The organism is Sporofaciens sp. St.21A7, assembly GCF_059728535.1.
This window is the reverse complement of sequence record NZ_BAAGFN010000001.1, coordinates 402,716-633,401: the sequence shown is the minus strand read 5'-3', so window position 1 is coordinate 633,401 and position 230,686 is coordinate 402,716. Positions and strand designations below refer to the sequence as shown.

At 44.1% G+C, this 230,686-nt stretch carries 201 protein-coding genes, 4 tRNA genes, 3 rRNA genes and 5 pseudogenes (1 of these 213 only partly in view); 32 read left to right on the top strand and 181 right to left on the bottom strand.

The genetic code is table 11. The annotated features are described in order from the left end of the window. The 3 genes in view from whiA to murB are tightly spaced (at most 21 nt apart) and all read right to left on the bottom strand, a layout consistent with a single transcriptional unit that may run on beyond the window. Nucleotides 1-762 carry the 5' portion of a DNA-binding protein WhiA gene (gene whiA / locus AC6I3O_RS03000; protein WP_497853410.1) on the bottom strand. It extends 117 nt beyond the left edge of the window, so the window shows 762 of its 879 coding nt (coding positions 1-762); it begins with the start codon at nt 760-762; its stop codon lies off the left edge, out of view. Nucleotides 763-783: 21 nt separating this feature from the next. Beyond that, entirely contained in the window at nt 784-1,665 is an 882-nt protein-coding gene (rapZ, locus tag AC6I3O_RS02995; protein WP_497849654.1) for an RNase adapter RapZ, read from the bottom strand. A gap of 2 nt (nt 1,666-1,667) precedes the next feature. After that, on the bottom strand, nt 1,668-2,579 hold the full coding sequence (gene murB / locus AC6I3O_RS02990; protein ID WP_497849653.1) for a UDP-N-acetylmuramate dehydrogenase: 912 nt from the start codon (nt 2,577-2,579) through the stop codon (nt 1,668-1,670). Nucleotides 2,580-2,745: 166 nt separating this feature from the next. Between murB and AC6I3O_RS02985 the strand changes: the two genes are divergently transcribed. Next, nucleotides 2,746-4,035, top strand: coding sequence for an HlyC/CorC family transporter (locus tag AC6I3O_RS02985; RefSeq protein WP_497849652.1), 1,290 nt, complete (start codon nt 2,746-2,748; stop codon nt 4,033-4,035). Nucleotides 4,036-4,185: 150 nt separating this feature from the next. Here AC6I3O_RS02985 and AC6I3O_RS02980 read toward each other — a convergent pair whose 3' ends face one another. Then, complete coding sequence (locus tag AC6I3O_RS02980) at nt 4,186-5,601, bottom strand: substrate-binding domain-containing protein (RefSeq protein WP_497849651.1); 1,416 nt, start codon at nt 5,599-5,601, stop codon at nt 4,186-4,188. A 200-nt stretch (nt 5,602-5,801) separates the two neighbouring features. Between AC6I3O_RS02980 and AC6I3O_RS02975 the strand changes: the two genes are divergently transcribed. From AC6I3O_RS02975 to dnaB, 3 genes are read left to right on the top strand one after another with little or no spacing between them, the layout of a single operon-like run. Further along, entirely contained in the window at nt 5,802-7,868 is a 2,067-nt protein-coding gene (locus AC6I3O_RS02975) for a DHH family phosphoesterase (protein ID WP_497849650.1), read from the top strand. A 1-nt stretch (nt 7,869) separates the two neighbouring features. Continuing rightward, nucleotides 7,870-8,316 carry a 50S ribosomal protein L9 gene (gene rplI, locus AC6I3O_RS02970; RefSeq protein WP_497849649.1) on the top strand — a complete coding sequence of 149 codons (447 nt, stop codon included), beginning with the start codon at nt 7,870-7,872 and terminating at the stop codon, nt 8,314-8,316. 11 nt (nt 8,317-8,327) lie between these two features. After that, nucleotides 8,328-9,677 (top strand): replicative DNA helicase, encoded by a 1,350-nt coding sequence (gene dnaB, locus AC6I3O_RS02965; protein WP_497849648.1) that lies wholly within the window; start codon nt 8,328-8,330, stop codon nt 9,675-9,677. Here the strand turns inward: dnaB and AC6I3O_RS02960 are convergent. From AC6I3O_RS02960 to AC6I3O_RS02920, 9 genes are all read right to left on the bottom strand, one after another. Next, nucleotides 9,651-10,010: a hypothetical protein gene (locus AC6I3O_RS02960; protein ID WP_497849647.1), complete on the bottom strand. Its 360-nt coding sequence runs from the start codon at nt 10,008-10,010 to the stop codon at nt 9,651-9,653. The two genes, dnaB and AC6I3O_RS02960, sit on opposite strands and share 27 nt — an antisense overlap. A 237-nt stretch (nt 10,011-10,247) precedes the next feature. Next, nucleotides 10,248-10,418: a 4Fe-4S ferredoxin gene (gene fdxA, locus AC6I3O_RS02955; protein ID WP_022319077.1), complete on the bottom strand. Its 171-nt coding sequence runs from the start codon at nt 10,416-10,418 to the stop codon at nt 10,248-10,250. Nucleotides 10,419-10,591: 173 nt separating this feature from the next. Continuing rightward, entirely contained in the window at nt 10,592-11,284 is a 693-nt protein-coding gene (gene rplA, locus AC6I3O_RS02950) for a 50S ribosomal protein L1 (RefSeq protein ID WP_497849646.1), read from the bottom strand. Between the two features lie 68 nt (nt 11,285-11,352). Continuing rightward, entirely contained in the window at nt 11,353-11,781 is a 429-nt protein-coding gene (gene rplK, locus AC6I3O_RS02945; protein ID WP_159750070.1) for a 50S ribosomal protein L11, read from the bottom strand. A 56-nt stretch (nt 11,782-11,837) separates the two neighbouring features. Continuing rightward, nucleotides 11,838-12,353, bottom strand: a complete 516-nt coding sequence (gene nusG, locus AC6I3O_RS02940) for a transcription termination/antitermination protein NusG (protein WP_497849645.1) — start codon at nt 12,351-12,353, stop codon at nt 11,838-11,840. 32 nt (nt 12,354-12,385) lie between these two features. Next, entirely contained in the window at nt 12,386-12,577 is a 192-nt protein-coding gene (secE, locus tag AC6I3O_RS02935) for a preprotein translocase subunit SecE (RefSeq protein WP_497849644.1), read from the bottom strand. Between the two features lie 22 nt (nt 12,578-12,599). Next, entirely contained in the window at nt 12,600-12,749 is a 150-nt protein-coding gene (rpmG, locus tag AC6I3O_RS02930) for a 50S ribosomal protein L33 (protein WP_008976735.1), read from the bottom strand. A gap of 159 nt (nt 12,750-12,908) precedes the next feature. Then, a complete protein-coding gene (locus tag AC6I3O_RS02925; RefSeq protein ID WP_497849643.1) occupies nt 12,909-13,172 on the bottom strand; it encodes a Txe/YoeB family addiction module toxin in 264 nt (87 codons plus the stop codon). After that, nucleotides 13,165-13,431, bottom strand: a complete 267-nt coding sequence (locus tag AC6I3O_RS02920) for a type II toxin-antitoxin system Phd/YefM family antitoxin (RefSeq protein ID WP_497849642.1) — start codon at nt 13,429-13,431, stop codon at nt 13,165-13,167. Before AC6I3O_RS02920 ends, AC6I3O_RS02925 begins: the two co-directional genes overlap by 8 nt. 303 nt (nt 13,432-13,734) lie before the next feature. Between AC6I3O_RS02920 and cysK the strand changes: the two genes are divergently transcribed. After that, nucleotides 13,735-14,661, top strand: coding sequence for a cysteine synthase A (gene cysK / locus AC6I3O_RS02915; RefSeq protein WP_497849641.1), 927 nt, complete (start codon nt 13,735-13,737; stop codon nt 14,659-14,661). Nucleotides 14,662-14,768: 107 nt separating this feature from the next. On the opposite strand, the gene AC6I3O_RS02910 is transcribed toward cysK, so the two are convergent. The 15 genes from AC6I3O_RS02910 to AC6I3O_RS02840 form a co-directional block, all read right to left on the bottom strand. Next, nucleotides 14,769-15,428, bottom strand: a complete 660-nt coding sequence (locus tag AC6I3O_RS02910; protein WP_497849640.1) for an SdpI family protein — start codon at nt 15,426-15,428, stop codon at nt 14,769-14,771. A 34-nt stretch (nt 15,429-15,462) separates the two neighbouring features. Continuing rightward, nucleotides 15,463-16,746: an aspartate aminotransferase type Ic gene (locus AC6I3O_RS02905; RefSeq protein ID WP_497853409.1), complete on the bottom strand. Its 1,284-nt coding sequence runs from the start codon at nt 16,744-16,746 to the stop codon at nt 15,463-15,465. Nucleotides 16,747-16,983: 237 nt separating this feature from the next. Next, complete coding sequence (locus AC6I3O_RS02900; RefSeq protein ID WP_497849639.1) at nt 16,984-18,135, bottom strand: endonuclease/exonuclease/phosphatase family protein; 1,152 nt, start codon at nt 18,133-18,135, stop codon at nt 16,984-16,986. A 52-nt stretch (nt 18,136-18,187) separates the two neighbouring features. Next, a complete protein-coding gene (locus AC6I3O_RS02895) occupies nt 18,188-19,207 on the bottom strand; it encodes a helix-turn-helix transcriptional regulator (RefSeq protein ID WP_497849638.1) in 1,020 nt (339 codons plus the stop codon). A 52-nt stretch (nt 19,208-19,259) separates the two neighbouring features. Next, nucleotides 19,260-19,652, bottom strand: a complete 393-nt coding sequence (locus tag AC6I3O_RS02890; protein ID WP_497849637.1) for an SMI1/KNR4 family protein — start codon at nt 19,650-19,652, stop codon at nt 19,260-19,262. A 15-nt stretch (nt 19,653-19,667) separates the two neighbouring features. Beyond that, entirely contained in the window at nt 19,668-20,192 is a 525-nt protein-coding gene (locus AC6I3O_RS02885) for an HNH endonuclease (RefSeq protein ID WP_497849636.1), read from the bottom strand. Continuing rightward, nucleotides 20,192-23,386 carry an ATP-binding protein gene (locus tag AC6I3O_RS02880; RefSeq protein ID WP_497849635.1) on the bottom strand — a complete coding sequence of 1,065 codons (3,195 nt, stop codon included), beginning with the start codon at nt 23,384-23,386 and terminating at the stop codon, nt 20,192-20,194. The genes AC6I3O_RS02885 and AC6I3O_RS02880 overlap by 1 nt, the downstream gene beginning before the upstream one ends. Further along, nucleotides 23,387-23,638, bottom strand: coding sequence for a hypothetical protein (locus AC6I3O_RS02875; RefSeq protein ID WP_497849634.1), 252 nt, complete (start codon nt 23,636-23,638; stop codon nt 23,387-23,389). Between the two features lie 35 nt (nt 23,639-23,673). Further along, entirely contained in the window at nt 23,674-24,132 is a 459-nt protein-coding gene (locus AC6I3O_RS02870) for a hypothetical protein (RefSeq protein ID WP_497849633.1), read from the bottom strand. A 10-nt stretch (nt 24,133-24,142) separates the two neighbouring features. Further along, nucleotides 24,143-26,446 (bottom strand): dynamin family protein, encoded by a 2,304-nt coding sequence (locus tag AC6I3O_RS02865; RefSeq protein ID WP_497849632.1) that lies wholly within the window; start codon nt 26,444-26,446, stop codon nt 24,143-24,145. 15 nt (nt 26,447-26,461) lie between these two features. Further along, nucleotides 26,462-27,439, bottom strand: a complete 978-nt coding sequence (locus AC6I3O_RS02860; RefSeq protein ID WP_497849631.1) for a dynamin family protein — start codon at nt 27,437-27,439, stop codon at nt 26,462-26,464. A gap of 25 nt (nt 27,440-27,464) precedes the next feature. Then, nucleotides 27,465-28,184 carry a helix-turn-helix transcriptional regulator gene (locus AC6I3O_RS02855; protein WP_497849630.1) on the bottom strand — a complete coding sequence of 240 codons (720 nt, stop codon included), beginning with the start codon at nt 28,182-28,184 and terminating at the stop codon, nt 27,465-27,467. A gap of 65 nt (nt 28,185-28,249) precedes the next feature. Then, complete coding sequence (locus tag AC6I3O_RS02850) at nt 28,250-28,456, bottom strand: CTP synthase (RefSeq protein ID WP_497849629.1); 207 nt, start codon at nt 28,454-28,456, stop codon at nt 28,250-28,252. 164 nt (nt 28,457-28,620) lie between these two features. Further along, the gene (locus AC6I3O_RS02845) at nt 28,621-28,782 is read right to left on the bottom strand and encodes a hypothetical protein (RefSeq protein WP_497849628.1); all 162 of its coding nucleotides are present in this window, start codon (nt 28,780-28,782) and stop codon (nt 28,621-28,623) included. Between the two features lie 131 nt (nt 28,783-28,913). Beyond that, nucleotides 28,914-29,693, bottom strand: coding sequence for an HD domain-containing protein (locus AC6I3O_RS02840; protein ID WP_497849627.1), 780 nt, complete (start codon nt 29,691-29,693; stop codon nt 28,914-28,916). Nucleotides 29,694-29,859: 166 nt separating this feature from the next. Between AC6I3O_RS02840 and AC6I3O_RS02835 the strand changes: the two genes are divergently transcribed. Further along, nucleotides 29,860-30,099, top strand: a complete 240-nt coding sequence (locus tag AC6I3O_RS02835) for a hypothetical protein (RefSeq protein WP_497853408.1) — start codon at nt 29,860-29,862, stop codon at nt 30,097-30,099. A 69-nt stretch (nt 30,100-30,168) separates the two neighbouring features. On the opposite strand, the gene AC6I3O_RS02830 is transcribed toward AC6I3O_RS02835, so the two are convergent. The 35 genes and pseudogenes from AC6I3O_RS02830 to AC6I3O_RS02660 form a co-directional block, all read right to left on the bottom strand. Next, complete coding sequence (locus tag AC6I3O_RS02830) at nt 30,169-30,813, bottom strand: endonuclease III domain-containing protein (protein ID WP_497849626.1); 645 nt, start codon at nt 30,811-30,813, stop codon at nt 30,169-30,171. Nucleotides 30,814-31,183: 370 nt separating this feature from the next. Then, nucleotides 31,184-31,627 (bottom strand): annotated as a pseudogene (locus AC6I3O_RS02825) (ATP-binding protein); the annotation flags it as partial. A gap of 15 nt (nt 31,628-31,642) precedes the next feature. After that, nucleotides 31,643-32,305 carry a ribulose-phosphate 3-epimerase gene (locus tag AC6I3O_RS02820; protein WP_497849625.1) on the bottom strand — a complete coding sequence of 221 codons (663 nt, stop codon included), beginning with the start codon at nt 32,303-32,305 and terminating at the stop codon, nt 31,643-31,645. A 24-nt stretch (nt 32,306-32,329) separates the two neighbouring features. Further along, nucleotides 32,330-33,472: a DUF4422 domain-containing protein gene (locus tag AC6I3O_RS02815; RefSeq protein WP_497849624.1), complete on the bottom strand. Its 1,143-nt coding sequence runs from the start codon at nt 33,470-33,472 to the stop codon at nt 32,330-32,332. Then, nucleotides 33,447-34,568 carry a glycosyltransferase gene (locus AC6I3O_RS02810; RefSeq protein WP_497849623.1) on the bottom strand — a complete coding sequence of 374 codons (1,122 nt, stop codon included), beginning with the start codon at nt 34,566-34,568 and terminating at the stop codon, nt 33,447-33,449. Before AC6I3O_RS02810 ends, AC6I3O_RS02815 begins: the two co-directional genes overlap by 26 nt. A 31-nt stretch (nt 34,569-34,599) precedes the next feature. Next, the gene (locus AC6I3O_RS02805; RefSeq protein WP_497849622.1) at nt 34,600-36,573 is read right to left on the bottom strand and encodes a hypothetical protein; all 1,974 of its coding nucleotides are present in this window, start codon (nt 36,571-36,573) and stop codon (nt 34,600-34,602) included. An 80-nt stretch (nt 36,574-36,653) separates the two neighbouring features. Beyond that, nucleotides 36,654-38,576, bottom strand: coding sequence for a rhamnan synthesis F family protein (locus AC6I3O_RS02800; protein WP_497849621.1), 1,923 nt, complete (start codon nt 38,574-38,576; stop codon nt 36,654-36,656). Between the two features lie 12 nt (nt 38,577-38,588). Beyond that, the gene (locus tag AC6I3O_RS02795) at nt 38,589-39,758 is read right to left on the bottom strand and encodes a glycosyltransferase family 2 protein (protein ID WP_497849620.1); all 1,170 of its coding nucleotides are present in this window, start codon (nt 39,756-39,758) and stop codon (nt 38,589-38,591) included. 14 nt (nt 39,759-39,772) lie between these two features. Beyond that, the gene (locus AC6I3O_RS02790; RefSeq protein ID WP_497849619.1) at nt 39,773-40,951 is read right to left on the bottom strand and encodes a glycosyltransferase family 2 protein; all 1,179 of its coding nucleotides are present in this window, start codon (nt 40,949-40,951) and stop codon (nt 39,773-39,775) included. A gap of 11 nt (nt 40,952-40,962) precedes the next feature. Next, nucleotides 40,963-42,135: a glycosyltransferase family 2 protein gene (locus AC6I3O_RS02785; protein WP_497849618.1), complete on the bottom strand. Its 1,173-nt coding sequence runs from the start codon at nt 42,133-42,135 to the stop codon at nt 40,963-40,965. A 22-nt stretch (nt 42,136-42,157) separates the two neighbouring features. Beyond that, nucleotides 42,158-43,657 carry a BCCT family transporter gene (locus tag AC6I3O_RS02780; protein WP_497849617.1) on the bottom strand — a complete coding sequence of 500 codons (1,500 nt, stop codon included), beginning with the start codon at nt 43,655-43,657 and terminating at the stop codon, nt 42,158-42,160. Beyond that, on the bottom strand, nt 43,641-44,348 hold the full coding sequence (locus AC6I3O_RS02775) for an NTP transferase domain-containing protein (protein WP_497849616.1): 708 nt from the start codon (nt 44,346-44,348) through the stop codon (nt 43,641-43,643). Before AC6I3O_RS02775 ends, AC6I3O_RS02780 begins: the two co-directional genes overlap by 17 nt. After that, nucleotides 44,345-45,256, bottom strand: coding sequence for a phosphotransferase (locus AC6I3O_RS02770; RefSeq protein ID WP_497849615.1), 912 nt, complete (start codon nt 45,254-45,256; stop codon nt 44,345-44,347). Before AC6I3O_RS02770 ends, AC6I3O_RS02775 begins: the two co-directional genes overlap by 4 nt. 14 nt (nt 45,257-45,270) lie before the next feature. Further along, the gene (locus AC6I3O_RS02765) at nt 45,271-46,884 is read right to left on the bottom strand and encodes a hypothetical protein (RefSeq protein WP_497849614.1); all 1,614 of its coding nucleotides are present in this window, start codon (nt 46,882-46,884) and stop codon (nt 45,271-45,273) included. Nucleotides 46,885-47,078: 194 nt separating this feature from the next. Further along, the gene (locus AC6I3O_RS02760; protein WP_497849613.1) at nt 47,079-48,191 is read right to left on the bottom strand and encodes a glycosyltransferase; all 1,113 of its coding nucleotides are present in this window, start codon (nt 48,189-48,191) and stop codon (nt 47,079-47,081) included. Nucleotides 48,192-48,196: 5 nt separating this feature from the next. Next, the gene (locus tag AC6I3O_RS02755) at nt 48,197-50,110 is read right to left on the bottom strand and encodes a hypothetical protein (protein WP_497849612.1); all 1,914 of its coding nucleotides are present in this window, start codon (nt 50,108-50,110) and stop codon (nt 48,197-48,199) included. Between the two features lie 5 nt (nt 50,111-50,115). Continuing rightward, nucleotides 50,116-51,021: an FkbM family methyltransferase gene (locus tag AC6I3O_RS02750; protein ID WP_497849611.1), complete on the bottom strand. Its 906-nt coding sequence runs from the start codon at nt 51,019-51,021 to the stop codon at nt 50,116-50,118. Further along, nucleotides 51,011-51,940: a radical SAM protein gene (locus AC6I3O_RS02745; RefSeq protein ID WP_497849610.1), complete on the bottom strand. Its 930-nt coding sequence runs from the start codon at nt 51,938-51,940 to the stop codon at nt 51,011-51,013. The genes AC6I3O_RS02750 and AC6I3O_RS02745 overlap by 11 nt, the downstream gene beginning before the upstream one ends. Nucleotides 51,941-52,169: 229 nt before the next feature. After that, nucleotides 52,170-53,303 carry a hypothetical protein gene (locus AC6I3O_RS02740; protein ID WP_497849609.1) on the bottom strand — a complete coding sequence of 378 codons (1,134 nt, stop codon included), beginning with the start codon at nt 53,301-53,303 and terminating at the stop codon, nt 52,170-52,172. 14 nt (nt 53,304-53,317) lie between these two features. Further along, nucleotides 53,318-54,532: an acyl-CoA reductase gene (locus AC6I3O_RS02735; protein ID WP_497849608.1), complete on the bottom strand. Its 1,215-nt coding sequence runs from the start codon at nt 54,530-54,532 to the stop codon at nt 53,318-53,320. Then, on the bottom strand, nt 54,516-55,589 hold the full coding sequence (locus AC6I3O_RS02730) for a LuxE/PaaK family acyltransferase (protein ID WP_497849607.1): 1,074 nt from the start codon (nt 55,587-55,589) through the stop codon (nt 54,516-54,518). The genes AC6I3O_RS02735 and AC6I3O_RS02730 overlap by 17 nt, the downstream gene beginning before the upstream one ends. Before the next feature lie 33 nt (nt 55,590-55,622). Beyond that, the gene (locus AC6I3O_RS02725) at nt 55,623-57,035 is read right to left on the bottom strand and encodes an AMP-binding protein (RefSeq protein WP_497849606.1); all 1,413 of its coding nucleotides are present in this window, start codon (nt 57,033-57,035) and stop codon (nt 55,623-55,625) included. Next, nucleotides 57,022-58,119, bottom strand: coding sequence for an FkbM family methyltransferase (locus AC6I3O_RS02720; RefSeq protein WP_497849605.1), 1,098 nt, complete (start codon nt 58,117-58,119; stop codon nt 57,022-57,024). Before AC6I3O_RS02720 ends, AC6I3O_RS02725 begins: the two co-directional genes overlap by 14 nt. Before the next feature lie 46 nt (nt 58,120-58,165). Further along, nucleotides 58,166-58,405 carry an acyl carrier protein gene (locus AC6I3O_RS02715; protein ID WP_497849604.1) on the bottom strand — a complete coding sequence of 80 codons (240 nt, stop codon included), beginning with the start codon at nt 58,403-58,405 and terminating at the stop codon, nt 58,166-58,168. Nucleotides 58,406-58,438: 33 nt separating this feature from the next. Continuing rightward, entirely contained in the window at nt 58,439-59,395 is a 957-nt protein-coding gene (locus AC6I3O_RS02710) for a transketolase family protein (protein WP_497849603.1), read from the bottom strand. Continuing rightward, entirely contained in the window at nt 59,385-60,176 is a 792-nt protein-coding gene (locus tag AC6I3O_RS02705; protein ID WP_497849602.1) for a transketolase, read from the bottom strand. Before AC6I3O_RS02705 ends, AC6I3O_RS02710 begins: the two co-directional genes overlap by 11 nt. Next, the gene (locus AC6I3O_RS02700) at nt 60,176-60,922 is read right to left on the bottom strand and encodes an SDR family NAD(P)-dependent oxidoreductase (RefSeq protein WP_497849601.1); all 747 of its coding nucleotides are present in this window, start codon (nt 60,920-60,922) and stop codon (nt 60,176-60,178) included. The genes AC6I3O_RS02705 and AC6I3O_RS02700 overlap by 1 nt, the downstream gene beginning before the upstream one ends. After that, complete coding sequence (locus AC6I3O_RS02695; RefSeq protein WP_497849600.1) at nt 60,919-61,662, bottom strand: SDR family NAD(P)-dependent oxidoreductase; 744 nt, start codon at nt 61,660-61,662, stop codon at nt 60,919-60,921. Before AC6I3O_RS02695 ends, AC6I3O_RS02700 begins: the two co-directional genes overlap by 4 nt. 14 nt (nt 61,663-61,676) lie before the next feature. Next, on the bottom strand, nt 61,677-62,324 hold the full coding sequence (locus tag AC6I3O_RS02690) for an acetyltransferase (protein ID WP_497849599.1): 648 nt from the start codon (nt 62,322-62,324) through the stop codon (nt 61,677-61,679). A 16-nt stretch (nt 62,325-62,340) separates the two neighbouring features. Continuing rightward, nucleotides 62,341-63,456 carry an FkbM family methyltransferase gene (locus AC6I3O_RS02685; RefSeq protein WP_497849598.1) on the bottom strand — a complete coding sequence of 372 codons (1,116 nt, stop codon included), beginning with the start codon at nt 63,454-63,456 and terminating at the stop codon, nt 62,341-62,343. 28 nt (nt 63,457-63,484) lie between these two features. After that, nucleotides 63,485-64,594 (bottom strand): DegT/DnrJ/EryC1/StrS family aminotransferase, encoded by a 1,110-nt coding sequence (locus AC6I3O_RS02680; RefSeq protein ID WP_497849597.1) that lies wholly within the window; start codon nt 64,592-64,594, stop codon nt 63,485-63,487. A 106-nt stretch (nt 64,595-64,700) separates the two neighbouring features. Further along, a complete protein-coding gene (locus AC6I3O_RS02675; protein ID WP_497849596.1) occupies nt 64,701-65,741 on the bottom strand; it encodes a hypothetical protein in 1,041 nt (346 codons plus the stop codon). Between the two features lie 58 nt (nt 65,742-65,799). Continuing rightward, nucleotides 65,800-66,315, bottom strand: a complete 516-nt coding sequence (locus AC6I3O_RS02670) for a hypothetical protein (RefSeq protein WP_497849595.1) — start codon at nt 66,313-66,315, stop codon at nt 65,800-65,802. 681 nt (nt 66,316-66,996) lie between these two features. Continuing rightward, on the bottom strand, nt 66,997-68,310 hold the full coding sequence (locus AC6I3O_RS02665; protein ID WP_497849594.1) for a zinc ribbon domain-containing protein: 1,314 nt from the start codon (nt 68,308-68,310) through the stop codon (nt 66,997-66,999). Between the two features lie 512 nt (nt 68,311-68,822). Continuing rightward, nucleotides 68,823-70,610: a methyl-accepting chemotaxis protein gene (locus AC6I3O_RS02660; RefSeq protein WP_497849593.1), complete on the bottom strand. Its 1,788-nt coding sequence runs from the start codon at nt 70,608-70,610 to the stop codon at nt 68,823-68,825. Between the two features lie 775 nt (nt 70,611-71,385). Between AC6I3O_RS02660 and AC6I3O_RS02655 the strand changes: the two genes are divergently transcribed. After that, complete coding sequence (locus AC6I3O_RS02655; protein WP_305085201.1) at nt 71,386-71,646, top strand: hypothetical protein; 261 nt, start codon at nt 71,386-71,388, stop codon at nt 71,644-71,646. Then, complete coding sequence (locus tag AC6I3O_RS02650; protein WP_304523303.1) at nt 71,633-73,351, top strand: IS66 family transposase; 1,719 nt, start codon at nt 71,633-71,635, stop codon at nt 73,349-73,351. Before AC6I3O_RS02655 ends, AC6I3O_RS02650 begins: the two co-directional genes overlap by 14 nt. A 311-nt stretch (nt 73,352-73,662) precedes the next feature. On the opposite strand, the gene AC6I3O_RS02645 is transcribed toward AC6I3O_RS02650, so the two are convergent. The 24 genes from AC6I3O_RS02645 to AC6I3O_RS02530 all read right to left on the bottom strand — a co-directional run bounded on the left by AC6I3O_RS02645 (nt 73,663) and on the right by AC6I3O_RS02530 (nt 100,299). Then, nucleotides 73,663-74,445: a hypothetical protein gene (locus tag AC6I3O_RS02645; RefSeq protein ID WP_497849592.1), complete on the bottom strand. Its 783-nt coding sequence runs from the start codon at nt 74,443-74,445 to the stop codon at nt 73,663-73,665. A 48-nt stretch (nt 74,446-74,493) separates the two neighbouring features. Then, nucleotides 74,494-75,600, bottom strand: a complete 1,107-nt coding sequence (locus AC6I3O_RS02640) for an AAA family ATPase (protein ID WP_497849591.1) — start codon at nt 75,598-75,600, stop codon at nt 74,494-74,496. Beyond that, nucleotides 75,593-76,732 (bottom strand): DUF262 domain-containing protein, encoded by a 1,140-nt coding sequence (locus AC6I3O_RS02635; RefSeq protein WP_497849590.1) that lies wholly within the window; start codon nt 76,730-76,732, stop codon nt 75,593-75,595. The genes AC6I3O_RS02640 and AC6I3O_RS02635 overlap by 8 nt, the downstream gene beginning before the upstream one ends. A gap of 203 nt (nt 76,733-76,935) precedes the next feature. Continuing rightward, nucleotides 76,936-77,007, bottom strand: a tRNA-Asn gene (locus tag AC6I3O_RS02630). A gap of 130 nt (nt 77,008-77,137) precedes the next feature. Beyond that, nucleotides 77,138-80,023, bottom strand: a 23S ribosomal RNA gene (locus AC6I3O_RS02625). A gap of 566 nt (nt 80,024-80,589) precedes the next feature. Next, nucleotides 80,590-80,707: ribosomal RNA gene (gene rrf / locus AC6I3O_RS02620) — 5S ribosomal RNA — on the bottom strand. A gap of 114 nt (nt 80,708-80,821) precedes the next feature. After that, a 16S ribosomal RNA gene (locus AC6I3O_RS02615) occupies nt 80,822-82,352 on the bottom strand. The 16S, 23S and 5S rRNA genes sit together here with 1 tRNA gene alongside, the layout of an rRNA operon. A 513-nt stretch (nt 82,353-82,865) precedes the next feature. After that, a tRNA-Ser gene (locus AC6I3O_RS02610) sits at nt 82,866-82,955 on the bottom strand. A gap of 198 nt (nt 82,956-83,153) precedes the next feature. Continuing rightward, nucleotides 83,154-83,239 (bottom strand) — tRNA-Ser (locus tag AC6I3O_RS02605). A 197-nt stretch (nt 83,240-83,436) separates the two neighbouring features. After that, nucleotides 83,437-83,805 carry a hypothetical protein gene (locus AC6I3O_RS02600; protein WP_497849589.1) on the bottom strand — a complete coding sequence of 123 codons (369 nt, stop codon included), beginning with the start codon at nt 83,803-83,805 and terminating at the stop codon, nt 83,437-83,439. A gap of 12 nt (nt 83,806-83,817) precedes the next feature. Beyond that, on the bottom strand, nt 83,818-84,246 hold the full coding sequence (locus AC6I3O_RS02595; protein WP_497849588.1) for a hypothetical protein: 429 nt from the start codon (nt 84,244-84,246) through the stop codon (nt 83,818-83,820). 11 nt (nt 84,247-84,257) lie between these two features. Beyond that, nucleotides 84,258-84,749, bottom strand: coding sequence for a hypothetical protein (locus AC6I3O_RS02590; protein ID WP_497849587.1), 492 nt, complete (start codon nt 84,747-84,749; stop codon nt 84,258-84,260). A 541-nt stretch (nt 84,750-85,290) separates the two neighbouring features. Continuing rightward, on the bottom strand, nt 85,291-86,286 hold the full coding sequence (locus AC6I3O_RS02585) for an NAD-dependent epimerase/dehydratase family protein (RefSeq protein ID WP_497849586.1): 996 nt from the start codon (nt 86,284-86,286) through the stop codon (nt 85,291-85,293). A 35-nt stretch (nt 86,287-86,321) separates the two neighbouring features. Next, nucleotides 86,322-87,716: a hypothetical protein gene (locus AC6I3O_RS02580; protein ID WP_497849585.1), complete on the bottom strand. Its 1,395-nt coding sequence runs from the start codon at nt 87,714-87,716 to the stop codon at nt 86,322-86,324. A gap of 53 nt (nt 87,717-87,769) precedes the next feature. Beyond that, entirely contained in the window at nt 87,770-89,143 is a 1,374-nt protein-coding gene (locus tag AC6I3O_RS02575) for a hypothetical protein (protein WP_497849584.1), read from the bottom strand. Then, complete coding sequence (locus AC6I3O_RS02570) at nt 89,131-90,282, bottom strand: glycosyltransferase family 32 protein (protein WP_497849583.1); 1,152 nt, start codon at nt 90,280-90,282, stop codon at nt 89,131-89,133. Before AC6I3O_RS02570 ends, AC6I3O_RS02575 begins: the two co-directional genes overlap by 13 nt. Nucleotides 90,283-90,285: 3 nt before the next feature. Next, nucleotides 90,286-91,434 (bottom strand): radical SAM protein, encoded by a 1,149-nt coding sequence (locus AC6I3O_RS02565; protein WP_497849582.1) that lies wholly within the window; start codon nt 91,432-91,434, stop codon nt 90,286-90,288. Continuing rightward, complete coding sequence (locus tag AC6I3O_RS02560) at nt 91,427-92,260, bottom strand: glycosyltransferase family 2 protein (RefSeq protein WP_497849581.1); 834 nt, start codon at nt 92,258-92,260, stop codon at nt 91,427-91,429. Before AC6I3O_RS02560 ends, AC6I3O_RS02565 begins: the two co-directional genes overlap by 8 nt. Next, the gene (locus AC6I3O_RS02555) at nt 92,248-94,842 is read right to left on the bottom strand and encodes a polysaccharide pyruvyl transferase family protein (protein ID WP_497849580.1); all 2,595 of its coding nucleotides are present in this window, start codon (nt 94,840-94,842) and stop codon (nt 92,248-92,250) included. The genes AC6I3O_RS02560 and AC6I3O_RS02555 overlap by 13 nt, the downstream gene beginning before the upstream one ends. Before the next feature lie 17 nt (nt 94,843-94,859). Continuing rightward, nucleotides 94,860-96,032 (bottom strand): hypothetical protein, encoded by a 1,173-nt coding sequence (locus AC6I3O_RS02550; protein WP_497849579.1) that lies wholly within the window; start codon nt 96,030-96,032, stop codon nt 94,860-94,862. Nucleotides 96,033-96,136: 104 nt separating this feature from the next. Continuing rightward, on the bottom strand, nt 96,137-97,210 hold the full coding sequence (locus tag AC6I3O_RS02545; protein ID WP_497849578.1) for a hypothetical protein: 1,074 nt from the start codon (nt 97,208-97,210) through the stop codon (nt 96,137-96,139). Between the two features lie 127 nt (nt 97,211-97,337). Continuing rightward, on the bottom strand, nt 97,338-97,871 hold the full coding sequence (locus tag AC6I3O_RS02540) for a hypothetical protein (RefSeq protein WP_497849577.1): 534 nt from the start codon (nt 97,869-97,871) through the stop codon (nt 97,338-97,340). A 19-nt stretch (nt 97,872-97,890) separates the two neighbouring features. Further along, complete coding sequence (locus AC6I3O_RS02535; protein ID WP_497849576.1) at nt 97,891-98,607, bottom strand: IspD/TarI family cytidylyltransferase; 717 nt, start codon at nt 98,605-98,607, stop codon at nt 97,891-97,893. A gap of 339 nt (nt 98,608-98,946) precedes the next feature. Next, nucleotides 98,947-100,299, bottom strand: a complete 1,353-nt coding sequence (locus AC6I3O_RS02530; RefSeq protein ID WP_497849575.1) for a zinc ribbon domain-containing protein — start codon at nt 100,297-100,299, stop codon at nt 98,947-98,949. A 420-nt stretch (nt 100,300-100,719) separates the two neighbouring features. On the opposite strand from AC6I3O_RS02530, the pseudogene AC6I3O_RS02525 reads away from it, so the two are divergent. Then, a pseudogene (locus AC6I3O_RS02525) lies at nt 100,720-100,949 on the top strand (AAA family ATPase); the annotation flags it as partial. 281 nt (nt 100,950-101,230) lie between these two features. Here the strand turns inward: AC6I3O_RS02525 and AC6I3O_RS02520 are convergent. The 4 genes from AC6I3O_RS02520 to AC6I3O_RS02505 form a co-directional block, all read right to left on the bottom strand. Beyond that, entirely contained in the window at nt 101,231-102,793 is a 1,563-nt protein-coding gene (locus AC6I3O_RS02520) for an O-antigen ligase family protein (protein ID WP_497849574.1), read from the bottom strand. A 182-nt stretch (nt 102,794-102,975) separates the two neighbouring features. Beyond that, nucleotides 102,976-104,031 carry a trigger factor gene (gene tig / locus AC6I3O_RS02515; protein ID WP_497849573.1) on the bottom strand — a complete coding sequence of 352 codons (1,056 nt, stop codon included), beginning with the start codon at nt 104,029-104,031 and terminating at the stop codon, nt 102,976-102,978. 146 nt (nt 104,032-104,177) lie between these two features. Beyond that, a complete protein-coding gene (cls, locus tag AC6I3O_RS02510; protein ID WP_497849572.1) occupies nt 104,178-105,653 on the bottom strand; it encodes a cardiolipin synthase in 1,476 nt (491 codons plus the stop codon). 43 nt (nt 105,654-105,696) lie between these two features. Then, nucleotides 105,697-106,719: a hypothetical protein gene (locus AC6I3O_RS02505; RefSeq protein ID WP_497849571.1), complete on the bottom strand. Its 1,023-nt coding sequence runs from the start codon at nt 106,717-106,719 to the stop codon at nt 105,697-105,699. Between the two features lie 220 nt (nt 106,720-106,939). Here AC6I3O_RS02505 and AC6I3O_RS02500 point away from each other — a divergent pair, with 220 nt between their 5' ends. Continuing rightward, nucleotides 106,940-107,398, top strand: coding sequence for a hypothetical protein (locus AC6I3O_RS02500; protein ID WP_497849570.1), 459 nt, complete (start codon nt 106,940-106,942; stop codon nt 107,396-107,398). A gap of 18 nt (nt 107,399-107,416) precedes the next feature. Here the strand turns inward: AC6I3O_RS02500 and AC6I3O_RS02495 are convergent, their stop codons facing one another. Together AC6I3O_RS02495 and murI are read right to left on the bottom strand one after the other, a co-directional pair. Beyond that, a complete protein-coding gene (locus tag AC6I3O_RS02495; RefSeq protein WP_497849569.1) occupies nt 107,417-107,860 on the bottom strand; it encodes a YwiB family protein in 444 nt (147 codons plus the stop codon). A gap of 8 nt (nt 107,861-107,868) precedes the next feature. Then, the gene (gene murI / locus AC6I3O_RS02490) at nt 107,869-108,690 is read right to left on the bottom strand and encodes a glutamate racemase (protein ID WP_497849568.1); all 822 of its coding nucleotides are present in this window, start codon (nt 108,688-108,690) and stop codon (nt 107,869-107,871) included. Between the two features lie 593 nt (nt 108,691-109,283). Here murI and carB point away from each other — a divergent pair. Then, nucleotides 109,284-112,505, top strand: coding sequence for a carbamoyl-phosphate synthase large subunit (gene carB, locus AC6I3O_RS02485; RefSeq protein WP_497849567.1), 3,222 nt, complete (start codon nt 109,284-109,286; stop codon nt 112,503-112,505). Between the two features lie 107 nt (nt 112,506-112,612). Here the strand turns inward: carB and AC6I3O_RS02480 are convergent, their stop codons facing one another. Further along, complete coding sequence (locus AC6I3O_RS02480; RefSeq protein ID WP_497849566.1) at nt 112,613-113,500, bottom strand: helix-turn-helix domain-containing protein; 888 nt, start codon at nt 113,498-113,500, stop codon at nt 112,613-112,615. Between the two features lie 244 nt (nt 113,501-113,744). Between AC6I3O_RS02480 and AC6I3O_RS02475 the strand changes: the two genes are divergently transcribed. Next, nucleotides 113,745-114,278, top strand: coding sequence for a GNAT family N-acetyltransferase (locus AC6I3O_RS02475; RefSeq protein WP_497849565.1), 534 nt, complete (start codon nt 113,745-113,747; stop codon nt 114,276-114,278). 22 nt (nt 114,279-114,300) lie between these two features. Here the strand turns inward: AC6I3O_RS02475 and AC6I3O_RS02470 are convergent, their stop codons facing one another. After that, nucleotides 114,301-114,981, bottom strand: a complete 681-nt coding sequence (locus AC6I3O_RS02470) for an ATP-binding protein (RefSeq protein ID WP_497849564.1) — start codon at nt 114,979-114,981, stop codon at nt 114,301-114,303. Between the two features lie 347 nt (nt 114,982-115,328). On the opposite strand from AC6I3O_RS02470, the gene AC6I3O_RS02465 reads away from it, so the two are divergent. Continuing rightward, a complete protein-coding gene (locus AC6I3O_RS02465) occupies nt 115,329-117,155 on the top strand; it encodes a transposase (RefSeq protein ID WP_302144327.1) in 1,827 nt (608 codons plus the stop codon). Nucleotides 117,156-117,269: 114 nt separating this feature from the next. On the opposite strand, the gene AC6I3O_RS02460 is transcribed toward AC6I3O_RS02465, so the two are convergent. The 33 genes and pseudogenes from AC6I3O_RS02460 to AC6I3O_RS02300 form a co-directional block, all read right to left on the bottom strand. After that, entirely contained in the window at nt 117,270-118,133 is an 864-nt protein-coding gene (locus AC6I3O_RS02460) for a MetQ/NlpA family ABC transporter substrate-binding protein (RefSeq protein ID WP_497853407.1), read from the bottom strand. A 24-nt stretch (nt 118,134-118,157) separates the two neighbouring features. Further along, nucleotides 118,158-118,817 carry a methionine ABC transporter permease gene (locus AC6I3O_RS02455; protein WP_497849563.1) on the bottom strand — a complete coding sequence of 220 codons (660 nt, stop codon included), beginning with the start codon at nt 118,815-118,817 and terminating at the stop codon, nt 118,158-118,160. After that, nucleotides 118,810-119,841 (bottom strand): methionine ABC transporter ATP-binding protein, encoded by a 1,032-nt coding sequence (locus AC6I3O_RS02450; RefSeq protein ID WP_497849562.1) that lies wholly within the window; start codon nt 119,839-119,841, stop codon nt 118,810-118,812. Before AC6I3O_RS02450 ends, AC6I3O_RS02455 begins: the two co-directional genes overlap by 8 nt. 40 nt (nt 119,842-119,881) lie before the next feature. Then, on the bottom strand, nt 119,882-120,007 hold the full coding sequence (locus AC6I3O_RS02445) for a hypothetical protein (protein WP_497849561.1): 126 nt from the start codon (nt 120,005-120,007) through the stop codon (nt 119,882-119,884). A gap of 324 nt (nt 120,008-120,331) precedes the next feature. Next, nucleotides 120,332-120,976, bottom strand: coding sequence for a hypothetical protein (locus AC6I3O_RS02440; protein ID WP_497849560.1), 645 nt, complete (start codon nt 120,974-120,976; stop codon nt 120,332-120,334). Beyond that, on the bottom strand, nt 120,966-121,733 hold the full coding sequence (locus tag AC6I3O_RS02435; protein WP_497849559.1) for an ImmA/IrrE family metallo-endopeptidase: 768 nt from the start codon (nt 121,731-121,733) through the stop codon (nt 120,966-120,968). Before AC6I3O_RS02435 ends, AC6I3O_RS02440 begins: the two co-directional genes overlap by 11 nt. A 15-nt stretch (nt 121,734-121,748) precedes the next feature. Continuing rightward, entirely contained in the window at nt 121,749-122,129 is a 381-nt protein-coding gene (locus tag AC6I3O_RS02430; RefSeq protein ID WP_497849558.1) for a hypothetical protein, read from the bottom strand. Nucleotides 122,130-122,230: 101 nt separating this feature from the next. Further along, a complete protein-coding gene (locus tag AC6I3O_RS02425) occupies nt 122,231-124,966 on the bottom strand; it encodes an NYN domain-containing protein (RefSeq protein WP_497849557.1) in 2,736 nt (911 codons plus the stop codon). 107 nt (nt 124,967-125,073) lie between these two features. After that, on the bottom strand, nt 125,074-126,615 hold the full coding sequence (locus tag AC6I3O_RS02420) for a BCCT family transporter (protein ID WP_497849556.1): 1,542 nt from the start codon (nt 126,613-126,615) through the stop codon (nt 125,074-125,076). A 4-nt stretch (nt 126,616-126,619) separates the two neighbouring features. Next, nucleotides 126,620-129,118 carry an NTP transferase domain-containing protein gene (locus AC6I3O_RS02415; protein WP_497849555.1) on the bottom strand — a complete coding sequence of 833 codons (2,499 nt, stop codon included), beginning with the start codon at nt 129,116-129,118 and terminating at the stop codon, nt 126,620-126,622. 87 nt (nt 129,119-129,205) lie between these two features. Next, nucleotides 129,206-129,631: pseudogene (locus tag AC6I3O_RS02410) on the bottom strand (polysaccharide biosynthesis C-terminal domain-containing protein); the annotation flags it as partial. Nucleotides 129,632-129,677: 46 nt separating this feature from the next. Next, nucleotides 129,678-130,745 (bottom strand): polysaccharide biosynthesis protein, encoded by a 1,068-nt coding sequence (locus tag AC6I3O_RS02405; RefSeq protein ID WP_497849554.1) that lies wholly within the window; start codon nt 130,743-130,745, stop codon nt 129,678-129,680. A gap of 5 nt (nt 130,746-130,750) precedes the next feature. Next, a complete protein-coding gene (locus AC6I3O_RS02400; protein ID WP_497849553.1) occupies nt 130,751-131,998 on the bottom strand; it encodes a glycosyltransferase in 1,248 nt (415 codons plus the stop codon). Between the two features lie 3 nt (nt 131,999-132,001). After that, complete coding sequence (locus tag AC6I3O_RS02395; protein ID WP_497849552.1) at nt 132,002-133,039, bottom strand: asparagine synthase-related protein; 1,038 nt, start codon at nt 133,037-133,039, stop codon at nt 132,002-132,004. Nucleotides 133,040-133,101: 62 nt separating this feature from the next. Next, a complete protein-coding gene (locus AC6I3O_RS02390; RefSeq protein WP_497853406.1) occupies nt 133,102-133,545 on the bottom strand; it encodes an FAD synthase family protein in 444 nt (147 codons plus the stop codon). Nucleotides 133,546-133,556: 11 nt separating this feature from the next. Further along, complete coding sequence (locus tag AC6I3O_RS02385) at nt 133,557-134,417, bottom strand: LicD family protein (protein WP_497849551.1); 861 nt, start codon at nt 134,415-134,417, stop codon at nt 133,557-133,559. A gap of 1 nt (nt 134,418) precedes the next feature. Beyond that, entirely contained in the window at nt 134,419-135,765 is a 1,347-nt protein-coding gene (locus tag AC6I3O_RS02380; protein WP_497849550.1) for a flippase, read from the bottom strand. Nucleotides 135,766-135,790: 25 nt separating this feature from the next. Continuing rightward, nucleotides 135,791-136,282 carry a glycosyltransferase gene (locus AC6I3O_RS02375; protein ID WP_497849549.1) on the bottom strand — a complete coding sequence of 164 codons (492 nt, stop codon included), beginning with the start codon at nt 136,280-136,282 and terminating at the stop codon, nt 135,791-135,793. Next, on the bottom strand, nt 136,248-137,480 hold the full coding sequence (locus tag AC6I3O_RS02370) for a glycosyltransferase (protein ID WP_497849548.1): 1,233 nt from the start codon (nt 137,478-137,480) through the stop codon (nt 136,248-136,250). Before AC6I3O_RS02370 ends, AC6I3O_RS02375 begins: the two co-directional genes overlap by 35 nt. Next, nucleotides 137,467-138,768 (bottom strand): O-antigen ligase family protein, encoded by a 1,302-nt coding sequence (locus AC6I3O_RS02365; protein ID WP_497849547.1) that lies wholly within the window; start codon nt 138,766-138,768, stop codon nt 137,467-137,469. The genes AC6I3O_RS02370 and AC6I3O_RS02365 overlap by 14 nt, the downstream gene beginning before the upstream one ends. 17 nt (nt 138,769-138,785) lie before the next feature. Then, complete coding sequence (locus AC6I3O_RS02360) at nt 138,786-140,009, bottom strand: glycosyltransferase (protein WP_497849546.1); 1,224 nt, start codon at nt 140,007-140,009, stop codon at nt 138,786-138,788. Further along, complete coding sequence (locus AC6I3O_RS02355; protein ID WP_497849545.1) at nt 140,006-141,100, bottom strand: glycosyltransferase family 2 protein; 1,095 nt, start codon at nt 141,098-141,100, stop codon at nt 140,006-140,008. The genes AC6I3O_RS02360 and AC6I3O_RS02355 overlap by 4 nt, the downstream gene beginning before the upstream one ends. Then, nucleotides 141,090-142,004: a LicD family protein gene (locus AC6I3O_RS02350; RefSeq protein ID WP_497849544.1), complete on the bottom strand. Its 915-nt coding sequence runs from the start codon at nt 142,002-142,004 to the stop codon at nt 141,090-141,092. The genes AC6I3O_RS02355 and AC6I3O_RS02350 overlap by 11 nt, the downstream gene beginning before the upstream one ends. Nucleotides 142,005-142,009: 5 nt before the next feature. Next, nucleotides 142,010-143,293 (bottom strand): glycosyltransferase family 4 protein, encoded by a 1,284-nt coding sequence (locus AC6I3O_RS02345; protein WP_497849543.1) that lies wholly within the window; start codon nt 143,291-143,293, stop codon nt 142,010-142,012. Next, complete coding sequence (locus tag AC6I3O_RS02340; protein ID WP_497849542.1) at nt 143,293-144,063, bottom strand: SDR family NAD(P)-dependent oxidoreductase; 771 nt, start codon at nt 144,061-144,063, stop codon at nt 143,293-143,295. The genes AC6I3O_RS02345 and AC6I3O_RS02340 overlap by 1 nt, the downstream gene beginning before the upstream one ends. Before the next feature lie 50 nt (nt 144,064-144,113). Then, nucleotides 144,114-145,406 (bottom strand): ATP-grasp domain-containing protein, encoded by a 1,293-nt coding sequence (locus AC6I3O_RS02335; RefSeq protein ID WP_497849541.1) that lies wholly within the window; start codon nt 145,404-145,406, stop codon nt 144,114-144,116. Nucleotides 145,407-145,425: 19 nt separating this feature from the next. After that, entirely contained in the window at nt 145,426-146,193 is a 768-nt protein-coding gene (locus AC6I3O_RS02330; protein WP_497849540.1) for an MBL fold metallo-hydrolase, read from the bottom strand. Further along, nucleotides 146,186-147,433 (bottom strand): glycosyltransferase family 2 protein, encoded by a 1,248-nt coding sequence (locus tag AC6I3O_RS02325; protein WP_497849539.1) that lies wholly within the window; start codon nt 147,431-147,433, stop codon nt 146,186-146,188. The genes AC6I3O_RS02330 and AC6I3O_RS02325 overlap by 8 nt, the downstream gene beginning before the upstream one ends. 18 nt (nt 147,434-147,451) lie before the next feature. Beyond that, on the bottom strand, nt 147,452-148,117 hold the full coding sequence (locus AC6I3O_RS02320) for a sugar transferase (RefSeq protein WP_497849538.1): 666 nt from the start codon (nt 148,115-148,117) through the stop codon (nt 147,452-147,454). A gap of 35 nt (nt 148,118-148,152) precedes the next feature. Further along, nucleotides 148,153-149,463: a DegT/DnrJ/EryC1/StrS family aminotransferase gene (locus AC6I3O_RS02315; RefSeq protein WP_497849537.1), complete on the bottom strand. Its 1,311-nt coding sequence runs from the start codon at nt 149,461-149,463 to the stop codon at nt 148,153-148,155. Next, nucleotides 149,444-150,004, bottom strand: a complete 561-nt coding sequence (loaP, locus tag AC6I3O_RS02310; RefSeq protein WP_497849536.1) for an antiterminator LoaP — start codon at nt 150,002-150,004, stop codon at nt 149,444-149,446. The genes AC6I3O_RS02315 and loaP overlap by 20 nt, the downstream gene beginning before the upstream one ends. Nucleotides 150,005-150,150: 146 nt before the next feature. Further along, nucleotides 150,151-150,615, bottom strand: coding sequence for a hypothetical protein (locus AC6I3O_RS02305; RefSeq protein ID WP_497849535.1), 465 nt, complete (start codon nt 150,613-150,615; stop codon nt 150,151-150,153). A gap of 374 nt (nt 150,616-150,989) precedes the next feature. After that, nucleotides 150,990-152,582: an AAA-like domain-containing protein gene (locus AC6I3O_RS02300; protein WP_497849534.1), complete on the bottom strand. Its 1,593-nt coding sequence runs from the start codon at nt 152,580-152,582 to the stop codon at nt 150,990-150,992. A 177-nt stretch (nt 152,583-152,759) separates the two neighbouring features. On the opposite strand from AC6I3O_RS02300, the gene AC6I3O_RS02295 reads away from it, so the two are divergent. Continuing rightward, entirely contained in the window at nt 152,760-154,550 is a 1,791-nt protein-coding gene (locus AC6I3O_RS02295; RefSeq protein ID WP_497849533.1) for a flavin reductase, read from the top strand. Nucleotides 154,551-154,621: 71 nt separating this feature from the next. Here AC6I3O_RS02295 and AC6I3O_RS02290 read toward each other — a convergent pair whose 3' ends face one another. After that, entirely contained in the window at nt 154,622-155,920 is a 1,299-nt protein-coding gene (locus tag AC6I3O_RS02290; RefSeq protein ID WP_497853405.1) for an FAD-dependent oxidoreductase, read from the bottom strand. A 280-nt stretch (nt 155,921-156,200) separates the two neighbouring features. Here AC6I3O_RS02290 and AC6I3O_RS02285 point away from each other — a divergent pair, with 280 nt between their 5' ends. Next, complete coding sequence (locus AC6I3O_RS02285; RefSeq protein WP_497849532.1) at nt 156,201-158,396, top strand: alpha-galactosidase; 2,196 nt, start codon at nt 156,201-156,203, stop codon at nt 158,394-158,396. Between the two features lie 369 nt (nt 158,397-158,765). Here AC6I3O_RS02285 and AC6I3O_RS02280 read toward each other — a convergent pair whose 3' ends face one another. The 15 genes and pseudogenes from AC6I3O_RS02280 to AC6I3O_RS02210 all read right to left on the bottom strand — a co-directional run bounded on the left by AC6I3O_RS02280 (nt 158,766) and on the right by AC6I3O_RS02210 (nt 176,162). After that, nucleotides 158,766-160,103, bottom strand: coding sequence for an ABC transporter permease (locus tag AC6I3O_RS02280; RefSeq protein ID WP_497849531.1), 1,338 nt, complete (start codon nt 160,101-160,103; stop codon nt 158,766-158,768). Continuing rightward, on the bottom strand, nt 160,100-161,470 hold the full coding sequence (locus tag AC6I3O_RS02275; RefSeq protein ID WP_497853404.1) for an ABC transporter permease: 1,371 nt from the start codon (nt 161,468-161,470) through the stop codon (nt 160,100-160,102). The genes AC6I3O_RS02280 and AC6I3O_RS02275 overlap by 4 nt, the downstream gene beginning before the upstream one ends. After that, on the bottom strand, nt 161,454-162,413 hold the full coding sequence (locus AC6I3O_RS02270) for an ABC transporter ATP-binding protein (RefSeq protein WP_497849530.1): 960 nt from the start codon (nt 162,411-162,413) through the stop codon (nt 161,454-161,456). Before AC6I3O_RS02270 ends, AC6I3O_RS02275 begins: the two co-directional genes overlap by 17 nt. A 109-nt stretch (nt 162,414-162,522) precedes the next feature. Continuing rightward, nucleotides 162,523-167,034 carry a coiled-coil domain-containing protein gene (locus AC6I3O_RS02265; RefSeq protein WP_497849529.1) on the bottom strand — a complete coding sequence of 1,504 codons (4,512 nt, stop codon included), beginning with the start codon at nt 167,032-167,034 and terminating at the stop codon, nt 162,523-162,525. After that, a complete protein-coding gene (locus AC6I3O_RS02260; RefSeq protein WP_497849528.1) occupies nt 167,027-167,740 on the bottom strand; it encodes a DUF6063 family protein in 714 nt (237 codons plus the stop codon). The genes AC6I3O_RS02265 and AC6I3O_RS02260 overlap by 8 nt, the downstream gene beginning before the upstream one ends. Nucleotides 167,741-167,746: 6 nt before the next feature. Beyond that, nucleotides 167,747-169,363, bottom strand: a complete 1,617-nt coding sequence (locus tag AC6I3O_RS02255) for a hypothetical protein (protein ID WP_497849527.1) — start codon at nt 169,361-169,363, stop codon at nt 167,747-167,749. Nucleotides 169,364-169,404: 41 nt separating this feature from the next. Further along, nucleotides 169,405-169,737: pseudogene (locus AC6I3O_RS02250) on the bottom strand (AAA family ATPase); the annotation flags it as partial. Nucleotides 169,738-169,805: 68 nt separating this feature from the next. Beyond that, on the bottom strand, nt 169,806-170,537 hold the full coding sequence (locus AC6I3O_RS02245; RefSeq protein WP_497849526.1) for a hypothetical protein: 732 nt from the start codon (nt 170,535-170,537) through the stop codon (nt 169,806-169,808). After that, the gene (locus AC6I3O_RS02240; protein WP_497849525.1) at nt 170,524-170,844 is read right to left on the bottom strand and encodes a hypothetical protein; all 321 of its coding nucleotides are present in this window, start codon (nt 170,842-170,844) and stop codon (nt 170,524-170,526) included. Before AC6I3O_RS02240 ends, AC6I3O_RS02245 begins: the two co-directional genes overlap by 14 nt. 162 nt (nt 170,845-171,006) lie before the next feature. After that, nucleotides 171,007-172,350 (bottom strand): chitobiase/beta-hexosaminidase C-terminal domain-containing protein, encoded by a 1,344-nt coding sequence (locus AC6I3O_RS02235; protein WP_497849524.1) that lies wholly within the window; start codon nt 172,348-172,350, stop codon nt 171,007-171,009. Between the two features lie 24 nt (nt 172,351-172,374). Then, nucleotides 172,375-172,596, bottom strand: coding sequence for a hypothetical protein (locus AC6I3O_RS02230; RefSeq protein WP_497849523.1), 222 nt, complete (start codon nt 172,594-172,596; stop codon nt 172,375-172,377). 81 nt (nt 172,597-172,677) lie between these two features. Next, nucleotides 172,678-174,582 carry a YDG domain-containing protein gene (locus AC6I3O_RS02225; RefSeq protein WP_497849522.1) on the bottom strand — a complete coding sequence of 635 codons (1,905 nt, stop codon included), beginning with the start codon at nt 174,580-174,582 and terminating at the stop codon, nt 172,678-172,680. Next, on the bottom strand, nt 174,575-174,832 hold the full coding sequence (locus AC6I3O_RS02220) for a hypothetical protein (RefSeq protein ID WP_497849521.1): 258 nt from the start codon (nt 174,830-174,832) through the stop codon (nt 174,575-174,577). Before AC6I3O_RS02220 ends, AC6I3O_RS02225 begins: the two co-directional genes overlap by 8 nt. Nucleotides 174,833-174,953: 121 nt before the next feature. Continuing rightward, nucleotides 174,954-175,082: a hypothetical protein gene (locus tag AC6I3O_RS02215; RefSeq protein WP_497849520.1), complete on the bottom strand. Its 129-nt coding sequence runs from the start codon at nt 175,080-175,082 to the stop codon at nt 174,954-174,956. A 648-nt stretch (nt 175,083-175,730) separates the two neighbouring features. Then, on the bottom strand, nt 175,731-176,162 hold the full coding sequence (locus AC6I3O_RS02210) for a hypothetical protein (RefSeq protein ID WP_497849519.1): 432 nt from the start codon (nt 176,160-176,162) through the stop codon (nt 175,731-175,733). 311 nt (nt 176,163-176,473) lie between these two features. Between AC6I3O_RS02210 and AC6I3O_RS02205 the strand changes: the two genes are divergently transcribed. After that, nucleotides 176,474-176,836 carry a helix-turn-helix domain-containing protein gene (locus tag AC6I3O_RS02205; protein ID WP_497849518.1) on the top strand — a complete coding sequence of 121 codons (363 nt, stop codon included), beginning with the start codon at nt 176,474-176,476 and terminating at the stop codon, nt 176,834-176,836. 219 nt (nt 176,837-177,055) lie between these two features. Then, a complete protein-coding gene (locus AC6I3O_RS02200) occupies nt 177,056-181,351 on the top strand; it encodes a chitobiase/beta-hexosaminidase C-terminal domain-containing protein (RefSeq protein WP_497849517.1) in 4,296 nt (1,431 codons plus the stop codon). Between the two features lie 69 nt (nt 181,352-181,420). Here the strand turns inward: AC6I3O_RS02200 and AC6I3O_RS02195 are convergent, their stop codons facing one another. From AC6I3O_RS02195 to pepT, 7 genes are all read right to left on the bottom strand, one after another. Then, nucleotides 181,421-182,338, bottom strand: coding sequence for a DUF6179 domain-containing protein (locus AC6I3O_RS02195; protein WP_497849516.1), 918 nt, complete (start codon nt 182,336-182,338; stop codon nt 181,421-181,423). 34 nt (nt 182,339-182,372) lie between these two features. Then, the gene (locus tag AC6I3O_RS02190; protein WP_497849515.1) at nt 182,373-182,903 is read right to left on the bottom strand and encodes a DUF6323 family protein; all 531 of its coding nucleotides are present in this window, start codon (nt 182,901-182,903) and stop codon (nt 182,373-182,375) included. A gap of 417 nt (nt 182,904-183,320) precedes the next feature. Then, nucleotides 183,321-183,947 (bottom strand): hypothetical protein, encoded by a 627-nt coding sequence (locus AC6I3O_RS02185; RefSeq protein ID WP_497849514.1) that lies wholly within the window; start codon nt 183,945-183,947, stop codon nt 183,321-183,323. 677 nt (nt 183,948-184,624) lie between these two features. Beyond that, a tRNA-Glu gene (locus AC6I3O_RS02180) sits at nt 184,625-184,696 on the bottom strand. Between the two features lie 250 nt (nt 184,697-184,946). Beyond that, nucleotides 184,947-186,323, bottom strand: a complete 1,377-nt coding sequence (pepV, locus tag AC6I3O_RS02175; protein ID WP_497849513.1) for a dipeptidase PepV — start codon at nt 186,321-186,323, stop codon at nt 184,947-184,949. A gap of 16 nt (nt 186,324-186,339) precedes the next feature. Beyond that, nucleotides 186,340-187,848 carry a YfcC family protein gene (locus AC6I3O_RS02170; protein WP_497849512.1) on the bottom strand — a complete coding sequence of 503 codons (1,509 nt, stop codon included), beginning with the start codon at nt 187,846-187,848 and terminating at the stop codon, nt 186,340-186,342. A gap of 14 nt (nt 187,849-187,862) precedes the next feature. Beyond that, nucleotides 187,863-189,083 carry a peptidase T gene (gene pepT, locus AC6I3O_RS02165; protein WP_497849511.1) on the bottom strand — a complete coding sequence of 407 codons (1,221 nt, stop codon included), beginning with the start codon at nt 189,081-189,083 and terminating at the stop codon, nt 187,863-187,865. A 219-nt stretch (nt 189,084-189,302) separates the two neighbouring features. Here pepT and AC6I3O_RS02160 point away from each other — a divergent pair, with 219 nt between their 5' ends. Next, complete coding sequence (locus AC6I3O_RS02160) at nt 189,303-190,004, top strand: helix-turn-helix domain-containing protein (protein WP_497849510.1); 702 nt, start codon at nt 189,303-189,305, stop codon at nt 190,002-190,004. 196 nt (nt 190,005-190,200) lie between these two features. Here AC6I3O_RS02160 and AC6I3O_RS02155 read toward each other — a convergent pair whose 3' ends face one another. From AC6I3O_RS02155 to AC6I3O_RS02120, 8 genes are all read right to left on the bottom strand, one after another. Next, nucleotides 190,201-192,216 carry a thioredoxin domain-containing protein gene (locus AC6I3O_RS02155; RefSeq protein WP_497849509.1) on the bottom strand — a complete coding sequence of 672 codons (2,016 nt, stop codon included), beginning with the start codon at nt 192,214-192,216 and terminating at the stop codon, nt 190,201-190,203. Between the two features lie 83 nt (nt 192,217-192,299). Next, nucleotides 192,300-193,253, bottom strand: coding sequence for a HipA domain-containing protein (locus AC6I3O_RS02150; RefSeq protein ID WP_497849508.1), 954 nt, complete (start codon nt 193,251-193,253; stop codon nt 192,300-192,302). A gap of 193 nt (nt 193,254-193,446) precedes the next feature. Next, nucleotides 193,447-194,208 carry an ABC transporter permease gene (locus tag AC6I3O_RS02145; RefSeq protein WP_497849507.1) on the bottom strand — a complete coding sequence of 254 codons (762 nt, stop codon included), beginning with the start codon at nt 194,206-194,208 and terminating at the stop codon, nt 193,447-193,449. Further along, nucleotides 194,205-195,101: an ABC transporter ATP-binding protein gene (locus tag AC6I3O_RS02140; protein ID WP_497849506.1), complete on the bottom strand. Its 897-nt coding sequence runs from the start codon at nt 195,099-195,101 to the stop codon at nt 194,205-194,207. Before AC6I3O_RS02140 ends, AC6I3O_RS02145 begins: the two co-directional genes overlap by 4 nt. Nucleotide 195,102: 1 nt before the next feature. Beyond that, nucleotides 195,103-195,306, bottom strand: coding sequence for a PLDc N-terminal domain-containing protein (locus tag AC6I3O_RS02135; RefSeq protein ID WP_497849505.1), 204 nt, complete (start codon nt 195,304-195,306; stop codon nt 195,103-195,105). Nucleotides 195,307-195,323: 17 nt separating this feature from the next. After that, nucleotides 195,324-196,439: a helix-turn-helix transcriptional regulator gene (locus AC6I3O_RS02130; protein WP_497849504.1), complete on the bottom strand. Its 1,116-nt coding sequence runs from the start codon at nt 196,437-196,439 to the stop codon at nt 195,324-195,326. 140 nt (nt 196,440-196,579) lie between these two features. Next, on the bottom strand, nt 196,580-197,404 hold the full coding sequence (locus AC6I3O_RS02125) for an AAA family ATPase (RefSeq protein ID WP_497849503.1): 825 nt from the start codon (nt 197,402-197,404) through the stop codon (nt 196,580-196,582). Nucleotides 197,405-197,499: 95 nt separating this feature from the next. Beyond that, the gene (locus AC6I3O_RS02120; RefSeq protein WP_497849502.1) at nt 197,500-197,715 is read right to left on the bottom strand and encodes a hypothetical protein; all 216 of its coding nucleotides are present in this window, start codon (nt 197,713-197,715) and stop codon (nt 197,500-197,502) included. 184 nt (nt 197,716-197,899) lie between these two features. Between AC6I3O_RS02120 and AC6I3O_RS02115 the strand changes: the two genes are divergently transcribed. Both AC6I3O_RS02115 and AC6I3O_RS02110 read left to right on the top strand, forming a co-directional pair. Continuing rightward, nucleotides 197,900-198,349, top strand: coding sequence for a hypothetical protein (locus tag AC6I3O_RS02115; RefSeq protein WP_497849501.1), 450 nt, complete (start codon nt 197,900-197,902; stop codon nt 198,347-198,349). A gap of 78 nt (nt 198,350-198,427) precedes the next feature. Continuing rightward, nucleotides 198,428-198,913 carry a GNAT family N-acetyltransferase gene (locus tag AC6I3O_RS02110; protein ID WP_497849500.1) on the top strand — a complete coding sequence of 162 codons (486 nt, stop codon included), beginning with the start codon at nt 198,428-198,430 and terminating at the stop codon, nt 198,911-198,913. A gap of 36 nt (nt 198,914-198,949) precedes the next feature. Here AC6I3O_RS02110 and AC6I3O_RS02105 read toward each other — a convergent pair whose 3' ends face one another. Continuing rightward, nucleotides 198,950-201,358: a DEAD/DEAH box helicase family protein gene (locus AC6I3O_RS02105; protein ID WP_497853403.1), complete on the bottom strand. Its 2,409-nt coding sequence runs from the start codon at nt 201,356-201,358 to the stop codon at nt 198,950-198,952. 101 nt (nt 201,359-201,459) lie between these two features. Continuing rightward, on the bottom strand, nt 201,460-201,714 hold the full coding sequence (locus AC6I3O_RS02100; protein WP_497849499.1) for a hypothetical protein: 255 nt from the start codon (nt 201,712-201,714) through the stop codon (nt 201,460-201,462). 260 nt (nt 201,715-201,974) lie between these two features. Here AC6I3O_RS02100 and AC6I3O_RS02095 point away from each other — a divergent pair, with 260 nt between their 5' ends. From AC6I3O_RS02095 to AC6I3O_RS02080, 4 genes are all read left to right on the top strand, one after another. After that, nucleotides 201,975-202,199: a hypothetical protein gene (locus AC6I3O_RS02095; protein WP_497849498.1), complete on the top strand. Its 225-nt coding sequence runs from the start codon at nt 201,975-201,977 to the stop codon at nt 202,197-202,199. Continuing rightward, nucleotides 202,200-202,748, top strand: a complete 549-nt coding sequence (locus AC6I3O_RS02090) for a transposase (protein ID WP_497849497.1) — start codon at nt 202,200-202,202, stop codon at nt 202,746-202,748. It abuts the gene before it with no gap. Next, complete coding sequence (locus AC6I3O_RS02085; RefSeq protein WP_497849496.1) at nt 202,745-202,939, top strand: hypothetical protein; 195 nt, start codon at nt 202,745-202,747, stop codon at nt 202,937-202,939. The genes AC6I3O_RS02090 and AC6I3O_RS02085 overlap by 4 nt, the downstream gene beginning before the upstream one ends. Before the next feature lie 250 nt (nt 202,940-203,189). Then, on the top strand, nt 203,190-204,299 hold the full coding sequence (locus AC6I3O_RS02080) for a nucleoside hydrolase (protein ID WP_497849495.1): 1,110 nt from the start codon (nt 203,190-203,192) through the stop codon (nt 204,297-204,299). 605 nt (nt 204,300-204,904) lie between these two features. On the opposite strand, the gene AC6I3O_RS02075 is transcribed toward AC6I3O_RS02080, so the two are convergent. Next, nucleotides 204,905-205,138, bottom strand: a complete 234-nt coding sequence (locus AC6I3O_RS02075; protein ID WP_159750014.1) for a helix-turn-helix domain-containing protein — start codon at nt 205,136-205,138, stop codon at nt 204,905-204,907. A 51-nt stretch (nt 205,139-205,189) separates the two neighbouring features. Beyond that, nucleotides 205,190-206,371: pseudogene (locus tag AC6I3O_RS02070) on the bottom strand (IS630 family transposase). A gap of 167 nt (nt 206,372-206,538) precedes the next feature. On the opposite strand from AC6I3O_RS02070, the gene AC6I3O_RS02065 reads away from it, so the two are divergent. Then, nucleotides 206,539-207,918, top strand: a complete 1,380-nt coding sequence (locus AC6I3O_RS02065; protein WP_135977058.1) for an IS4 family transposase — start codon at nt 206,539-206,541, stop codon at nt 207,916-207,918. Nucleotides 207,919-208,124: 206 nt separating this feature from the next. Here the strand turns inward: AC6I3O_RS02065 and tnpC are convergent, their stop codons facing one another. Next, the gene (tnpC, locus tag AC6I3O_RS02060) at nt 208,125-209,660 is read right to left on the bottom strand and encodes an IS66 family transposase (protein ID WP_497849494.1); all 1,536 of its coding nucleotides are present in this window, start codon (nt 209,658-209,660) and stop codon (nt 208,125-208,127) included. A 314-nt stretch (nt 209,661-209,974) separates the two neighbouring features. Between tnpC and AC6I3O_RS02055 the strand changes: the two genes are divergently transcribed. From AC6I3O_RS02055 to AC6I3O_RS02045, 3 genes are all read left to right on the top strand, one after another. After that, nucleotides 209,975-210,841: a tyrosine-type recombinase/integrase gene (locus AC6I3O_RS02055; RefSeq protein WP_497849493.1), complete on the top strand. Its 867-nt coding sequence runs from the start codon at nt 209,975-209,977 to the stop codon at nt 210,839-210,841. Further along, nucleotides 210,834-211,988: an IS91 family transposase gene (locus AC6I3O_RS02050; protein WP_497849492.1), complete on the top strand. Its 1,155-nt coding sequence runs from the start codon at nt 210,834-210,836 to the stop codon at nt 211,986-211,988. Before AC6I3O_RS02055 ends, AC6I3O_RS02050 begins: the two co-directional genes overlap by 8 nt. 405 nt (nt 211,989-212,393) lie before the next feature. After that, entirely contained in the window at nt 212,394-212,576 is a 183-nt protein-coding gene (locus tag AC6I3O_RS02045) for a hypothetical protein (protein ID WP_497849491.1), read from the top strand. A 76-nt stretch (nt 212,577-212,652) separates the two neighbouring features. On the opposite strand, the gene AC6I3O_RS02040 is transcribed toward AC6I3O_RS02045, so the two are convergent. After that, on the bottom strand, nt 212,653-213,108 hold the full coding sequence (locus tag AC6I3O_RS02040) for a hypothetical protein (protein WP_497849490.1): 456 nt from the start codon (nt 213,106-213,108) through the stop codon (nt 212,653-212,655). A gap of 244 nt (nt 213,109-213,352) precedes the next feature. Here AC6I3O_RS02040 and AC6I3O_RS02035 point away from each other — a divergent pair, with 244 nt between their 5' ends. The 4 genes from AC6I3O_RS02035 to AC6I3O_RS02020 all read left to right on the top strand — a co-directional run bounded on the left by AC6I3O_RS02035 (nt 213,353) and on the right by AC6I3O_RS02020 (nt 216,439). Next, nucleotides 213,353-213,946, top strand: a complete 594-nt coding sequence (locus AC6I3O_RS02035) for a DUF6431 domain-containing protein (protein ID WP_368444840.1) — start codon at nt 213,353-213,355, stop codon at nt 213,944-213,946. A 90-nt stretch (nt 213,947-214,036) separates the two neighbouring features. After that, nucleotides 214,037-215,305, top strand: coding sequence for a DDE-type integrase/transposase/recombinase (locus tag AC6I3O_RS02030; protein ID WP_039909679.1), 1,269 nt, complete (start codon nt 214,037-214,039; stop codon nt 215,303-215,305). Further along, entirely contained in the window at nt 215,305-216,111 is an 807-nt protein-coding gene (locus AC6I3O_RS02025) for an ExeA family protein (protein WP_004604850.1), read from the top strand. Before AC6I3O_RS02030 ends, AC6I3O_RS02025 begins: the two co-directional genes overlap by 1 nt. Before the next feature lie 13 nt (nt 216,112-216,124). Beyond that, nucleotides 216,125-216,439: a DUF6618 family protein gene (locus tag AC6I3O_RS02020; protein WP_004604849.1), complete on the top strand. Its 315-nt coding sequence runs from the start codon at nt 216,125-216,127 to the stop codon at nt 216,437-216,439. 106 nt (nt 216,440-216,545) lie between these two features. Here the strand turns inward: AC6I3O_RS02020 and AC6I3O_RS02015 are convergent, their stop codons facing one another. The 16 genes from AC6I3O_RS02015 to AC6I3O_RS01940 form a co-directional block, all read right to left on the bottom strand. Beyond that, nucleotides 216,546-216,848 carry a hypothetical protein gene (locus tag AC6I3O_RS02015; protein ID WP_497849489.1) on the bottom strand — a complete coding sequence of 101 codons (303 nt, stop codon included), beginning with the start codon at nt 216,846-216,848 and terminating at the stop codon, nt 216,546-216,548. 14 nt (nt 216,849-216,862) lie between these two features. Beyond that, complete coding sequence (locus tag AC6I3O_RS02010; protein ID WP_497849488.1) at nt 216,863-217,357, bottom strand: hypothetical protein; 495 nt, start codon at nt 217,355-217,357, stop codon at nt 216,863-216,865. An 89-nt stretch (nt 217,358-217,446) separates the two neighbouring features. Next, complete coding sequence (locus AC6I3O_RS02005; RefSeq protein WP_120410075.1) at nt 217,447-218,346, bottom strand: hypothetical protein; 900 nt, start codon at nt 218,344-218,346, stop codon at nt 217,447-217,449. Nucleotides 218,347-218,496: 150 nt separating this feature from the next. Then, nucleotides 218,497-219,309 (bottom strand): YodL domain-containing protein, encoded by an 813-nt coding sequence (locus AC6I3O_RS02000; RefSeq protein WP_497849487.1) that lies wholly within the window; start codon nt 219,307-219,309, stop codon nt 218,497-218,499. Between the two features lie 394 nt (nt 219,310-219,703). After that, the gene (locus AC6I3O_RS01995; RefSeq protein ID WP_125128212.1) at nt 219,704-219,976 is read right to left on the bottom strand and encodes a hypothetical protein; all 273 of its coding nucleotides are present in this window, start codon (nt 219,974-219,976) and stop codon (nt 219,704-219,706) included. A gap of 110 nt (nt 219,977-220,086) precedes the next feature. Further along, nucleotides 220,087-220,731 carry an ATP-binding protein gene (locus AC6I3O_RS01990; RefSeq protein WP_497853402.1) on the bottom strand — a complete coding sequence of 215 codons (645 nt, stop codon included), beginning with the start codon at nt 220,729-220,731 and terminating at the stop codon, nt 220,087-220,089. A gap of 119 nt (nt 220,732-220,850) precedes the next feature. Then, entirely contained in the window at nt 220,851-222,413 is a 1,563-nt protein-coding gene (istA, locus tag AC6I3O_RS01985; RefSeq protein ID WP_497849486.1) for an IS21 family transposase, read from the bottom strand. 377 nt (nt 222,414-222,790) lie between these two features. Next, on the bottom strand, nt 222,791-224,416 hold the full coding sequence (locus tag AC6I3O_RS01980; RefSeq protein WP_497849485.1) for a recombinase family protein: 1,626 nt from the start codon (nt 224,414-224,416) through the stop codon (nt 222,791-222,793). 96 nt (nt 224,417-224,512) lie between these two features. Further along, nucleotides 224,513-224,692: a hypothetical protein gene (locus tag AC6I3O_RS01975; RefSeq protein WP_497849484.1), complete on the bottom strand. Its 180-nt coding sequence runs from the start codon at nt 224,690-224,692 to the stop codon at nt 224,513-224,515. A 12-nt stretch (nt 224,693-224,704) separates the two neighbouring features. Next, nucleotides 224,705-225,541 carry an ATP-binding protein gene (locus AC6I3O_RS01970; RefSeq protein ID WP_162211717.1) on the bottom strand — a complete coding sequence of 279 codons (837 nt, stop codon included), beginning with the start codon at nt 225,539-225,541 and terminating at the stop codon, nt 224,705-224,707. Then, complete coding sequence (locus AC6I3O_RS01965) at nt 225,538-226,206, bottom strand: helix-turn-helix domain-containing protein (protein WP_497853401.1); 669 nt, start codon at nt 226,204-226,206, stop codon at nt 225,538-225,540. Before AC6I3O_RS01965 ends, AC6I3O_RS01970 begins: the two co-directional genes overlap by 4 nt. Nucleotides 226,207-226,348: 142 nt before the next feature. Continuing rightward, nucleotides 226,349-226,870 carry a DUF5720 family protein gene (locus tag AC6I3O_RS01960; protein ID WP_162211719.1) on the bottom strand — a complete coding sequence of 174 codons (522 nt, stop codon included), beginning with the start codon at nt 226,868-226,870 and terminating at the stop codon, nt 226,349-226,351. A 21-nt stretch (nt 226,871-226,891) separates the two neighbouring features. Further along, on the bottom strand, nt 226,892-228,508 hold the full coding sequence (locus AC6I3O_RS01955; RefSeq protein ID WP_497849483.1) for a relaxase/mobilization nuclease domain-containing protein: 1,617 nt from the start codon (nt 228,506-228,508) through the stop codon (nt 226,892-226,894). Continuing rightward, nucleotides 228,480-228,878: a plasmid mobilization protein gene (locus tag AC6I3O_RS01950; protein WP_497849482.1), complete on the bottom strand. Its 399-nt coding sequence runs from the start codon at nt 228,876-228,878 to the stop codon at nt 228,480-228,482. The genes AC6I3O_RS01955 and AC6I3O_RS01950 overlap by 29 nt, the downstream gene beginning before the upstream one ends. Nucleotides 228,879-229,335: 457 nt before the next feature. Continuing rightward, nucleotides 229,336-229,740, bottom strand: coding sequence for a hypothetical protein (locus AC6I3O_RS01945; RefSeq protein WP_497849481.1), 405 nt, complete (start codon nt 229,738-229,740; stop codon nt 229,336-229,338). A gap of 36 nt (nt 229,741-229,776) precedes the next feature. Beyond that, on the bottom strand, nt 229,777-230,592 hold the full coding sequence (locus AC6I3O_RS01940; protein ID WP_497849480.1) for a hypothetical protein: 816 nt from the start codon (nt 230,590-230,592) through the stop codon (nt 229,777-229,779). Nucleotides 230,593-230,686: the final 94 nt, after the last annotated feature.

Below are 230,686 nucleotides of genomic sequence, written 5' to 3'. Positions count from 1 at the left end.
CTCAAGGCGTGTAAGGGCGACGTCCTTTAAACCTTCCGGCAACTTGTCAAAACCAACCGTATCGCGTATATACTTAATATCCTCCATCTGCCTGACAGCAGCAGACACAGTCTTATTGATATTCGCTGTCTCACAGTTCACTTTGCGGTTCACACTATTGCGCATCTCCTTCACAATTCTGACATTCTCAAGTTCCAGAAGCGCCACATGAGCCTCCATCACATTCAGTACGTCTACAATCTGCGAACCTTCTTTCAGGTATACCACATAGGTCTTTTTCCTCGCAACGATCTTCGCATCCATATCAAATGAATTCACCATTGTCCTAAGATATTCTGCTTCTCCCCGCGTGTCACAGACGATCTCAAAATGATAGGATTTGCCCGGATCACTCATGGAACCCGCTGTGATAAATGCACCGCGGATGTATGCCCGCTTGCAGCATACAGCCTGTACCATCGCTTTCCTGACTGCCAGTAATTCCTCTCCTTTGGCGTATATATCGTAGCTTGTACTTCCTTTGGTCATATTCCTGCGTATTGCGATACTTATTCCTATATTAAATGTTTTTCTCAATAATGTAAAGCATTTTCTTGCAACTGTAAAATTTTCCGTATGGACATGGACGCAGCATACTCCCTTCCTGTCCTCAGAAAATTCCCCTGACATATGAATCATTGCAGATAATTCCGCTAGATTGCAGTGCCTTGCCTTCGCATACTGCCCTGCCAGTTCTTCCTTTATTCTGCCCGAAAATGACATCTCGCACCCCTTTCGGTTCACTCATTTTGCCTTCGTAATCGCATCTTTCCCAATATCACGGTGTTCAACCCGGATACCGTAATTTTCATTCTTGCTCAACGCCTCAAACAGTTCGTTTGCCAGAGTGACCGAGCGATGCTTCCCGCCAGTGCAGCCGATTGCAATCACAAGCTGCGTCTTCCCTTCCTGGACATAGTTAGGAATCAAAAATTCCATCAGATCTGTCATTTTATCTAAAAACTCTGCCGCTTTCTCATTATTCATGACATATTCCCTGACTTCTCTGTCATTACCGCTCTGGGGACGTAATTCTTCTATATAATATGGATTCGGCAGAAACCGAACATCGAACACAAGATCGGAATCCGGAGGGATTCCATACTTGAACCCAAACGAAAGCACAGAGATATAGAGGTTCTTATATTCTTTATTCTCCACAAATATCTTATTCAGCTCCCGCTTCAATTCTCTGGTGAGCATATGGCTGGTATCGATCAGATAATCTGCCCGTTTTTTTAGAAATTTTATTCTTTCCCTCTCCTTGAGAATTCCTTCGTCCACACGGCCATCGTTGCCCGAAAGCGGATGGAACCGTCTTGTCTCCTTGTATCTTTTAATCAGGACATGGTCGGCAGATTCCAAAAACAAAATCTCATACTTCATTCCTGCATGATCCAGCTCATTCAGTACCTTTGCCATCTCCGCAAGACTCTGCCCGCTTCGGATATCCACGCCAAGCGCCGCCTTATTCAGTTCACTTCCCGGCACCAGAAGCAAGTCAGCCATCTTAGGAATCAGAGGTACAGGCAGGTTATCTACACAGAAATACCCCACATCCTCTAACATTTTCAGTGCAGTGCTCTTGCCTGCCCCCGACATTCCTGTAACAATTACACATCTCATCTTTAGAACTCTCCCAGCCTCTTCACCTCAGGTTCCAGCCTGACGCCAAACTTATCCTCCACGATTTCCGATACCCGAATCATAAGGTCTGACACATCCTTTGCCGTTGCTTCGCCTCTGTTAATCACGAAACCGCAATGCTTCTCGGATACCTGAGCCCCTCCGATGGCAAATCCCCTAAGCCCTGCATCCTGAATAAGCTTTCCTGCAAAATATCCCTCCGGTCTCTTAAATGTACTTCCAGCGCTGGGATATTCCAAAGGCTGCTTGCTGACCCTTTTTTCTTTCAATTCTTCCATCTTCGCCCGGATTTCCTGTCTGTCGCCTTTTTTTAACTGCATACAAGCTTCCAGCACAATGTACCCTTTCCGGGCGACGACGCTGGTACGATAGCCAAACTCCATCTGCTCCTTAGGAATCCTGATTATGTCTCCTTCTGGCGTCAGCGCCGTAATCTCCGTCAACACATCCCGCATCTCGCCGCCATAGGCCCCTGCATTCATAACACAGGCTCCGCCAAGTGTCCCCGGTATCCCAGATGCAAACTCGAACCCGGTAAGTCCCGCTTCCATCGCCCGATTCGCTACAACGGACAGTAATGCGCCCGCCTGGGCCGTCACCGTATCTCCCTCAATTCGGATTTCTCCAAGTTCTTTTCCCACTCGAATGATGACTCCCTGATATCCCTTGTCGGAAACCAGAAGGTTGCTTCCGTTTCCTACAATATAATAAGGGATGTTATGGGTCCTGCACACCCCGACCGTTTCCTTCACCTCGTCAAAAGTCCCCGGCGTCACGAATAACTCCGCCGGTCCTCCGACCCGAAATGTGGTGTGGATGCTCATCGGCTCTTCCCTGCGGATTCTCTCTTTGGGTACAATCTCTGATAATTCATGATATGTGCTCTGTTCCATTCTAATTCTCCATCTGTTTTTCAATTTGATTCATGTACTAGGGTATCATACACTAATTTAACAATAAATTCAATGTACACTTGCAAAATCTATCCAAATGCGTTATATTAGTTCCAAAGGAATTTTATCCTAGTATTTTTATGTAAAAAAGGAGTGAACTAATCAATTGGACTCGAGTGACGCCACACGACTCATTATTCTGTTTATTTTATTATTGTTGTCTGCATTCTTTTCATCTGCGGAGACAGCGCTGACTACCGTTAACAAGATACGGATGCGAACCTTGGCAGAGGAAGGAAGCAAGCGCGCCAGGACAGTTCTTGCAATCACGGACGATTCCGGCAAGATGTTAAGCGCCATACTGATTGGCAATAACATCGTGAACCTGTCGGCAGCATCCCTGACTACCTCCCTTGCTTATAGCTTTGGTGGTTCTATGGTTGCAATCGCAAGCGGTATCTTAACCGTATTAATCCTGTTATTTGGGGAGATTACCCCTAAGACTATGGCTACTCTCCATTCGGAGAAGATGTCATTGCTCTATGCACCGGTTATCAGTATATTTATGAAGGTCATGACACCTGCAATCTTTATCATTAACGGACTTTCCATCGGCGTACTGTTTCTTCTGCGTGTCGATCCGAATGCCAAGAACAATGTCATGACAGAGACAGAGCTTCGTACCATCGTGGACGTAAGCCACGAAGACGGAGTCATTGAATCCGACGAGCGGGAGATGATCAACAATGTATTCGACTTGGGCGACGCCAGGGCAAAGGATGTCATGGTTCCCCGTGTCCATGTAACATTTGCAGATGTCAACAGTACCTACGACGAGCTGATCGAAATCTTCCGGGAAGACAAATTTACAAGGCTGCCGGTATTTCGGGATACGACGGATAATGTGGTTGGTACTATTAATATGAAAGACTTGCTGTTATATGACAATACGAAGGGATTTCATATTCAGGATATTTTGAGAGAGGCCTATTTCACCTATGAATACAAGAATATCTCCGAGCTTTTAGTAGAGATGCGCAAGGCTTCTTTTAATATCGCAATCGTACTTGACGAATACGGAGAGACCGCCGGGCTGATTACTCTGGAGGACATTCTGGAGGAGATTGTCGGAGAGATTCATGACGAGTATGACGAGAATGAAGAAGACTTTATTCAGGAGATAGACGAACGTGAGTATATTGTAGAAGGCTCTACGAATCTGGATGATTTGAACGACCGGCTGGATTTGGATTTGAACTCGGAAGAATACGATTCACTGGGTGGATTTATTATCGAACGGCTTGACCGGCTTCCGGAGGCAGGTGACAGTATCCACACAGAAGATGGGATTCATATGGTCGTTGATAAATTAGACAAGAACAGGATTGAGCTTGTACACTTGTACCTTCCCGAGGCGGCTCCCGACAGCAGCGAGACGCCGACGTTTGATATATAATTTTCGCTGATATCTGATTGCCAGTATTATAAGACGATTCATATTGGCAAATCAGTATTCAGAACATCCACAATACAGAGATGGCATATCACTGAAAAAGCAGGTTTCTATCGAAACCTGCTTTTTTCATCATTCAAAAATTGCTATCGATTAATACAGCAATTTCTGAATCCCTTCCTCTTCCAGGTTCTTCTTCGTAATCCACACATACCCTGTGTCTACCACAGCCTCATTTCCCATAGAAAGAGCCGCTCTTGCAGATGCGATGACCGCAGCATACCCCATCCCAAAAGGATTCTGCAGCACCAGCGCATCTACTTTTCCTTCTTCCAGCGCATCAAGCTCTTCTTGATCCGCATCAAAGCCAATAATAGAAGCCTTTGCATCATTACGCTCCACCGCTTCTACCGCCAGCTTCACGGCGTCTCCATTCGTAGCATATACTCCTTTGACCTCCGGATGCTTCTCAAAGAGATAGTCAATCACTTCTTCTTCCGAAAACATATCTGCCGGGACAGCCTCCCCCCCTGCTGAAACGCTCTCTCCGCCCCCATCCTGCGCCGTCTGGGCATCCTGACTATCAATCCCGGCATCTTTTCCCGCCGTTTCTCCGGACTGGCTTCCACCTGCTCCGTCTGTCCCCGCAGCATCTCCTAACTGACTACCGTTTCCGCCTTCCTCTAAAGGCTGGCTCCCATCTCCGCCCTCCTCTAAAGGCTGGCTTCCGTCTCCGGCTTCTCCGTTAGTCCCCGCGGCATCTCCCGGCTGACCGCCGTTCATCTCTGCCGCAATCCTTTCCTGCATATCGGCCAACTGATCCATATAATAAACTTCCCCAATCCTGACCTCCGGATAATTCGTTTCCAGCTCCTCCCGAAATGCCTGCTCCCGGCTCATTGCCGACTCAGATTTCGAGTCATGTATGAACAGAATCACTTCTCCCTTCTCTTCCACCGACTCCGCCAGCCTCTGCGCCGCTTCCCGAGCCGCCGCCCGGTTATCCGTCGATACCATCGCCATCAAACCCTGATAACCGCTTCCTGAGTCGAACGCTACCACAGGGATATCGCTCTCCGCCGCAAGGTCGAACTGCACTTCACATGCCTTCGTATCCGCAATCGCAATCCCAAGAGCCGCCGGATATCTCGCCAGTTCTTCATCCAGGATATTCACCTGCTCATCTACGTTGTCCGGCGTACTAGGCGCACTGTATGTCACCTTCACCTGCTTCTTCCCCTCATATCCCAGATTCTCATTGATATCCTTAACCGCCTGCTCCGCACCGCGGCGAACTTCATCCCAGTACGGTACGCCTTCCGCCTTGCCTATGATAGAAAGGGAGGTTCCTTCCTCAAGCTCAAGGCCCATTACGTTATCATAAGCGGATGGCTTAATCATATCCAGCTTCTTCTGGTATGCTTTTTCTTTCTTCTCCTTATTCCCTTTATTCGTCTCCGAAACTTCCGGTTTCTCCTCTTTTTCACCGCCGTCTCCTGCCGAACAGCCGCATATACACAGCGCCGCACACAAAGTAACGGCAGCCCATCTTTTCATCTTCTTCATCATAACACTTCTCTCCCGACACTCTGTTATTAGTGTGAAACATTTCCATGAAACACTATACACCAATTTTAATGGAAAATGTTAAAGAATTTCTTAATTTTCCCCTACTTTTCTTAATGCCTTTTCATTTCTATTAAAAAGTGGTATAATGATTCCCATATATTTTATCTTTTAGAGAACATGAGGATGGTGAGGATGGGCTGATGTTAGAAAAGAAAAGTGAAACCGAAAAGCTGAAACTACGCGGACAGTTAAAAATGTATATCCAGTGGCCGTCCATCATGGCGGTGCTGCTGATTGCGATGAACATCTGGGTCTATATCATCGACCGGCGGGCAGGAAGCCTGATAGGAATCTTCGTCGTGATTTACAGTCTGATTGCCCTGGGACTTTATTTCCGAAGCAAGACTGTCCTCTTGAAGGATTTGGTGGAATTTGCGGCACAGTATGGAATTGTCCAGAACACCTTGTTAAAAGAGCTGACCTTGCCCTACGCAATCCTAATGAGCGACGGGAAGACTATCTGGATGAACGACCTGTTCAAGGAGATCTTAGGATGCAAACCCAGACGGGACGTTCCAATCAGCAAGTACATTCCTGAACTGAACCGGAGCATTTTTCCTAAGGAGATTCAGGATACGGTAGAGATGGACGTCTATTTCGGCAACCGGGAGTTCAAGGCAGAGCTGCGGCAGGTTTCCGTGGAAGGATTCAACGACACTGGCCTGCTCCTTCAGATGCCGGCGGAAAAAGAGTATTTTATCGCCGTCCATCTTCAGGATGTAACGGAACTGAACCGCTACATCAAAGAGAACGAAGAACAGCGTCTGGTTGCCGGCTTAATCTATATTGACAACTATGACGAAGTCATCAACAGCGTAGAAGAGGTTCGCCAATCCCTGCTGATGGCGCTGGTAGACCGGAAGATTAACCAGTATATCGCCAAAGTTGACGGTATCGTCAAAAAGATGGAGACGGACAAATATTTTATCGTGCTCAAGAAGCAGTATTTCAAAGAGTTGGAGGCTGACAAGTTCTCATTGCTTGAGGACGTAAAGTCGGTGAATATCGGAAACGGAATTCCGGCAACTTTAAGTATCGGTCTTGGTCTTAGCAACGACGCTTATTCCCAGGGTTATAACTACGCCCGGGTCGCCATCGACCTTGCCCTGGCAAGGGGCGGAGACCAGGCAGTCATCAAAGACAGCCATGGTATTACATACTATGGCGGAAAACGTGAGCAGACTTCTAAGAATACCCGGGTCAAAGCCCGAGTGAAGGCAGAGGCGCTCCGGGAATTCATTACCTTGAAAGACAAGATTTTCGTCATGGGACATAAACTGACGGATGCGGACGCTTTTGGCGCCGCAATCGGAATCTGCCGTGCGGCGGCAGCCATGGAGAAGAAAGCCTACGTCGTAATCAACGAAGTATCGGCTTCGCTCCGTCCACTGTACGAGTGTTTCGTGAAGGATTCCAACTATCCGGAAGGACTGTTCCTCAAGTCCGCCCAGGCAATCGAGATGGCAGACGAGAATTCGATGGTGGTAGTCGTGGATACGAACCGCCCTAAGATGACAGAATGTGAAGAATTATTGAAAAAGACCAAGACTATCGTCGTACTCGACCATCACCGCCAGAGCAGCGACAATATCGAGAACGCCATGCTGTCCTATATTGAACCTTACGCTTCTTCTGCGTGTGAGATGGTAGCTGAGGTTCTGCAATACATTGTGGACGACATCAAGATTCCTAAGATTGAAGCAAGCAGTATGTATGCGGGGATTATGATTGACACCAACAACTTCGTAAACCATACGGGTGTGCGTACCTTCGAGGCTGCGGCATTCCTGCGCAGATGCGGGGCAGACATCACCCATGTCCGTAAGATGTTCCGGGATGACATGGAGTCCTACCGGGCAAAAGCGGAGATTATCAGCAGCGCGGAGGTTTACCACAAGAAGTTTGCCATTGCAAAAGGAACGGCGCTCGAGATTGAAAGCCCGACCATCGTAGGCGCGCAGGCGGCAAATGAGCTGCTGGACATCAGCAACATCAAGGCTTCCTTCGTACTGACAGAGTACAACGGAAGGATTTATGTGAGCGCCAGGTCTATTGACGAGGTGAATGTGCAGATTATCATGGAACGCCTTGGCGGAGGCGGGCATATGAACGCATCCGGCGCACAGTTTGACCACACAGACATGAACGAGGCAATTACTACCCTCAAGAAAGTAATCGACGATATGATAGAAGGAGGAGACATCTAATATGAAAGTAATATTGACAGAAGACGTAAAATCCCTTGGGAAAAAGGGTGAGATTGTAGAGGTAAGCGACGGATACGCCAGGAATTTCATCCTCAAGAAGAAAAAGGGCCTAGAAGCGAACAGCAAGAACTTAAACGACCTGAAACTCAAGAAAGCCAACGATGATAAACTGGCGCAGGAACAGTACGAGGCGGCCATGGAGCTTGGGAAGAAGATTGAAGCCGGAAAAGTGGAGATGTCCATTAAGACCGGCGAAGGCGGCAAGGCCTTCGGCTCTATCGCATCGAAAGAGATTGCCGCAGAAGTGAAGGAGCAGATGGGGCTGGACGTAGACAAGAAGAAGATTCAGCTCAAGGAAGCAATCAAGACCCTGGGAACCCACAATGTGCCGATTAAGCTGCATCCGAAAGTTACCGTAGAGTTGAAAGTAATTGTAAGCGAAGAGTAAGGAGTTCATATATGGAAGAGGCGCTTATTAAGCGGGTAATGCCCCACAGCATCGAGGCAGAGCAGTCTGTCGTCGGCGCTATGCTGATGGACCGGGACGCCATCACCACATCTTCCGAAATCATCAGCGGCAGCGATTTCTACCAGAGCGCCTATGGCGTCGTATTTGACTCCATGGTGGAGCTGTTCAACGAAGGACAGCCGGTAGACCTGATTACATTACAGGAGCGTCTGCGTTCAAAGGACGTTCCTGCTGAGATTTCAAGCCTTGAGTTTGTCCGTGATCTTCTGAACATGGTATCGACCTCGGCAAACGTAAAATATTATGCGCAGATTGTCGCAGACAAATCGGTCATGCGCAAGTTAATCCGCCTGAACGAAGAGATCGCCAACATCTGTTATGCCGGCAATGACTCTCTGGAGGCGGTACTGGAAAAGACGGAGAAATCCGTCTTTGAATTATTACAGAGACGCAACTCCAGTGAATTTGTACCCATAAAGCAGGTGGTTTTAAATGCACTGGAAAGAATCGAGAAAGCGTCCAAGAACAAAGGAACCGTCACAGGTATTCCCACAGGGTTCATAGACCTGGACTACAAGCTCTCCGGGCTGCAGCCCTCAGACCTTGTCCTTATAGCGGCAAGGCCTTCCATGGGGAAGACCGCTTTTGTCCTGAACATTGCCCAGTATATTGCCTTTAAGAAGGACAAAAGTGTTGCCATCTTCAGCCTTGAGATGTCCAAGGAACAGCTTGTAAACCGTCTGTTCTCTCTGGAATCCCAGGTAGACGCCCAGGCGCTTAGGACTGGCAACATGAAGGATTCCGACTGGGAGAAACTGATTGAGGGCGCCGGAATCATCGGCAAATCCCGCCTGATTATCGACGACACGCCGGGAATCTCTATCTCGGAACTACGTTCCAAGTGCAGGAAATATAAGCTGGAGCATGGTCTGGATGTCATCATCATCGACTATCTGCAGCTGATGACCGGAGGCGTGGGAAGAAGCCAGGAATCCAGACAGCAGGAAGTATCTGAGATTTCCCGTTCCTTAAAAGGGCTTGCAAGGGAATTGAACGTACCTGTAGTCACGCTGTCCCAGCTAAGCCGTGCGGTAGAAAGCCGCCCGGACAAGCGTCCCATGCTCTCCGACCTGCGTGAATCCGGGGCGATTGAGCAGGATGCGGACGTCGTCATGTTTATTTACCGGGATGAGTATTATAACAAAGACTCGGAATTCAAGAAACAGGCTGAGATTATCATTGCAAAACAAAGAAACGGTCCTGTAGGGACCGTTAATCTGGCTTGGCTGGGCGAATACACCAAGTTCGCCAACCTAAGCAGGCAGGAAGAATCTTTTTAATTTTTCGATTGGACCAGTCTCCGCCGCGCTCTTCCGATAGGATTGCTGCTGACGGATGAGCTGGTCCAATCTGCGGAAGGACTCTTCTTCCCGCCGTTCTTTGGCATCCAGCATGAATGACATCTCTTTCGTAATCATGGACAGCAGGACTTCGTTGTTATTCTCCAGCATCCGTTTCATATGTAACTGGTCCCGCGTCCTCCTCAAATCCGGAATCAATGCCTTTAACTCAGAGAACGGGACTCCCTGTTCGTATAGTTCTTTGATGCAGCCGAAAAGCCTCGCATCATCCTTGGTCTCCCTCTTCAACTGTTCTAATGCGTTACTGCTCATGGTCTTACCCCCTTATCAAAAACTTGTCCCAATTATCATAACACGGTGCTTCTGCGAAACAAGTAAAACGGTGTCAGGAACGCAAAAAAAGCACGGCATCTCTTTTCACAGAATATGCAGTGCTTTTTTCGTATCTTTTCATTGCCGGTGTATAACGGAACTGAGAGTAACCCGCCGGCGGTTCCTTCACAATCCCGGTACAACGGATAATTGCATAATGGCTAGTTATATTCGATACTAGCCCTGAGAGATTGCTCCTGTAGGACACTGAGCTGCACATGCGCCGCAATCAACACAAGCGTCAGCATCAATCTCATAATGATCTGCCCCCTGAGAAATTGCGCCAACCGGACATTCAGCCTCGCATGCTCCACAGCTTACACATTCATCACTAATTACGTGTGCCATAGTATGTACCCTCCTTTTTTAGTATATAGGCTTGGACATGAATCCAGCCTGTTATTATCATAATACAAAAAAGGAAAATATACAAGAGTAGATTTCCACAAAAACAGCCGCACCCGTGAGAAACTACAGGTGCGGCTTCACATTTCTATATCTGATTCAATCGGCGGAAATGATTAAACCAATTTCATCGGATTAATCTTTACGCCAGGCCCCATTGTGGAAGTAAGCGTCACGCTCCGTAAGAACTGACCCTTTACTGCCGCCGGTCTTGCCTTAACGATTGCGTCAATAAGCGTCTGGAAGTTGTCCGTAATCTGCTCCTCCGTAAAGGATGCTTTTCCTAACGGCACATGGATAATGTTCGTCTTGTCAAGTCTGTACTCAATCTTACCGGCTTTGATATCCTTGATTGCCTTCGTAACGTCCATCGTTACCGTACCAGCCTTGGGGTTCGGCATCAGGCCTTTTGGTCCGAGAATACGTCCAAGACGTCCAACGATACCCATCATATCCGGCGTAGCAACGACTACGTCGAACTCAAACCAGTTTTCATTCTGAATCTTAGGAATCAGTTCGTCTCCTCCAACATAATCTGCTCCGGCTGCCTTCGCCTCCTCAGCCTTGGCGTCCTTCGCAAATACCAGGATACGTACCTTCTTGCCGGTTCCGTGGGGAAGTACGACCGCGCCACGGATCTGCTGGTCAGCGTGACGTCCGTCACATCCGGTTCTGATATGAGCCTCGATTGTCTCATCGAATTTTGCAACTGCAGTCTTCTTAACTAATGATACCGCATCCGCAACGTCGTAGAGTGTTCCTCTGTCAATCGCTTTTGCAGCTTCAACATATTTCTTTCCTCTTTTCATCTAAATAACCTCCTTGTGGTAATGTCGGGATAACCCTCCCACTTACTCGTTTACATTTATCAAATGTCCTACGCCTCTTCTACCTTTACACCCATGCTTCGGCAAGTACCTGCCACCATGCTCATAGCCGCCTCAACGGTCGCCGCGTTCAGATCCGGCATCTTCGTCTCCGCAATCTCTCTCAACTGAGCCTGCGTAATTGTTGCAACCTTCGTCTTGTTCGGAACGCCTGAACCAGACTTAATGTTGCATGCCTTCTTGATTAAAACCGCTGCCGGCGGTGTCTTGGTAATGAAGCTGAAACTTCTGTCACTGTAAACGGTGATAACTACAGGGATGATCAGATCTCCCTGATCTGCCGTCCTTGCGTTGAACTGCTTTGTAAACTCAACGATATTCACACCATGCTGACCAAGAGCCGGGCCAACCGGTGGAGCCGGAGTTGCCTTTCCGGCAGGAATCTGCAACTTAATGTAACCTTCTACTTTTTTTGCCATCTCAATTACCTCCTTGTGGTGATGTCGGGAAATGGATCCCTCCCACTGTTTTTGATTTACAACTTTTTAACTTCTGAGAAACTGATCTCAACCGGTGTCTCGCGGCCGAACAGTTCAACATTGATTGTAAGACTCTGCTTGGGCACGTTCATAGCCTGAATGACTCCTACGGTCTCCGCCCACGCCCCGGCAATTACCCGGACCGTATCGCCCTCCGCAAAATCCACCAGAATATTCTCCTGACGGATTCCCAAGGGAGCCATCTCCGCATCCGTAAGCGGAATCGGCTTAGAGCCTGGACCGACAAAGCCGGTGACGCCTCTGGTGTTCCGCACCACATACCACGTGTCGTCGTTCATAATCATATGAATCAGCACATAACCGGGAAACATCTTCTTCTGCGCCGCCTTCTGGACGCCGTTTTTAAGTTCCACGACGTCCTGCATCGGAACCCGTACCTCAAGGATCTGCTCTTCCAGATGCCTGTTCTCAATCGTCTTATCAATGTTGGCTTTTACTTTGTTCTCATACCCGGAATAGGTATGCACTACGTACCATTTTGCCTCTGACATAAACTCACCTTTCTTGCCTGCAGATTATCAGTCTATCTTACCAATAAATCTACTCCGTACTGGGCGATAAAGTCAACGATTGCAATGATCGCTCCCAATATTACGGATACGGAAACAACTGCTGCCGTCTGTTTTGCTACTGTCATCTTGTCTGGCCAAATGACTTTCTTGAATTCTCTGTTAAGACCCTTGAACCAGCTTTTCTTCTGCGTCTTTTCGCTCATGACAACCACTCCTTTACGGCGACTACTTCGTTTCCTTATGCAATGTGTGTGATTTGCAGAACTTGCAATACTTCTTCGTCTCCATACGCTCCGGATGTGATTTCTTATCCTTCGTCATGTTGTAGTTACGCTGCTTGCATTCTGTACATTCCAATGTGATTCTTGTACGCACAACTTCCACCTCGCTTTACGTTTTTGCATTGACGTGTTACTTGGTAGCTTGCGAGGCTACCCAAATATTTAGGCATAAAAAAAAGACCTACTTCCATTCGCTATGATATTTTATCATAAGCAGAATGGAAATGCAAGTCCTTCTTGGCAATTTTTCAGTCTATTTATCTCCATAATGATACCGACACGCCAAAATATATATGTTATATTTATCTATTCTATAAATCAACCTGTCTTTATCATTGATGCGCCGACTCCAAAATCCGGCTAAGTTTCCACTTAATGGCTCCGGCTTTCCAATTCCATCATTACCATTCCTAACAATGTCATTGATTAACTGATTAATCTTTTTCAAAGTTTTACGGTCTTCTGTCTGCCAATACACATAATCTTCCCAACCAGTATCAGCAAATACCTTATTCATTATCTTCCGCCTCAAACAGTTCATGAATAGCACATTGCCCACTCTCTAACTGTGCTTTCCCTTTCATTAACCAGTCGTAATTTTCTTTATTTCCCATAACATAAATATTTTCCATAAGATTGTTATATGATTCTTCTGATATCATAACCACATTCTTATTATCTTTTCTTGTAACAATCATAGTTTCATAATCGTCTGTTACTTTATCCATATACATTTTCATATTATCACGAAGATTTGTATAATTTACTGCCAACATAGCAATCACCTCCAAATTATAAGTACAGTTTTCCGTACTTATATTGTACCGTACAATTTTCTGTACGTCAATATTTTATTCCACATTATTACAGAATAAACGTAACAGTTCAGCCTGCAGCTGCCAGGAACCCACCTCTTTGCCGTAGGAAAACTTTAAAATAGGCGGATTTTATAACACCTCCGTAATTCTGCGCATATTCTACTGTACACAGCATTTTTTCTCTAGTATAATAAAATTGATGCAGAATATCCACAGGATTGCATAAGATTGCATCAAAAATGAAAGTTGAGGTATATTTATATGATTTATAATAATGTGTTAGAAGCAATGGGACATACACCCATTATCCAGCTAAACCGAATGGCAGGACCGGATTCTGCCCGGATTCTGGTGAAGTTCGAGGGACTGAACGTGGGCGGCTCCGTCAAGACAAGGACGGCAGACAGCATGATCCGCAAGGCGGAAGAAGACGGTATTTTAACAGAGGACTCTATCATCGTAGAACCAACCAGCGGCAATCAGGGAATCGGGCTTGCCCTTGTCGGGGCAGTGAAGGGGTATGAGACGGTCATCATCATGCCGGATTCTGTAAGCCAGGAGAGACGTTTTCTCGTAGAGCATTACGGCGCAAAGGTGGTTCTGGTACACGACGCCGGGAATATTGGGGAATGTATCAATGAATGCGTAAAGACCGCTAACCGTATGGCGGCAGAGAATCCCAGAGTGTTCGTGCCGCAGCAGTTCGAGAATGAGGCAAACCCGGCGGCACATAGAGAGCAGACAGGACAAGAGATTTTAGGGCAGGTGGACGGTCCCATCGACGGGTTCTGCTCCGGGATTGGAACCGGCGGGACAATCACCGGCATCGGTGAGACACTGAAAGCCGCCAACCCGGATATTACCATCTGGGCGATTGAGCCGGAACATGCGGCAATTCTCTCGGGCGAACATGTGGGGACGCATATCCAGATGGGAATCGGCGACGGCGTAATTCCTAAGGTGCTGAACCAGAATATCTATGAGGACATCGTGATTGTTACAGATGAAGAAGCCTTACAGACTGCGAAGGACCTCGCAAGGCTGGAAGGGCTGATGTGCGGGATTTCCAGCGGCACGAACGTAGCCGCCGCCTTGAAGCTTGCGAAAAAGCTTGGGAAAGGGAAGACGGTCGTGACCCTTCTTCCGGATACGGCGGAGAGATATTTTTCAACGCCGTTGTTCGGGTAAAACTCTCCACCCCGGTTACGCCGGATGTTTACGGACGATTTCCAAAATAAATGGAAAAATACCGATATCTCCCATATTGTAGGGTTTTATCGGTATTTTTACTATCATTAATATTTTTTTGCGACCTTATAAGTGTAATAAATATCAATGGGGAGGGAGACAAGCAAGATGCCCATCCACCACAGATAGCAGGCAATCCCTTTTGTAAAACAGCAGACCAATATCGTAAGGATTCCGGCTATGATAAATAAATTCCCGCCAAACCGTTGGCTTTTCTTCCACGTTATCTCGTTTTTCATACTCCAATGAGTTCTCAGCCCGATAACGGAATTCTTTTGAAGTTTCGGCATAATACTTCCAATGACAATCATGAATATACCTAAAAGACTGAAAATAAGTTGAAATATATCAACGGGAACAGAGGACAAATTCTCCACTTTATTAAAATCCGTATATAGGAAATAACCTGTCATGGCATTGAAAATCAAAAGCGAAAAAATACCTGCCGTTATACAGGCTTTTTCATTGTTTTCCCCTGTTTTTTCTCCTGATTTAGAAGAAACTTTTGAACACTCAAGCATAATCAACCCAAATATAATTGTAATGACTGGAAAAATGAGTGTTTCGTATTTACTGCCCCAGCGGGTTACTTGATTATCAAAACCATAATGGGCAGGAATCTGGTCTGGCAAAAACAACAATGAAACCAGGGTTACAGGCGCGGGCAAAAACATTAAAATATAAAAAATAGTTCTCTGCTTCTTCATTATTTGCCCTCCCCTCCCAGAGCGTGTTATAAAATTATGCGTTCAGCAGTTTCTCAATGCTCACCAGCTTCACGCTGAGAACGAATATCTTAGAAGCAATCTCTAATTCCTCCACAGTCGGGAAGGACGGTGCAATACGGATATTGCTGTCTTTCGGGTCCTTACCATACGGATAGGTCGCTCCGGCGTCCGTCATCACAAGCCCAGCCTCTTTCGCCTTTGCCACGATGGCCTTCGCACATCCTTCCATAGAGTCAAAGGAGATAAAATATCCGCCCAACGGCTTCGTCCATGTCCCGATGCCAAGGCCGCCAAGTTCCTTCGTCAAGACTTCGTCTACCTTCTCGAATTTCGGGCGGAGGATTGCCGCATGTTCTCTCATATGCTCGTAGACTCCCAGCATATCCTTGAAATACCGCACATGGCGGAGCTGGTTCAGCTTATCATGCCCGATGGTCTGGTATTTCATATAACGCCTTGCGTCCTCAAGATTGCCCCTTGACGCTGCTAACGCCGCAATTCCGGAGCCTGGGAAGGACACCTTCGACGTAGAAATAAATTTTATCACAATATCCGGATTCCCGACTTTAATGCACTCGTTCAGCAGTTCCAGCACGACTACCCGCTTATCGTCATACAGATGATGGATGGAATACGCATTATCCCAGAAAATGCGGAAGTCTTTCGCCGCAGGCTGAAGCCTTGCGAATCTCCTGACCGTCTCGTCAGAATAGGAAATCCCTGTAGGGTTCGAGTATTTCGGCACACACCAGATTCCCTTGATGGACGCATCCTTTGAAACCAATTCTTCCACCATATCCATATCCGGTCCTGTCTCAAGGAGCGGTACGTTAATCATCTCTATCCCAAAGAATTCTGTGATGGCAAAATGACGGTCATACCCCGGCACAGGGCACAGGAATTTTACCCGGTCGAGCTTAGCCCAGGGCGTACTGCCCATGAAACCGTGGGTCATGGCGCGGGAAACCGTATCGAACATGACGTTCAGACTGGAATTTCCATAGATAATGACACTGCGCTCCGGTACTTCCGATAAATCCGCTAGAAGTTTCCTTGCATCGCTGATTCCATCAAGAACGCCGTAATTCCTACAGTCTACTCCATCAGAACTTACCAGGTCGGACTCACTGGTCAGGACGTCCATCATCCCAATCCCAATATCCAACTGCGCCTTGGACGGCTTACCGCGGGACATGTCCAGATGAAGCCCCTTTTTCTTGATCTCCTCGAACTGCTTTTCAAGATCGCTTTTCAAAGTCTTTAACTTCTCTTTGCTTAACTTGCTGTACGGTGCCATATTCAAAAACTCCCTCCTGTTTTATGGCGGCTTGCGCCGCCGTCTTCCATATCTTTGATTCATTCAAAAATAACTATATGCTATTTTAAGGACTATCAAAAAAAAAGTCAAGATGTTTTTGAATTTTTATTTCTATTTTCTTTCATTTTATATCCATTTTAAGCGATACTTTCCGTTTCTATTTGTCGTAAATGCAATTTTCTTCTTAAACACTTGCATTTTAATGACTTTCCTGCCCTACTCCACCAATTCAAACCTTAACAAAACCGGATTATGGTCGCTGTATCCGAAATCCGTATCAATATTCTCCGCTGCCGCCTTCACATTATCCGACACAAGAAAACCATCCACTACCGTCGTATAATTCACGCCTTTCGTATAAGGGATATCTGCCCCGCGGCAAGTCGGCGTCTCAAGCTCATTCTTGGCACGCACGATAGAGATTCCATCCGCCATCTCCTCCTGCGTAAGGACAGACACCCACGCCGGGAATTTCTGCTTTGCCGGGAACCCTTCCGCCACGTCTTCCCCTAACGCATGGTTAAAATCTCCTCCCACGATTACATAATTCCCCGCCTGATACTCTTCTTCCATTACAGCGTTCAAAAGCTCCAACTGCTGCGCGCGGATCTGCCCGCCCTCGTCATATGCAGACATGTGGCTGTTGATAAGAACCAGCTCTTTTCCTCCTTCTACCGGAAGGCGCATCACCGCAAAACACCGATCCAAATCAGTAAATTTCGTGACAAAGCTATTGTCCACAGGGTAGCTCCTGCGCTTTGCATCACCGATCTGGTAACGGCTGAAATTCAAAAGCCCGGCGTCCACGGCTCCGTGGGGATCAGAAAATGGGTAGAATAAGTATGCAGAATGAAAATTATATGCAAAAACATTTCCGTAATCTGGGAAACGGTTTTTCAGCTTCTCCATCTGGTTGATATGGTAACTCCGGTCTGCGTCTACGTCAACTTCCTGCAGCAGCATAAAATCCGCATGTAACTGCTCAAGCTCTCCCGCTGCGCCTTCCGTATTCGCCTCCACAGACTCTTTGCTTATCGCCTTTCCATATTTTCCCGTTGTCGGGGTTCCGTCATCCATCTCGCCCGTGTCCATGAAGAAACTATAGTCCGGTCCATATGCGCCGAACCCGATATTGTAGGTTACAGCAGTGTATGTCTCTCCTGTCTTCAGCGTCTTCTTCTGTCCATTCTCCACCTCAAGCTCTGCATAATCCTCAATCCTGTAGTAATTTGCCTGCATGTAGACGACATAGCCCACTATGCATAGAATACAGAGCAGCAGCAATCCCGCGGCAATTTTTACTATGACAGGCATGCGAAACCTGCCCTCCCTCTTCTCTTCCTTCCGTCTTACCCAATCCTCTCCCATAATTTCACTCCTACTGCCTTTACTGCAGCCACTCTATATCTATACTCTCTATTCATACCCAAAGGGTATATTTACCAAGCATATCTGTCAGCATCTTCTTCATCTCTTCCCGCATCTCCTTAGGACGCAGCACTTCCACCATACTCCCCTGAGTCAGAAGCCACATCAGCACACCCCGCCCATAGACTTCCGCCTCAACAATCCACCCCTCCCCGTCTTCTGACACAACTTGCGCAGTGGGCAGGCGGTCTAAGACGGACGCAAGGCTGTTTCCGGTATACCGAAACTGCAGCTTGACCAACCGTCCCATATACATAAACTGTATGCGCTTGCGAAACTCCCCTTCTTCAAAGCGGTCCCTGTATCGGATCTTAAATTTTCTGCCGATGCGCCGGTATTCCTGAATTCTGTCAATCCGGAAAACCGCCGGATAGTCGTATTTCTGCACATACTCTCCCTTCTCGTCCTGCTCTACGATATACGCGTTCAAATAGAAATAGTATTCGGAAAAAAGCAGCGCCAACGGCTGAATCGTCCGCACAACCGCCTCTTCTTTCATTGACTGTTTCTGATAAACGATTTCCAGAAGATTACACTGCCCAATCTCGGAGCCAATCTCCCACAGTTTATCCTGAATATAAGACTCATGATGTATCTCAACATAATGAAACTTCTCGTTTGAAATCAAATCGGCAACCAGCTTCATATTCTCCCTCGGAGCACAGCCGTTCACCAACTTATCCAAAATCCTTCCAACCTCTTCCTTTGTAAACGCCCGGCTTTCCAGCAAAATCTTGCTCACAGCAAGAATCTCGCTGTTGGACATCACTGTATCCCCCAGCCCAGTCATAACAAAGCCCCGGAAGGCACGGTTATAGACAATATCCCGGATATCGGAAGAATCCGCCACTCTCTTCTCATCAAGAAATGCCCTGATATCGTTGATGTCGCGCTGGATGGAACGCTCGCCAACCCTGAACCGCCGTGCTTCCTCGTTTTTATGAATCACCTTTCCTTCACAAAATCTCATGTAAATGTCTAAGATTCTCCTGCTTTTATCCCGTCTGCCCACTACTTTTCACTCCTTTGACGCACCCGAGTTCCCGTTCCGGCGTACAACCGATTTAATACAAACTCTCCATAAACATTTTCACATCTTTTTCCGTCGAAAATGTATCTCCTGTTTCATGGTCCCAAAAAACAACTTCGCATTTTCCTAAATCAAGACAGATATAATTCCCGAAGGCATCAATGGCAAAAGGCATCAACTTCCGATCCTCTATCGCCTCCAACGCAGTAAAAACCGTGTCCGTATCCGTTTCTTCCCTATTAAAAGACAGGATCGCCCCCAACACCTTCTCTGACGTTCCCAGCATAAATCGGTATTTCTCCGGCGTAGCTCCGTTCCCTTCCTTCACCAAAGCCCTCAGCTCTTCCGGAATCACAATCCCTCGCTCTCCCTCTATCACAGCAAAAATATCCTTATCCGCCAGGTCAATCTTATAATTCCATTTCATATCCTCACACTCCTCTTACCTGCATCCTGAGCCGCCGCCCCATATACTTCTTCCGCCTGTGTGCCTGCATTTCTCGTGGGTTTCGGCGTTCACCAACTGCATCTTTCCCGGTATCTCACTGTGATGCCATGTCAGCCCCGATATCCTTGGCGCTCCCTCTCGAATCTGCTGCAGCTGCCTTGGCGTGAACTGTTTCGCAAACTCCGGGTCCCGCTCAATACGCTCTTTTAATCTCTCCGTACAATACTTAAACTGTTCCATGTCCGACCCATTCCACAGACTCTTAGGCAGGCTCGTGTCAAATTTACTTTCAAACTGGGGAAACACTCCTTCTACCCTCTCCCCATTTACCCGAAGCACACGTCTCACATACAAAACGTCTGTCTCCGGATACGTCTGTCCCTCCAAGTCCTCCCGAATCGTATGTATATGCCTCGGTTCCCCGATTTCCTTCAAACTGTTCTCAAAAGCCTTTAACTTCTCTCCCACTTCTCTTGAAACCAGATTCTTCAATTCTTTTACTTCGCTAAACGGATTCATCAGACCACCTCCCCTTTCAAATATCGATGCCAAGTTTCAAGATATTCTCCGGGTCTGTCATATCTGACGATCTGTTCTCGTAAAATACATTCTACAATTCTATTTTGCACCATTTCATCGAAATCTGCAACAAAAGAATTTTCCGAATAAATCAGGGCATTCTTCCACTCTTCCATTGAATCCGCATTCTCCGCTTCTTTTTCCGACTCCGGTGTGCATACCATATCATAAACGACTCCGCTGATATCCTCCAAATCCACCCTGCCGTTTACTTTCATCAGCCGGATAACGTCCGTCTTAATCCTGGACGGAAGAGAAGCCGATACCACTTCTTTCATCAACTCCTCCATATTCATGTCAAACCGTTCGCCCGCCACTTTGCCAAACAGCCGGCTTAATACCCTTCGCTTCGAGTCGTCCGAAACCATCGGCCCACATCCCTGATTGCGGTACGTCCCTTCTGTTTTTTCATAGGCAACCTTACACAGCACCGGTTCCAGCCAGTTATTCTGATAGACGGCGGCTGCACCCGTTGGAATCTTCGCCAGTTCCTTTATCTGATCCTCAGATAAATTCGCCGCTTTCCCAACCAAGTTTCTATCCTCGGCATCCGGCAGCCTCATAATAATCTTTGTATTCGTATTCCGGATAACGCTCATATCCAACAGTCCCGGCGCCTGATCCGCAATCACAAACCCCTCTCCGTAGGTTCGGACTTCCGCAATGGCATTCGCCAGCATTTCCACCGATTTTCCCAATAAATTAGACGACTCGCTGCTCTGCTCTGTCGAAGTCTTCTTTAACAGGTTATGGGCTTCTTCCAGAACCGTAATATGGCTCAGCTCTCCATTCATCACGCCAGACGTCATACGGTATTCCAAAAGCCGCATAACCAGAATCCCCATAATCATCGACTTCGTCTCCACAGAACCGACACGGCTGAGGTCAACAATCACATTTTCATCGAAAAGCTTTTCATCGCCTAATTCATCATTGCCAAACAATCTCCCGTAGATTCCGTTTGTAAGAGACTTTATCCTCGTTGCCAGGGAGCCTACGTAATTATCCTTCACCTCCTGGGAAAACGCCGATTCTTCCACCACTCGGTTAAGCTCAAACAATACGTCTGCAAACGTGGGGAAAAGCTCGTCCGAAAACGAATTCTCTGACGTTTCAAGGTTCCAACCGGCGCTTATGTAAGCCCTCTCCACCGAATCTTTCAGCACGGCCGGCATTGCGGCATACATCGGCCAGCACACGTTGAAAATCTCGATCAGCCTGTCTATGTGTTCCAGCACATGAATCCCCTTAGGAAACTGAAAAGGATTCAGCTTTAACATCGGCGCAATATAAGGGTTCGTGCCATACACAGACGCGCAGCCGTTTCCAAACACATGCTTATACTCCCCCTTTGCCGGTTCAATCACGAGAAAATGTACGCCCTGCCGATTCAGCTCCCTGAGCATCTGATACACTGTATTCGATTTCCCGGAACCTGTAGAGCCCGTTACAAAGGTATGCATGGCAAGACTTTTCAGATTCAGAGATACGGACGCCTGCTGCCGCGTCCCCATATGATAGATGTCTCCCAGCTTTATCTGCCTCTTAACTTCTTCAGATACGTTTGTCTCGAACACATTCCTGCCGAATGAAGCCATTTCCAGCACCGGCAGGCCATTGATTGACTTCTTTGGCAGCCCCATATTTACAGCCAATTCATAAGAATTAGAAATAGACGCCGGGCTCAGCACCACATCCTCATTGGCCGGATTATGGAATAATGGATGCGAAAACCTGGAAAGATAAGCCTTCACCCTTCTTCCATTGGCTTCATATGCGCTCCAATTATTAATATACGCCGCCTGCAAAGAAGAATTATCCCCCCGCATCAATGCATTATATCCACTTGACACAATCGCATTGGTTTCCGGGTCAGAGGAAATGACATAGGTCGCGCAGTGAAACGCCCCATAGGATTCACATTTTTTCAGCCTGTCTATCTGCTTGTCTATCGTATCCAAGAGATTTTTCACCGTCTTATTTTCATTGGAAAACTGAAGCGTCTTTCCCTGGGTTGTCCCTTCTGCTTCACTGCTGCTATCATTCTTCTGCACAGATGTGGAAAGATTCCTCGAGAGGGTATTTCCCGATGATTCTGTCGTACTGCCGGTCTGCGTCACGGTCTGATTCGTATTCCTTCCCGACGAACCCACCAGACCGCCTACCACCTGTGACACGGCGCCTCCGGCTGCGGCTGCTCCAACTGCAGCAATGGCAGCAGCACCCCCCGATATCAGCGTTGCCGCAGCCGTTATCCCCGCCCCGGCAATGGCGCCCGCCAAACGCCCTGCATCCCTGTTGCTGCTGGTTCCACGGCTTGTGCTTTCACTCCATCCGCTTGTTTTCGAGTAATTCTGTGTCAGTGACGTACTCTCTCCAAGCGATTCCGTAACGCCGTCCGTATGCGACTTGGTCAGCGTAATCGATTCGGATTCATTAAAGCTGACGGATGTCTTTAAAAATGGCGATAACTGGGTATAGAGAGTCTCATATCCCAGCTTTGTATCCGCAATCTCCTGCGCACCCACCGGGTCTGCCACCACGACTACGCTGTACTCCCGTCCCTGAAGGGAGTCCACCAGATGCTCTATCCCCTGGACAAACTTCTCATAAGAATGTTCCTTTTCATTCCTCACAGAAGCGATTCCTGAAATAGCCGTCATATAGTTATAGACAAATGTGTTGTTCAAAAGCCTTTTCTTAGCCTCGCCTTTTACTGCTGTCATCTCTAACCCAGGAAAGTTGCCCGTCAATACTCCCTTCAAAATTTCGCCTTGTGTTTCGATTGCCTGATTCGCCTGGCTGATATCTTTACTGACCACCCCTAAATAGTATTCTGTGCAGTCTTTACTCCCTACAATCAAGGTAACGACCGTTGCATTGCAGGAGTATGCCGCATTCAGGACCGTTACCAGCTTATCAATCACACTCTCCTTTTTATCCGTAACCATTTTTGTAAATCTAAATATCCTGGTATACTCGGCAATATCCAGTTTCTTTAGTTCTGCCGGCATCTCGGCGACCTGATACTCTCCCAGCTTATACAGATAATCTTTCGTAATCACATCTTTCGCCAAATCCAGGGAAAGCGCAAGCTTATTCATATCCCGGACTTCTGTCAGTTTTGCTTCCATCTACACTCCTCCTTCCGATAATTTTTCCAGTTCCTTTTTTAAGTTCTTGTCATAGGCGTCTCTCCATGCTTTGTAATTCTTCTTTGCCGCCTTACTGCAAATCTTATATTTGTTACATTTCTTTAATTTGCACAGAGCGCCTGTCTCGCTGCATCTGTACCGCTCCCCAAGCAGTCTGTTCCGTTCCCTTTTATATCCGCGATAGCGTTCTGCCTCTTCTCTGCTGCAAGTCTCATTCTGCCTACATTTCACACATCGGTGTATCTTCGTACACCCGAACTCATTCTTTACTTCTTTAGAAGTAAGAGTACCACTAACACGATAATCATCAGCGCCGCCAGACCTGCCAGGAGCAATACGCTGTTCTTCTGACGGCTTTGCCGGTTTGGGCTTGTACCACAATACACCGGCTCTTCTTTCTTAGGCTGCTCTTCCAAGCCGTATAGTTTCTTCCCGATGATTTTTACATCTTCAATCCTTTCATCACAAAAGTTCTTCTTTAACTCAAAAAGCGCTTTCGCGAAGTCACCGTCTTCAAAGGTATCTTTCTGGCTGGAAATCAGAGGCTCCCCAACCAGCCTGTCATCCTTGATACGGATTCCTTTGGATTCTACATATTTCACCATATCGTCAAACTCTCCGCTGGAAAAATCCCGGCTAGTGTAACAGATGCTTCCCAGCGCCTCTCTCAACGCTTTTATATCCTGATTCGCTATCCCATTCTCAATTACGTCATATCGCTGCATACCATACCTCCTAAAATGTCAGTAACGTCTGAATCTCCCGTTCCTTGTTCCCAATCCACTCTGCCATTGCTCTGTTTTCTTTCACCTTCTTCTCAAGGGCTTCCGATTCCCTCGTACTCTGCTCAAGCTCATTCAGCATATCTCCTATTTTACAGTCCAATGTATCGATGTTTTCATAGAATGCCATCTTGTACTCTTCAATCTGCTGCAAAGACTGGCTGAACATACTGCTGATATTTTCCTTAATGCTTGCTGCAAATACGGACATGATATCAACGATGATATTTTTCACATTCACATCCACGCCGTCCTTTACCGATACCGTATAAGAGATCTCCTTAGGTTTCCAGAATTTAAACCTTCCAAAAAATCCGGACCGTTCCGGGTTGTCCTTCCACCGCGTCTCATCCCGGAATCTATCCTGCTCGTTCCTCTTTTTGATATCATTAATATTGGATATCCTAATTTTGTCAAATGAATTAATTTTCTTGAAATCATAGCCTTCTATCTCAATATCATCTAAAATCCTACTGACCATGGCCGAATATTCCTCAAGCATTTCACTGCATTTCCGGAATATCTTAATGTCAATCTCCCTGTTGAGCTTCCCTTCACATTCCCGTTGAAATTTTTCCAGCTTTTCCTGGAACGACGCCACCAGGCTGTCTGCCTCCACCTTGTCAACCTTCGTCTTTCCGTCATATTCCTTCAACATCGTCTGCAATTCCATCTCTACTTCAAATTGCTCATGATCCTCGTTCAGCGTGTCAAGCTTAAAGTTGTTAATCTTTGTCTTATAATCATGATAGACTTTCTTACTCTCGGCATGCTTTTTCTGCGCCGTTCCAATCTGCGCGCGCACCCGTTGAAGCTTATCGCCGTTGCTTGCAATATTGGCCTCAAACTTCGCCCGCATATCCAGCTCATTCAGAATCCCGACGATATCTTTCATCGCGTCCTTGAGTTTCATAGGGTAGGCGTATTTATCAATATACTCGCAGATGGTTTGCTCCACAGCCGGAATACCTGTGTGGATTAACGCCTCCAAATCCCATGTCTCTTCATCTTCATGATACTCCATTGCGTCCTTCTGCAATTTTTCCCGCACGGTCGGCGTCAGCGTCGCATATTTTTCAAAATGCAGCAGCTCGCTTTCCACGAAATCATTAACCTGGGCTAACGTCTGCCGCTCCATCCTTGACAGCTTCTCCCCTTTCCGGTCTTTCCTTATCAGAAGGGCAAGCCTGGCGCTTGTAGGGATTAAGGTCGGTTCCACAATATCAAAGTCTTTCAGGTACTCTCTCACATCATTTAACAGACTGTCAATCGTTTCCCCCTTTTGCTCATCAAGGGCGTCGCATTTATTAATGACGAAGATGAACCTGTCTCTGGACTGTTTGCCGGCTCTTTTCATCTCACTGGAAATATCCTTCAAAAGCTGCTTGTCGTCCTTAATCCCAATCTGTGTGGCATTCATTACGTACAGGACTACTGCATTCGTTCTCTTGATAATCGTCCTGGTCAGCCTCTCGTGGTTTTCATCCCTGGAATTATTCGGTCCCGGCGTATCCCGCAGACATAACCGAATCTTATTGCTGGGTATTGCAGGCACGCTGCCCTCTATATCAATATATGTCACATTCTCATCTGCATTGTATTCGCGCAGTATTTCAGAAGTCACGGCGGCGCGGGGATGAATAACCGTTTGATTATCCGCTGCGTAGCACTCCGCTTCATAGCCTTCCATACTGTCATTATCTAAAATCCTGGCAATCGTCGCCGTACAGGCCTTATTCTCCGAAGGCAGTAATTCCGTATGCAAAAGGGAATTAATCAAAGTAGATTTTCCGCTGCTCATCGTCGCTATCACGCTTACTTCAAAAATTCCGTTTTTCACTTCCTCGTATGCATCGAAAATGTCTTTTCCTTCCTCATTCTCTGTATTGAATTCTGGAATATTCTTTTCTTTGATGTCGCTGAAAATCCGGTCCAGTTCTCGGATAACATCCGAGTCATTCTTCGATTCTTTAAACTTCAAAGAAAATGCCACATTTCCTCTATATAACCCAACCGCGTATTTAAGGTCGTCAAAATCAATCCTCCGCCCTCTGAAAAAAATTTCAACCTCATCATCGTCACAGGCAATGGCAATTTCCTCCAAAAGCCCCTTCCAATTGACGGATTCGCCTAAAAGAATCTGGAGCCTTTCACCTGATTTTGCTCCAATCTTATTGTTTGAACTTAATACCTTATTATTTTTCTTGAATATACATTGTACTAAATAAGGATTATATTCAATCGTAAACTTTGTCATCGTACTTTTCCTCCATTATTTTATCCTGACTGAATTCACTAATTTCCCGCCGCTTAATATCTGTGCCTTCTGTATATTTTCTTCCAGAAGCCGAATTCCAGTATTTTCAATGGCACGCACAATGTCGGCGGCCCGGTATGTCTCCCCCCTCACTTTGATTTCTTCAAACTGGTTCGGCAGTTCCTCTGTAACGGCGTAGGATTTCATATTGTAATCTTTCGGCATATAGAGTTCATAACACCCTAAAAACGACCGGTATTCACTTCTTGTCAACGCTTCTCCATTCAGCGCCTTTTTAAAAATACTCGCCGCCTGCGCGGATACCGGGATTATGACCGGACATTCAATACCGTTGTCTATGAGATAATTTTTTGAATCTATCACCATCTGCTCGAGGGATTCCTTTTCCGTATCAATCAAATCCACTTTATTCATCACGAAAATCACCCTAGACTTCTTGTGTGTCTTCAAATATCGACATAGCCGCATCAACAGAGACTTATCATCGTTAATGCCCATCTGGGTGGCATTCATCACATACAGAATCAACCCTCCGTTTACTTTGTCCAGAACGTCCTCCATAATCTTCCCGTGGGTCAAATCTTGGGAATTATTCGGACCAGGCGTATCGACAATCAGAAGCGCCTTATCCGTATTTAAGACTCCTTTCACCTGCCCCTGTATAAAAATATCTGAAACACGGTCATCGTTATTGGCACGAAAAAGTTCTTCTGCCAGATTCTCTTCTTTCATCGTCGTATTCCCGTCCATATCCGTAATATAAAGCCTGGGCTTTTCACTTAGGTCGTCGTCTAATATGGAATATGTTTTCGCCGTACACGCTTCGTTTTTGCTGGGTAAAATCTGCTGTCCCAGCAGCGCGTTAATCAGGGTGCTTTTCCCACTTGACATGGTTGCTATGACAAGCATCGGAAAAATCTTTTTTGTATCGATTTCGATTCCTTTTGCAAAAAAGTCTTTTGATATTAACATCGTCGAAATTACCCTCCCTCCACCTCTATTCCTGTCCCTCTGCCCCGAACGTCCTATCCGCAGGCATTCGGAAATGTTTCTCTCTCACCAGACATTCCTCAATCCTATCTATCTGGTAAATGACGGGTTCCGTGTTGTCGGTATCCATCACATAGGCCACAAGGTAAAATCGAAATTCTAAAAACATTATCTGCATTGGCCTTAGAACCCATCCCGCCCGTCCCTCGTCTTCCCGTCCGTCATACATGATTTCTATATACTTCTGCCCTTTTACTGCCTGTTCCAAGGTCCAGAGCTGGTCTATCAGTTTCTTGCCATGCTCAGGTTCTATGTAATGCTGCATTCCATTTTGCAGCAGATTTTTCACAACCGATACATTGGCGTCGTCACTGCATAATGCGGCTAAGCTCTGTATGATTGGAAATAACTCCGCTTTTATCAAAGCCCGGCTCTCAAGCAGAATCTTGCAGACGACCAGCGCCGCTTTCTCGCTCAGATATTGGCTTCGTTTCGTTTGCAGAAGGTATCCTCCTGCTTGCTTATCAAATATAATCTCCTGGATGCTCCCTGTTTCCATGCATTGATCCTGCAGAAAGCACTGGATATCCGTGATATCTCGCTGTATTGTTCTCTGCGAGACTCCATATGTTTCGCTCATCGCCGCCTTCTCTACAATCTTTCCCTGCCTGAGCCTGGTATAAATTGCCAGAATCCGCTTCGCCTTATCTTCTGAATAGTTCTCCATCTTTTTTGCCTCCCTGTGTTCTTACTTCTCATTATTATAAAAGAGCACATGGACATATCCTGTCATCACGGGAATATTTTTTTAATAACCTTCGCCAAATCCTCCTGGCTTATATCTCCATATACATTCATGTGTACGCGTGCCCTTCCGTCACTGAGCGAGACATTCATTTCATTGATTAAAATTTCTACATCGTATTCTGTTTTTTTACGGAGTATCGCTGTGACAAGTTTTGAAATAGCATTCCTCGTAAGACCATTAGCAATCCTCATAGATACGTCATCTCCTTTTTGAGTACTATTATAATCATGTACATGGACACATTTTGTCATTCACTACCATTATTTGTCTTATTATTGAGAAATTTCCAGAAAAAGGGCAAAAAAATACGCCCTCCTGGGAAACCCTTGAAAACTGTTTCCCAGGAGGGCGTATTTTAGAATTCGATTCCTCTGCCCATGGCGTCTTTGAGATAGGTTACTACATCTTCCAGCTTGTGGACCATCTCCATCTTCTCTTCCCACTCTTCACCTTCCATATCCTTATTCACCAGACATTGCTGAATATGTTTTACTTCTTTAATTAAATCGCCTGTCATTGTCATTTCCCCCTTTTTGCTAAAATGCTTTAGTCATACCGTGATGCACGCCTCTTCGAGGCTGGCGGGCTTCATCCGACAAAGTACGCCTTCTGATTATAGTATACCACATTTCTCCATCATTTGAATATCTAACTATAAATTCCTCTGCAAAAATCTTCCACGTATCTGCAAAGGGTTTCCTCCACCTCTGCCGCCTGTGCCCTGGTCTGTGGATTGGAGTAGGGAATCCGCCCAAGCAGCCGGGCTACGTAATTATTTTCCCGAATCATCTCCATGGATACTCTGTAATTAATGTCGAAAAAATATGCCATATAAGACAGCCAGTAATCCATCTTCGTCTTTCTGGTGGAGGCGAGTATGGATTCTTTTCTTCGGAACTGTTCCATTACTTCCGGACTGACCGTGGTCTTCCCTACTTCGCTTGCGGATACGCCCAGCATAGTTTCCATCGTGTCTTCTAATTTCACACGGCAGTTATCCAGCTTATCGGCGTCCCGGATGATACGGGCATGCATCCCTTCCCGGTCGTCTCCCACTCCCTCCAGCCGATAATCGCTATGTTTTGCGATTGCCGTGCGAATGATTCCATCCCATCTGTCATCCTCCACAAAATCACGTATCATTCCCTCGTCAAACAAAATCTGCACGCCAAAAGCGGCATGATCCATTGTGTGCGGCTCGAAGCTGTGAAACCGTTTTAACTGTTCAAATCTTCCGATATCGTGCAGTATCCCAATCAGTTCCGCAAGTTCCTGGTCCTCCTGGTCAAGTCCCATCCGCTGTGCAATCCTGCGGCTGCATTCTGCGACGCCATAGGTATGTACAATCTTTAACCGGATCTTATCATCTTCCCTGTCGTAACCGTCCAGGTAATGTTCAAATTCTTTCTTTGCATGTTGTAAATCCATTTTCTTATGTCTCCTATTCTGCAGGAAGTTTTATTTCTACCTTGTAAATACATATATTTGATTTCTTCTTTGACTATATCGGTTTTGCACAGTATAATATTATGAGAAACTTTCATTCTGGTACGCCAGTAAAGTTTTGAAACAATGGAGGTAAACTATCTTGAATATGAATTTTAACCAGATTGCCATGATCCAAAAGCTGAAAGGATGTATGGACCGTTTCCGTATGAACCATCCGAAATTTCCCTTATTCTTAAATGCCGTTTCTCAGGATGCACTAATTGAGGGGGCAGTGGTAGAAATCACCGTTACTACGCCCCAAGGCAAGAATTATTGCTCGAACCTCAAACTGAAACAGGAAGACCTGGAATTCATCGAATGTTTAAAGGTGCTGAGGCAGAGCTGACGCGGTCACTGCTTCGCACCGTGCTTTGCGCAGATATCATTCAGGCTTTACGCCGTGCTTGCACAGATATCATTCAGGCTTTACGCCATGCTTTGCGCAGATATCATTCAGGCAGCAGCGGTCGCAGTATGGTTTCGTCCTTGCCGTGCAGACATCCCGCCCGTGATAGACAAGTCGATGGCAGAAATCGCTTCCTTCTTCGGGTGGGATGATCTTCCACAGTGCCATCTCTACCTTTTTAGGCTCCTTAATCCCGTCTACAAGACCCATGCGGTTTACCAGACGGATGCAGTGGGTGTCCGTCACAATCGCCGGTTCTCCGAATACGTCGCCCATAATCAAGTTCGCACTCTTGCGTCCCACGCCCGGCAGTTTCAGCAGTGCATTGAAATCCTTAGGTATCTTGCCGCCGTATTCTTCTTTCAGCATCTTCATGCATGCGCTGATATCTCTTGCCTTACTCTTTCCAAGTCCGCATGGTCTGACAATTTCCTCTATATCTTCCGGCTCTGCCGCCGCTAATGCGTCTACATCCGGGTATTTTTCATACAGTCCCTCTACCACAACGTTTACCCTTGCGTCTGTACACTGGGCTGCCAGACGGACACTGACCAGTAATTTCCATGCCTGGTCGTAATCCAAGGTACAGCCTGCATCCGGGTATTCCTTCTTTAACCGTTCTATAATCTCCAACGCAAGTTTCTTCTTTGTCATGCTTCCTCCTTGTGTTTCTTAATCTTAGTATTTTTCTTAATCTTGATATTTTCTTATGAGTTCTAAATTCTTGTATTCAATGATTATAGCATCTTCATTGTGACATTCCAACTATTTCATTAATATCATTTTAAGAATCTTTCGATTTGTTTAAGGGAATGAACATATTTTAGACACATTTTTCCTTTATACTAGGAGACAGATAGTTGAAGAACATATCAACTATCTTCCCCCCTCACAAAGTATAGCACCTCGGGATTCATCCCGGGTGCCGCACTTTACTCTCATTCCTTTTAGATAACTATAACTACAACGAGAACCCCACAATTCATTGGATTGTGGGGTTCTTGCTGTCTTTGATGATACTGTTTACTCTGTTTAATAACCGCCCGCATGTTGTCTGGCTGAATCCCAGCATTTTTTCCACATCTTTTCTTGTGAAAGTCCCCCGCTCTTTCGGAAGAATAATCTTAAAGACGTTATCAGACGTTTCAATTTGCGGATCCTTACCGGTTCCGGCATAAGCCTCCATAATCTTCAATATCCCTGTTCCATAGGCCTCTATCAGCTCCAGGCGGTAAAATATATTTGCCAACTTTACATTCCGGCACACGGAAATTCCCATCATGACGTCCTTTAAAGTAACTCCGCTTACAAGTCCTCCGATAGATGTAAACTCAATCCGGTCTGTATAAAAGCTGATGAACGTACTGGCGCGAAAGGAATATTCACGGTGTACAAGTACGTTTAGAAGCGCCTCCCTGACCGCCACCTCTGGATAGTCCCGTTGATCAATCCTCCGCAATTTTTGAAAACATTTAGGTAGTTTTTAAAATATCAACTCCCGAATATTCCGCAAAGTCTCCCCATAAGACTGTTCCTTCCCAAACAGCAGCGTCGTGCCAAGCACAAACCCAGCCACTCCCCTGGGCGCATATTCCAGGATCTTGTCTGCGCTGCACGCCCCGTCCCAGTATATCTCAAAATCCATATCTTCCTTAATCGCCAGAAGCTTCGTAATCTTCTTCCCCACATAAGGCAGATACATCTGCCCGGCATTCCCAGGATTGACGGACATCACAAGTACCTTCTTCACAATGCGAAGCATCTCCATTACCGTCTCCACAGAAGTACCCGGATTAATGGCAATGCCTGGTATCATCCCGGCATTAATAATACTCTGTAATGTGGTAGACGGGTGATACTCCGCCTCCGGGTGGATATAGAGCGTATCCCCTTTCCGTAAATGCTGTAAAAACAGATCAATCCGGTTGTTCGGATGCTCGATCATAAGATGGACGTCTAAGGGTTTCCCGGTAACACCGGCTATATACTTCATGTCATTCAAAGACATGGCAAAATTAGGGACATATCGTCCATCCATGATATCTATATGAAAGGAATCAATTCCACCCTCTTCCAGGCTTTTTACTTCCTTCTCTAAGTTCCCGTAATCGGCACACATCATGGATGCCATTAATTCAAACTGCATATCTGTAACCTCAACTTCCTGTTCTTATGTCAAAAATCTGCACCCTGCATGCATAATATTCAGCCGTTTCTTCTGAGACAAAAAATACAAGGTTGCAAGAGTTTCTCCCACATAGCCTATATAACGGTCCGACCGCTTCCCGCTTTCCGGAATACTGAGTTCTTCCACCCGCTCCAGAATGGGAAACAGCCATCCGCAATATTCTGCCAGGACCTCTTTCCTTGCCAGAATGATATTGTAATTATAAAAGTATTTCTGCTTCAAAATACGGGGGAATTCTCCGGCATATTCCGGTTCTGCCTCCCGAACTGCCCTCTGCACCGCCTCCCAGTCTTCCGTCTTCAGATATCTCTTAGGATGCTCTTCAATATTCGGCTCATAAAGCAAAGGATAGGGCAAGACTACATCCACCTCATTATCTGCAAGTCTCAACACATCATCCTCCGTAAGTTCTAAAATCCTCCTGTAATGCGCCAAACCATAATATTCGGTTTCCAGGCTGTCAGACGGATACAGCAGACGGTTCTTCCAAATCCAATAGAGTGCGGTGAGTTCCGAATAATTTCCATTCTTAGCGGAAATATTTTCTCCATCACAGTCCAGGATATTCGCAACCCGTCTGGAGCTTTGCGAAGCGCCCACCTGGATTGGAGTGATCCATTCAGGCAAATCATACCGTCCGGCCAGCGGCTTGTCTAAATGGAACTTTGCCATGAAGACATGCATATCGGCTCTGTGATAACCGACTGGCAGCGCCCTGAGAGGCATATACTCTTTATCGCATACATAATAACATTTCATTAACTCCGACCATCTCGGAGAAGTGAGGCGGACATGACAGGGAAGGCCATGTTCCTCCAGGCTGGTCTCGATTCCCGGCATCATATTCTCCGGCGTCGCAATTAGAACCTCAATATTCGCCTTTTCTTCCGCAGATAATGCTTTCGCAAATGAATCTAATTCTAACACTGGGATTCCGGATAAATGTTTCCCATTGTTTCCCCTCTCTGTAACCAGGAAACACCGGATGTTCCTGATTGGATACAGGTTATGTATCGCTTCCCAGGCGCCAAGAGCCATGCCTTGGGCGCCGAATATGGCTAAATCCATACACTTTCTGCACTGGCCGCCATTTATCCCCCTACCGCTGCCTCTCTGTGCCTTCATACATTTCCTCCAGTTTCTTTGCCGCAGACTGAATCTCATATCCGGCTCGGATAATCTCTTCATCCCGGCATTCTCTATGATTCTGAATATTACAGTGCAAAAGCTCCTGCACCCATTGTTCTTCTTCCAAAGGAAGAAATGACACCAAATCAGTCAGTTTTACCTCCTCTGTCACGGTATCTGCAACCAGACATTTTAATCCGGCTGCCTGCGCCTCAACCACAGATATGGGAAGCCCTTCAAATCTGGACGGCAGACAGAATACATCCATCACCTGTAGATAATCCTCTGCATTTTTCTGCCACCCAATCAGGCTCACACTCTTTTCGATTCCCAGCGTTTCCGCTAACCGTCTAAGCCGGGGCAGCATCTCCCCCTCGCCCAGGCACAACAGATGCAGCCTGTTGTCCTTTCCGTATGCCGCCGCAAATACTCTGAGCAGAAATTCTTGATTTTTCTGAAACGCATACCTGCCGATATTCCCTACGACAAGTTTATCCTCCAATCCCATCTGCTGCCGCAGCCGGAACCTTTTTTCAGGCTGAAACCGATATCTTTCTATATCTATTGCATTTGGCATAATCCGAATTCTGTAACTGGGAATGTTTGCTCCATAAAGCCACTTTGCCGCCGCTGCTGAACATGCCCATACGTCTGTTGCATATTTCATGGAAAACTGTTGCTTGAATGACTCATGAACCCGAACCCGTTCTTCCCATAGCTTGGGAACACCTTCATCAATTCCCGCACTGTGGGAATGCACAATCACCCTTGGTACTTTTTGCTCCATGGCAATCTCCTCAATCATGAATCCTCTCCAGGAACTTGTATGCAGGTGAAGGATATCAAATCCATTTTCCAAAATCTGCACAATCTCCCGGCGAAATCTTTCCGCTCCCTCTCTCTGGACGCCTTTCAATTCGTATATCCCGAATCCATACTTCTTGTATTCCAACGTCTGCCTAAGCTTTTCTGCCCCCTTGGTCAGAAAAGCAAACTGAAACCGGCTTCTGTCCATATACTGCATATGGCTGAAAACATAGCGATATACTCCATTATTGACATCCGGCGGCGTCATATGTAGCACCTTTATCATAATACCTCCTGAAATAGCTGCCGAAGCTTTCTCACATCAGTGCATCTCTGCCAGTATTCTTATCTTTGCATACGGCATCATCCAAAATCATTTCCTTAATTTGCAAAACTGCAATCCGTGAATAATCTGCGCCCATCAACTGCAGCATTTCATCACAGAAATCTACCGGCGGCATCTGTTCCGGAAGACAGGTCAGTATCTCCGTGAATTGCCTGCAATAATCCTTAATTCCTTCCTGTATGTCTCTCACACAGGCAATCTGTTCTTTTGTCCGTCTCTCTTCTTCATAAATCGGCTGAAATTCCTCCGAAAATTCTATAAAAGAAGGCGTAAATGCGGTTAAGATACATTCCAAAAAATCACACACACCGAAGATATGCCGCTCCGAATCCACAGCATTTTCCTCTTTATAATAACGTTTAACCGCAAGCGCATCTTTTCCGGCTTCACCACTTTTACTCTTCTGAAAATATAATCCTTGAAGCTCTCTGTGAAGCAGCTTCTCTAAATGATATTGGCAGGTTCCTCTTGACATAAAATCAAAAAAGTAAACTCGTTCATACGCTTCCAAATGGAAATCCTCCAGATACTTCTGATAGCGTTTTCTCTGAACCCACTTATCCGGTTCATCCAACTGCAATACTGCCCTCCTGGATATCAGCAGATAATTGCTTTCAGGCAGACCAGACAGCCGAAAAGCTCTCGTCATCATACGATACAACTGTTCCGGCAGCCATCCATCCCTTGCAGAAAACAGTACGGCCGCACGTCTATCACCTTTTACCTGCCCAAGCATCCATACCATAAAAGAGAGTATCAGGGGTGCAAGGAACACATATCCAAAACTTTTGCTCATACTTATCTTTGGTTTTCCGCCAGAATGATACATCGCAAAGGGATCATGAAATACCTCTGACATCAGAAGCCCCAGCATAATCCTGCCTTCAAGTCCTTCCACATGCACAAGTAACTGTGAATAGGAGGATAGCTCCATCATGCGCAGCGGTGAAAGAATCCCAAAATCATCTATCCCATTTTTCCTTGCCATCTCACCGTCCGCAACCGGGTGATCTCCTATATGCAGGTACGTGCATCCAGAAGGCGCATGTCTTTTCATTTCCTGAAACAAACCATTTTGCTTCGTCACCTTATACTCGCAGGACACGAACAGCTTATGATACCGGGTAACGCCAAACTGCCGCAGAATGCCTTCCAATATCTTTTCCGGCAAATACATATCAGTTACCAGATAAATAATCTTCCCCTTTTCCACGCAATACTTCAGACAATCCAGCATCCTCCTGCGCGGCGTCAAAATCTGCCTCTCCATCCAAATTTCCCGCTCTTTTAGCGTTTCACACTCTTCCGATGAAAGACACGGATTATTTTCCCTCATTTTCCGATAAATCTGGTGTATATCCGGCTCCTCCGTCCTCGACAGTTCCTGTTGAGCAAGCTCCCTCTCAATCGAAAATACAAACGGGTATTTATCCTTATATTCACAATCCAGAAGAGCAAATACATCCCTGGGCTCATACACTTTCCTGGTCAGCAAGGTATCAAATATGTCAAAAGAAATCACGTCATGGCGGTCTATCTCCTGCAGTAATTGTTCATAAGATTTCTCAAAATATGGGGAGTCGTATATTTTCTTCTTTCCCTTTTCTGAAATGTCATTTCCCTGAATATCCAGAATGCGTACAGAACATTGTTCGCTCCACTTCTGGAGCCTTTTGTAGATAATCGTATGTACCGCAGGTCTTGCCGCCACAACTACCAGCCTGATTCCTGCCTCTTTCGCCTCTGCTTCTGACAGTACCTTCTTTCCCCACAATGTTTCCCCGGTTCTGGCTGCGTCCATGAGGCCTTCAATCGGGTAATCCGCGCAAGACGTAACCACAGCTTCGGCGAGGAGTCCTGTGCCGTATATTACCATGGGCTCTACAGAATCCGGTATATAATGCTCCCTGAAAATTTTTACAGTTTTTTCCAGTTCCTCGTGCATGTTCTGCTCCTCCCCTTTTACGAAATTGTTCCTCGTACACGTCCTGCTCTCTTCTCTCTACGAAATACAACGACCTGCTTCTATATGCATAAATATTTTTTAATACCTCTTTCGCACAGAAGCTTCTTTACCTGAGTCTGGTTCTTTTTATTCAGACATAGTATGATTCCGCACTCATCCCTTGCTGCAATTTCTTGGGAAACTTCTGACAGATATTTCACCTGTACGCCGTTCCACTCCTCCGGTTTTTCCTCTCCGTCAGAGATAATATGCGCCTCCGTATTCGGAATCAACTCTCCGTATCTTCTCGCCAAAACTCCTGTTCCATAGATAAAAATACGGGAATATTTCCTACAAAACTCCCTGAGCGCCCCCTGGGAAATCTTCTTTTTCATTTCCACGAAATCCGAAAACGCCCCATACTGATTCCTAATCTGTTCTGCTAGCCCATTCAGATAATATTGAAGATTCACTTCATTCATAGCCGCATAATCCGCACTTTGCACGATACCTGAATAATAACCAGCATCCTGCGCTATAAAACTCCAAAGATAGGGTAAATACGTAAAATCCGATTCCTCCATCTCTTTCACACGCTCTAAAATCTTGCCGCGAATCCAGAGAGAGCCTGATACCCCAAACGGCGGCAGCTCCTCTGCAAGCTGGCAGTGAATCCCCAACTTTTCCGCAATACATCGTATTGCTTCAAACTTTCCCATCCAGCCCGTCCCAAGCTCCCCAAAATACTCGGCAAAATTCGGCGTCGGCGGCATCAAGGCTCCAAGTCTTGGTTCTTGTCTGAACCTCTCCAGAATACCGGATATATGCCGGTTGTTTTTCGCCAAATTCTCCCATATATTGTAAAAATAAGACTTGTTGGTACAACTCTCTCTTACTGTTGAAGACATGTCTGTATCATGGATAATACAGATATATTCATATCTACTGATACTGTCAAATTTTGTTCTGCAGGCGAATCCTTGCTTCTGATAATATTCTGCCAGTTCACAGTTATTGGATATCAACTTTATGTCATAGCTTTTCTCAAGTTCCTGTAAATATTCCACGACATATTCAACAGCGCTTTCGTAAGACACAACTGCAAGAATCAGCGTATCCATTCTCTGCTTTTTCTCTGCCGGCGAAATGATATATTGAAGGTGAAGGCTTCGCTGAAGGTCTGCCATATTTAATGTACGGATAATATTTTCCCATATAAAATCTGTATTATAGTTTGTTTCCTTATCAATATAGTCGATTGCCTGCCGTAAGTTTTCCTGAGTCTGCTTGTCCAGGGATTCGTCTGCAATCTGCTGTTTTTTCAAGAATGGAAAGTTGCGTTTTTTTATTAATTCGTATGGAATCCTCCGAAACTGGGCATAGTTAATTTCTAAATTCTCCGAGTCGTTTATCTGTGTATCAGCCAGAACATCGTATGTATATCCCAATCCAGAAAACCACGAAGTAAACTGCATCTCATATTTTCGGACAGTCTCGTTGTATGATGCATAATAAGGCATATCTTCCCAATACTTTCTAAAATGGACACTATGCAGCATCCTTGAACGAAGTACGAAGAAGAATGATTGTATATGTTCCGGGAAATAGTCAAATCCGGCTTTTCTGAATTCGGCGTGCTTCGATAATCCCCAGAAATCAACTGGATTTTCATCCATTTCCTCAAATATACTTTTCATAGGACGAAACGGTCCAAACATGGAATCGTTCACCAGAACCAATTCATCAAAGGCTAACACCTTGTCCCATCCAATCAGATGACACAGAGCATCCTTATAACCGCCTGCGTCAAAACCGGTATTTTCGCGGTAAAATACAGCATCGGCATACGCTTCAAGATTCTCTCTTCCTTCTGCTATGAATGGCGTGTTGCATACTACCACAAGGAATTCCACGCAGGTTCTTAATTCCTTTAACATAAACCCAATGTATTTGTCTGCAATTTTTTGTTTGTCGTATGTAAGATAAATGCATATACGTTTCATATTTTTCTCTCTTCAACTTATCTGCCAGACAATTTTCTTTTTATCTACACCATAGCTTAAAAGCATCTCTTCAACTTCTTTTGCTATGTTTTCCTTTTCGATTGCAATAATTATATAATCATAATTCTGGCAGGCAACTCTTTCAACAGATTCCACCGGTAGTCCAGATAATTGATATCTTGTATAATCCCTGTCTACCCATGCGGCCAAATCAGCGTATTCCCCTGACTGCAGGCACTTCCAATAGGACTTACCCATGGTTCCTGCTCCATATAAAATAACCTTGCTGTTTTTAGGTATTTTTTCATATGGGAAAACATGCGTTATGGTATTCAGATTCATGTCATACACATCTCTCACAACATCCAGCAGGAAGTGTTTCACATACCCATTAATTTGATTCTCCATAACGAATTCAAAACCACATACTTTAAGATTATTCATAAGATTCGTTTTTAATCGGTATAGCTTTTCAAAGGAGCCTAATCCATGTGATATACGCATGGAATTATCACGCTGTCTGTAATGATACCAAGACTGGTTCATAATCCGAATCTTATCGGCACACACTGCAAAAGAATATGTAATCGCGCCATCCTCGCCTAATGTCAATTCCGGGTCTATCGAGCATATGACCTGATTTAACAGTACGGGATTAAATAATTTATTACATACAGATGCGGTGATTCCCTGCCTTTCGTTCACCATATCAGACATTAGCCGGGGAAATATTTTATTTTGGATCTCCTCTTTTATATATATTCCCTCTTCAATATTATCATATAAGACTTCCGTTCTGCTTTCCCATTCCCAAATCATTCCCGAAGTAATCATATCCGCTTTTTCATTCTTATAAGCATCTATCATACATTCATACATATTCGGGTCAATCCAATCGTCACCATCGACGAATGAAATCAAATCTCCCTTCGCCATTTCAACTCCCTGGCGTCTTGCTGCTATCAAACCAGCATTCTTTTTATGGACAATCTGTATTCTCTCGTCTTTATCGGCATAAGTATCACAAATATTACCAGAATCATCTACTGAACCGTCATCGATCAATATAATCTGTAGATTTTGATAAGTCTGATTCATAACACTTTCAATGCACTGGTTTATATATGCTTCAACATTATAAACCGTAACGATTACTGTCAGTAAAATTTGCTCCTTCGTCATCTTAATCATCCTTTTTAAAAGTATTCTCCTGGCTTTTCCCAAAAGATTTTCTGCTCCGTTACTCCCCTTTGAATCAAAGATTTTCTGATATCCATCCCTGTTTTTTCATCCCTTACCGCAATAATAATCACGTCATAAGATACCGTTGAAACACTCTCTGTACTTTTCACTCTTGCATAAGTAAATTCATATTTACGATAATTAGAATCTACCCATGCTGCAATCTGACAATCTTCATACCGGCTTATCTGAGAATAATAATCCTGCCCGACCTCTCCGGCACCAAAAATTACGATACTTTTTCCTATCCATGGTTCCATATCTTTTATGTAAAAATGTGGAAACGGCGCTTTTTTTCTCTCGTCTCTTTGAATCACATATAGCATACGAAGTTTCAAATATCCATATGCGCTTTCCTTCAACTTATCTAAAACGTGGTATTCTTCCAGAGTCTTAATTATTTGATTCCATAGGCCAATTTCCTTCATCATACTGTCGTCATATCTTAAATGTGACAGCGAATTATTGTGTAACACATAATGATATGCCGTCTGCCCGCATAAGGCAATCCGTCTGCATTCTAAGACACATCTGCATAAGCAGAGTAAATCTTCCCCATATTGCTGTTCCTCTGCCAGCTTTCCATAACAATTTTTAATAAAATCTGCCCGAAAAAGTTTCGACCATATACTGGAGGAAAGATTCTGTCCGTTTACTTCATTTATTATATAGTTTTTCAAGAATTCTATCTTGTCTGTCATATCTGGGAGCTCCACAATTTTACTTTCAAAATTGCAGACTTTCTTTTCCATTCCATTCTCTTCTTCCACATAGCCAGAATGTACAAAATCTGCGTCTGCCTGAACGATTGTACGCAGTAATTCCTCAAACATATTTGGTTCAATATAATCGTCTGCATCGACAAAACCGATGTAAGCGCCTTTTGCCATTTTCATTCCAAACTTTCTTGCTGCTACCAACCCCCTGTTCTCTGTGTGATGTACCACCACGCGTCTGTCCTCTACAGAAAATTCTTCACAAATTTCAGCGCTTCTATCTGTAGAGCCGTCATTTACTAATATAATCTGAAGGTTCTGATACCGCTGCGCCAAAACGCTGGAAACACATCTGGATAAATTTTTTTCCCCATTATATACCGGAATGATAATGCTAATCATCTTTGACTCTGACACTCCTGTCTCCCTCACTCTTCTTCCAATTTACAATCTGCGTTAAAAAGAACTGCCTCTATTGAAATGATTTTACAAGAATAACATTTGTTTAACTGCTCTTTTATCTGTGTATACTGCATAAAAGGCGTTACTATTATCGCATCTGTAGGTCCCATTGGTTTTCCTGGTTTTATCGTTTGTAAGCCTTCGATTTTTACATCCCGATTCCTGTCCATAATACAGAGTACTTCTATGGTGCTGCCCTTTAATTCGTGGCAAAGATGTCTGCCGAATATCCCTCCGCCATATACTGCAATCCTTTTTATACCCATTTTAAGAAAAAAGTTTTCAACAGAAATCTTCCTTTCCCGCAGTGTCATCCACAGTTCCAACATCAGTCTATACTTTTTTTCTTGTTCATACATTTCATAAGAAACTTCTCTTTTATCTTTAGAGAACTGCCGGGTCTTCCTTATATCCTCTGCTTCTTTTCCGGTCAGATATCCAAGGTCTTTCATTCTCTCCGCCATTTCGATAACAGAATCATCCATTTCATCCCAATTTCCTGAGGTATTGGAATCTGAGATCTGATGCCAGTACAGAACTTTATCCTGCACCGTCATTCTTCTCCCTTTCCAAAACAACAGCATCCAGAGTAAATAATCATCTGCGCCGTTACTATCCAAGATACGCTCCATCCATTCGGATGGAATCGCCTCCCTTCTTAACAAAACCTGCCCTGGCGCTACAATCTGATTAAACCCCTTCTTATAATTGTTCTCATGGACGGCTTCTCTAAGCTCTGTCATACTCCCATAGATTAGGTTACTATAATTCTTTCCATTACAAATGGCCGCATCATAATCCTTGAGGGCCTTCATCTGCTCTCTCACATATACCGGGCTGATTTCATCATCCTGATCCAGGAAAAGAATATAATCTCCTTTTGAGCATAGGAGCCCCTGAACTCTGGAAAAATGTATTCCATAGTTTTTCTCATTTTCAACAATAATCCAGGAAATATTCTTTTCCTTCTGTTCTTCTAACTCCAAAGTTTCCTCTGGATAATCGTTTACAAAAACTACTTCTACTTCCGTTTTTACTTCATTATTCGCCGTCTTCCAGTTTTCTTCCAGCATATGTATAATCTTAGGGATATAAGAATTCCCTTTGAAAACAGGAACAATCACGCTTACTTTCTTCATTTTGTCGGCTCCTTAACCGCATTTACTTTTTTACATATTCCTTAGTATCTTTAAAAAAACTGGCAATGATGAGCATAATGACCAATCCAACCGGAAAAGCCGCTATCATAGATACTGTCTGTAGATTCTTCATGCTGCTGTCATTAAATAGCAATACTATCGGAAGCAAAATCAGAAGAACCGCCCAAAATAGCTTCATACCATTTCCGGCTTCCTCATCTTCGCCAATTTGTCTATACGAATAGGCAGATGCAACCAATGTAATAGAGTCAAAAGATGTGGCATAAAATGCTATCATTGAGACAACCAGCAAAACTAATACTGCCTGTGGAACAGGAAGCGTATCCACAATCGCCATGATCGTCCGATACAAGTCTCCGGTCGAAGCGTACAATCCCATTGCATCCAACTTTCCTCTCATCTGCAGACCCAAACCGTAATTACCGAGAATTATAAATGACATAAAAGTAGAACCCATACCAAAGACATACGCTCCTAATATCACTTCTTTTATCGTACGTCCCCTGGATATACTTCCCATAAAAAATGGAGCCGCCACGCACCATACCATCCAGTATGCCCAATAGAACACTGTCCACCTCTGCGGAAATCTATCTAGCCGTAGTGCATCTGTCCATGTACTGAACCCAATAAAGATTTGGCACAGATTACCAATTGCACTAAAGCCAGTCTCCAGTATATAGACCGAGCTGTCTCCTAAGATAAATACATACAAAAGAAGCGCAAAAAACACGTACATGCATAATTTTGCCAGCAGCCCGACTCCTTTCATACCGCGCAATACCGACAAAGTATATATAAGGCAGATCAATGTAAGGATGCTTATCGTAAGTATTTTAGAATCCGGAATACCCAAAAGAGAGGTGAGCGCAGACGACAGCAGCGGCGTTGCCAGGCTAAATGTTGTTGCGGTTCCGGCAATCAAGGCGATCACTGCCACGATATCAATAACTTTACCGGCTATGCCGTCCGTATGTTTTCCTAATATGGATCTGCATGCCTCCGAGTATTTCTGTTTTTGTACTCCGCGGATATGGAGCATGAAGCCAAAGCAGGCTGCAAGCACCGCATAGAAACTCCATGGAATTGGTCCCCAGTGAAATAGCGGTATGACAGATGCCCAGTCCTGCACAGTCCCCAACTCTTTTATTCTTGGTTCCCCGGCATATAACAGCCATTCGCAAAAAGAATAAAATAAAATATCAGCCGCAAGCCCTGCCGTAAACATCATAGACCCCCATGTGAAAAAGCTGTATTGGGGTTTTTCTTCCGGTTTTCCAAGTGTAATTCTCCCTCTGTCAGAAAAAGCAATGTAAAGCGAAACCAGAAAGACCCCCACCCCTGCCGCCAGGTAATATAACCCCATCGTATCTTCTAAAAAACTCCGGATAGATTCAAGTACATTGGCAGAGCCGGACGGCTCCACGATAAAACATATGCAGAGCAACAGTATCAAGGCCAACGGTATGATAGTAGTAACCGGATCAATTTTTTTCTTCATAGCTATGGTCCACCGCCAATAATTCATCGAAACTGTCAATTTCCAGGACGTCTCCCTGCTGCATTTTCCATATTCCCAGTTTATACTCTTCAGGGTAACAGAACAGCGGAATATCGTCCCAATAAATCTGGCGGTTCCCCCTCTCTTTAAATTCAATTTCCAGATGCCGGCGCAGTCTCATCCCATCCTCGGCGTTCCATCTTGAAATACTAAATAACTGCCATCCCTTTGACCCACCATTCCGACTGCAGCCAATCACCCTTTCATTTTTAACCGTCAACAGCCATTCATCTGTCCTGGCTTGCGTCCATACCGCATTGTACCCGGAACACACAAATTCCGGAGCAAGGACCTTGGGATTACGAATTATCTGATCTCCATCCAAAATTAATGCATTTTCCAAATACTCCCTTGCCGCATACAGGGACGAGATATTATTGCAGGTTCCATACTCCGGATTCTCAATGCATTTAACGCCGAATTCCTGCTTCAAATATTGAAATTGTTCCTTCAAAAAACCTGTTACGACATAAATCTCATGAATACCATTTTCTTTCAGAGCCCTAAGAATCGTCTCAATCATCTTCTTACCGTTGACTGGAACCAACGGTTTGGGCGTATGAATCGTCACCGGATGCATCCGCGTTCCTGTTCCCGCAGCCAATATAACTGCCCTCTCTACCCAGTTCATTCTCTATCCTCATCCAGTCTTTTAATCTCATTTATTGCCAACAAAGAGAATTCCTTTGCAAACTGGTACTGCCGCAAAGCGTACTTTCCAAACTTAACTCCAAGCAAGCTTTTGTATTCACACCAGTTGCTCCACAACAGTCCACAGATGGCAATGTAGCAGTATATTTTTATCTTTGTGCAATGTCTGCATCCCTCTGTAAAATACACTCTGATAAGCTTGTCCGCCTGGTCCTTGTCATACATTGCATAAACACAGAACATTGCAATATCTACATGGGGGTCCTGCATCCCTGCATATTCCCAGTCAATCAGACGGATATCTTCTTTCCCTTCCCCGCCAGATACAATCAGAAAGTTATCCGGCACAGCATCCATATGTGTAAGAGTCTGCTCCGGATTCTGATTGGCAACAAAAATCCGCAGCGATTGAACCCTCTTTTTCGTCTCTTCATAGTCCGAATACATCGAAGGTCTGCGGTTCCTCAATGACTCATAGAAATCAATCATTCGGAACAAATCAAAGGTATGCTCTGCACGCAAATGCATCTCGTGAAACTGCCGCAGTTTCACCATACATTTACGAACATCCTTCCAGTCATACGGATCGCAGGCGCGCGCGCCTTCCATGTATTCTGTGATTTTATAGCCGCTGTCAGGAGCTATGTATATTACGTTATCACAAATGTCTCTTCCTCTTATAATCTGGTATACAGCGGCTTCTTCCCTTCGGTTAATCAGTTTATCCGTCCCCTCTCCCGGGATACGCATAATATATTTTTTCCCTTTACACTGAAAAAGAAAAGAGTGGTTTGTCATTCCCTTTTTCAGTTCTGACAGCCCCGACACCTCTTCTCGACTTACGCCAAGCGCCTGTGCTGCCAAATCAAGCTCCCTTTCATCTTCCATCCATTCTTCGTCTCCTATGCCGTTTGCATTTGCTCACAAACCGTTATATAATCTCTCACCTGGTCTAACAGCCTTTTTTTGATTACGATATCGTCGATTTCTCTGTCCGTCTCTGCCAGATATAATTCCAAACTACCGTCTGCATAGACTGCAAGCTTATACCCGTCTTTAAAAATGAAGACTTCAAATGCCTCCAGTCCACGTTCATAATTAATCAACTTATACAGATATCGGAAATCTGGATTATATATTTCTGAGCGTAAAATTTTGATAAACTCCTTCTTTTCAGGCAGATATTTTTCCCGCTTCATCAACATATTCACAATATTATTCAGTTCCATGATTGAAATCAGACGCCTGTCTATCCCAGTGGCTATGCCAGGATACCCGACTGCAAGAGGTACTTGAATCAGGTCTTCATGAAACGTATATTTGGTATTTTCTATATCCCTAAGCCCTGTTTCTCTGCCTAAAAGAATATTTCCGTGATCAGCGTACAAGACAATCCCACAGTGCAGTCTTTCTATCAAAGGTACTGCCGTATCATCCAGATATCTTAGCGCATCCTTCTGCTGCATTACATAATCCGCCTGAAGCCTGCCCCCATTTTTTTCCAGAAAATCAAACAAAATGCTTGTTCCCTCCCCCACAATCGTTTCCATTGTGTAAGGATTGGGATAGGCAAAATGACTTTCATATAAAATGTGTACATAAAACAAGCCGTTATGTTCATCCACTGCATCTAACAAAAAATCCCACAATTTTTCGGTTGCAGTCTGTGAATATGGCGTTACATGGATTTCATCATCCACAACATACTCTGTACCATCCGTGTAAAAAAATATCTTCCGTCTCTGCTTTTTTGCTTCCTTAATAAACCTGCACTTATCCCCCAAAATCCAATTCTCCTGAAAATATCCGGTCCTAAGGTCGTCATTTTCGCTATATGCCGGAATCAGGCTTTCATAGGTAGATGTAGAGACAGAATATGCATTGTCAAAATAATACATCTTCTCTCTGATATAGGCCGAAAGATTCTTCATGGTCTGCTCTGTTACATCTTTCCTTCTCAGTCCGTCAATACACAGCATAACTACATTATTTTCATGAATTTTTTCGGTTGCCTCTAACTGCAATTCATAGATTTCTTTCAATCTTACCAGCAGCGTTTCATCCCATTCATCCCCCGATTCCTGGATTAGCTTTTCTGTATATCGGATTGCAGACTGAAAATCTTTGATTTCTATATAACTCTTTATAATCTTCTTTAATACTGTTCGGCGGGATTGACTGTCTTTGAATTCGACCAGTTTCCTCTGATGCTGATTCAACTTCCTATATTTACTGTAAGGATGTTCCCTATCGTAATAATCTCTGTCTAGATGAATTCCTTCCTTATCAAATTCTTCATAAATATCCAGATATTTAATTCCATTGAAATTTGCTTTCAACCTGTCTACGATTTCGTCTTTATATATCCGGCTGGAAATAATCACACCGTCAATCTGTGCATCCAAAATCTTAGACTCTTTAATGATTTCAAATCCGCTGTTTTCCCCACCCGCAATTCCATTGTCGATGATATACCGCACTTTTTTTAATTCAAACATGAAGTCTGACATCAGCATTTTTGTGTGCTTCCCATTGCACCAAATTGCCGGTCTTTCACACTGCTCCACAAATCTGCATATCATTTTTTTCAGTATCAGATTCAACTTGGCGCCATCTATTGCGCAATCTAGGCTACAGTGCTTACACAACGCTTTATATTTCTTTTCCAAAAGCTCTTTCATACCATCCTGCCCCGTCTAATCATTATTTCTCATTTATCCTCTTCATCCATCACGGAATCAAACAGACTTTCAACCTGTTCTATATAATGCATTAATTCAAAACGTTTCAAAGATTCCTGGCATGCACTTCTTATCTCTTCTTTTTTCATTTCCAACAGTTCACACACCGCGATTGCCGCATCTTCATCTGTCTTGATAATCCGCCCACACTGCTGATGATTCGACAGTTCTTCTGCACCTCCCACAGAAGAAGCCACGAACGCTTTTCCAAGGGTAATACTCTCCAACAGGCACATACTGAATCCTTCAGATTTTGAAAGCAGGCACACCACGTCGCATTGTCTGATAATGGGATATGGATTGTGCTGATATCCTAACAGATGGACAAATTCTGTAAGACCATATTCGCCTGCTTTTTGGATTATCCTTGCCTGTTCTTCTCCCTGCCCCAGATAATACAGATGCATACGCACCCCTCTTTTATGTACCAGGTGAAGTACATGGACTAACCGCACCGGAGCTTTCCGCGCTTCCAGCCTTCCTACGAAAACAATCGACGGACCTTTAATTATTATTTCTGTACTTTCCAGAGATTTTTTTCTGATTGCTTCTGTATCAACACCGTTGTATATCTTTACAATTTTATCCGAATGCCCTGGGAACAAATCGCGAATTGACTGCTCCGTATAATCACTGATTGCCACAATTTTCCTAATATTATAAAAAGCCGTATCCTGTCTTCTTCTTTCTCTCTGCATAGCTTCTTCTGCAAGATCATAGACGTCACTGTGTACCCAAGCAATATTCTTCGTTCCCTTCGGAAGCAAAAACGTCGGAATCTGGTAATTAAAAGAGATATACAGGTCATACCCCTTCTCTATGTAAGCGTCAATCAAAACCTCTGGCGTATGGTATAACTGATACGTCTTAGAATGTTTTTCCGGTGTCTCTATGGCCTCGATACATGGCAAAACATGGACACCAGCTCTGACCGGCTCCGTCTTGATCTCTGCATGGTGGAATTCTATAATACTGATATCATATTTATCCGGATTCAGATGGTTTACTATGGTTGTCAGGAGTGCTTCGGCTCCGCCCCCGTATGTGTAGGACCAGATAATAAATAGTAGTTTCTTTTTCAAAAAAGTTATCTCCTTCTATTGACCGCGTCAAATAATTCATTCATATTCATCATTAAAATACCTTTCAAATTCAACTCTTCTAATAAGCATGTATTTTCAAACACCGTCGTATTTATAATAATGTCTACTCTTTCCGGCAGTTCAGACGGAAGAAAAACAGGAATATCCGAATTTTTTTTCTTTGCGTCCTTATCAATTCCATATAATACTTCTATGTTACTGTCATTTAATTCGTATGCCAGCCGCTCTCCCATATAACTCATGCCATATATTGCTGCAGTACAATAACCTTTCTCGGAAAGATATTCATCTATCTTCATTTTTTTCTGCCTAAGCTCAATCCATTTGATTGCTGTCAAATATAGCTGCAAATGCTTATGGGACATTTTTTTTAAGTTCTCACATTCTTTTTCATAATAAATCATATTGTTATATGCAAGTCCCATGTCATATTTGTAATCTATTCTGAAAAGTTCTTTTTTTATCTGCCAGCTAATAGAATTTGCCATAATATAATCACAAATTTTTCGCGCAGCTTCTTCCTGCATTAGCTGGCAATTCACATACTCTTGCTTCTCAATATATCTCTGGGGAGAAAACGAATGTAATTTGTGGTATGTTATGGTATTGCATACCTCTTTCCATTCTCTTTTCCATTCTTCTTTTGTCCATATATCTGCATTTCTTGCTGGGAGATACCTTAATCTATTCCCCTCTAAAATATCTAATGTCTTCTCTGTCAGTTCCTCTACCGACTCAGAGAATCGAATATCATCTGCCCTAATTCCCCTGCCATACATATTTATTCCCAGATATGGGACTCCGGCACACTCTGCATCCTGTTGTCCTGACGCTGTCATTGGGAAAGAAACAATGTAGATATCTGCTCCGGCAATTAGCCTCTCCGCTTCTTTTCTCGGCAATATTCCTAAGGCTCTCGCCTTCCCGTGTGTCTTTTCATTTAATCGAATCCATTTTCCTCTATTTCCATCGGCGCCTATAATGAAAAAACTACATTTTCCACGATATCTACTGATTACCTCCTCCACATAGGAATCGAATTCATATCCTATCACATTTTCATATTTAAAATCATTCCCCATTGATACGATCAGTTGCTCATCTTTTTCCAAGCCATATTTTTCTTCTATGAATAATCGAAGACTATGCTTATCCACTCTGTTTTTTACATCATCTATCTGACCATAACCAGGGAACTGAAAACAGATACTCTCTTTTTCATCAATTCCTCTATAGCGAATCGTTTTATCCACATCAAAGTCTGTAAGATTCAATACGATATCCGAAACAGAAAAACCATAGGAAAATCTAAAATCAGCATGGTTGTAAAAATAGACAGGTCTTTTCCATCGAGGGTTGCTATACGCAATAACCGGTATGATATCTTCCATATGTGTAAAAAGTAGAACTCGATAAAATCCCTCTGATATTTCCAGAAGCTTTAAAGCTCTCTCCATATATGAACCAGACAAATATATGCAAGCTCCTCCTGAATGTTCTACTATTTCTTTTATAAAATCAGGCGCCTCAAGCCCTCCCATATTCGTAAAAATAATAGAATAAATTTTTTCATCATCCCACTTGATCCAGTTATGTACCAGGACTGTATGTCCTCCCACAGGAGAACATGCACTCATAACAATCAATATTTTCTTGTTACTGGCTGCTTTCGTTGGAACAAAATTAATTTTTTTCCCAATCTCTATTAACTGCCGTTCTAGTGTATTACAAGAGTAAACTCCTGTTATATACTCTGAATAAAACTTTCCTATTAAGCTGATAATTTCGAGTTTTTCTTCATCAGACTTTTTTGAGAAAATTAATTGTTCCAGTTCCTTGACACATTCATAATTTTTATCAATTCGTGATTTTACGAACTTTAAAGAAGTCTCTGCCATTTATCCTAATCCATTCTCTTCCATATTGAATTAATGTAATTACAAAATGCAAGCATATATCCCTTATTCTTCATATAATCTAAGAGTTTGTTATCTGGTTTCCCAATTTCCGTACAAATAATCTCCGGTTGGAATACGTCTAAATCTATTGACTTCAACGCCGCCTTATCATAGCCTTCTAAATCTATCGAAAGTACGATTGTTTTATCTTGCATTGCTAATACATCGTTCATTGAAATAGAATCCAATTCTATTTTCTCTTTAACCGTTCCATTATTCAGTCTAATATTCTCTATGTCCATAGAGGAAAGAGCCGGAATATCGGAAATATAAAAAGGTACTTTTCCCTTTTTATCATTTATAACATTATTCAACACTATTTGGTTTTTCCGGATAACTTTTATAAAATTAATACTTTCTGGGTTCGCATCTACCAATAACCCTTTTGCACCGGCTAGATGTAAAAAATATGTATGGTTATTCTCAAAAGGGCTGTCTACACCTACTTCAACGTAACTCGCTGTTTCAGGTGAAATTCCTTTTTCTTTTAGCAAGCTGTATATAACATAATCTTCTCCAGCCTGCCCAAAAGAATATATGGCTCCATAATTATTGAAGTAATCTTTTTTTCGTAATTCGTCTTCCCAAATCAGAATTTTAGTACAATCCACTTTATATTTTTCAACTAAATCCGTAACAATTTCTCTATAATAAATACTGGTTACAATTATGAAATCATATGCTCTTTCTGACAATTCTGAGGGTGAAATATAATTTTCATAGACATCTGTATATTTATCATTACGGTCACAATATCCCACTATATTATAACATTCCTCTACTTTTTCCCCTCTTTTACAAACACTTTCAAAATATCCTCCCAAGCCATATACGATTACATTACATTTCATTATTGTTCACCATCCAATCTTCTCTTTTAACCTCTCCTCTTGAAATACACCACGCAAATTCTTTTTTCTCTGTACAGTATTTGCAAAATTCATTAGGATAGAATAACTTTCTTAAAACCTCCCATCCATCTTCTCTTCCGTCTATTAAGTCAAATGAATTATTAATCACATCATTCCTGGATATATCTAATTTTAAAAAATCTTTATTTTCGTATAATAATCTTGCAACCGGACATGGGTATAAACGTTTATCTCTAAGGAAATAGCATGTCTTACTAATGCAATCAGAAAATACTTTTTCCGCATTTTCCATAGTATCCGTATTCTGCTTTAATGCCGCGAAAAATTCTTCTATTTCTGCCCCGATTTGAATCTTCAAGTGATTATCGTATGCAAAACAAACTATATTTTCTATGAATTCTCTCGTGGGCGGGTACTGTGATATATCTACCACTGCGCCGCATTCTCGTATTGCTTTTATAATATTTTTACTTATTTTGGGCAATATCAATCCATTGGTAACAATTCTTACATCCGAATACGGAAAAGCTCTTCTTGCTTCATATATGAACAAGTCTAAATCTAAATTTAAAAAAGGCTCTCCTCCCATTAGACGAATCGTTTTTACATTCGAGAATTTTTTTGAAAGTCCATTTAAAGAGCTTCTAAATTCAACTATAGAAGGAAATTTTTCATTGGTTACAATATTAGAGAAATGACCGCATCCTTTACATTTCAAATTGCAATAATCCGAAACATGGTATTCTAAATAAGGCAGACAAGGTTTATAGCATCTCATATGTCTGATGTACTTCATGAGACTTCCGTCTTTATTTAATATTGGTAATTCGCCGTCAAATACTTCTTCTGGAATAATATAAGCATTATGATATCCTTTATTAAGTAAAGAAACTGCCATTTCCTGAGCTGTAAATAATTCAGAAGCAACTATTACACACTCATTCCTATCAAAATTTTTAACCCCCCCCCCCTAATTCAACGATAGGAATTCCAAATTTTTGTTTATTCAAATATGCAGGATTATTATCAATAAACTGGAAGACCTCTACTTTGGCATTCTTACACTCTTTTATGTTACGCGCCACATATTCCCCGCGTCTTCCAGCTCCATATATAGCCACTCTCATTTATTTTTTTCTCACTCCGTTCCAAATCTGCATTCCCTTTATAATAGAATTATTTCTATAAATACTATTTTTTTCTTCCTTCGTATCAACCATATTTAGAAAAGAATGCAAATTGATATTGTTTTTCCCCGCCATTTTCACACTGGTTAACGTCTTTTTATTTACATCTATTTTTAGCAGCATATTTCCCAAACACGGATAAAGAATTACTACGCTTCCCATTTTATAGTATCCGTTGAAAATAGAATCAATCCCAACATTTATATGATTCGTTTCCCATTCATCCGGATACAAAAACAGCTTTTCTTTTTCCTTATCAGTAAATACAATTTTTTCCTCAAAGGCCGGAACAAGAAGAACACAATCTTGTTGTAACAACGCGTGCCTATATGGAAACTCTACGCTTCCATTATATTTATAAATAAGCTCTTTACATGCGTTTCGTATATCATAACTCCAAACATTTCCAACCCAAGTCAAAATTATTAATCTGTCTTTATTAAAAACAGCCATATCAACGATCCTTTTTTCATCTTCCGGAAATGGAATCATTTCATATTGAAAATTACTCAAATTGTATTTCATAATAAAGCTTCCTGAAAAACTCGCCAGATATATCTGTTCTTCAATCCTACATCCCTGAACAAACCGATCTTTTATGTGTAATGTTTCATACTGGGAAAATTCTTTCGCCCATCCGTCATCACATGAAAATATTTCTGTTTCAATATCAAAGATACATATCTCATCGCTTATATGCGGAAACATAAAAATTCTTTTTTCATATATAACCGCCACTCTAAATTTAGCTATCTCTTTGATGATAAAATTGGGAAGCTTATAATACATCACTTCTAAATTCTCTGTATTTAATTTCACCAGATAATTTGAAAACCATGGAATAAAAAAGACAAATTTTCCATAAGCTAAAACCTGATTAAAAAGCTTATCTGCCATCAAGTCTACATTTTCAAATGCGCCTATTAATTCTGCCTTACCTGTTTCTATGTTGACTTTATAATAACCGTTCCATTCTAATGCGCTTACCCAAAAATATCCATTAATGTAAGCTGCATCAAGGAAATGCAAAGGTATTCTTCCATTTTTTTCTTCAATATATGTTATAAACGGCATTTCCGTGTTCCTCGCTATATTCCGGACAAAGAAATAGTCCTTGTCATATAATCAACCAAATTATACCCATCCCAGATAAAGTCAAATTCCATTGTCTGTCCGATGCATGTGATTCGGTCAATTCCTTTTACCCCTGAACGTATAATGGGAAGAAGTATGCTAATATCTCCTAAAAAAGAAACGGTTTGCATTTTCTCATTACAAAGGGAAATTAGCTCAAAAACATCTTTTAGATGATACTCGTAAAATAATCCTGAATTTCCACTATATTCTTGTATTTTCAGCTCTAACTTCTTTAATTCCATTCTTGTAATCAGATTATCCTGCATTGGAACCATACGGATATCTTCTATTTTTGTCGCTGCAATACAACTACATACAAATTTATTTACAAATTGAATTGGCTGAAACGAATATTCCCTTTGAACCAGCTCCCACATATTTTTCCAGAAGATTCCTTTTGCCGAACAAACTGTCTCCTCTTTTCCTATCCAGCATACCAGCTTAGGCGACGTACACGCATTCTGATCCGTAAGATATGTATCATTATAAAAATTTAATGCAATTTTATTTTTATCAGTGCTCTCCATATATGTTCCCGCATCAATTATGCAGATAGAATATCTGTCTGCAAAAGTAATTTCTCTTGCGCGCGGCGCCTGTCCTGACTGTCTGATATTCTGTATCGCTGCATCTCCGCCCCAAATCACTCTTACATCGCAAATCGAAGAAAAATAATCATTTACCGCTTTATTTTTTTTATACCGCAGAAGCACAATATAATTTTTCCATTTTTGAAACCTCTCCTCTTTCTCCAACACTTCTTTTATCGCCTGATTAATCATGATAACTTGCGGGAACTCTTTGGACGGTAATCTGACAATATTTGCATTTCCCAACACAAATCCCACTGCAAAAGAATATGCATAATTAACGGCCACATTCGATGGTGCAATATGAAACACAACTCCTTTTCCCATTCGCATCCTGCCATCTGAAAGAAATTCCTGCTTTTTTCTTTCCATGTTTGCCTTTCTTATCCAATATGCAAATGTGATAACATCCGAATAGTCTTTTGCTTTTGTATTAGATAATAATTTTTTTGAAACACCGTTCAAAAAGGCTATCCGCTCCCCTGCAAAAGGTTCATCTGTTGGTAATTCCTGCATTCTTTCAACTACATCCAAATTCCCTATGTCAAACTCTAACATCTCAGGATTTAACCGCATAAGTATCACTGCACCCCCTGATTTCCGCACTTTTCAGACGCCCGACAACAGAAAAATACTTTCCCTTTCTTCCACACGGGCAATCGTCCTCTCCTAAAATGATTCCCTCATCCTCTGTAAGCAACGAATGTCCTGGATAGGACTCGGGGAGCGTGGATACCACCTGAATCATCCCTTTTTCTCCAATCCCACAAACCGAAAAATCTACTGGCTTTCGCGTAATTACATCAGAAAAAATGCTGGTATGGAGATGGCCATATTCGCACTGCATATAAATACAGCCTGTTTGTTCCGCCATGCCGTAATAGTCATGAATATTACGAATTCCACACACTTTGCAAAGACTTTCCCTGAACTCTCTCTGTGAAACCGCTTCATTGGCTAACCGTTTCCATCCGCCCCCATGTATCAGAATTCCATCAGACAAATCCAGCTCTATTCCTTCTTTCTTTAGTCTTAAAAGCTCTTTATAGAAATACTGCCATATCATAAAGGTGAATCCAAACATGAAAATCGGTTCTCCTTTATGCTCATCCAAAAAAAGCTTTATTCCTTCTACATCTAACTTCATATTATCATTCAATGCATATAGCTTCTCTCTGCCCAAAATAGAAAATCCCAATATTCCCGCGCCTCTCGCGCTAAACTTTGCCCGATCCTTTATAACTGACGGGCAATCGATAATCAACATAGGCATACGTTTTTTCCCGGTAAATGACGATACTAACTTCACTAACGTCTTCTGCTGGTATTCCGCTGTCTTTTTGTCAATGTATACTTTTGAAACCTTTTGATTGGATGTTCCGGATGAAGTGATCACCTTCACAATATCTTCTGCAGAAACACTCTGCAAATCCAACTCCTTAAAAAGACGCACAGGAAGAAACGGCAATTCATAATAAGAAGTAATTTTACTCAAATCTATTCCAAATGCATCTACAATCCTTTTATACTCATTGCAAAAATCATAATGCTTCAATGAAAGTTCAATCAGTCGTTTACTTAATGACAAATGCTTTTCTTGTTTTTCAAGAGAATAGGGTTCTCTCTCCAACATATCATCCAAACTCCATCTCATTCCGTATTCCCACTATCCTTCAATATACTGAGTCAGCTCGTTATATAATATCTTTCCTGATTCATTTCTCGGAATTACCGAAATTGTCTTGATTGTGAACGACGCAGGATTCAACCTTGTTTTTTCAGAGAGGAAATGTCTGACCTTTTTTTCCATATCATTCTCTGTAATAAACACATACAAATTATCATCCCGTCCGGAACTTGCACAATCAATTTCACTAAAATTTGCTTTTACCAGCCTGTCTATCTCATCAAGATTAACCCGATTTCCAAATATCTTTAAAAATCGTTTTTTTCTTCCTACAATATAAAAATATCCGTCTTCATCCATCCTGGCCATATCCCCTGTTTCTAACCGCCCATGCCGTTCATCGGTTTTTATAAGCTCCTCGCCGCATTCTGCATACCCTAACGTAACATTGGGTCCTTCATATATGAGTTCTCCCGTAGTGTTTATCTCGTGGATTTCTTTTCCGGCCGTATCTATGAGCGTAAACTTCCCGCCAGGTATAGCGATTCCCATACTCCCATATTTTTCTAACGATTTTTGGTATGGAAGGTAAGACATTCTAGCCGTCGCCTCTGCCTGTCCGTACATAACAAAAAAACGTTTCTTCTTTTCCATTGCGTATTCAGCAAATTTTTTATGGAGTTCCGGCTGTAATTTCCCGCCTGCCTGCGTCATAGTTCTTAGCGAAGGTAATTCCATCTGTAAAAAGTTCAGCTTGTCCAATATTTCATATGTATAAGGAACGCCTCCAAAAGAGGTTGCTCCTGCATCTTTGAAAAATACCCAGAAATCTTTCTGCAGCAATCCTTTTTCTGTAAAAAGAATTGTTGCTCCTACCAGTAAATGACTGTTAATAATCGAAAGTCCATAGGTATAGTTCATTGGAAGCGTTGTAATCGGTCGTTCCGTAGAAGTTAATTCTAAATACTGTGCGATCGATTCTGCATTTGACAAAACGTTTCCATAGCTTTGCCGCACTAATTTGGGGCTGCCAGTCGAACCAGAGGTTGTCAGCAGAAGACATAGTTCGTCATATAAGCTATAGATATTTTTATATCCGGTTTCCAAAAGTGTATATCCATAAGCTTTATATTTTGGAGTATATTTTGCAAATTCCTTCTCCATATCTTCCGGAATCCACAAATAATCCGGCTTATATTTTTCTATTAACTGCCCCCTTAGCTCTCCGTCAAGATTCTTTGCAAGAAGCAGCGGAACGACCCTGTTGTTGATACAATTCACATAAGCAGTCAATGAGCCTATAGAATTTGTGCAAAAAATAAATACGAGACAACGTCTGCCTAATACATAAGCAGTCTTACTGTTTTCCTCCAAAAGCTCCTCATAATGTATTTGATTTCCCTTGTCATCCAATGCAGCCACATGATTAGAAAACTGTTTAAAATCCCACATTTTTATTCCTCGCTTTTAACCTATATTCAGGCACCGCATATAAAACCGCATCAATTGCCAATGGTTTATGAATTCTAAAGAAAAATCTATACTCTTCCGAAAAACTCTTTATCATTCTCTGAATTGAAAACAAGTCGTCTTTCTTATGATAAGCGCTGATAAACAACATCGGATTATACTTCTGAATGGTTTGTTTTGCTCCCAATAGCGCTTCTTTTTCATATCCTTCAATATCCATCTTGATAATCGTCACGGGTGCATCATTTAAAATGTTATCAATACTGTCAACCTGAATTTCTTCTTTCCCATCTTCATCTATTGTTGATATCATAGTACCTGTCGATTTATATTTTAGAATCTTTTGTCCATCTCCCAGCCCTTTACATACGGTATTGATATTTTTAAGGTTTGTTATTCTTATAAACTCTTGCAGCTTCTCCATATTTTTCTTGTCTGGCTCGCAAGCAATGATTCTTTTATACTGGCTTTCTGCTGCAGTCAGGAAATCTCTGATACTGTCGCCGTCAAATGCCCCGGCATCAAACAAAATCTCATCTGGTTCAAACCTCCATATTTTGTTCTTAAAGAAATATTGCGGTGTCACAATATATGGATATAAATGCGAACTCTTTTCTTCTATCTTCGCATTTAAAAAAGCCCTCAAACATTCCTTAGACAGGTCGTCTTCTAACGTTTCATAAACTTCCTGAAAATCCATTCTATGCTCCCTTGCATACATAGCATCTATCTTTTCAATTCCCCAGCAACTATACAATTCCGATAATGCGTACGACCGAATACACTTTTCACCAAAAGTCTTCTTTACCACTTCTTCGCTTAAAATCATAGCCCGCAAAAAAGCTTTCATAAGAATATAAGAATCTGTCTTTTGATTTAATTCCTCTTTGGAAAATATCTTTTCCCCATTATTCTCCAGAGGAATATTAATTACTCTTCCTTCTACATGAATTCCATTACTTTCAAGTAAAGTCTGGGTCAGTCCCGCCAATTCCCCATTTCCCCAAATGAAAACCGGCAAACCTAAATATTTAATCTCATTAATAATTCTCTGATTTTCAGTCATGATATGAATTCTCCACCTTTATTCTTACAATATAAAAATGTGTTTGTTAAAACTCAATATCATAATTATCCGCCAGAATTTCTTTCCCTTTTTCATAGGAGCTTAAATCAATAATATCATCCGTATCCATCATAATATCAAACTCTTCCTCCAAAGCTGCAATTAATCCCATATGTCCTACAGAGTCCCAGGCAGAAATCGACTGATATTCTAACCCCTGTAAATCGTCTCTGCTGATTTCAAAATTGTTTATAAATACATTGTTATATCTATCCAGATTGTTCATCTCATTTTCCTCCTGTTATACATATTTTAACTATTAAAAAATTTTTAAAATTTGTTTTGCTATTTTTTCCGGAGTTAATCCATGCATATTTAACATATAGGAATAATCCCCTGCCTTTTTATACCCTTCAACACCAATTACCTGTATTGGGCATTTTCTCCCCAGCATTGTACAGACTTCTGTAACGGCGCTTCCCAAACCGCCAACCACATTATGTTCTTCCACTGTGACTAATAACTTCATATCCAGACACTTTTGAACCGCCTCCTGATCTATGGGTTTTATTGTCGCCATATCAATTACTTTACAGTCAATCTTCTTCTCTTTTAATATGCTTGCTGTCTCTAAAGCTACCGCAACCATGGACCCTGTCGCAATAATTGCCACATCTTCCCCGTCTGCCAATTCCATCGCTTTTCCAATCTGAAAATCAAAATCTTTCTTGTGAACTGACGGTTGGTTCATAACTCCAGTCAGCCGCAGATATACGGGTCCATTATGCAATACTGCTGCTTCCACACATTTGACAACTTCCAGTCCGTCCGCCGGAGATAAAATAACAATGTCAGGAATTGACCGAATTACTGAAATATCCTCGATTCCATAATGGGTTGTCCCAAAATATTCCATAGCAAAACCTGCGCCCAGGCCAACAAGCTTGATATTACAGTGCATATATCCCATGAAATGGCGTACCATCTCACAGGCCCTCAACACTGCAAAATTTGCAAAGGTTGTTGCAAATGGGATTTTTCCGTAATCAGCCATTCCAGCTGCAACACCCAATAAATTCTGTTCCGCAATTCCCACATTTAAAAAAGAATCTGGATATTTTCCTGCAAACCTGTCCAATCCTGACGTATTACATAAATCTGCCGAAAGAGCAATTATATCTTCATATTTCTCCCGCATCTTTTCCAAGGCAATGCCGAATGTGCCTCTCTGCCCAAGCATTGACCACATCCTTATATCTGAATTCTTAAATTCCATATGTCTTTTCTAACTCCTCCAAAGCCATTTTATACTGCTTTTCCGTCAGATGGTTATGGTGCCATATTTTATTATTTTCCATGAAAGAGATTCCCTTACCCTTAACTGTTTTTGCCAAAATAACCGCAGGTCCCAGACCTTCCGCACGAATATATGCGTTACGAAGTTCTTCTACACTATGTCCGTCGCATTCGATCACTCTCCATCCAAATGCAGACCAGATACTTTTCAAATCCAAATCCAGAATATGTTTCGTATTCCCATCTGACTGCATGTTATTCCAATCAACAACTGCAATCAGATTGGAAAGAGCCTGCTGTTTTGCGAGCATAACAGCTTCCCATATATTCCCCTCATCTAATTCTCCATCCCCTAATACAACGAATACTTTTCCTTTTTCTTTTTTGTGCTTCATACTCCAGGCATAGCCAACTCCATATGAGAGCCCCATTCCAAGGCTTCCGCTTGAATATAAAATTCTATTATCCGGCTGTCTTGACGGCTGCCCCGGGAAATCCCCTCCGTTTTTTTCAAATGTATTAAGCTGTTCTTTCGTAATCTCACCAACAGCATATAGAACGGCATAATATCCTAATCCCCCATGCCCCTTGCTTAATATAAATTTGTCAGTTTCAGAATTAAAATACTCGACAAACAAGACTGTCAATATTTCAGCCAATGATAAAGATGAACCCACATGAGCCCCCTTGTTTCCTGCCTCAAATGTCAAGCGAACGATGTTTTTCTTCACCTCATTGATAATTTTCTCTATATTTGCCACTACATCCCTCCATCTACCCGAATAACCTGGCCGGTTATATATGAGGACAGATCAGAAAGCAAAAAAACTGCTGTATCTGCAATATCTTCTGGTTTTCCAACTCTCTTTAAATCAACATCATTTTTTACAGCTTCAACGATATAGTCTGGCATTGTTGATAACATTTCTGTTTCAGTAATACCTGGCGCTATACAGTTTGCCCGAATTCCCTGGTTTCCTAATTCTGCCGCTACAGATTTCGTCATCGCAATGAGTGCCGCTTTTGAAGCCCCATATGCAGATTTTCCTGAATTACCATCCAGACCCGCCGTAGACGATATATTAACAATACTTCCTTTTTTTGTTCTAATCATTAATTTCACAATATACTGTGTAAACTGGTAAACCGAAAAGAAATTTACTTCCATTTGTTTGCGGACAACGTTCATATCTGACATCTGAAATAACGCATTATATGTAATTCCCGCATTATTCACCAAACCATCTACCGGCAGTTTATAATTTCTTATTTTCTTTATTGCTCCTCGCATAGCTTCATAATCCGTCATCTCAAAACAGACCGGCCATACCTGGATTTTATATTTTTCAGATAATCTTTTGCATTCATCCGTAAAATCATTCGTTTCTATCCGTGCATGAGCCCACACATTCGCACCGTTAGCCGCTAATATTTCTAATAATTTTTTACCGATTCCACGCCGAGTACCTGTCACAATAATATTTTTATTCTCTAACAGTTTTTTCATGAGCCAATTCCCCCATCTATGCGAATAATCTGTCCGGTTATATAATCAGAATAATCTGACGCCAAAAACAAAATCAGATTTGCCACCTCACTTGGCATTCCTATTCTATAGAGTTTGGTATTTTTTATTTTCTTTCCGATTATTGCTTCATTCAGGACATCTGTCATAGGTGATTTGATTACTCCAGGCGCCACTGCATTCACCCGAATTCCGCTTGGCGCCAATTCCTCCGACATTGTTTTTACAGCAGAGATAATCGCTGCCTTCGAGGCTCCATATGCCAGTTGCCCTCGATTTCCGTCCGTTCCGGTTATACTGGATGTAAAAATCAAATTCCCTTTCCCATTTCTTAACATTAACTTCACTATATATTGACTAAACAAAATCTGTGAGAAAAAATTAATCTGAAAAGTTTCTTTTAACTGGTCTTGCGTAACCATCTGAAATACCGCATCTTTTGCAACACCAGCTATATTTACCAAAATATCAACTGGTTTTTTCATACTCTGTATTTCTTTCGCTGCCGCTTTTACAGAATCTATATCTAACATGTCAAAATAAATAGGGATGATTTCTACACCATATTCTTCTTTTATCTTTAGAATACTTTGTTCATATTCTTCTGTTTTTTTTATTGAGCAAGCAAAGATATCACATCCATTTTGGGCAAATACCCTCATTGTTTCATTCCCTATTCCTTGCAGACATCCAGTTATTACCGCTGTTTTTCCCTGAAGCATATCACTCAGCCTTTCTAATTTTTAAATACCTTGCTTTCATTCTTACTCCGCATTGCCCTGGCAGGATTCCCCAATGCGATCACATTTTCCGGAATATCCCTAAGTACAACAGCCCCCATACCGATGACAGAGTTTGCGCCTATCTTTATGTTCTCTTTGATTGGCACACTTTGGGCGACATAGGTTCCTTCTCCAATTTCACTATACCCTCCCACCACTACCATCGAAGATATCTGACAATTTCTATGGATCACGCAATTATGCCCTATTAAAGCATTAAATTCTAAGCACACATTATCTTCAATCACAGCATCCGATGAAACAATCGAACCATTCTTTATAATTAATCCTCTTCCTACCGTTGCCGATGGGCTGATTTCTGCTGACGGATGTATCACATTAGCAAAATCATACCCTGCCTTTTTTACTTTGTTATATAAATTAATTTTATGTTCAGGTTCTCCCAATGCAATAATTACCTCTGCGGCTTCTTTACTGTACTTTTGCACAAAGCATTGGAAAGGCATTCTGCAAACTCCCTTATAGATTCCTGATTTTACAGTATCGTCAATAAAAACGATTTCATTCCATGTCCCTATTACTTCTGCAATCTCTTTGACATTTCTACCAGTCCCGCCGGAGCCATAAATCCCTAATACCACTTTTGATTTCTACCTTTCAATTTCTTTTTACAGGTATCGCATACAACACAGTTTCATAGGCGCTATTAGAATGTTGTCTCAAATAAATATTATATCTGTATTCGCTATTTTCACAGTTCTTAACAAACGTAAATAACTCTATAATATCGTCTTTTTTATGATAACAACATATCGCCAGTTTCGGCATATCACGCTTTATTGTTTCTACAGCACCTTGTAAGGCCTCTAATTCGCTTCCTTCAATATCCATCTTGATAAATGTTATTCGCTCATCGCTCTGTACGACTGTATCAATCGTTGTAACTTCTACTGTATTTTCTCCCTCTTTATTGTCAATATGAGAAGTTTCACCAGAATCTTCAAATATCAGGAATGTATTTTCATTCCACACGCCTTTATTTACAATCTCAATATTCTTATAACTACTCACATTCTTTTTTAATACTTCAATAATCTCTTTTCCAGGCTCAAACGCATATATCTTTTTATAGTTTGAATCCGTAAAATCAAGATATTGTTCGATTGTATCGCCATTGTAAGCCCCACAATCTATTAATATTTCATCTTTTGAGTCCGGACAAAATGTCAACTCATTAAAATAGTGCTTTCCTCCATCTGCAGCTTCTAATAACTGCTTACTACAGCAGCCATTTAACTTTGCTACAATTAATTCAAATAATGTTCTTTTTGACCTTTTATCTGCCAGTCCATCAAAAACAACATTGATAATATCCCAATTATTTTTTACATAATCTAAATTCCATACATAACACGTTATCGGCTCCCAAAGAAAGTAAAATTTAGTTTTAAGTAATCCCTCATTATTTATTAAAAATCTGCTTTTTTCAACATCTCCAAATCCAATTACAACATTGTATTTCTCCAGTGCTACATCATTCATACACAAAACTTTTTTATCTTCAATATAGAAATTTTCTTCCCAATAAGGCTTATCAACCACAAATGCATCTATTTTAATCCCTTGTTTTTTCAAATACTCAAATATCACTTTTGAGTAATCCGAACATCCATAAATCAAAACAGGTTTGTTGTCGTTTTTCAACTCTTCAAAAACAACTTTATCATCTTTTGGGGATGTATGAATTCTTTCTATAATATTTTCTAATTTCATATTCAACTCCTATATGGCTGCTAAAAAATTAATTCCTACTAATTATATCTAATATTTCTTTTTGTTTTTCAAGATCTAATGTCTCATACATTGGTAATACAAGCACTTTTTTTGAAAGTTCTCTTGCTGCCGTTAACTTACTATTTATATATTTATTTTTAAAGCAGATTTGATCGGAAGTAAGCGGAAAAAAATATTTTCTTGCAAAATAGTTATTATCTCTCAACATTTCATATAATTCATCCCTGCTAACATGATATTCTTCATCTACTATAATCGGGAAATATCCGTAGTTCCTTTCAACTTCTATGTTTTGCTCGAGCACTCCAATTCCTCTGACATCCTTCAAAATTTCCCTGTACTTCTTGGCGCGTAACCGTCTTTCTCGAATTACATCATCAATATGTTTCAAATTGCACAATCCCATAATCGCGGCAAATTCATTCATTTTTGCGTTTGCCCCAATTTCTACTACTGTTTCTTCTCCCCGAATCCCAAAATTTTTTAAATTATATAATTTTTCATATAGCTCTTTATCTGTAAATGAAACTGCTCCGCCTTCAATCGTATTAAATACTTTTGTAGCATGAAAACTAAATACGGAAGCATCCCCATAATTTCCTATACCCTTATTCTTATACTTTTCGCCAAAAGCGTGAGCTGCGTCATAAATCACCTTTAAATTATATTTTTCAGCAATACGCTGAATTTCTTCCACATCGCATATGTTTCCATATACATGAACCGGAAGAATTGCAACCGTCCGATTGCTAATCAACTTTTCTATCTTTGTCTCGTCTATGGTTCCATCATTCGGCTTAACATCGCAAAAAACTGGTTTTAGCCCATTTCGGATAATCGCATGTGTTGTAGATATAAATGTAAACGGCGTTGTAATGATCTCCCCGCCTTCTGGAAACTTCATCGCTTGTATGATTAATTCTAATGCCATATGACCATTTACCATTAGCGATAATTCTGGCACATCTAAATACACTTTCAATTTCTCTTCCAATTCTTGATGAAATTTCCCCATATTTGTCAGCCAATGACTTTCCCATAACGGTTTAATCGCTTCTATATACTCCTCATATGATGGCAATGAGGAACGAGTCACAAAAATCGCTTCTTTTCCCATGAAAAAATCCCTTGTCATTTTTCAAAACATATATGAATAGCAATATCGTTGTCGCCATCAAAGACGACAACGATATTTACTAAAACCTATCTTCTTCCGAAACAAACTATGCAATCGTCGCTGTTGCAGTCTTGGTGGTACCGTCTGTCAATATAAGTTTTACAGTTGTTGTTCCTGTTTCACCCTTTAAATAATCCATCCATGCAGTGCCCAGTTGTCCTGTTATATATCCGCCATCCTCGCCAAAATTAGTTGTATCCCAGGTATTCTGCTGAGCGTTGATGTCATATTCAGTACCATTGGGAACAATAATCTTTAAATCAGCATAATTTTGCTCTGCTGTCAGGCCTGTAATACTGATCGCTCCGCTTGCAGATAAAGTAATCTGTGGTCCAGTGATAAACGGATCTTTCACGCTCCAAACTACATTTACAACCGGCGCCGTATCTGTTAAATCAGACCAGTCTCCAGCGGCATTACAAGCGCCTGTCATCTGGAATGTGTATTTCGCAAATCCTGTATAATCATCCGCTTTTGCCTCATCTGTTAATACATTTTCATATTTGCTATCTGTAGCATTCCACTTCACCTCATATGCATCCTCTGCAGCCGCGTCAATCGTAGATGTAAGGGTTGCCCCTCCTTCTGCTGTAATTGCAGTTTCTTTGCTAGCGTCTTTTAATGCAAGATAAAGACTGGTTTTTGTATCATCTGCAAAAGTCTTGTCTCCAGTCATAGTAATGCCATCGATGCTTGCAACCGTTGCCTTTACCTCGACTGTCACATCACTGCTGCTCTTATTTATTACGGTAAGCGCATCGCTTGTGCTGGAATAATCTTTTGCAGCGCCCTCAGCGGTATTCTGGAAAAATAAAGTAGCGTTTTCCTCGAATGTTTTATCTGTATACTTGTCTGACCCTGCCTTCGCAATAAGTCCTTCCGGATCAAGGATATAATTAAATGTCGTATCTCCTGTCTCTGGCACACTTGGAAGCACAACACTAAATACATCTGTGCTCACAGTACCTTCCAATCCACCTGTTCCGGATGTACCGCCGTCTACATCATCCGCCAATGCTACTACAGAGCTGCCCATAACCATTGACACTGCCAATCCAGCCGCTAAAACTTTCTTATAATTCTTCATGTTTTCCTCCTCATTTAAAAAATATTTTTCTCCATATACTCATAGGATTCTATTGTTTCTACTGCCCAATATTAATTGTCAACGTCAGTTTTACCGTACTAATACTCTTATCATTTTCATCAAGCAAATGATATGTAACAAGACAGTCGTACGTCCCTGCCGGCAGATTGCTGTCCAATGTAATATTATCCAAGTAACTTCCGACCGGCAGTATGGGAGACTCAAAAATTGTCTCGTCGGTATCTGTGCGTGTAACATCAAAATAGACAGAATTGGTATTTGCTTCTGCATTTTCTACATAAGCATTCTCCGAAGGCACATCCCCGCTTGAAAAATTCCATGTAGAATTCATTTTCACCTCATAGGAACCCGCTGGGACAGGAGCCTCTAGTTGTTCAAGAACCTCACCTACATTCTCCTTATTGACAACCACATTGCGTCTGGTCGGCTCTTCTTTTTTGTCCAAAAGTAAATAAGCTACAACCCCCAGCAATGCTGCAATCACTAAAATGCAGACTGCAATAATAATTTTTCCTCCTTTCCTACCTCTATTAGTTTCCTTCTGTTCAGACACTTCTAAAAACCCCCCATCAGTATATGTTAATTATTGCAAACCTCAGTCCTATGCATACCTCATCTTGCTGGGCTGAAATATTACAATTTGTCCAATGTTTGACAGCCTGATTATTAGCACATTCTTTTTTATCATCTCAGCCATCACACCAACCAAATTCAAAACTCAAATTTATTATTTAATAAAATACATATACTTTATCACACATCAATCAAACTGCTAAAAAATCTGGATTATCTAAAAAATAAGATATATTGGTCATCCTCACTAAAAGAATGATGCGAATTTCTTCGCTTCGCTCCCTGCTACGTCATGGTTTGTTTTCTGCATACAAGTATTATCGATTTCATCCTGTTCAACATATATCCCATATACCTGCACACTTCTTCATCGCCTATGTTCACAAGGTCCTGGCATATCCAATCCGCAGACTCCAAGGAATCCCCCTTCTACCCGCCTTCTAATGCCGTTTTAATATGTATTGATGCATTACCTCTAACCCAATACACTTCTTTTTATATAGCAGGCTTATCCTGCCTTATCATGAACCCACCTCTTAGTCCTTTGGAACCATCCGGCTCCTTTCGGTAAAACCTCGGCTCATCACCGCTGCTTATCTAAATGGCTGTTCTTATGATCTTGTTTCCTATTCTGACAAATTAGAGCTGCCTCATAATCCGGCTAATATAGCACCCCATCACTCTGCCCTCGCTTCTTTACATTGCGGGCAGTATTGGTCTTTTCTTCTTCCTGATATCCGCAAGCTGAACAAGAGAACACTCCCGCTGTCTTCGTTCCAAGCACACCGCACATACTGCACTCGTTACTAATATTCTTTCCAAGTACTTCCAGAATCTCAATCGACTGTTCTTTACATTTCTGTTCCAAACGCTTCCTTATATATCCTCTCTGCCATTGAGCAATGGAATAGTTAATCTTCTTATTGTGTCCACCGGCCTGCGGCTTTGGTAGTTTCACAACATAGATAACCTTAGGCTTTTCCTCTGCAAGAAAATAATTCAATTCGTGGTTAATATAACTATGAAGTCCTTCTTCTAACCGCCGCTTCTTTGCACAATATTTCTTACGTCCCGGATTATCTCCCTTATTTCTTCTATAACTACTTGCCTGCTCCCTCACCCAATCCGAATATCCGGTCTGATATTTACCTAATTCCGTTCCATATCGATGCCCTTCGTCTGTTGTCAGCATTGTATTGAAACCAACCGCCACCCCCACCTGATTTACATAATCCATATGACGTCGGACTGCAACATTTACCGGAACCTTGAGCTCAATGCGATTCTCCTTGGGATATAATTTCATTCGCAGCTGGCACTGATATTGGTTATTGTCTGTCAGCGGTATAAAAATCCTTTTACGCTTCTCTTTAATGGAAATATAGATTCCACCGTCGGCATAACGGTATGCTCGTTCCGCTATGGAAAATACATCCGCCGTGTCTGTATGAAGCTTTACATGATACTTTCGCACCTGTCTACATAAATATCGATGCATTTTTTCGCTATCCACTTCTCCAGCCAACTCACAGTATTGTCTGTTTACCTTTGCAGCCAACTCAATCGGCTTTTGGTTCAATACTGCCTCAAATGCATTATTTACCTTTAATATGAAGCGAAGATAATGTTTTTCTTCTTCCTTGAAGCTTTCATTCTTATTCACTAGCTTTACAAGCTTCGTTTTTGTCCTTGTCCATTGACTCTTGATATCTGCCAGTGCGTCAAAGACTGCAAGATAGAAGTAAACAGCCGGCAGTCCCAATGTTTCCCGGTATCCGCTTGCGGTCATCTCATTCTGCACGGTATATCCCGGATAAATCTTTGATAGGCTTCCTATCCCGCCAAACCTGTCATACACATAGTTTTTGACCTTCCTGTAATCCTCAGCGATATCCAGAAGTTTATGCATATCTGTATCGCTGACTGATTCTTTATTGTACTGGTGGACTGTCTTGCATATCTTATCTGACGGCATTCCGCTCCCCTTATACGAATGATTCTTGTTTTCTTGGTAATTTGAAGCTATTACGAAATACTATACTTTTTCGTGACAAATTTCCTGGAAATTTTTTTAGACAGATATTACAAAAAATAGGGGTTAAGTTTATTGACGAATTGTCGATAATATATTAGAATGGTTAAGAAATTAGCGGGAAAAAGCCATTACGAAAAAGTATACTTTTTCGTAATGGCTTTTTTGACTTTTAACGCATTATGTATGCTCTCCTATTTGGTGAATCGAGTAGGGAAGAGTCATCTTCTCCTACTCGCCGCGCGGCCTGTACGCCGCCTCAGCGGCATATTTCCTCTGCACGGGTCTGCACATAAACAAAACCTGCAAACACTAATGTTTACAGGTTTTACCAAACTCAAAGCTCTTTCCTGAGGTGTCTCTGGGCAATCTTCATCATAAACAACTGTTTTTCTCGCCTCTGCAGAAGCAGTCTTTTCATCTTCTGAAAAACCAGAACAGATCAACATTTTTCTTTAATACTTTGCGTCGTCTGTGTACTCTCCGAAGGTATCCTTACCTGCACCAGATGTACTGTTACTGTTGCCGTTGTGTTTCACACCAGAATCTCTATAAGTGGATGCGCCTCCAAAGCTGCTGTTATCCAGACGAAACCGACTGACCAGCTCCTTGAGCACATTAGCCTGTCCTGAAAGTTCCTCACTTGCGGCGGCAGACTCTTCAGCGGTAGCAGAGTTCGTCTGCACTACACTGGAAATCTGGTCCACAGCCGAGGAAATTTGAGAGAGAGAATCTGCCTCTTCTTCGGTGGCGCTGGAGATCAGGTTAACAGCCTCCAACACCTTCTGGGAACTTTCCACCACGGTCTGCAACGCCTGACTCGTCTCCTGGGACAGGTCAAGCCCCTCCTTAACCGCTGAAACGGTGTCTTCAATCAGCACAGCAGTACTCTTGGCCGCCTTGGCAGACTTGCTGGCCAAGCTACGGACCTCGTCCGCAACCACGGCAAATCCCTTACCTGCAGCGCCGGCGCGCGCAGCCTCAACAGCGGCATTCAGGGCTAAAATGTTAGTCTGGAACGCAATATCTTCAATGGTGTTGATGACCTTGCTGATCTCATTAGAATGGGACTCAATCTTACCCATGGCATCCATCAGAGCATCCATGTCTCCGGAACAAACGCCAATCTGCTGGTGGGTATGATCATTCTCAGATTTGGCAGTTCTGGCATGTGAAGCGGTGGACTCCACCTGCCCGCTCACATCCTGGATAGTAGCGGCCAGTTCCTGCACGGAGGAAGCCTGCTCCGTAGCTCCCTGCGCCAACGCCTGCGAACCGCTGGATACCTGGTCTCCGCCCGCATTAACCTGATCTGCAGCAATCTCGATCTGACTCAGCGTGTCGCTCATAGACACTTTCAGAATGCGCATAGCTTTCAGAATACCTGCGTAATCGCCAACGTATGCTTCCCGCTGTTTACTGACCACCGTAAAGTTGCCCTGCGCCAGCTCATTCATGCAATAATCGACGTCTCTGACAATATCTCTCACGATTCCAGTTAATTCCCGCATATGTTCCGCCATTTCGCCAAGCTCATCAGCGGAATGATAGGTGATATCCATATCCATCTGACCCTTGGCCATATTTGCGGCCACCTGGCGAATTTCTTCCACCGGTTTACGAATACTATTACTCATTGCCAAGGCCAATATCACACTGACCGCCACCGCAAGACAAATTATCACAATCACAATAATATTGGAAATTCCAGCCATTCTGGCGCCATCTTCTACTTTATTCAAAGCGTTCTTCTGAGCAGTCTCGCCTACACTGACCAAAATATCCCGCGTCTCGTCCATGTACGGCTTGTAACTGCTCTTATAAAGAGCCACCGCTTCATCGTCCTGCTGCTGTTTTGCTAAATCTGTCACCTGGGACAGGCTGGGCTCTGCACTGTTCAAATTCTGCTCTATCTGGGTGAGCTGAGACATATCTCCCTGATATGTCTCTTTCAGTCCATCCAGCAGGGTGTAGAGACTCTGAAACTCGCTTTTAGCAGAGTCGACGGTATCTTCGTTATATTCTACAATACTAGATAGGACATTGCCCCGAACAGAAAAAACTGTACGCCGCATATCCAATGCATTTTCTACCGTTTGAAATTGTTGATCATAGAATTCCTGCAATTTGCTGCTCTCCTCTCGAAGCATGACAATCGAAACAATACCGACAATCAGCAACAGAACCGTAATGAGCAGATAGGATATCAACAATCTGCTCCGAATCTTCATATTTTTTAACATTTGACATTTCTCCTTTTTGTTCCATCGAAATACTTTTTCATCTTTTATCGTTATTCAATAATCATGAGATAGTACTCATCCTCTCTCTGCGCCTGTAACTCATCCACCCTCCTTTCTCATAACGCTCAATAGTTATATGCCTCTCGTAATACTTCTCTCCCCTCCTCTATTGTAACGTCCCTGCCACTTTGAAAACCAAATGGCATTTTTCGACTGTGGTTTGTAAAACAAAAAAGCCTCTATTCCCACAGATTACTGCGAGCATAGAAACCCTGTGCCGTCATATAAAATTGAGTACAAAATACTGGATCTATTTAAGGCAATAGCACAGGAAATTCCATTTATCTAGCCTTCTATCCCCTAATATATATTAATTATATCAAAAAATTATCTCCAAAACAAGTGTAAAACAACAGTTTTACACTTCCAGAATAAACTTAGTTACTTTTCACACCCACGCCAGTAATAGGCTTTTTAGAAAGTGTTGGTAAATGTGCTGAAATTAAAAAAAATTTTATCCACAGTAAATGATACATTTGAGGACAAAATGTTATTAACATTTTGTCCTCAGATATTTCTTGTGGATAACATTTCCTCTTTTCTGTTTTTCGTCTTAAACCCCCCTTCTCACATCTCTTTCTGCGTGGTTTAATATCCATTTGTCTTGAAAAATCAACAATTTATCCCTGGCAAAATGACGAATGCCAGATTTCATTCATTCGCTTTTTTTCCAGGTTTCTGCTATACTTTTTTTATTACAAGTGCGGAGGCAGCAATGAGTAAAGAAACATCACTTATAAAAAAATATGAATTACAGATTTCTAAATTGGAGAATGCTCTTAAAGAAGCAGAAAATGTAATCCGAATCCAGGAAAAATGTATTCGGACTTCGGAAGAGCTTCTTGAACAGAAAGAAGAATATATTTCCATGCTGACATTACAACTGGAAGAGACAATAGAATTAAGCAGAACGATGGCACAGGTATTAGATTCCCGCCCTAATTCATCAAAGGAGATTACAGATGAATCCATTTGAATATACAAGTGCATTACAGTACAAAGTGAAATCACTGGCACAGCAGATCGCCGAATTTAAATCCGGCGAGAGATACCAAAAATTAGAAGAAGAATATAAGAGTATTATTCGGAAACTTGAAAAAAATATCCGGGAATTAAAACAAGAATTAGCACAGGCACGTAAGGAGATCCGGTCTGTCCGTAATCAATGGATGGAAGCAAATGATGATCTTTACCACGAATGCCAAAAAGAACTTGACAGGAAAGACCGTCTCATTGCAAAGCTCAAAAAAGAGAATCTGGAAGTTGTTCGCCAGAGAGATGAAGCATTAGATAAATGCCGTGATATAAGACAGGAATTCTACAGGGTAGGGGCTGAACTGGAGGAAGAAAAAGGCCTGAACCAAAAACTGACTGCGCAGGTCAATATGGATTTTGAGAATTCATCCATCCCCTCTTCCCAGCAGAAACCCGGCAGGAAAAAAATCCCGAACAGCCGGGTAAAAACTGACCGGAAACCGGGCGGACAGCCAGGCCATGCCGGACACCGCAGGAAGCTCCATGCCGTAACAGAGACACATGAAATCCCTGCACCTGCAAAATACCTGGATAAAGAGAATTATTATGAGACGGGAAAAATCATTCGGAAACAGAAAGTGGTCATCCAGATGTCTGTAGCGGTCATGGAATATACGACAAAGGAATACCGTGACAAAAGAACCGGAGCCCGTGTACATGCTCCATTTCCAGAAGGATATATCAATGAAGTGAACTATGACGGGACGGTGAAGGCACTTGCCTTTCTCCTGAGCAATGAATGCAACGTATCCCATGGAAAAATAAGAAAGCTAATCTCAGAATTGACAAAAGGCGAGATCGAACTGTCCGACGGCATGATCAATGGTCTTACCAGGGAATTTTCAGCGAAAACAGCGGAAGAGAAAAAAGAGATTATAAAGAAACTAATGCAGTCTCCGGTCATGAATGCAGATTTTACAAACGCATCTGTAAATGGGCACAGTGCGCAGGTCCTTATACTTGCATCCCCGATTGCAGATGTGGCACTTTATATAGGCAGGGAGAAAAAAGGGCATAAAGGAATAGAAGGAACGCCGCTGGAGAATTATGTTGGGATTGTCTTGCATGACCATGACAAGACATTTTACCATTATGGAACAAAACATCAGGAGTGTACCCAGCATGACTGCCGCTATCTGATCGGCAGCGAGCAGAATGAGCCGCAGCTGGAATGGAACAAGGAGATGCACGGATTGTTCCAGGAGATGCTGCATTACCGAAATGGGTTGGGGGAGAAAGAACTTGATCCGATAATTGTTGAGGGATTCGAGAAAAGGTATGACGAAATCCTGAACAAGGCGGAGAAAGAATATCAGGATGAGCCGCCGACGGAGTATTATAGGGAAGGGTATAATCTATTTCTCCGGTTAAGGGAATATAAAGAAAGCGAATTATTGTTCCTGCATGACAAACGGGTTCCAGCCAATAATTCCCTATGTGAAAGATTGGCAAGAGTCTATAAACGAAAACAGAAGCAGGCAATTACTCTGCGGAGCCAAGAAAGTTTAAACGATATTTGTAATGGCTTAAGCATAGTCTATTTGTTACGCTCACAAAATGTAGATGTATATCAGAAGATATCAGAAATATATGAACGGAAACGCCCGCCCAAAATAAAACAGGAAAAGGTTGTTGCTAAAGCTTAACGCCAAAGCAGCAACCTTTTTTATTATACAGATGGCGTGGGTGTGAAATGTAACTAAACTTATACCTTAATGGACGAAGTCCACTCGCCCGCAGGGCATGAATTACGGGATGACCTGCGGGTTTAAGATATTACATGTAATGAAAGGATTTTATTTTGGAAAGATTGAGATCTTATTTTGTATAAAAAAGTTCCGCAAACACTAATGCTTACGGAACTTTTATTAACTCCCCGAGTTGGGCTCAAACCAACAACCCCACGGTTAACAGCCGTGTGCTCTACCATTGACACGGTCGCACACCGACATTTATTTTATATGCCTCCATATCTTTCATTTATGATTTCTCCTATTCGTTTTGTTTCTCTGATATTTCTTCCCGTAGTTTTAACTACAACACCATATTTTTGATCCGTCCAAGGTAAAACAATCTCAATCAATCCATCATCACGTATCTTTCTAATAAATTTGCGCTCTGAAGGATTAAAAGGCAAAGAATTAATCACACCTATCACATAAGGACATCTGATTAAACGCTTTGAAAACTCTGTCAAAACATCCATCCCATGATCATGTCTTAAAGAAATCCTTTTATCTTCTACCTGTAAATCAGTTTCTATTAGTTCTGGCTCTTCACCTAATTGCAGCTGAGAAATATGTATGTCAACATGTCTTTCCGTGCATATATTTCTAACTGCCTTTATATCATTATCTTTCATCAAATGTATAAAGGCCATATTCCACTTCGTTTCATATATGCTTAAACCAGCAGAATTCAATATATGCGCTAATGCTAATCCTATGCAGGGTTCGTCGTCTAAAAGCCATTCATGACCAAAATACTCATCCTGTATTTGTTCCACAGCCATCGACTCATATGGGGGTCTGAAAAAGGAAAAATAAAAATTCCTAATATTTAATGAATCAGGCATATTTTGAATCATCTGAAATAATTTTAAATTATCCACAGAATCAATTCTACATGTTGTTATATTATATTGACGCAATGAACGGTAAACTTTGATAAGCTCCATTATAGAAACATTATCTATGCTTTCTTTTCCAATTAGCGACAATTCATTAAAAAACAACTCCAATTTTATCTATTCCTCCTCACACTTCCCACATCTCCATAATAGACACGTTTATATTAATTCAGTCATTAGAATTCCCCATTCATCCAACAATCCCAAAGGATAGTCGCTCAAATTTCCTTTACCGTCAATATAAATATTATCTACTTTCGTTTCCTGTTCTTTATTCTTTGAGAAAAAAGAGACTCCTACTTTTCTGTTATTAATTTGGCTCTTTTTTACAGCAACTCTTATCCCATTTATCACATGATCACTGTGTGATTCACAAATAATCTGACATCCATGTTCTGCTGCCAAGGCTATTAAATTGGCTATCATAGTCTGCCCCTTAGGATGGAGATGGGATTCAGGATTCTCAATCAGCAACAGGCTATCTTGATTGGAAATGAGCAATTCCACGATAAGCGGCAACACATAGGGAATCCCAAAGCCGACATTAACAGGTAAAAATGAATCTGAAAACAAGCGATCTCCACTATAGCTAATAGCCAACTTTGCTTTTTCAATAGAAGGTAATAACTCTGCTGATATTCTTATTCCTGGCGATATTTCTGCCATCCATGCTGATACCTGATCAATCAAGCGATTTGTTTTCCCATTCTGTAAGCACATTTCATCAGGCACTCGTAATTTTTCTCCCTCAAGCGCCAGAAAAGGAACCACAAATTCCCCTGCCGTTCCCAATTTTACAGCTCCATTCCTTTTCCAATTCTCAATACTATATTGCTTTCTCGGACCTATATGCTCTGCCCCCAGATAAGAAAACTGTTCAGAAAACAAAGAAACTGCATAACTATCATCTGTTTTTGTCCCAACCCGCAATAGTTGATCACTGTCTGGATCATCCAATCTATATTTGTAACAGCAATCGTACTTTATATTATTACTAAACTGAATATAAAATCTTATATTATCAGAAATTCCACTTTGGCAAAAAACATCTTTACCTGTTCCCAACTGTATCATAGTTCCATTGGTATACAAATAATCTAATCCCAATTTACTGTTTTCCCAGAAGCTCTGTCTAAGAAGTAGTAATGCCTGTATTACGGACGATTTTCCCATCCCATTCATTCCAAAAAATAAATTCAAATTCTCCAATGGTAATGATAATTTCCGTATTGATTTGAAATTCTCAATTTGCATATAATTAATCATTTATTAATACCTCTTGAAAAAGTTTATGTATTGCTTCATATCTTCCCTTAACATTAGTTATGGCAGCTGTTCCCCTTGTAATAATATCTACAAACTTATCATTTCTTAATAATAGTTTATATTTTTCAAGCAACGTATCCCTTTTTCTTAATAATTTTTCGCAATCCTCTATACTTAGTTTAGCCAAATTCACTGCTATTGAATCATAAAGAGGCTTATTGATTCTCCCATATTGTTCATCGGCATTAATTTTCCTAAAAGCCTTATCGCCAAAAATATCTGAAGCATATTTCATTGCCTTTAAAAAATCAATGCGGCATTTCTCAATTGTAGATTCTGACTCAACTTGCAATCTGCTCATTACGCTATTCAAATAATCTTCCAGATTACCCTCATAAGCTTTTATGTCCAGTAAATAAAAGGCTAGAAAGCGATTCACAAATTCACAATCTAACATTCTCGAAGGGTCTATTTTATTTCTAGTTGCTTTTACAAATTCATCAGAATGTGCCAGTTCCTTTAATAAATTGGCCGCTTGTCCTCTATAAACAGAATTTTTAATTTCTGCTGGTTCTAAAGTCAAACCTCCCGTATTGATTCTTGTAAAAATACTTGTTCTTACTTTATCTGGTGTTCCTGGCCGAATAATATAAGCTGTCAATGTCTGTGCTTTTATCCTCCTCTGTATAGCAGGAGGAAGCTCTTCAAACATTTTTCCTTCATATTCTTTCAAATATTCTAAATCTGTCAGCACAAGGCGATTTGGATCTGCTTTATCAATCACCATAAATCTTTTAATAGCATACAGCCTTTGCAGCCCATCTACAACTATTAATTTATCATCTTTTGTACTATCGAAATAGAATGTTGGCAATGGAATCTTAACAATCAACGATTCTATTAACCTGCTCTGTTGCTTAGGATTCCACAAATCGGGATGTCGCTGAAAATCGGGTTCTAGCAAAATATCTTCATATTTTAACTGATCAACTATATTAGAAATTACCATTGTCTGAGAAATAATATCCACATCCTTAGGATTAAACGGCTTTATTACTTCTTCCTCATATGTTTCAGAATATAACTGTTCTTCCTCTATCTCATCTTGTTTTACCTTCTTTGGGGCAGACATCTGCTTCTCCTCTCGCAAATTGTTATTACTAGCTTTATCGTTTCATCCGTTAGTATACCATATCGAAAATAAATCTACAATATTTCATTAAGCTATTGAGGCTTACATTTTCGGTTAACAGTATATTGCCTGCCAAAATTTCTTCTCTTCTATCTTCGGATATGAAAAGCCCGCAAACACTACTGTCTACGGGCCTTTTCAAACTCCCCGAGTTGGGCTCGAACCAACAACCCCACGGTTAACAGCCGTGTGCTCTACCATTGAGCTATCGAGGATTATTCTCTATTCTTTTAATCCAAGAAAACACTAACTATATTATACCCCTTCGTATCTTATATAGCAAGTGTTTTTTCATGTACCCTCAAAACTGCATACAAGAAATTTCATCCTCTTTCCTATCCACCTTTGGTCATGCCCTCGACCGATTAGTTGCGGTCAGCTCCATACATTACTGCACTTCCACCTCCGCCCTATCTACCTTGTCGTCTTCAAGGGGTCTTACTGCTCTACGCAGGGATATCTCATCTTGAGGGGGGCTTCACGCTTAGATGCCTTCAGCGTTTATCCCCTCCCGGCTTGGCTACTCTGCCATGGCCTTGATTAGCCAACAGATCCACCAGCGGCCAGTCCATCCCGGTCCTCTCGTACTAAGGACAGCTCCTCTCAAATATCCTTCGCCCGCGCCGGATAGGGACCGAACTGTCTCACGACGTTCTGAACCCAGCTCGCGTACCGCTTTAATGGGCGAACAGCCCAACCCTTGGGACCTACTTCAGCCCCAGGATGCGATGAGCCGACATCGAGGTGCCAAACCACTCCGTCGATGTGAACTCTTGGGAGTGATAAGCCTGTTATCCCCAGGGTAGCTTTTATCCGTTGAGCGATGGCAATCCCACTTTCTACCACCGGATCACTAAGTCCTACTTTCGTACCTGCCCCACCCGTCGGTGTCGCAGTCAAGCTCCCTTCTGCCTTTGCGCTCTCCGAATGGTTTCCAACCATTCTGAGGGAACCTTTGAGCGCCTCCGATACCCTTTCGGAGGCGACCGCCCCAGTCAAACTCCCCACCTGACATTGTCCCCCAGCCGGGTCACGGCTGTTGGTTAGAAATCCAATACTGCAAGGGTGGTATCCCAACAGCGGCTCCATGGCAACTGGCGTCACCACTTCCTTGCCTCCCGCCTATCCTGTACATGCAATACCGAATCCCAGTATCAAGCTGGAGTAAAGCTCCATGGGGTCTTTCCGTCCTGGCGCGGGTAACCAGCATCTTCACTGGTACTTCAATTTCACCGGGTGCATTGTCGAGACAGTGCCCAAATCATTACGCCTTTCGTGCGGGTCGGAACTTACCCGACAAGGAATTTCGCTACCTTAGGACCGTTATAGTTACGGCCGCCGTTTACTGGGGCTTCAATTCAAGGCTTCGCTTTCGCTAACCTCTCCTCTTAACCTTCCAGCACCGGGCAGGCGTCAGCCCGTATACTTCACCTTTCGGTTTCGCACAGACCTGTGTTTTTGCTAAACAGTTGCTTGGGCCTATTCTCTGCGGCCAGGTCTCCCTGGCACCCCTTCTCCCGAAGTTACGGGGTCATTTTGCCGAGTTCCTTGACAATGCTTCTCCCGTCGGCCTTAGGATTCTCTCCTCATCCACCTGTGTCGGTTTACGGTACGGGCACAACCCAAACAATAGCGGCTTTTCTTGACACATGGCTCACATGCTTCCCTACTCTTACTTCGGTCCGCATCACGTCTTCAGGTTGATATACGGATTTGCCAGTATACCCCCTACCTCGCTTGCACCGGTCTCTTCATTCCCGGCTCATGCTTTCCACGTGTGTCCCCACAGTTCTGTTGGATTGTGGTACAGGAATTTCAACCTGTTATCCATCGACTACGCATCTCTGCCTCGCCTTAGGCCCCGACTTCCCCAGGGCAGATCAGCTTTACCCTGGAATCCTTGGATATTCGGCCGGAAGGATTCCCACCTTCCTCTCGCTACTCATTCCGGCATTCTCTCTTCGATACCGTCCACAGCTCCTTCCGGTACTGCTTCTTCCAGTATCCAATGCTCCTCTACCAATCATTTCTGATTCCTAAGCTTCGGCAGTGTGTTTCAGCCCCGGACATTTTCGGCGCAGGACCTCTCGACTAGTGAGCTATTACGCACTCTTTGAATGTATGGCTGCTTCTAAGCCAACATCCTAGTTGTCTCTGAAATCCCACATCCTTTTCCACTTAACACACATTTTGGGGCCTTAGCTGTAGGTCTGGGCTCTTTCCCTTTTGACTACCCAACTTATCTCGTGCAGTCTGACTCCCATACACCATCTTGGCGGCATTCGGAGTTTGATATTCTTCGGTAAGCTTTGACGCCCCCTAGGAAATTCAGTGCTCTACCTCCGCTAGACTTGTATGAGGCTAGCCCTAAAGCTATTTCGAGGAGAACCAGCTATCTCCGGGTTCGATTGGAATTTCTCCCCTATCCACACCTCATCCCCACCCTTTTCAACGGATGTGGGTTCGGACCTCCATTGCCTTTTACGGCAGCTTCATCCTGGACATGGATAGGTCACCCGGTTTCGGGTCTGCTCCGACTGACTCTGGCCCTGTTAAGACTTGGTTTCCCTTCGGCTCCACCCCTTCGGGGCTTAACCTCGCCAGCCGGCGCAACTCGCCGGACCGTTCTACAAAAAGTACGCGGTTCATCTCATACGGATGTTCCACAGCTTGTAAACATATGGTTTCAGGTTCTGTTTCACTCCCCTCCCGGGGTTCTTTTCACCGTTCCTTCACAGTACTATGCGCTATCGGTCACTAAGGAGTATTTAGCCTTACGGGGTGGTCCCCGCATCTTCCCACAAGGTTCCACGTGTCTCGTGGTACTCTGGATTCCGCCATGTCATCCGTCTTTTCGCTTACGGGGCTTTCACCCTCTCTGGCTGGCTTTCCCAAAACCATTCTGCTAAGACTTCTGAATCAAATTTGCGGTCCGAACCCCGGGATGCACGCATCCCGGTTTGGGCTCTTCCCATTTCGCTCGCCGCTACTTTGGGAATCGATATTTCTTTCTCTTCCTCCGGCTACTTAGATGTTTCAGTTCACCGGGTTCCCTTCCTTAACTTATGGATTGGGTTAAGGATACTTGAGGTTCCCTCAAGTGGGTTTCCCCATTCAGACATCTCCGGATCGTAGGATATTTGCTCCTCCCCGAAGCTTTTCGCAGCTTATCACGTCTTTCATCGGCTCTTAGTGCCAAGGCATCCACCATACGCTCTTTCTAGCATGACCAACTGACTTGCGGAAACGGGATGTCCCGTAAGTCCTCACCGATATAGCGTTATCGGCGTTGGTTTCATAGGTTGTTTTTTTGATTCGTTTTCTCGAATTGGATGTAATCATCATTACATAACCAGATGTTACTCTGCTAATAACAATTACCTCGGATGTCTTGATTAAGATATTTCTCTTATCATATTTCTTGTATGCGGTTTTCAAGGTACATGTTGACTGAATGCTTTCTTGTTTTTATGCTTTATCAGTCATTAGAAACCTGAATACTTAGCGAGAGTCCTCACAAACTTAGTATGAAGGTTGTTCTAAAACAAAGCTTTTGAACTTCCTCTATTCAAATCTCTAATCACTGGTAAAACCAGTTATCAGAACAGCACTGCCCTGCTGATTGGGTTGGCGTTGATAAGTTGTTGCTCATCCTTGCCGGTATCTATTCTTAAAGACTTGGCGTGTTTCTTTCACACCATCGTCGGTCAAGAACGTCCGCTTCACCTTGTTCAGCGAACGACTTAAAAAATCTAAACTCGACCTTCGCTCTGCTCGTTCTCATTAAGATTTTTTAAGTCTGGCGGCCACCTGTTCTTCCACACCGTCTCCAGTGCAGTACCATCGGCCGCTTAGGGCTTAACCATCGTGTTCGGGATGGGTACGGGTGTGTCCCCCAAGCGCATCGCCACCAGACATCGCCATCTAGACTTTTGACAGCCTTGACAACTAAACAATAGACAACAATTCCCTTACTTCTTCTTCCGTTTTAGTTGGATTGCTCCAAACGAAAGAAGTCTTTTTCCTTAGAAAGGAGGTGATCCAGCCGCACCTTCCGATACGGCTACCTTGTTACGACTTCACCCCAGTTATCGGTCCCACCTTCGACGGCTCCTCCCTTTCGGTTAGGTCACCGGCTTCGGGCGTTACTGACTCCCATGGTGTGACGGGCGGTGTGTACAAGACCCGGGAACGTATTCACCGCGACATTCTGATTCGCGATTACTAGCGATTCCAGCTTCATGTAGTCGAGTTGCAGACTACAATCCGAACTGAGACGTTATTTTTGGGATTCGCTTGCACTCACATGTTCGCTTCCCTTTGTTTACGCCATTGTAGCACGTGTGTAGCCCTGGTCATAAGGGGCATGATGATTTGACGTCATCCCCACCTTCCTCCAGGTTATCCCTGGCAGTCTCTCCAGAGTGCCCATCCTAAATGCTGGCTACTGAAGATAAGGGTTGCGCTCGTTGCGGGACTTAACCCAACATCTCACGACACGAGCTGACGACAACCATGCACCACCTGTCTCCTCTGTCCCGAAGGAAAGGCAACATTACTTGCCGGTCAGAGGGATGTCAAGATCAGGTAAGGTTCTTCGCGTTGCTTCGAATTAAACCACATGCTCCACCGCTTGTGCGGGTCCCCGTCAATTCCTTTGAGTTTCATTCTTGCGAACGTACTCCCCAGGTGGACTACTTATTGCGTTGGCTGCGGCACCGAATGGCTTTGCCACCCGACACCTAGTAGTCATCGTTTACGGCGTGGACTACCAGGGTATCTAATCCTGTTTGCTCCCCACGCTTTCGAGCCTCAACGTCAGTCATCGTCCAGCAGGCCGCCTTCGCCACTGGTGTTCCTCCTAATATCTACGCATTTCACCGCTACACTAGGAATTCCGCCTGCCTCTCCGACACTCTAGCCTTACAGTTCCAAATGCAGTCCCGGGGTTGAGCCCCGGGCTTTCACATCTGGCTTGCAGAACCGTCTACGCTCCCTTTACACCCAGTAAATCCGGATAACGCTTGCCCCCTACGTATTACCGCGGCTGCTGGCACGTAGTTAGCCGGGGCTTCTTAGTCAGGTACCGTCATTTTCTTCCCTGCTGATAGAGCTTTACATACCGAAATACTTCATCGCTCACGCGGCGTCGCTGCATCAGGGTTTCCCCCATTGTGCAATATTCCCCACTGCTGCCTCCCGTAGGAGTCTGGGCCGTGTCTCAGTCCCAATGTGGCCGGTCACCCTCTCAGGTCGGCTACTGATCGTCGGCTTGGTGAGCCGTTACCTCACCAACTACCTAATCAGACGCGGGCCCATCTTACACCACCGGAGTTTTTACCTCAGAACCATGCGGTTCCGCGGTCTTATGCGGTATTAGCAGTCATTTCTAACTGTTATCCCCCTGTGTAAGGCAGGTTGCCCACGCGTTACTCACCCGTCCGCCGCTCAGTCACAATCATCTTCATCCGAAGAATCCAATCAAAGCGCTTCGCTCGACTTGCATGTGTTAGGCACGCCGCCAGCGTTCATCCTGAGCCAGGATCAAACTCTCGTAATAAAGACTTGGGTTCGGTCTTTCACGAACCTTAGTCGTATTACGCTTCACAATACTTAGTGAGGTCTCCCACGAGCTTAGTATTGCGAAGCATCTTTTAGACGCTTCGCAGTTCATAGCGAGGTTTCTCACGAGCTTAGAACTGTCGAAGCATCCTTAAATAATCAAGTTTAATCTCGGTCAAGAAAAATGCTCGCTTTTTCTTTTCCCGTTATTACTGTTTATAAGGTTGGTCTTGAATTTCCAAATCCATTCAGCCTAGCCAAACTTCTTCGTCCATTCAATCCCACGTTCTGAAATTTTCTCTCAAGAAATTTTCAGGGTTGTTGTCTATTGTTTAATTATCAAGGTTCTTTGCTGTGTCTCAGCAACTCAGCTCAATTATAATATCACTTGCATTTCAAGATGTCAATACTTTTTTTGACATTTTTCAATTCTTTTTAAGCCGCTATATCATAAGAGAACTCTTTAGCCGCAAAAACTGTCTGAATCGCTTCAGACAGTTTCCATGGCAAACGGAGAAGGAGGGATTTGAACCCTCGCGCCGCTATTAACGACCTACTCCCTTTCCAGGGGAGCCCCTTCGGCCAGCTTGGGTACTTCTCCATAACTGCTCGTAATCTCAAATCCGAATATTACTATACAACAAGATTTGCGAATTGTCTAGTCCTAATTTTTACTTTTTTCAACTTTTTTATCTTCCCATACTCGCCGCACGACCCGTGCGCCGCGCCTAGGCGGCATATTTTCTCTGCACGGGTCTGCGCATAAAAAAGGATTTTGCAAATGCAAAATCCTCAGGAACGGAGAGGGTGGGATTCGAACCCACGCGCCCTTGCGGACAAACGGTTTTCAAGACCGCCTCGTTATGACCACTTCGATACCTCTCCATTTATCTAACTGTCTCGCCGCTTTCTGACGACATGAATTATTTTATCACATAATAATTCTGTCGTCAATATGTATTTTTATTTTTTTATATATTACTATAAAGTAATTTTAATAAATAAAAAAACCATACCCAAGGGCACACCGTAATGCATGCCCTGCGGGCGGGTGGACTTCGTCCAACAAAGTATAGAATAATCTATAATATTTCCTTATAATCAGCAGAAATCATAATTTCCGATGTAATATCTTTAAGGTTCACCCCTTCTACAACTGCATTTTCATATAGCTCCTCCGGCGAAAGATAATTCTGTTTATCCAAGTATACTGATACAAATTCCTTACAAAATACCTTTTGTTTCGCTGCTTTTGCTCGTTTTTTATCATATTTGACACCAATAAAATGTATTGTATCATGATATTCAAACATAATCTCCGGCCCAAGGGTATAACTTCTGGCATTGACATCCTCTTCTGCCAATAATATAGCCTTTTTTAAAATATTTACCAACTGAACTGATGACAAATTTAACAATTCCGGTTCTTTCTTTCTTCCAAACAATCCCATACCTGTTCCTCCCTAATCTACAAATTCTATATCTACTTTTATATATTGATTTATTAAGTCCTGAATTCTTTTAAGCTCACAATTATACATAATTAAAACACAGTTCTTGTTCATCTTACCATAATCAATGGATTTTGTGTTTCCCGCCTTATCGTGATATTCTGCCACAGGACAGCACTCGATTCTCAAGGAACGGATTTCTTGGCTGAGTAAAATACTTTTTATCTCATTTTCGTAAATATAGTATACAACAGACGCCGCCCCATTTCCATCCTGCAAATCAATCGATGGATACTGCCATTTAATCCTGCCTCGCTGAAATTCAATATTGCACATAGTTTCTATATAGCCGCCCTTTACTTTCATACTCTTCCCTGACCAGAGCATTAAAATAAACGCAGCAATACAAGTTATTATGGACATAGCTTCAAAGCCTTCCATAATAATAACAATCAAAAGAAGTATGTCTCTGTGATATGAAACGTGAACTTCACATGAGCCGAAAAATAGTACCGGTTATCGACAACCCGGGATGTGCCTCCCGCCTTTTCCAATTCAAACGTAACACTCTGGGTTGGCGATATCGTATCCACCACAAACATCCTGCCGTCATCTTTGACCTCTTCACTTACAAGCCCAGCTTTATCAACAGCATTTACCGTAAGATATCCCCGCATCTGCTGTACCTGGCTTTTCGGCAATTTTATCTGTGCTGTAAACTTGGTTGGCTCCTTACTGTCTGCCACAGCGGCAACCGATCCGCTATCCTTGTCCAAATTCGTCGTACTTGCGCCCTCCGACCGGGTATAATTCCACTCAAACCGGTCCACACCGGAAGTTTTATCATACGCAGTAAACGTTACCGTTACCGGAGCGTCGTAAAAACTAAATATTTTACTTAAAACCGGTTCTGAATACTCAACAGATAAGGCGTCTGGCTTCACACTGTCAATCCATTGATATATACCTGATGAATATCCCAGACAATCTTATTGACTGACATGGAATTCATCTCTATCTTTTGAACCATATCAACAATCTGCTCTATCACAAAAAGAAAATCATATTTTGATACAGGCTTTTTTAATCTCTCAAAAAGGCTGATTCCTATCGGGCCGGTATATTCCAGCGATACGCCCCCAAGCTTTTGAGCATTCTTGCCTTCAATAGCCCCCTAAGCCCTTTTCTAGTAAAATTTTCCCACTCTCGTCTGTCTATTTTTTTGCCAGAAGAAAGCCGGACTTTGACCATCAGCCGACAATCCTTCGTCTTGCTCCTATATTTTGCCATTTTCATGATTCGTTTCACATTTGAGGAATAAAATGCCCGGGAACTGCATATAATTTGCGTAGAAAAGATGTTCTACGCAAATAAATGTCACTTTTTGCATAAAAAAATGCCGTACAGCTTTTCTGTTGTTGATAATTTCTTGTCAGAATTAAGTTATTTACTCATAAAGACGGTTTTGATTGGGTAGCTCCCAGTCTATTCCCGTTGGTCAAAAGATGCATTCAGATACATTTCAAGCAGACTATCCTTCGCCTGCCACCCAAGTCCCGCAAGTTTTTTCCCTGACAAATGCAATCCAGTTTTTGTGGCATACCCATAAGGATTTCCTTGTGGGATCTCATATACCACTCGAATCTTTCCTCCCGCTGCCTGTGTTGCCACAAGCTCTGCCATCTCCCGGATCGTCATCGTATTTTTCTCATTCACTACATTATAAGCTTCCCCATCCTCTCCTTTTTCCAGAATCGTCATAATCCCCCTGAGCACATCATCAATACCACAGTAATTTCCCACAGATGTCCCATCCGTATGCAGAACGATATCCGTCCCTTTTTTCACCGCCCGGATGAGCTGTGCAAAAATCCGGTTGTCCGACCACCGGATTCCCCTTCCGAAAGTCTGCGCCAACCGTGCGATCTTCACCGGGACACCATATTCCCGATAATAGGAATAGCAAATGTTTTCACTCATCCTCTTCCCCAATGGATAACAGCTCCGAACATCCAATACATCGATCCTGCCCATCCCCGCCTCATCCTCCGTCACCAAATGTCCCGCCCTGTCATTTACTCTCCCATAAACCTCCATGCTCGAAAGGTAGACCATACTCTTAATCTTACACTGCCGTGCAAATTCCAGCACATTTTGTGTCGCATTCACAATACTTGAGATTACTTCCACAGGATGTGACACCATCTCCGAAGAATCCGTAACCGCAGCACAATGGATGATGTGATCCGGCAATCCAGCACCCTCCATGACCTGTCCTTCCATAAAGAACCGCTCCGCCCATCCATCCTCGCACAGATTCGCCTGAAACACGAACAAAGAATCTTGCGGCAATCTTCTCCCCATCTTCTCCCCATCTCTCGCCAGTGCAATAACCTTTGCCGAGCGGTCTGTTTTCAATATATATTCTGCCAACATAGAGCCGACATACCCAGACGCGCCCGTAATCAGATAAACAGCCATATCATTTATTTCATCCTTTCTTATTATGAACTGTATCAAAATAATATGCACAGATTGTACAGCCGAAAATCAGACAAGTAAGATAGTTCTCTAACCCTTCGGTCCTTTACACAGATCCTGTTTTCTTCCAAGACCGACATGGTACCGTCCAAGAACTCTGTAGAGACTGGCGAATCATCACCAAAAAGACAATAAGTATCATAAAAATTCTTTACAGCTTTCTGTAATACCGGCGATGTCAATACCATAGGCGCAACACCGCAGAATGCCAGATCCTCCACTCGTTGGACAACGATCCGCCCGTTTGTCCCTACGCAAAAAGGGTCATTGAACAAACGGCTCACGAAGGAACCATACAATAATTTTTCATTCCATGTCCGAATGTTTAGTCCTACATCCTGAAACACCGAAGATTCACAGATTTCCGACCCTTTTTTAATCACATAACTATCTATTCCGGCACGTTTCGCACATTCGCCATCCGCCTGTGCATGATCACCTATATGTAAATACCTCTTTCCTTTTACTTGCCCGACAAATATCTCAAATAAGCCATCTACCTTCGGTCTATGAAAATCACAGGAATTATAAAGTTTAATATACCCCGTGATTCCATTCTGTTCCAGTATATCTTCCAGTAAGGCTGTAGGCAGATACATGTCCGATATGAGATAGACCTGCTTTTTCATGTCAATTGCTTTATGAAATATATCCACCATTTTCTCTCTCGGTATGATGACCTGCCTTTCTATCTCTATCTCAATTTGGCTCAATTCTTCCTTTGCCTGAGCAGATACTTTTGTCAAACGCTGAAATTCTTCATAGATTTCTACCAAAGTCGGAATCTGTCTAATCAAATTGATCTCTGCCTGTATCCGGTTCGCATAAAAACTATCTACTTTTATCCCCCTTTCATCCGCAATATTCTGAACAATATAAAATACATCATGGGGTTCATATACTTTTCTCATGACCAGGGTATCAAAGATATCAAAACTTATAACATCGTGGGAGCGTATCCATTCCAAAAGACTATCCGCATCCTGCTCAAAACAATGGTCATCCGGTTCAAATCCATACTCCTGCTCCCCATATAATGCCGTCAGATCTTCCCCATAAATATTATAAAGTCCTACGTTTGCCGCTATCGCCGTGTTTGCTATCCTCTTATAGATCGCATATACATTCTCAGGCTGGGCCGCTATTACAATAACTTCAATGCCGTCTTTCCGAATGTCACGAATACTTAAAATACGCACATCGCACAGCATTCCGCTCCTTAAATCCCGGTCATACACTCCTGCAATACGGATATGCTTACATTTTTCCAGAATTTCAGCGGCAATCACTCCCGTACCATACAATGCAACAGATTTCTCTTTCCACAAATCTGAATGTTCCAGAAAACATTCCCAATATCTTTTCCCCATACTCTAATCCACACCAATCTTAAAGTAATCGAATATTTTAATTTCTGCCTCGCTCAAATAAATTCATTTACATTAAATTTTCGATTCACGAACTCATCTTCCACAATATAATTCTGCAAATATATCGAATTTACCAATTCACTATTATACAAAAGTCCCAATAAAGAATCCGTCTGACCAAGATCGCACAATTCCAGAGCGCCTCCGGCTGTCACATAATCCTTGAAATAGTCAAGGATTCCTTGTTGTATTTGCTGAACCAATGAAATTTCTTCCTGTGTCCGTTCCTCCTTATAAAATACAGGTCTGCCATCAGAATCAAAACACTTCACCGTCGGCTCTGGAGATGTGATAATTCCCTCTAGCAAGATATATACTTCATCCAAATGGTATAAGTTGTTTTCATTCCATTCAACAGGATACATGGATGTTATTTCCAACTTATCTTTATATGAATCTCCCGTTCTTATATGCCGCAGATATACCCCTTGCAGCTTACAGCCTAGTATTTGCTCCAGATAGAGCTGACATGTTCCGGAGGCCCAGAAGTCTACAAAATACAGTTTTCCTTGAATCGTGACGTTCTGAGATAAATATCTTTTATAATATTCCCTCTGACGCATGCTACCGCGGATAATCCTTTCTTTATGTAATAAAACATACTGGACATCCGTAAGGCCATTCTCTCTTGGAAGTAATTCATCTTTTTTCATAAAGAACCTCTGCTCCATCAGTTCCTCTATCGTGCCGGAAAATGGGAATCGCAGTGCATACAGGATATCCTCTTCCGATATAAGCCCTGCCGCCACACAGCTTATACGGGACGTATAGACATACTCTCCTTTCGGCCCTTTCCGCCCTTTCCCATAAAAAGCAGAATAAAACTCATACATTTTCTTAAAAATGTATCCATCCCTCGAACCGAACAAGATGACTCCATCCGGAGATTTTTGCACCTCTTTTATGGTGAAAAGCATAAAACGCGACATGATTGGTCCTAAAATCTTATAGCCCATTTCATAGTCATTTTTAACTGTAACTCCTCTCCCAACAGCATTATCCGCATACAACCCACTCTTTAAATCATCACGGCAATCCAGCCGCCGGCCTCTGACCTCAAAGACTTCGATACCATGCTGTTGGCAAAAAACAGCAATTCTCCCGTAAATCAATTTGATAAAACAGGCTCTTGCAACGATGACCACAACCTCCACGCCTAATGCTTCTAACTCTTTTATAGAAATGACCCTTTTCCCCCATTTTACGTTTCCGGTCTCCTGCCGATCCATTAATGCCACAATATTGAACCCCTGCAGGGAATCCAATAACAGCTTTGTATTCTCGCCCAATCCATATAAGGCCATTTTTTTTCCCTTATATGGCTCAAAATTTCTGCTGAACGCCTCAACAAAATCTACATTCGACATATCTTCAACATCTCCATCCACTTTTTCCAGTCTTTTTCCAACCGCTCATTCCACGGTGCGCGCTTTGCTTTTAACTCCTCCCATGCCCGTTTCTGCTCTTCAGGCAGCCAGGAACAGGAATATTTATGGATTCCCATAGAATTTACGTTCAATTCCAACATACCGTTCCCCTGATTCATCGGAGACAGGTAATCGCTGGATAAAAAGAGAATTCCCCCAACTTCTTGCGTACGGTTCTCAATCTCCACTCCCATTTTCTGAAAGTATTCCGTATGGTATTCCGGGCATGACGTGAGATTCAAACTGCCGTCTGCATTACGGAAACACATCCTGTGATAAAGAGATCTGAGATCCTTTATCACAGGATGTAGCGGGATACATCCGCATCCCAGCCCCGTATTAAGCAAATTCCAATGCTCGAAAGCAAAAAAAGCATCATATCCCATTAAAGGCTCCAGCCTTTCAAACAGCTCCACATCCGTATCCAGATAAATACCTCCATAGCGATAGAGAACATCAAGACGCACATAATCCGACACAAAACTATATTTCCCTGCCTCGTACGCCTCCCTGACATATGGTACCTTTGTCACGTCAAAATTTTTTTCATTCCAAAACAGAAACCGATAGTCCGGATACAGCTGTTCCCATCCCTTCACACATCTTCGCTCCAATTCCGGCATTGCAGATGGGCCAAACCAACAGTAATGAATGATCTTAGGGATCTTCCCTCTTTCCCGGCGAAAGTCATGAGCCACGAAGCGCCGCCCGTTCCTGCTATGGTTCCACAAGAACGGCGCATGCAGCACATAGCATAGACTTCTGTCCAATGCCTCCACTTTGTCTAACTGGCAAAGGACTTCTTCAAATTCTTTCACCGTAATCAGAATGGCACAGGAATCGCCGGATACCTGTTTTTCAAAGTCCTCCCAGCTTAATACCAAAATCCTCCGCTCTTTATAGATAAACTCCGTTCGCTCCCCCGGCGAATTGTCAACAATAACGGAAACATGCTCCGCAGCTGCTTCTCCAAAATCTTGAAAAAAATCTCTCATGCTCCCGCCAGCGCCGAAGAGCGCCAACTTTCGGTTCCCGATTTCCGACAGCATTTCTCCAATGCTCGCATTGCGTAAAATCATACTCTAGACCGTCCATTCCGTAATCTTTTTTTCAGAAAGCCCCCATGGCACCAATTCTTCGATCGGCTCACAATATCCGCAATAGGGAAGCCTTGTGATACAATATTGATAGATCTCCTCAGGCGACACCTGGTAAAGATCCAGCCAATCCCGATCCACCACCTCAAGCCTGGTTCCGAATGCGTGATTGAAATACTCCGAAGCCAGAACATAGATACACTTATACAATCTCCCTTTGAACAAAAACAGACTGTCGCACATCTTGTATCTTGGACATTGGGAAAACAGGTGGGGCTTTGTTGTTTTCGTAAAATTCAAAGGTCTTTTAGAGAAGTATTTCTGCCCTTCGCTATAGATGACGCAGTATGAGACCGCATTTCTGTCCAGTTTTTCATACAGAGATTTCAGATCCATATTTTTCAGCGGATATTCTGTAATTACAAGAGTAATGGCAAGCTCTGCCAATTCCTTGAGCCTGTCATCTTCCATCCCTTTTACGGCCAGACCGTTCGTGTAGCATTCAATAGGAATGTTCGGAAAATATTTCCTTGCACAGGCAAACATCCGAAAAATCTGCGGATGCAGGAATGGTTCTCCGCCTGTGAATTTTAGCACGGAAATAGTTTTCAGCTTTAATCCGCGAAGTTTGGATATATCCTTTTCAAACTGCTCTGGTCCGTAAAAATCCGGCGGGCAGACCGGGGCAAAACTGCTGCAGCTCTTACAATTCAAATTACACTGATTCGTCGTAAATATATTGATCCAGAAATTTTCCTTCACACTGTCAATAGAAAAAATACGTCCGATTTCTTCTCGTTTCTCACTCGTCAGGGAACAGATATCTTTCCTGTCCATGAACCCAAGGAGCGGCAGTATTTCCGGGAAATAGCGATCGCTGACTCCCATGATGATTCCACATTCTCCTGGCACATATTCCTTTTTGAAACACGCAAGAGCAGGCGACGTCACATATCCGGCAAATGGGAGCTGTGCCTCTTTCATATAATGTCCAAGTCCCTTCCCGATCTTGCCAGTGCCGAAAATATGAACCCTTTTATGATTCCTTACAAACTCCGCCAGTCTGTCTAATTCTTTATCATATAAGGATATCTTAGAAGTTGTATTGCCCGACCATCTCGTTAATTCAGCCACGATAATCTCCACTCCTTTTCTCTTTCATGAAATATGACTGTCTCTGATACATTTTCCGTAATTTTTTTGGAATGCCCATATATAAGAATGTCTCCTCCAACATATCCAAAAGCTGTTCAATCCTTATCTGTTCTTCTTCCGGCGTCTTGTAAGAATGGAAATGGGAATCTTTGCGAATGACATAATACGCTAACGGTTCCTCTATAAAATACCGCTCGTAAAAATAGTACATTGGCAGCAATATCTGATAATTCTGACCAGCCGGACATCTGGATATTTTAAGTTCCGGATTGACCTTCCGAAACGCTTCCACCCTCACCATATGGCAGTGAGATTCCATCAGGGACATTCCGGCAAGCGCCAGAAAGAACTGTTTTGGCTGGTAATTCAGATTCCCGAAAATCTCTCCTTTTATCTGGATTGGACGGAGCGGATCTGTCTCATCCACCACATACAGATTACTGGTAACAATGCCATATTGAGGATGAGCGTCCAAAGCCGCAGCCTTTTTTTCCACTGAATCCGGTGTAAGAAAGTCATCACAATCGATCCATGAAAGATACTCTCCTGATATCTGCTTTAATCCATAGTCAAGGGCCGCGGCCTGTCCCTGATGTTCTTGCCTGAGGTAACACAATTTCTTGCCCGCTTGCTCGAACCGGGATCGATAGTCAAGGATCACCTCCGAAGTCCCATCCGAGGAACCGTCGTCTACGCAGAACAGTTCAATATTCTTATAGCTTTGGTGCAAAATAGATTCCAACATCCGCCCCACATAGTTCTCGCCGTTATAGCAAGGAGAGATTATACTTATCAATTTTCCCATGTGCCTATCCTCTCCATTAATTTTTCTAATGATACGATGTGCATTTCCGGATATATCTCCTTCAAGTCCTCCCTTATCTCCCAATAATCCCAGACTGGCGTAATAATGACTGTCACTGCAATCTTAGCCACAATCTTTCCGAATTCTTCCTCTCCGATCCGATATACCGGGCAGCCGCACACATTTTTCAGGGATTTTGCACGGTCAAGGAAACACAATGGCTCGCCCTCCATGCAGTCAAGCAATGCCCGTCCAAGTTTCCCTGCGCCATATATCACGATACGCCCCACAATGGATGGATCGTGTTCTAAAAAGCACTGGAAATGCGTATATTTTTTCACCCGGGAAAGCAGGTCGTTACGCTTCAGCTCCAAACAGAAGGTCCTCAAGAAATCTTCTCTTTCCTGTATAGACTGTATCCGCTCACCCTCATAGTAAATGCGCTCGATGGAAGAAACCGGGGCGATTCCCCTTAAATAATCTATTCCCAAAGGCTTTTTCATACTGAAGTCCAGCATTTCATTCCAAGAAGCCGCCTCCTCGTAAGTGGCATGGAAGGATTCGTAAGCAGATTGACAGGATTCCATAAGTTCTTTCCCTTTTTCGCTCCGTACGATTACCAGGCTTATCCCTTTCTCTTCGCATTTCCCCGGGAAGATCTTCGGAAGACCAACGAAATCCCCAAGGGTAAGATCCGCATCATGGCAGTCTCCTTTGAATTGGCATTGATAACAGCTTTCCCCATAGAAAGACATCCGCGGGCGCAGGAACAAATCCTTGTCTTTATCAAAAATAAGTTTTTTTCCATTTCGTAAATGTGACATGGTAAAAGCCAGCCTTCCATTGACATCAAAGAAACCTTTTGCCTTTGCCCGCATATCGAATGCTTCTAACGCTTCATCCCTCTGATAGAAATCCACATACTTTTTCCAGAGAAGGGGAGCCGTGACGCCTCCGCAGACCAGATCTATGATATAGAGCCTCCCATAATCTTTTCGCAAATATGCCGTAAGTCCTACAGCCTGGCACGGTGTACCGGAAAAAAGTACACGTCGGCCTTGTTCCAGATATTGTTCCACTTCTGCAAAACATGTTCCCACTTCACTCTGTACATATTTGCTTTTTTGCATAGCAAGAAGCCCGTCTTTTGTATCTGTACATATGTGCTTCACCGCAAAATCATTCAAATCGTCATATACAGCGCCGCAGACCACACCGCCGTCATCGATCCATTTCTCTGCTATGACAAAAAAAGCACCTCCGCTCGCACTTTGAGCCAGTATCTTCTCATCCTTTGCCTGCACTGCAAGTACGGAAACTGCCGGGGCAGACCGGGACTTCTGCCCCGGATAGGCCGGGCATAGATCCAGACATTGGCCACAGTCCGTACAGGATCTTTCATCGAACACCGGATGGTAGAATCCTAGTTCATCTGCAGCCATCCGTATGCAGGATAGGGAACATCTGGTACATGCGCTGCAGCCAGTACATTTCCCCTGATCGATCACCGTTTCCCGAAGCTCTTGGAAATTCTTGAACCTCTTCGGCAAATTTCCCTCTTTCATAAGAGAATATCTTAAATAATCAATGGAATGTTCTATGATTTCTTTTGAATAGTCTGGTACGGTCAATGCTGTTTTCCACGCTTCATCAGCCCTTTGGAAAAAATGAGCTTCAAGACCAAATGACTTCAACATGTCCTTTACTCTGGCATTTTTAGAAAAACGCTCCGGAAGGGAATCCACTCCCATCGTAATAAAGGGTCTTTGGAATATAATGGAAAATGCCGTTCCATGGAATGAATCTGTAATGACATAAGCCGCACGATCTATCAAAGCCAGGAAATCACTCGGACCGACACGTACTCCGCCTATATAAGCAATATAAACGAGAGACATTCCTCGTTCTTCTGCAAACTCCTTTGCCTGCTCATGCAAGACAGCGCTGCCGGAAACACTATAAAGCAATACATACGCTTCATCCGAATACCGTCCATTTCCGTAGCTTGCGGCCAATCGCCACTGTTCTGCCGAAAGCATGAATACCGGATCCACTACGGAAGTAACTGGCTTTTTGCTCATTTCCTCAACAACTGGAATTGCCGAGCGCTCTCTTACAGAAATATGATCAAGCCTGTTCAAAAATCGCTTCAATACTTGCTTTCTGTTTTCCTCAATATCTGCCGATCCGAAGCTGGCTCCGTAAGCTATTTTCTTTTTATTTTTTCCTACGAAAGACAATGCCATCTGTGGAAGTACATGCTCTGGCATACTGTCTTTCACTCCCCATATCTGATCGCTTCCACAAAGGAAACTGTCATATTCTTTTTCCGCCTCCGACAAGTCCGCCGGTGTATATATTCTTTTGCTGTGCGGGATCCTTGCGGCAAATTCTTCAAAAGCAGGCTGATCTACCGTAACATTTTCGTAATAGCCCCTCGTATCTTCCTTACTCCAGACGAAACGTATCTGTTCACATGGAATTCCCAGCGATTCCACAGCCTTCTGTAATGCATAAGCCTGGAGCTGCGCTCCAAAGTTATATGTTTTATAAAATAAGGTTAAAATTCCGACCTTTTTCATTCTGACTTCTTCCCTTTTCATCTATTTCTAAATCCGGATACCGTATCATAGATCTTTTTCCCCATGGATTTTTCCTTTCGGCGTTCATCCTCTTTGTCCCCATGGGAAATACTTTCCAGAAAAATATTCATATTATCTTTTTTCCACTTTTTTATACTGTCCGAATCCTCTACAATCCGGTCATATGCATAGACATTTTCTGTTTCCAAATCAAATTCCAGAATTTTGTCCAACTGATAATGCAAATATATTTTATTTTGTTCTCGTATTCCTCCGTCAAATGTAGATTGTTCTCTGTTAAGCTCTGTATCCTGGCAGTAGAATCTGAGAGACTCAATTTCTTCTGCCATCCTATTTTTCATATCAAATTTAACTGCCATATTGCACGATGCCGGAAAACAATATAAAAATCCGTTATGAACATATACATTCGCCGAATCAAAACAGTGTTTATCATTTACAATCGAACATCCTTTTGGAAATGCTTTAAATTCTTCTACATATCCTCTATCCGGGTTCCATTTTAAAAAGGATAGCTTATTCTTGACCACCAGCCAAAAGCTGTCCTCATACTTGATTACAATGCTGAATCGATAATCTTCCTGCCCTACTGTACTGATTTTAATTTCATTGGTTTCCAGGTTAAAAATCACTACATGGTTCGAGCATAAACAGCTCAAAATAATATTCTTCTCATCGACCCATGCAAACCGATGAAAAAGCAAATCATCCTGTTTTAGTATTGTCTTTCCAAAATCTGCACAAATGGTCAGTTTACCGGTTCTAACATGGTACTTGAGCAGCTGCCGGCATCCGAAAGGCAAAAGGAACAGCTGATCCCGGAACAGACAAGCCCCAAAAAAGTATCCCGGTAAATGCCCTTCCTGATACGGAAATCCCTTTAACCTACTTAAATCAATTTTTGCCCATGAATCTTTACTCGTGTCGTAAATAGCCAGATTTGCATTCCAAAACGGAACAAAAAAATATAAATCAGCACAGCGAATAATGCAGTGAAAAGGTTTCGATTGTTCTTTATCAAAAGCCGGCATTCTTCCGCAATAATGTAATGTCTTATCTACTAAATTAAAGCGATAAATCAGATTACTGCATACATGCATTCCAAAAATATCATCCTGTACCTTATGGAGTGCAATTAGAAAAGGTCTGTCCAAATAACTTTCATACATAATAGAATCATTTTCCAAGCTATCTTCTACCTTTCTTCTGAACAATTCTCTTTTACCATAGGCTGCCGGGATATACCCGCCAGCCTACAGTAACAAAACTTTGTTTATTGCATTGTCAATGTAACATCCTGCGTTGTCCCATCATTCAGGGTAATCACAACATATACCGGACCGGTAAGACCAGCCCATCCACTTTTGACTGCATCCGAAACAGAACCTGTAAATACACTTCCGTTTACGGCCGGATTCACCACATCGTTCGTTGCTTTGATTATGGAACTGCCATATTTTGCTGTCTTAAGTGTTGATGCCTTTGATCCTGCGCCCAGATTCACGTTAGCAGTAATCACACCAGTGGACTTATTATAAGTTCCTGTCGCTCCGATGCTTGGCGCTGCGTCAGCAGAAGCATTCTCATCGAGTAGATCAGCCGTAGAAGTATCCTCACGCTCCTCATAAGACCAGGTCACTTTAACGGTCGGCACTTTCGCAGCATCCTCATCCGTCCACTTTGCGTCCGTACTACATACGCCGTTCACAAGCCCGAACTCAAAGCTGTTCCATGCAGTCTCCGGAACATTTGCCTTTACACCATACTCATATTTTCCGGATGTGGAATTATATGTAGTCTCAAAATTGTCCGGATTTCCTACGACTCCTACCGTTACAGTAGCTGAAGCGTCATCCTTTACTGGTTTTTCTGCCTTCCCTGCTACATCCAGCCCTAGATACAACTTTTTGGCATCTCCACTGACATCTCCTGAAGTCGCGGCCATGCTGACATCTCCTGAAGTCGCAGCCTGCGCCGTTACGGTCACATCTGCATTGACAGTCCCTTTGTTTGTGACCTTCAGCTTTTTGCTGTCCTTAGTGTAGGTCTTATCTGCGGACTGGAAAAATACGCTCGCTCCTTCCTCGAAGGTCGCATCCGCATATTTCGCGTTGTCTGTCTCGGCGATCAACCCTTCTGGGTCAATAATGTACTTGAACGTACCTGCATCAACATTCGTTGGAAGTGTGACAGCCAGTACATCCCTCTCCACATGTCCTTCCAGTTCTCCTGCGCCCTCTGCGTCTCCGGATGTTGCGTCTGCCGCAAACGCTGTGACTCCCATTCCCATGGTCATCGTTCCTGCAAGCATAAGAGCCAGCAGTTTCTTCATTTTTTTGTTTTCCATTTTGTTCCTCCTTTATATTTATTTTTTATATAACCGCATGTACCGGACATTTATTTCACAACAATAGCAAGATGCTACTTGTCTGCTAACTGCTTCTCGATTGTGTCCGATCCATGGCGGTAATATACTAGGATTCCACCACAAGCTTAATCTTTATCCGCAAGGTGCTTATGGTATTTTGTTCATCATCCACCAGATGATAGACTGCCACGCAGTCGTACTCCCCTGCCCCAAGGGGCTGATCCAATGATATTTTTTCCAGATAGCTCCCCACCGGGATAATCGGAGAACTGTAGACTGGCTCTGTTTCGTCTTCCGCTAAAAATACGTCCAGATAGACCGGGTTGGTATTCTCTGGAAGGTTATCCACCCTGGCGTTATCAGAGATTTCATTTCCCTTACTGAAATGCCATTCTCTGGTCATGTTCACTGTATAATATCCAGGCTCCACATAATCCGCCTCTGCCATCTGGGCCGCAATTTCCTCTGCATTCTCCTCAGTCACCACGACGTTACGCCTTTCCTCGTCTTTCTCGCCTTTTCTTAGCAAAAGCAACACTGCCACTACCAGGGCAATTGCAAGGATTATCACAATAATTGCCAGAATCACTGTCTGTTTCTTTTTCTTATTCGATTCTATTGTTTGATCTTGACCGTTCATTTTATATCCACCTTCTTTCTTACAACCCAAAAATCTGCTGCCCTTCCACGGCTTCATATAGCGCGCGATATATATAATAATCGGCTGGCTCCGTAATCTTCAGGTTGTTCCCCGTACTCGCGACCATATTCATCGGCTCCTTGTACAGACTACACAAATGCGCGGAATCAATGCTCTTTATTCCATCCATCCCGGCCATTTCATAAAGCTTTAGGATTCTTCCAAAGAGAAAGGACTGCGGAGCCTTTGCTATATACATCTCATCCCGCGGCGGCACTTCGCAGATATGTCTGCCATCCACACTGCGGATGACGCTCTCCCTGACTGTCTCTACGGTGATCGCATTTCCAAACTCCCTGACCGCTTCTATGTTGCGCATGATCAGTTCCCCTGTAATAAACGGACGTACCCCGTCGTGGATCAGTACGATGTCATTTTCTTTACTGAAATCCCCCATGGCCTTCAGGCCGAGATAGATAGAATCATGCCCGGTCTCTCCGCCGGAAACTATCTTCTTTACTTTTGTTATTCCAAATCGTTTCAGGAGACCTTCCAGCTCCTTGATCCATTCCTTGAGACACACGACTACGATCGCGTCAATGCCTTCATGGTACTCAAAATGCTCTAATGTATAAATGATGATGGGCTTTCCATGCATCTCCAAGAACTGTTTCGGCTTTGAACGGGAATTCATCCTTCTGCCCGCTCCTCCTGCAAATATCAATGCTGTCGTCATTTTTCCCTCCAAATTTAAATAAGGCACATTGGTCATCCTAAATGATCATTCCAACGGATGATGCGGGATTCCCCGCTTCGCTCCCTGCTACATCATGATCGGCCGCCGGCCGCAGATCAATGAACTGCAAGCGCTTCTATGCACTTCTTTCGTCAATCATGTTCACAAGGTCCTGGCATACCCAATCCTCAGATATCTATCCTATCTATGTTCTGGCCTGAACACAATAAGGATCCACCTGACTTCTAATGCCGTATCTGTTTTTATATCATGAATGCCCTCTTAGTCCTTGCGGTAAAATCCTGGCTCATCACCATGATTCATCTAAAATGGCTGTTCTTATGACCCAAAACTCCCCCGGGGCTTCAGCGCCCCATCCCCCTGCCCACGTTTTTTTGTATTCCGGGCTGTATTCACCTTTTCTTCTGCCCGATATCCACAAGCCGGACAGCAGAACTCTCCCTTTTCTTTTTTCCCCAGTCGTCCGCATTCGCTGCATTCATTGCTGATATCCTTTCCAAAGACTTCTACGATATCGATCGACTGTTCTCTGCACTTCTGCCAGAGCCGTTTCCGTATATACCCTCTCTGCCATTGCGCCATGGAATGGTTAATCTTCTTATCCCCGCCCCTTGCATGAGGCTTGGGCAGCTTTACCATATAGATGACCCGGGGCTTTTCCTCCCTCAGGAAACGGTTCAGTTCCTGATTGATATAACTGTGGAGCTGTTCTTCGAGCCGTTTCTTTTGCGCATAATATTTCTTTCTTCCCGGATTTTCGTTCCGGTTACGGTTGTAGCTCCCCGTCCGCTCACGGATCCAGTCTGCATACCTGATTTGATACTTTCCTAACTCTTCCCCATAACAATGCCCTTCATCGGTTGTCAGCATGGTATAAAGTCCTACGGCAGTCCCGACTTGCCTCTGGTAATCCCTGTGGCTCTGGACTGCTACATTGACCGGAACCTTAATTTCGATCCGGTCTTGTTCCGGAAACAGCTTGATAAACAGCTGGCTCTTGTACTGGTTGTTGTCAGTCAGCAGTACGAAAATGCGCTTCCGTTTCTCCTTGACGGAAATATAGATTCCATGGTCTGCATACCGATATGCACGCTCTGCTATGGAGAACCCATCCGTTCTGTCCGTATTGAGATTTACATGATATTTCCGTACCTGTCTGCACAGGTATTTGTGGAGCCTGTCGGTATCCACAAGGGCAGCCACCTTTTCATACTGTTTCTGCACGGCTTTCGGCAGTTCCATGGGCTTCTGGTTCAGCGCCTCTTCAAAGGCATTGTTTACCTTGAGCAAGAACCTGAGATAGTGCTTATCTGCTTCGGAAAATCCTTCATTCTGGTTCAACAGCTTCAGGATTTTCGTCTTTGTCCGTGTCCATTGGCACTTAATATCGCCTAAGGCGTCAAAGACTGCCAGGTAAAAATACACTGACGGCATGCCCAGTGTTTCTCGAAGACCGCTGCCCGTCATTTCATTTTGTACCGTATAGCCTGGATAGAGCTTGGACAGGCTGGCAATTCCGCCAAAACGTGCGTAGACGTAATTCTTTACTTTTCCGTAATCTTCTGCGATTTCCACGAGCTTGCGCATATCCGCTGCCGGGACAGGATTTCTATTATATTGATGGATGGTCTTGCATACTCTGTCTGCCGGCATGTCACATATTGGACGCATTACCCTGCCCGATGTCCTGTCAGCTTCCCCAAAAGAGCTTTACACCGGCTCCCTGGTAGCCCGGACGCAGCATGGATAATCCGCCTGGACCTCCCTCCTTTACGTGATTCCAAGGTTCATGGCAGGACGAAATCTTTGGCATTACGGTAAAGTATACTTTTTCGTGACAAATTTCCTGGAAATTTTTTTAGACAGATATTACAAAAATTAGGTGTTAAGTTTATTGACGGATTGTCGATAATATATTAGAATGGTTAAGAAATCAACGGAAAAAAGCCATTACGAAAAAGTATACTTTTTCGTAATGGCTTTTTAAGTGTGAAACCTATTCAGGCATCACCTCCCGTTACTTCCACTATACCAGCCATTTTTCTTATTCCCTTGAATTCCCCCTGAGATAATGATAAGATACAGACAAAGATTGTAGAACTCTCAAGGAGGTACTGGCAATATGGGGCTAAAAAACTTCCAATAGGGATTGAATTTTTGAAAACTTTAAAAGGGATGATTTCTACTATGTAGATAAGACTGGCTTTATCCGTGACCTAATAAATACAAGGGGGAGTGTAAACCTTTTTACAAGACCCCGCCGGTTTGGGAAGAGCCTGAATCTGAATATGCTAAAGACATTTTTTGAGGTTGGCACGAATGATATCAGCCTGAATGTGCCTACGGCCAAGGTTGGATGTGTGATTGAAATAAAATATGCAGAAAATGGGAAGTTTGACCAGGCCTGTGCCGATGCTATGCAGCAGATCGAAAAATGCGGGTATATGGAAGCCTTGCGGCATGATGGGATGCATGTAATACACGGGATTGCCTGCTATAAAAAAACTGCCAAATAGCATATCGTACTTTTTGACAATGTCACTACAAAAAAGCGGTTTTGACTCGGGACTCCCCAGCCAAAACCGCTCTCATTTATCATAAATCACTTCTTCCATACCCCTGCCTGCGGGCATTCATCTATGGACTTCCCATTCACCAACGCCAAAAATATAAACAAAAACGGCAGCGTATAAATCGAATACTCATTCGCCAGCGATTGCAGCAGATAGATGCTCACCGTCATCACACTCATGAGGTAAAACGCATTGTTCTTCCAGCTTCGCAATCCCCTGACCAACGTCGAGATCAGCATCCCATAGTATCCAACTAGCCCAAGCACACCCATATCCATCATCATCTGTAAAATCTCATTATGGGGATCCGCAAATTCATTCCCAACCGGAATCTTTCCCATCTCCTGCGTAACCATTCGGAAGGAATTCAACCCATTTCCAAATAATTTGCGCAGGATTGGTTCATCCTTAATGGTATCCATAGTCCTGAGCCATACATATCCCCTTCCGCTGAAAGTAGAATTTGTCAGCACAAACTGATACAGGAACGACCGCTTGGAGATATTCCGTGCATTGATATTAATAATCACAAGCCCGGCGATGCACAAGCCTGCGGCTGCCGCCGCAATGATGACCAGAAGCTTTCTCACAGACAGCATCTTTTCTCTGATTACATTCGCGTTTTTTTTCCACGCCCTCTGAAACGCCGCATAACAGAGAATTTCCACAAGCAAGACCACATAATTCAAAAGCAGCGCGCTCAGCCCATGGAACGGGTAAACGTCATCCCCCAATAAGAGCATCAAAACCCGAATCGTAACTTTTGCGCCTAGGTAACTTCCCACAATCTGCGAATACCGCACCGCCCACTCTTCCGATTCCAAAGCAAAATACCCCAGCAAAAAAATCCCAAAGATAATCGCAATAATGGCGCTCTCAGTCTTTATAAAGAACGTGAACAAAAATCCAAGATAAATATTATATTTGCAGATCTTCTGCGTAAGCTCCTCCTTACACAGCATATACAGCACCATGATAGGCGGAAGCATCAGGCAAACATAGCAAGTATTATAGTTCGTATTGCTCATAGGGGTCAGGTAAACAGGCAGCTGTTTGGAAGTAAGCCCGTCCTGTAAGTACAGGAAATTAATGCCGCAGGCACATAAAATCCCACAGATATAGAGCGCCGAGCTTCCGGCAATCCATCCCCATAGCAGAAACTTGTCCAACCTCCCACTCTGCCGGATCGTAAAAAAAATAGCAAGGATAACTAAAAAACAAAGCCCGCTTATCGTCCGGGACGTCATCTCGAAAAATGTCATCCTGATATCCCTCGAATAAACCGTTGAAATAGCAAACGCAGCCAGCAAAACCAAAGCGAAGATAATATCCGGCTTCTTTGGCGCATACATATCATTCCCCCAGTCATACAGGGCGATTAAAATCCGTGGCAGCATGACGCACAAGTAGACAATGGATGTAACCAGGAAATAATCCCGTTTATCCAGAAACAGATGAAACATCTTTTCCGTATTAAAGTATGGAAAGATAATCAACATGGAACATAAGTACAGTAACGTAACCGTCGGCGTAAACCAGTCGGGTATCCAAGATCTCAGTTTGTCCATATATTTATCTATTATTGTATCCATATTTCCACCTTTTCCTTTTTAATCATTGTCTTACATCTTATAATATTTCTATAAAAATGTAAAGAGGATTATCCAGATTTGACATTGCCGTTCCCCCATGTGGAACTAACAAAAACGGTTCTGACCAGATGCAGCCTGCCAGAACCGTTTTTCAAATATTCTATTTCACATTCTCACTTTTCCTACTCTGCCGCCTTCTGGACACAATGCTCTTTCAGCCAGTCTTTCACCAGATTATTCAGCGCAATCTCCTTCAAGTCATCTTCCTCCGCCGACTCCTTCAACGCATCCACATCCTCATATCCATAATCCGCCGCCATCCTTTTAAGCTGTTCCTCATACTCCTTCTCGCCCAGCTTAATCTTCTCCTTGTCAGCAATCGCCTCCGTCACCATCGTCTGCTTAATGCTTGCCTTTGCCGCTTCGTCTACCTGCTTCTCAAAATCCTCCACACTATATCCCATCTGCTCCTGGATAAATGTCTCGTAGTCCTGCTCATAATATTCAGCCGTCGTCTTATACTGGTCAATCAGCGAATCCGTAATCTCCTTAACCTTGTCCTCCGGGTACTTCTTCACTTCTGTATTGTCCAGTACCTTCTGCCAAACCGCCTGGCTGATGCTGCTCTCATAATTCTTCTCATTATCCTTCCCAAGCTGTTTCTTGACTTCTTTCTTATATTCATCCACATTCTTGGACTTCTTGGACACAGATTTCACAAATTCATCATTCAACTCTGGAACAACTTCTTTGGAAATGCTCTTCACAGTAATCGTAAACACAACATCTTTCCCTGCATAATCCGCATTCTTGTAATCCTCCGGGAATACTCCCTGCCAGTCATAAGTTTCCCCGATGCTACGGCCAATCACACTGTCCTCGAACCCCGCAATAAACTGACCGGAACCAATCACCACCGGATAGTCCGTCGCAGAACCTCCCTCAAACTCAACCCCGTCAATTCTTCCCGTAAAGTCGATTGTCGCGGTGTCCCCGGACTCTACCGGACGATCCACGATCTCTTCCTTGGTCGCATTCATTTGAAGCACGGACTGGATATAATTCTCCACATCCTCATCCGTAACCTCTCCCGGCTTCGCCACCTCGTTTATCTCAACCCCTTTATACACAGAGATCTTCAATTCATCTGTCTCTAACCCCTTGCTGCCGGAACACCCCGCCAGCATCATAGAAACCGTCAAAACCCCTGTCAGTAACATTGCTATTCTCTTCTTCATATTCCACCTCATTATAAACTTTTAATACGCACCATTATGTTATAACACATTTACTGAGACTTTCAAAGCATTTTCACACTAATTTCACGAATTCTTTATGAAAAATGTAACCTCTGAGCAAAACCCGTACAAAATCTCTATGTCCACTACAAAACAGGCGATAACAGACGGCAGAACTGCTCCTTAATCCGAATGATAAAATCCCGCTGTTCATATTTCTTACGTGTAACCAACGTACTCTTCGCAATATCACTCTCGAACGCCTCCATGAGCCGCTCCGTCGTCCTCGCACTGTAAATCACCGCATTCACCTCAAAATTGAGGCTGAAACTGCGGATATCCATATTCGCCGTCCCCATACACGTAACCAGACCGTCCACACACATACATTTTGCATGCAGAAAACCATTATCGTAGGTATAACACCTTGCCCCAGCCTCAATCATCTCCCCGAGATAAGAATACGTCGCCCAATAGACGAAGGGATGATCCGGCTTGCATGGAATCATAATCCGCACATCAATCCCTGACTTCGCCGCTATCTCCAAAGCATCCCGGATGTCGTCATCCGGAATAAAATAAGGCGTCTGGATATAGATATTCTTCCTCGCCATATGAATCAGGCGCAGATAATTATTGCGGATCTCCTGGCTCCTGGAATCCGGACCGCTGGAAATAATCTGCACCGGATCTCTCCCATTACGCACATAAGTCGGAATCTCGAACAGCCGGTCTTCCAGAAACAAATTCTCCCTTGCAGCATAATTCCAGTCCAGCACGAAACGCACGGCGAGAGAAGTCACCGCCGAGCCTTCGATACAGACATGGGTATCCCGCCAGTACCCGAACTTCTTATCTTTTCCGATATATTCCCGCCCCACATTAAATCCGCCGACGAATCCAATCCGTCCGTCTATGACCACAATCTTCCTGTGGTTGCGGTAATTCACACGGAGCTGCAGCTTCCCAAGCAAAGCCGGAAAGAATTCTGCCACCTTGATTCCCGCCTTCTCAAGGCGCGCCCAGTCGGAATGGTGCATTCCCCTGCACCCCATACTGTCGAACAGGACGCGGATTTCCACGCCCTGCCTCGCCTTGCGTACCAGAACCTCCTCAATCTCCTTCCAGAGTTCGTCGTTCTTAATAATATAATACTGCACATGGATATAGTTCCTTGCGTGATCCATCTCCGCAAGCAACGTCTTGAACTTCTCCCGTCCATCTGTAAATATACGGATATCGTTGTTATCCGTCAGCACAGCCTCCGCTTCGTTCAGATTATAGAGAATCAGCCGCTTGAAACGGTCAAGCTCCGGATCTCTCAGCCTTAACTTCTTCCGGTAAATGGATTCCTCCTGCCGGCGCACGGCATACTTAATCTCCCCCTCAATCTCCTTCATCTTGAACATCCGCTCCCTGCGGAAATTCTGTCCAAGAATAAGGTAAAGCACAAACCCCAGCACCGGAATAAAATACAAAAGCAAAAGCCACGCCCACACCGTCGTAGGATTCCTGCGCTGAAAAAATATAATCAGTAATGAAAATACGATATTAATCAAAAAGAGATGCTCCATCATCCACCGATATGCGTTAACGGCTCCATCTCCCACGAATTCAAACATCAACTGCCTCCCGCGCTGCACACCATCTGTCTTCTGCCCCTTACTATGCCCTGATATTTCCCAAAATAGACTGTACGTCCGTCGCCATCTGGCTCATCTTCCTGTAATTGGCAAACTGTGCCTGCTGTTTCCCTCTCGCAACGGTTGCTGCGCCGTGATTCCTCGCCTCCGATACAATCCTCTCGGCGATATTCTCCGGTTCCGGCTCTTTCTTGGCAAACATGGCTTCTATCTCGGAAATCAGCTTATCCAGCTCCTTCAGAAGCTCCTTCACAACAAGCGCCGTCTTCCAGAAATCTTCTTCCGCCTGTACTTTCCCTGCTTCCCTCAGTTCTCCGCCTTCTCCTTGGGCGTCTTGCGCCCAAGTCTCCCACTGTCCTACCTCTTTTTCTTCCACCTTGCCTTCTTCTGTCCTGCCCGGTGCCGCAGTCTCATTTTCCACAAGCTGTCTCGCAACATCCTCTGTAAGCCGACCTAAGGTCTCCCTGAGACGCCCAAGCTCCTCTTCCTTGGTAAGTTTGCGGTAACGCACGGCGTTGCCCCCAATCATGAACTCCACGCCGTTAAAATCGTCTCCCGTACTGGTATCCAGCGTCCATACTTCCCTCGTGCCGTTATCATATCCATCTACAATATTCTTATACATGGCTCCGTACGCATACGCCAGACTCTCAGCATAACTCTTCACATTCTTCTCTTCCTTGCCGGCAAGGGCTTCTAAAAACCGCTTCTCCATCTCGCCGTAGGCCTTACTGCTTACACCGTCCGTCCCGTCAAGGTCAAGCCGCTGCAGGATATAGCCCCTGCACACCCCGTCCATCAGCGACAGTCCGTCATCGGAAATCCGCACAAAATCCTCATCTACCGAAAAAGAATTCTTATCCCTTACATATCCCATGCCCTCCGGGGAAATGCTGACCCTATCCGGCGCAGACGCCCTCTGTTCTTCCAGGAACTTGTCTGCAAACTCCACGACCTTCGTGCCGTTCTGAAATACCTCGACCTGAGAATTGTTCCGAATGTTCAGCTTATCCAATATAAATGTATAATCGCCATAAATCTTCATAACCGCCCCTTTACTGATATGCACCGCCGGACAATCCCCCGCCTCCACAGATACCTGTATTACGGCATGCCCTTGGGTATCCCAAAAATTTACTCTTATCTTATACTATCGGCTGTATTTTTCTGAAAGATAAGACCAAATCCCCTTCAAATCTCTTGCACATGGTGTCAAACAATGGTACAATGTGTGTCATGGAATATAGAATTTAGGAGGTTTGCCCGTGAGTACATTTACCATTGTAATGATTGTCATTCTGGTGATTTTAATCGCTGCTTGTGTCGCATTATATTTTCTTGGGAAGAGGGCTGAGAAAAAGCAGGCGGAACAGCAGGCACAATTAGAAGCCGTTGCCCAGACCATGTCCATGCTGATTATCGACAAAGGGAAGCTTCGCCTAAAGGACGCCGGACTGCCAGCTATCGTAGTGGAGAACACGCCTAAGTATCTCCGCCGGTCCAAAGTCCCGGTAGTGAAGGCAAAGATCGGCCCAAGGATCATGACCTTGATGTGCGACGCAGATATCTATCCGCTGATTCCCGTGAAGAAAGAGGTTAAGGCGACCGTCAGCGGAATCTACATCACGGCAGTCAGAGGGTTAAGAGGTCCTCTTGAAACGCCGCAGAAGAAGAAGGGGTTCTTCGCAAGAATGAGGGACAAGGCAAAACAGGCACAGAAGTAGACGAAAAGCATTGGCTCACTATTGATCCAATGCTTTTATATTCATCACAATATTGCAGTCTGCAATCTTCTCACTGTTTACATCCAGCGCATAGTTCACATGGACGTCAATCTTCTCGTCCGTCACGTCCACCTGCATGTCTTTCGTATGCGTACCCACCACCAGATCACCGTAAGGCGTCTCATACTGGGTAATATTCATCTTATCCCGCTCGAAGACCATATGGGTATTGGACAGCCCGCTCTTCATAATCTCCAGTTTCCCGTCGGCAATACGCACCTTATTCCGAATCGTCCCCGCCATCCCCTCCACGACTTCGTCGTAGATAATGTAATGCTTATTGTTCTTATAATAATAGGTCGCCGGAGTAATCACTTCAATCGGCTCATTCTCCTCATCCCCCGCCGCGTCAGCCACCTCATAGTGCAGACCGGAAATACTTAATAATACATCCTTTGTCATAATCTCTCCTAATATTCTTCTATATTCACCAGCTTCGTTGCCGCCACATCATAAGACAGGATGGTGTTGGCAAAATGTGTAAATTTTTCCGCAGCGTCGCTGACATAGAACTCATAGGACGCCGCTTCACCCGACCGATTCTCGTTCCCTCTCTCTCCAAGAACCTTCTTCAAATCCATGGCCGTCTCATACGCCGGGTTCACAATATGTACCTTATCGCCGAAAAACGCCATAATCTTTGAGCGCAGCAGCGGATAATGTGTACACCCCAGAATCATGGTGTCAATCTCCGTCTGCCTCATGTCCGACAGGTAGATTTCAATCACTTCCTCGGTAATCCTGTGCTTGGCAAATCCCTCCTCCACCAGCGGCACGAACAGCGGGCAGGGTTTTCCGATAACGGATGCCTTCGGGTTCATCTCGCGGATGACCTTGGTGTAAGTCTCGCTGCGTATTGTGGCTTCCGTCCCGGCTACGCCGATGATCCCGTTCCTGGACGCCTGGACTGCCGCCCGCGCTCCCGGCGTAATTACACCGATTACGGGAATATCCGTCTCTTCCTTCACCGTCTCAAGAGCCAGCGCGCTCGCCGTATTGCAGGCAATCACGATGGCCTTCACGTCTTTTGTCTCAAGGAAACGGATAATCTGCCGGGAGAAACGGATAATGTTATCCCTGGACTTACTCCCATACGGCACCCTTGCCGTGTCTCCGAAATAGACCATATTCTCATGGGGGAGCTGGCGCATGATTTCCCTTGCCACCGTCAGGCCGCCGACGCCAGAATCAAAGACTCCTATGGGAGCCGTACCGCTTGAATTATTCTTCAACTCTCAGGTTCTCCTTTCCCTATCTGCAATCATCATAGTATTGCCTGAATTCATATATCATATGTATGAATCATTGTACCGCCTAAATAACAGAATTTCAAGGTCAAAATCTGCTCCGCCCTATTTTTCCGCTATTCAGTTCTGTCCTTATTGACATCTATAGAAAACTCAACTAAAATTAGATAGAAAATTTACATGGGTGCAGTCTGCACATTGACAATATAATATACCTTAATGGACGAAGTCCACCCGCCCGCAGGGCATGTTATACGGGATGCCCTGCGGGTATACTTACCCGGGCAGCCGGGGGACGTGCTATCACCTGTTCCGAGCCTTGCGGAAGGTGGTGATACTTATGAGTACATACGAGGAATTCATGATTTTGCTTACATTCGCATCGCTAGTTGTTGCAATTCTGAATATGAAAAATAAGAAATAGCCGTCCTGTTCACTGGCAATGACCATACGGCTATCTCTATTAGCTTGATTTAATTATTCGCCGGGACGGGTGACTCGCACTCACCTTCCGACTGCCCTGTTAAGTATATTATAGTCAATCACTGTTCATATGTCAAACATTTTAGGAGGGAAACATGCCAAATACAGACATCCACAAGATACTTATTATCGGCTCCGGTCCGATCATCATCGGGCAGGCCTGCGAATTCGACTATTCCGGAACCCAGGCATGCAAAGCATTGCGGGGGCTTGGTTACGAAATCGTGCTGGTGAATTCCAACCCGGCAACCATCATGACCGACCCCGAGATGGCGGACGTCACCTACATCGAGCCGTTGAACGTAGACCGTTTAGAGCAGATCATCGCAAAGGAACGCCCCGATGCACTGCTGCCGAACTTAGGCGGGCAGTCAGGGCTTAACCTGTGCGCCGAACTTGCCAAGGCTGGAATCCTTGACAAATATCAGGTCAAAGTCATCGGCGTACAGGTGGACGCCATTGAACGGGGAGAAGACCGCATTGAATTCAAGAAGTCCATGGATGCCCTGGGCATCGAGATGGCAAGAAGCGAAGTCGCCTACAGCGTGGACGAAGCCCTTGCAATCGCTGATGGATTAGGATACCCGGTAGTCCTGCGTCCCGCTTACACCATGGGCGGCGCCGGCGGCGGCCTTGTATATAATAAGGAAGAATTGAAGACGGTCTGCGCCCGGGGCTTACAGGCAAGCCTTGTGGGGCAAGTATTGGTGGAAGAGTCCATTCTCGGCTGGGAAGAACTGGAATTAGAAGTCGTGCGGGACGCCGACAACAACATGATTACCGTTTGCTTTATCGAGAATATTGACCCGCTGGGCGTACATACCGGTGACTCCTTCTGTTCTGCCCCGATGCTTACCATATCGGAAGAATGCCAGAAAGAGCTTCAGCGTCAGGCATACAAAATCGTTGAATCCGTTGAGGTCATCGGCGGAACCAACGTACAGTTTGCCCACGATCCCGTGACTGACCGTATCGTCGTGATTGAAATCAATCCACGTACCTCCCGTTCCTCCGCACTGGCTTCCAAAGCGACCGGCTTCCCGATTGCCCTGGTTTCCGCCATGCTTGCCTGCGGCCTGACCTTGAAGGACATCCCCTGCGGCAAATACGGGACTTTGGACAAATATGTCCCAGACGGCGACTATGTGGTAATCAAATTTGCCCGCTGGGCATTCGAGAAATTCAAAGGCGTAGAAGACAAGCTGGGTACACAGATGCGCGCAGTAGGCGAAGTCATGAGCATCGGCAAGACCTATAAGGAAGCCTTCCAGAAAGCAATCCGAAGCCTTGAGACCGGGCGTTACGGGTTGGGATTCGCCAGGGATTACCATACAAAGAGCAAAGAAGCGCTGCTTTCGATGTTAATCACGCCATCCAGCGACCGGCACTTCATCATGTATGAAGCGCTGCGTAAAGGCGCCACCGTAGAAGAGATTTTCGATATCACAAAAGTAAAGACCTATTTCATCACCCAGATGAAGGAACTGGTGGAAGAAGAAGAAGCCCTCATTGAATCAAAAGGCAGCCTTCCTTCCGATGATATGCTGATTTCCGCCAAGAAGAACGGATTCTCGGACAAATATTTAAGCCAGATTCTTGCGGTATCCGAGGATGCCGTCCGCAGCCGCAGGATAGAACTGGGCGTCAAGGAGGTCTGGGAGGGCGTGCATGTCAGCGGCACGAAGGATAATGCATACTACTATTCGACTTACAACGGCGCTGACAAGAACCCAGTCAATACAGACCGGCCGAAAGTCATGATTCTTGGCGGCGGCCCCAACCGGATCGGCCAGGGCATCGAATTCGATTATTGCTGCGTCCATGCGTCACTGGCGTTGAAAAAGCTGGGCTTTGAGACAATCATCGTAAACTGTAACCCGGAAACTGTTTCCACAGACTATGACACTTCCGACAAGCTGTATTTTGAGCCGCTGACACTGGAAGACGTGTTGAGCATCTATGAGAAAGAGCAGCCGGTGGGCGTTATCGCACAGTTCGGCGGGCAGACTCCGCTGAATCTGGCATCCGAGCTTGAGAAGAACGGCGTCCGGATTCTCGGCACCTCTCCTTCCGTCATTGATTTAGCGGAAGACCGGGACCTTTTCCGGGCAATGATGGACAAGCTCAATATCCCTATGCCCGAATCTGGCATGGCGACTACCGTAGACGAAGCCCTCGCAATCGCAGGAAATATCGGCTATCCCGTTATGGTGCGCCCTTCCTACGTCCTTGGTGGGCGGGGCATGGAGGTGGTTTATGACGACGAGAGCATGGAAGGCTACATGAAAGCCGCTGTCGGCGTGACGCCGGACCGCCCGATTCTGATTGACCGTTTCCTGAACCACGCTCTGGAATGTGAAGCCGACGCTATCAGCGACGGGAACCACGCCTTCGTCCCGGCGGTCATGGAGCATATCGAGCTTGCAGGGGTACACTCCGGTGACTCCGCATGTATTATCCCTTCCGTTCACATTTCCGAAGAAAATGTGCGGACAATCAAGGAGTACACGAAGAAGATTGCCGAGGAAATGCATGTAAGGGGCTTGATGAATATGCAATATGCCATCGAGAATGGCAAGGTATATGTGCTGGAAGCTAACCCGCGCGCTTCCCGTACCGTACCGCTGGTGTCCAAGGTATGCAACATCCGCATGGTGCCGCTGGCGACTGATATCATCACTTCCGAGCTGACGGGGCGCCCCTCTCCGGTGGCAGAGCTGAAAGAGAAAGAGATTCCTTACTATGGAGTGAAGGAAGCCGTATTCCCATTCAATATGTTCCAGGAAGTCGATCCGGTACTCGGGCCGGAAATGCGCTCCACAGGAGAGGTGCTTGGGCTTTCTCCTTCTTACGGCGAGGCTTTCTACAAAGCCCAGGAGGCGACCCAGTCGAAATTGCCGCTTTCGGGTACGGTGCTGATTTCGGTCAACCGAAAGGATAAGGCAGAGGTCGCAGAGGTTGCCGGTATGTTTGCAGAAGACGGTTTCCGGATTCTTGCCACAGGGAATACCTACGAGATTATCCGTGAGGCGGGCATCGAAGCCGAAAAAGTTAAGAAGTTATACGAGGGACGTCCGAACATCCTGGATATGATTACCAACGGGAAGATTGACCTGATTGTGAATTCCCCGGTGGGCAAGGACAGCGTCCATGATGACAGTTATCTTAGGAAAGCCGCCATTAAGGCAAAGATTCCGTATATTACCACTATTGCCGCAGCCAGGGTGACTGCCAATGGAATCCGGTATATGAATGAGCATGGCAGGGGGGATGTGAAGTCGCTGCAGCAGCTTCACAGTGAGATTTCTGACCGGTAGCCTGTTGGCAGACAAATAACGTTTTTGGAAGGAGATATTGCAAAATGGCTGTCCTCCATGTATAAGCCATATCCTGCAATATCTCCTTCCATTTATTTACCTATTTCTTACTTCTGCCTGTTCAGAATCAATGTGGCCATTCCGCAGAGCATGCCGCCGATAGGATAGACAAGCCAGCAGATTTCCCATAGATGGAACACAAGCCCGGCAATCAGGAATAGGATGGTAGCAAAAAGCATGATACAACCGCACCAGACTGCCACAAGCGTATTTTTCTTATTTGCATTGGGATCATTTTCCCGGTTGTATGCTTCCACATCATATTCCTGCTTCTGCATTCCCGTGTAAATAAAAATGGATACGGCTACGGCAACCAAAAGCAGAAATATCCCGTAATAAAATTCTTCGTTCATACCAGAAGGCAAAGGAAGCCTTTCCGCGTTCATCCCCACCAGCATTCCAATCAAAACCACCCCAACCCCTGACGCCATTTTTGCGGGGAAATGGCTGTCAAATCTTTCCTTCTCTTCCATCGTGTAGAATACCTGAATCACCGGGTGCTTCTTCCGGTAGTCAGAATCCTTCAGTCCTTGTACCACCAGAATCAGAATACCTACGATGGCAATCATCATAAAAAGAGTATCCTGCATTGTTTCGTTGACTCTCCCCCATCCTTCCAGCAATTCATAGGAAGCAGCGTCAAAGATTAATACCGCGACTCCGCAGGTTATCCATCTCCGGAATTCTTTCATATGCTTTCGGTGCTGCTGATTGTCTTCTATCTCAGACTTACTGGCATCCTTCCTAAGAAGGGTATCAAGGCTGCACGAAAATAAATCGCATAATTGCAGCAATTTTTCCATTTCTGCATAAGATGTCCCTGCTTCCCATTTAGAAACTGTCTGTCTGGATACCTCTAACCGCTCCGCAAGCTGTTCCTGTGTCATATCATTCCGTTTCCGATAGTATAGAAGGTTATCTCCAAATAAACTCATAATTCTTCACCTTTTCTCTCTTTGAATTTCCTTTACGCGCTTCAGGTTGGGTCTATCTTATAATATTCCCCCTGTAAAATCTATAAATTTCATGTTGCTTTTGAGGAAATCCATGTAAACTTTGAGTTGCGCGTCCAAAAATACGCCTAAAAAACGATGCAAACGCTTTACACAGGAACAAATATTCGATATAATAAAACCATCCTGAAGTTTACAGGAATCATGAAAAAGGACGGACAATACAATGGATGCACAATACCGAGAATTAACCGAAAATGAAATATGCCGCGATTTATTCAGTCATTTTATCCGCCGCCAGAAGGTTGTAAAATGTTGGCGGCGGGATGGCGGAAAATGGGTGATAAAAGACGACCCGTTTATCGACGATTGGTCAGAAGCGGATTATGGGATTCTGATCGCATGCCTGAAAAACACGGCCGCCACGGGAGGACTCGTATATGGATTCTTCTGCGATGGTAAACTGAAAGGTTTCGCTTCCGTAGAGTCTGCTTTGTCCGGGACTGCCAGAAACTATCTTGACCTCACCAGCCTCCATGTTTCTGCAGATATGCGGGGCAAGGGAATCGGGAAGAAGCTCTTCCTTGCGGCAGGAAAATGGGCGAAGGAACACGGCGCCGGAAAACTGTATATTTCGGCTCATTCCGCCGTTGAAACACAAGGCTTCTACCGCGCTATGGGATGCGTGGAGGCACAGGAGTATAACCAGACACATGTAGAGGCAGAACCTTATGACTGCCAGTTGGAATATTCGTTATAGCTTAACGATTTGATTTGAAAGATTATTTCAATTTGTAACAGCTTCCCTTTAATTTCCCTTCTCTTTTCAGTATGCCAGCTTCGACCATTTCCTTTAGAATCTTCAAGGCACGGGAATCCTTGACATTCAGCAGACTCTGGACTTCTCTATTTGTTATCGTTCCCCTTTCTTCTATATATTGAATTAACTTTTTATGATTGTCATTCAGTTTATCCGTACTTTTTATCCGTACTTTTCCGTACTTTTCCGTATTTTCCATTACTTTATCCGTACTCTCCAGCACTTTCCCTGTACTCTTGCCAATTCTGGACTTATCAGGAAGCCGAAATAAATTGATACGAAAGTTCCCGGCAATTTCCATTAGTTCCGGCTCTTCCATCCCAAGTTCTTTGCACCGTCTGATAATCCTTGGAATCCCACTTCCCCAGTGCTCCATAATATTCATGTAGGTAAAAGCATACACCAGCGCGCGATTCCTAGGTATCGAAATACCTTCTTTGATATCCTTCAGCCTCAGGCTGCCGAACAGCATCCCAGGAGAAGTCACTTCCACCCGGTTATCATACACTGCGACCTGAATGCTTGACGGGTGGCCGTTTGCAAACGCGACCACCGTCTTCATATAAGTTTCGCTTTTTTCCGGTACCATCTGCTTGAATTCGAGATATTCTGATTCTCCGGACATAATTTCTTCTATTGTCATAAATCATCACCTTCTTTCCTTTTTACTGACATAGAATTTTCTGATTTCCCAACCTTTCATGTTTTCCGCTGTTTAGCTATAGCATAGCTAAACTTGATATACATAATGATATCATATCGTCTATGTCTGCACAATGAAAGTTTGTTGCTAAATCGGGGCAGACCGTCCGAAAACCCAGTCTAATCTGATATAACTATCATGGTAGAGATATCTGTCATAAAGGCAGATGACTTATATAGAAGAATGCGTACCTTGACAACTGAATAAAGTGTATAAAATTCTGGCTGCATACCAACAGACGTAGTATAATACAAGTGTTGGGAATACTACATTTTGAGGTGATATTGATGGATTATGTACGGGGATTTGACAGAGACCAAATGATGGTGACTACATGGGATTCCATGGTTGATCCGGATAGTACGGCAAGGCTTATAGATGCATTTGTGGATAGTCTTAACCTTTCAGATTTTGGTGTGAAGGAGATGTCCCGGGAAGGTAGGCCGCCGTATGACCCGAAGGGCCTTTTCAAGCTTTACATTTATGGAAGCGATAATGGGATCAAATCCTCCAGAAAACTGGCGAGGAGCTGTAAAGTAAATGTAGAGGTCAGGTGGATGCTTGGCGGAGTCGAACCTGATTTCCGGACCATATCTGACTTCCGGAAGGATAACATAGACAGCCTCAAAAAGATTTTTCACGAGTTTAACAAGCGGCTTTCCGGAGCAGTAGAGTGGGGGTTTACCTCCATTGATGGGAGCAAGTTCAATGCCTGCAATTCCAAGAATAATAACTTTACAAAAAACAAGCTGGATGACAGGATCAAGTGGCTTAATGGCCACATTGAAGAGTACCTCCGTATCCTTGATGATGCAGATAAGGAGGAAGGGTTTGAAGAAGATCCCGATAAACTTACAAAAGAGCTGGTAGAAGAAAAGGTGAAAGAAGCCCGAGAGCGCCTTGCAAAATATGAGGGCTATCAAAAGCTCATGGAAGAAAGCGGCCAGTCGCAGATGTCACTTACGGATGCAGATGCAAAACTGATGAAGAGTAAGAATGGTTTTGCGGTAGCGTATAACCCACAGACAGCAGTTGATTCTGAAACACATTTAATCCGTGATTTCCAAATGACAAACCAGGTGACAGACCACGGGCTTATGGATTCTACGCTTAAAGAAGTAAGGGAAGAATCGGAAGGCGTCATCGAGGCAGTTGCCGACAGGGGATATGAAAGTGAAGAGGACATGATAAAGTGCCTTGAAGACGGGATTATCCCGCATGTTATAACCAATGATGGGAAAGACGGGTATCAACTTGAGATACCGTACGAAGGAGCAGCTGATGCAGATACAGAAAGCACAGACCCGGAAGGGTTAAAAAAGGCGTTGCATGCCGGCGTAATTCCTGAAGCTTACAAGGATGTCATAACAGATATAGAAGTTATTGAAGTAAGAAGGAAAGTCAGTGACGAGCCAGAGACAGAGGGAGTTTCAGAGTCAATTTACGGGACACCCGAAGAAATGATGAAGAGGGCAAAGGAAGGATACTTTGTCAGGGACCCGGAGAGGAATCTCGTGTATTGCCCGAATGGAGAAATCCTCCGCCAGAAATGTATAAAGAAAAACGGGAACATCAGATACGCAAATAAGAACGCATGCCGGCATTGCCCAAACAGGAATAAATGTTACAAGGGCAAAAATGAGTGGAAAGAAATAGACTTCACGAAAGACTGTCTGGAGAAGCCGTGCAAAGATTGGCTGGAAGCCGAGGGAAGTATGCCAGGTAAGCAGGGCGTCAAAAACGGGAAATATCACTTTGAGAAACAGAAAGTGGTGAGGTTCTTCCTAAAACCTGACAGAAAGAAAACGGCAGAGCGAATGTGTTTGTCAGAGCATCCGTTTGGGACAATAAAAAGAGCGATGGGATTCAGTTACTTTCTTCTGAGAGGCCTGAGGAAAGTGACCGGGGAGTTTGCGCTCATGTGCCTGGGATACAATATAAAACGAGCGAAAAACCTATTAGGATTTGAAAAGATGATGGAGTTAATGGCGGCAGGATGCTGCTGGTATAACCCAATATACACTTTATTCAGTTGTCAAGGTCAGATATTTATTTCGAGAGAAATATATCTGGCATTTTTGATGCTAAAAATGGCTACAAACCGCAGAAAATAAGGGTTTTCGGACAATCTGGGGGGGGTGAACTCCTTTGGCAAATTGAAATACAGAAAAAGCCAACGGAAAATATTTCTTTCCCGCCGGCTCCTCATTCGCTATCACATCTATATCCTATTCTTCAAACGCAATCACAGCCCCGTCATACTCCTCATCAATGAATTTCTTGATATCATCCGATTTCAGCACATTCACCAACGCCTGAACCGCCTCGTTTTCCTCGTTCCCTTCTTTGACTGCAATGACGTTCACATAAGTCTTCGCCGCCTCAGAATCGGATTTCTCATAAGCGATGGCGTCCGACTTCACAGAATATCCTGCCTCTAACGCATAATTCCCGTTCAATACCACAAACGCGACCTCGCCTACAACTCTGGACACCTGCGCCGCCTCAAGCTCTACAATCTCGACATTCTTCACATTCTCCTCAATATCATTCACCGTGGCGTTCAATCCTGCGCCCTCTTTCAGCGTAATTACGCCGTTATCCTGAAGGAGCAAAAGCGCCCTTGCCTCATTGGTCGTGTCGTTGGGCACAGCAATGGCATCCCCCTCTTTCAGCTCATCCAAGCTCTTCTTGGTTCCCGGATAGATACCAAACGGCTCATAGTGGATTCCGCCTGCATTTACCAGATGCGTCCCCTTCTCTTCATTGAAGCTCTCCAGATATGGGATGTGCTGGAAATAATTTGCGTCAAAATCGCCGCTCTCCACCACTTCATTCGGCTGAACATAATCATTAAATACAGTCACATCTAATTGATAGCCTTCCTTTTCCAGAAGCCCTTTCGCCTCTTCCAGAATCTCGGCGTGAGGCGTTGCAGACGCCGCCACCTTAATCTCCTTGGTTTCCGAAGATGAACCGGATTCAAAACCGGAAGAACCAGAATCTCCACCCTTATCAGAACCGCCGCAGCCTGTCAAAGCCGCTGCTGCCAACACTCCTGCCAACAATACCGCCAATACTCTTTTCTTCATCATACATCTCCTCCATTTTCTTTTTTACTTTCTTTTATCTAAATGAACAGACAGCTTCATACCAACCGTCTGGAATATTTGCACCAGCAAGATTAATAAAATGACCGTCACCGACATAATCCCGACCTCGTAGCGGTGATATCCGTAGCGGATCGCAATATCTCCAAGGCCGCCTCCGCCCACCGTTCCTGCCATTGCAGAATACCCGAGGATCGTCCCCAGAGTAATCGTTACGCCCACAATCAGGGACGTCCGCGCCTCCACCAGCAAAACCTTCGTCACAATCGTAAACGTAGACGCGCCCATAGACCTTGCCGCCTCAATCACGCCTGCATCCACTTCCCTAAGGGACGACTCCACCATACGAGCTATGTAGGGAACTGCCGCCACCACAAGGGGTACAATCGTCGCCGTAGATCCATAACTCTTCCCCACAATCAGCCGTGTAAATGGAATCAGCACAATCAAAAGAATCAAAAACGGAACGCTCCTCACAATATTTGCCACTACATCCATAATCTTATAGAGAACTGCATTGGGCTTAATTCCTTCTCTGTCGGATATGGTCAGCAGAATCCCCATAGGCAGTCCGAACAGATATCCAAACAATGTGGACGCCAGCGTCATGTACAGTGTCTCACCGATTCCCTTGATTAACATCTGAATTACTTCGCTGCTAAACATCCCCTGTCACCTCCTCAATCTCCAATCCCCGCGCACAGATATAATCCTCAATCTCCTTCTGAAGCTTCTCATCATCCGGAAGCCCTAAAATCATCTCACCCTTGGCGATTCCACCCACGTTCTTCGTATCCGCCCTCAGGATATTCACAGGTCTTCCTGTCTTGAGTACCATATTGGCAATCACCGGCTCAAAGGATGAATTCTCTGAAAATACAATACGGATCTTCTTCGCATCCATCAGCCTGTCCTGGGGCTTTGCAAGGCTTGCCGCCCCTTCGCCTTCCACATCTTTCAGAATCAAATCCCGCGCCTCTTTCGTCTTTGGATGGCTGAAAATCTCATCCACCAGCCCATACTCCTTAATCTCACCCGACGCCATAATCGCCACATGGCTGCATATTTTACGGATTACTGACATTTGATGGGTGATAATCACAATCGTAATTCCAAAACGGTGGTTAATATCCTTCAAAAGCTCTAAGATAGACGCTGTGGTCTGGGGATCCAGCGCGCTGGTTGCCTCGTCACAGAGCAGGATTCTCGGGTCTGACGCCAGCGCCCGTGCGATGGCGACGCGCTGCTTCTGCCCGCCGGAAAGCTGCGCCGGATAGGCTGACGCTTTCTCCTCTAACCCCACGATTCCCAACAGTTCCTTTGCCCTCTTACGCGCATCCTTCTTCTTGGTCCCCTGAATCAACAGAGGGAAGCTGACGTTATCCACTACATTTTTCTGCATCAGCAAGTTAAAATGCTGGAAAATCATCGCCATGTCTTTTCTCTGTTTCAGAAGCTCCTTCTCCGACATTTTTCCCAGTTCCCTGCCCTCTACCAAGACCTCGCCCTCTGTGGGCTGTTCCAGATAATTCAGGCACCGCACCAACGTACTCTTGCCCGCGCCTGACATACCTATAATTCCGTAGATATCTCCTTGTTCAATCTCAAGGTTGATGTCTTTCAATGCATCAACCCTTGCATCCCTTGAAGTAAATGTCTTCGTAAGATGCCTTACTTCAATCTGTGCCATCTGCTTTTCTCCTCTCTGTTTCTCGTATTCTCGCAACCATTCAGCTGCATGCATCCGTACATTTTCCATTCATGGCAAAATGATATTTGCCTGACATCTGATTCTCTGAAACAATCGAGTAGGGAAGAGCCATCTTCCCCTCCCCGCCGCGCGGCCCGTGCGGCATATTTCCCCTGCACGGGTCTGCGCACAAAAAAGGAACAAGTACACGCCGTACCTGCTCCTTACACTCTACCCAAATAACAATAGTATGTCAAAAATCAGATATTCAGACGCATACACTAATAAGCCATGTTCATCATGCACATCATGCACATATCAACACAGCCTGTCATCATCATATCCTGAAACATATTCTGATGAAATGTCGCCTTCATATCTGGTTCTCCTTTCTTGTAAACATAAACACTTTATTTCATTACAGTTCTATAGTATATTAGAACAATTCGTAAGAAATGTCAAGTGTTAAAAAAATATTATATCTCTCTTTTTAGATTCTATTTCTTAGTTTACTCAGTAAATCCTGTACTTGGCGCTCAGTTACCGGTTTGTTCTTCTTTTCTTCATAGAGCCTTTTTCCTTCCTCCATAAATTCCCTGTTATCCTTAATCACTTGATAACATTCCCGTCTTTTTGCTTTATCGAGGACAAGATCTTCTAACATGTCTCTAAGATTTTTCACAGTCAAATCGGGAAATGCAACCCGTCCCATATTTCCTTCATGAAAAGCCCCGTCGTTACTCTTCAAAAAGGGAATTTCAAAATATTCTGCATAAATTGCAGATACAATCTCACCTTTATGTCGTTCGTGCGGGTCATCTGCCAACCCAGTCTCAAAACGATTATCACATTCTACTAATTGTTTTTCTAAAAACTTCCGATCCTCTTCTTCTATATCGCTATGATTAATAACAATTATCTTTTTGCCTTTTTTATATGTGAGAAATTTCTCTGCAATTATTTTAAACCTATCATTTTTCCTGAACTTTAATATTTCTTTTTCTACAACATCCGCCACTATAAGTCTATGATATTTATGAACCAAAGCACTATCCAAATCCGCCAGAACCGCATCAATCCAAATATCGGTATCACAAATGGGATATTTCGCTAAATCAATTTCATTATATATCATTTTTCAGCCCATCTATGACTTTTAAAAGTTCATATGCCTTTTCTTTAGAGATTCTTCCTTCTTTAATATTAAAAGAGATATCCTCCATAAATGTATCTGGTAAATAAATATCATTCGTGGCACGAATTAATTGCAAATCGCCTTGTACGGCTAATGTCTTCTTCTCAAGTTTTTCTCTCTGTATCGGAGTGCCCGCTGCAATCGCAAACCGATTTTGTAAAGATGCCTTATATTCCGGATATATTTGCAATATCCTAAGCAGCATTGCTGAATATCCAACCCTATAGTAGTTTTGCATACGAATAATATCTTCATGCCTCAAATATTGCAAAGAAATGTTGTGATACTTTATATATTTCCTTACACTATCCGTAGGCATCAAAATCATACCAGCAAATAAATCTGCCTTATATTCAACAGAATCCTGCTTGACCGAAGCAATGTAACTAATCCCGCTTCCTTCCTTGGTATATGCATGATAACACTCATGCCAGCATGACATATATTGCCGGCCAAGGTTCTGTCTGCTATTAATATAAATACAATCATATGGCTCTTTATGTATTGTAAATCCTCCTAAAGAAGTATCGCCACCGACCGCCGGAAACCTTAATAGCAAAAAACCCAACTGCTCTATCGTTTTGAATGTATCTTTTATTATTTCCTGATTACCAATAAAAGAGCTTCTAAATCCTAAAGCAATTGGGTAAACTTCTTCGTATAGCTTTGCTTTTTCATCCTCTGTCAAATTCTTCAAAAAAACACCGCCCCGCTAATTTATTCCGATTTTCCTCTGCATGATTATTTCATTAAAAATATCATTCGCTATCTCGAATGTAGCATGTACGCCAACTCCATTATCCTTTGTACGGTAATTTGCCGCGTTTACATCATCAACATATTCCGCAAGCAGTTCTTCCGAAGATAAGCCTAATATACTGCCGCAGATCTTGTAGATTTTAGGCGAGAAACTACAACTTACCGTCTCAATCTGCAACAACATCCTTTCCGTAATTTCGTATTTATTCGCAAATTCAGCGAAATTCATTCCACTGCTTTTCCTTTTATCCCTTACCATCTTGCCTAATTCATAACTGGTATATACTGGGCGGCGATTATTCGATTTAGTAACAAATCTATAAATATCTGCCATAACGATCCCTCCATCTACATATACACATTAGGTTATCTATTAGTATTATAGCATTATTTTCAAATATGCAACAGATTTTACTCACATTTTCAACAACTTTTTTATTCTATTTTATCCTTCCTCCCTAACCTCACCTCTTCCATCTCTTCCGCCATTTTCTCATCCATATGGTCAAACAGATAATTCTTCCCTGTCTCTCTCCTGCTTTCGTACTCCTTGCGAATCTGCCGCCGGACAAGCTCCACCTCTTCCTTAAATTCCCGGGAAGAAATCAGCGTACCGCCCTGCCCTGCAGTGACAACCTGCTCTACGCCGTCTGACGTTACCACAGTCACATGGTACTTCTTCCCAATCTGGTGTACCACCTTCTCAATATACTGATCTGCCGTTTCCGCCTCTTTTGTGTAAACCACATGGATATTATGATATTTCTGGATTTCCAGCGCATAGCCCTCCACTTTATAGGCGTCAAATACCAGAATAACTACGCATTTCCGGAATCCCTGATAATTACACAGGATGTCCATCAGTTTATTCCGCGCCGCTTCGATATTTATCTTCGCAAGCTCCTTCAAGTCGTCCCATGCAAATATCACGTTATATCCGTCTACCAGGAGAAATTCCTGTACAGCATCTTCCTTCTTGCACCGTCTTTTCTCCGGTACACTGGCGACTGTCTTAGACTCCGGAGGCATCTTCCGCTCAACCTTTCCATAAGTGCGGATAAATATTTCTTCTAATTCTTTCTCTTCCTCTGCGCTGAAATTCTGCCGACGGCTTCTGCCGGTATTATTCGCTTTGCCTCTCATTTCTTGCATATCCTCCTCCTGTCTTGCCTTCTTCTCAAGCAGACTCTCAATATGCATATACTCCGGCACCTCATTCCACGGCACAACAAAACCAGCCCCATGGGCGCAGAACACCGACCCCGTCGGATTCTCCAAATCCCCCTCCGGGTCATATCCCTTCTCTTCTATGATTTCCTCCGCATTATGGCAAGGCTCATACCCCCTGAAGGTGCAGCTTAACTTCCCCCTTCCTCTCGAATAAGCATTAACCTCCATCTGATAATCCCGCATGGTCGCCACCGGGGCCTTCCCGATCAGCACGGCAGACTCCCCATCCAGCTTGGGAGAATCAAACTCCCCCCACATCTTCCGGATATCCGTCATGGCTCGTCCCACCATCTCTGACGGCAATTCCAGACGGTAATCATAATACGGCTCCAGCAAAATACTGTCAGCCTGCATAAGTCCCTGCCTGACAGCCCGGTAAGTCGCCTGGCGGAAATCTCCGCCCTCTGTATGTTTCAGATGCGCCCGCCCCGCAATCAGCGTGATCTTAATATCCGTGACTGCCGAACCGGTCAGAACCCCGCGGTGTTCCCGTTCTGCCAGATGAGTCAGGATTAGCCGCTGCCAGTTCCGGTCCAGCACATCCTCGCTGCAATCCGCTTCCAGTACCATCCCGCTCCCCGGTCCACCCGGCTCTAATAACAAATGGACTTCCGCATAGTGGCGGAGCGGCTCAAAATGCCCGACCCCCTCTACAGTCTTCCTTATAGTTTCCTTGTATACAATATTTCCCGTGTCAAATGTTACCTCCGTATGGAAACGCTCCCGAATCATGCTCTGCAGCACTTCAATCTGCACCGCCCCCATGAGCTGCGCATATATCTCCCCCAGTTCTTCCTCCCACATAATCCTAAGCATAGGATCTTCTTCCTCAAGCTGCCGGAGTTTTCGCAACATGATATGAGCGTCACATCCTTCCGGCAAATGGATTCGGTAACTCAGCACTGGCTCTAGTACCGGAGACTGGGATGCCTCTTCCGTTCCCAGCCCTTCGCCCGGATATGTGTGGTCAAGGCCTGTCACGGCGCAGACACACCCGGTTCCCGCTTCCGGAACCGCCTCATATTTCTCCCCGGAGTAGATACGGATCTGATTCACCTTCTCTTCCCAAGGTTCCGAAGCGTCTGAACCGGACGAAAGGATATCCTTCACTTTTAAGGAACCTTGCGTGACCCTCAGGTGAGTCAGCCGATTTCCCTGCCCATCCCGGGATATTTTAAAGACCTTAGCGCCAAAGCATTGCCTGGCGTTTCGTTCTGCCCCGTCTTCATCCGCCTCTTTGCTCACGGCATCTGCATGCATATAACGTTCCATCCCTTCCATAAATTCCTGTACGCCGGAAAGCTTCAATGCCGAACCAAAATAGCATGGGAATACAAGCCTGTCAGCAATCAGCCTCAGGATGGTTTCTTCCTGCAGGCCGCCGTTTTCCAGATATTCCTCAAGCGATGCCTCATCGCACATCGCCAGCTCTTCATGAAGAATCTCCGCTTCTTCATCGAAAGCAATGCAGGAGCCGTCCAGTTGGGTCTTTAGCTCTTCCAGAAGCTTTTCACGGTCCGTCCCTGCCTGATCCATCTTATTGATGAAAAGGAAGACCGGAATATGGTATCGCCGCAGAAGACTCCAGAGCGTCCGGGTATGGCCCTGTACGCCGTCCATCCCGTTAATAACAAGGATTGCATAGTCCAGCACTTGCAGCGTGCGCTCCATTTCCGTAGAGAAGTCCACATGCCCGGGGGTGTCAAGGAGTGTTACCTGGTTCATTCCGAGAGTGAACACCGCCTGTTTCGAGAAAATGGTGATACCACGGCTGCGTTCCAGCTCATAGGTGTCAAGATATGCATTTTTATGGTCTACACGGCCAAGCTCCCTGATCTTGCCGCTTAGGTATAGGAGGCTCTCAGATAATGTTGTCTTGCCTGCATCAACATGGGCAAGCATTCCTATGCATATGTGTTTCTTTTCTGATGGAACGGCCATAAAAATGCCCCTTTCTGTGCTATGATAATACTTTTATTATCATAGCACAGAAAGGGGCGTTCGTCGATAAGTTAAAATTTCATTCACGTTGACGCCTCCATTTAAATCTATTGCAGCCTTTTCTCTTCCATATACTTCCTGGCATCCTTAATAAAACTCCAGATCATCAGAATCATAATCATACCAATCGGAAATGCACTGATAATACTCACACTCTGGATGTTGGTCATGCTGCTTTCGCTGAATACCAATGCGACAGGCAGCACAATTAGCAGGATACACCAAAGCAATGTTATCATCATATGCGGCGTTTCATTCTCATCAAGTTTCTTATAGCTGTAGCACGCCGCTGTATACGCAATGGAATCGAAGCTTGTGGCATAGAAAGTGATCATACACAACAGAATCCACACAAGAAATATTTTGCTTCCCGGCATTGTATGGATAATGTCCATGATTAAACCATACAGGTCGCCGCTCTCCTGATACTGAACAATAAAGTCCGCAGCACCAGCGGTTTGAAGACCCAGGCTATAGTTCCCAAAAACAATGAAAGAGCTAATGGTTGAACCAACACCAAAGATATAGCCTCCCAGTATGGTCTGTTTAACAGTACGCCCCCGAGAAATATTTCCAATGAAGAACGGCGCTGCGATACACCATACCATCCAGTAAGCCCAGTAGTAAATCGTCCAATCCTGAGGGAAATGATTCGTTCGGCCGGGATCTGTATAAGTGCTAAGCCCGATAAAGTTCTGAACCATCTTGCCCAAGGACTCAACGCCATTCTCGATGATGAAACGTCCCTGGCCGCCAATGAGGAGAAAGGCGATTTGCAGGCCTAAGAACAGGTATATGCAGAGCCTGGCAAGGAAGCTGATTCCCTTGAATCCGTGGAGAACCGCATACGTATAAACTGCACAGGTAATGAGAAGAATCATAATTGTGACCACCGTACGGCTGACACTGATTCCAAACAGTGAAACAATGATTTCTGCCATCAAAGGAGTGGCAACAGAGAAGGTTGTCGCAGTACCAGCCAACAGCGCAAAGAGAGCAAACAAGTCTATGATACGCCCAAGCGTACCATGTGCATGCTTCTTCCCAATTACAGGGAGACATGCCTCAGAATAGCGCTGCTTATCCCTTTTTCTGCAATGCAGCATGAACCCAAAGGCGGCGGCAAGCACAAGATAGAATGCCCATGGGATGAAACTCCAATGGAACAGCGGGAAGACGCCAGCCCATTCAGTAATACTTCCTCCCATCTCAGCAATATGCGGGTTGGAAGCATACATAACCCACTCGGCAAAAGAGTAGAACAGGATGTCGGCGGCAAGACCGCAGGTGAACATCATGCTGCCCCATGTAAAAAAATTGTACTTTGGCTTTTCATTCGATTCCCCAAGAACAATCTCACCATACTTGGAGAAGGAAAGGAAAATGGAAAGAATTAGGACGCCAAGTCCAATAAGCAGATAGTAACTTCCCAGCGTGTCACCTAAGAAGAAACGTACCTGGGAGATTACCCCATTCGCCTGTTTAGGAAAGAGAAACAAATATCCCGCCAATCCCAGAATCAGTATGAAAGGCGCCACCGTTATCATCCAGTCTATTTTGCTCTTGTCTGCTGTCATATGATTACTCATTTCACTAATCCTCCGTTTTTTCTGCCGAATTCGTCTTTTGATATGTTTGATAACTGTGGTCGATGGTTACAAGCTGAGCAAGATCGTCAATTTCAATGACGTCCCCTTTTTGCATCTCCTTAATGCCAAGTGTGTAATCCTTGAAGTGACAGAACATCACTACATCATCCCAGTAGATATCTCGATTCCCTCTCTCGAACTCAAATTCCAGATGCTTTCTGAGTTTCTCTCCATCTTCTGCTGTCCAGCGGGAAATGGAATAAAGCTGCCATCCGTGTGCGCCTCCTGTCCTGGAACAGCTTTGTATCACCCCGTCTTCCACATCCATCATCCATTCGTCTGTCTCACCTTCACACCAGACGGAGTTATATCCGGAAAGGGTGAAGTGCGGGTCGAGAACGGATGAATTATAGATGAGCTGGTCGCCGTCCAGGATGATGCAGCCGCCAAGAAGCTCACGGGCAGCGTAAAGGGATGAAATATTGTTGCAGATATCATAGTAAGGATTCTCAATTAATTCTACTCCATCCCACTCTTTTGACCACTCATAAAACTGCTCTTTTAAGTGTCCAATGACAACATAGATTTCATAGATTCCATTTTGGTGAAGAGCCTTAATAACCGTGTCGATCATCCGCACTCCGTTCACCTTAACCAGTGGTTTGGGGACATCTAATGTCAGTGGACGCATTCGCTTCCCGATACCTGCGGCCATGATAACGGCTCTATTTGCCATATGGGTTCCCGTACTCATTTCTTTCACCGCATAGCGGTAGTAATCTTTTGCAAAGCGGTACTGGCGAAGAGAGTATTCGCCGAATTCCACGCCAAGATTCCGTTTAAACTCACACCAGTTAGACCAGAGCAGTCCGCACATAGAGATATAACAGTAAATCTTCGCTCTGGTTTGGCGCTTACAATTATTTTGGAAGTAGATGTCAATCAGCCGATCTACCTGCTTTTTATGATAAAGACTGTAGATACAGAACATGGCGATATCCACATGCGGATCCTGCATCCCCGCATATTCCCAGTCAGTAAGCTGAAGAAGTTCCTCTGTCTCCCCTTCCGGCTTGCAGAACAAGAAGTTATCCGGCACAGCATCGATGTGTGTAAGGCACCAATCTTTCTCAATCCCATCAATGAACGGCTTCAAACTCAGCACGTTGGCCTTGGTCTGTTTATAATCCTTATATATCGATGGGCGGCCTTCCCACAGCTTTTCATAGAATTCAATCTGACCAAAGATATCAAAAGTATGAGGAACAGACAATCTCATCCTATGAAAAGCTCTTAACATCTCCATACAGCGACCCACATCCAGTACATTTTCCGGATCACATACCCTTACCCCTTCCAGGAATTTCGTAATCTTATACCCATTTGACGGGTTGATATACACAGGGTCATCGCAAAGTCCATGGCCACGGATTGTTCTGAATACCTCTGCCTCTTGCGCACGGTTGATTAGCCGGGCGGTTCCCTCTCCCGGTATTCTCATGATGTATTTATCACCGTAGACAGAGAAAAGAAACGATCGGTTCGTCATGCCCTTCTTGAGAACATTGATATCCACAACATCCTCCGATTTGGAATGGAACACCTCAGTAATCACATCTAACGCGTCTGATTTCAGGTGATTGGATTCACTGTCCAATTCCCTCAACTGCTCATAAGTATTAATCTCGACCACATTTGACGCGTGAACAACCCGGGCTGGAATGATCATCTTATCGTCTTTATACAGAACAATCTCCCAAAAGTCCCCGTCATGCCTGCTACTTGCGCATACCCTATGGAGCTTCTCCCGTATAGTCTCTGCATTCTCTTCCAGCAGATATGCAATGCCGACCATGGCGTTGCCGCCGGTATGCTCTCCGACCCTTACCAGCTCCATCTTCCGGTTCACACGGACGCTGCTCTCATTATCAACAATATCGCTCACCATGTACCAGGAATACATCTCATGTGTATTGAATGGATTTCTGTCACACCAGATATCCGAAGGGACGATATAGGTGTTGGAAAGTCGGTCTGCAACGAGCGCCAGGGATGAAAGGTTGTTCTTTGCTGCATAGTCAGCATTAACCACCAACTCCACGTCATACTCATCAATCAGGTAATCAAAGCTCTCTTTCATAAATCCGACTACTATTGTGACGTCTTTCACCCCAACCTCGCGGAGCTGTTTTATTATTCGCTCAATCAACGGCTCACCGTTTACTTCCAACAGACCCTTAGGTGCGGATAAGTTTATGGGCGCCATACGCATTCCAAAGCCCGCCGCCAGGATAATCGCATTCTTTGGAGCTTTCCTGTTATACTCTCGTCTCGCCTTAGCGGTGGGGCAGACGTCCTCATCCAGATATCCTTCGTTGATAAGGCTGCGTATAGACCTGTTCACCACACCCAGGCTATGGCCGGATGTCTCTGACAGGATGCGCTGGTTGATAAACGGTTCTGTGAAGATTGTCCGCAAAATATCTGATTCTTGTTTGTTCATGAACGGTTACAGTCTCCTTTCTCGTGAACTTGAGAAATCAAGTAAAAAGCCGAGGAGGCTTTGGTAAGCGTCCTCGACAGAATAACGTTATACATTTTCAAAATAGGTGTCCGGATGGTTGGAATCGAATATTTCATTTGCCCACATGACAGTGACAAGATTCTCTGTCTTTGATAGGTTCGTGATGTTGTGCGTATATCCCGGCAGCATATGGACTGCTTGTATTTTATCTCCACTCACTTCAATCTCGATTACCTCATCTGTTCCAATCTTTCTCTCCTTTATCAGACCGTGACCAGCAACTACGATGAAAAACTCCCACTTGGTGTTGTGCCAATGCTGGCCTTTGGTGACGCCGGGCTTGGAAATGTTCACACTGAACTGTCCGTACTCTGTGGTTTTAAGAAGCTCGGTAAAACTGCCACGGTCATCACAATTCATTTTCAAATCAAAAGAAATTTTCTCCTTTGGCAGATAGAACAGATACATGCTGTACAGCTTCTTCTCAAAACTGCAGCCGCACCAGTAACCAGTATATTCATGACTCCTCCTTAAAATATTATGCTTCCACAGCGTGGGGCCGGCCTTCCAGTTCTTCTCTCACATAATCTGTGGTCATGATCTTTGCAACCACGCCGTCAACATCAAGTCGGTTTGTGTTATGACTTGTATATGCCTCATCACCTTCGGTCAGTACATTGCCTTCCACATAGAACTTATCATAGTTCAAACTTCTTCCATCAGGGCTGATTCTAAAGTAGTTTCCCATGTCGGTAGACCTGAGTCTCTCCTCCCTGGTCATTAACGTTTCATATAGCTTCTCACCGTGTCGGGTGCCGATGATTTTCTTCTCAGTCTGACCGAATACCTTCATGACACCGTCTGCCAAAATACCGATTGTGCTTGCATCCGCCTTCTGTATAAACAGATTGCCCGGCTCTGCGTGTTCAAAGGCGAACGCAACAAGGTCAACAGCCTCGTCAAGATTCATAAGAAAGCGTGTCATATTAGGATCGGTAATTGTGATGGGGGCTTTTCGTTTTATCTGGTCAACAAAGAGTGGGATTACTGAGCCTCGGCTGCACATGACATTACCGTACCGAGTGCATGCCAACACGGTTCCTCCGCGTTCAAATGCTTTCTGTGCTCTGGCAGCTACTACTTTCTCTCCAATCGCCTTGGTCATACCCATAGAGTTTATCGGATATGCCGCCTTATCAGTACTGAGGAACACAACTTTCTCAACCTTATTCTCAACAGCCGCTGTAATCACATTATCTGTGCCAATTACATTGGTTCTAACGGCCTCCATTGGGAAAAACTCGCAGGAGGGAACCTCCTTTAGCGCTGCGGCGTGGAACACATAATTGGCTCCATACATAACATTACGGACAGAATCAATATTTCGCACATCGCCCACGTAGAATTGAACTTTACCTGCTTGTTCCGGGTATTTCGCCTGTAATGTATGTCTCATGGTGTCCTGTTTTTTTTCATCACGAGATATTATCCTTATCTCCCCTATATCAGATGTGAGGAAATGCTTGAGGACGGTTGAACCAAAAGAACCGGTTCCGCCTGTGATTACTAAAGTCTTTCCTTTGAATGCTTCTGTGATATTGGGCATTTTGTCTATTCCTCTCTTTCCAGCTCTCGGCTATGTTCTTTTGCTCTCGCAATTTTTTTACTCCACGGACATTCCGGTATAGATGAACTCTTATTGATTCTACATTGAATTACGCTCCACATGTAATCACCAACCGCTTCCATGGATATGTCAGGTGCAGCTTGCTCAGCGCACCGCTTCATTTTATCGATTGCTTCTTTATCCGTAATACAAAACATAATTGCATCTGACAGTTGTTTGCCGTCTCCACTGCTGACCACGATTCCCGACTTATACCGTTCTATTAATTCATCGCTGACACATCCCTTAGTTACTATACAAGCGATTCCAGCCGCGATACATTGCGCAGGCAGTGTATGATATCCTTCTTTCCTACTCGGTATGATGCACACATCATAACCATGCAGGTAATGAATCATTTGATCGAATGGAATTTTCCCGACTTGTCTGGCATATTCACAATGAGCATCTATCCATCTATTCACATCTGCTGAATTAGCTCCATAGTTGCCAACAAAATCAATACTCCATTCCTTTCTACCCCCCCCCCTGTGAATAATGGTATCTAAAGATTTAAGCAGTATATCTACCCCTTTTAAATCAAATTCCAGCCTTCCAACATAAATAAATCTGGTTTTTTCGGTTCGATTACTGTAACTATCCCCAAGGGCACACCGTGACGTATGCCCTGCGGGTGGGTGGACTTCGTCCAGCAATGTATATGTACGAATATTATAATGATGATTTGTGGCATACATTGTTGGGGATACATGAGTAAAACCGAGCTTTTTGAAGAACTCAGCCCCCTTGGTTCCGTATGCGAAAAATCCATCTATCACATTATTTAATTCCCTAGACAGTTTCTTATAATCAAACCATCTGATTAATTCCTTCGCTCTTTTTTCAAGAGAATTTCCGAAAGCATTGTAACGTTCGGAGACGATAAATATTTTATTGTCTCTTTTACAATCTTTAAGATATCTTAACAACCTTCGGTTCATTGGAGTTAACAAACCGAAAAAAATATGAATTGTATCCGAACAATTTTTTACAACATCAACTGCCTCATCATATGTAGTATGAATCGCTGTATAATTCTGGAGACATAGGGAATACCCACAGGACTTTCTCTCTTCCGTCATTCCATTTTCATAAAAATTTACAAAGGAAAAATTATTCTTATTTGCAATATAGTCATACATATATGCATCTATATCAATCGGATTATAGCTCCAAATATAATGCTTCACCATTTTTTATTCATTCATCTCCAGAAATTTCTCTAAGCAATACATCTGCCACTTCTGGTTGCCCGTGAACCGGCGCATATCAATCCCCTTCTTAAACTCTGGTCTAACAGGCCCTTCCCAATTCTTGAAGTAATCATCTACAGGGCGGGGCATCGGATTCTTATTCGGTACAGTAAGTTCGGGGTATTTCTTCGCCATCAAAGCACGAATCAGATATTTGGGCTCGCCATGCCTGACACGATACAAATCCAACTCGTCTGCCATCTTTAGTCGTGCATACGGATCGTAGTAAGGCATCTTGGCAACGGCAAAAGCATTAAGATAAGAACTGGTGGACTCAATAGCATAGATTTCATCTATAAAGGACAGAAAGTCAATCTTATCTCCTTCCTTACGATATCTCTCAAAAACATACCGCATAGACTCCGGCTCAGCCAACACATCCTCTGGATTTGTGAAAATATAGCGGTCCATGAACTCATCAAAAGTCCAATCCTTCGCAAGAAGCCCATTCATTCCACCAAAGATTATGTCACTGCTCTCTCCAATAAACATCAATTCCACACCGTCATTCTTAGCTTGAAGAGCGGCCTGTAGGATCTGAGGCTCAATAGAATGTACAGGTGCCGCCTTGGCCTTCATAACCGGTTCGAGATGAGAGGCCACTGTATCCCAGTTTATATCTACATAATGAAGATTCAGTCCATAATATTTTGCATAGTATTTCGCCCTCTCTAGTTCCTCTTTCTGATACTCGCCGCCAAGAAAACGGAAGGTGTACGCATCTGAACCGGAAAGATAAGAGGCAACAATAGCGGAATCCATTCCTCCGGAAAGAAGAATGCCTTTCTTCTTATCCTTAAACTGTTCCATCTGCTTTTCAATTTCCCGGCCAATGTCATCACTTGTATGCACGAGAATGCGCTGCTCGTCAGGAATAGGTTGAATATTACTGTGATGCATTCCCGGATAGAACTCCATATACTCCTTTTCGATATAACGGAATGCCATATAGGAATTCATGCAATATTTTTTATTAATCATTTTCATTTCCTCCATTTATGTATGCCTTATTGGACGCAGTCCACCCGCTCGAAGGGCATGAATTACGGGATGCCCGGAGGGTATGATTTTGTCCACCCCCGAACTTGTTTCAATGCCTCAGTTATCTTTGTACTGGAAACACCTTTGGTATATGGGAAGTATATTATTTTAATTCCTTCCTTCGCGAATTCTTCCTCATACTTTTTCCACTTCTCTGTCCCATACCAGTCGTCACCTACGAAAAGCATTGCAGCTCCAAGCGCCTTACAGGCTTTGAGTTTATCCATATCATACTGTGGAACCGCTGCGTCAACATACTTGCAGGAACGTACTATCTCAATTCGATCCTCAAATGGAATCATTGCGCTCTTGCCTTTGTACTGAACGAGTTCGTCAACTGTCACTCCAACAACAAGCTTATCGCACATGCCTTTGGCATTCTTCAGAAGGTTCAGGTGGCCTATATGAAAAAGATCATACACACCAGCCGTATAACCTATTATCATTTCCATTTACCTCACTCCATCATCTTTTTTACAATTTCAGTATTGTTTTGATAATATTCATATGGTTTATTTAAGTCAATCAAGCCCTTGTGATGACCTTCTCGCTCAACATCCGGCGGAAACTCCATATAGTTTCCAAACTGTTGAGATAAATAAGCGTCATAATTTTTCGGACATCTTATAAACGTATCTTCAAAAGGCAGATTAGTTGTTTCTGTAAAGTATTCTGTTTTGAATGTCAGCCGCTTTTGCTCTTCCAGTCTATATGGCCACCAGACATATCCCGTATATTTCGATTTATAAAATGGATTCGCTTTCATTATCTTAATCCATTTATTGGAGTAGTAATTGTATCCGTAAATTTTTTTCATGACGTTCAAATAACTATTTGCGATTTTCCCCTTGAGACTCGTAGTATACTTATCAGCTCTAAGTTTCTCGTTCATTCTCAGACAGTAAAACTGCATGTTATAAAATCTTTTTCTTCTATTTTCATCACACGGTATACCGCAGATTGGCATGATATCGACATAAACACCTTTATAAGATTTTGGATACAATATCTCAGATTCTTCAATAAAGGTCGTCGTTATATCTATGACCTTTATAAAAACATATCGAAACGTTTCATGGTTAGCGCAGGTATAGATTTTCATGCTGCCTGGCAACTGAGTGTTTGCCATTTTGATAAAATAATCAAAATATTCTATGGGAATCGCTATATCCAAATCATCATCCCACGGAATGAATCCCTTATGTCTCACAGCTCCAATGCATGTACCTCCAATAGCAAAATACGGGATCTCATTATCATCGCATATTTTTGAGATTTGCTTAAAAATCTTTAATATGGATTTTTGTAATTCATTCATACTAAAGCCCTCCGCGCATTAACTTAAAAATTTCCTTTAAGTTATTTGGATTCAATCCATGCACCATTAGCCTGTTGTTTTCCCTAATAGGACTGAATATATAACCTGTAATAACATTCGTGAAAAATTGTGTCACAAGGGAGGCTATTGCAGCTCCATTGATACCCAATAAAGGAATCATCATAGCATTCATAACGACATTGGCTGCTGCACCGCACAAGTTAATAATCCATAAGTACTTTTGTTTGTTCTCCGCCAGTATCCATATATTTCTGACAGAACCAATGTATGAAAAAGTCGTATACCAAACGACTATTCTTAGGGCGCCTACTGCCGGATAAAACTGAGCGCCATATAGGATTCCTATTATTATTTTGGAGAACGCGGCAATTACAATGCTCTGGATCAAGGCAAAGTATATGATTATATTGTATAGACGAGTAATATTTCTTGCAAACGGACCATTTCCACTCTTTTTACTCTCGAATATAGACGGTCTTGCAGAATCAATTATGGCTCCAAAAATAAAAGAAGTCATTCCAGCACATGTAACCGCAACAGAATAAAATCCTGTATCTGCATCTCCAAGCATTAATTTGATCATGATTCTGTCTGTTTGTGCAAAAATTGTGACCATCATACTTGAAAGGATATAGTGTTTACTTTTATGAAACATTCTTCTTGCCGTTGACATAGAAAAGGAGAATATTTGACCTCCTAATTTTTTATATAAGACTATTAAAGTAATGGTAATGATTGCATAGTCAAAGGTCATTGATAGCGCAAACCAATAAATACTTTTTTGGGTAATCAACAAAAATAACCTATATAATGCAACTATAAAATAGGCAATCAGCGATACAATTGAAGTATACTTTGAAAGAAGCTTTGCCTGATACCAGTAAATAATCATTTCCAATGAATAAAAGACCATCACAATACTTGACAAAGCACATACAATAAACGTTTCTGCTTCTCCCTTGTTAGCTATCGCAACAAAGGCTAATATCCCCAAAATGGAAAGAATCCCAGAAATGATGCTCATCCCTATAGCTGTTCCGATTATTTCTCCTTCTTTTTCTTTATTATTAACTAATTCCTGAACCAGGATATTGCTCAGTCCAAGCTGCATGATGGGTACTGCAAACGCTACAATTGACGAAGCATAATTTATTAAACCATAATTAGAAGGACCCAGAAATCTGGCAGTAATCATAGCTATAAGCATCCCAACTATGGACTGCGCAATCCTGCCCACGATGATCCATGAAGCATTTTTAATAACTTTATTATGAATTCTAATACCCATATATCTAAGTAACGCAATCCTCCCAAGTTTGTTTTCCATGACGGAGCTTTAAAAAGCAAATTCATCACTTATATAGCGAGATATACTCTTGAAACCTTTTACTTTGGTCAAAACTTATTGATGTACAGATACATTTAGTCCTTACCTCTGAATCATTTACAATTTGTTTTATCTTTTCAACTAAATCATCAATATTTTCATTCTCAACAACAAGACCGCAGCCTGTCTCAATAATTTCAGGACTCCCTCCTGTATTAAAACTTATAACAGGTGTTCCGCATGCTATTGCTTCCATGTTTACAGTCGGGAAATTATCCTCTCTTGTGGGATTAACAAATACATCCGCCGCTGTATATATTTGAGCCAGTTCAGATTGATTATTTGTTCTTGGTATACATATAATGTCATCCGGTATTGTTTTTTTAGTATTGTCGTCTATTCCAACAAGGACTATTTTATATGCAGGACTAAATTTACTGCGCAATTCCAAAAACACATCAAGACCCTTTCGATATCCCCAATCAAATGCCACTCCTAGAACGAGATATTTTTTCATATAATTTAACGTACTCCTTATACTTATCATTCATACAATACTCCTCCGCGCGTTTGAGACAAGCCCGTCTGTCTATTTTTATCCAGGAACGACTATCCAAAATATATTTTATATTATCAACCGTATTTTCACTTGTGACAAAACCACAACTGCTATTTACTATTTCTGGGCATCCTCCAGTATTGAAAGTAATCACCGGAGTTCCGCAAGCCAAGGATTCTACATTCACCATTCCAAGTACCTCTTCTCTTGTGGGATTAACGAACACATCCGCCGCTGTATATATTTGAGCCAGTTCCTTCTGGTTAGATGTATGGGAAATCCCCAAAATACAATCAGGCATTAAACTTCTGTTTTCATTGTCAATACCTACTAATACAATTTGAAATTTCGGTCCAAGCTGTCTGCTAAGCTCAATAAAACAATCCAGCCCCTTATAATCACTCCATGAATAGGCAACTCCTAAAATTACTATTTTACCCCCCCCCAGGTCGTAATGTTCTCTGAAATTACTTGGAGTAGGTTTGAAAACTGACAGATCTATTCCATTGTTGATAACACAAATCGAGTAACTTGATAAGAATGAATCCTGTACTAAATTTGCAAGCCATGAAGATGGAGTGACAATTGTCAGGTCAGCGATACCGTTAAACCATTTCTTCTTCAATTTCCACATTAATCTAGTACCGTCAACCTTTGTTTCCGGGTATGATGTTTTTGGATAACTGCAATCATGGCAACCAGTTTTCCACTTGTCACACTTCGTAATTTGAAAATATGGACATCTTCCAGTAAAAGCCCAGCAATCATGCAAAGTCCATACAACTCTAATTTTTTTTCTTTTTATATATCTAAACAATATGGGCAAAGACAAACCGCATCCATGTAAATTATGAAGGTGTATAATTTGAGGTTTTACTTCACGCAGCCACTTGATAAACCTTATTGTTGGAAACACTCCGAAAAGCCCGTTTAATCCGGAATATCTGGATAATCTTGAACATATTTTTCGTTGTCTGTCTGTACAAATAATATAATCCCCATCCTGAATACTTTTGTTATGCGGGCTATCCGGATAACAACAAAAAACTTTAAATCCCTCTCTCGACGCACAATCGGCTATCCCCCGCATAATTGTGCCTGTACTGCCAAAATTCCCAAGATTAATCTGAACTATTACTTTGCTATAGTGATACATTTACTTCGCCCTCTGTCATAGATAAGTAATACTTTGATTCACTTTTGTCATAACACCCATATCCGTAAAAAATAATAATGTAAGGCAATTCTGAATATTGCAAATTCTCGCCGATATATAGCATAACTATCATGATAAAAACACTCAGCTTAATAAGTTTTTCGCCTCTGCTTAATAGATTCGCGAACTTATATGTACCCAATGTGAATAATATGCCGTAGGGTATACCGTGAGCAGCATATTGGTATAGAAGCGTGTTAGTATTTTGCCTTGTAAATCCAAGAATAATTTGGGAAGCCATCGTGAGCTTTAGGAACTCATCCTGAATATTCTCCATTCCAATTCCATGCCAGGGATGTGCCAGCGCTATTTCGATATTTGTGACAACTCCAGCAACACGTACCATGGTTGTTCCGCTTACAGTCGGATTAATAATCTTATCGAAAACAAGTACGCCCACTTCTGTAACCTGCAATAATAAAAACCCCAAAGTAACAAATACAAATACAAGCAAGACACTTCTTCCAGAATATTTTTGGGTAATATTACTCTTTTTGAGCAACAAATAGCATAATATAATCCATGAAGTAACGATAAATCCTGTCGTTGAAAAAGAGAAAAAGACAGCAATAATATAAACCCATACACGTTTTCTGTTTGGTCTTTCGGAAAGATACAGCTCGAAGCATAAAGCCAGATTTACATACATCTGGAATACTCCTGGTTCCCAGAATATTCCTTGAGCTCGAATAAAATTGCTGCTTAATGATACTTCATTAATTCCTGATAATCCGCAAGTATAGATTCTAATCCCTACGGTATTTGTAATATACGGTAAGTTCCGGATCAAAGAAGGAACCAGATATCCGATTAAACTAAAACTAATCGCACAAATCGAAATAAAGTATAAGCACTGTCTATATGCTTTTGAGAACCTGGTAAATTCAAATGTCATGCATATAAGTATGGCAACAAGCATGTATAGCAATTTGATGACAACTCGATTTGTAACTTCGTCGTTTAATCTTGCTACAATAATATACGAAATAAAAATCAGAAGGAATCCAACTATTTTCCCCTTATTTATTGAATATTTTATTAGTCCTCCCATTCTGTAAATGAGAACGCCGCAGAAAAAGATCAATAAATATCTGGCTAATGAAATCCTCGCTTCATTTACGTTTGTCCCAAACAAATACGTGTCATTTGAAAAAAACAGGATAATATATAACAGCACTGCATCACCTGATATGATTCGTCTATTCACCGGTTGTGATGTTTGATACATTTGTTTCCTCCATAATATCAACCTATTATCAGATTTATTAAATCAAGTACTTTTCTTCCCTGCTCCTTGGGACTTTTTTTTGTTGTAATCCAAGATTTTGCTTCAATAGCCTTTGCTTTCGCTTCTTGCTTTTTCCCAGTTCCAACCTCTACTATCGTATTAGCCAGATCAACGACCGTATCTCCACTTGGGTAATTAATGAATTTATCATACTCATCTGGTATACCCTCCAATTTATATCCAACAAAAGGAATACCTGACGAAAGGGCTTCTATCACTTTGGAGGGGAAACTGTACTTTGTAAATTCCCCTATATTTTCTCTGGGATTTATGATTATGTCACTCGTGATTAGTATCTTTAGCACATCTTCTCTTTTTAGTTGTCCCAGATATTTTATTCTTCTATCTTCTTTCTCTCTGTTTGCGATTTCTTCTCCCAAATCTCCAATACCGCAAAGTATAAGCTCATAGGATTGATCCTCTATCATTTGAAACGCATCAAGTAATTTCCTTAATCCGAACATCTCATTTAGCTTTCCGGCATATATCACTTTTACAGTTTTATCCTCTTTTGGTCCTATCTCCGGAAAAACAGAAGTGCATATTCCTTCTACAACTGTATACGGCTTTTCTTTGGATAGAACACCGCCCATCTGCTTCGTTATAACGACATAACCATCCGTATATCCTTTTGATACGGCAGCTTGATGCCTGTCCCAACTTGAATACAATCTATATAATAAAGTCTTCTTAAAATCACCTAATACTGTGTACTCTGGCAAATCGACAACTATATTAATAATGGTAATATTACTATGCTTCTTTTTAATATGCTTTATAGCCATCATGAATTCTGGATACATAGTATAAACAATCAATACTTTCGTTAATCCAAGATCTGTCTTTGCCCATTTGTCTATTTCTTGAAACAAAGGTATCCATTGCTGAAACCTCTTTATGTACCTAACATTACAAAATCCAAGGTTTATATCTTCTGCCCCCTCAGTATGGCTGAATTTACGTTTTTTTATAAACGGATCTTTATATGTATTGGGGTAAGCGTTAACTGGTAGATAATTAATCAGATGTAATGGACCGCCATTTTCGATTTCAATTCCTTCAATAATATTTTCTTGCCATGCTATCGCTGCATCTTCCATCATTCCAATCATTTTCCGTCTGACCTCAGCATCCATTTCTCTTGGAATCAACCTTGATAAGAAAGCAATGTCGAATTTCATACTCTTTTCCTCTTGCCAATTATTCTCTTTACTACGTCTTTCAGCTCATATATATATATCCAGGTTCCTGAACATGCTCCAATAACAAGCAGTTTGTGTGTCACGCATAATCTCTTGAAATTGCTCTTTTTTTTCAATAGTTCCCATGGCCACTCTTTTAAGCAGTTCTTCACTATTTTCCGTTTCCCTCTGTTAGATAAGCTGCACTTATCAGAAAGCATCTCAAAGTTTAAGATACTATAAAACTCTCCCGCAACATTCTGAACGAACTGGTACTCATTATCCTTAAAATAACTTTTATTGTTATCCCACAATATTTTCAAATAATTTTTTGCCAAAACCTCACGGTTTCCATAGTATTTTCTAATTGCAGATTCATTCCCATTTACCACATACCCATACCAAACGTTATCAACTAAAATCACATGTTTCGCATTTTTTAGTAATTCAATACTCCAAATCAAGTCTTCTCCGATTGGAAGATTTTCCGGAAATCTTACTGACCTTGCAACTGATGCTCTTATTATTTTAGAACAAGGACCTCTTCCTATCATTTTATCTTTATTCGGAAAATAATCGGCAAGAAATGAATCACCTTCGACCGTCAGATAATGTTTGATTAGTTTTTCTACAAGTTCATCTGACTCTATTTCAATTTTTTTGCTTGATTCATCTGCATGGAAGGATAAAAACTCTTCTTGGCTAACTACAATCCTAATACCTGAAATAACAACATCAGCACTGGAAATTCTTAGGTGATTCATTCCATCTTGCAGAGCGAAGCATGATATTAGATCATCCGAATCTATGTAAGTGATATACGCTCCGTTTGCTTCATCCAACCCTCTGTTACGCGCAGCGCTCACCCCGCCGCTATTTTGCTGAACAATTCTAGTCTTTGGGTACTGTCCGGATAGGGTTTTATACTGTTCAAACATTGAATCTGAGGAACCATTATCAACTAGAATCACTTCATAGTTTTGATAAGTTTGACGTTGAATACTGTCAAGACACATATTAAGTTTATCTAAGGTGGTGTTAAATACTGGAATAATAATGCTTACCATCATCCTGCCCATTTCACTCTTCATAAGAAACACCATATTTTGCATGACAATATTCCTTATAAGGAATATCCGGTTCAAAGACCATGTCATGCTTCGCCTTCCTGGATTCAATCGGAGGAAATGTCATGTAGTCCCCATATTCTTGCGTCAATATTTTGTCATATCCAATAGGTACAGGCAAAACCGTATTCTCAAACGGCATTTCTATTGTTTTCTCAAACCATTCTTTCTTAAAGAAGTTTACTTGCAGTCCTCTTTTTAATTCAGGATCAGCCTCTAATGTGTAAGTAATATAATTATATTTACTCCATGGATGCTTGCTATTATGTTTTTCTAACCATTTGTAAACAGCTATATAATTAAATCCTGTTTTTCTTAAAATTGTTCTAATAATGTTTGCAATTCTTGATGTATTATAGTCATTTACATAAGTGTTGCAAAGGACTGCTAAAATATACAGTGGTTTTCTTCTCAATGCATATAGATGAATGTTATCCTCACATCCTTCGTAAGGCAGAATATCAATCGATATTCCATTGTTCTGGCGTTTCGATAAACAGGTTTCTCTATTACCAGTCGTTTCACTATTGCATATGCTCGCCCAGTATTGGAAACATTCCTTTTCAGTTAAGGTCGTACGCAGATAATAAGGATGCTTTAATTCACCCGCCGCAATTTCCAAAAACTTGTTATAATCCTCACGAGGCATCATCAAATCAACATCATCATCCCACGGGATAAAACCATGATGACGTACAATTCCAATCAAAGCCCCTCCGCATAGATACCACCGCAAGTGATGCTTGTCACAAATCTCTGCAAATACTTTGATCAGATCCAGGTAGATATACCACACTTTTTTCATTTTTTCAGATACATTCCACCCATCTCTTATTTCAGGCTTAATATATTCCGGATCATAATTCATTTTCTTCACCCATCCACATGATTTTCCGTACAATGCTTCATAACGGTCGTATATACGTTTGAGACAGCAAAATTATTGATGAGATACTGCCACGAATTTTCTTTCATTTTCTCAATTCGGCCTGCACTGAAATCATTACATACTTCTTCAATAATCTCTGCCGCCCTGCCTGCATCATCGCTCTCGCCTTTCCATCCAAATCCGCCTTGAACTACGGTTTCCCCTATATCTGTCACCGGATCGGTAAAACACAGAACCGGCATCTTAGCCTGCATATAACTTAACAATCTGCTTGGAAAATTTGGAATCGTGAACCGGTGATCCAAAAATATAAGTCCAACATCGCAGCTTCTAATCAAACAATCGTACTCATCCTGATTCAGTTGCGCCATTAAGAGCATGTTATCAGGTTGTTTTAATTTATAATAACTTTCAAGCTTATGATACTCACTCCCGTCTCCAACTATAATAAAATAGGCTTTATTTAATACTGTATTCTTATTTCGCTGTAAATTGATATGCTCTAACATTTCAATTATAAAAGGGATGCCTTGTGGTTTTCCTAAATTGCCTCCATAAACAAAAACTACTTTATCCTCAGGTATGTTATACTTCTCTCTGCTTTTCTTCTTTTCCTCTTCTGAAATACAGAAATCAATGGCATCAATACTGTTGGGAAACAATTCAACTTTGCTCTTTTTAACAACTGTATTATGCTCTAATAAATACTTTATATTAGCTTCGCTCATACATCCTATATAATCTGAAATCTTATATAACTGCTTCTCCTTTTTCCTGAAGAATAAATATATCAAGCCTTTTATGCCTCTTTTATTCATTAGGCCAATATCTACAGAACCCTGTGGAAATATATCTTTAAGCATTAAATAGCTTAAAGCTCTGTCTCTTTTCTTGACATACTTCACAGCGCTATAAAATGTAACGGGCGGAGTCGCATATAGAATCAAATCAAAATGAACATCTTTATAGTATTTTTTTATAGCTGCTTTCATCCTTGGTTCCAGCAATATGGTAAGAATCCCTTTCGTTATCATGTTGCTGCTTCCCCGTATTTTCCCAACTGGAATTTTCACTATAACTTGGCCTGGCTCTTTGTAGATTTGCCGAGACTTGTCCTTCAACACGTCAACAGGAAATATCCGATAAACCTTGTGCCCGTTCCTGACAAACTCACGCATTAAATCCGCATAAATTCCGGCATTTTTTTCATTTATCGACATAAAAGTACTCAAGCTCAAAAACAATATATTACTCTTATTGTCAGCCATTATATATACTCCCCGGCAGTCAGCCTAAACGTACTTCCCGTCATCATTGCTGAAGCATCAGACATCAAGTAAATCAACGCTTCCATATAATCGCTGCGCTCGCACATTCGGCCCATAGGCAGGATATCGGCAGCCCTCTTCCTCAGTTCAGCCTCACTCTCACCCTGGCTGATTCTTAGGCTTACTTCTCCTTCCGTAGGCGTCCATCCAAGAGTGAGATAATTACACCGAATCTGTTCGACCGCATATTGATGAGCAATGTGCTCATTAAGTATCCTTAATACCCCCTTGGTCATCGCATATGCCGCCCTATCCTTCTGACCGCCCCAAGCATGAGCGGAACCAGTAAGAACAATGCTGCCGCCGCCATTCATTCGCATATACTTTATCGCCTGCTGGCAACAGAAGAACGCAGCCTTATAGTTTACGGAAGTAACCCAATCAAAGGTTTCCTCATCGCAAGTATCGAGAGGACTGACCGGCGTTGCTCCTGCATAGTTGAAAAAACCGTCAATCTTGCCAAACATCTCAACTCCTGCATCGAACAGATGCTTACAATCCGCTACTTTCATAAGGTCGGTACGAACAAACATTCCATCAGAACCGAATGTCCTAATGTTTCTGACAGCCTCTTTGCCTGCCTTTTCGTCACGGCCGCCGATAACAACCCTAGCACCTTCCCGGCCGGCGACCTCAGCAAAAGCACGTCCTACGCCTTTTGTCCCGCCCGATATCACAATTACCTTGTCTTTCAATCTCTCAAATTCCATAGCATCCTCTCCCTTTCTTTTGTTATTGCTTCCTTAGATCTCGGAAGAGGTTAACGAAGTTCCAGAGCCTTATTCACATCAAATCCCTTTAAGAGCATGCTGCTGCCGTGTTCATCCAGAACTTTTACTGTGTTCATATAGTACTTGAGAGTGTCTGCCAGTTCCATCTTGCTATTGCAAACCAGATACATGCGAGTAAGGACCTGCTTTTCATTACCGATCCATTCAGGCAAGACTACATCCCCTTCATGCAGACGTTGTACATTTGCCACAACACGCTCGTCTGACTCAATCTGATCCAACCCGACAATCTTATCAATCTTTCCTTCTTTCATCAGGAACCACAGTGTGGCTGCCCATTTACCACGAAGTCTCGTGTCGTCATCTTTCGCAAGATCTACAACACCCTCGGAGCCAGTGAGAGAGAATCGAATAAGCATCTCTCTTTGATCGAAACCGTGGATAGCCTTCATGAGCAAATGCGGCGCTTCGCCCTGGAGACGGAAGCCTGTGTCATATACATAAAACTCACCCTTCTCATAAAAAGCAGAGAGCATCAGCACGCCGTTCTCGATTCCGATTTCCCTAAAGAGACGCAGCGCATTGGGATGCATACGCTCAAAATATTCATCTAAATGCTTAGAAGGATATGTACCTCCGAGACACACACGGGACATTCCTGGCTGTTCATCAGTAGTATAACGGTCATAGATACAGGAAGCGGAGCAGTACCCATCCTTAAAGGTGTAGTACATGCCCATATCGTCACACTGCATGTACTTCTCCACAATGAATCGCTTCTTCTTACTATTCTCAAGGGCAGCTTCCACGCCCTTTTTCAATTCTTCTTCATTGTAAGCCACAGTCATACCAACGCCGCCGCCGTTGTCCACAGGTTTGACCATGACAGGGTATACAATCTTATCCAAATCCTCACGTTTCATCTCAGCATCTAGATAAAACTCTGGAATCCCATGGACACCATAACGCTCACAGGTAGCCTTAAAGACATCTTTGAACGCAAACACATCTGTAATCTGCTGTGTCGCATAACAGGGAAGTCCCAGAGCCTCACAGACTTTGCAATAAGCAGGAACAAGGATATCAGCAACCCCAACCAGAACACCATTTACCTGCTCCTCGCGAGCCAATGCAACCAATCCGGGTACGTCCATACCATCAACATCATAAGCTTTCCACGCAGCCTGTTTTGCTGGATCTGTGTGACGGGCAGAGGACACGATCGTCTTAATGCCCATGTTATTTGCTATCTCTACCAATGGAGTGGTTTCAGGGTTCCCGCCTAGAATTAACAGTTTTTTCCCTTCAAATTCCTTACTCATGTTCTTTTCCTCTCTACGCCTATTGCGTTCTTTCTAATCTGTACTGCTCACCCTGCCGCATAATCAGCGCCGGCAAATGTTTTTCATTCATAACATCATAAAAGTGTTTCAAATCCCCGCCATGGGAAGCAAACATCCCATAGTGACAGGGGATTGTAATAGATGGGCGAAGAGCTTCAGCAAGTTTCGCTGTCTCCACACTATTCATGTTCCCATACATACCATTAATCGGAGAGATAAGAACATCGAGAGGCATCGGTATCTCAGCAGCCCTATCTAAACGCAAGCGGCTGTCCCCAACTTCATAAATAGTCTTCCCGTCAACTTTTACAACAACACCTACTGCGTCAGGCGCTCCGGTTCCGTGGTCACAATTGACAAACAACAACTCAAAATCTCCTTCCGATGACCTATTACCAGGCTTTATATAGGCGATGGAGTCGTTGTAGTATTCCATTTGAAGCTGATGTACGAGCTTCTCACAATCAACTGAGCAGTACATCTTACTCCCCTTACTCACCATCTCCGGGACAGCGTCAATATCAAAATGATCGAGATGGGGATGCGTACAGATAATTACATCGAAAGTTAGTTCAAAAGGACTCAGGATCTCAGGTAACAGCCGCTTAAACCCCTTGTGGCCTTCCACTCTCTCCACACAGTTAGATAGATAAAGGTCGATAGCCAAGAGTTGGCCGCTGGAACTCTTTACAACAAATCCGGCCTGACCTGTGGCAAAAATGCATGGTCCCTTTGCTGTTAATATTTTTGCTGCCAAATTACGCATGAGAAGAACTCCCCCTCTTTCGTTTTGGTTCCGCTTCTTTCAGGGTATTCACATCAAGGAAGCGATTGATGAGCGCCGCCCGGTCTTCTGGTACTGTTATGGTAAGAATTGCATTCTCACCCACGCCCAGATCTATTAATTTTCGTTTTATCTTCCCAGCTGCCAATCCGTCCACCGCTGCAATTAAGATATAGTCATAGGTTAGCGCTGTGACAGACTCTACAGGATCAACATCAAGGCAGCATCTTCGATACTCCCAGTAGTCGTCGTCAAGCCAGGCAATCACATTACAATGCTTTGTCTCCTTAAACCGGTTTACGAGCTGCTGGCCGAATGTCCCTGCGCTATAGATAACCACCCGTTTGCCATAGTAGGCGTTATCAAAGGCGCTGAAATTATCCTGTGGTAATCTTCCTCCTGAGCGCATAAGAGCAATAGACAGAACATAATCCTCAATTTGTTTTTTTATTCTCAGTTCCGGCTCTGTCTGTTCTGCCCATTGCATCAGATACTCGTATAAATACAGAAGCTTCTGTGCTTCGACCAGATACCCTGTACTTTGTTTAAGCATGGAGTCCTCACGCTGGCGATAGTGGTAGGCTGCATTGTCGATTACTGCGATCTTCTTACATTTCAGCAGCGCCGGATAAGTGACCGCTCCATCCTCGCCAATGCTTATTCTGTTATCAACTACACTTTGAGTATCCAGCAGGATATCCCTTTTAAACAGCTTATTCCAGACGTATGTGCTTATCCCAGGCCGATAGTAAGAGCCGCTGGAAATCATATTCTTCCAGAAATCTCTCAGTTTTTCACCTTCGTAAATGCCAGAAGGGAGATTATTATGGAACACTGCCGATTTCGTGAACAAATCACGTGTGAACCCGGCACAGACCATGTCGGCATCAGATGTACTTGCCGCTGTATAAAGCCCTTCAATAAACCCTGGGCCAATCCAGTCGTCACCATCTACGTAGGTAATGAAAAGTCCATTCGACTGTTGGAGTCCAGCCTTGCGGGCTGATACAAGACCGCCATTTGATTTGTGGACGACTTTAATCCGCTCATCTTTCCCCTGGTACAAATCACATATCTCAGGGCATCTGTCTTTACTGCCGTCATTAACTAAAATAATTTCAAGATTTCTATATGTCTGGTTCATAATACTTTCAATGCATAGCCCTATATAACGGTCTATCATGTATATCGGTACTATGACGCTTATTAGTGGACTGTCCATAACTCATCCTTTTCCAATTCACATTTGACCAATTTCTTCCTGCGTTCTCCCAATGCTTGCACAATAATCTCTGAAATCTTCCATTGTAACTGATGTGTCAGAACTAATACCTTCTCGCATAAATACCTTTCTTACGGTTTCTAAAATGATTTTTACATCGCCTAGGAATGTAATTTTTTTCGTATACTTTACGTCCATGGAAAACTTATCGTCCCAATTAACTGTATTACGTCCATGCACTTGTGCATAACCTGTCAGCCCCGGTCTAACGCTGTGTCTTCTACGCTGCTCCTTCGTATAGTACGGCAGATACTTTACAAGGAGGGGTCTTGGACCCACTACAGCCATATCACCCTTGATGATGTTTATTAGTTCAGGCAGTTCATCAAGACTTGTAGAACGGAGCGTCTGCCCGAATTTAGTAAGTCTAAGTTCATCTGGTAAAAGCTCGCCGTTTTCATCGGTTTCATCTGTCATTGTGCGGAACTTAAATAATCGAAAAATCTTCTCATCCTTTCCCGGACGCTCTTGTGAAAAAAGAACTGGCGAACCAAGTTTCTTACGAACAAGCAGCGCTGTGACTGCAAGCACAGGAGAAAAGACGATAAACGCCAGTATTGCAAGAAAACAGTCCAATGGACGTTTTATAAATCCCTCATATGGCCCATAAGCTCTATGATACATACCAATCATTCCCCTAACCGAGATTCAATCCCAACTTACTCAAAACACCTACGTATGATTTCCATGACCTTGCCTTGCTGCTCTACAGTCATCTTGTTATCGCTGGGTAAACACAGCCCGCGTCTGAATATATCCGCCCCCACATCGACACCCGTTTCGACTATGTATGCATTACTCCTGCCTCTTCCGTTCCCCTCGACTGTGACAAAAGCATTGGTCCGATAAATCGGCTGCATGTGCATCGGCTTCCAAATCGGACGGCCTTCGGCATTGAAAGCAGTTAAAGCATTCAGTATCTCACCTGGCGAACTCTTCCCCGGCTCATGCTTCCACAATTCCTCCCGCTCCCCTCGCACATATGGAGCCATCGCATCCTCATCAATAAGCATACAGCTTAACCAGAAGTTAGGAATGCTCTTCTCTCTATCCCAGGGATTCATCTTAACGGGAAGTCCCTTTAAACCTTCTTCATACCGCTCCCATATCTCCCTCTTCCGGTCGATATGCTCAGCCAAATGCGGAATCTGTCCGCGCACAATACCGGCAACCAGATTACTCATGCGGTAGTTATAGCCCATCTCTTCGTGCTGATACCAAGGAGCGGCTTCACGGCTCTGTGTGGACCACTTACGAACCTTATCCGCATCCTCTTTTGAATCTGTCAGAAACATCCCACCAGTCGATCCCGTAATAATTTTATTACCATTGTAACTTATAGCGCTGCAATAACCGAGCGTACCTGTTTCGGCCCATTTGCCGCGAAAAAGATACTTCGCACCAAAACTTTCTGCTGCGTCCTCCACAAGCAAGGCACCGTGCTTATCACAGATGCCTCTAATCTCTTCCATCTTGCCAGGAGTACCGTAGAGGTGAGCGACAACTACAATCCGAACATCCGGGTACAGCTCGAATGCCTTCTCCAAAGCTTCCGGACTCATATTCCAAGTATCATACTCAGTGTCGATAAACACCGCTTCACCGTCTTCATACCCGACAGGATTCACACTTGCGTCAAATGTACAGTCAGAACAGAAGACCTTCTTCCCCTCTAATGTCCCATGGTTGGGCTTGGCTTTCCCATAGAGCTTTTCTCCAGCCAGCCTGGCAGCAAGATGGAGCGCCGCAGTACCACAGGACAGCGCAACAGCATGCTTGCAGCCGATGTACTCTGCAACCCGCTTTTCAATCTCACTAATATTGGCGCCAACCGTACTCACCCAGTTCGTCCTGAGCGCCTCATCCACCCATCGGCGCTCATCACCATGCATGGTGGGGGAGGACAGCCAAACTTTTGTGTTAAATGGTTCAATACCCGCAAATCTTGGATCATTCAAAAAATTGTTCATTGTTATTTACACCCTTATTGTCTGTAACCATCTCAATTCCTAAGTAAATCACCGTCTTACTTCCCATAAATTCTACCTCCACAGCCGCCGTCCGCTTGTGCAGATTCACTTTCTTAATCTGTCCTTCCAGATTTTTAAGCGGCCCGGATAAAATTTTTATCTGTTTTCCTTCTTCTACTGCAACTCTAGAAATCTCTGCCTCCAAAACACTGATTTCTCCTGTCCCATCCTGAAACTTCTCCATTACCCTGACATCCGCTTCCGGCAGCGGGACGAAATATTCCTCACACTGCCCAAGCATCCTAGTCAGGCGTGGAATCCGTTTCAATTCTTCATATAACAACCGGGGCTGCTCTGTAATCAGGAATACGTATCCTGGGAATAACTTCTCCGTCACCTCATGCCATGCCCCCTGGAATTTCTTCCTGAGTCTGCGTGTGGGAATAAAGCAGCTTTCTAAAATCCCCTCGGAGATCATACTTTCTACTAATATAACCGTCCGTTCTTCCTGACCGGAAGCCACTTGCATTACATACCACATATACGTTCTCCCTGTCATTTTTTACAGCCCAATACGCATGGCTTCGCCATCCATGCCCATACTTATACAGCCACAGTTATTATCTCTATGTCTATCATTCCAAGTCTCAAGTGCCAATGCTTCAAGAGACATTCCTGATATTTTATCTATTCCAACTTCTCCGTTATTTCCAATCCTGCCAGAACATAACGAAATTCCCCGACGCCCATTCCTATTACAGTTCGGATATGCGCCAACCGTTTATGTCGATCAACCTTACAGATTCGGTTCTCCATTCCTTTCAGCGGACCTTCCGTAATCTGCGTAGTTCCTTTAAAGAGAATCCCTCTAGACATTTTTAGATGGCATTCATTCCCATACAGCGCTTTTAAGAATTTCTCTTCTTCCGGATTTATCCTAACAACACAGCTTTCGGATTCCGATATCTTTTTAAATTCTTTCAGTTCCCTCAACAGACGCTCCTCATTTTCACTTTCCAGTAAGACGTATGCAGGGAACAAAAGCCTTCTCTCCAGATGCCATTCGCCCTTATACCGGCGCATCCTGTCATATGTTAATAGGAAAGATTTCCGGAGCGCGTTCCGGGACAAGTTTGTATTACATGCATCCATTATTTTACGTTCTTCCTGCCCATGACAGGTCAATAAATACCAGATAGCAATCCCTTCTTTCGTGGAGTAGGATACTCTGCGAAAATTTTATAGGTTATTTTGCCGCGATTTCGGATAAGTTTTGAACATATATCAGACAATATATTAATAAGTGATAAATTAAAAGAATTCAATCCATTATGTGGATGTAAATTTAGAGTAAAATTTTACAAATAGAAATAAAGTATTGACTAATTAAGTTTAGGTAGTTATAATAAATATGCTTTTTTAATAAAAAATCGCAGAGTATCCTACTCTACGATTTTTTTACATTATCCCTAAGAAATTACTGCCAAATCACCTTACTCCAAAGGGATTTGAAAGGCAGGCAAAAATCAGATCAACACTTCAACAAGCGTCTTCCCATCGACTACAACTTGTGTCATACCAGTTTTTTTCGTCTTGTTGAAACTATAAGTTAAAAGATATCCTTTGTTCAGATGATAATGTTCAAGATAGTTCGCCAACTGTCTCTCCCCCTTCTCATGATAGGACTTGCCATACCATATCTTCAACTCAATCACAAAACGCTCGCCAAGATAGTCAATCACAAGATCCATGCGTTCATTATTCCTTGTCTGCGGTTCAATATAATAATTTCCCGTTCCATTAATTATGGGCCTAAGATACAAAAGAAATCTCCTGCGTCCCTCAGCCTCAGAAAAACTCTGAGCCAGTCCCCCGTATAAATCACTGAAAACCCTCACATATCCCTCAAGAATCCTCTCCATTAAAAGATGTCCATTCTGGACAAACTCCATTTTCGCATTTGCTCCTCTCTTAAAAAGCTCAGAGCCTTGCAATTCACTGACACTCAGATAATAGTTATACAACAACGTTTCAAAAATCCGATTAGATACCGCAACCCGGCCATAATCATCTCGGATAAAACCAAACATTTCTGCGTCGGCGATCCCTATGTTGTAGGCATTGTATGACACAAAATCGCCTGCAAACAAAATCCGCTCCAATATCCTGCCCATCTCCGGGTTGTCGTTTACTTTCCCCATAAGCGAATCGAAAAGTGTATTTTTTTCTGTCAAGATTCGTCTCACCGCCTCGCTGACCCCCGCCCTGGTCCATGCTTTGGAGAAATCACAAAATCCGGCTCCCACGAGCTGCGTGTCAATTATCAGGCAAATACGGCTCACAAGGAACGGATATCCGCTCGTAAAATTGTAAATTTCCTGTGCCACAAGCTCCGTGTCCATCCTCATGTGGTGGTCTTCTCCATACTCGGCGAGCATCCCGGCAATCCCATCAACAGACAAACTCATATCCACATTAAAGTCGGCCGCAATATTCCAGGGACTATTGAATCTGTGTTCCTCATTCGGACGGAGCTTGCGCTTTAGATTTTTAACATCTGTCACGCCTGCAAGTATCACCGACTGAAATGTCTTATAATCTGGCTCAGATTTTCTTTCAATATATTGAAATCTTAACTGCGCCAAAAAATCCAAAAATACCTGATTGTTTGTTGCAGAATCTACTTCGTCAATAAGCATGACGATCGGACGCTCTGAAAGTTCACACCACATGGAGATTGTATCAAATAACTCATCCAGCGTGGCCTGATTCTCTCTGCGTGTTATAAATTCTTCAATCTCATTTTGGATGGAATCCGGCATCCCAGCCTTATCCCCCTTCTTTCTGAGTTGGCGGCAGAACGCTTTTACGAACTTTTCCTCCGTTTTAAAACTAGCGCTTCCTATTCTCTGAAAATCAAGGCTCAAAACGACGTACTCACTGCGCAAGGTTTGCCCAAGCGCTGTGAGCGTCGTGGTTTTTCCGTATTGCCTTGCTCTATGAATGGTGAAGTACTGCCCTGCATCCACCATGGCCTTAATCTGTTCCAAACAGCCCCGGATATCTACCATATAGTTTTCTTTCGGAATACAAACGCCTGTAGTTGTAAAGACTTTCATCGTAACATCCACCATCCTTTCCTAAAAAGTATAATGCAAAGACAATGCAATTACAACCCTTTCCCTGAATGAACCAACTTAACGAAATCCCGGTTAAAATTTTTTATCAATCCCATATATTTTTATCCCCCATTATGCTATAATGTACGAAACCAAACAGAATAGGAGTGATTACCAATGGATATTTCAAATGATATTAAATACGTCGGCGTCAACGACCATGCCGTAGACCTGTTCGAGGGTCAGTATGTAGTTAAGAATGGCATGTCCTACAATTCCTACGTGATCATGGACGAAAAGGTAGCTGTTATGGACACCGTTGACGCCCGCTTTACCCACGAATGGCTGGATAATATCGAAGCGGCGACAGGTTCACATAAGCCTGACTATCTTATCGTACAGCACATGGAGCCTGACCATTCCGCCAATATTGCCAATTTTATGAACGTATATAAAGACACGACCATCGTATCATCCGCCAAGGCATTCGTGATGATGAAGCAGTTCTTCGGCACCGATTTTGCAGACAGGCAGCTTGTTGTCGCAGAAGGTGACACCCTCTCCCTGGGCAAGCATGAGCTGACCTTCGTTACGGCGCCTATGGTACACTGGCCGGAAGTTATCGTAACATACGACAGCTGCGATAAAGTGTTGTTCTCTGCCGACGGTTTCGGAAAGTTCGGCGCTCTGGATATCAACGAGGAATGGGCGGATGAAGCCCGCCGCTACTATATCGGTATCGTAGGGAAATACGGCGCACAGGTTCAGCGTCTCCTGAAGAAAGCATCCACACTGGACATCCAGACAATCTGCCCGCTCCATGGGCCAGTCCTTACGGAGAACCTGGGTTATTATCTCGGGCTCTACAACACATGGTCCTCCTATAATGTTGAGACGACGGGAATCGTCATTGCCTATACTTCCATTTACGGCAACACCAAAAAGGCAGTGGAGACTCTCGCAGAAAAGCTGCGCCGGAAAGGATGCCCGGCAGTAATCGTTCACGATTTAGCGCGCTGCGATATGTCGGCTGCAGTGGCAGACGCATTCCGTTACGGTAAATTAATCCTTGCCACAACAACATACAACGCTGACATTTTCCCGTTCATGCGCGAATTTATCGACCACCTGACCGAACGGAATTTCCAGAACCGTTTCGTCGGGCTGATTGAAAACGGTTCTTGGTCTCCTCTTGCTGCCAAGACCATGAAGCAGATGTTGGAAGGCTGCAAGAAACTAACCTTCGCAGACACCACAGTTCATATTCATTCTGCACTGGATGATGAGAGCAATGCGCAGTTGGATGCACTTGCAGACGAGTTCTGCAAGAATTATCTGGCGCAGCATGATGAGACTGCCGATAAGAACGACCTGACCGCACTCTTTAAGATTGGGTATGGCCTTTATGTCGTAACGTCCAATGACGGAAAGAAAGACAACGGATTAATCGTCAACACGGTGACGCAGGTAACGAATACGCCGAACCGGATTGCCGTGACCATTAATAAGGATAATTACTCCCACCATATTATCAAGCAGACCGGCATCATGAACATCAACTGCCTGTCAACAGACGCACCGTTCAAGGTATTCGAGAACTTCGGGTTCCAGAGCGGACGGACTGTGGACAAGTTCGCCGGATGCGCTCCGCTGCGTTCCGATAACGGGCTGGTATTCCTTCCAAGATATATCAACTCTTTCATGTCCTTGAAGGTTGAGCAGTATGTAGATTTGGATACACACGGAATGTTCATCTGTACCGTCACGGAAGCCCGCGTAATCTCCAACGTGGAGACTATGACGTACAATTATTACCAGAGCAATGTAAAACCAAAACCGGAGACTGAGGGCAAGAAGGGATATGTATGCGTAGTCTGCGGATATGTCTACGAAGGCGACGAGCTTCCGGACGATATCGTTTGCCCGCTCTGCAAGCATGGGGCAGCGGACTTCGTCAAAATTGAGTAATCCATAAGCAAGCTACACATAAGATATAGATGAGATTGCATAAATCTCATCTATATTTTATATAACCACACCTATTTCTTCAAATCCCCAGTCGCCGGATTATCCAACAATTTTCCGAACCCGTCAAACCGTGAACCATGACAGGGACAGTCCCAGGAATGTTCCGTCTTATTCCATTTCAATGCACATCCAAGATGGGGACAGCGTTTCCCGGAAACCGTAAGCAAGTTCTTAACGGCCGTGGCCCCATTGACGAACAACTGGGGTTTTATCATATTCCTTAACGGGTTAAAAACCTGCGCATAAGGATTCTCCTTTTCCAGAATCAAATCCGTCAAAATCGAAGCCGCCGCCATAGACGAAGTCATTCCCCATTTATTGAACCCTGTCGCAACATAACAGCCCGGCAGCCCACGGGAATACCGCCCAATATAAGGAATCCCGTCCAACGTCATGCAATCCTGCGCCGCCCAGTAATATTTTTCATCCAGATTGGGATAATATAGCCGCGCACAATTCCTGATTTCCTCCCAGTTGCCCCCCTTCTCCCCGGTTCTGTGGCTGCCGCCGCCCATCAGCAGATACTCCCTGTAACTCCGAAAAGACATGCCATGTTTCGCCTCGTCGATGTACATTCCATTCAACGGTTGGGCGTCCTTTAGAGCAATCACATAGGACCTGTGCTGGTACATTTTCAAAGGATACATGCCATGCTTATTATCAATTGGAAAATGCGTTGCAAAGATGAGCTTCTGAAATGTAATTTCTCCATGTTCTGTGACTGCCTCCTGTTCTTTCAGCTCCTTTACAAAAGTATTTTCGTAAATCTTTAGCCCTTTCGCAATCCCGCTTACAAATTTCAGCGGATGGAAACTTGCCTGTTCGGCAAATCCTACCGCGCCAACCGTTTGGAACGGAAGCTCGCACTGGTCTGTAAGCCTTGGCTGAAACCCGATTCTGGCCAGGGCGTCCGCCTCATCCTCCAGCTTCTTCCGGTCATTCCTGGAATAGACGTAGGCATGTCTGACCTCATAATCACAATCCATCCTCCGGCAAAGCCTAGCGTACTTACGCACCGCATCCTGATTTGCGTCCAGATACATCTTCGCCCGCTCAGTCCCAATGCTTTTTAGCATTTTCTGGTAAATCAACCCATGCTGGGATGTAATCTTGGCCGTAGTGTTTTTCGTAATCCCGGAACAGATTCGTCCGCCTTCCACAAGCGCATAATTAACTCCTGCCTTCTCCAGAAAGTAAGCGCACAAAATCCCCGCCATCCCTCCGCCGATAATCAGCACATCCGTTTTCTTGCTGCCCTTGAGCTGTTTAAACTGGGGCAGGCTTATATTTTCTGTCCAGATAGAACGCATTTCCACCACTCTTTCTTTCCTCCATACAATTCGATAACGCTAGTTTTTACCATATTTCCAATAATTATACCTTATTGGACGAAGTCCACCCGCCCTGTAAGGGGCATGTATTACGGTGTGCCCTTGGGTACACTCAACCGTTTTCCAAAGCAGATATAAAAATCAACCGAAAAACTACACTAAAATTTCCCGATTTTTTCTACCATTGTGACAAATCAATTTTTATGAAATCATGATATACTTTTAGAAAATGGAAATATTTAGGAGGACAGTAGGACTTATGGGAATTATTTATAACGAAACATCAAAAACCATCACCTTACACACAAGACATACGTCTTATCAGATGAAGATTGGCAATCTGGATTATCTCCTTCATCTTTATTACGGACCGTCTATCCAAGATGCGGATATGTCCTACCAGATTATGCAGTATGACCGTGGCTTTTCCGGCAACCCTTACGAATCCAGGAACGAGCGCACCTTCTCGCTGGATGCCCAGCCTCAGGAATTCACTACGCAGCAGCAGGGAGACTTCCGTACTGCAAGCATTGAAGTCGTTAACGGAGACGGCAGCTATTCTTTCCATGGGAAAGCCGCCGATTATAAAATCAGCAAAGGAAAATATCAACTGGAGACTCTCCCTTGCGTATTTGCCACAGATAATGACACGGTGGAGACCCTTAAAGTAACCTTGTCAGATACAGTCAGCCATGTAAAAGTGGTTCTGCTCTACAGCGTTTTTGAAGAGGCTGATATCATAACAAGGGCAGTGAAAGTCATCAATTCCGGCGATACGTCCATTCATTTGAAAAAGATCATGTCCGTCTGCCTGGACTTTTTGAATGGGAAGGACTTCGACTTAGTAAGCCTTCCGGGACGGTACGGCCAGGAGCGGCAGGCGGAACGCCAGCACATGACCCACCACATCCACACCATCGGCAGTGTGCGAGGCTCATCAAGCCACCAGCAGAATCCGTTTGTAATCCTCTGTGATAAGAATGCCACGGAAGATTATGGCAAATGTTATGGTTTCTCCCTGATGTACAGCGGCAATTTCCTTGCGGAAGTTGAACTGGACCAGTACGACCAGCTCCGGCTGGTAATGGGAATCCATCCCAAGCAGTTTGTATATGAATTAAAACCACAGGAGGTTTTTGAAGGCCCGGAAGTCGTCATGGCGTTTACTGAACATGGATTTACAGGGCTGTCCCATCTATACCACGATTTCTACCGGACAAACCTCTGCAAGAGCAAGTTCGTACAGGATGTGCAGCGTCCCGTATTAATTAACAGTTGGGAAGCGGCGTTTATGGACTTCGACGATGTGAAGCTGGTGGAGATTGCCAAGGCTGCAAAGAACATGGGCGTTGACCTGTTAGTCATGGACGACGGCTGGTTCGGCAAACGTGACGACGATAACAGTGGTCTTGGAGACTGGTACGTGAATCAGGATAAGATTAAGTGCGGATTACATAAACTCGTGGAACAGATTAATGACCTCGACATGAAGTTCGGCATCTGGTTCGAGCCGGAGATGGTGTCCGAGGACAGCGACTTATACCGGGCACATCCTGATTGGGCTATGCAGATCCCGGGACGCCATGCCGTGCGCAGCCGTAACCAGATGGCGCTGGACATGAGCAGGCGTGATGTACAGGATTACCTGATTGAACAGGTCAACGCCATTCTGGACGACGCCAATATCTACTATGTAAAATGGGACATCAACCGTTCTCTGGCGGATATCTGGTCGAATGAACTGCCGCCCGAAAGACAGGGGGAAGTCTATCACAGGTATATCTTAGGTCTTTACCGGGTGATGGACAACATTATTAAGACCCACCCGGATATCCTCTTCGAGGGATGCTCCGGCGGCGGCGGACGGTATGACGCGGCAATGCTCCACTACTATCCGCAGTACTGGGTCAGCGACAACAATCACCCCATCGACCGGTTAAAGCTCCACTACGGCACTTCCTTTGTGTATCCGGTCTGCACCATGGGCGCGCACATTTCGGACAGCGGCAAATTCGTTCCGATTAAGACGAAGGCTGTAGTAGCCATGTGCGGGACATTTGGGTATGAGCTGGATGCCACCCACCTTTCCGAAAAAGAGCAGGAAATCTGCAAGGAGCAGAGCGACCTATTCCGCAAATATTATCCGTTGATTATCAAAGGGGATTACTATCGGCTGACGAATCCTTTTGAGATTGGGAATATGACGGCATGGCAGCATGTTTCCAAAGACAAGTCGGAATCCTTGCTGAGCGTGGTTGTCACCAACCTGACTTGCAATGGGCCTCAGGAATATATCCGCGCCAAAGGGCTTGTTCCGGATGCTATGTACAGCGTCAATGACGGCAAAGAATTGTACTCCGGCTCTGCGCTTATGAACGCAGGGCTTCCGATAAACCGGGAAGTGGATGACTACAGTTCATTCCAGTTCTATTTGAAAAGACAGACGATTTATTAGAACGGAATAACCGATTTAGAATTAGGATAAAATTGAGGGGTTGTAGGAAAACTACATTTTCCAGCAACCCCTTAAAGATTATTTTTTATATCTTGTAATTTTAATCCAACTATCCCCCATAAGATAACGGAGTGCAATTACCACGGAGAATAAACCAATTTGGTTACATCATTTGTATTTTTCTTGGTCAATGTATACCTTATTGGACGAAGTCCACCCGCCCGAAGGGCATGCATTACGGTGTGCCCTTGGGTATAGTTTCTTGGATTAAGGTATTCTTGTTGTCGTTCACCATATTTTTCACAAAAATAATAAGAAATCATTGATTTCATGGCAAATATAGTATACGCTTTTTCTTACAAAAAATGCTCACCGCTGCCTTCTCATCATCTCTATCATCTTCTTCGGGCTTGGCGGATTCCCCTTATAGAGAGACATCATCTTATAAACCTTCCCCGCCGCTATCGTAATCAAAGTCGCCGTCACTACCACAATCCCAAGGGAAAGAGCCGCCTCCGGTATACTCATCACACCCAGTAGAATCTTCGTCGGCGCCACCAGAATCGACGTGAACGGCATCCATACCTGCCAAGTGACCGCATCCCAAGGCACATCCGAACCCGCGCCTCCTGCAAACATCGTGGCAAAGAAGCTAACCAGCAGCACCATCACAAACAGCATATTCGTGCTGGACAAATCCTCCGGTTTCTCCGCAATCGCCCCTCCAATCGCCGCAAGGGAGCAATAGAGCAGCAGTCCCGCCGACAGCATCAACAGAGCGAGAATCACCCCTGAAACCGTGAACATCCCAGAAAATTCGCCAAAGGACTCCACCAGCTGAATTAAAATCATATCGGTATTCGGATTCACCATTTTTGTAAAATGGATCCCGAGGGCAAATCCCCCGAACAGCCCGGCAAGCCATATAAAGATCTGTAAGACTCCGCTTGCCGCCATCGCAAATACCTTGCCAAGAAGCATCTCTCCCGGCTTCACAGACACCAGAAGCAGATCCATGAGCTTCGACGTCTTCTCCATAATCGCAGAATTTGCCGTTCCCTGCCCATACGCAAGAATCATAAAATAGAGAATCATAATATTCAGATATGGCAGTATGGTCGCCATGACTTCCTTCGCCACCGCATATTCGTCGCTCTCATCCGCCGAAACACTGCTGTCACGCACCACCGTCTCAATAGGCATGGTCATCTCTGCAATCTGCGCAGCTTCAAGATTCGATTTCTGAATCAGGATATAACGGAATGCGCCTGAGAGGAATGTCTCATATGCATTCGCATCCTTCTTATTCAGCTTCGTTTCATCCGGAAGGAGCACATTGAGCTGATATGTGCCCTCCTGATGTCCGACGGCAAGCACCACCGAGTGCCCGTCTTCTTCCGCCTTCTTTGCCGCATCTTCTACATTTTCAGCCATTTCATAGACAACATCCGTAAACTGCGCGGCATCCACGCTATTGAGAACTCCATAATCCGCCTTTCCCTCCGTACTGCTGTCCGTCTCGACCACATACACTTTATCAATCTTACTTACGTATGTTTCATCCTCTTTAAAATATTCGATTGCAGGCAGAATCACTGCCGGAAGCAGCAGACACAGGACAGCAACCACGACGGTCACATTCCGATAGCCTTTTTGCTTCACATGCTGGATAAATGTAAATGAAAATATATTCCCAAGCCTTTTCATCTGCTCTCTACCTCCTTTGCACGGTTCTGGCGAAACATCGTAATCCACCCGCTAAGCTTCATACGGTTTCCCCGGTACATCATCAGGGCACGGTAGATTCTTGCACACACATATGCAAGCGCCAAAATCACTGCCAGCTGAATTGCCCATGATAACGCCAGCATTCCAAACCCGATATCGCCAATGATATAGCGCACAGGCGCACAGAACATAGATGTAACTGGACACAAGGATACCACTGCTGCCAGCACCGGATTACTGCCTCCCCCTACCGTCAAAGTCGCGATCATATATCCCGCCATGACCAACAGGACAATCGTCATGTTGGCCGGCTCCACATCCTCCGTAGTAGAACATCCGGTTCCAACAAGCCCGCTGATAATCGAAACCTGCAGATAGCCAAGCAACAACGAAACCACCAGAATCAGAGCCGTAACGGGAGATATCTGCAGCGTTTCCGAAGAAATTCCGGAAGCCGCAATCTGCTGCTGCAATACCGTAGTATCTGCAAACTGACCGGTAATCACATAAGAAAGACCCATGACCGCCGCAAGGCTTCCGACCAGCCCCAGGATATACGTCATCACCGCAAGTATTTTCCCAACCAGCATCGCAAGCGGACTGACACTAACCATCAAAAGCTCCGCCAGCTTTGACGCCTTTTCCTCTATCACCTTCTGGATAATATACGAAGAAACAAACGTACACACAATCAGGAGAGCCACAGAATAAATCATCTGCACGCCAAACCTGGTGTCAAAATCATCCGTTTTCTCCTCCAGATACTCCGATACACTCTCCACCTTCGTCTCATAAGGACTGGTCAGGGCGGCAATCTGCTCGGGCTTCGCATTCTGCTGTGCATAGCGTGCTTCGTCCAACAGGCCGGACAGCATGCCCACACAGGAATCCAAATCCCCGTCCGGGAATTCTTTCTTCTCCAGCGCATAAGCTCCGATGGTAAAGCTCATCTTTTCCGTGTCTTTCCTAAGATGTATATACGCTTCTGTCGGCTTCACCATAGACTCATATGTATCTTCCGACCAATCTACATCCATCAAATCCGTATCTATAAATGCCGTGTCAATAAATATGTCATTTCTCTGAGGGATACTTCCCAAATCCAGCTCATATCCTGTCTCATTCTGAACGTACACCGCCGTAATCCCTAAAGAGGCAGCCTCATCCGCAGACGCAGTCTGCTTCCCGCCCATCATCACCGTCATAACCGGGATACTAGCGGCCGCAAACAGGAAAAAAATCAGCATGGTAATGATATTTGCTTTCCCCTTCACCATCTGCGATAACGTAAAACGGAACACCTTTCCCGTCCCGGTAAAATCACTCTTCCTAAGCTTCATGTACATCACCTACTTTCTCCACGAAAATCTCATGGAGAGACGGCTCGCGCAGACTGAATGTAACAACAGTAACTCCATTCTCGATCAATAGCTTTAAAAATCCGTTGGCCTGCTCATCCCCGGATACCTTAATCTGATACTCGGTCTCTTTTGCCGAAACCAGCGTAAGCCCCTCCTGCCTGATAAGGTCTGTCACATCCGTCTCCGTTTTCAGCAGAAGGTTAATACGCCCATAGCTCTTCTTGATATCATTCAGATGCCCGGCAAGGACCGTCTTGGAACGGTTCAGTATAATAATATCCGTACAGAATTCCTCCACGGTAGCCATCTGGTGGCTCGACATGATAAGATATTTCCCTTTCGCAATCTCATCCCGAATAATTCCCTTGAATAAATCCGTATTCACCGGGTCAAGGCCAGAAAGCGGCTCATCTAAAATCAGCAGGTCAGGGTCAGGCAAAAGCGCCGTCATGAACTGAATCTTCTGCTGATTTCCCTTGGAAAGCTGATCCGCCTTTTTCGGAGCCTGGGCTTTCGCGCGTTTCTTCTTCCCGTCTTCTGATTTTGGAGCCTGAGGATACAGGTATTCTTCTACCTCCAGCCGCCCGGCCCAGTAACGGATTCTCTTCTTTGCCTCCGCCTTGGATATCCCCCTAAGGCCGGCAAAATATATAAGCTGATCCATCAGGGTATACTTGGGGTACAATCCTCTCTCCTCTGCAAGATAACCCACATTACAGGTCGCCGTATCAAGAGGCGCGCCATTCCAGAGTACTTCCCCGGTATCCCGTGAAAGCATATTCAGCATCATACGGATAGAAGTGGTCTTTCCGGCTCCGTTTGTCCCCAGAAGCGCAAAAACACCCGGGTTCTTCATCTCAAAGCTCAGATTTTCCACTACCGTTTTCTCTCCGTATTTTTTGGATAAATTTCTTACTTCTAAACTCATCTGCTTATCTCCCTTCTTTGCTGGTAATAGTATAGCATAAAATAGGAGATTTTGTTTCGTTTTTGCGTGAAGTGTTCTATTTTCGTCTTCAATGGAACGTTTCTAATTACTAAAACACCAACTCCTGCTGCTCCATCACTTCAATCTGAGAAACGATCATCGTCTCCGGCTCATTCCCCCGTAAATGGTCTGCCTTCAAATACTGCATCCCGCTTCGTAAATTCGCCGCAATCAGATTCAGCACATAAATATTATCAAACCGGTTATAAATCGAGTCCCCGCCAAGCCCTGTCAGGCACACAAGCTGCGTGTTCGTCTTCTTCGCCACATCCATCAGCGGTTTCAGCAAATGCGACGCATTCGTCTGGGCGAACGGATTATCCATGACCAGAACCTTCCCCTCATTCTTATCCGCAAATATATCCGTATCATCCTTACGCATATAATACAAAAGGCTCGACAGAATGACAAATGCTGACAGGAATCCTTCTCCTCCAGAATTCCTCGCCACTTCCGCCCAGGTAATCGGATACTCCCTCTGCGCCTCAATCTTATACAGCCGAATCTGCACATTCCCAATCCCGACTACCGTATCATACAGGTTTCTCGTGGTAATCTGGGTTCCGAAATATTCCTGCGCATTTTCATTATGCTCAAATAACCTAAGCCCCTTCTGCGTGATCTCGTCAATCATATCCTGAAGCCTGATCTGATACAGGTTCTCATTCTCTTCCCACTCCGGCAGCCCGATTTTCAGCATCTTCACAGGCTTCTCCCGAATCGCAATCGTAGAATTATGGTCAATCCTGCCAAGATTCTGATGCACCTCCCGGACATAATCCTCCATAAGCTCCACGATTTTGTTCTTCTCCTTCTCCACAAGGGAAATGTCTACCAAAAGCTTCTCCATCAGGCTGTCATAGGATTGTATCGTGGTGGTAAGCTGCCGCAGCACGGCAGCCCCATCCTTTGTAAGCTCCAGCATCGACTCCAACGGTTTTCTGTAGAAATCCTCCTGAAACTGCTCCATGCGTATCGTACGGTTCAGGAGGCGGTCAAGCATATCCTGCGCCTCCCGGCAGTCCCTAAGCATCTGATTATAATCCCGGATTAAGATGCCCTTGAAATTGCGGAGGCTCTTTGCATCCATCTCTCCAAAGTCCTGCTCCCATACGACCTCGTCAACGAGCGGGAAGTCGCTGTATTCCGAAAGCGCCGTCAGGTTCTCCCCATAACTGCGCAGACGTTCCCGAAGGGCCTCCGCCTGTTTCCCCGCTTCCTTCTCCTCATAACGGAACTGATTCTTCCTTGCGTCAAAATCCTGGTTCTGGATTTCCTCCTCAGGCAGAGGTTCTTCCTCGCCGCATTCCGCCTTCATCCGTTCCAGCCGCTCACGTTTCTGCTGGTTCACCACGGCGATTTGCTTATCCTCGTCGTTCCAGAGCCTTTGCTTTACGGCAATCTTACGTTCACATTCGGAAAGCATGATTTCCTGATGTGATTCCTCCTCACGGTTATAACTTACCTGCTCCAAATTCTCGCCGGAAAGCCCGTATTTACTCCGTAAATGCTCCAATTCATCCACTGCATCCTGATAACGGTTTCCGACGCGCTGCTCCTGTTCCTCGAGTTCCTGAATTTCCTGAGACATATGTGAAGTAATTGCGGTATACCGGGCTTCCATTTCCTGGATATTCCAAAGCTCTTCTGCCGTTACTTTATTCTGACCTGCCAAGCCTTTCCGGTCCTCTGTCTTTAAGCCCCCTTCTGCCAGATCTGCATTCTCTTTCACAGTTTCAAAGCTATTCTTCACTGCTCCAGACATCTTTGCCTTCTCATACCGCTCGTACTTACGCCCTCTTTTACGAATCTCCTCGCCTTCCCGAAGCAGGTTATTTCTCTCAATCTCCCCTGTCTTCTGCCGGCCCCTTAACTTCTCTTGCTGATTCTTACATAATTTCTGCTTCTCCTTGAGCTTTTCCGCCTCTTTCTTACAACGCATGCTCTCCTTTAGATTCTGCTCATACGCCTCATACTCCTTGTACAGCCGCCCAAAATCCTCAAGCCTTCTCATCTGGCGGTTCACCTCGCGGTCAGCGCTTAGGACATCATTTTCCAAACTCTCTATCTTAGCTCTAAGTTTGGCCAACGCTCCCGTTCCTTCACGGATTTCACGCTCCTGCCGCCCGATCCGCTCTCCAAGCTCCTTTCGCAGTTTCTCATTTGCTTCCCAGCTCTCTTTGCTGACCTCCTGATTACGAATCATCTCCTGACGTTCAAAATACTCCGTGTACTCAGCCTGCCGGATGGCAATAGACTCCCTTTTCTTCTCAATCTGCCGCTCCTTCTCCTGCACCAGATTTCTAAGCTTCTCCTCATTCAGCAGATTTTCATTGAACCAGACATAGAAACTGACTCCCTCAAGCCGGATAATCCCACTCTCCCGATTCGCTATATTTTGTTCCAGCATCTCCCGCGCCACAATCGGAATCGGAAATGAAGTATAGATCCCGCCCATATTCCGGGACAACTTACGTACCTCCGCCTCAGAGAGGATCAGCGCATAGGGCAGAAACGGGTGGGCGCGCACCAGCTCCAAATTCTGTGCTTCCGAGTACCCGTTCTTCCCAAGCCACTCCATGCCATAGACCACATGGATTCCAAGATTTTCAAGCTCCGTTTCCAGTTCTTGCGGCAATTCCAACACTTTCCCCTGTGTCAAACGCTGATACTCTTTCTGCAAAACGTCCTCTTCCTTCTCAAGGTTCCTGCGAAATGCCGCAATCTCCCTAAGTTTCCGCTTAGACCCATGCAGAATCTTCTCCCTGTCGAAAATCACATCCTCCGACAGGTCCAGATACCGCAGCACAACTTTCCTCGCCTCCAGCTCCTCCTCATATTCCTGCCCCATGCGTTCCTGATGCTCAAGGTCCATTTTCCCTTTCAGAAGCTCTGCACGCATATCCTCAAGCCCGCGCTCAAGACTGCGGCTTTGCTCATTTGCCTGCTCCTGCTGTTTTAAAAGCGCCAGGCGTGACCGTTTGCCCCCTTCCAACTCCTTCTCATAATCTTCCCGGCGGATTTCTAATATGCCCGGCTCATACACGCCGAGAATATTACGGATAAACTCCTCCCCATAACGCTGGTTATACTCATCCTCCGACCGGTCATAAGACGCAGCCGCACTCCTAAGCCCTCCTGAACGCGCCGCATTTTCAATCAGGAGATCGGAAAGCTCAGAAAGTTTCCCTTCCACGCCAGACAGCTCCGATGCGATTGCCGCCGCCTCTTCTTCATTCGCCTTCCTCTTCCTCGCATTTTCCTCCAAAAGCCCTTCATAATAACGCCGCAGAGTATATCCCAAGCATTTACGTTCCGGTTCTAAGTCTTCTTCCTTCTGCCTCGATATCAGGAGCTTCTGGCGAATCAGCTCCAGTTCTCCCCGTTCCTGCTCTACCGCTTTCCATTGTTTCGCACAGACCAGAAGATGCAGCGTATGCCGTATCCCTTGGGCATCCTGCTCCAAGTCCTCCTTCTCGATTTCAATCATATCCCGGTTGCTCAGATGAAACCTAAGCTCTTCCCTTAGCTTATGAACCTCACTGGACAGCTTCTCATACTCCACTCTTAAAAGCTGTCCCCGAATCGACTCGATTTCCTCAAGTATCCCTTGATATTCCTCCTCCGTCACATCATGAAGCCGCGTTAATTCCGCGATAAAATGTGCGATTCGGTTCTCCTGCCGTCCTGCCTGGCTGCTCTTAGCCTCATAATCCTCTGCCTCCTTACGAATCTTATCTGCCCAAACCTTAAACTCACGTATGATGTCGCGCCTCTTAATCTTCGTCTGGTTATCCTTATACTGCCCCACATATTTCTCAAGAATCGCCTGGAATTCCTTCATCCGGTTCCGTTCCTTATTCAGTTTGCTTTCCACGGCATCCAGAAACCATTTCTCCACCAGCCCCTTCTCATCCCGGCAGTCTGCAAACAAATCCGATAATCCCGACTCTTTCAGATTCACCTTTTTGATAATCGTCTCCCATTCTTTATAGTGAATCTGATACTCCGTCAATTTATCAAAATACTGTCTGGACTGCGCCGCATTCATCATATCATAATAGAAGAAGCTCATAGACCTGTCTTTCTTATAGGACTCAAACATCTGCCTGCACGCGGCAAAATTTTTAAGGACAATCTCCTTCTTCCCCTTCTCCACCACAGGAAGGTGATGGATATCCTGAATGCAGGACTCCCGGTATTCACTGATGATGTTGACCATCTCCAGATTCTCCCCGTTCCCCTCTCCCGTCTCCTGGCTCCTTCGCACCATCATCCCCGTAAGGACATAGCCTGCCCCGCCGTCCAATGCCCACTCCACAAGGATAAACGAGGGCTTATTCGTGGTAAAATAGCTCTCGAACGGCCGGTCTTTTGCATCCCGGTATCTCTTATGCACGAACGGAGCCGTCAGCATCTGGACAAGCACGGATTTCCCGCCTCCGTTCCTTAAAGACAACAGCGTACTCTCACCATTCAGGTGGAAACACTCGTCGCTGATACGGATTGCATTATTGTTATAATTGATATTAATCAATCTCACAGCATTTATTTTACTCATTCTCTACCCCCAGTACCCGCAGCACTCTCTGGTAATGATTCTGGTTCAACAGATTCCAGTCCATAAAATTATCCAGCTTCTTCGTCGTCTTGATCATCTCGTCCGCTTCCACATACTCAATCAATCCCTGCTTCTGTAAAAATACCAGAATCGAATGAAGGAAACCTTCCTTCGTCGTCTTTGCCCTGGAACCTTTGTCATCCGAACGCAAAGCCTCGTACGCTTCAAGCATGTTGGAAAACGCAATCCCCGACTGTTCCTCCTGTTCCTCATCCATACCCTCGGCTCCCTCCTTGAGACGGCTAGAAATGCAATTCTGCAGTTCTCCCACACGCATGTATTCCCGGGCTTTACTGCTGCTTCCCTGTCCGTCGAAGAATTCCACCAGAAGCGTCAGCACCACGAACTGGGAGAGGTAATAATCCTTATCTGTCCCGGAGGATTTACAGAGCGCCGCTTTTAGCTGTGCCTTAGAAAAACCAAGGAAATGATTCTCCTCTTTTGGAATCAGATATATCACATTCCCATACCGCTCAATCCGGCTCTCGGCAATCTCCCCCTGAGATTTCACTAAATTCTGTATCTCTTCCTGCTCCGTATACGCCCTGTAGAGCTGCATTTCCTCATCCTCGCAAAGCTCATGGTGTTCCAGGAGATAGTAGAAAATCTCCTGGCTTGTCCGGACTTCATCTAATTCATAAGCCATATATTTTTACTCCTTTTCCACACGAATCAACACATTAGAACACCGAATCGTCTTCCTCACCTTATCCTCATTCAAAATCCCTTCAAACGTAACGGCGCTCCCATCCTCTATCCGGTAAGTTCCCACCCTCCGAACATTCTGAAACTTGGGGTATTCCTCCACCAGATGAAGCAGCATCTCGTTCAGTTGGAACTCCCCCGGTACATCCTGGATATACTCACTGCGCTCCCTTAAAAGCACGGTAATATCAATCTCCTGATTCTTAATCAGCTCCACCATGACTTCCTTGAAGATCTCCACATTCGGAATCAGTTGTTCCCGTTCCTCTTCCTGCTCCTTTACAGCCGCGCTGATTTCCCGAAGGGATACCTCCCCTGTCTTCAAGGCATAACCAAGGAGCCTTAAAAGGCACACCTCATACCTTTTCAGTTTCTCCTTGCGAAGCCTCTCCTGCTCACGCATCCACGCTTCCTCGTCAAAATCCAGTTCCTCCGCAATATCCTCCTCCATACGTCTTCGCACCGGGCGCTGTAACTGGAACGCCTTATTCAGGTTATAGACCTTATCCGGCTCCTGATTAAACAGCGGCCGCAGGAAATAATCCAGATTCTCAAGGGCCTTAGGATTCTCAAGCACCTTGTCATACAATTCAGTCCTAAGAGGGAACCGTCTGATCAGCGACATCTGCGTCAGCGTCTCCAACTCCTTCGTATATAATGCTTTCAGATCAAAATGGCTGTTCAATATCTTCTGATGTTCATCAATCGTCCGGTTCAGGTATGTCTCAATGACCCGCAGGTGGGAAAGCCGCTCCTCATCCTTCTCACTGAGCCTCTTTACATTGATATTCTCCTCCTCCAACGCCTGCGCCCGGCTCTTCACCATCTCTCTGTAATTCTGGAACTTCTCCTTCGTGTCGCTGATGGTATCAAGGTTCCCAAGCAATATCTCCTCGTAATCCTTCACAGAATAATTCAGCGCATTCCTCCGAATCTTCCCCATCGCCTCCTGAATCTTCTGTAACTGAATCCGCAGCAGATTGAACACATTCTTAATCTCATCCACAGCCTTGTCATAACTCTGCTTCTCAAGATGCATCTGGAAAATCATCTCATGAATCGTAAGCTTCATATTATTTTCAATCTCCAACGTCGCCAGCAGAAGATTGTACCCATCGTCCGTCAAATAATAAGAAGTGCGCTTGAATTCCTGGTCTATGTAAATAATCCGGTTCGCCACATAACTGATATGAAGGTTCTGATACTTATTTTCTTCAAAATCAAACCCTTCAAAATACATAGCCCTCCCTTCGTTGGACAGCACAATATTTACCACGAAATCCCCGAGCTGCCTGCACTCGTCATAAGACATACTTTTCCTAAAATGCCCGGTATTGACCGTGTCGATATAAGCGCCTACATCATCCATAGTGCAGCGCTCCTCTTTCAAGGACTGCTCCATGATATAGAGCATGACGGCAAAAATCAAGTTCAGCTGCTCCCCCAGAGTCAGGAAACCGAACTGCTTCCAGGTTGTCTTCTGGGCGCTGTTCTGAATCAGCAGCGCATAAAGCCCCACATTCTTCATCCTTTTGGGGAAATTTTTTAAAAATTCGTATTGCATTCTAATCCTTTCTTTCAAACCTTATTGGGCAGGCCATAAGGAAGCTCCTCAATCCCGCGGCTCCTGCTTAGAAATTCTTGTATATTTAAGAAAATAGTATCATATTGATTGACATGTTTGCCAAAATCCTTACTCTTTGAAACCTGATAACCAGAAAATAACTCTCTGGAATCACAGCCGCGGCTATAGTACGCCGTCAGCATATTTGCCGCCATCGACTTCCCAAAACGGCGCGGACGGCTCACGCAGACATTGTCCTGCATGGTATGGAGGACGGAATTCGTATATTCTATCAATCCTGTCTTATCAATATACACAGCCGAATTCACAGCCTCCTCAAACTTACGATTATCCGGGTTCAAATAATTTCCCATTCTATTTCACCTCCCGTTTCCGACGTCCCAAACGGTCACTGCAGTATACCAAAGCCATTGATACCCGCTCAAAAATCAGTAATATTCAAAATCTCCTGCGGTATATACTTCCCGGATTCCAGCACTGCCTTCATCCTGCTTACCGTTTCCTCATGAAAATGCGCGAAAAAATCCTCCCTTATGTTCCGGTTCTGCTGTTCCTTCGTATCCGGCAGGTTCTTTACGCCACACGTCCCATCTGCCTTTTCGAGCATGGCTGCATATGCCTCCGTAAAAGGAAGAATCTCCCACCTGCCTGAAACCATTTCCGCAAGGCTTTCGTAGATTCCGATTCCCTCATAATCCAAATCGCCGAAATAATAGATCCGATTCTCACCATTCTTCATATAAGGCTCCACACACAAATCAAAATCCAAAAAGGAACGCAAAATTCCCTTCCCAGCGCCATAAATCAGCGTCCCAATCTCCATGCCAAGGACTCTGTCCTTCCCTTCCCGGGGTATCTTATCAGCAATTTTCGCAGCCTCCCTGGCGCTGCCTTCCATCAGATGCCGCCGCATACTGTAAAAAGTATCCTTATTCTCTAAAATTAAAATATTCTGGGGCACTTGTCTTGTCCTGGAATAATAAGCCAGTGGTTCCGTCGTCTGATATATATTAAGGAAGCCTTCCGCCAGGCCACAATTCTTCAAAATCCGCTTCCCCTGCCCGCGGCTTAAAAACTTCTCACGGCTCCAGATTTCAAAACTTCTCTCATTCGTAGATTCCGTATATTCCAATTTTTCCCTATGCTTCTTCAAAATATTCACTCAACATCAGAATCCACGGCCTGTCCTGTTCATAGTTCGCAAGATGTGATAAATAATAATCAATCGATATCATAGGATGCAGCCGATATTTCAATTCCTCTTCAAATATACTATAATCCTTTTCCTGCTCCGCCAGCCAGTATTCCCGATAGAGCGCCGGATGCTTTCCATTTGTACCAGACGCTTTCACAGGTTTCACCTTTCCTTCGGAAATCAATTCCAGAATGTATTGATATTGCTGCTCATAAGTATTATTCTGCCGAGAGTGGAGCAGCTCTTTTAAGGATATACGTTTCATAGAGATCATCCGCCTTCTGAGAACTATATTCTTTTTCATATTAACATAGTTCTGTTCTAAAATACAGTATGTATCCGTTTTAATGTCCATAATGCCCATAAGATTAAAAAAGAGAGATTTCGGAAAATGCCATACTTTCCGAAATCCCTCTTCTAAATGAACTTATCTCTTCTTTTTCTTTCCCTTTTTAGACTTTATCTGTACGCCGACAATAACTGCCACACATGCGGCTGCCAGAACAATCCATACCAGAAGCTTGCTGGTATCTCCTGTCTTAGGAAGAAGGGTGGAAGCGGCAGACCTGACTGCATCTGCAACCGTACCTGTACCGGTTCCCGTCCCCGTGCCGTTAGTGCCATCGTCACCGGATCTATTTGCAGTGGTTACTTGCCCAGTTCCATCGCCTGTTCCCTGACCATTATTGTTATCATCTCCGCCAGTAGTGCCGTCTCCGCCCGGATTATTGTTATCTCCGCCTGGATTGTTGTCTCCACCCGGATTATTGTTATCTCCACCCGGATTGTCGTCTCCGCCCGGATTATCATCACCACCCGGATTATCGTCTCCGCCTGGATTATCATCTACTCCATTGTTATTCGGTCCACCCGGTACTGCCGGTGTCCATGCGATTGCAAGTGGTGATGTGCTTGTGATCTTAAAGCGTAATCCATCGCTGCCATCGTCAGTCTTGGTCTTTGTAACCGCCACATTCTCCCAATGCTCTACCTCACCGATAGAATCACCGGATGCAAACATATGAGCTATCGCAAAGTCATAATCCTTTATATTGGTGCCTTCCGGACACTTAACCGTAACGTCAAGACCTCCCTCAGGGAAATCATCCGCCGTTGCCGGCTTATAGGTGACTTCGTTATCGGTGCTGATTTCTACCACAAGGTCATAGAATGCTATGTTCTGATATGTGAAATCTCCCGGCGCCCCGATGTCGGAAAGTGTTGCTGTGAGTTTTGAAATAATTTTCTCAGTCGCATCCTTTTTGTCCGGAGACTCCAGTTTTTCCATCAGCTCAGGTGCAATATTATTCTTCTCATGATCTACGGTGTCTAACTTTGTAACGCCAGTCCTTGTATATACGACAGTGTCAACCTTGCTAATCGTAGCTGATGCAATCTCACTGTTGGTCATCCCTTCCTTAACTGCAATCGCTTTAATGGTAGCTGTTGCGTTAATCTTGAAAGGCTCCTTATATTCATTGCTGTCTGTTGAAGGATCGGTTCCGTCTGTCGTATAGTAAATGGCCGCCCCTTCTGTTTCACACGTAATCTCTATGGTCTTCGCCCCACTGAAAGTAGAGCCGTCTTCCGGAGATATCACAGGCTTCTTTACCATTAACCCCGGGCAAGTCTGGGTATCCTTTGCAGCCTTGCTTGCTTTGTGGGTCCGCTGTCGCCGCATATCTAACGTATCCGGTGTATTCTGTATTGGGCTTACAATCTGTCTTGATGTTCGCATCTTCCTCTGAGGAATATTTTGACGCTTCCTCATCTTCAGGACTGCTGAAACGATATTCTAAAACCCTGTCAGAAGTACTTCCCGGTTTTTCCGGGTCGCTCGGATTCTCTGGGTTATCCGTACTATTCGAATCATCCGGATTATCTTTATCCCCTGGATCTCCGGTTTCATTATCCGAGTTCCCCGGCTCTCCGGTTTCATTATCCGAGTTCCCCGGCTCTCCGGTTTCATCTCCATTATCCGAATCTCCTGAAGCTTTGGCTTCTTTCTCGTCGCCATTGCCCTCGGAATCTCCCGTATCCTTTGAAGCAACGGGAATCGTAGCGGTGAATGTCTCTCCGTCTTCATTCTCCTTAAACTCTAATTTGAAGCTTGGAGGAACGATTTCCGTCTCAAGTTTTCAAATACAACTTCCAACTCGCCGATATCACTCTGCAGCACGTTCAAAGACTCTTTTGACTGTGCATAGAATGTATGGGTTGATTCCGGATCAATGTTGTCGAAGACCGGAGTATCCGTCCATTCTCCGTCGTCCATCTTGTACTGATACTCAACGCCCTTTCCGGCATTCGTGATATCCAGTGTGTAGTAGAATTTGTCTTTAAATTTCGCGCTGACATTGTAGTTTCCGGTAAGTTCCGGTTTATCAGGCGCTTCTGCCTGGCTGATTACGACCGGAGTCGCAAGCTTTAATTCACCGCTTATCTCGCCCAATGAATAGTTTTTACCTTTGTCGCCGCCAAGTACCGGATTCTCAAGCGTGACTGTCGAATAAGAACCGACGTCCACTCCTGAAATCGTCGCCTTTGTCTCTAATTTAACGTCATTCTTATCGGCAGGCAGGACTCCTACAAATTGTACGTTTGACAGTTCCACTTCGTTCGTGCCGTCATATGGTCTGTTTACTGCCGAGAGATTGTTCACATTGACCGTAACCGGCAATTTTTCAATCTCAAAAGTTGTCAACGGAGCGGCGTCCGTATAATTACCTGTTCCTTCTATTGTATAAGTTACAGTGCCGGCGCTTACAAGATCACCGGAGTCGGCTATGGTGTAATCAACCCCTTGAATTAAGACCTTATCGCCCAGTTTAACCGTAACCGTAGGCGTCTTCTTTGTGCCGTCATATTTTGCAGACGCCGGTTCCACCGTTACCTCTGCATTGGCTATAGACGCCGGGTTAATCGTAAATGTCTGGTCTATCTCGCCTGAATAATTACCGTTATTTCTTGCCTTGATTTTCGCAACTGCCGGTTTATCGGCAGTTGAGATTGCCTTATTGTTCTCATAGACTACCGTGTAATCAATAGTCTTATCAAGAATCATTCCGTTGTACTTGATGACCACTTCTGGTTTAATCTCTTCCCCGGTATACGACTGGCTGTCAATGGTGCTGACCATTTCCTTTTCCAGCGGCTTTGCTGTTACAGTCACTTCTTTTACAATATCCGGATATCCGTCTTTTGAATAGGTTATAATATAGGTGTGTGCATCGCGAATAATATCCGCCGTACCGCCGCCCCATATTTCAATTAAGCGGTTCCAGCTATCCGGGCTGTCTACGATATAGTCGTCGCCATACGGATTCTCACGGGTTTCATTAATCTGAATCGCTTCTTTCGTCAGATCCGCGCCTGTATAAACCTGATCTACCGTATGGATATCATCCTCAGATAGAGATACTTTCAGAATAAGGTCGGCGCTTGTCACTCCTCCTCCATTCTGCAATTCATCTGCATTAATAATACTTCCGCTTCCTAAAATCTGGCTGCCCATCCCATTTACCAGACCGCCGTTCGGAGGGATTGTCAAAGAACTATTTGGAGGGATATTCAACGTCTGGTCAATGAGGCTTTCATTCAATACCGCATCTCCATATACAAAACCAGTCTTTTTATTCTCATCCCAGATAATTCCATTCAATTTTGTGGCATTTTCATATTTAACAGAACTTGCTATGATTGTTGCGCTTCCGTCTCCGGATGACAAATTCTTACATGTAATTCCGCTATTCTTAGGGCTGGTTGCCGGAGGATTATTGAGTCCGCCGACTGCTGTTACCGTACCGCCGGAAATGATAATCTCACCGCCGTTGCCGCTTCCGCCGCAGCCGATTCCGGAACCGCCTGTGATAACGCCCTTTACGCCATCTCCGCCTGTCGCCACTACATTACCGCCCGTAATCGTAATCGTGCCTGCAGAACCTCGCGCAGCGCCGCCGATTCCGGCGCATTGGGCGCCGCCTGTTGCAATAATGTTACCCATTATGGATACTTATATTCCCGGATGGCAGCCCATAACCTTGGGCGCCAATTCCGGCAGCGCCATCTCCGCCTGTTACATTGAGCGTAGCGTTCGGATCCTCGCTGTAGATATTCAGGTTAGCGCCTGACGGAACCAGGATTCCTGCTTTACCTATCGCACTTGTAAGCGTGTTTGTACCCTCAAGATACAAATTGACCGTTGCCCCTGCACAGATTTCAAAAGCCGGAACGTTCGCAGCTGTTCCGTCCACAGAGTTACATCCTGTAATATAATATCATGAGTTCCCTTTGTTACTTTAATAGTCCCCGTCCCGTTTCCAGTAATCGTGTGCTTAATACAAACGTCGTCTGGACATGTAAATTCTGTAATTGTCACGGTTCCTGCGGATACATCCGTATTACCTTCTTGTCTCGCTGACGTTTGCGTTCCGCCAGCGCCTCCCGCACCGACAGACGGGACTGCCGCGCCTGTGTCTCCTCCCGAAGTATCGCCTGACCCACCCGGAGTATTCCCGTCCGGAGTAGTACCACCGCTTGTATTCGCAGACGGATTTATATCTGCCGCCGTGACCGTCGATGGAGCAAAAAACATCATTGTACATGCCATTAATGGAATTGCAAATAGTCTCAGATTCTTTTTTCGCATCATACTAATTCCTTTCTATATATTTATCAAATCGTTAAATCTATGGGCAAAATGGAATTTTGACCTTTAGATCAATCTTTATATAAGTATACTTCAATCTTCCAGGAAGTTCAACGATTTTGTAACTGGCAAGATATACTTATATATGGAAAAGTTCGCTTCTAATGTCATTATATTCATATAGGTTGTCTGAAATATCTGACATTAGGAAAGTTCTTCACCTGATTCTATCCGGAAATACGCTCTGACTCTAACGCTCAGCCGCCTGAGCATATGCTCCACCCCCTGTTCCATCTTTTCTGCTTTTTCCAGATATCAACACCGGTATCCCGGTAATATGTTTCTAACTTCACCTCGTCTCCACCTCTTTCCATGATACATTTTGATTCTGCCCCGTATCACCTAAAAAGAGCGTCTTATAATATATCGTCAAAAAAACGATTTTGATTAGAAAACTTGAGAAGATAGTTTCAAGTTTTCTAATCAAAATCGTACTGCGCCATTTACAAGTATTTCTTCATATCTTCCATAAGCTTCTCCTCGCATTTCACCAGTTTCTTTGCCAGAGAAATGCTGCCATGAGACGCGTCCGGGCATTTATTCATACATTCGCTGATTGATTGAATCCCCATATTGCATCCGTTCATAAGAATCTTTGCAATCTGTGTACTGTCATCTTTTACCAACAGTTTTACCTCGGTTGTAATCCATGAAAATGCGGATGCAATCTTATCCGGCTGCTGACCGCGCTCTCCCAGTTCCGCCAGAAGTTTTGAGGATTCCTCTTCCAGTTTCTTATGCTGCTCCTTGTATGCCGTCAAAGTCTGTTCTAACTCTGCGTTCATCAGGAACTCTTTGATACGGTCTATACTGCCGACCGCCATTTTACATCCCGCATTACATTCCTTCAAAAGTGTGACTGTCTGTTTATCCATATTTACGCCTCCATTGTATACATTTTTATATAGTTTTTAGTAAACAGACGGAAAATATACTTTTCAGACAATTAAAAATTTTGCTGTTACAAATACGTTAATCTTTTAGTGTAGAACAGTAAATTTTGCAAAAACAGACTAATAATTTACACTGTTAGCTGTTATTCTATTTCAAAAGCAGAAAAGGAGTTGAAAAAGAAAAACCTGAATTTTAGTTGCAATACGGAACAACAAATGTTCTTTCACGCAACATTTGGTAAAATATACCAAAAGATAACTATTTACAGAAAAAATACAAAGGAGGAGAGCGTATGGCTTTTGACAAAAATCTTAAAGCGTTACGTCTTGAAAACAAAATGACACAGGAAAATGTCGCGCAGCAAGTGAATCTTGCCCGTTCCACCATTGCAGGTTATGAAACGAAAAACCGACAGCCCTCTTATGAAAAGTTATCGGCATTTTGTAAACTCTTCCATGTGTCTATGGACGATCTTCTTGAAGATAATGCGGCAACTTACAGCACACCCAATGAATCCTTGAACATATCTGACGACGAAATGGATTTACTTGAGAGATTCCGCCGTCTACCGGACCATTTGAAGAAAGACCTGTGTAAGTATCTCCATTCCCTGGAGAACCAGACAGAAATAAAAAACCTACAACAAGAACCGTAAGTAAATCAAAAATGGTGTTAGGAATATTCCGCAGTGATGTGCCGGACACCATTTTTTGATGCAAAATTTCTAATCTGAGATAGTACACAAACAAATCAATCGGAATTGTACAACTTTTCTCTCCAAATCCCAATATATTTCGATATCTATACGTAAAAATTCCATTTGTCCAACAGATCCTATATATAAAAAATGACAAATTTTCAGAAAGGAATTAGTATGATGCGAAGAAAGAAATTACTATCATTAACGGTATTTTTAACAGCATTTACAATGTCGTTTTATGCCCCTTTTGCCGCTTCTGCAACGGATAATCCGAAAGAAAAGCAAAATGTCCCTCGGGCAACGTTCAATAACAACATCTCGCAGGGCGACATTGTGATTGCTGCAAGCGGAGAACCGCCAACTCAAGTATGTCCCGGCGGAGACGACTGCCTGGGACACGTAATCAGCGGTACAACAGGAAAGGACAGTGGGAAGCCTAATACAATCGTAATAGAAAGCGGTGAACACAATATCACTTTGTCTGACCTGAAAATTTATGCAAATGCCTATACAGACCCAGACGACCCCAACGACTCCGGCGGCTCTGATCAGTCAAAGGTCTGCGCATTCCGTATCCAGGACAATGCAAAAGTTAACCTGACTCTGGAAGGGAAAAATATTCTGGCAAGCGGTACGACCTGCGCGGGATTGTTTGTTCCGGAAAAGGCTGCGTTGACCATCACCGAAGAATCCACCGGAACCCTGATTGCCAACGGCGGCAGCGGCGGCGCAGGCATTGGTTCCGATGCAGTTGGTTCCTCCGGGGAAATCACCATTAACGGCGGCACCATAAAGGCGAACGGCGGCACACGGTCTGCCGGTATCGGCGGAGCTCCCAATGCAGGTTTCAAATCCATTACCATTAACGGCGGCACCGTAGAAGCTACCGGAGGAATGGGCATAACCGGAGGAAATACTGACGCATACAAGGGCGGCGCTGGTATCGGCTGCGGAGCGGGCAGTACCGGCGGAAGCATTACCATCTCGGGCGGAAACGTTACGGCTCTTGGCGGTGTGCGAAGTGCAACCGACCCGTCCCGCGCTGCTGGTATTAACTGTATGAATCTCCTGGCAGATCCCGGAAGCAGCGCTTCCATCGTTGCAAGCAACCTCCATCCATCCGTAGGAACCAGAAATTTTAACGGTATCATTTGGGATGCCAAAAAGAAGGAAGGAAAAGTCTATGGTCAGGCGACAATAAAGGAAGATTTAGACGCCCAGACTTTAAATATTGGTCCAGGATGTATTTTGACGATTGATCCGGGTCATATAGATGCTTTCAATAAATGTGAACTAAAAGGAAGCGGCAGTATTGTCAATTACGATTGTCTGGATACGGACGGTACGCTTGTCCCTTCTCCTACCCTGGAGCGAAGAGTATCCTTAATCGACACTGACGTCACTGTTAAGAACCATATCTTCACTGGCGACAACTTAATTGACGAAGTGATTGATATTGCCGAAACACGTATAGACAACAAGGGAACCGCCGATCCAACAGATGATGAAGAATATGTCATTGACGACCCCAAAAGTTGGAATACTGAAATTTTGTTCAACTATATACAACCTGTAGACGAAGTAATCGACGCCGGTCATTACCAGATTACATATAAAAAAGACGGCTACAAATCTTTTGAGAAGGAATTTGACATAACGCCGCAACTGCTGCGCGCGAATGAAGTGAAAGTCGATCCGGTTCCCAAACAGCCTTTTAATGGTAATAAAATTACTCCAAAATTTAACATAACCTATAATGGACATTCTGTTAACTTGGATAGAGACTATACCATAACGAAGGAAGAAAATAACGATAGAGCCGGTAATGCGACAATAACGATTGGAGCAAAGAAGAATGGCAACTACAGTGGTGACAGGGAAATAACGTTTACCATTGAGCCAGCGTCTCTTGAAAAAGCAACCGTTACGTTAGATTCTGAATCCGTTCCTTACGATGGCGCCGAGCATCCTCCTAAAATTACCGTAACGATGGATGGAGCCGCCAAGCCTTTAGAGTTAGATACGGATTATACGATTGAATATTCCAGGGAAGGCAATCCAAGCGCAGACTTTACAAGTGCAGGCGTGATTGAATGCATCGTGAAAGGAAAGGGGAATTATAGCGGAGTAGCCGCGGCGCTGACATTTACGATTAATAAGATACCAATCACGATTAATCCGAATGTCCTTCCTGTTGCAAAAGACAGACCTTACGATGGAACAGATCAGGTGGAAGTTGATGTGACGTTCAGCGGCGTATTGGGCGATGATGATGTGAAACTGGCTTCCATGGGTACGATTTCAAGCCCTAATGTCGGTTCTTATGGAACCGTTGACCTGATTGACCCGGTACTTGGCGGAGAGGACGGAAAGAATTATGAGTTAGCGCCTGTAAAAGACCAGAAATTGAAGTCCCCTGTAAATATCGGACTAGGTCTTGCGCCCAAGATTACGGTCAATTACGACGTCACTCCCGAAGATGTGAATACTGATAAGAATACGTTTGATTGTACCTTGGAAATCGCAGGCAGCAGCGATACTGGCGATAATGCATCTACAATAAAATATATGTATAGCATGGACGGAAGCGAGCCACAGGAATCTCCTGTATTTGCTTATCCAGCATTTGTAATTGAGCCTGGCTCCACCCATGTTTTTGAAGCTTACGCTGTAGGAAATGACAATATAAAATCCAGTGAAACAGGCACCACTGGGGATTATCTCTTTCAATTGCTTCCAAAAGCTAAGCCAGAATTCAATTCGGAAGAAGCCAAGTTACAATTTACGGTAAATGAAGAAAAGCAGACCATTGCAGCCGCTCTTCCTGTACTTGAAGGCGCTGAATATAGTTTTGATTTGAACGGGGAATTCTCCTCCGAAGAAAATGCACATATCAAAACGGACTGTGAATCAGACACCGAATATACCGGATATATCCGATATGCGGCAACGACGACTCATGAAGCAAGTGAAGCCGTCCCTATCACCGGGATTGCGCCAAGGCTGGCAGTGCAAAAACCAGTTGCCTCTATACCGGGAGGCGGCACCGAATTTGTTGGTTCTACAGAGGTTACGCTGACTACCAGAACGAAGGACGCTGTAATCTACTACACACTAGATGGAAGCGATCCTAAGGATGAAGCGAATCCGGAACGGATCAAATACTCTGAGACAGATACAATCAAGATTGACAAGGATACGACAATTTATGCGGCGGCCTTCAAAGATCCGAATATGGATTCAAGCGAAGTAGGTATTTATGAATTTGTTAAATTCTTCCCGCCGCTAAACGAGCCAGTGATAACGCCAGAGGATGGTTCTACTTTTACCGGTTCTACGCTGGTAACAATCGAGTACCCAGTAGAAGATGATGAAGAAGTAGACGAAGGGATTGAGATTTATTATACAACAGACGGAAATGCTCCTGATAAGACAAATAAAAAGCAGAAATACAAGGAACCTTTCAGAATCAATAAGTCAACAACCATCAACGCGATTGCAGTCAAGAAAGACATGGGTGACAGCGAGATGGCTACCGCATCTCTTGAAAAGCTAGAGAGTACGGTAAATGTATATTCCAGCCTTGCGTCATTTGCCACGACAGGAGAAGAGACTGAGAACAATCCTATTTCTGATGAACTAATGGCAAAACTTGGGACGAACGACAAGAAAACGGCCAGTGAATCTATCGTCGCATCATTGACTTCTGAACTTTCCGTCATTGGAAGCTACGGTGATTTTACCTACGATAGAATGAAGTTCTATGATCTGGTATTGAAAGTAAAAGTTGACAGCGAGCCTCTTCGTGACGCTACTGCCGATGATTTCTCGGAAGGTGGTCTGACCGTTACTGTACCGTATCCGGAGGGAACCAGCTTAGAAGCTAACGATTTTGCTATTGCTCATATGTTTGGCTCTGGTGAGAATGCTGGAAAAATAGAGACATGGCAGAATGTAACTGTTACCAAGACCCCCGGCGGTCTGCAATTTACCGTTACAAGCGCATCGCCTCTTGCTATCGCTTGGACGACTGCCGTTCCAAACGGACCGAACAGCAACACAGTCGGCGACGGTGGCAATATTGTTGATCCGGATGATCCTAACGGTGATAACAACGGTGACGACAATGGCGATGACCCGGGTGACAATAATGGTGACAATAACGGCGATAATAATGGTGATAATAACGGCGATAATAATGGTGATAACCAGGATGATAATAATGGTGACTTCACTGTAACCACCAATCCCCAAGATGGTTCTTCGGGAAATGGCTCCTCAGCAGGGGGCACGACTACTACAGGAACCGGAACGGGTTCGGCCATTGACGCCGTCAGATCCGCCGCTTCTTCTCTCCTGCCAAAGACTGGCGATACCAGCAAGATATTCATATGGGTTATACTGGCAGCCGCATGTATTGCAGTTATTGCAGGAGTAATGATTAAGTCCAAAAAAGGAAATCGAAAATAGAGGAAAAGTTTCTATACAGCTATACCCAAGTCCACTGCCCCGTAAGGGGCATGTGCCCTTGGGTATATTTTACGATACCACAGAATGAATAAGCCTCACTACCATATTATCACATTCCGTTTTTAGATATTGCCACAACTCCTCGTCATTTTCATAGTATTCTTCAATGAAATGCTTCACAAGTTCGCGCATCCTCTCCTTCGCTTCTTCTTTCGCACAAGTACCGAGCATCGCCTGTATTTTGCTTTTCTCCCCTTTCTCTATCCTTTTGCTGTCCAACTGTTTATTCAATAAAATATGGTATGCTACATCTGCAAGGACAATCCCACAGAGATTCTCAATTATTTCCTCATACCTTAATGGACGCAGTCCACCCGCCCCGTAAGGGGCATGCATTACGGTGTGCCCTTGGGTATACCTTAATGGACGCAGTCCACCCTGAACATGTTCTTCTGCGTAATTCCGTAATACTTGTATCACGTATGTCTCAGGGAATTGATTCAGAAATCTCTGCTCGATACAGATGCATCTTACATATTCATATACAGCGTCAATCCCAGTCCTGCCAGACGCTTCCCCCATACCTGCCAGCAGCGGATAATCCAACGTCAGAATCGTATCCTGGGGCGCATAACGAATATCGTACCTTTTCAAGAATTCTGGGATTGCATTCACAGTATCCTTCAAAACGATATTTCCATAGGAACAAAAATCTCGAAGCAAAACATGATACATCTCCATCATCTCCCGAACTTTCTTATCCACAAGACGATATCCCAATTTATAAGCCTCTTTTGCAGGGACTCCTTCTGCGGCTAATGCATTACCACCAGACTGCTCATACTCGTGGATACAGTAGATTACGGCTTCCATCAGTTGATTTGCCTTCTCGTAGGTTATTGATGTACTCTCATATCCCGTGTACTGCTCTGACAATTCCGCAACAATGGGAATCAGTTCTTCCATCTCATACATCATTCTTTCCATTCTCTCCCTCCGTCTTTTCATACCATTTGTCCGTTCACTGTAAATCTTTCAACGCTTCCAGATAGAGCTGTGGGTCCCACCGTTTCACTTCATCGAATTGTCCGTATTCCCCTCTCCCTTCCGTCCGTTTGTATCCCCGATATCCGCTCCGCACTGCCTGAGCAAATACCTCAAGACAGGTTCCTTCCAGATAATCCAGGTCGCCGTAACAGACTGACTCGAACTGTTCCTTCATAAAATGAAGCAGTTCATCATCCGTCAATTCGTCCAGCATTTCATTCTTATATAGGTAGAAAATCTCCTGAATTCTGACCAACGTTTCCACGTAATTATCCTGATTTATATAGTAGGAATCGCAGAATTCATAGATCAGCCTTGGAAGTATGCCCTCCCCAAATTCCACTCGTTTCTGCTCTTTCAGTGTATTCTTGCGCTCTGCTAACATAATCTGTGCATCCTCCTCGCTCAACGCAAGACCATATTTCTCTGTGTATTGGTTTGTCGCAAGAACTTTTCCAATTTGTGTCTGATTTGCTACTGCTTCTAACCAGTTTCCCTTGCCCATAGCACATTCCTCCTGTTAGACATCCTCTTTTTGGTTCATTCATTTACTTGGATTTATGATTATAGCATCCCTTTTCGGCATATACCAGTCTTGAATTTTTAGCTTTTTTGTGGTATAATAAAGACAAGAAAAAGAGTTGGAAATTAATATCTTCCAACTCTTTTACATCGTTACTATAACATTACAGATGCGATGTTCCGGCAATCGAGTAGGGAAGATCCATCTTCCCCTACTCAACCAGTGACTCCAAGGAGATTAGAAAGCCTTAAACTCCCAATTAAGGCTTTCTAATCTCCTTGCCTTAATTGGAAATTCGCTTGTAATGTAATCTACAAACTTTATCTTGTAGTCGTCTTGTCGCCGTCATACTAAAGTCGTTTTTTGCAACCATTCACGGATAAAACCGTTTTCAATTTTTCAAAGATACTTTTTGGAAATTTCCGGGCTAAGATTATACTGCTTTTGAATTTTACTCAAGATAGTCTTCGAGGGAATACCTAACTCCTTTAACACAGTGACCATTCCCCTAATTCCTTCTTCTCTTTCTTTTTCTCTTCCTTTTTCTTCCGCTTCTTCCCAAATTTCCTGTTCTCTCATCAAAAGCGTCACGTATTCCAACCTCCATTCTTTACTCGCTTTTACTTCTGCCACTCTGTCTTCAATTTCTTTTACAAAAGGATTATCACTTTTCCCACCGTTTACATACTTAAGAAATTCCCTTAACTCATCATCTTCTGCATGGATGTAATCTTTTGCATTGAAAAAAATCTTCTTCGCCCCATCATCCAGTTTCAACTCTTTATCTTCTATACAGATATTCTCGAATGTATACTGGGCTTTCCCTTGATGGAAGGGATCAATAAGTTTCGTTGCCTGTTCAAACTGTTTGTCTAAATCACCCAAGATAATAGATACATTCCTGGATACTTCCGATACCCTTTTTGCTTCTTCTGATACTACTTCTAGTTTGACAGTTTCATTCTTTATATCTGATATAGCAGCATCTTTTTGCTTTTTTAACTTTTCATATTTCCTACTTGCCACTAAAATCCCCCTTTTAGAAAATTAATCATCTATCTATACAAAATTTCTTTACTTATAAGACGAATCCATCATTTTAGCTCTAAATATATAACTACTATCTAAAATATACAATATATATATACTTTTTACAATAGTAATCAAGATAAATATCATATAAGCAGGAGAATTTCCTATAACCTCATCATCTCTATTGCTCTCTCAGTGTCTCACCTTCTTAATATTTCTTATCTGCTCTCTATTATAAGAAATCAGATAGCCATATTCTGTCACTATATTAAATTTATATATTTTTTTATTCATTCACCTTTTTCTATTTTCCCTTAGCAGACTTCTTTGTTATACCCTTGGTTTTCGTTACTCTTCCGCCATGGAAATACTTTATATAAAATTAAATGGAAGAAAATGATTATAGAATGTGGCATAGATTTTACAGATACTACTATATATTTTATCTTACAGCTTTCCTACACGTCGTCGCCACCGTCGCCGCAGACATCGCCACAAGAAGTCTCTTTCATTGGATAATAAGACTCTATATAGTGCAATAGAAAAGGTCAGCATAACCTTAGGAAACCACATTTCCCTCTATTCGGACGTTCGGTTATCTCTGATTTTTAATTCCGGAAAATGAAAAAAGGCTTAGTCTCAATATATGAATTGGACTAAACCTTACTGAATGACTCCAAGGGGAATCGAACCCCTGATTCCAGCGTGAGAGGCTAGCGTCTTAACCGCTTGACCATGGAGCCATATTTAACTTGTCTCTCTGTTCCGTACTTGCTTATTATAGCAAACACTTCTCAAATATGCAAGCACTTTTTTCCTTTTTTCTAAATTATTTTTTTCTGCCCTTTTTCTTCTCTATAAAGCTACTTCCCGCTCCTCTGAAACGAAAGAGAGCGCCAGAAATATAGAATAAAATATCCTATTCCTGCACTCTCTCCGCCAAATAGCCTGCCTTATGCTATCTTGCATGTTTCCGAACCACTATGCTTTGCACTATCTTGCCAGCCTGTAAATCGCATCCAGATAAATCCGCATCCATGTATCCAGCCTGTCAAGCTCCAAATACTCATTCTTCTGGTGCATCAAATCCGGCTGTCCCGGCAGGAGCGCCCCGAACGCAACACAGTTATCAAGCGCCCGTGCATAAGAACACGCGCCATCCACCTGCGGCACGGCATCTACATCCTTCGTCACATCCTTATACACCTCCATCAACGTTTCCACGAGGAAACTATCCTTAGGCACATAGATAGACTCCGTAATCTGCGGATTCTCGAACCGGAACCTCGTCCCTGTAAGCCCTTCTTCCACAAGCTTCTGCGCATCCTCACATTTGAAAGTCACAGGCACGCGGTTGTCAATCGAAAGAATAAACTTCCCGTCCGACACCTCCGCTTTCCCCACATTAAAGCTAAGCTTTCCGGAAACTTCATCCTCAAGCCCGACTCCCAGCTTCTCGCCGCAAAGATTGTCACCAATCTTTTCCATATAAAAGTCCGCAATCTCGCCCAGTTCATCATGAAGCCCCAAATCATGCACAGCCTTCATAATCCCCGTGACAGCATTCACTCCCTTTTCCGGATGGGCGGCGTGGGCGGCAAACCCAAACGCCTCAAGCTTGAGTTTCCCGTTCTCCACACCGATCTCATAGCGGCATCCCGTGGCGCTGCTCCACTCCTTCGCCAAAGCCTCTGCCCTGTCCTTCATCTCTTCCGGCAGAAGTACATAAGCCGACTCCGCAACCGAATTATAGGCGTTCCCTCCTGCCAGCACAACATCCTCCTTCACGTCCGTCACGAGCTGATACTGGAACACGCCCTTCTCCGCGTGAGTCAACGGGAATTCTGCGTCCGGGGTAAATGAAATCTGGGGCGGGGCAACTTTCTTCGTATTGAAATAGTAGTCCATGCATTTCCAATCCGTTTCCTCATTGGCGCCTATAATCAAACGAACCTTCTTTTTCAGCGGTACGCCCATATCCTTCAAAATCTTGAGGGCATGGAGGCAGACCGCCATAGGCCCCTTGTTATCCAGTACGCCCCGCCCATAGAGCTTTCCGTCAATTACTTCCGGGCAAAACGGGTCGCAGACCCAGCCGTCCCCGCAAGGCACAACATCCATATGCCCCAGAATACCCACGACTTCCTCACCTTCGCCGAAATCCACATGCCCGGCATAATTGTCAAAATTCTGAACCACAAATCCCATTTCCTCCGCCATAGAAAGGAAACAATTCAGAGCTTTCGCGGCTCCCTCCCCGAAGGGCATCCCTTCCTTCGGCGCCCCTTCCACACTGTTAATCGATACAAGCCTCTTGATATCCTCTACCAGGCTTTCCCGGTCTTCCTTAATCTTCGCTTTAAAATCCATCGTTTCACCTCTATACCTATACAAATAACTGGATTACAAGCATAATCGCACTGAATCCAGCCGTAATGCCCATAAGCGGCATAATAAATTTCAGCCATTTATCATAAGTAACGTCCACCATCGCCAGCGATGCAAGCACCAGCCCCGTAGGCGTGATAAAGGAAATCAATCCAAGCCCATACGCATAAGCCGAAACAATCGCTGCCCTTGACACGCCTACCGTATCTGCCAGCGGGGCCATAATCGGCACAGACAGAACCGCAAGCCCGGAAGAAGATGAGATAAAGAAACCAAGCACGATGAACACAAGCATCATCAAAATAATGAAAATAATCGGGTTCATTCCGCTGATTGCTCCTGAGAAATACTCAAGGATCGTGTCGGAGACCATACCATTTTCCAGAATAATATTAATTCCGCGGGCAACACCTACAACCAGCGCAACACTCATCAAATCAGCCGCGCCGCCGATGAACTGATCCATAAAATTCTTCTCGCCGATCCCGGAGGTAAACGCCAGCAGAATCGCGCATGCAAGGAACAGCGCCGTCATATTGTCGAACCACCATCCCTGGGAAACAAGCCCCCAAACCAGCACGGCAAAGGACGCTCCGAACACGGCAAGAGACAGCTTCATCTTTCCGGTAAATTCCGGCACATCTCCCTGATGCCCAAACTTCTGCATATGGTACTCATACTGATCGTAACAAATCGACTTCGTAGGGTCAGCTTTCACCATTTTCGCATAACGCAAAATGTAGACCAACGTAATAAGCACGCCTAAAGCCAGCGCAACGAAACGGATTCCCATCCCTTCCGCAAGGCTGATACCTGCCGCATTAGAAGCATTTCCCACGGAAAACGGATTAATCGTCGGGAACATGGTTCCGATAGAAGAGCCCATATAAATCGCTGCGATACAGACCATAACGTCATATCCTGCCGCAAGGAACACCGGCACAAGAATCGGGTACAGCGCGATTGTTTCCTCCGCAAGGCCGAATGTCGTACCTCCTGCCGCAATGATAATCGTAATCAAAATAATTAAAATATATTCTTTCCCTTTCGTCACCTTTGACAGAACCGCAATCGCCGCATTGAACGCGCCCATATAATTCAGGACGCCGATACATCCGCCAAGCACGAAGACGAACAGGATAATATCGATGGTATCATAAACACCGCTGATTGGCGCAAGCAGAATCTCGAAAATCCCCTGGGGAGTCTGCTCCACCTTCTCATAGGTTCCCGGAACCGCAATCGGCTTGCTGATACTTCCATCCAGAAATTTATCCAGATTACCGGTGACGCCCAGCTCATCCAAAGACTCTTGGGTTGGTTCCATCTCCTCAATCTCTCCGTCCGGCGTCGTAACCTCGAACATATCGCTCTGGGCATTATAAGTCAGCTTGGAATATAGTCCTGCCGGAACGATTGCCGTAAGGATCGCCGCAAAAATCAACACGATGAACAACACCGTAAGGGCTGTCGGGAACGACAGTTTTTTCTTCTTCTTTTCTTCCATTTCACATTACCTCTCTATTCATTTGCAAATATTTTCACCAATTCAACTACGACTCTCACAGCCGCCTCCATGCCCTCCACAGTGGCATGCTCCATCGGGCCATGGTAGCCATGTCCGCCCGTGCCCAGATTCGGACAGGGAAGTCCCCGGAAGGAAAGCTTACAGCCGTCCGTACCTCCGCGGATAGGGGAAATATCCTCCGGAACGTTTGCCGCCTCGCAAGCCTTCCGCGCATGTTCAATCAGATACATATGCTCTTTGATAATGCCTTCCATATTCTGGTACTCGTCTTTCAGGGTTAGTTTTACCGTACCCTCGCCCCAGATTTCATTCAAATTCTTCTCGATATGACGCAGCGTACTCCTTCTCGCCTCAAAGCTGCCTGCGTCGTGGTCACGGATAATATATTCTGAGACGGCATGCCCCTCGTCCCCGTGGATGCTCAGAAGATGGTAAAATCCCTCATACCCCTGTGTACATCTGGGGATTTCGTATCTCGGGAGCATGTTATTGATATCTGCCGCAATCAGGACTGCATTAATCATGACATCCTTCGCAGAACCCGGATGCACATTCTTGCCCTGAATCTCGAACTTTGCCTCACAGGCATTGAAATTCTGATACTGAATCTCGCCTTCTCCGTCCCCATCCAACGTATACGCCACATCTGCGCCAAATTTTTCCAGATCAAAATGAGCCGCGCCGCTTCCGCACTCCTCGTCTGGCGTAAATGCAACGCTGATTTGACCGTGAGGAATCTTTTCATCCCGCAGGATCTCGATCATCTGCATAATCTCGGCAATTCCTGCCTTATCGTCCACACCGAGAATGGTATTTCCGTCCGACGTAATCAGGGTACGCCCCTTACATGCTTTCAGATGCGGGAAATCTTTCGTGCTGAGTATCCTTCCGCTTGTTCCCAGCACCATGTCTTCCCCGTTGTAATTGGGCGTACAGATTGGCTTGATTTCTCCGTCGCAAAACTCCGGAACCGTGTCCATATGCGCGATGAAGCCGATCTTCTTTTTGTCCTCATACCCTGGCGTCGCCGGGAGGATTCCATAGACAAAGCATTTGTCGTCAAGCTTTGCATTGCTGACTCCCAGCTCCTTTAATTCCTCCACGAGAATCTTAGCCAGATCAAACTGGCAGTCCGATGTAGGAACGGTTTCCTTGTCTTCATCGCAAGGCGTCTTTACTGCGATATACTTTAACAGCCTCTCCTCTACTTTCACTTTTTATTCTCCTCCTTTTTAATTTGTAAATATCCTTGTACGCATTTTATCCCAGAATGCCTTCACGGGCAAATGCTCCCTGTTTTCTTGACACGAAAAGTTATTACGTGATATTATTAAACAAATCAAAAAAACACAGCTTGTAACCGTATTTTCTTCACACCATCTATTATTGTGCAAGATTTACAAAATAATTGATTATTAAGAAAGAAAATTGTTATGAATATTGATGAAATCATTGGGAACAACTTGAAAAAATATAGAACTGCATACAATATGACGTTAAAAGACCTTTCAGAGCAGCTTCATAAGAGCATATCTACGATTTCCAAATATGAAAAAGGCAATATTTCCCTTGATATGCCCACCTTTATTGAGCTTGCGCATATATTCGACATTTCACCGTCCTTACTCCTTGGTGAGGCCGCTGATATTTCCCAAGAGGAAAATAATTATTCCTCTTTCGCCGAAACGCTGTATATGTATACCTATAATAGTGCGTGCAAGGTAATCGTCCGAAGCGTGATTGAGCGGTATCCGGACTTAGAGCAGCCTAACGCCTACCGGGTGCAGCTATTCAATGAAGTGAAGGATATGGACAATCCCGGCGAATGCGGCGGGCTGTACACCGGCGAGTATATTTCCGAAGGTTTTATCGGAACCTATATGCTCCGCAACCAGATAATGGAATCAGAGCATGCTATGATTTCCTGCGTGAATAATCTGGTAAATCCGGACCGGCAGCTTGGCCTTGTCACCGGGCTTTCTAACTATACCATGCTGCCGGTTACGTTCAAGACCATAATATCCCGGACTAAGATCGGGGACAGGGAGGAATTGATGGAGCTGCTGATGTTTTCAAAAGAAGATTTTAAGCTGATGAAAAAAACTCATTCCCTTACGGTGCAGAATTATAGCTGACCTGAATGATATAGCCGGTAATATCCTACTTTCAAGATATCGCCGGCTATTTTTTGATTTCCTACACATCCCGATACGCCACAATCACCTCGCATATTTCATGCCCACAATACTGAAAAGTCCGATTCTCATGCGGTGTTTCCCTATTATCACAAAAACTCAGCATATACCCCGAGTTTTCCGACGGTTTTGCAACCTATTCTTTCTCCTCGAAGCTTAACTCCCTTACCGGCGTCTGGCAGACTCCGTTCTCGCACAGATAATACATCACGCCCTCCTGTGGCAGCGGGTATTCTGCGGTGAACGGTACACATTTGGCCAAATCGTCTGCATTTTCCTTTGTTTTGACCAAAATATCAATTCCGTATATTGGCAAATCGTCAATCTGCCTTCGCAATTTCTCCGACATTCCTCCGCTTACGGTACATACTAATTCCCGATGGGGATAGACCGCATCGGCCATTGCCAAAAGCGCAAAACTATATCCTGCGGGATACTCATAGATCTCCCCCGCGCAATACCCTATCTGTCTCCTTGCCGCATCCTGCCAGTATACATCCCCGGTCAATGCCGCCAGCTTTTGAAGCGCCATTGCCGCCGCAGAATTACCGGAAGGCATTGCCCCGTCATACATTTCTTTGGGCCGCGCGATTAACTGCACTGCATCCGAAGCATTCATGAAATATCCTCCTGCTTTTTCATCTTCAAAAAAATGAATCATCTGCCTTGCCCTCTGTATTGCACAGGAAAGGTATTCCACCTGAAAATCAGTCCGGTATAACTCAAGCAATGCAAGGGTATAGACCGCATAATCCTCCAACTGCCCCTGATTGGCCGCCTCCCCGTCGCGGAAACGCAAGTAAAGCCTCCCATCCTCTCCGGTCATGTGCGCTTCTATAAACTCCCGGGCTTTTCTTGCCGCTTTCAGATACCGCTCCTCTTTCAGCACGGCCCCTGCCCGGGCAAGCGCAAGTATTGTCCATGCATTCCACGAAAGCAGAATCTTATCGTCTTTATGAAGTGTCGTCCGGTTCAGGCGGTACTGATATAACTTTTCCTTATCACTTACTTTATCATTTTCTTCTGTCTGGTCATGATGAATCCGGTTGGGAATGCTCCTGCCCTCAAAATTCCCCTCTTCCGTAATGCCATAAAGACGGCAGAATTCTTTCCCGTCAGCCTCTCCCAATACAGACATGACTTCATCCGGGGTAAACACATAATATTTCCCCTCTACTCCCTCGCTGTCCGCGTCCTGCCCACAGTAAAATCCGCCTTCTTCATCCGTCAGTTCCCGCAGGATATAATCTGCCGTATGCCGTACTATATCTCTATACGTCTCTTGTTTTGTGACCTGATACGCTTCCAAATAAGCAAGGATCAGCAGCGCATTATCATACAGCATTTTCTCAAAATGCGGGATAAGCCATTGCTCATCCGTGGAATAGCGTGAGAATCCGCCGCCGATGTGGTCGTGGATTCCTCCCTTTGCCATGGCGTTCAAGGTTGTTTCTGCCATGTGAAGCGCGTCCGGTTCCTGCTCCTCCTTTGCATACCGCATTAAGAACAGCAGATTATGGGGCGACGGAAACTTAGGCGCGCCGCCGAAACCTCCCCATACCGGATCGAACTGTTTTACAAAGATACGGTACGCCTTCCTAAATATCTCTTTATCGGGGAATCCATCGCCAGAGCCGCCGCCTTGGGGCGCAGAATTTTTATTGATCATCGCCGTAATCTCTTCGCTGTCCCTTAGAAGCTCCTGCCGTCTGGTCTTCCATAACTTTAGGACTTCATTTAAGATGTCCATAAGCCCTGGACGGCCATAATACCGCTCTTTTGGGAAATACGTGCCGGCAAAGAAAGGCTTCTGCTCCGGCGTCATAATAATCGTAAGCGGCCAGCCTCCTTGTCCTGTGACGGCCTGGCAGACGGACATATACACAGCGTCAATATCCGGCCGTTCCTCCCGGTCTACTTTGATGCATATAAATCCTTGATTCAGAAGCTTTGCAACAGCTTTATCCTCAAAGGATTCATGTGCCATCACATGGCACCAGTGACAGGTAGAATAACCGATGCTGAGAAAAATGGGCTTATCCTCTGTCCTGGCTTTTTGGAAGGCTTCATCGCACCATGGATACCAGTCTACCGGATTATCCTTGTGTTGGAAAAGGTACGGTGATTTTTCGTCTTTTAATCTGTTTGGCATTGTCTTTTCTTCCTTTCCTGTTATTCATTAGAATAGTATTTCCGGAAAATTGAAAATCAATAACCCCTTCGATTCTTCTGACTTTACGCAGAGTATATGGCCTTAATTTTTTCAGCCGTCGGCAAAATACTTCTCTCACATATGATTTCAAACATTTTTTTATAGTATTCCTTCTGTACAGAAGTTATAACCTCAATACCATATGCCGTTTCAGGAATATCATCTACTATCTTCCTGACTTTTCCCATGTCTACTCTTTCTGCAAAACGAAGAACTGCCGCATTGCATTCTTTGTTCTTCATACTTTCTATATACAAGAAGGGATGCAGATGTTTTCCTTTTTGATCTGTAAAAAATGAAACCCCCGTCTCCAATGTATCTTGGACAATATCCGCTTCATTATATAATCTACGCCCTGCGACGGAAGGATTCCTCTTATTAAATAATGCATTGCCATTATCAAATACCGGCGCCAGCGAAACGGTTCCGTCACCATTGATAAATACTCCCCAATTCCCATTATCCCGGTCATTATTCCGTATAAATGCATCTATGACAAACATATCCCAAAATCGTTCTTTTACATTCGGCATGTCTTTCAGAATGTCCGAAGTTTCCATTACAGTCAGGACATCTTCCAATACCTCCCCGTGACGGTCACTGCTTCCTGTTAAATTCGCATCATTTTCAGTAACAGCATTCTTGATTTTTCCATAATCAATCATAGCCCGATATGGGTCGAAGTCTCTACAGGCTACCACAATCTTTCCGTCCCGATAACCCAACATCGTCTCATGTACAGGTATGCCAAGAGATTCATAAATCTTTGAACCTATATACTCGCTGACCGGGCTTGAAGTATAAGAAGGTATATGATGATTCCGTTTTTCTCTCCCGGGGAAATGCTTGGTATTCTCCGGAAATTTCACCATCCAACGGACACCATCAATCAGTATACCGTATTTTGAACCAGATAATCCTCCATATAATCCCCAACGGTCTTTTGCATACTGGCTTAAATCTTTAATCGCAATCATAAATATCTCCCTCTTACCTTTTAGGCTCAAACAATAAATAGAAAGCTCTCTATATTATATACTATCATATCTTTCATCCTTTCCTCAAGTTCAAACTTTTTAACCTTTATCAGGATTTTTCCCACATACTATTTCTCTGATATTGCACTCCACATCATTCAATCGTTTATTAATGCTGCCCCACCAGCCTCCCCTACAACTGCCTCCTGTCAAAACCAAGGGCGGCAAGCCCCATACATAACAAAACCATAACCCCTGCCGCCGCCATACTGGCATAAAAATCTTCCGGGCCGCCCACCCTTTGCAAAAGCTCCAATCCTTTCATCAGCTTCGCCGGAAGAAATGCATCCAATTTCGGAAACATATCCAGAAGATAAACACCTAACGCCACCCCTCCGGTTCCTAAAAGCACCTGTGAACCTGTTTTCGATACCGCTGAAAAAAAGATAAGCAATGCAGTCACCCACACGCCAAACATCCACGTACAGACTAAGGCAAAAAGCAGGTTCCCGGCGACTCCATTATCCCAGAAATATGCGTTATATCCATAAGTAATCCCAAAACAGATTACATACAGCGCCGTCCAGACGCCTAATAAGAACACAGCCTTTGCGGCCAGAATCTTCCACCGCGCCAGCCCTCGGGTAACGACAGGAATCAGCGTCCCTTTCTCGTACTCTGCCGTAAAATTCCCACTACTAATCAAAACAAAAACAATCAGCGCTACCGGGATATTTTTATAAAACTGCACCCAGGAAGTCATTGCATCTACCGAAACGGCAGTTGTCACAAATCCCGCATCCGCCAGAGATTCTGACATGGTTTCCATTAACCAGGGAGTAAGTTTCGCCATAGCAGGATTCATAATCCCAAACAAAACAAAAATCAACAGAAGAACCATGAACCTGCCGGTTCTCCACCACTCCATCCATTCCTTTTTCAGAAACGCCTTCATTTGCCTATCACCTCCATGAACAAATCCTCCAGAGTCGCCTCCTGCCGCTCAATACGCATGACTGCAATTTCCCTGTCGGCAATAAAATGCAGAAGCTCCGGAAGCCTTCCTGCTTCTTCTAACAGAAGGTGGTTCTTTCCATTACTTTTCAGAAATGGAAATGCCTGCTGCAAAGTGCCGGCGTCCTTTGGATGTTCCGTCTCCACGGCCACTGCAGTCTCCCGCCTCATCCTTCGCACCTCATCAAGCGTTCCCTTTACGGCAATCTTTCCCTCGTGCAGGAAAGCCATTTCATCACAGATATGCTCTACATCCGAAAGAATATGGGTAGAAAAAAGGACGGTAGTCTCTTCCTTCGCCGCTGTCAGAATATCGAGCAGTTCTTTTCTGCCTGCCGGGTCAAGGGCCGAAGTCGGCTCGTCGCAAATCAGGAGCTTAGGACGTCCCAATAAAGCCTGTGCAACTCCGAGCCGCTGTTTCATCCCTCTGGAAAATCCTTTAATCCTATGATTTTCTTTATCCAGTCCCACCAGCCGCAGTAATTCCTGGCTTCGGCTCTTGATTTCTTTCGCCGAAATACCGGAAACCTCGCCGCAGAACCGCAGATATTCTGCCGGCGTCATATATGGATAGAATTCAGGAACGTCCGGCAGATAACCCACAAGCCGGTTTGTGGGGGTATTTCCGTAACAAACCGGCATTCCATTCAGCGTAATCTCTCCGCTGCTTATGGTAAGTAGCCCCAAAATCATCTTCATTGCCGTGGTCTTTCCTGCGCCGTTTTGCCCTACGAAACCGAATACTGTATGCTCCGGGACCGAAAAACTGACGTCCCGGAGCACTTGCTTTTCCCCAAAATTCTTTGCCACATGGGAAAGGGTCAGCATCTCCATATCAGTTTTCCTCCTTTCCCAGCAGGAAATAAAGGATTGGCCCAATGAACTGCATCCCCGCTATCGTGATGATAATCCACAAGGTCCGGCTGCCATGTTTGTATGTTTTATGTGTCAGGATATGATGAAGCGTATAAATAAGCAGTATAATCTCCACAATCGCTAGTGGAATTAAAAAGGGTAATATTTCATTGATATCAGGCATAATTTTCTCCTCCTTCTTCACTTGTCCGTTAAATGCCGCATGATCCTACGGAAATCCGGATGGTCTTTGATACACGCAAAGGCCGGATGGCCAAATGCTGTTTCCAGGTTCTGAAAAATGAATTTCCTGCTCCTTGGAGCCATATCTCCCAACGGAAGCTCTTCAATCCATGCATCCAAACAATCAAAATATTCATCTCCGTGAAGTACAATCTTCTCTGCACGCAAAAGGCTGTCCACACATTTTTCAAAAAGCCCAAGGGCCAGGAGCGCCTCTTCCTCTTCGCCATTCGCCGCATAAACCACCGCCGTCTGGTAATGGAACTGCGCCGCCATATTCGGATGAAGATGAGCCATCCGGTATTGCTCCATTACAGTTCTTATCCTGCATATGGTCTCTTCACATCTTTTTAAATTGTCCTGATACAAAGCCAGAGATATCAAGGCATCTCCCACCAGATTCACCAAATCCAGATATTCCCTTATCTGAATATAACGTCTGGCTTTCTCATGCTCTCCTGCCATCTGGTATGCCTGCACCAGCGACGTACCATCCTGCGCCGATAGACGTGTTGGATTACAAATCGGTTCCAGCATACCAATCACATCTTCCGCCCTCCCCATCTGAAGGCTTAGCCATGCCTTCAAAGCCAAGGCGTCGCTGCATATCCCCACGTCACTGCAATTTTCCAGAATATGGCCGCACCAAGAAACCGCCTCTTCCAAAATCTGTTTCTGCTCCTCTTCTGACTCCGCCAGCATGTAATGGTTACAGCACAAAACGCTTAACTGCAGCAAGAAAGGATAGCAAGAGTAATACCTGCGCGCCAACATCAGAGTCTTTTCGATTGCTTCCTGAAATGGACTTTTTTCAAAATCCCTTGCAAGCTCCGCATAGAAACGCCGGATCTGCTGTCTGGAAAGCTGCGGCTCGTACCCGATAAGTTCATCAATCGTCATGTCGAAAAATGCCGCCATTTGGAGCAGAAGCAGAATATCCGGAGTACTCTGTGCATTCTCCCACTTAGATACAGATGCTTTGGTCACTCCCAGGAAATCTGCCAGTTCTTCCTGCGTGATCTTATGTTCACGCCTAAGCCGGATAATATTGTCCGATAATTTTAAACCGTCCATGTTATTGTTCTCCTTATCATCCGATGTATTACATCTTTTATTCAATTATAATCAAAAGGGAATCTTCTATCAATGGAGCGGTCTTCTACTTTTAAGCAGAAAAATCAACCTACAAGAAACAAAAAGAATGAGTAAAATACTCATGAAACAGAATCTTTACGAAATAAATGCCGATACTTCTCAAAAAAATCATTAAAAAAGCGTATGTTCTCCAACTCGTACCATGGAACCTCATCCAAACAATCCGAATCCAGATTATAAATCTTAGCCTGCAAAGTCCCAAGCATAAAGGGTGAATGTGTGGCAATAATAAACTGGCATCCCAGGAAACGAGCCATCTTATTAATCTCTTCTGCCAATTTCACCTGATTTTCCGGGGACAGAGACACCTCCGGTTCATCCAGCAGATACAGATTATCCGGTACAAATGCGTCCAGAAGAAGCTGCATCGTAGTTTCCCCATTCGAGTATTTCTCTTGGGCAAACTGCATGATTTGCCTCCGTGTAAAAAAATAGTTCTCACGGCTGTTAAATGACTTCTCCGCCGACGCCCTGTCAACCCCTTTTTGCTTCATGAGGTCAAAGACATAGCCTCTTTCCAGCGCCTCCTCCTGCTGTATCTTCTTAATCTCAAACAGAATATCTTCACTCTTTATATACAGGCTGTCTTTGGGAATATCCACCCGTTTTCCCGACTCATCCTCGCCCACGCCAAATCGGCACTCACGGACAAATTTATCAATATAACCTTGCCCGTAAGCATAGGACTCACAGCCTCTTGCCCCAACTTTCTGTGCAATAATGTTAAGCAAAGTGGATTTGCCAGACCCATTATTGCCATAGATAATCGTGACTGGCGAAAATACCAGCGGGTATATTTCCTTCCGCCGGAAAACACTGTAAGGGTATATATGAGGACTTTTCATTTTCTTTTCTGATACGGCAAATGTGCTTAAATATACCATGGGAACTCCTTTCTCTCTCCTTGGATGCCCGTCCTCTAATCTCTTTGTAATCTGCCTTCAGGACAGAAGTCTTCTCTCTGGCGCATCCAAGATTTTTAATTATGGGATTTGAGCAGTGAAATCACGCCTGCAACCACCAAAAGGGGGACTGCAAGATATACAAACCCTGCCACTACAAGCCCAATCAGGACAAAGGGTAAAAATAAAACCGTAACTAAAATTCTGGCAAGCCCCCATGAAGCCTTGATGGCAAATATAAGCAATTTTCCAAATACTATGAATGTCAAAATTGTAAATAATACTGTAAACATATCATACCTCCTGCTGTCTGTCCGCTCCTCCATTATCTTTTCCATCCAATCCTAATGTTTTTATTATAATCAAAATACGCTCCAAATACAACAAAAATAGTTGCAAAAGGAGTTGTTGCAAAATTCTTGAAAACAGGGAAGGCTTGCTGTATAATGATAAAAATATTCAGAGGGGATGTTAAATATGAAGATGGTAAGAATGTTATCGATGATCCTGCTTTGTCTGCTTATAACTGCATGCAGCAATGCATTTGCCAAACGAGAGTATAATTCTGACGAAAAGATTTCCCAAACATCAGACCGCTATGCGAAAGAAGTTTCTGTCGGTAATTCCACGAACCGGCAATATTCTCTTACAGTCGGTAAATTTAATGGACGTGAAACACTTTGGGAAGAGACATTGGAAGAAAATCAGGATGTAGAGATAGACATTTCTTTTAGCCTTTCCAATGGACGGGGTAAAATCGTACATATTGATAAAGATGACAATGTTACAACCGTAATTGAGTGTACGCCTGACACATCTACAGATGGATTTGTAACAAAGACACTATCCTTAACGAGTGGGCAGAATCGATTAAAGCTCGTTGGATATGATTGTGAAAATATTGATTTAAAGATACAAGCCCATTAAGGGATGCCCGGATGAGTTTATCTTAATGGACGGACTTTGTCTGATAATGTAACGACTCCCAAAAAGGAGTACAAGGATATGTTAATAAGAACTGCGACTATCAATGACTTACAAGAAATAACCGCTGTGGAGGCTGCTTGTTTTCCTGCCTCCGAAGCAGCTACAAGAGAGGAATTTTCCGAACGAATCCAATACTATGGGAATCACTTTTGGCTGATGTTCGACGGTGATAAGTTAATCTCCTTTGTTGACGGATTTGTCACCGACGAGCCGGATTTGACTGATGAAATGTATGAAAAAGCCAGTATGCACGATGAACGCGGTTCCTGGCAAATGATATTTGGCGTGAATACGCTTCCTTCTTATCGGAACCGGGGCTATGCTGGTCAATTGATCCGGTGTGCGATTGACAATGCAAAAGCCCATGGGAGAAAAGGCGTCGTTCTTACCTGCAAAGACAACTTAATTCCGTTCTATTCAAAGTTCGGGTTTCAAAACGAAGGCGTTTCAGCCACATCGACACATGGAAATGTATCGTGGAATCAGATGCGGCTGACATTCTGATAATTGTTCAAAATCAGAAATTGTGTACCTTCGGTGTTACATTTGCACATATCTCCTTCGATAATATTCCATCGTCCTATACTCCAGAATATCTTTCATATGAAATTGAAACGCCGTATTTCCAACACACTCCTTCAAATCCTCCCGGACAGCAATCGCATACCCCTCTTTATCAATAAAAAATCCCTTCCCGGAGGATTTCAGAAACCGTATCGGCATAGATTTTGCCTTACTGAGATGCTGTTTGTCCGTCATTTTCTTATAATCTTCGATGGTGATGTCCGCCGCAAAGTCCTTCCAGTTTGTTCCTGTATCAAAGAACCTCTTCCAACTTTCCAGCACATCTTCATCCTTCACTTCCAACCGTATATCCCCATGATTATAAAAGCTGTATAGAATCGGCATTTTATACACCTTCTGCATATCTGTTGTCTCTATGACAGAGAGAAATTCCCGCCCAATCCCGGCATACAGACGCTCTTCCTCCTGGGAAAGCTCCTGCAAATCATATAGGAAATCCAGATATCTCCGAAAGGGGTTTTCCTTTGCATGCTTCATACAATACTGATAAATATCATCATCCATATGAGTAAATAGTTCCATTCTGGAAGGCACCCTCCCATCCAGGAGTTCCTTTACCCTGTCAAATTCCTGCCGCACCCTCTCCTTTATGGACAATGACTTCCGGTCCAGTTCCCGAAACAAATCTATCAGCCTCATATCAAAATCCACCAGACAATCATCCGGGTACTCTATATCGTTATAATCATAAACCTTTCCCACATCAAAGGATGTCCCTCCTCCTAACAGAAGAGGCGCCTTCCCGGCCTTTTCATAATTCCCGATAAAATCAAGAACATTCAAGTACTCTTTACCCCTATATGTACGCAATCCACGTCCCAACTGCTGCAGAAATACAATCGGTGATTCCGTTGGCCTAAGAAACATAACCATATCAAGCGATGCAATATCCAATCCTTCGTTAAACATATCCACAGAAAAAATAACCCTGATCTCCTGCTTTATCAACTGCTCGACTGCCTTGTCACGCTGCTCTGAAAATTCCCCTTCCGCCTCGCTATACACGGCCACCGATGCGATCCCTCTCTTACAGAATTCCTTTGCCATTTCTTCTGCGTGCTGTCTGGAACAGCAGAACCCCAACGCCCGGCAGGAACGGTATTTCATATAATATTTATAAATCAAATCATACCGCCGTCTATTTCCCTTATAGATATCTGTCAGCTCTCTCTCATCATAGCGTCCTTTCACCAGGCGCAGCCCTGAGTAATCCGTCTCATCATAGATTCCATAATAATGAAAAGGAACCAGCATTCCTTTGTTAATTGCTTCTTTCAGAGATATTTCATACGGCACATTATAATCACAGATTTCATAAATGCTCTTCCCGTCCATCCGCTCCGGCGTAGCAGTAAGGCCAAGCATAAATTGAGGAGTAAAATAATTTACAATCCGTCTATACTGCGTATTGACTGCATGGTGAAATTCATCAATAACAAGATAATTAAAATAATCCGCAGGAAAATAATCTGCGGTCAGATATTCCTCTCTTCCTAATGTGGCAACCGAGGCAAAAATCACAGACTTATCCGTATCTTTTTGTTTTCCATAGAAGAAACCATAATCATCCGAATGACGCACATTTCGGAAAGAGACTGCGGCCTGTTTCAGAATTTCTTCCCTGTGAGCCACAAAAAGCACTCTTTTATATTTCGCAGAATCAAAAGCCGCCAGATACGTTTTCCCTACTCCCGTAGCCGCCTGAACCAACCCTTTCACTGCGCCCTCCGCCCGGCTGTCCTCCAAAGCGTAGAGCGCTTCTATCTGGGCGCCTCTTGGCTGAAACAGCGCTTCAACATTCGTATCCTCGCCGTCTCTGTCATATTTTTCCAAATCTCTGGATACCGCTGGTTTATGCCAGTTTTTTGAATAACGGCGCAGCTCTTCGTCATCAATCACAATGGAATGGTTGAAAAACAGATCTTCAAAGGTATCATAGAATGTCTGAAAACTCTTCGCATCCCCACTGCTGCGGAACCTGTAATTCCATTCGATTCCCGATGTCATTGCACTCTTTGAGATATTCGATGATCCGATATAAATCTCACCGTTAGTTTTGTAATGGAAAATGTAAGCTTTGGGATGAAAGGAACGTTCCTTCTCGTTATAAAACCGCAGGTCAATTCCCTCTCCCAGTTCTTTTTTTATCAGGTATAATGCTGATGGCTGCGTTATTCCCAGATAATTCCCGGTTAAGATTCGTATCGGAACGTTTCTGTCCAAAGCGGATCTGAGGTCTTTTAAAATCATACGGACACCGGATTCCATGAGAAAAGACACGATAATGTCGATTCTTTCTGCCTTTATCATACTCATCTTTAGCTGATAGTATAAAAAACGCCTCTGGTTTCGGTCTCCGGTCATCACATCCGTTGATTCGATTATAACATCTTCCACTTCCCTTCCTGCTCCTTCATAATCCGTCCAAGCTCTGCCCCAAAGTAACCTGTACATGAAGATGATACCTATACAGAGTTTCTGGCAGCAACACCTGTCTGCGCACCATACCTCGGTTCTGCGGGCAGTCCCCCTCCGTCGGCCTCTATGCCAGAATCCGCTTTTTCATCTTCCGGGGCTGCCTCTTTGTCATTACCTGTCTCTCTATCCAACTCAACCTGTTTCTGTGTGTTCTCCTCCTGTGCGCCCTTTTTGTTACCACAGGCTGCCAGCAGCAGGCAGAATACCACGCACCATACCAGTGAAATATGTTTCATTTTCATCACAATGCTCCTTCGTAAAATAATCTTCTTAGTTAATTTTACACATTGTTGTTCTTGTTTTCAAGTAAGATAAATGAAAATCTAAAAGTATTCAATTTCCAATTTAAATAAATATAAAAAGCAAACGGGTTGCCATCAGATCACCGGAGCCGTACTGGGAAACGATCAACCGGTATCTGGAACGGGTGGATTCAGAAAAACTACAGGAGGTCATGCATGGCCTGTGCCGTACACTGTTGCGTAGCCGGGCATTTGGAGATATGCGAATCCGAGGAAAATACTGGCAGGTTATTATAGATGGGACACAGCTTCACAGCACCCGGAAGGAATTGGACGGGGAGAGTCTGCATCGGACGCATAATAGGGGAACCGAAATAGAATACCGCGAGAATTATTATTATGTGCTGGAGGCGAAACTGGTGCTGCATCCGAAAATCCTGGTCAGTATTCAGACGGAATTTGTGGACAATGAAGACGGGAAATAGATGGAGAAGCAGGACTGTGAAAGGAAAGCCAGCCGGCGTCTGATGGAAAAGCTGAAAAAGGCATTTCCAAGGCTGCCAATCTGCTTGTGCGCAGACAGTTTGTACGCTTGTGAAGGCTTCTTTGAAAGATGCAAGGAGAAAAACTGGCGTTATATCCTGAGATATAAGGAAGGGAGCATCCCGACCATCGGAGCAGAATACCGGGAATTGAAAAAAAGAGAGAAGAATTACCAGGAACAGATATGGGAGAACGGAAAGAAATGGTATGATTATATAACAGATATTGATTATAAAGGATATAAAATAAATCTGGCAGAATACGGGGAAATTAAGGAACATATTTGCAAAAAAGGAAGGAAAAAGGGAAATGTGAAATTGCTCCGAAAAGAATTTTGGTATCTTACGGATTTGCCAGTCACCAGAAAAAACGTAGATGCTCTGATAGAACGGGGAAGGATGAGGTGGAAAATAGAGAATGAAGGTTTCAATGCACAGAAAAAACATGGCTACAGCTGGAGCATCTATACAGCAGAAATTATCAGGCTGTGAAAAACCATTATTATCTAATTCAGATTGGACACATGATCGGACAGTTTATGGAGGCATGGGAAGGGATATGGAAAAAGGTAAAGCAGAATTTGGAGCAGAAACATAGGAGGCTGCTAGAGTCCATGAAAGAGACATCGCTGAAAGAATACATGGAAGAGATAGACAGAAAGATACAAATACGGTTTATATAAAAATGATTGGGGAAAGGCGGTGGTTGTAATAAACAGGCGAAAATGAAAAAGGACGAGGGCGGGCTATAGGGATTTTATGGCTTAGAGATAAGAATGTATTACTCAATAAGTATAAAGAATAGAATCCAGATTGCCTTGAGAGAGTAAACATAACTTTAAGCGTCAGAACTGGTTCTTAGAAATTATGGTGGATTATTTTTTATATTCCTGTTATAATATACAAATCATAATGAAAGGAATGTAAGTTAAAATGAAGTTGATATTCAATCGTTCGGTTAGCGTGATTCTTTCTGCCGTTATGCTGTTTGTGAGCGCCCTTTCCTTGAACGGCTGCGGCGTCAAGGATAATTCGCAGACAATGGAACCGGCTACAACAATTGCAGAAACCACTCAAGCGTTTGACGAACCGCAGCAAAAGCGAAAAATCATTATTGATACCGACACCGCGGGCGACGACGCCTCCGCATTGATTATCGCGGCAAAGGCTAAAAACATTGATATTCTTGGCGTGACAGTTTCCGCAGGAAACGTCAGTCTCGATCAGGCAGTCAAAAACGCGTTGATGACGCTGGAAATGGCGGGCAGCGACGCCCCTGTTTATGCAGGCGCTTCTACTACATATACCGGCAAGGAACGTGAAACCTTCAGCGTTTACGGCAAGGATGGTATGGGGGATCAAGACTTGATTCATCCCACGCGAAAAGCTGAGGATAAGGGCGCTGTTGATTTTATCGTTGAAGCGGTAAAGGCGAATCCCGACGAGGTGGAAATTGTCGCTCTCGGTCCCGTCACCAATCTTGCGCTCGCCTTTGACAAAGATCCCGAAACGATGAAGCGCGTCAAGAAATACTGGTCAATGGGAACCGCAGGCTTTGGATCTGGCAACGCAACGCCGGTTGCAGAGTTCAATGTTTATCATGATGCCGAGGCGTACAAGGTGCTGGTTGATTCGGGTGTGGCGATTACGGCAATCGGCTTCGATATGCTTCCTGAAGAAACTAATTTTTCCAAGGAAGAGCTTGACGAGCTGGAGAAAAAAGGCGGACTGTCGGAATTCTTCGCCAAAGCCTTCAGCGGACTGATAAAATTTAATACAGAAACAAGAGGCTTACCGATTGCCGATGATGCCGACGGAGTCGCTATGGCTTGCGTACTGTGGGACGATTATCTTAAAAAGACCCAACCCTGCCACGCAAGCGTTATGACGGACGACAATGAAGCGTACGGGCAGGTAATTCTGTACAAGGAAGGTTACGGCTACGACTCTCAGGTAACCTTTGATAATTACAACTTCTATGTTGCTACCGAAACAAACAGTAAGATATTTAAAGAAAAGCTTATTGCTCTTTTAGATGAGTGATAGTTTATGAAAAGAAGATAATTATGATTTCACTAATCATCACCCCCCACTTCAAGCGGAGGCCGCTGAAAAACATACTGTTTTTTAGGTTTAAGTTTCAAACACACAAAAAAATCCACTAGTTTCGATTACTCTAACGGTTTGCATTAACGGACAGCTTTGACGCTTAAAAAAAATCAAAAAAACCTCCCATTTTACGGGATAATACGAGATAATAGAATTAGCAACAAACTATTTTTTCGCACTACCCATAAAAGAGAGGAGGTTTTACCATGAAGCAAGAATAAAGATTACAAGAAGAGAGGCCAGGGAACACCTGGAACAGTTTCACCTTGCCTGCGATGGCTGGTGTGGCTTGCCACTACACCATCAAATGGTTAGACGGTGACGACAAGAGCAACAAATAGCCTGGTGGGTGCTTTGCCGCTATAAAAAGAAAAGAAGAATCCCCGGACTGTGGTGCAACACAGTCTGGGGATTTCATTCTTCGTTCACATGGAACTTTTGCATCTCTTTTGCCTAATGGCATTATAGCATATGCAAAAAAGTTATTCAATATGCTTTTATTCAAAAATTCTATCCTTATCTGGTATCAACAGAGTTTTCTACTTATCATTTGTAAATCCTAAAATATAATCTGCCGAAACTTTATAATAATCACAAAGTTTCATTAAACATTCGATTGGCATTGGGCGTTTATATAATTCGTATTGTGAATACGTCGTCTGTGCCACACCTAATATTCTTGCTATCTGCCTCTGTTTCAAATCATTGTCTTGTCGCAACGCCTTTATCCGTTCGGGGTACTTGATTTCGAGCGTATTCTTTTTGCAATCCATTTTTTCACCTCTTTGCGACAATTCTAGTACATTGAATAATTAATAACTGGCCTAATTAGCATTTGATTTTATGCCAGCTTTAACGGCTTCATCCTGACTTATTTCATCCATTTTATAAGTCCAATGGTATACAACTGGCTCCCTGTTGACCTCTTCAAAATACAGGTATATGCGGTCAGCGAGTTCCTCCTTTGATTTGACTCGAATTCCTTTTAACATCTGCTTTGTCATCTTGCTAAAGAAACTTTCTATCATGTTTAACCATGATCCATGCGTGGGCGTAAATACAAAGATAAATCGTCCCTCCGGACACGTTGCAAGATAGTTTTTTGTCTCCTTGGACTTGTGGGCAGAATGGTTATCGCATATGATACGTATCACATCCCCTTCTGGATATTTATTGTCCAGTTTCTTCAACAGATTGATAAAATCTGAACTTTTATGACTCTCGCTGACCAGTGGAATTGCTTCCCCAGTCAGCAGATCAATTCCTGCCAATAAGGAAAGAGTCCCTAAACGCTTATATTCCGCGTCACGGTAAACACATCCTGTATCCGCTGTTGGACGCAGGTCATCCCCGGTCGTTGCAATCGCCTGTATTCCGGGTTTTTCATCACAAGAAACTGTATGGACAACAATCCCATCTTCTGGGACGATTATGCTACCATCTTCATTAAACTGTAAGGATATTTGCTTATATACCAAAAGTACATCATGCATTTTCTGTTCAAATTCAGGGTCACGTTTTTCACAGTAATACTTGATTTTGAAAGGTTTGATTTCCGACTTGCGCAATATCTTTTGAACCATAGGTTTTGTGATCGTGGCAAGCCGGGGAAAGCCCACCTCTTGTGCATTTTTCTGAATATGCTGATGCAGGTTTTTCAGAGTCCAAAGTTCCTGGGAATAGCCAAGATCAGCTGGACGTTGGCAGGCCAAATCCACGATCTATGCCACAGCATCATCTGTAATTTCAATTGGATGACCAGGACGTGGTCTATCATATAAAGCAAGATCAACACCGCCTTCTTTAAACTTTTTAAGGCATAACTTAACGGTATTCACGTTAACATCTATGCGCTGTGCTATTGCGGCATTTGACTCACCTTGTGTTTTGTATATCAATATTTTTGCTCGGTCAACAATCTGAGCCTGTATTGTTCTGCATCTACACAGAGATTGGAGATATTCATAATCTTCCTGTTCAATATCTAATATATTTGCGTGTGCCATAATCAACATTCCTTCCTATATTAAATAATTTGACTCAAACTTCCCACACCGATTGGTGTGCTGAACCTTGAAAAATCAATACTTTAGTCTATAAAAAAGGCACAAACCTGCACTTGATGGTATAATTGAATTGCGAATAACAATCACACAGCAAGGAGATTTATGCCATGTCAAGTATACCATATAATGCTGAAAACGGGAATGAGATTTCTAACTCTGTCACAAATTTTATGACCCAATTCCAAATTGGGAAACTTCTTTTCAAATGTAATGCCGGAAAAGCAAAAGGGATTCCGGTAATCGAAGTGTTTCGATACCTGTTCTGTCTCATTTTCTCGGATAGAAGCATGTATATGCAGCGGAAAACAGGCATATTTGATGGTTCATTCTGCAAGAACACCGTTTATCGCTTCCTCAATAATGCGAAGATTAACTGGTTTCGGTTCACAACCCTGCTTTCAAGCCGGATCATTAACGATTTCATGAAGCCGCTTACGGATGAGAGCCGCAAAGATGTCTTCATTATTGATGACAGCCTGTTTGACCGTTCCCGTTCAAATAAAACGGAACTTCTGGCGAAAGTCTTCGACCACTGCTCTATGAAGTACAAGAAAGGTTACCGTATGCTGACACTTGGATGGTCCGATGGCAACTCCTTTGTTCCGATCAACCATCGTCTTCTGTCGGCAGCCGACGATAAAAATCTGCTCTGCAAAGCCGCAAACTTCGATGGACGTTCTCTTGCCGGGAAAAGGCGGAAAGAATCCAGACGAAAGGCAACAGAAGTCTTGATTGACCTGATCAAAGCAGCACAATCATCTGGCGTTTCTGCAAAATATGTGCTGTTCGACAGTTGGTTTTCATCACCGAAGACCATTAGCGCATTAAAGACAGACTGCAAATTAGACACAATCGCAATGGTTAAGAAAAGCAGTAAAATCAAATATGGCTATCAGGATGGCAGATACAACATCAAAGAAATCTATAAACAGTGTAAAAAACGCAGGGGCCGCTCCAAGTACCTGCTTTCTGTTGACGTAACCGTTGGTGATGAGGCAATTCCGGCAAAAATCGTCTGTGTCCGGAACAAAAGCAAGAAAAAAGACTGGCTTGCCATCATCAGCACGGACACAGCTATCTCAGCGGAAGAAATCATCCGTATCTATGGGAAACGCTGGGATATAGAGGTGTTTTTCAAAACCTGCAAATCCTATCTGCATCTGGTAAAGGAGTGCCGGAGCCTGTCCTATGATGCTTTGACTGCTCATGTATCCATTGTCTTTGCACGATATATGATGCTTGCAGTTACACAGCGATGCAATACCGATGACAAAACGATATGTGAACTGTTTTTCCGTCTCATGGATGAACTGGATGACATCACTTTCAATCAATCCATGAGGATTATCATGGACGCACTAATGGATGCCGTTATGGAATATTTCCACATCACAGAACAGCAGCTTGAGGAATTCACTGCCAGCTTTGTTCAGAGACTGCCGAAGTACATGCAAAAAGCATTGGAGTGCAGTTCAGCGGCTGCCTGAGCGCTATTTTGTGAGCTAAAGTATTGATTTTTCAGGGAGCAAATCCCATTTTTAATGTGGGAAGTTTGAGTAATTTGATTATAACACTCATATATATATTTGGCTAGTTATTTAATTTATGATGTACTAGTACATAGTTAGTAAGCGTCAAATAAGATAGTGGATAGAAAAAAGGCCACCAACCCTCTATACTAAAAGGGCAGTGGTCATCGGCACCGTTCCTGTACCATGGAATCCCATGGCAGATAGTCATCCAGATATCCCGGATTCTCTAGAAATCTACTCCCCGGCATGTCTGACACGATATATTTCAGATACTTCATTGGCGCAAGGCCATTTGCTTTGGCAGTCTCTACCAATGTATAGATTCCGGCACTTGCCTCGGCTCCTTTCGGACTGCCTGCAAACAGCCAGTTCTTTCTTCCAATCACAAATGGACGGATACAGTTCTCGGCAAGTGAATTGCTGATCGAACAGTGCCCATCTTCCAGATAATTGAAGAACTCCTGCCGGTGGTTCAATGTGTAATGAAATGCTTTGGAAAGTTTTGATTTTGGCGGTTCTCCAACAGCATTTTTCTCAGCCCATGACCAAAAAGCCTCGAGAAGCGGCTTCTCGCGGATGAGACGTTCTCTTTTCTTTTCCTCATGCGAAATCCCCTCCAGGTCTGCTTCCATCTCAAACAGTTGGTTCAGACGCAGGACTGCTTCTGCCGGCTTCGATGCTTCAGGGGTATGGACATCCTTCGGCAGTGCATCTACAAAGGTGCGGCGCAGATGGGTATAACACAGACATCTTTTTACGCCCGGGATTCCGTTGTATCCGGAGTAGGCATCCGTATGGATGTATCCGTTATAGCCTTTTAGGAATGCCTCCGGATATTTTCCGCCCCGTCCCGGCTGATACTCGAAATAACGGATGGGGGCTTCCGCCTCTTTGATGCCGCAGTAAACCCACATGTAGGAATCCGATGTATTCTTTCTTCCCGCTTCTTTCAGCACCTGTACATGGGTCTCATCGATATGCAGGTATTCCTGTTTCAGCAGTTCCTGCTTCAGGCGGCAGACCACATGGGAAAGCCAGTCCCGGTAGACAGCCAGGAGCCAGTTTGCCATGGTCGCCCTGCAAAGCTTCAGGCCCAGAGCCTCCCATTCTTTTTCCTGGCGGTATAATGGGATGCCTAATTCAAACTTCTGGTGGAGCAGCCATGCCACCGTGGAGGCGGATGCAAGGGAATGCAGGACCGGCGGATATGGGACCGGCGCTTTTTCCATGTATGGCGTTCCCTGTTTCCGGCAGGATCTGCATTCATATGTTTCCCGGTAATGGTCGATGACCTTTAAACTGGCAGGAATAAACTGTACTTCCGTGCGGACGAATTCCTCCCCGACTTTTACCATGGAGCTTCCGCATTTTTCGCAGATTTGTTCGCTTTCATCGATGGTGTGCAGCACCTTGCTGTGAGGAAGGTCTCTGGTCAGTTCTTCGCGCTGACCCACATATTTTCTTTGGCGGAGGTGTTTTTCAACTTCAACCATTTTTGGTTCTGGTGCTTTGGGATCTGCAAAACACTCCGTCTCATTGAAAAGAGACATCTGTCCTTCTATCTCCAGGGCAGATGTCTTCTCAGACTTTGTTCCATACAGTTTGCGGGTCAGAAAATGAACCTGCTCCTTGAGGAGCCGGATCTGCTGTTCCAGTTCTTTGATCTGATTTTGGTATTGCTGTTCTCTGTTTGACAAAATTCTCTGCCCCCTGCGTTTTGGTGGTTTTATTGTACCAAACCGCTAGCGCGGTGGCTAGCCCTAGGTACGTGATTCCACTACTTTTTCAAAATTTTTTCGTTTTCTCAAAATAAAAGTAGCAGTTTTTTGGTTTATGTTGTATTGTTGAGTTACCACACACAACTGCAAACATAACCCCAAAAACTGCTATGTTTATATTATCATGGATTTTCAAACTCAACAACTCTATATTTCATTTTTTTGCCCGCCCGCCACCTCTTTTGTGATTTTTCCTGTTCACTCTATCAAAATCACACCGTGGAGGTTCCATTATGGACAATTATTTAGATTCTTTCAGGGAAATGATCTCCCTTCGCGGCCTTACCGCCCACACACTTAAAAATTACTGCACTTATATCCGTGCCTACCTTGATTATCTCTCCAGCGTACTCCGCAAGCTTCCGGAGGATGTTTCCTGGGATGAACTCCGTGTTTATATCCGCTGGCTAAAGCGTTCCAGAAATCTTTCTGACCGCACGGTCAACTGTGCCATTTCACAGTTGCGTTTTTTTACCCTTTATGTCCTTCATAAGCCATGGGACGATACCCAGCTTCCCATGCGTAAGTTTGATGAATACCTCCCCTTTGACCCTTCCAAAGAGGAAGTTTCCATCCTGATCGACGCCATGCCCGACCTCAAGCAGAAGGCTATGGTCTCCCTCATGTATTCCTCCGGTCTGCGCATCGGCGAAGTCTGCCATTTACGGTATGAGGACATTGAACGCAAAAATATGCGTATCCATATCCGTCACGGAAAGAATCGTTCCGACCGTTATGACATCCTTTCTAAAAGGGCTCTGGATATCCTCACTTCCTACTGGTTTGCCTTTGGCAGGCCAAGAGGCTGGCTTTTCCCAAAGCAGACCTGCCCGGATAAACCCATTGATACATTTTACCTTTCCCGGCATATCCATGCTGTAGAGCGCTCACTCGGCTGGGAAGAACGGATCACCTGCCATTCCCTGCGCCACGCCTTTGGCACCCATCTGTATGAGGACGGTACAGACCTGCTTACCATAAAAGCCCTGCTCGGACATAAATCTTTAAATTCCACTACGATTTATGTCCACCTGGCTTCTAACGGTACACATACTGCCATAAGCCCCTTTGACCGGATGGAAGGTGTTTCCCATGAGTAATTCCCAAATCCAGAGGATCTGGCAGCTCTCTTACCGGGAGTACACTTCTTCCGGGAGTTTCCAGTCTGATGTCCAGCGTAAAGCATCCTATGCTATTTTAAACTGTAAATCCGGCAGACTCGGCGTAAATATTTCACAGTGTCCGGATTGCGGCCATATAGAGGTCCGCAATAATTCCTGCCGGAACAGAAACTGTCCGAGCTGCCAGGCTGTTAATAAGGAAATCTGGGTGGATAAGCGCAGGGCTGAGGTGATCGACGCGCCCTATTTCCATGTGGTGTTTACCACTCCCCACGAATTAAACAGCCTCTTTTATTGCAACCAGCAGCTCCTTTATGGGCTGCTCCACAAATGCTGCGCCGAAACACTCCTGGAACTGTCCGCAGATCAAAAATACCTAGGTGCAGTCCCCGGCATCATCCAGGTACTCCATACCTGGGATCAGGAGATGCTTTACCATGTACATATGCATTGCATTATCTCTGGCGGCGGGCTCACCCAGGACCATAAAATACGGAAAACAAAGAAAAGCTTCTTCCTCCCCGTAAAAGTCCTCAGGAATAAATTCAAGGGAAAATTCCTTGCAGCGCTTGATGCCCTTTATCAAAGCGCCAGCCTGGAGTTTTCCGCTTCCTGCGAAGAACTGCGCAGTTCCTATGAATGGGCCACATTCCGCAATTCCCTTTACGAAAAGGACTGGTGCCCATACATTAAGGAAACCTTTAACAGATTTGGCAATGCCCTGGAATATCTTGGACGATATACCCATAAGATTGCCATTTCAAACAGCCGTATCCTGGATGTGGATGAACAGGAAACCACTTTTTCTGCCAGAGGAAAAAGGCCCGGCAATCCGCGTAGGACTATCACCCTGGAAAACACGGAATTCATCCGGCGTTACCTGATGCATGTGCTCCCTCCCGGTTTTCAGAAGATCCGCTATTACGGCTTTTTAAATAACCGGTATAAAAGCAAGAACCTGAAACGGATCTTCAAAATCCAGGGAGGACAGCGGTTTAAAGAAAGGTATGCCGGACTATCTATAGGAGAGCTGCTGGCTGTGGTCTGGAAGATTGATATACGCATTTGTCCGGAATGCGGGCGCCACAGGATGCAACAGGCCGGAAGGACATATGGTTCATCCTGATACAAACTTTTTCTTACTGAATAAATTTTTTAAAAGCCTCCGCAAGAAGGCTTGCGAAGCATGCCTTTTTACCGGATATATTTGTAAATCTACACAAAAAACAGATGCTTATGCCAGGAAGTACCTGCAAAATCTGTGCAGTTTCACTAACTGTGAAAAATACTTCCTCCATACACATATTGGCTAAAGGTCCGCAGTCTGGTACAATCGGAAAGAATCACATTCAGGGCAGTTTTATCTTTTGTATAAAGCTGCTCTTTTCGTCTGCCCTGAATCTGATACTTTCCTAAAGAATTATACCACGAAAACGCAGGATTTCACAGTGTTTATACGGAATTTCAGAGATTCTCCGAAGCCGCACGGAAATTCCTGAAAGGGCAGTCAGCAGACGGGAAACTCCCCTCCATGAAGCTATTGAAAGCAGAAAAGGAAAAGCTGCTCCAACAGAAAAAAGAGGCACAGAAAGCCTACCATTACTACCGGGATTACCAAAAAGAGTTGAATACCGTCTGCTCCAATGTCGATAAGATTTTAGGGCAGCCAAACACCCGACAGCCGGAAAAACAGAAAAGCGCCGACATTTCTTAACCATTCTGAACAGAAAAACAGCCGCAGGATTACATAGAATTTTGCGGCTGTCTTTTTCCCAACGAAACGAATATGATTAAAAAATATCTTCATTCACTTTAGGGATGATTCCGTCAAGGCTTTCACTTTTTTCCCTCATTATACGAAGCATTTCATCCAATTTTTTATCCACATATTTCCGCATTTCCTCCCGTGCCGCTTCTGTCGGCTCAAAAGAAAAATAGAGCGGCTTTTCCCATCCCTCCCGGAACGGGTAGGGGAAAACATATAATTTCTTCACTTCCGGCATATCTGTAAGCAACTGGAAAATCTCATAGGGCAGGATTTCCCCACATATCAGGACAGAGCCTGTATCTGCATAATAAATCTGTCCCTGATACGCCGGCATACCCAAGGATGAAAGCTGCTTCAATGCATTCATCCGTATCGGTTCTATCTGGGTATGCCGTCCCACACGCCATCTTGTCTGCGGTGCAAGCTCCCTGTAAATCCGTCTGGCTTCTTCGTTGTCGTCCCGCAAACTAAAGTTCAAATCTCCCGCACAAAAACGTCAAATTAAAATCTCAAGTCCCAAATAACGTCTATAAGAATGTGCTGTAGGAAGCAGCACGTTTTCCTCTTGACCATTCCATGCTGTTCCGATATAGTTTTTATGGAACGAAAAAAAGAGAAAGAACAGCACCCCTACAGTTCGTTCTTTCTCTCATACACCAGTGTGCCTGCCATATACGGGATCATGTCCCACTCTTGTGACTCCGGCACTACCGACATATACTATGATAAGAGAAAACTCCCTGTTTTGCAAGCTGATTCGTATAAAAACTTCATCTAAAGTCCTGTTTGATTCTTTCATGGAGGGATTCTGCCCTGAGCTGCAGACCTGTCCCTGTTGTGGGGCTAAGGGAAGCTGCCGGATCCATGCCTACTATGGCCGTTCTCTGGTGGACTTCGTGGGTGGCACCCCTGTCCGCCACAGCCTCTGCATTCTGCGCCTTATCTGTACCTGCGGCCATACCCATGCCATCCTTCCGGACTTCATCATCCCCTACTCCGGCTATGGCCTGTTCTTTCTCCTGCGTGTCCTGGCGGAGTATTTCCTGCACCTGTCTACCGTGGAGAGACTCTGCGAGCGCTTCTCCATCTCTCTTTCCCAGCTGCGCCGATGGCTGGATCTTTTCCGTGTGCAGAAGGTGGAATGGCTGGGCATCCTCTCTTCCGTGGAGATATCCGCCCTTTCTTTCCTGAAGGCTCTGTCCATCCAACCCGCCTATTCTGATTTTGCTTCCGCCTTTGTCCGCCGCTTTGCGAAATCCTTCCTCCAGTCCCATAGGAATCCGGCGCCTTACTGCCAGCAGGTATTCGGCCCGTGAAATGCTTTCCCTCAACCACACGCCATAGGTATGGCTTCCTTTCCCCACCTCCCTCATAATGGTGCAAAACAACCTAAGGAGGATATTTTTATGGACAACAATCAAAAGAACCTTTCGGATGCAGCCGCCATGGCACAGTTCCGGCTCGCGCTCATTGCACCGGTCATCCATGACCTTTACCCAGATGCGTCCAGGAACGCCTACTACCAGCGTATCACCGAGAACCCTCTCACCCTGCCGGATGGTTCTGTGTTCCGCTATAGCCCCAAAACCATCAGCAAGTGGGTATCCCTTTACCAGAACGGCGGCATCGACGCACTTATGCCCCGGGAGCGCTCCGATAAGGGTGCCACCCGGGTGCTGCCAGATACCGCCATCGAAGAAATCTGCCGGCTCAAGGCGGCTTTCCCAAGACTGAATTCCACCCAGATCCACAAACATCTTGTGGAAGAAGCCTTCATCCCTGCTTCCGTCAGCGTCTGCGCAGTCCAGCGTTTTGTGAAGAAGCATGACCTGAAATCGGCATCCAACCCAAACCTGAGGGACAGGAAGGCCTTCGAGGAAGATGCCTTTGGGAAAATGTGGCAGGCGGATACCTGTTACCTTCCTTATATCACGGAAAACGGCCAGCGCAGGAGGGTCTACTGCATCCTGGTCATTGATGACCATTCCCGTTTCCTGGTGGGCGGCGGACTCTTCTATAATGATACGGCCTACAACTTCCAGAAGGTGCTCAAGGATGCCGTGGCCGCTCACGGGATCCCGTCTAAGCTCTATGTCGACAACGGTTGCAGCTACGTGGGTGCGCAGCTCTCCCTGATCTGCGGTTCCATCGGCACCGTCCTTTTACATACAAAAGTACGGGACGGTGCCTCCAAAGCCAAGATAGAACGCCAGTTCAGGACACTCAAGGAAACCTGGCTCTATACCCTGGATATGGATTCCATCACCTCCCTGGCGCAGTTCAACGGGCTCCTTAAGGATTACATGCGCTCCTACAACACTTCCGTCCATTCCGGCATCGGCACTACACCCCTTGCGCGCTACCAGCAGACCCGTTCTTCCATCCGCAGGCCTAAGTCCAGGGAATGGCTGGAGGAATGCTTCCTGAACCGTATTACAAGGAAGGTGAACAAGGATTCTACCGTCTCCATCGACAGGGTGGCCTACGACGTCCCCATGCAGTTCATCTCATCAAAAGTGGAGATCCGGTTCCTTCCGGATGACATGTCCTCCGCCTTCATCCTTTACGAAGGGGAGCATTACCCCATCCGGCCTACGGATAAGAACGAAAACTGCAGGACCAAGCGCAATAACGCACCAGGCATTGACTACTCAAAGTTAGGGGGTGGCTGTTGATGTTCCGTTCTTACTATGGATTATCTTTCAATCCTTTTGATAAACAAATGGCCCGGGAGAAAGACCGTTTCCTTTCTAAGGACATTTCTGAGATGCTCTCCCGGCTGGACTACTTAAAAGATACCAGGGGCATCGGCCTGTTCACGGCACGCCCCGGCATGGGCAAGTCCTTCGCCCTGCGCTGTTTTGCAAAAGGACTCAACCCCAACCTCTACCACATGGAGTACATCTGCCTCTCCACCGTAAGCGTCATGGAGTTCTACCGCCAGCTCTGCTCCGTCCTGGGGGTGGAGCCAAGGGGCGGTAAGCCCGGGATGTTCCGCGCCATACAGGAGCAGATCCTCTACCTTTACAAGGATAAGAAGCAGCCCCTCCTCCTGGCCGTTGATGAGGCCCAGTACCTATCCACAGGCATCCTGGAGGACATCAAAATGCTCATGAACTACGGCTATGACTCCCTGAACTGCTTCACGCTCATCCTGTGCGGGGAACCCCATCTTAACAATACCCTGCGCAAGCCCGTTCATGAAGCCCTGCGGCAGAGGATCACTGTGCACTACAACTTCTCCGGTCTCTCTGATTCGGAGGTGGCGCAGTACGTGCTCCATAAGATCACCTGTGCGGGAGGCTCTTCCTCCATCATAGAGCAGGCCGCCCTTTCCGCGGTCCACAGCCACTCCCAGGGAAGTCCCAGGCTGGTGGACAACCTCATGACTAACGCTCTCACCCTTGGCGCACAGATGGAGAAGAAGATGATCGACACAGAAGTGATACTAGCCTCCGTCAGCAGCCAGAATCTTGGGTAGGGAGGTGCTGCTTATGGAATATAACTGTATCCTCAGGGATGGTCCCCGCAGGGAAATCTGGACAGGAAAGATCCTCTTATTACGGTGGCGGCCTGGGTGGTATGAAGCAGAGATCAATGGGCGGGGGACTTACTTCCACATCCTGGCCGGGCAGCATAAATATGGGAATTACCTTTGTATCCCGAACCATGATGTAGGATGTGAACTGTCTGATTTTTCTGATATTTTTTGGAATGAGGGGCGGCTCAGCAGTCTGATGCGGAAGGTAGATGCAGTTACGGTTGCCTCTGGCTTGGCTTATCTCCCGACTCTGGCTGACAAACAATGAACCACCTATATGCATCTTGTGGCCGTGGATCTTACGACAGGATCTATGGCCTTTTGCGTTTCAAAGGAAAAATCAATACCGGCAGTGTGCAACATTTTCGACAGCATTATGCATTTGCAGAAGGCACTGCGCAGTCTACGGGAGAAAAGTTGGAAAAATAATTTGCTGTTTGCGTCTCCCTCAATTCGCCGCCCAACACTTCGTCCTCTCGGATATTATCATCATAGTCATACCTGTAATTTTCTACCTGCATCTGTCTGTATGCGATCAGGCTTGTAAAAAGTGCAAGGGAATCCAGGTCAACATATACTGATTGATGTCCCCTGCCCTGATAAGAGCATAGAATATCCTCTAAAGCATCCATGATTTTCTTCATGGTTTCATATTTTTTGTCCGGTTCTTTTCCCATCTTTCCTCCCCATTTTATGCCCCACTTCTGCTGTCAGAAATATTTACCGGCATATCTTGTGTTTCGTCTGGTATTTCAGCCTGGTTTGCAGCTGCCGCTTTCCCCATTTTTTCTTTCTTCAACTGCTCTGTCCGCCCTAAATCCACATAGTGTGTCGCATATGCTTTTTCAATCTCCGGATTTCCGCTTTTGCTGAACCGCAGGGGGATTACCGGCTTATGGCCATGCCTTTTCTTCACGCCCCACCGCTTATAATAGCAGAAAGATGGTTTCAAACTCGATTTCTTTGCATAGGAGCGAATCTGTTTCATAATAAAGGAGAGCTTCTTTAAATTACACGTACACACCGCTTCCAGATACCGTACTTTCCCGAATCTCCAGTCCTCATACTTCTGCTTAGGCAGGACACCTATATCAACCAGCACATCAGCAGGGGCGGCATATCCTCTTTGCTGGCACTGGTGATAGACAGCAGAATATACTTTTCCTATCAGTTCTGATTCTTTCACTTTATCCTCCACGTGAATAACCCCGGCTGTATTCATTTGCAGCCGGGGATTCCAATATTCTTTCTTGTGTGTCTGTTTGTCACCAGGTATTATATCGTTTGAAACAGCTCTTTTTCAATTTCCTGAATATCCTCTGCTGAAAGCTCTGAAAAATATTCAGTAATTTCGTCTACCGTTATTTTCCTATCCCTTAACATCTTTTCTGCAGCTTTCCGTGCAGTCTCTTTTGAAGCGGCTTTCTTTTCGCTTGCTATATGGGTACGCATGATCTTCTCTTCATCAAACAAAGCCATCATAATAGATATAACCTCCTTTTCCCTGCCTGCCAGAAATTCCCGAAGCACATCCCTGTCCTTACAGATACGGATGGTTTCCGTGACAGCCTCCTGGCTCCTTCCATACTGTTTCACCTGTTCATTATATACTTTTGTAAACGCAACATACTGGCTGATAATGTCATTCCCTTTATCGCCGTAAAGCACTTTCACCTTTACTTCAATGGCACATTCTTTCCCGCCGAAAAATTCTTTGGAAAGTGAGATTGTTTCCGGTCTGCCGGCACGCTCTCCGGTAAAAATCATGTATAATTCTGGTTCTGGAACATGAACCTTCTTGCTCCCATATAAATCTGCATCCTGTTCCTCAAAATAGTCATGGTAAATCTGCACTAAATACATCAGCACACGTATAATAATATTCATCGTCCATGAAGACTGATGCTCGACCAGAAACATGACTTTATCCCCAACCCTGAAAGCCAGATCGTTATAAATTCCATTCGTGAGGACGTTCCTTATGGTAATATCCATAAGCGCATCTTCCGTCGTCTCCATATCCTCCGGATGGAGCGCACGGTATAACTGTATCAGATATTTCTTATCCTGAAAGAGCGTTGAAAAAACACTGTCTTTCGCCGTATATTTTGCAAACGCATCCTTTTTCTCCGCTGTTTTCTCTTTTGGTTCTTCCTGTAATATTTCACCCTGCATCATATCACCTCGGTTCCAGATTTTGCCAATCAGTCCGGCAAATCGGCTATGCCCTGCCTTATGGTTTTATTATACAGAGAAACTCCCGATTGTTCAAGACATAAAAAGGGAGAAGCATCCGGCAGCATTCGCCAGACACTTCTCCCTTTCTTACTTCCGTCTGCGCTCCCTATCCTCTGCCATTGCCATCTGCTGTGCAGGTTTTCCACTCCGCTTTGCAATCTCTGCCTGTTTGCGGCGCAGCTTTGCCAGGACTGATACCCTGCCATTTTTCCCTTTTGGGGACATATTATTCCGCCTGCCGTCAATCATGTTGTAATTCTGTTCTTCATCTATCTCGGAACTGCGGAGATACTCCCCATTCTCCATATATTTCTGCCAGTTTTCAAGAGGCGGCTTATCCATAGCATTGCCGGATTGCGTCTGGATATTCCCATCGGGTATTTCCTGTTTTTGCAGCTCTGCGGTAAGCTGCGGCAGATTGAGGTAATCCTTAATCTGCTGTAAGGCCGTCTGGTCAAAACCCTGATATGTATGGTCTACAATTATCTTCCCTTCTTCATCCAACACAACCCATGCCACTTCTTTTCCATAGGTTTCATGCTCCATCAGGAAGAACTGCCTGCCTTCTATCATAATGCTGTCAAAGGCAAGCCATTTCCCCTCCTTCCCCTTGATGTGGAAATCTGTTGTATCAAGAGACACAAGTGTGCCGGACGAACTTATCCGGATAAACCCGGCTATGACAGTAACCCCCTCTTTTTCAACATAGTAAGAAGTCACAACACCGTCCTTATTCAAAACAAGCACATCGCTGACGCTGATCGAATGCCCGTGGAATGTCCTTGGCAGCTTCTCATTGAAACGCTTGCGGATCTGTCCTGGCTCGTCCTCCGGCTGCATCCGTGCCAGATACACTTGCTCATAATCCATATACTGTATCTGGATTCCCTTCTCCTGCAACGCACGGTGATTATTCTAATGCTTGGGAGCCACCAATTTAAAGCTTGAGAGCCACCCAAAATCCGTCCTGATTTTAATGCTTGGGGGCCATCTATAAGATACAAGATATAGTTGTACTGAAAATATCATGGATTGTCCAGAGTAATTTTGGAATGTTCCTGAATAAAATTAAGAAATAACAAAGCAGACCTTTGGCCAGCTATGCTGATACGAAATTCCTCGAAATCTTATTTTTCCAGCATATTCTCTTTTTGAACGAAAGAAGACAGAACCTTTGATGACCGGCTCTTCCCTCTCTTTGTCTGCTAATCGAAATCACCGAGACAATCTTTTGCATAAAACTTGAACAAAGCTTAAAATAACAGCTTCAAATTAATGGCAAATAAATTTCACCTCATTTTTTCTTTCTTACTTCATTAAAAATCTGAAGCTCGGAAAGTGCCTCCATGATGGCAAGTTCTGATATCCCTTCAACAGTGGTTCCTGTTCCAGGATTAAATAATTCTTGCTGTGCATCAGCTCTGAAATCATAAGATTTTAGTTCGGCTGTATACCATGCCAGGATTTCATCCCTTAAATTGTCTGCCAGATCAAGCAATACTCGTAGATTTCGTATTTTTTGTCGAATATCATTAGGAATGGTCGGTTCGTCTAACTTTATTTTCATTAAAAACCTCCTGATAAAAGGAATAAATGTTGTGGCATCTAAAGAGTCATCAGTGTTTCCTGCTAACGGTTGATTTATCGTCTGCCACATACAAAAATAAATCTGCGTTTTTATGAGTTTAAGGACTCCATAAGTTTTCTGGCTTTTTGAGAATCGTACAGCTTTCTGAGGTTATTTTCGGTAGTCGGTATGGAATAAGAGTTATGTATGATCCGGTCCATAATAGAATCGGCCTGGGTTCCGCCGCCTAACCGTTCATGCCAGTCACAGACCTCGTATTGCCCGACAAAGATCGTCGGATTATTTCCACAACGCTGTTCTACCAACTCATATATGAATTTTGACTCTTTCTCATTGCTCTTATAGTTCAGCCATTCATCTATGATCAGCACTTTATAGTTTCCCAGTTTCTTCCGGTATCGTACCTGCTCTCTGAGGTTATCTTTGTGGGCCTGAAAATGTCCCAGCATATCCGGCATTCTGATATAACACGTCCGGAGAGTCTGTTTACATGCTTCTACACCCAGGACACATGTAAGATAGGTTTTCCCGGCACCCGTCGGGCCTGTAATGATCAGGTTTGTTGCAGCACCTACGAATCCCATGGTTGCAAGATTTGCGATTTTCTCCCTACTGATCTCTCGTGCATCACAGTCTAAAGTTTCAAGGCTTGCATTGGGATACTTTAAATCTGCATTCTTTGTCAGCCTGGTGATCAGTCTGTTCTGCCGTTCTGTTATTAGAGCTGAGAGCAGATGCTAAAGTCTCTCATTGTAAGTCAGGTCAACAAAAGATACTTCTTTTTCCTGAGCCTCGATCACAGCCACTAAATCACTGAGTTCTAATACTGATAATTGTTTCTTGATCTCTGTATTCATAAATTTTTACCATCCTCTCTATAATAATCCGCACCTCTTACGATTCCCTGCTTATGATCTTTTACGTTCTTTTTTGTAAGATCATTTTTTCTGTTTTTTGCAGCTCTTTTCACATAAGGCATAAGCGTGTTGTAAGTAATCAGATGAAAGTCCTTAAGTGCAAGGCTGCAAGCTGTTTCAAGGATATCTTTACCATATACACCAGCGATATCCAATACGGTTCTTGCATCTACAAGAGCCTGTTCTTTTACTTTTGCATTGTCATACAACCTGCCTATCACGGTTCTTGTACTGTTGCCAATAGCTTCTGCTTTATTCAGCGTTGATTCCATTGTATCCGGAGTGTATATTGGATATGGAAGATGGGACATCTCTGTTCTTTTCGCATTCCGAATGCCTGTGGGAATACGTTTATGCTCAGCTACTAATTGATGTGAGGCGTAGATACAAACAAGAGAACTGTTATACTGCACATCAACGTATTTATTTATGTAACTGCTTGGAACAGAGTATTGTCCCTTGTGAAACCATCTATGGGAATTCGGGCCTACTTTGTGATTATATGACCACTCACAGATCTCAAAGGGAAGCATTGGCAGGGTTCTGAGATATGGTTTTTCCTCCAGCTCATAAATTGTTTTTCTACTGCCGTTTCTCTTTTGGAAGGGTTTGTCATTTAGCCTGTCAAGCACTTTTCTGATTGCCGAATTAAGCCCTTCTATAGAATGAAAAGTTTCATTTCTGAGCATGCCGATGATCTTTCTTGCAATTTTTCCCACCGCGCCTTCGACACTTGCTTTCTGTTTGGGTTTCTTTACCTGTGCCGGCATAATTGCAACCTGGTAGTGTTCTGCAAAAGATAAATAGGAATCATTCAGCACGACCTCTCCATGTTTCGGGTGTTTGATCACGCCTGTTTTTAGGTTGTCACAGACAATCCTTACAGGTGTCCCGCCAAAGAATTCCAGCATGTGGACATTGCACGACAGCCAGTCTGATTGGTTCATAGAAGCGGCAGCCTCTACATAGGTATACTGGCTGTACGGAAAAGCCGCAACAAACAGATATGCCGTTTGCTGTTCCTGTTTGTCAGGATCCATGTAGCTCATCGTAGGACCTGACCAGTCAACCTCCAGAGTTACTCCCGGTTTGTGTTCGATATGACTGGTACAATTTTTATCAGCTATAAAGCGTTTATAGCCATTTGCGAATGTAGCAGAACAGCAATGGGAAATCCCTTGTGCATTACCCTTTTCACAGTATTCCTCCCATAGCAGCATTTCTGTAACCCCGACCTTTTTCAATTCACTGTGGACATACGAATAGTCCACTGGAGCAAATCTGTTTCTTGGCCTGAAGGTATGGGGATAAAAAAGGTGATAGATCTCGTCATCGTTCATCAGACATATTTCATCCCAGTCTTTGTCACATTTGTCATAAGATTCTTTCACAAATGCAACAGAATTACGAGAGACCTTCAAAGTTTTAGAGATCTCTCTGGCACTTAGATCCTTGTGAAGAAGTTCAAGGATCTGTCTTACTTTTGTTTTCTTAAACATAGAAAACCTCCTTTAAAATGTATTTGAAAAGTACGGGTACTTTTCATAAACACATCTTAAAAGAGGGATCTTATCTTAAGCAATATATTTGGATGACCACAATATATAGTGGTGGCTCCCAAGCTTTAAAATACACTGGATCCAGATGGCTCTCAAGCTTTAAATAGATGGCTCCCAAGCATTAGAATAATCAATATATTCCGCTTCGGGGACCGGAAGGTCCAACATATCCGCTGTCTGGATGTCGGCGCTCTCTTTAAATAATGCGATCAGCTCCGGGAGGTTAAAAAACCGGGCAAACCTCGTCTTTGCCCGGTATCCGCTGCCTTCAGGACTTAACTCACTACCCCCAGTATTATAGATACATAAATGGATTTTTAATTGATTTCCCCAACAAACTTGTAGAAAATCCTGATATTCTGGACTTTCTCCCCGTTGATGGTCTGAGGTTCTGATACCTCAATCTTTTCGATCAGGCGATTGACGATCTCTGTAGTCAGCTCCTTAATCTCGGCACACTCCGCCATTTCATCGGCAAGGCGTTCCGCTTTGCCTGTGCTGTCCTCCAGATTTTCAGCCATCGCTTTTAACTTTTCGATTTGCTCTGTATAGTCTTTCTTTTCCTGCTCAAAGTGGGCAGACAGCAGCCGGAATTGCTGCTCTGAAATCATCTGCTTTGACCAGTCCCCATACAGCTTAATGAATTGTTTATCAGATTCTTTTAACTTTTTCTCTAAGACAGCTACTTTCTTGTCGATATCCGCCCTGCTGTTTGCCGATGACATATCCATCTGCCCAAGCACTTTCCGCATGAAATTCTCCCTGTTCTTTATGACCTTCCCCGCATGGAACTGGATATCAGAAAGCACCAGTTCTTCCAATGCCCCTGCATCAATCCGATGCTGTCTGCAGAACCTTACGCCTCTTGTACGATAAATGCGGCATTGATAAAACGTCTTTTCAAGAAGCGGCCTATCCGGGTTCCTCCCGTCTGTGTGTATCATAAGGTTGCTGCCACAATCGGCGCATTTTAAAATCCCCCGAAACTTATTGTCATAACCGGAAGTGCATGGCTTCACTTTCGTATGCCTGTCAAGGATTTCCTGTACAGTATTCCACGTATGTTCATCTACGATCGCTTCATGGTCGCTGGGAATAATGACACGCTCTTTAATTGGAATATAACCCCTTGTCTGCTGTTTAAAATGCTTCTTATCCTGTTTCTGCACCCAAAAGTAGCCTTTATATAGCGGATTGCGCAGAATACGGAGAACCGTTTCCTGTTTCCAGTCATAAGCGTCATCTTCCTTAATCAGAAATTTTCCAAAATACTCCTGCTTATAATAAGCTGGTTTCGGAATCTTCTCTTGGTAAAGGACTTTCCCAATTTTATTATTCCCATAGCCTTTCAGGGCAAGCTGGAAAATATAGCGGACAGTCGGCGCTGTTTCTTCATCCGCAATCAGATGGTTCTTGTCTGCTGGATCTTTTTTGTAGCCGAACGGCGCATGAACTCCCATAAATTTCCCCTGGCAAGCTCGGATATACTTACCGGATTTTACCTTTTTGGAAATATCACGTGAATAAAATTCATTCAGGATGTTCTTGAACGGGGTAATGTCCATCCCGCCACTGTTCGCTGAATCCACGCCGTCATTCACAGCGATATAGCGGACATGATGGTTCGGAAAAAACACTTCAATGTATGCCCCGCTCTCCAGATAATTCCTCCCAAGCCTTGATAAATCCTTAGTTATGACACAATCCACATGCCCCGATTCGATATCCGCAATCATTTGCTGGAAAGATGGACGGTTGAAATTCGTACCAGAGAATCCGTCGTCCACATAGAATTTATAACTGTGGATTCCCATTTCTTCCGCTTTCCGTTTGAGGATCGCTTTCTGGCTCCCGATGCTCATGCTCTCCCCAACGTTCCCGTCATCCATTGACAATCTCGCATAAAGCGCTGTCCATATTTCTTTATTTTCTGTATTCTGCATATTGGCCTCCTATATTTACTCAATATCCAGAGACAGAAATACGCTGACTTCATTATAGCCTCTTCTGTCTCTGGTATCAACCGTCAATTCATCTTTTCAGACAGCTTTCTTCTCTGTTCCCATATTGCCGTTCCTTAATCTTTCCTCCACGTTCCTGCGGGCGGCTTCTTCGCTCACAACCGTCAATAATCCCTCCATGCTTTCCGTACCGGAATATACATGCTCTACCACATAGCGGATTGACGTATCTTTTCTCCCTTTTTTCTTTTTCTGCATTCATTCCCTCCTTTATTTCAACATTTCTTTCAGATATTCCATGTTCTTTTGTGCCTGCTCCTTACGGAAATTTATCCCGGAACAGCAGACTGGCGTACACATGGCAAGCACTCTGTCATAAATTCTCTGATGCGCCCTGTCTGCCGGATTCTGCAATTCCGATAACGTCAGGTTCGTAGTGACAATCAATGGCCTGCAGCTCCTGTAACGGCTGTCTATCACGTTGTAGACCTGTTCTAAGCCGTATTCCGTTCCCCTCTCCATCCCAAAATCATCCAGTATCAGGAGGGGGAAGCTGCATAAACGCTCTATATAAGCATTCCTCCCATTTAATGTGCCTGTCAGGTCGTTTAGAATAGCAGCGAAGTTCGTCATCCGTACCGGGATTTCCCGCTCCATCAGCGCATTTGCGATACATCCGGCAAGGTAGGTCTTTCCTGTACCCACATTCCCCCAAAGGAGATACCCCCGGCTCTCTTCCCGCATTTCCTCCCAATGCTCCACATAGATGTGTGCAAATCTCATCTGTGGATTTCTCCCGTTGTCATTGTCAAATGTCCATCTCTTCATGCTGCCGTCTGTGAATCCGCTGTCCTTCAGCCGTTCCACCGTAGCTTCATGCTCCCTCTGCCGTTCTTCCGATTCCCGCTTTTCCCGTTCCTTTCTCCGGCATTCACATTCGGATGGGTGGCGGTCACGCCCGAAAAGCGTCTTTCCTTCCGGGAAATAGGCTTCTTTCGGCGTATGGCAGGCTCCACAGTATAAAAGCCCGTCCTCCCCTGTGTAATCGCCGTTTTCCGGCTCTGCATCCATCGGAACCATCGTTCCCCTGGTATCGTCTAAAATCATAGGCTCTCGCCCTCCTTATATTCGTAATCGGGGATGCCCTGTGCGGCGTTTCCCTTCCTGTCATTGTCCGCCCATATCCGTATGGCGGCGGCATAGTTGTGGTAACTCTTCCCGGTTGCGGCAAGGTAACGGCTCATTTCCTCTATAAATCTTTGCAGCCTGCCGGGGTATTCACTCTCCAGTTCCGATAATTCTTCTTCGGAGAGGAAAATATTATTGTATCTGCCGCAGACAGTGCGTCCCCCATTCACTCCCTTTGTTTGGTTCTCTATTGTTTTGTTTATATTATAGTTGTTAGAGGCCAGTTTTCCGGCCGTCATAAGTCCGGTTTTCTGGCTGTCAGTAGTCTGATTTTCCGGACTTATGAGGTACGGATTTTCGGCCTCCATAAGTCCGGAAATCTGGACTACTGGTGGCAGCTTCACATACAGGCGGTTTGCTGTGGAGAATCCCTGCCGCCTCCGTTCCAGAAGACCTGCCCGGTCTAATTCGTTCAACGCTTCTTTTATGGTTGACGGGCTTTTATCCAATGCATCCGCTATCGCCGTTACCGGGAATATAATATATGTCCTTCCAGATTCATCCTGCCATCCGTTCTTCTGCGATAGAGTAGTGCGGTCTAAGAGCAGTGCATATAAAAGCTTTGCTGTCTGTGTGATATCCATTTTCAGCAGGAACCGGGGGTAGGGGAGATAAGGCGGTAAATGTGTATCTGCCCAGACATATCCGGTTTCCTGCCCCTCTGTTTCCACTCTATTTTTATTTTCCTGTGGTTCTCCCTGCTTTCTGAACTTCCTCCCGGAACAATTATCTGTCATGTTCAGCCTTTTTATCGGGATACAGCTTTCCGGCGGCTACTGCGGCATGGTTCCTGATTTTCATCTCCCCTCGCTTTTCACTGGCTCTTGCAATGTTATATCCTGCGTCAGAGAGGAAGAGACGGTATCTCTCCCCTTTAAACCCGACAGGGCTGTCATTGTTCAGCACATCAAAGACGATCATGTGCCGGGTATCTTTCTGGAAGCGTTCGATCCCCGACAAGTCATGCCCCTGCAGGACGGGCTGTTTTACCCGCTCCTTGGCTTCGGCAAGCCGCCGCAGGACGGAACGTTCACTCTTTTCTATGTGATGCGCTTTATTGTCTGCTATAAAACGGCTGCATTCCGGCTCCGGCAGCTTCCCCAGCTTTTCTGCGGCGTTCCTTATGATTATGTAGGTCAGTTCATCCCCGATAGCGGATAATGCTTCTTTCATAGCCTTAACCGTATCTTCTTTTGTCGTGCATGCATACTTGTAAATCATCTCAAGTTCACTCTTGGTAAATTGCATAGTTCCTCCTTTTTTCATTCTCTATCGTTCTTGTTCCTGCCGTCTCTGCGGCTTATATTCCTGTCTCAGCATTGCGTCCAGGTTGGTTTTCACCCGGCGAAGTTCCGCTGTTTTTGTTTTCTGCTCCAGGTATTCGCTATAAATGGCATTTTTCCGGGAAACCAGGGATTGGTTCTCTGCCTTGATTTTTGCCAGGTCAGGGAACTTCGTCATTCCCCGCTCCTGAAAATACCGTCCTGCCGCCGCAAATAAAGCAAGGTCTGCCCGGTTCTCTTCCTCGTAGCGTTCCCGCTTTCTCGCCTTTTTCAGCCCGTCATATGACGGCTTGGTCTTGCGGTAGACGGATGCCTGACGTATCAGCTCTTTATTGTCGGCAATCTTCTTTTCCATAGATTTTATTTCCTTTGAAAGCGCCCTCTGCCTGTCAGACGATTCCTGTATGGCATGGTCTACATCTTCCGGGCAGGAGAAGCCGCATTCTTCAAGATAAATCATCGTCTGCGACATCTGCTGGAGATTGAAGCCTTTCGCCCACCATTCATATCCTTTGCCCTTGTCTTCGCCCATTTTTGCCGGGATATCAACCATGCGCTGTATACTGTCCTGATTCGGTGCGGTTCCAGACGTTTTCCGGCGTTTTAAGCGTTCTATTACGCTCTCCCTGTGGTTTTGTCCGGCCTGCTCCTTTTTGGCGGCTCTGGAAGCATTTTCGGCAAGGACAGAAAGTACCGCTGCCTTATCGTAATCCGTTCCCAGCTTCCGGGCAGTGACCGGCTTAGTCCTGTCCGGGGTAAGGTAGCTTAATCTCCCCCGGCTTTCCCTGACTTCAATCCCGTAATCCTGCATGAGCCTTGCGGAAAAATCCTCAAAGGATGCTGCCGCCGAAAGCGCTGAACGTATTGACTGACGCAGCAATTCTTTCTCCGTCTCGAACTTAGGCTGTCTTGGCGTAACCCCGTCTGCAATCATTTTTTTATTCAGGATGTCTTTCTCTGCCTGTCCACGTTTCTTTGCCCAATACTCACGCTCGGTAACCTTCTCCCTGCCGCCGTTCAGCAGGTCAATCTGATGTAATCCCTCACGCTGGCACATCTCCATGACTTCACTCCGGAAATACCGCATAGCAGAAGCGGTACAGCGATGCTTTGCGCCTTCCTGTGTGTCGCATGGTCTGTCCATGTAGGCTTTCCGCTCCACTGCATGGATGCGCAGGGAATTGATGACGATGTGTACATGGATGTTGCCGGAATGGTTATGTCCGTCCGGGTGGGTGCAGACAAGGGCCTGATGTCCGGGGAAATGTTTCTTGCAATACTCCATCCCCAATTTCTGTGCTTTCTCTACGGTCAGACCGTTGTCGTCGGCATCCCTGGGATCAAAACTGATAATGTAGTGGTGGCTCTTTATGTCCTGCCGCTGGCTGTTCTTTTTATACTGCATATTCGCCTGCAGGCAGGAGATTGCAAAATCTTCCTCCCCGCAATTCACAGTCTCAATCTTGTAACCTTTACGGGGAACCATCCGTCCGGCTTCATCCTTTACTGGCTTCATGTTAAATTCGTCATGCTCAAAGGTCAGGTATTGTTCGGCTGCTCCGTAATCGGCATTCTTAGAGCTGATATGTTTTATTGTTGCCATAGGCTTCCCCGATGACTTTCAGCACTTCAAATTTCAAGGCGGCAAGGTCAGCGGCGCATCCTTCCAGTTCTGCGGCAAGTTCCCGGTAAGGGAAGCCGTATTCATTTAGATGTCTGGCAATCTGGTTTAAGTTGCTGCCAATCTTCCCGTACTGCGCCACCAGATTTGAAACTGCGGTCAGCATTTCCTCATTGTTTGCCGTTACCCTGATGGTCGTGGATACCTTGCCGGAAAAGATTGCCTGCCTAAGATACTCGGACTGGCTTATGGAAAGCGTCCTGCATTTTTCCTCAAAGTCCTGCCGTTCTTCTTTGGTCAGCCTTGTCTTGACAATGCATCCCCGGTGGGGTGTGTTGTACATTTTTTTCATAGCTATCGTTGTCACTCCTTTCCAAAATTTTCTTTCCTAAAATTTCTCCTTTCACTAATAGCAGACTGGCGGGGCCAAAATGTAAGTAGTCAGAGAAAATTTTTTTATTTTTTCAAAAACCTCCTTTCACTAATAGCAGGCTGGCGGTACCAAAATACAAACAGTTTATAAAAAATTTATAATTACTTTTTATTTTGCTCTCGTAACCGGATGGGGATTTTATGCAGTGAAGGATTCAAAAATCTGTAGATTTTTTCATAAGCAGGGTTTGGGGAAGGCACTCCCCAACAAGTAGCTGTCCGGAGTGGAGGATGGCGCGGAAGCGGAATCTGGAACCTTGGACGATACTTGCTCTTACAAGTACCACATTGCAGTTACTCATAATTCTGCGAAAACTGAAAAACGGCGAATCCTTTCTGTATCAAGGATTCGCCGCTTTCATGTGGCAAAGATGACATTATTTCTTTTTTCTTTCGTAGTATTGTGCCATGAGTTCTATCGTGTTCTCAGGCACATGGAATATTTCCGATATTTCTTTTATGGATTTTTCATCAATGCAGTAATATTGGAGAACAAGCGCCGCCATTTCACATGCCTGTGCCACCAACGTTCCGACTAACTCCCGCATAAGGGAATGAAACTCTTCGACATAAGGGCTTGCTTCCCCGCCGGATCGCTCTATCATTCTTAGCAGTTTTTCTTTTTCACTTTTATCTTTACCAGCCTTCATTTCTTCCTGCATAAAAGCTAAAAACTTTTTCCGTTCCGGCTCTTCCATCCGGGCAAATCCCCAGACAACCTCTATGAGCTCCGGCGGCATATCGGACGGCATTGGCGGTAATTGTATATAATTCGGCTCCATATTGCTTTGTTCTCCTTCCTGTTATCAATTCCTGGATCACTCGGTTTCATTGACTGACTTAACTGCTATCTCGTAATCTCCGTCTTTATATTCTGTTTCTAATGCATAATCTCCAATCCGCGCCTTGCTTTCATCTTCCAGAGGATAAAATGTATTCTTCTTTGTATCGCATATGACAAGTTCTCCGATAAGCTGATGCTCAACCGTATCCAACATAGCTCTGATACAGTCATCACAAAACAATTTTTTCATCCTGTGGATGCTGACAATCCCGTTTCCTCGTTCTATTTCTGCCAGACCTTTGTTTTCTCCCGGACTTTTGGAAATGTGGATGCTTGTCTGGCTTATTTCATCATAGCCATATGTCAACAGCGTGTTCCCCTGATATTCCTCTGGCTCTATTCCCTGTTCAAATAAGTCCAGTGAATAGGATTCTCCGGTATTTAAGCTGACAAGAACCGCTTGCGCCGGATAAATTCCCCTGCAGGCACGACATTGCTCAGATGTGTTCGGAATATATCGGATGTATTTCTCTATATCCTTTTCATATTTGTGAAATACTAAATCGTGCCTTATGGTCTGGGCAATCTCATCATATTCATCTTCTGTGGCAGATTCCACGTAAGATATAACCATGTTTAGAAGTTCTTCCATGGCAGCGTCATTCCGGCGGTTTATCCGAAGGTCATTCATTTTGATAAGAAATACTACAAATACTACCGTAAGTGTACCTATCACAAAATAACCATATAAGAGGGAACGCTTATCTGACTGGCTTAAATGCTTCTTAGAATCGTCGTTTTCGTCCCCTATCCAAAAAGTATCCCATTTTATCCTTATTTTTTTCCACAATCCTCTTATCTCTAACACCTCCACTTTTCACTTAATGACCTATTATCTTTCTTAAATTTATACCTCCGTTTTTCAATATCCGAATATTGCTTAT

What these genes read in the sequence shown, in the direction of transcription:
- rapZ (WP_497849654.1), bottom strand. Translation starts at nt 1,665, where the DNA reads ATGAGATGTGTAATTGTTACAGGAATGTCGGGGGCAGGCAAGAGCACT.
- murB (WP_497849653.1), bottom strand. Translation starts at nt 2,579, where the DNA reads ATGGAACAGAGCACATATCATGAATTATCAGAGATTGTACCCAAAGAG.
- AC6I3O_RS02980 (WP_497849651.1), bottom strand. Translation starts at nt 5,601, where the DNA reads ATGATGAAGAAGATGAAAAGATGGGCTGCCGTTACTTTGTGTGCGGCG.
- AC6I3O_RS02975 (WP_497849650.1), top strand. Translation starts at nt 5,802, where the DNA reads ATGTTAGAAAAGAAAAGTGAAACCGAAAAGCTGAAACTACGCGGACAG.
- rplI (WP_497849649.1), top strand. Translation starts at nt 7,870, where the DNA reads ATGAAAGTAATATTGACAGAAGACGTAAAATCCCTTGGGAAAAAGGGT.
- dnaB (WP_497849648.1), top strand. Translation starts at nt 8,328, where the DNA reads ATGGAAGAGGCGCTTATTAAGCGGGTAATGCCCCACAGCATCGAGGCA.
- AC6I3O_RS02960 (WP_497849647.1), bottom strand. Translation starts at nt 10,010, where the DNA reads ATGAGCAGTAACGCATTAGAACAGTTGAAGAGGGAGACCAAGGATGAT.
- fdxA (WP_022319077.1), bottom strand. Translation starts at nt 10,418, where the DNA reads ATGGCACACGTAATTAGTGATGAATGTGTAAGCTGTGGAGCATGCGAG.
- rplA (WP_497849646.1), bottom strand. Translation starts at nt 11,284, where the DNA reads ATGAAAAGAGGAAAGAAATATGTTGAAGCTGCAAAAGCGATTGACAGA.
- rplK (WP_159750070.1), bottom strand. Translation starts at nt 11,781, where the DNA reads ATGGCAAAAAAAGTAGAAGGTTACATTAAGTTGCAGATTCCTGCCGGA.
- nusG (WP_497849645.1), bottom strand. Translation starts at nt 12,353, where the DNA reads ATGTCAGAGGCAAAATGGTACGTAGTGCATACCTATTCCGGGTATGAG.
- secE (WP_497849644.1), bottom strand. Translation starts at nt 12,577, where the DNA reads ATGAGCGAAAAGACGCAGAAGAAAAGCTGGTTCAAGGGTCTTAACAGA.
- AC6I3O_RS02925 (WP_497849643.1), bottom strand. Translation starts at nt 13,172, where the DNA reads ATGAATAAGGTATTTGCTGATACTGGTTGGGAAGATTATGTGTATTGG.
- AC6I3O_RS02920 (WP_497849642.1), bottom strand. Translation starts at nt 13,431, where the DNA reads ATGTTGGCAGTAAATTATACAAATCTTCGTGATAATATGAAAATGTAT.
- cysK (WP_497849641.1), top strand. Translation starts at nt 13,735, where the DNA reads ATGATTTATAATAATGTGTTAGAAGCAATGGGACATACACCCATTATC.
- AC6I3O_RS02910 (WP_497849640.1), bottom strand. Translation starts at nt 15,428, where the DNA reads ATGAAGAAGCAGAGAACTATTTTTTATATTTTAATGTTTTTGCCCGCG.
- AC6I3O_RS02905 (WP_497853409.1), bottom strand. Translation starts at nt 16,746, where the DNA reads ATGGCACCGTACAGCAAGTTAAGCAAAGAGAAGTTAAAGACTTTGAAA.
- AC6I3O_RS02900 (WP_497849639.1), bottom strand. Translation starts at nt 18,135, where the DNA reads ATGGGAGAGGATTGGGTAAGACGGAAGGAAGAGAAGAGGGAGGGCAGG.
- AC6I3O_RS02890 (WP_497849637.1), bottom strand. Translation starts at nt 19,652, where the DNA reads ATGAAATGGAATTATAAGATTGACCTGGCGGATAAGGATATTTTTGCT.
- AC6I3O_RS02885 (WP_497849636.1), bottom strand. Translation starts at nt 20,192, where the DNA reads ATGAATCCGTTTAGCGAAGTAAAAGAATTGAAGAATCTGGTTTCAAGA.
- AC6I3O_RS02880 (WP_497849635.1), bottom strand. Translation starts at nt 23,386, where the DNA reads ATGGAAGCAAAACTGACAGAAGTCCGGGATATGAATAAGCTTGCGCTT.
- AC6I3O_RS02870 (WP_497849633.1), bottom strand. Translation starts at nt 24,132, where the DNA reads ATGCAGCGATATGACGTAATTGAGAATGGGATAGCGAATCAGGATATA.
- AC6I3O_RS02865 (WP_497849632.1), bottom strand. Translation starts at nt 26,446, where the DNA reads ATGACAAAGTTTACGATTGAATATAATCCTTATTTAGTACAATGTATA.
- AC6I3O_RS02860 (WP_497849631.1), bottom strand. Translation starts at nt 27,439, where the DNA reads ATGTTAATATCAAAAGACTTTTTTGCAAAAGGAATCGAAATCGATACA.
- AC6I3O_RS02855 (WP_497849630.1), bottom strand. Translation starts at nt 28,184, where the DNA reads ATGGAGAACTATTCAGAAGATAAGGCGAAGCGGATTCTGGCAATTTAT.
- AC6I3O_RS02850 (WP_497849629.1), bottom strand. Translation starts at nt 28,456, where the DNA reads ATGAGGATTGCTAATGGTCTTACGAGGAATGCTATTTCAAAACTTGTC.
- AC6I3O_RS02845 (WP_497849628.1), bottom strand. Translation starts at nt 28,782, where the DNA reads ATGACAGGCGATTTAATTAAAGAAGTAAAACATATTCAGCAATGTCTG.
- AC6I3O_RS02840 (WP_497849627.1), bottom strand. Translation starts at nt 29,693, where the DNA reads ATGGATTTACAACATGCAAAGAAAGAATTTGAACATTACCTGGACGGT.
- AC6I3O_RS02835 (WP_497853408.1), top strand. Translation starts at nt 29,860, where the DNA reads ATGAATTTTAACCAGATTGCCATGATCCAAAAGCTGAAAGGATGTATG.
- AC6I3O_RS02830 (WP_497849626.1), bottom strand. Translation starts at nt 30,813, where the DNA reads ATGACAAAGAAGAAACTTGCGTTGGAGATTATAGAACGGTTAAAGAAG.
- AC6I3O_RS02820 (WP_497849625.1), bottom strand. Translation starts at nt 32,305, where the DNA reads ATGCAGTTTGAATTAATGGCATCCATGATGTGTGCCGATTACGGGAAC.
- AC6I3O_RS02815 (WP_497849624.1), bottom strand. Translation starts at nt 33,472, where the DNA reads ATGAAGGCACAGAGAGGCAGCGGTAGGGGGATAAATGGCGGCCAGTGC.
- AC6I3O_RS02810 (WP_497849623.1), bottom strand. Translation starts at nt 34,568, where the DNA reads ATGATAAAGGTGCTACATATGACGCCGCCGGATGTCAATAATGGAGTA.
- AC6I3O_RS02805 (WP_497849622.1), bottom strand. Translation starts at nt 36,573, where the DNA reads ATGCACGAGGAACTGGAAAAAACTGTAAAAATTTTCAGGGAGCATTAT.
- AC6I3O_RS02800 (WP_497849621.1), bottom strand. Translation starts at nt 38,576, where the DNA reads ATGAAACGTATATGCATTTATCTTACATACGACAAACAAAAAATTGCA.
- AC6I3O_RS02795 (WP_497849620.1), bottom strand. Translation starts at nt 39,758, where the DNA reads ATGACGAAGGAGCAAATTTTACTGACAGTAATCGTTACGGTTTATAAT.
- AC6I3O_RS02785 (WP_497849618.1), bottom strand. Translation starts at nt 42,135, where the DNA reads ATGAAGAAAGTAAGCGTGATTGTTCCTGTTTTCAAAGGGAATTCTTAT.
- AC6I3O_RS02780 (WP_497849617.1), bottom strand. Translation starts at nt 43,657, where the DNA reads ATGAAGAAAAAAATTGATCCGGTTACTACTATCATACCGTTGGCCTTG.
- AC6I3O_RS02775 (WP_497849616.1), bottom strand. Translation starts at nt 44,348, where the DNA reads ATGAACTGGGTAGAGAGGGCAGTTATATTGGCTGCGGGAACAGGAACG.
- AC6I3O_RS02770 (WP_497849615.1), bottom strand. Translation starts at nt 45,256, where the DNA reads ATGGAAGATGAAAGGGAGCTTGATTTGGCAGCACAGGCGCTTGGCGTA.
- AC6I3O_RS02765 (WP_497849614.1), bottom strand. Translation starts at nt 46,884, where the DNA reads ATGCTGATGTCAGACTTCATGTTTGAATTAAAAAAAGTGCGGTATATC.
- AC6I3O_RS02755 (WP_497849612.1), bottom strand. Translation starts at nt 50,110, where the DNA reads ATGGCAGAGACTTCTTTAAAGTTCGTAAAATCACGAATTGATAAAAAT.
- AC6I3O_RS02750 (WP_497849611.1), bottom strand. Translation starts at nt 51,021, where the DNA reads ATGAAATGTAATGTAATCGTATATGGCTTGGGAGGATATTTTGAAAGT.
- AC6I3O_RS02745 (WP_497849610.1), bottom strand. Translation starts at nt 51,940, where the DNA reads ATGGCAGTTTCTTTACTTAATAAAGGATATCATAATGCTTATATTATT.
- AC6I3O_RS02740 (WP_497849609.1), bottom strand. Translation starts at nt 53,303, where the DNA reads ATGCCGTTTATAACATATATTGAAGAAAAAAATGGAAGAATACCTTTG.
- AC6I3O_RS02735 (WP_497849608.1), bottom strand. Translation starts at nt 54,532, where the DNA reads ATGCGGTTAAATCCTGAGATGTTAGAGTTTGACATAGGGAATTTGGAT.
- AC6I3O_RS02730 (WP_497849607.1), bottom strand. Translation starts at nt 55,589, where the DNA reads ATGTTGGAGAGAGAACCCTATTCTCTTGAAAAACAAGAAAAGCATTTG.
- AC6I3O_RS02725 (WP_497849606.1), bottom strand. Translation starts at nt 57,035, where the DNA reads ATGTGGGATTTTAAACAGTTTTCTAATCATGTGGCTGCATTGGATGAC.
- AC6I3O_RS02720 (WP_497849605.1), bottom strand. Translation starts at nt 58,119, where the DNA reads ATGACTGAAAATCAGAGAATTATTAATGAGATTAAATATTTAGGTTTG.
- AC6I3O_RS02715 (WP_497849604.1), bottom strand. Translation starts at nt 58,405, where the DNA reads ATGAACAATCTGGATAGATATAACAATGTATTTATAAACAATTTTGAA.
- AC6I3O_RS02710 (WP_497849603.1), bottom strand. Translation starts at nt 59,395, where the DNA reads ATGGAATTTAAGAATTCAGATATAAGGATGTGGTCAATGCTTGGGCAG.
- AC6I3O_RS02700 (WP_497849601.1), bottom strand. Translation starts at nt 60,922, where the DNA reads ATGAAAAAACTGTTAGAGAATAAAAATATTATTGTGACAGGTACTCGG.
- AC6I3O_RS02695 (WP_497849600.1), bottom strand. Translation starts at nt 61,662, where the DNA reads ATGCTTCAGGGAAAAACAGCGGTAATAACTGGATGTCTGCAAGGAATA.
- AC6I3O_RS02685 (WP_497849598.1), bottom strand. Translation starts at nt 63,456, where the DNA reads ATGAAATTAGAAAATATTATAGAAAGAATTCATACATCCCCAAAAGAT.
- AC6I3O_RS02680 (WP_497849597.1), bottom strand. Translation starts at nt 64,594, where the DNA reads ATGGGAAAAGAAGCGATTTTTGTGACTCGTTCCTCATTGCCATCATAT.
- AC6I3O_RS02675 (WP_497849596.1), bottom strand. Translation starts at nt 65,741, where the DNA reads ATGAAGAATTATAAGAAAGTTTTAGCGGCTGGATTGGCAGTGTCAATG.
- AC6I3O_RS02665 (WP_497849594.1), bottom strand. Translation starts at nt 68,310, where the DNA reads ATGCCGTCAGATAAGATATGCAAGACAGTCCACCAGTACAATAAAGAA.
- AC6I3O_RS02660 (WP_497849593.1), bottom strand. Translation starts at nt 70,610, where the DNA reads ATGTTAAAAAATATGAAGATTCGGAGCAGATTGTTGATATCCTATCTG.
- AC6I3O_RS02655 (WP_305085201.1), top strand. Translation starts at nt 71,386, where the DNA reads ATGAGTAAAGAAACATCACTTATAAAAAAATATGAATTACAGATTTCT.
- AC6I3O_RS02650 (WP_304523303.1), top strand. Translation starts at nt 71,633, where the DNA reads ATGAATCCATTTGAATATACAAGTGCATTACAGTACAAAGTGAAATCA.
- AC6I3O_RS02640 (WP_497849591.1), bottom strand. Translation starts at nt 75,600, where the DNA reads ATGATTAATTATATGCAAATTGAGAATTTCAAATCAATACGGAAATTA.
- AC6I3O_RS02635 (WP_497849590.1), bottom strand. Translation starts at nt 76,732, where the DNA reads ATGTCTGCCCCAAAGAAGGTAAAACAAGATGAGATAGAGGAAGAACAG.
- AC6I3O_RS02600 (WP_497849589.1), bottom strand. Translation starts at nt 83,805, where the DNA reads ATGGGATTGTTTGGAAGAAAGAAAGAACCGGAATTGTTAAATTTGTCA.
- AC6I3O_RS02595 (WP_497849588.1), bottom strand. Translation starts at nt 84,246, where the DNA reads ATGGAAGGCTTTGAAGCTATGTCCATAATAACTTGTATTGCTGCGTTT.
- AC6I3O_RS02585 (WP_497849586.1), bottom strand. Translation starts at nt 86,286, where the DNA reads ATGGCTGTTTATCTGATTACGGGCGCGTCTGGGTATGTCGGCTCTATG.
- AC6I3O_RS02580 (WP_497849585.1), bottom strand. Translation starts at nt 87,716, where the DNA reads ATGGGGAAAAGATATTGGGAATGTTTTCTGGAACATTCAGATTTGTGG.
- AC6I3O_RS02575 (WP_497849584.1), bottom strand. Translation starts at nt 89,143, where the DNA reads ATGTCGAATGTAGATTTTGTTGAGGCGTTCAGCAGAAATTTTGAGCCA.
- AC6I3O_RS02570 (WP_497849583.1), bottom strand. Translation starts at nt 90,282, where the DNA reads ATGATTTTACGCAATGCGAGCATTGGAGAAATGCTGTCGGAAATCGGG.
- AC6I3O_RS02560 (WP_497849581.1), bottom strand. Translation starts at nt 92,260, where the DNA reads ATGGGAAAATTGATAAGTATAATCTCTCCTTGCTATAACGGCGAGAAC.
- AC6I3O_RS02555 (WP_497849580.1), bottom strand. Translation starts at nt 94,842, where the DNA reads ATGAAAAAGGTCGGAATTTTAACCTTATTTTATAAAACATATAACTTT.
- AC6I3O_RS02550 (WP_497849579.1), bottom strand. Translation starts at nt 96,032, where the DNA reads ATGTATGAAAGTTATTTGGACAGACCTTTTCTAATTGCACTCCATAAG.
- AC6I3O_RS02545 (WP_497849578.1), bottom strand. Translation starts at nt 97,210, where the DNA reads ATGGAAAACAAAAAAATGAAGAAACTGCTGGCTCTTATGCTTGCAGGA.
- AC6I3O_RS02540 (WP_497849577.1), bottom strand. Translation starts at nt 97,871, where the DNA reads ATGAACGGTCAAGATCAAACAATAGAATCGAATAAGAAAAAGAAACAG.
- AC6I3O_RS02535 (WP_497849576.1), bottom strand. Translation starts at nt 98,607, where the DNA reads ATGACGACAGCATTGATATTTGCAGGAGGAGCGGGCAGAAGGATGAAT.
- AC6I3O_RS02530 (WP_497849575.1), bottom strand. Translation starts at nt 100,299, where the DNA reads ATGCGTCCAATATGTGACATGCCGGCAGACAGAGTATGCAAGACCATC.
- AC6I3O_RS02520 (WP_497849574.1), bottom strand. Translation starts at nt 102,793, where the DNA reads ATGGATACAATAATAGATAAATATATGGACAAACTGAGATCTTGGATA.
- tig (WP_497849573.1), bottom strand. Translation starts at nt 104,031, where the DNA reads ATGAAGAAGAGAATAGCAATGTTACTGACAGGGGTTTTGACGGTTTCT.
- cls (WP_497849572.1), bottom strand. Translation starts at nt 105,653, where the DNA reads ATGTTTGAATTCGTGGGAGATGGAGCCGTTAACGCATATCGGTGGATG.
- AC6I3O_RS02505 (WP_497849571.1), bottom strand. Translation starts at nt 106,719, where the DNA reads ATGAAGATTTATGGCGATTATACATTTATATTGGATAAGCTGAACATT.
- AC6I3O_RS02495 (WP_497849569.1), bottom strand. Translation starts at nt 107,860, where the DNA reads ATGACAAAGGATGTATTATTAAGTATTTCCGGTCTGCACTATGAGGTG.
- carB (WP_497849567.1), top strand. Translation starts at nt 109,284, where the DNA reads ATGCCAAATACAGACATCCACAAGATACTTATTATCGGCTCCGGTCCG.
- AC6I3O_RS02480 (WP_497849566.1), bottom strand. Translation starts at nt 113,500, where the DNA reads ATGAGTTTATTTGGAGATAACCTTCTATACTATCGGAAACGGAATGAT.
- AC6I3O_RS02475 (WP_497849565.1), top strand. Translation starts at nt 113,745, where the DNA reads ATGGATGCACAATACCGAGAATTAACCGAAAATGAAATATGCCGCGAT.
- AC6I3O_RS02470 (WP_497849564.1), bottom strand. Translation starts at nt 114,981, where the DNA reads ATGACAATAGAAGAAATTATGTCCGGAGAATCAGAATATCTCGAATTC.
- AC6I3O_RS02465 (WP_302144327.1), top strand. Translation starts at nt 115,329, where the DNA reads ATGGATTATGTACGGGGATTTGACAGAGACCAAATGATGGTGACTACA.
- AC6I3O_RS02460 (WP_497853407.1), bottom strand. Translation starts at nt 118,133, where the DNA reads ATGAAGAAAAGAGTATTGGCGGTATTGTTGGCAGGAGTGTTGGCAGCA.
- AC6I3O_RS02455 (WP_497849563.1), bottom strand. Translation starts at nt 118,817, where the DNA reads ATGTTTAGCAGCGAAGTAATTCAGATGTTAATCAAGGGAATCGGTGAG.
- AC6I3O_RS02450 (WP_497849562.1), bottom strand. Translation starts at nt 119,841, where the DNA reads ATGGCACAGATTGAAGTAAGGCATCTTACGAAGACATTTACTTCAAGG.
- AC6I3O_RS02445 (WP_497849561.1), bottom strand. Translation starts at nt 120,007, where the DNA reads ATGCCGCACGGGCCGCGCGGCGGGGAGGGGAAGATGGCTCTTCCCTAC.
- AC6I3O_RS02440 (WP_497849560.1), bottom strand. Translation starts at nt 120,976, where the DNA reads ATGATATATAATGAAATTGATTTAGCGAAATATCCCATTTGTGATACC.
- AC6I3O_RS02430 (WP_497849558.1), bottom strand. Translation starts at nt 122,129, where the DNA reads ATGGCAGATATTTATAGATTTGTTACTAAATCGAATAATCGCCGCCCA.
- AC6I3O_RS02425 (WP_497849557.1), bottom strand. Translation starts at nt 124,966, where the DNA reads ATGGCCGTTCCATCAGAAAAGAAACACATATGCATAGGAATGCTTGCC.
- AC6I3O_RS02420 (WP_497849556.1), bottom strand. Translation starts at nt 126,615, where the DNA reads ATGAGTAATCATATGACAGCAGACAAGAGCAAAATAGACTGGATGATA.
- AC6I3O_RS02415 (WP_497849555.1), bottom strand. Translation starts at nt 129,118, where the DNA reads ATGAACAAACAAGAATCAGATATTTTGCGGACAATCTTCACAGAACCG.
- AC6I3O_RS02405 (WP_497849554.1), bottom strand. Translation starts at nt 130,745, where the DNA reads ATGCCCAATATCACAGAAGCATTCAAAGGAAAGACTTTAGTAATCACA.
- AC6I3O_RS02400 (WP_497849553.1), bottom strand. Translation starts at nt 131,998, where the DNA reads ATGGTGAAGCATTATATTTGGAGCTATAATCCGATTGATATAGATGCA.
- AC6I3O_RS02395 (WP_497849552.1), bottom strand. Translation starts at nt 133,039, where the DNA reads ATGATTAATAAAAAATATTGCATGAATTCCTATATGGCATTCCGTTAT.
- AC6I3O_RS02390 (WP_497853406.1), bottom strand. Translation starts at nt 133,545, where the DNA reads ATGATAATAGGTTATACGGCTGGTGTGTATGATCTTTTTCATATAGGC.
- AC6I3O_RS02385 (WP_497849551.1), bottom strand. Translation starts at nt 134,417, where the DNA reads ATGAATGAATTACAAAAATCCATATTAAAGATTTTTAAGCAAATCTCA.
- AC6I3O_RS02380 (WP_497849550.1), bottom strand. Translation starts at nt 135,765, where the DNA reads ATGGAAAACAAACTTGGGAGGATTGCGTTACTTAGATATATGGGTATT.
- AC6I3O_RS02375 (WP_497849549.1), bottom strand. Translation starts at nt 136,282, where the DNA reads ATGAAAAAATATCTCGTTCTAGGAGTGGCATTTGATTGGGGATATCGA.
- AC6I3O_RS02370 (WP_497849548.1), bottom strand. Translation starts at nt 137,480, where the DNA reads ATGTATCACTATAGCAAAGTAATAGTTCAGATTAATCTTGGGAATTTT.
- AC6I3O_RS02365 (WP_497849547.1), bottom strand. Translation starts at nt 138,768, where the DNA reads ATGTATCAAACATCACAACCGGTGAATAGACGAATCATATCAGGTGAT.
- AC6I3O_RS02360 (WP_497849546.1), bottom strand. Translation starts at nt 140,009, where the DNA reads ATGAAATTCGACATTGCTTTCTTATCAAGGTTGATTCCAAGAGAAATG.
- AC6I3O_RS02355 (WP_497849545.1), bottom strand. Translation starts at nt 141,100, where the DNA reads ATGAAGAGTGAAATGGGCAGGATGATGGTAAGCATTATTATTCCAGTA.
- AC6I3O_RS02350 (WP_497849544.1), bottom strand. Translation starts at nt 142,004, where the DNA reads ATGAATTATGATCCGGAATATATTAAGCCTGAAATAAGAGATGGGTGG.
- AC6I3O_RS02345 (WP_497849543.1), bottom strand. Translation starts at nt 143,293, where the DNA reads ATGGCTGACAATAAGAGTAATATATTGTTTTTGAGCTTGAGTACTTTT.
- AC6I3O_RS02340 (WP_497849542.1), bottom strand. Translation starts at nt 144,063, where the DNA reads ATGGAATTTGAGAGATTGAAAGACAAGGTAATTGTGATATCGGGCGGG.
- AC6I3O_RS02335 (WP_497849541.1), bottom strand. Translation starts at nt 145,406, where the DNA reads ATGAGTAAGGAATTTGAAGGGAAAAAACTGTTAATTCTAGGCGGGAAC.
- AC6I3O_RS02330 (WP_497849540.1), bottom strand. Translation starts at nt 146,193, where the DNA reads ATGCGTAATTTGGCAGCAAAAATATTAACAGCAAAGGGACCATGCATT.
- AC6I3O_RS02325 (WP_497849539.1), bottom strand. Translation starts at nt 147,433, where the DNA reads ATGGACAGTCCACTAATAAGCGTCATAGTACCGATATACATGATAGAC.
- AC6I3O_RS02320 (WP_497849538.1), bottom strand. Translation starts at nt 148,117, where the DNA reads ATGTATCATAGAGCTTATGGGCCATATGAGGGATTTATAAAACGTCCA.
- AC6I3O_RS02315 (WP_497849537.1), bottom strand. Translation starts at nt 149,463, where the DNA reads ATGAACAATTTTTTGAATGATCCAAGATTTGCGGGTATTGAACCATTT.
- loaP (WP_497849536.1), bottom strand. Translation starts at nt 150,004, where the DNA reads ATGTGGTATGTAATGCAAGTGGCTTCCGGTCAGGAAGAACGGACGGTT.
- AC6I3O_RS02305 (WP_497849535.1), bottom strand. Translation starts at nt 150,615, where the DNA reads ATGGATGCATGTAATACAAACTTGTCCCGGAACGCGCTCCGGAAATCT.
- AC6I3O_RS02300 (WP_497849534.1), bottom strand. Translation starts at nt 152,582, where the DNA reads ATGAAAGTCTTTACAACTACAGGCGTTTGTATTCCGAAAGAAAACTAT.
- AC6I3O_RS02295 (WP_497849533.1), top strand. Translation starts at nt 152,760, where the DNA reads ATGGATATTTCAAATGATATTAAATACGTCGGCGTCAACGACCATGCC.
- AC6I3O_RS02290 (WP_497853405.1), bottom strand. Translation starts at nt 155,920, where the DNA reads ATGCGTTCTATCTGGACAGAAAATATAAGCCTGCCCCAGTTTAAACAG.
- AC6I3O_RS02285 (WP_497849532.1), top strand. Translation starts at nt 156,201, where the DNA reads ATGGGAATTATTTATAACGAAACATCAAAAACCATCACCTTACACACA.
- AC6I3O_RS02280 (WP_497849531.1), bottom strand. Translation starts at nt 160,103, where the DNA reads ATGAAAAGGCTTGGGAATATATTTTCATTTACATTTATCCAGCATGTG.
- AC6I3O_RS02275 (WP_497853404.1), bottom strand. Translation starts at nt 161,470, where the DNA reads ATGTACATGAAGCTTAGGAAGAGTGATTTTACCGGGACGGGAAAGGTG.
- AC6I3O_RS02270 (WP_497849530.1), bottom strand. Translation starts at nt 162,413, where the DNA reads ATGAGTTTAGAAGTAAGAAATTTATCCAAAAAATACGGAGAGAAAACG.
- AC6I3O_RS02265 (WP_497849529.1), bottom strand. Translation starts at nt 167,034, where the DNA reads ATGAGTAAAATAAATGCTGTGAGATTGATTAATATCAATTATAACAAT.
- AC6I3O_RS02260 (WP_497849528.1), bottom strand. Translation starts at nt 167,740, where the DNA reads ATGGCTTATGAATTAGATGAAGTCCGGACAAGCCAGGAGATTTTCTAC.
- AC6I3O_RS02255 (WP_497849527.1), bottom strand. Translation starts at nt 169,363, where the DNA reads ATGCAATACGAATTTTTAAAAAATTTCCCCAAAAGGATGAAGAATGTG.
- AC6I3O_RS02240 (WP_497849525.1), bottom strand. Translation starts at nt 170,844, where the DNA reads ATGAAACGTATATCCTTAAAAGAGCTGCTCCACTCTCGGCAGAATAAT.
- AC6I3O_RS02235 (WP_497849524.1), bottom strand. Translation starts at nt 172,350, where the DNA reads ATGAGGAAGCGTCAAAATATTCCTCAGAGGAAGATGCGAACATCAAGA.
- AC6I3O_RS02230 (WP_497849523.1), bottom strand. Translation starts at nt 172,596, where the DNA reads ATGGCGACGAGAAAGAAGCCAAAGCTTCAGGAGATTCGGATAATGGAG.
- AC6I3O_RS02225 (WP_497849522.1), bottom strand. Translation starts at nt 174,582, where the DNA reads ATGGGTAACATTATTGCAACAGGCGGCGCCCAATGCGCCGGAATCGGC.
- AC6I3O_RS02210 (WP_497849519.1), bottom strand. Translation starts at nt 176,162, where the DNA reads ATGGATAAACAGACAGTCACACTTTTGAAGGAATGTAATGCGGGATGT.
- AC6I3O_RS02205 (WP_497849518.1), top strand. Translation starts at nt 176,474, where the DNA reads ATGGCTTTTGACAAAAATCTTAAAGCGTTACGTCTTGAAAACAAAATG.
- AC6I3O_RS02200 (WP_497849517.1), top strand. Translation starts at nt 177,056, where the DNA reads ATGATGCGAAGAAAGAAATTACTATCATTAACGGTATTTTTAACAGCA.
- AC6I3O_RS02195 (WP_497849516.1), bottom strand. Translation starts at nt 182,338, where the DNA reads ATGGAAAGAATGATGTATGAGATGGAAGAACTGATTCCCATTGTTGCG.
- AC6I3O_RS02190 (WP_497849515.1), bottom strand. Translation starts at nt 182,903, where the DNA reads ATGGGCAAGGGAAACTGGTTAGAAGCAGTAGCAAATCAGACACAAATT.
- pepV (WP_497849513.1), bottom strand. Translation starts at nt 186,323, where the DNA reads ATGGATTTTAAAGCGAAGATTAAGGAAGACCGGGAAAGCCTGGTAGAG.
- AC6I3O_RS02170 (WP_497849512.1), bottom strand. Translation starts at nt 187,848, where the DNA reads ATGGAAGAAAAGAAGAAGAAAAAACTGTCGTTCCCGACAGCCCTTACG.
- AC6I3O_RS02160 (WP_497849510.1), top strand. Translation starts at nt 189,303, where the DNA reads ATGAATATTGATGAAATCATTGGGAACAACTTGAAAAAATATAGAACT.
- AC6I3O_RS02155 (WP_497849509.1), bottom strand. Translation starts at nt 192,216, where the DNA reads ATGCCAAACAGATTAAAAGACGAAAAATCACCGTACCTTTTCCAACAC.
- AC6I3O_RS02150 (WP_497849508.1), bottom strand. Translation starts at nt 193,253, where the DNA reads ATGATTGCGATTAAAGATTTAAGCCAGTATGCAAAAGACCGTTGGGGA.
- AC6I3O_RS02145 (WP_497849507.1), bottom strand. Translation starts at nt 194,208, where the DNA reads ATGAAGGCGTTTCTGAAAAAGGAATGGATGGAGTGGTGGAGAACCGGC.
- AC6I3O_RS02140 (WP_497849506.1), bottom strand. Translation starts at nt 195,101, where the DNA reads ATGGAGATGCTGACCCTTTCCCATGTGGCAAAGAATTTTGGGGAAAAG.
- AC6I3O_RS02135 (WP_497849505.1), bottom strand. Translation starts at nt 195,306, where the DNA reads ATGCCTGATATCAATGAAATATTACCCTTTTTAATTCCACTAGCGATT.
- AC6I3O_RS02130 (WP_497849504.1), bottom strand. Translation starts at nt 196,439, where the DNA reads ATGGACGGTTTAAAATTATCGGACAATATTATCCGGCTTAGGCGTGAA.
- AC6I3O_RS02125 (WP_497849503.1), bottom strand. Translation starts at nt 197,404, where the DNA reads ATGGTATATTTAAGCACATTTGCCGTATCAGAAAAGAAAATGAAAAGT.
- AC6I3O_RS02120 (WP_497849502.1), bottom strand. Translation starts at nt 197,715, where the DNA reads ATGTTTACAGTATTATTTACAATTTTGACATTCATAGTATTTGGAAAA.
- AC6I3O_RS02115 (WP_497849501.1), top strand. Translation starts at nt 197,900, where the DNA reads ATGAAGATGGTAAGAATGTTATCGATGATCCTGCTTTGTCTGCTTATA.
- AC6I3O_RS02110 (WP_497849500.1), top strand. Translation starts at nt 198,428, where the DNA reads ATGTTAATAAGAACTGCGACTATCAATGACTTACAAGAAATAACCGCT.
- AC6I3O_RS02105 (WP_497853403.1), bottom strand. Translation starts at nt 201,358, where the DNA reads ATGACCGGAGACCGAAACCAGAGGCGTTTTTTATACTATCAGCTAAAG.
- AC6I3O_RS02100 (WP_497849499.1), bottom strand. Translation starts at nt 201,714, where the DNA reads ATGAAAATGAAACATATTTCACTGGTATGGTGCGTGGTATTCTGCCTG.
- AC6I3O_RS02095 (WP_497849498.1), top strand. Translation starts at nt 201,975, where the DNA reads ATGCGAATCCGAGGAAAATACTGGCAGGTTATTATAGATGGGACACAG.
- AC6I3O_RS02090 (WP_497849497.1), top strand. Translation starts at nt 202,200, where the DNA reads ATGGAGAAGCAGGACTGTGAAAGGAAAGCCAGCCGGCGTCTGATGGAA.
- AC6I3O_RS02080 (WP_497849495.1), top strand. Translation starts at nt 203,190, where the DNA reads ATGAAGTTGATATTCAATCGTTCGGTTAGCGTGATTCTTTCTGCCGTT.
- AC6I3O_RS02075 (WP_159750014.1), bottom strand. Translation starts at nt 205,138, where the DNA reads ATGGATTGCAAAAAGAATACGCTCGAAATCAAGTACCCCGAACGGATA.
- AC6I3O_RS02065 (WP_135977058.1), top strand. Translation starts at nt 206,539, where the DNA reads ATGTCAAGTATACCATATAATGCTGAAAACGGGAATGAGATTTCTAAC.
- AC6I3O_RS02055 (WP_497849493.1), top strand. Translation starts at nt 209,975, where the DNA reads ATGGACAATTATTTAGATTCTTTCAGGGAAATGATCTCCCTTCGCGGC.
- AC6I3O_RS02050 (WP_497849492.1), top strand. Translation starts at nt 210,834, where the DNA reads ATGAGTAATTCCCAAATCCAGAGGATCTGGCAGCTCTCTTACCGGGAG.
- AC6I3O_RS02045 (WP_497849491.1), top strand. Translation starts at nt 212,394, where the DNA reads ATGAAGCTATTGAAAGCAGAAAAGGAAAAGCTGCTCCAACAGAAAAAA.
- AC6I3O_RS02035 (WP_368444840.1), top strand. Translation starts at nt 213,353, where the DNA reads ATGATAAGAGAAAACTCCCTGTTTTGCAAGCTGATTCGTATAAAAACT.
- AC6I3O_RS02030 (WP_039909679.1), top strand. Translation starts at nt 214,037, where the DNA reads ATGGACAACAATCAAAAGAACCTTTCGGATGCAGCCGCCATGGCACAG.
- AC6I3O_RS02025 (WP_004604850.1), top strand. Translation starts at nt 215,305, where the DNA reads ATGTTCCGTTCTTACTATGGATTATCTTTCAATCCTTTTGATAAACAA.
- AC6I3O_RS02020 (WP_004604849.1), top strand. Translation starts at nt 216,125, where the DNA reads ATGGAATATAACTGTATCCTCAGGGATGGTCCCCGCAGGGAAATCTGG.
- AC6I3O_RS02015 (WP_497849489.1), bottom strand. Translation starts at nt 216,848, where the DNA reads ATGGGAAAAGAACCGGACAAAAAATATGAAACCATGAAGAAAATCATG.
- AC6I3O_RS02005 (WP_120410075.1), bottom strand. Translation starts at nt 218,346, where the DNA reads ATGCAGGGTGAAATATTACAGGAAGAACCAAAAGAGAAAACAGCGGAG.
- AC6I3O_RS01995 (WP_125128212.1), bottom strand. Translation starts at nt 219,976, where the DNA reads ATGAAAATAAAGTTAGACGAACCGACCATTCCTAATGATATTCGACAA.
- istA (WP_497849486.1), bottom strand. Translation starts at nt 222,413, where the DNA reads ATGTTTAAGAAAACAAAAGTAAGACAGATCCTTGAACTTCTTCACAAG.
- AC6I3O_RS01980 (WP_497849485.1), bottom strand. Translation starts at nt 224,416, where the DNA reads ATGCAGAATACAGAAAATAAAGAAATATGGACAGCGCTTTATGCGAGA.
- AC6I3O_RS01975 (WP_497849484.1), bottom strand. Translation starts at nt 224,692, where the DNA reads ATGCAGAAAAAGAAAAAAGGGAGAAAAGATACGTCAATCCGCTATGTG.
- AC6I3O_RS01970 (WP_162211717.1), bottom strand. Translation starts at nt 225,541, where the DNA reads ATGATTTTAGACGATACCAGGGGAACGATGGTTCCGATGGATGCAGAG.
- AC6I3O_RS01965 (WP_497853401.1), bottom strand. Translation starts at nt 226,206, where the DNA reads ATGGATATCACACAGACAGCAAAGCTTTTATATGCACTGCTCTTAGAC.
- AC6I3O_RS01960 (WP_162211719.1), bottom strand. Translation starts at nt 226,870, where the DNA reads ATGCAATTTACCAAGAGTGAACTTGAGATGATTTACAAGTATGCATGC.
- AC6I3O_RS01955 (WP_497849483.1), bottom strand. Translation starts at nt 228,508, where the DNA reads ATGGCAACAATAAAACATATCAGCTCTAAGAATGCCGATTACGGAGCA.
- AC6I3O_RS01950 (WP_497849482.1), bottom strand. Translation starts at nt 228,878, where the DNA reads ATGAAAAAAATGTACAACACACCCCACCGGGGATGCATTGTCAAGACA.
- AC6I3O_RS01945 (WP_497849481.1), bottom strand. Translation starts at nt 229,740, where the DNA reads ATGGAGCCGAATTATATACAATTACCGCCAATGCCGTCCGATATGCCG.